Below are 230,686 nucleotides of genomic sequence, written 5' to 3'. Positions count from 1 at the left end.
GGCCCAGTGCAGCTTGTTCTGCACCGTGGCGAAGAAACGTTGGGTGGCCTGCGCCGTTGTGTCGTAATCAAGGGCGGTGGCGTAGATGTCGGTGATCTTCTGGTAGAACTTGCGCTCGGAGAGACGGATCTCACGGATACGTTGCAGCTGCTCTTCGAAGTAGCGTTTGCCCAGCACCGTACCGTCGTTCTGCAGGCGCTCATCGTCCATCGCGAAGCCCTTGATCGTGAAGGACTCGATGATGGTGGTGGCCCATTTGCGGAACTGCACCGCGCGCTCGGAATTGACCTTGTAGCCCACGGCAATGATGGCCGCGAGGTTGTAGTGCTTGGTGTCGTAGTTCTTGCCGTCGGCGGCAGTTATTCGAAAATTTCGAATAACTGCATCTGGCTGCAATTCGTTGTCAGCGAACACCTTTTTCAGGTGGTAGTTGATGGTGTGGGTTTCGACATCGTAGAGCTGCGCCAACATCTTCTGAGTCAGCCAGACGTTCTCGTCGGCGTATGCCGCCTGCACCCCGCCCTCGCCTGCTGCGGCCACGAAGGTCAGGTATTCGGCCGCCGACGAACGGACGAGTGAGATTTCATGCTTCTTCGGCATTGATGCCTCCCAGGCTGGCGGTACCACACGGCCAGACCTTCTTCACCCACGAGGTTATCCGGGCACGCCCGATGACGGTGATAGGCGAACGTGCTGTTCTGCCGTAAGTCTTGCTGCCATCACGCCAGCTCGCATCCATCAGAACAACGACCCCTGCACGGGTAAAGCAGTAGATGGTTCTGTTGCTTGCGTGGCGGGTGCCGGCTGCTGCTGTGCACCCAACCGCCACGCCAGGCCCGAGATGCGTGCGGCGTGCCTTGTCAGCGCGGCGCGGATGACCGCTTCGCTGCCGGACAAGTGCAGGGCGCGGCGGGCGCGGGTGATGCCGGTGTAGAGCAGTTCGCGGCTGAGCACGCGGGCGTCGCGGGTGGGCAGTTGCAGCCAGACGTCATCGAATTCGCTGCCTTGCGCCTTGTGCACGGTCATGGCGAAGGCGCTTTCGTGCGCGGGCAGTGCGGCGGGGTGGAAGCCGCGCACCTGGCCGTCGCCGTCGCCTTCGAACCAGGCGACCAACGGGCCTTGGGCACGGTTGTCGGTGCCTGGGGCGTGGCGGTTGGCGGTGGCGGCGGACTGGCTTGGCGGTGAAGACGGGCCTTCGTCGCTGCGCCCCGAAAAGGGACTCGCATCGCTTCGCAGGCAGATGCCGACGTCGCCGTTGAACAGGCCGTGGCGGTAGCTGTTTTCGGTGATCAGCAGCAGGCGGCCCTGGAACCAGGGCGAGGCGGCGCCGAGGCGGCGGGCGCCGGAGCCGGTGTCTGCCAGCAGTTGTTCAATGCGGGCGTTGAGGCCGCGCGCGCCTTGCGGGCCGGCGCGCACGGCGGTGAGCAGGCGCAGGCGGCCGGCCGCGCGCAATGCGGCGGCGGGGTCTTGGGCGTCGGCCAGCGCGCGCCAGTGGGCGAGCAGTGCGTCGCGGCCGTCGCTGAGCGGGTCTTCGCCGTCTTCGTGGAAGCGCACGCCGGCCAGCTCGCCGCTGCGCAGCAGGGCCAGGGCAGTGTCGGCGTCGCCGGCGCGGATGGCGTCGGCCAGGGGGGCCAGAGCGAAGTCGTCGGCCTGGCGGTAACCACGCAACAGGTGCACGCGGTGGCCGGCCAGGCCGCCGGTGTGGGTGGCGGCGGGCGTGGTGTCGCCGGGCGCGCTGCCGAGCAGCGGTTGCAGTGCCTGGGCGTCATCGGGCTGCAGGGCATCGCCGGGGCCTGCGGCCTGCAGGATGGCGGCGAGCACGTCGCCGGCTTCCACCGAGGGCAGCTGGTCGGCGTCGCCGAGCAGGATCAGCTGGGTGCCGTCGGCGACGGCTTCGACCAGCTTGCACATCAGTGGGAGGTCGACCATGGAGGCTTCGTCGACCACGATCAGGTCGAATGGCAGCGGGTTGTCGGCGTTATGGCGGAAGTGCGGCGAGTCCGGGATGACGCCGAGCAGGCGGTGCAGGGTGCTGGCGCCGTTGGGGAGGAGGGAGTTCCACGGGGACGGCTGGCCCTCACCCGCCCTTCGGGCACCCTCTCCCGCAGGCGGGAGAGGGGAAAGGTTGGCTGGCTCTGTCGCTTGGCGGGGAGGGGTAACAGCGGGGTTGGCTGGCTCCGTTGCTAGACGAAGCGGGGGAGCGGCGGGGTTGGCTGGCTCCGTTGCTTGACGAAGCGGGGAAGCGGCGGGGTTCGGTAGCTGCTGCGCTTGCCCGAGCGGGGCGGCACCGGGAGTGGCTGCGAGGTGGATACCGTCGGCGATGGCGCGGGCGACGGCCAGGCGCAGGCTTTCGGCCATGCGCTCGGCGGCGCGGCCGGTGGGCGCGGCCAGGGCGATGCGCGGCGGCGGATGGCCGGCGGCGTGGGCCTGGGCAATACGCAACAGCAACAGCCGGGCGATGGTGGTGGTCTTGCCGGTGCCGGGGCCGCCGGTGACCAGCAGCAGGCTGCGGCGCAGGGCCAGGGCGGCGGCCTGGGCCTGGCGGTCTGGGGAATGGGATGGCTGGGACTGGCCTATGCCGTTGATGGCCGGGGCGGGTGAGGCCTTGTCCGTGGAGGATGGCTCGGGCAGGCCCGTACCCTCACCCGCCCTTCGGGCACCCTCTCCTGGGGGGAGAGGGGAGGCTTGGGGGAATAGTTGGGCGAACAGCGGGGCCAGGGCGGCGGTGTCGAAGGTCGGCATGGGCTGGGCGGCGATGCGTTGCAGACCCAGCGCCAGGCGGCGTTCGTACTCGCGGTAGCGGCGCAGGTAGAGCAGGCCGTGTTCGAGGACCAGCGGGCAGTCGGCGGCGGCGGGGTCTTCGGGGGTCGGTTGGTCGACCCAGCGCGAGGCGGCCAGGGTACGTTGCCAGTCAGTGGGGTCCGGAAGGGCCGGCAGTGGGCCGTCGCGTTGGTCCAGCAGCATGCCGGCGCGGGCAGGGTCCAGCCCGGCGTGGCCGCTGGTGACGGCCAGCGAGGCGAGCGCGGCACCGGCCAGGACCTGTGGGTCGGTGTCCGGGGCCAGGCGTTGCAGGCTCTGGGCGAAGGCCAGGTCCAGGGTGCGCAGTACTTCGGCCTTGATCAGCGCACTGAACAGGGTTGGCTGGTTCATGGGGTGATGGCTCCCATGGCGGACGTGCCTTTCTCCGGGCGTTCGTGCCGCACCTCGACCCGTGCGAGGTGGCGTTGGCATGGCCAGGCAGGCGTGGCGTGGGGTGCGCGTGGTGTCTGCCTGCCTCTGGGGGGGAGCGGTTTGCGCACGGCGCTGATTGCCAGTGGGGTTTGTTGGGTCATGGGTCGGGCGCTTCTGTGGCGGGCGTACCCTCACCCCAACCCCTCTCCCGGGGGGAGAGGGGCTTTGAGCCATCGGGGACCAGTTGCGTTGGTGCGCTGCTGGACATTGGCTCCGGGGCGTTGCCGGCGAATAAGGCGTCCAGGGCTTCCACCAGGGCGGGGTCGAAGCGCCAGGCGTGGATGCCGGGGGCGGGATCGCCGACACGTGCGAAATCGGTGGTTGCAGGGGCGGAGTGCTGGGCAAGGCCGGGTACGGCGACGTCCTGGTCGGTGCTGGATCTGGCCGGGTCCTGGGCGGTGCCGGGTCTGGCGGACTCCTGGGTTGTTCCGGTTGTTCCGGTTGTTCCGGTTGTTCCGGTTGTTCCGGGTGTTGCGGGTGTGTAGAGCGCCGAGCGGCGGTCGGGTTCGGGTGCCAGGTCGTCAGGCAGGGACTCGCGCACGCGGCCGGCGCTGGAGGCAGGCACGCCATCGCCCCCGGCGTTGCGCCCGGCATCCAGGCCGCGGCAGAACAGATAGCGCACGCCGCCGAAGTCGCGGGCGTAGTCGTAGCCACCGCCCTCGGCGGCAGCGCCCAGGCGGAAGCGCAGCCAGCGGTGCAGCGCCACGGTGTAGATCAGTGCCTGCAGCTCGTACTCGCTGTGCGTCATGGCGCGGGCCAGGGCGTCGGCGTCGTAGCTGGGCAGGCGGTTGGACTTGTAGTCCAGCACGTACCAGCGGCCGTCCACGGTGTAGGTGAGGTCGATCAGGCCGGTCATCAGGCCTTCCAGGCGCTGGCGCATGCCGAAGGCCTGGCGGTCGCCTACCACGCCAAACCGGTGCAGCAAGGCCAGCAGCGCATCCACGCGGGTGGGCCGCATAGCGAAGTGGAATTCCATTTCATTGCGACGCTGCGGCGCGGGAACGTCGGCAAGGCGGGTGCCTTCGGGCAGCGCAACGGTGAGGGTGTGGCCGATCAGCGCGGTGAGCATGGCCAGGCCGTCGTCCCATTCCTTCTCGACGTAGCCGCCGCGTTGCAGCGCCTCGAGGATGGCGGTGGCCTGGCCGTCGGGCGCGGGTTGGCCGGGCCGCCACGCCTGCCAGGCAGCAAAATCGCAGCGCTCGAATACGTCGTGCATCACCACGCCGAAGCGGTTGCCGGCAAAGCGTGGGTCGAAGGGTTCGGCCTCGGTGGCCACTGCGATCGCCTCGCTGCCGGACGGCTCGTCGCTGCCGCCGCTGCCCACCACGGTGGCGCTGGCCATCGGGTCGGTGGCGGCGCCGGCATCGGCATTGGCCAGCTGGGTGAAGCTGTAAACCCACCACTCCGGGGCGATGTGGCGTTGCGGGCTGCGCGCGGGCGGCACCTGCGCCTCGACCGGTGGCGGCAGGCGTGGCAGGTTGGCGGGCGGCGTGCTGGTGTCGACCACCACCGCGCCCTCGCCTGCTGCGCCCTGCAACGCATCCAGCGCGCGCAGCATGCCGGCCAACGCAGTGCGCTCGTGCTGATGGAACGGGCCGCTGGCGATCCACAGCGCGTGCTCGGCGCGGGTCAGGCCGACGTAGAGCAGGCGCGCGTCTTCGGCACGTTGTTCCTGTTTCCAGGCCGCTTCGGCGGCGCTCCAGCTTGGGTCGTCTTTGTCAGTCTTCCAGTGCAGCTGGCGGCCGAGCTCGGGCGCATGCACCACGCAGTGGCGGCCGGCGCCCTTGTCGCTGCGGCCGATGCCGATGTACGGCAGGAACACCAACGGATATTCCAGGCCCTTGCTCTTGTGCAGGGTGACGATCTGCACGCGGCGCGCGTCCGACTCCAGCCGCAGCTGCTGGGCTTCGTCGTTGTCGTCGGCATTGGCGATGCGGCGCGACAGCCAGTCCACCAGGCCATGGGGGCCGAGCGCGCGGGCGTCGGCTTCCTGCAGCAGTTCGGCCAGTTGCAAATAGTTGGTGAGGCGGCGTTCGCCATCGACCAGGGCCAGCAGGCGTTGCCCGTGCGCGGCGCCCAGCTCGCCGATCAAAGCCAGCGGGCCGCCGCGTTGCCAACGCTCGCGCCAGTCCAGTGCGTGCTGCTGCCAGCGGCGGTGACGCTCGCCGTCGTGTGCGAGCGCAGCGATGGCGGCGGCGTCTTCGCCGATCAGCACGGTGGCCAGGGCAGCGCGCAGGCGGCTGTCGTCGCCCGGGTCGAGCAAGGCCTGCAGCAGGGCGAGCAGTTCCAGCGCCTCGTCGGTGGCGAACAGGCTTTGCTTGCCGGCGGCCACGGCGGGGATGCCCGCCGCGCCCAGTGCCTGCTGGATGCGGGTAGCTTCGCCGTGGCTGCGCACCAGCACGGCGATATCGCCGGCCTGCACCGGACGGCCGTTGATGGTGGCGCTGCCGTCGCGGCCACCGGCCAGCCAGCTGCGGATCGCCGCGACGCAGGCGGCGGTGGCCAGCTCGCGGGCGCGGCCGGCGCTCCAGGGTCTGGGCTTGCCCTTCATTACCGGCGGTGGCTCGGGCGCGCGCCACAGCGTGAGTGCCGGCGCGGTGACGCCGTTGCATTGCAGGTCGGTGTCCAGGCGTTTGGTGCCGGCCTGCACCGGGTGGAAGGCGATGCCGTCGGTGAGGAAGGCGTCGGTGTAGCCGGCCTGCACGTACAGCGCGTCGATGGCGGCCAGCACGCCGGGGCGCGAGCGGAAATTGTGGCTCAGCGGTGGCGCCAGTTCGGCAGTGACCGCGGCAGCCAGATAGGTGCGCACGTCGCCGCCGCGGAAGCCGTAGATGGCCTGCTTGGGGTCGCCGATCAGGAACAGGGCCGGCTCCAGGCCGGCGGCGCGGGCAAGCGGGCCCTGGCCGAACACAGTGGAGAAGATCGCCCACTGGCGGTCATCGGTGTCCTGGAATTCGTCCACCAGCGCGATGGCGTATTGCGCGCGCAGGCGCTGCACCAAGGCATCGGCCTGCGGGCCTTGCAGCGCATGCGCCACGCCATCGACCAGGTCGTCGTAGGTCTGCACGCGGCGCTGACGCTTGAGCAGCGCCAGCCGTGCGATGGCATCGTCGCGCAGCGCGTGCACCAGGCGGATGCGGCGGCGGGTGCGCCATTGTTCGACGTTTGCCAGCGCGGTGAGATAGCCATCGATCTCGTGGCTCATCGGCGAGGCCGGCGTGCGGTCGACGAACTTCTTGTTGGTGCCGGTGGCCAGCTCCGCAGCGGTCAACTTGAGCAACTTCGGATGCGGCGCGCTGTCGTGCGAGGGCGCCGCGGCGAAGCTCTGGAACCAGTGCCACAGCGAGGCCAACCACTCGGGCTTGTAGCTGACCTTGCTCAGGATGCCGCCATCGATGGCGGCCATGATGGCGTCGAAAAACGCCGTGCCGTGCGCCTGGAACGCAGCCGCCAATGCATGGCTGGCGTCGTGCACGGCCTGCAGCAATGCCGCGGCATCGTCGGTGGCGTCATCGGAGCGTGCGGGCAGGATGGCCGGGTGGCGCACCAAGGCACGCAGATCGGTGGCCAGGGCGGGCGGGCCGCCCGACCACAGCGCGATGAGGTCTTCGGCCATCACCGCATCGGCGGCGCGTTGCCGCCACAGGTCGGCAGCGACTTCGCCCAGCAATTCGCGGTCGTTGGCGAGCAGTTGCGGTGCGGCGAAGGCCTGGCCGCTTTCCAGCGCGTGTTCGCGCAGCACGCGCGCGCAGAAACCGTGGATGGTGAACACGGCGGCCAGGTCGATTTCTTCGACGGCCTGTTGCAGGCGGCGGCGCAAGGCGGCAGCGGTTTCGGTGCCGGTGGCCAGGTGCGCTTCGAGAATGGCGCGGGTGAGCAGGGCGTCGGGCGCTTCGTGTAGGAGCGGCCTTGGCCGCGACGGGTCGTTGGCGACGTTGGTCGCGGCCAAGGCCGCTCCTACAGGAGCATCGGGCGTCGGTACGATGGCCGGTTCGGTCGCGCCCGGGTGCGCTCCTACGATGGTGGATGAGGCATTGGGCACCAGCGTTGCGGCCAGCACCAGGCGTTCGCGGATGCGGCGGCGCAGCTCTTGCGTGGCGGCTTCGGTGAAGGTCACCGCGAGGATCTGGCCGATGCGCAGGCCGCGCTCGACCACCAGCCGGGTGAACAGCGTGGCCAGGGTGAAGGTCTTGCCGGTGCCGGCGCTGGCTTCGATCAGGCGCACGCCGTGCAGCGGCAGGTGCAGGTACGGGTCGGTTGCGGGAGCGCTGCTCATTCGGCGTCGTCCTGTGCGCCGTGCCAGTGGCGCCAGCTGTCGATCAGCCGCTCCGGGTCGAGCGTGGTGTCGGTGCTGCCGCGTTCGAGCAGGTCGTACACGCGGTGGCTGGTGGTGGCGAACTCGGTAAAGTGCTGCGCATCGGCAAACGGGTCGCGGCCGCGGTTGACCAGGCGCAGTTCCGGGCTGTGCGACTCGCTCCAGCCGAAGCTGGCCTGCCACTGCCCGGCGGCGTCCTTGATGGCCTTGTCCAGGTCGTCGCTGCGCGCGGCCTGGTGGTATTTCCAGCTGCTGTACGGCGCGAACGGCAACGGTGCCTGCAAGCCGTGGCGATACAGCTGCAGCAATTGGGCCAGGGCACTTTGCGCCTGCGTCTGCGATAGCGGCTCGGGATCGATGGGATGCGGGCCCAGGCCATCGTCGTGTTCGAAGAAGCGCACATACGGCGCCTGCTCGCCGGCGGCGCGCAGCAGCAGCCATTCCAGGCCGTGGCGGATCGTGCTGCGGCCGCTGAGCGCGCCGACCTGCACCCGCCCCACGCCATCGGCGTACCAACCAGGCACGCGGCCATGCACTTCCGTCGCGCCGATCTGCACCTGCAGCCGGCGCGACTGCGCCGGCGCTTCGCCACGCCATTGCCGGAATGCCTGCGCATACGGGCGCAGTTGCGCCACCCGCTCATCGAGCTGGCGCCGCCCCAGCGGGCCGGATGGCAGCAGTGCGCGCGCGCGCAGACGCTCGTACAGCCGCTCGGTGTCGCCGGCCAGTGCCGCTTCGAACACCTGCTGCTGCAGGCCGTAGTGGTCCAGCCCGCGGGTGGAGGCGAGCAGTGGTTCGAGGTCGCTGTCTTCGCTGGCCGGATCAGGCAGCCGCATGCCCAGGCGGTGGCGCAGGAACTGCCCGGCCGGGTCGCCGAACAGGCGGCGCAGGTCGTCGATGGACACGTTGGCGGGCAGCGCAACGGTGTCGGCCGGCAGTGCGCCGGCGACCCACGGCGCCAGCGCCTGGCGTTGCCCGGCCAGGCTGTCCACGGCCGGGCGCCATTGCCGGCGATAACTGAAACGGCGTGGGTCGGCGTGCGCGTCGTCGCCCACCGCGCCGAACGCCGCGGCGGCGAACGGCTGCAACGGGTGACGCACTACCAGTGTGTCGAACGCCGCTGGGTCGGCGTGGTACTGCGCCGCGCTGCCCAGCAATTCGCTCACCAGCACCGACGGTTCGCGCACGCTGCCATCGCGCGCATCGGCGCCGAGATAGCTCAGGTAGAACACCTCCTGCGCAGAGGCGAACAACTGCAAAAACAAGAACCGGTCGTCCTCGCGGGTGGAACGATCACCGTGGCGGCGACGCTCGGTACCCAACTCGGCGGTGAGCCGATTGAGCCCGGCGGCCGGGTCGCGGCGCGGGAAGTCGCCGTCGTTCATGCCGAGCAGGCAGATCACCCGGAACGGCAGCAGGCGCATCGGCACCATGCGGCCAAAACTGATGCCGCCGGTGAGCAGCGGCGCGCGCGTGTCCGATTCGCCCAGCACTGCGGTGAAATGCGCACGCACCACTTCGGCCGGCACCTTGCCTGCGTAGTCGGCACGCACCGCATCGCGGGCGAACTGGTCGATCAAGCTGCGCAAGCGGTCCAGCGCGCGCTGTGCACGCGGTGCGGTGGGCGCTTTTGGCATCAGCGCCTCCAGCAGGCCAAGCAGACGCTCGCGCCACTCCACCGGCGTCATCGCGTCGGCCAGCGACGATTGATGGCGTTCGAGCACGCGCAACAGCTTCAACAAGGTGTCCAGTGCGGCCAGCGCGCTGCCTTCCAGCTGCGGCCACGGCGCCACGCCATCGATATCGTCGTCGGCACCGCTGGCATGCCCTAGCAGCAGCCGGTCCAGCGCAAAGCGCCAGGTGTAGGCGTCGTCGCTCGGGGCCTGCAGTTGACGCCGATGCGCCGCATCCAGGCCCCAGCGCGCGCCGGCGGCGTGCAGCCAGCCGCGCAGGCGTTCCAGCCCGGCTTCGTCCAGGCCGGCGGCTTCGGCAATCGGTGCGCTGGCCAGCAGGTCGAGAATTTCGTGCAGGCCGAAGCGTGCGATCGGCAAGCCGAGCAAGCTCAGAAAAACCTCGGCCAGCGGCTCGCTTGCCAGCGGGCTGGCATCGGCCAATGCATACGGCAACGCGTCGTCGTTGCCGTGGCTGCCGAACACCGCGTCCAGATACGGCACATACGGGTCGATGTTTGGCGACAGCACCGCGATCTCGCGTGGCTGCAAGGGCGGATCGAAGCGCGGGTCGTCGAGCAAGGCGCGCAGCTGGTCGTGCAGTACCTGCAACTCACGCAGCCGCGTGTGGCAGGCGTGCACCTGCAGGCTGGGGTCGTGCCGATTCACCGCCGGCAACGCGGCCGGTACGCGTGGCGCGCGGCGATTGAACAAATCGCTCTGCATGCGCCGCAACAGACTATCGCCCAGGCCGCCATCGGCCAGCGCGCGGCGGCCGGAGTCCAGCGGGTCGGCATAGGCGGCGATTTCGGCCAGCGGATGCACCACCTCGTAGTCGCCCACCAAGGCCATGAAGTCGCGCCCGGCCGCGCCCCAGGCCTGCAGCAGCGGGTTTTCCTGCACCTGTTCGGCGAACAGCTGCACCGCACCGTGTTCGCGGCGGCGTTGCCACATTGTCTGCAAATCGCCCCAATAGCCTTGCGTGGGCGTGGGCAGATAGAAATGCAGCGTACCCACGCGCGCCTGCGTGGCCAGCACGCGCAGCACGTCGGGCGAGATATTGAGGATGGCGAAGGCGAACAACCGGCCCGGCAAGCCCTGTGGCAAAGGCCCGTCGGCGCGCGCGTAGCGGTCCAGATACTGGCCGATGCGACGCGCGCGGTATTGCCGGCCCGATGCGATGCTGCGCCACAGCCGCGCCTGCGGATCGTCGGAGTCGGCGCCGCCTTCCCAACGCAGCAGCCAGTCGCGGCGCCAGGCCTGGTATTTCTCGAACACACTGCCCAGCTCGCCGGCCAGCGCCCACGGCTTGAGCGCGTCGCCGTCGGACAGATAGCCGGCCAGTGGCGCCAATGCCGCATCGCTGCCCAGGTCCGATTGGAGGGCCGCGTACAGCCGCCACTGCGTGGTGGCCATGTCCAGATCATCGTCGGCCGGGCCCAGGTTGCACTCCAGCGCGCGCGCGACGAACTCGCCGGGGGTCAGGAATTCCAGATTCGCCGCAACACCGTGCTCGGCCGCCAGCGTGGACTGCAGCCAGCGCCGCATCGCCACCTGCGGGATCAGCACTACCTCCGGTTGCAGCAGCGGCTGCCCGGGTACCGGTCGTCGCAGCTCCTGGGCCAGCAGGGCAGCCAGGGTATCCAGCGCATTGGATGGATAAAGGCGGAAATCGGGCGCGGAGGTGACGTGCATGCGTGCGCGCATTGTGCCGGATGCGCGCGTGATGCGCTGTCGGCGCTGGCCGCGATCTGCCCTGGCGCTGATGCACGTGCGCCGTGCGGTCGAGCGCGCAGGCGTGCTGCCGGCGCGCGCTGCAATCCGATGCAGCCCCTCGTTGCCAATGCCATGCGGCGCAAGCATTCGACGCCGCATGCGGATCGCGCGACGTCAGATGGATGTGCCCGCCGGCCGGCGCATCGACGCTGCCCGGCAGCGCCGCGTCGGCCAGCACCGGAGTCAGAGCGGTGCATATTCCCGCGCCGCGATTGCGCGGCAGCCGGCGTGCGACCTGCGTGATCGCGACCGCAGGTCGAACAGGGGCAGGCCATCAAGCGGCGGGCCAGCCGCATCCACCGGGCAACCGTCGCAACTGCGATGGGCCGGGGTCATCGCCCGGCCCATCGCATTGCTTGCTGAGCGGGCTTGCGCCGCGATCAGTATTTCTTTTCCAGATTGATCATCCAGGTCTGGTCGTTGTTGCTGTCGCCATCGGTGATGCCGCGGTACTCCAGACGCGTGGACAGGCCTTGCTCGGTCAGCAATGCCGCGCCGATACCGACCATCAACCGGTTGCGGTCGAACGCACTTTGCGCGGTGCGATAGAACGGCCCGCCGCTGAGATCGGCATAGCTCAGCGTGGCATCGCCACGGCCCTGGAAGTCGCGCTGATATTCCACGCGCAACTGCGGGGTCAGCCGGCCCCAGCGTACTTCGCGGCGCCACTCCAGGCGCAGGCCCAGGTTGCCGGTTGTGGTGGCCACATCCATGTCGGCATAGCGCAGTGCGAACGGCGCCACGCCATCTTCCGCATAGCCATCCAGCGTGGCACGTGCCACATCCACCCGCGCATACGGGGTGATCTGCACGTCGCCGCGCTGCAGGTCGGCACCGGTGGACAGCGAGGCGATCCACTGCTTGCCGTCGCGGTTGCCCTCGGCCAGCGAACTGTCGTCGGTGACGAAGCGGCGCAGATCGTAGGACAACATCTGGTAACCCACCAGGGTGTCGAAGAAGAACGCCTTGCCCGGGTGGAAGCTGGCATACAGCGCCATGGTGTACGCGGTGCCCTTGCTGCGGCTGCCGCGCGTGCCCACATCGCTGTCGTCGCGGCCCCAGCCCAGGCCCGCACCGATCGCCAGCGACTGCGCAACCCGGTAGTCGGCGCCGACGCTCAGGCCGTCGGTCTGGAAGTCCACCCCATTGCTGTTGGTCTGCCGGTTCAAGCTGCCCGAGCGGATCGCACCGCCGATCCACAAGCCCAGGTCGCCCTGGCCCTGCACACCTTCGCTGCTGCCCGCCGCCGCCGCTGCCGGCGCATCGCGGAGGTCGTTGTCGGCGTCCTGGGTGTCCGGGCTGCACGGCTGCGCAGTGATGCCGCGCTCGGCCTGGCGGCAATGCGAGGTGGGCTGGAAGCTCACCGCGTTGGTGAAGCTGCCACCACCACGGTGGGTGGCTTCCAGACGGCGCTGGAAGTTGTCGATCTGCGCACGGGCAAACCGCCGCGTGGACTCGGACTGCGCATCGATCAAGCCACGCACTTCCGCGTCCTGGCTCGGGTCGCGGCGCGGCGCGATGTTGAACACCACATTGGCCGGCACCGAGGTCGCGAAGGCGTTGGACAAGGTGAACTGCACCGTGGCCTGGCCGACGAATGCCGGGCTGGGGGTAAAGGTCAGCATGAAGCTCGGCGTTTCGGCCATTGCCGCCGCGGCCGGCGACGGGCCGCCGGAGGCGCGCGCCGCTGCGGCGGTGGCAGGTCCGCCAACTCGGGTGATGGTGGCAGTACCGGCCGAGGCCGGCAGCACCGCAACCACGGCCGCAGCCACAAACGGCCCGCCGGTGGCATTGCGGGTGATGTCCACCTGCTGCGCTTCGCCGGGCACCGCCTCCGCGGTCACCGACACCGCCACCGGCCGCGCATTGACTGTGATGGTCAGCGTGGTCGCTGCCGAGGTGCCGCCACTGCCGCTCGCGGTATAGCTCACCACATCGGTGCCGATGAATCCGGCGTTTGGCGTGTAGACCACATCCAAGCCATTGACCACGGCGCTGCCGTTGGTCGGCGCAGTGGTAATGGCAATCGCGGTGATCGTGCCGGTGTCGTTGCCGGTCACCGCCACCGTCACGGCGGTGCCGTCCATGGTCACGGCAGCGTCTGCCATCGCCACCGGCGCGGCGCTGCCCACGCTGACGCTGTAGGCCTGCGCCGCGCTGGCAGCACTGGCGTCGGTCACGGTGATGGTGAAGTTGCTGACGCCTTCGGCACTGGGCGTGCCAGACAGCGTGCCGTCGGCAGCCAGCGTCAACCCGGCCGGCAAGGTGCCGCTGGTCACGCTGAAACGGTAAGGCGCCACGCCGCCGGACACGGTCAATGTCTGGCTATATGCGGTGCCATTGACGGCCGGCGGCAGCGTGCCCTGCCCGATCACCAGCGTGGCCGCGCCGATGGTCAGTGCATAGCTGCGCGATGCCTGCGCGGCCGGGCTGGGCGTGCTGTCGGAGGCAGTGAGGGTGAAGTTGAACGTGCCCGCCACGGTTGGCGTACCGCTCAGCCCACCGGTGGCCGTGTCCAGCACCACGCCGGCCGGCAGCGCGCCGGCAGTCAGCGCATAGCTGTACGGGGCGGTGCCGCCGGTGGCCGGAGTGATTGCGGCGGTGTACGCCTGCCCGGCCGTGCCGGTCGGCAAGGTGGATGCAGGCAATACCAGGTTCGGGCCGGCCACGGTCAGTGCATACGCCTGCGTGCCGGTGAAGCTGTTGGCATCGGTCGCCTGCACGGTGAAGTTGAACGTGCCTTCCACCGTCGCCGTGCCCGACAGCGTGCCGTTGCTGGCCAGGGTCAGGCCCGCCGGCAGCACGCCACTGGCAATTGCATAGGTGTATGGCGCGGTACCACCACTGGCACTCAACGCCTGGCTGTACGCAGTGCCACGCGTGGCACCGGGCACCGTGGTCGGTGCGACCACGATCTGCGGGGCAGCGATGGTCAATGCATAGCTGCGCGAGGCCTGCGCAGCAGGGCTGGGCGTGCTGTCGGAGGCAGTGAGGGTGAAGTTGAAGGTGCCCGCCACGGTGGGTGTGCCGCTCAGCCCGCCGGTGGCCGTGTCCAGCACCACGCCGGCCGGCAGCGCGCCGGCAGTCAGCGCATAGCTGTACGGGGCGGTGCCGCCGGTGGCCGGAGTGATTGCGGCGGTGTACGCCTGCCCGGCCGTGCCGGTCGGCAAGGTGGAAGCCGGCAGCACCAGGTTCGGGCCGGCCACGGTCAGCGCATATGCCTGCGTGCCGGTGAAGCTGTTGGCATCGGTCGCCTGCACGGTGAAGTTGAACGTGCCTTCCACCGTCGCCGTGCCCGACAGCGTGCCGTTGCTGGCCAGGGTCAGGCCCGCCGGCAGCACGCCACTGACAATCGCGTAGGTGTACGGCGCGGTGCCGCCACTGGCGCTCAGTGCCTGGCTGTACGCAGTGCCACGCGTGGCACCGGGCACCGTGGTCGGTGCGACCACGACTTGCGGTGCAGCGATGCTCAGCGCATAGCTGCGCGAGGCCTGCGCAGCCGGGCTGGGCGTGCTGTCGGAGGCAGTGAGGGTGAAGTTGAAGGTGCCCGCCACGGTAGGTGTGCCGCTCAGCCCGCCGGTCGCCGCATCCAGCACCACGCCGGCCGGCAGCGCGCCGGCAGTCAGCGCATAGCTGTACGGGGCGGTGCCGCCGGTGGCCGGAGTGATTGCGGCGGAGTACGCCTGCCCGGCCGTGCCCGCAGGCAAGGTGGATGCAGGCAGCACCAGGTTCGGGCCGGCCACGGTCAGCGCGTATGCCTGCGTGCCGGTGAAGCTGTTGGCATCGGTCGCCTGCACGGTGAAGTTGAACGTGCCTTCCACCGTCGCCGTACCCGACAGCGTGCCGTTGCTGGCCAGGGTCAGGCCCGCCGGCAACACGCCACTGACAATCGCGTAGGTGTACGGCGCGGTACCGCCACTGGCGCTCAGTGCCTGGCTGTACGCAGTGCCACGCGTGGCACCCGGCACCGTGGTCGGTGCGACCACGATCTGCGGGGCAGCGATGGTCAATGCATAGCTGCGGCTGCCCTGCGACGGCGTTCCCGAGGTGCTGTCCGTGGCCGTCAGGGTGAAGTTGTAGGTCCCGGGGGCCGTGGGCGTGCCGCTCAGCGCACCGGTTGCACTATTGACCGTGATCCCGGCCGGCAGGACGCCGGCAGCCAGGGTGTAGGTATAGGGCGCGATGCCGCCGCTAGCCGGCGTGATGGCGGCCGAGTAGGCCTGACCGGCGGTTCCCGGTGCCAGCGTGGTGGCCGGCAGGTTCACGGCCGCGCCGGCAACCACCAGCGTGTAAGCGCGGCTTCCGGTGGTCGGCGCTCCGCTGTCGGTGGCGCTCACGGTGAAGTTGAAGCTGCCGCTGGCGGTCGGGGTGCCCGACAGTACGCCGCTGGCGTTCAGGGTCACCCCGGCCGGCAACGCACCGGCACTGAGCGCGAAGGTGTACGGGGCGGTACCACCGCTGGCCGACAGATTTTGCGTGTAGGCGGTGCCCGCCGTTGCCGCCGGCAGCGACGCCGGGGCGATGACTACCACGGCATCGTCGTTGTTGATGGTGCCGGTACCGGTGGCGCGGGCGATGGTGGCATTGGTGGCGCTGGACAGCACCACGCGATAGGTCTCGTTGGGCTCCACCGAAAGATCGCCGTTGACGGAAATCGCCACGGTCTGCGTGGTGGTTCCCGGGGCGAAGCTCAGCGTTCCCGAGCGGGCGGCGTAATCGCTGCCAGCCGTGGCGGTACCGTCGGCGGTAGCGTAATTGACCGTGACGGTCTGGCCGCTGGCCGTGCTCAGGCTCACCGTGAAGGTGGCCGTGGTGGTGCCGCTGTTGCCCTCGATCACGCTGACGTCGTCGATCGACAGCGCCGGCGCGGTGTCGTCGTTGACGATCGTGCCAAGGCCCTGCGCATCGGCCACATTGGCGCCGGTGACATTGCTGATGTTGACGAAGTAGGTTTCGTCCGGTTCGTTGAGGCTGTCGCCGTTGACCAGCACGCTGAAGGTGGCGCTGCTGCTGCCGGCGGGAATGGTCTGCCCGCTCAGGCTGGAAGCGACGTAATCCGACCCGGCGTTTGCGGTGCCATCGGCGGTGCTGATGTCGAAGCTGACGCCGCCGGCACCGGCCGGCTGGCTCAACGACACGGTGAAGGTGGCTGTCGTCGTACCGGCATTGCCCTCGTTCACCGAGACGTCGTTGATGCTCAGCGATGGCACATCGTCATTGAGGATGGTGCCGGTGGCGCTGTTGGGCGAACCCACCACATACCCACTGCCGGTGTTGAGGGTGATCACGACGGTTTCGTCAGGCTCCGACGTCGCGTCCGCATTGGGATCGATGACGATGCTGCCGCTGGTCAGCCCGGCCGGAATCACCAGCGGCGAGTTCACCGCCGCGAAGTCGGTGCCCGACGTTGCCGTGCCGCCGACGCTGAAGCCGATCGAGACGGCGGTTGCCGACGGCTGGGTGAGCGTCACGGTGTAGGTCAGGTTGGTGCCGCCATCCTCGGCCACGCTCGTAGGCGACACCGCGATCGAGGCGGTGGTGACGTCGTCATTGACGATGGTGGCCGTCGCGCTGGCCGGGCTGCCGGGCGAATAGCCGGTGCCGTTGGCGACGCTGAAGGTCACCGTCTCGTCCGGTTCCACCACGCTATCGGCGATCGGGGTGACGCTGAAGCTGGCGGAGGAGGCATTGGCCGGCACCACGACGCTGCTCACCGCACCGGAGTAGTCGGCGCCGCTGGTCGCGGTACCGCTCCGGGCCAGGTTCACCGTGGTCGCCGATGTGTTGGTCTGGCTCAACGTCACCGTGTAGACAAAGGCATCGCCGCTGTCCTCGCTGCGGTTGACCGGGCTGACCGCAATGCTGGCCGTGCGCGAGGGGTTAATGGTGATGTTGAAGGTGAGGACGTTCTCGTCCTCGTCGCGCAGGTAGAACGTATCGGAGGTCGCAGAATTCCCCCCATGCGTATAGGTGACCGTCTGGGTGCCGGGGCCACTCTGAAAGCTGAGCTGGATGCTGCCGTTGGCAGTGGAACCGCGGCCATTGGCATCCAGTGGATTGCGCGGGTCGTCGCCCATGCCGATGTTGGAGGGGCCATCACAATTGCTGACGTCGAACGTCACCGAACCGCTCTGATTGATCGTGGCGTTCTGGGTCGAACAATAGGCCGACGCCCCCTGTGCCCAGACCTGTCCGGGTAGCAGGAGCGCCAGGGCGCAGATCATCACGGCCACCATCCAGCGCATCAGCGCACCGGTGCCTGTTCCACGCCACTGCGGCTTGTTCACGTTCTACCCCTGATGAAGCGCCACCCCGGCGCCGGCACGGTCCTCGTGCCTGAAGGCAATGCCGCCCTAGAGAAGTCATCCCCTGGCATTGCGAGCGCATTGAAACAGGAACTGACTGCCAGTTAAAGAACAAAAAATTAATACTTCATTCCAGTTCTGGATTGTCCCGGCTTGTGGGACCCCGCCGCGGCGGGTATCTGTACGGCGACCCCCGACACATGTCGGCGGCGCACCTACGCAGGGAGAGCTGCATGAGCGAGTTTTTCATCGGCCAGGTCATGCTGACCGGTTTCCCCTTCGCGCCGAAATATTTCGCGCAATGCAATGGCCAGCTGCTGCCGGTCAATCAGAACCAGGCATTGTTCAGTCTGCTAGGCACCCGCTTTGGCGGCGATGGCAATACCACGTTCGCCCTGCCTGATCTGCGCGGTCGCACGCCGGTCGGGTACGCGCCGTCGGCCGACGCGAACTGGCAGCCGCCGGTTGCACCGATCGGTCAGGCGGGCGGCGCAGAGGCGGTGACCCTGCTGCCCGCCAACCTGCCCGCGCACAACCACCTGGTGGAATGCAGCAGCACCGGCGGCAACAACCGCACACCGACCGGCCGCGTGTTTGCCACCAATATGGCCACCTCGGGTGCCGCCACGCCGCTGTATGCCGCTCCCGGAACGACGGTTCCACTGGCGCCGGCAACGGTCGCGCCCGCTGGCGGTAATCAACCGCATCCGAATCTGCAGCCCTACACCACGATCAACTTCTGCATCGCGCTGTCGGGCATTTTCCCCTCGCGCGGCTAAGCGCGACCGCATTCGGGTGCGCCTGCACGCGCGGCGCCTCATCGACCAGGAAGGATCACATGGGCACTCCATTCATCGGCGAAATCCGCATGTTCGGCTTCGGCCGCACGCCTCAGGGCTGGCAGGCATGCGACGGCTCGCTGCTGCAGATCTCCGCATACGAACCGCTGTACGTGCTGCTGGGCACCTCGTATGGCGGCGATGGGCAAACGACCTTCGGGGTGCCGGATCTGCGCGGGCGCCTGCCGGTTCACCAGGGCCAGGGCCCTGGCCTGAGCAACTACGTGTTCGCCCAGAAGAGCGGTACCGAAACGGTGACCTTGACCGAGCCGCAGATGCCGGCGCACACCCATGTCGCACAGGTCACGACGGTGGCGGCAACCAGCCCCTCACCGGCCGGACTCCTGCCAGCGGCGGTCGGTGCCACGCTGTTCTATGCCAGCGACGTGACCGGGGCCACCGCGCTGGCGATGTCCACGCAGAGCACCTCGTTCACAGGGGGTAGCCAGCCGCACGACAACACGATGCCGACGCTGACGGTGCAGTACTGCATCGCCACCACGGGCATCTTTCCGCAGCAGTCCTGATCCACGGCGCCGCGCCGAGTCGGTCGCGGCCTGCATCGCTCCACCGGAGGAAATGCGCATGACCGAACCCTATTTCGGCGAAATCCAATTGTTTGCCTTCGATTACAACCCGTACGGTTGGGCGCTGTGCAACGGCGCAACCCTGCCGGTCATGCAGAACACCGCGCTGTTCTCGTTGCTGGGCGTGGCCTATGGCGGCAACGGCAGCACCACATTCCAGTTGCCGAACTTCTCCACCCGCGCCGGCTGCCAGCAGGGGGCGGCGCCGGGCCTGACGCCCCATGCGCTGGGCAATGCGTTCGGCTCCGCCTCGGTGAGCCTGTTGAGCACGCAGATGCCCAACCACGAGCACGGCTTCAATGCGTTCTCGCAAGCGGATCCGAGCAAGAAAAGCGGCACCCCGAGCAGCGGAGCCGCACTGTCGAACTTGAACAGCAACAGCGACCGGCCGTTCAACGCAGTCGCACCCGACCAGCAGTTTTCCCCGACCATGGTGCTGCCCGCCGGCAACGGCCAGGCGCACGAGAATCGGCAGCCCTATCTGGCCATGAACTTCTGCATCGCGCTGCAGGGCGATTACCCGGTGTTCGACTGAGGCCATGCCGCACCTGCGTCACAGGGTCGCGCCGATCGATCTGGAACCGCCTGCTGCACCGGGCGTGCCAGGCGGCGTGCTTCGGCCCGAGCGCGCCGCCGATCTGCCCTGGCTACGCGATCTGTACGCCAGTACGCGGCGCGAGGAACTGGCGCAGGTGCCGTGGGCAGAGCAGACCAAACGCGCGTTTCTGGACCAGCAATTCGCGTTGCAACGCGCCCATTACCTGCAGCATTTCGCCGGTGCCGACGTGTTGATCGTCCAGGTTGGGTCATTGCGTATCGGTCGCCTGTACCTGCACCGCACCACCACGCAACACACGCTGGTGGATATCAGCCTGCTGCCGGACTGGCGCGGCAAGGGCATTGGCTCGCACTTGATCGCCTACACACAGGCATCCGCCCGCGCTGCGGGGTGCGCCGTGTGCCTGCATGTGCTGCACGCCAATCCTGCCGCACAGCGGCTGTATGTTCGTCACGGCTTCATTGCCGGGTGCAGCACCCAGACGCATCTGCAGATGCACTGGACTCCCATGCTCAACTACTCAGCTGAGCGTGCTCAATTGAACACGGCCTGATACAGAAACCCGTCGCGTTCGCGCGCCACCGGCACCAGAAAGATGCCGATCTCGCCCAGGCGCGCGTGCCGCATCTGATAGGTCTGTTGCGGAAACAGAAAGGCCGAGCCATTACGAAACAGCAGCGAGAACGGCGCACGCTGCGCGTTGCGTGTGTCCTGCAATGGCCTCGCTTCCACCAGCACGAACGGTACCTCGCCCTCATTCAAGGAGGCAGCGAAGGTTTCGTTGACGCTGCCGGCGAAGTGTTCAAGCGTCAGCAACTCCATGGATGATTCCTTTCATGACGATGTGCACGGATCGTCGCGTGGTTCGCGCCGGCCCCACAAGATGGCGATGCCAACAACGCGACGCACTCGACACATCGGAGCGACGCGGCCGGCGCCATCGCAATGTGCACGTGGTATCCGACTGTGACGACACCGGGACCCCCAGGTTCTGAAACGCCGGCCGCCCATGCACTTACTCCCTACTGCAGCGTACGTTGGGCAGCCGTCGCATGCAGCGCAATCGTCCGTGCGTTGCGGGACACGCTGTTACGCAGATGGCGACATGGGCGGCCCCATGGCCTGCCGCATGAATGCGACAATACTGCACGCGGCGGTTCGGTTATGTTCAGCCGTGTGACAGTTACTCTATCGCGTTGGAATTCTGTTAAAGGCCTCGATGACGGCGTCCGCCTCTCCTGTCGTGCAACTGTCCGGTGTCCGCATCGATCGCGGCGGGCGGACGATCTTGCGCGACGTATCGCTCGACGTGCCACGCGGCAGCATCACCGCCGTGCTCGGTCCGTCCGGTAGCGGCAAGTCCACGCTGCTGGCGGCATTGACCGGCGAGCTGCGCCCGGTGGCCGGAACGGTCACCTTGTTCGGCAATGCCATTCCCACCGGCAGCCGGGCGCTGCTGGAGATGCGCCGCAATGTCGGCGTGCTGCTGCAGGGCAATGGGTTGCTGACCGACCTGAGCGTGGCCGACAACGTCGCCCTGCCGCTGCGCACGCATACGCGCCTGCCGGCGCCGGTGCTGCAACGCCTGGTGCAGATGAAGCTGCATGCGGTGGGCCTGCTGGCGGCGGCCGATGCCTGGCCGCGCGAGCTGTCTGGCGGCATGGCGCGGCGCGTGGCGCTGGCGCGTGCGCTGGCGCTGGACCCGCCGCTGATGATCTACGACGAGCCGCTGACCGGGCTGGACCCGATCGCCTCGGGTGTGATCATGAGCCTGATCCAGCGCCTCAACGACAGCCTGGGCCTGACCAGCATCATCGTCAGCCACCACGTGCACGAGACCCTGCCGATCAGCGACCAGGCCGTGGTCATTGCCAATGGCGGCATCGTGTTCGCCGGCACGCCCCAACACCTGCAGGACAGCACCGATCCGCTGGTGCAGCAGTTCCTGCACGGCCAGCCGGACGGCCCGATCGCCTTCGATGCCGCACCACGCCGCGACCGGAGCGCTGCCTGATGGCCTTTGCCGACTCCATTCGCGCCTTCGGCCGCGCCGGGCTGTTTTCACTCACGGTGCTGCGTGGCTCGCTGCCCACCCGCGACTTCGTCGCCGAGCTGGTGCGCGAGATCTACAAGGTCGGCGCGCGTTCGCTGCCGATCATTGCGGTGGGCGGTGCCTTCGTCGGGCTGGTGCTGACCCTGCAGGGCTACCGCACGCTCACCACCTACGGTGCATCGGATGCGTTGTCGACGCTGCTCGGTCTGTCGCTGTATCGCGAGCTGGCGCCGGTGCTGACCGCGCTGTTGTTCATCGGCCGCGCCGGTAGCTCGATCGCGGCCGAGCTCGGCCTGATGCGCGCCACCGACCAGATCAAGGCGCTGGAGCTGATGGCCATCGATCCGGTGGCCAAGGCGGTGGCGCCGCGCTTCTGGGCCGCAGTGCTCACGGTGCCGTTGCTGACCGGCGTGTTCTGTTCGCTGGCCATCACCGGTGGCTACTTTGAAGCCGTGCACGTGCTGGGTATCGACAACGGCACGTTCTGGTCGGGCCTGAGCAACAGCGTGGACTTCTGGGACGACTTCGGCGTGGCGATGCTCAAGTCGGCGATCTTCGGCGGCACCGCCGCGCTGGTGGCCGCCTACGTGGGCTTCCATGCCGAGCCGACCATCGAAGGCACCTCCATCGCCACCACCCGCGCGGTGGTGAATGCCTCGTTGCTGGTGCTGATGTTCAACTTCGTCCTTTCTGCAATGTTGTTTAGGTGAGATAGCCCATGGCCATGCGTGGACCACGACTCGAATTCGCCGTTGGCGCCTTTTTGCTGCTGACCCTGGCCTCGCTGCTGGTGCTGGCGGTGGCCTCGACCAACCAGCGCTGGGGCTTCGGTTCCAGCCAGTACACCCTCATCGCGCGCTTCAGCCAGATCGGCCAGCTGCGCGCGCAGGCGCCGGTGAAGATCGGCGGGGTGACCATCGGCAAGGTGGCCGACATCAGCCTGGATCCGACCAAGTTCGATTCGGTGGTGACGCTGTCGCTGGACACCAAATACAAGGACCTGCCCGCCGACACCTCGGCCGGCATCTTCACCAGCGGACTGCTCGGCGAGAGCTATATCGGTCTGCAGCCGGGCGGCGACCCGGAGACGCTCAAGCCGGGCGAAGAGATCGGCTTCACCCAGCCGGCGGTGGATCTGCTGCAGCTGGTCGGCAAGTACATGTTCAGTGGCGGCGGTGATAAATCCGCTGCAGACGGTCAGGCCGCCCCGCCTGCCCAGCCCGCTTCTCCCTCTACGGAACCGCACCAATGAAGACCACCCTGCTCTCTGCCATTCTGGCCTCGACCCTGCTGGTGTGCGCACCGGCCACCGTGCTGGCGCAGCCGGCCGCCGCCAGTGCGCCTGCGCAGGGCGCGGCCACCAAGACCGTCATCGACAGCAGCACCCGCATCCTGGGCACGCTGGAACAGCGCCGCGCCGAGTTCCGCAGCAACCCGGCCGCGCTGCGTCAGTACATCGACGGCGAATTGAACAAGGCCTTCGACCGCGACTACGCCGCGCGCCTGGTACTGGGCGTGCATGGCCGTGGCGCCTCCGATGCCGACATCAAGCTGTTCGCCGATGCGATGGCCGACAACCTGATGCAGCGCTACGGCACTGCCCTGCTCAACTTCGAAGGCAAGCCGACCTTCCGTGCCAAGTCGGAAAGCGCGCTGCCGGGCAACCGCGGCGTCAAGGTATCTACCGACCTGCTGCGCGCCGGCAACGACCCGACCCCGGTCGACTACCTGATGCGTAACGTGGGCGGCCAGTGGAAGATCTTCGACGTGATGATCGAAGGCATCTCCTACGTGCAGACCTTCAAGGGCCAGTTCGACGGTCCGCTGCGCGAAAAGGGCATTGCCAAGGTCGCCGCCGACCTGCGCAGCGGCAGCCTGCAGGTCGGTGCGGCACCGGCCAATGGCAAGTAACAGCTTCGTGCAACGCAACGGCGACACGCTGGTGGTCACCGGCGTGCTCGACCGTGCCGCGGTCACCGCGGCCTGGCCGCAGGCGGCCGCACAGCTCGATGGCGTGCGCACGCTGGACCTGTCGGGCGTGCAACGCCTGGACAGCGCCGGCGTGGCGATGCTGGCCGAACTGGCCGCGCGCGTGCGCGGCACCGGCACTGCGGCAGTGGTGGGCGAGGCGTCCGGTCTGGACGAATTGCGCGCCGCCTACCGCTTGTCTCCCACCCTCGAATTTCAGGCCTGAGCGCCACGCCATGACCCAGTTCCGCACCCTTTCCCTGTTGGCCTGCCTGTCGCTGCTTGGCGCCTGTGCCAGCCAGGCGCCCAAGTCTGCCCCGCCATCGGCCAGCGCCGACACCGCGCCCAATGCTCCGGCACCGGTACGTGACGACGCCGGGGTGACCGCGCAACCGGCGACCGCCGGGTTTGCCGCGCCCGACACGTTGCCGGCCACGGTGGCGGCGGCGCCTGCCGAACAGACCAGCGCTGCGGGCGATGCCGGCGCGGACGCGTCCGGTGCGCCCACCTCGGCCGAGGACGACTTCAGCGCCCTGTACGGCACCACCACGCCACAGGCCGGCGCCAATGGCGCACCCGCCCAGCCGGGTGCGGCGCCAGCGTACGACCCGTGGGAGCGCTACAACCGCGGCATGCACCGCTTCAACCTGGCGGTGGACCGCGGCGTGGCACGGCCGTTGGCGACCGCCTACACCAAGGTGGTGCCGAGCCCGGCGCGGCTGGGCGTGACCAACTTCTTCGACAACCTCGGCACGCCGCTGACCATGGTCAACCAGCTGCTGCAGGGCCACCCGGTGTATGCGGCGCAGTCGCTGGGCCGGTTCGTGATGAATACCACCCTGGGTGTGGCCGGCCTGTTCGACCCGGCCACGGCGGCGGGGATCCCGCGGCGCAGCGAAGACTTCGGTCAGACGTTGGGCGTGTGGGGCTGGCGTAACTCGCGCTACTTCGAGCTGCCGCTGTTCGGGCCGCGCACGGTGCGCGACACCTTCGGGCTGGGTGGCGACATCCCGCTGTCGTGGGTGCGCCAGGTCGACGACGGCGGTGCGCGTTTCGCGTTGCAGGGCCTGCAATTGGTGGACACGCGCGCGCAGCTGATGTCGCTGGACTCGCTACGCGACCAGGCGCCGGACGAGTACGCCCTGACCCGCGATGCCTGGATGCAGCGTCGCAATTACCAGATCACCCGCGACCTGCGCAGCCACCGCGAACAGAACAACGAGCTGCCGGAGTATCTGCGCGAAGACAAGGACAACACGGTGCCGGTGGATGCGATGCCGATTCCCAGCTGGGTGCGTTGACCGGCCCGCCAGGCGTGAACAGAAAAACCCGGGAGCGATCCCGGGTTTTTTTTGGGGGCAGCGCAACGTCGTTGCCGCAGCTGCCTGCGTGGAAAGCGCACATGTCTGCAGATGCCGGTGTGCGCCGGGCTCGCCCACACCGTCTGCGCCTGATGACGCCTACCTGCCGGAGATCAGCAGCGACACCGTGCGATGCCGGCAGGGCGCACGTGCGGCTGCGGCTCAAGGTCAGCGGCTACGACCAGCTGTCGGCCTTGCTCGCTAAGCTGGACGCTTTGCCCGGCATCGATGGCGTGGCATGCAGGCTCGGGCGCAGGACATATCGTCGGGCGCCTGGCGTCACATGTCCGGTGGTCACTCCGGTTCGGGCAGCAATGGCGGGGTGCGATCTTCGTAGGTGAGATAGCTCTTCCACAGATCATGTGCGCGCTGGTCGTTGAGGTCGACGGCGCAGCGGGCCGCCTTGGCCGTTCCGACCGTTGCACCCGTCCAGCGCTGTCGTATGTTGCTGCAGTGAAGCGTCTTGTAGCTCGTCCAGGCCGCCTGCGCGTTGTCGAAGGCCTCGCCCGACACCGCCAGCGTGGCGATGGCCCGGGTGCGCGCGGCCGCCAGATACTCGGCCAGGCGTTGCTGCGATCGGTCCACTTCTCCCGACCGGCATTTATTGCTGTCCACGGTCGTTTCGAGATCGTGGCAACGCTCCTTCGCGAGCGACGACGCGCTGAAAAGCAGCACGAGACATATCCAGCCGGGTCGCATCGTCATGTGCACCTGATTTCTAGCTTGGTCGATGATCAAGCCGGATCATGGGATCGGTTGATCGTGCGTCGCGCGAGGGGAGCGGGTCGGCGATGGCGGCTGCACGCTGTCTATCGGCTCCCGCGTCGTTGCCGTGATTGCCGGGGCAGATGCGATGGCAGTGCGTGAAACGTCTTGCCGCATGGCGGTGGAGATACACCGCGATGTTCGGCGACATTGCGTGTCGAGCGTGCGGCCTGGGCGGTCTTCCGCCATACCATCCCCCTCTCCCTGGCGGGAGAGAGGGGGAGAGCGCCGGCCTCTGATCGTGCGCTGCAGTGTCTTGCCCATCGGGAGAGTGACGCATGCAGCGGACGCGGTACGGGGCGCACGCAAGCTCTGCTCTGGCGCATGTCTGGGCCGGCGCGCGGGACTCAGGCAGCTGCCAACGCCGCATCCACCGCTGCACGCAGGCTTGCATCGTCGGCGGGGACATCGGGGGCGAAGCGCTCGATGACGGTGCCGTCGCGGCCGATCAGGAATTTTTCGAAGTTCCACAACACGCCGGGTGCGGGGTTGGGCGCAATGCCGTAGCCGGCGAGCTTTTCGCGCATCGGGCCGTCGCCGGTGGCACTCGGGCGTGCATGGGTCAGGGCCTGATACAGCGGATGGGTGTCGCCGCCGGTGACCGCGATCTTGGCGAACATCGGGAAGGTGACGTCATAGGTGAGCTGGCAGAACTGCGCGATCTCCGCCTCGCTGCCGGGCTCCTGGCCGTTGAAGTCGTTGGCCGGAAACGCCAGCACTTCCAGACCGGCCGCATGCTTGTCGCGGTACAGCGCTTCCAGGCCTTCGTACTGCGGGGTCAGGCCGCACTTGGAGGCGACATTGACCACCAGCAGCACCTTGCCGCGGTAGTCGGCCAATGTGGCCGGCTCGCCTTCGATGCGGGTCACGGGAATGTCGTACAGCGTCTGGCTCATCGGGGCTGTCCTGATCTGCGGGGTAGCCAGCATAAACCGCCCCGCGCGCATGGGTGACCTGTGCTGCACCATGCCTCAACACTTGTATATGCAAGTATCTTGGCTACACTCGCCGCATGGCCACGCCCCGCAAGCCGACCGGCTGTACCAACTTCCGCCTGCGCAGCGTGTCGCGGGTGGTGTCGCGCCACTACGCGACATATCTGAGTGCGAGCGGTCTGAAGTCGACGCAGTATTCGCTGCTGTCGCATCTGCTCACGCTGAGCCCGATCCGGCCGATCGATCTGGCGCGCAAGATGGGCCTGGATGCGTCCACGCTCACGCGCAATCTCAAGCCGCTGATGCTGGCCGGACTGGTGCAACAGACCGACGGCACCGATGCGCGCAGCCGCCTGATCACGCTCACCGCCGCCGGCCGTCGCCGGCATACCCAGGCCCGGACGCAGTGGCAGAAGGCGCAATCCAGCCTCACCGCGCTGCTGGGCGCCGAGCGCGTGCTCGCCCTGCATGGCCTGCTCGACGACACCCTGGCCACGCTGCAACAGGCCGGGCTTGCCGATACCGACGACTCCCCCGACTAAGAGCAGCTCTGCCTCCATGACCGCACTCGATGCCCGCACCCGCCTGCTGCTGGAGGCCCCGATCGCACCCACGCTGGCGCGGCTGGCCGTTCCCAACGTACTGGTCATGGTCGCGCAGGCGTCGGCCGGGCTGATCGAGACCTACTTCGTCGGCAAGCTCGGCACCGATGCGCTGGCCGGCATGGCGCTGGTGTTCCCGATCGTGATGCTGATGCAGATGATGTCGTCCGGTGCGATCGGCGGCGGCATTGCCTCGTCGATCGCGCGGGCCCTGGGCGGCGGCCGGCGCGAGGATGCCAACGCGGTGGTGGTGCATGCGCTGGTGATCGCCGTGGCGTTCGGGGTGCTCTTTACGCTTGCGCTGTGGGCCGGCGGCCGCTGGCTGTATCGGCAGATGGGCGGGACAGGCGCCGCGCTCGATGCCGCGCTGACCTACTCGCACTGGATCTTCGCAGGCGCGGTGTTTGTCTGGCTGTTGAACTCGCTGGCGGCGGTACTGCGCGGCTCCGGCAATATGGCCGTGCCGGCCAAGGTCACCGTCTACGGAGTCATCGGATTGATCCCGCTGTCGCCGTTGCTGATCTTTGGCTGGGGGCCGATTCCGGCGCTGGGCATTGCCGGCGGTGCGCTGGCGCTGCTGCTGTACTACATCGTCGGCACGCTGGTGCTGGTGGCCTATCTGCGTTCGCCGCGCAGCCTGCTGCGCCTGTCGTTTGCGGCGATCCGCCTGCGTGCAGCGGTCTTTCGCGACATCCTGCGGGTTGGCCTGATCTCGGCGATCGGGGTGATCTGCACCAACCTGGCGGTGGGCGTTGCCACCTCGTTGGCCGGGCATTTCGGCTCCGGCGCGATTGCCGGCTACGGCACTGCATCGCGGCTGGAATACGTGCTGATCCCGCTGGTCTTCGGCCTGGGAGCACCGATGCTGACGATGGTGGGCACCTGCATCGGTGCGGGCAAACGCGAGCGCGCACTGCGCGCGACCTGGATCGGTGCGGCCATGGCGTTTGCCATCACCGAAACCATCGGCGTTGCGGCGGCGCTGTTCCCGCGCGGCTGGCTGTCCCTGTATGGCAACGACCCGACCATGCTGCAGACCGGCACGCTGTACCTGCAGACCGTGGGCCCGTTCTACGGCTTCCTGGGCATGGGTCTGGCGATGTACTTCGCCTCGCAGGGCGCAGGAAGGCTGCTATGGCCGATCGGTGCCACCGTGCTGCGCCTGGTGATCGCAGCCGGGATCGGCATCGTGGCGATCCGGATGGGCGGCGGCCTGCACCAGGTCTACCTGGCACAGAGCGCGGCGCTGCTGGTGTATGGGGTGGGGATTGCGCTGGCCATCGCCGGTGGGTCGATGTTCGGCCGGCTTGGCTGGCCGCGTCGCACCGCGGACGTGGTGGTGGACGCGTAGGGCGCTGCTCTGGTGCATGCGTTGGAGCATCTCGACGCGACGCGCCTGATGCCCTACCCGCGCATCAGTCGATGCACAGCGCCGCCTGGCCCTTGCCGCCGATGACTTCCTGGCGGCAGCCGAAGCGGTCGCTGTCGCGCTGGCAGGTGCCGTTGGTGGCGGCACCGGTCGGCACGATGCTGGTGGCCAGGCAATCGCCGCTGCAGTCGCTGTTGTCGCTGCAGGTCTTGCCGGCATCGGCATACGGCACGATGCAGCGCACTGTCTGCATGCGGCCGACCGGACGCAGTTGACCGCCCTTTGCGGTGCATGCGGCGGCATCGGCAGAGGCTGCGCGCAGTGGCTGCGCATCAGCTGCGGTAGTGCCCGAACGAGATGCCGGCGTCGCGCTGCAGGCGCCCAGCAGCAGCACGCACACCGTTGCGTAGATCCATCGCGTCGCCATGAGATGCTCTTCTTGAATAGGGTGCGTGCAAGCATCGCGGTGGCGATGTCTGCGCGGTGTGCTCGACATCCGGCGCAGGAACAGGACGTGGCAGACCTGCTGTTGTAGGAGCGCCCTTGGGCGCGACAGGGCGTTACCGGTAACGCCTCGTCGCGCCCATGGGCGCTCCTACGGGTGGGTCGGTTTTTGGGCATTGTGCGGCCGGCCAGGCCTCCTGCGCTCGCTGGCTACTCCTGCTCGTCGCTGCTGTCGTCGTGCGGGACCCCGGCGCCTTCGTCGCTGCCATCGTCCAGCAGCGCCTGCGAGTGCTCGCCGGACAGCGTTTCCACGCCGCGCAGGCGGCGTTCGATGGTGCGGGTCTTGCGGCTGGCTTCGCCCAGGCTCTTGCCGACAGTGCTGATCTGCCGCTCGGCCTTTTCGAGAATGCCGGCGAACTTGCCGAACTCGCTTTTCACCGCGCCCAGCACCTGCCAGACCTCGCTGGAGCGCTTCTCGATCGCCAGCGTGCGGAAGCCCATCTGCAGGCTGTTGAGCAAGGCGGTGAACGTGGTCGGGCCGGCCAGCACCACGCGATGCTCGCGCTGCAGCAGATCGACCAGACCGGCGCGGCGAATCACTTCGGCATACAGGCCCTCGGTGGGCAGGAACATCACCGCAAAATCCGTCGTATGCGGTGGGCAGACATACTTGTCGCTGATGGATTTGGCCTGCACGCGGATGGCGCGTTCCAGCTGCGCGGTCGAACTCTTGATCGCCTCCAGATCGCCTTTTTCCTGCGCGTCGATCAGGCGTTCGTAGTCTTCGCGCGGGAACTTGGCATCGACCGGCAGCCACACCACCGTGTCGTCGCCGCGCCCAGGCAGGCGGATCGCAAAATCCACCGCTTCGGCGCTGTCGGGCCTGACCCGCACGCTGCGCGCGTACTGCTCCATCGTCAAGGTCTGCTCGAGGATGTTGTCCAGCTGTACTTCGCCCCAACCGCCGCGGTCCTTGACGTTGGTCAGCACGCGCTTGAGGTCGCCCACGCCGGTGGCCAGCTGCTGCATTTCGCCCAGGCCGCGCTGCACTTGTTCCAGCCGTTCGGAGACCAGCTTGAACGAGGCATCCAGGCGCGTGTTGAGGGTGGTCTGCAGTTTTTCGTCGACGGTGGCGCGCATCAGTTCGAGCTTGCTGGCGTTGTCGTTCTGCAGGTTGGCCAGCTGCTGTTCGAGCGTGGTGCGCATTTCGCCGATGCGCAGTTCATTGCGTTGGGTGAGCTCGGTCAGGCGCTGGCCCAGCGCTTCGGTGAAGCGCTGTTGCGATTCGCCGGCCTCCTGGCGGCCCTTGCGCGAATCTTCGGCCAGCGCTTCGCGCAGGGCGGCCATGTGCGTGTCGGTACGCGCGATCAGCTCGGTCAGTTGCTGGCCGAACATGTGGATGCGGGTTTCCTGCTGCTGGCCGAAGCCTTCCAGCTGGGTACGCAGTTCGGTGAGCCGCAGGGTCAGCAGTTCGCCGGTGCGTTGCTGGGCCAGGGCGCTTTCTTCGCGCGCCTTGCGGGCGTCTTCGCCGAGGGCGTCGCGCAGCAGGTCCAGGCGCTGATCGGTGCGCGTGGACAGTTCGGTGAGATTGCGCGCAAAGGTTTCCAGGCGGCCGTCCTGCTGCCGTGCCAGGCCTTCGAGTTGCTCGCGCAGTTCGCCGCGGCCGTCGCGTTGTTCGGCCCGCAGCGCGTGCTCCAGCGCAGTGGTGGAGGGACGTCGCAGCAGCGCGAGCAGCTGCAACACCAGGACTACGACAAGCAGCCCGAGAAGGATCAGGGATTCGGATGACATGCGCGCAGTGTAACGGTGCCTGTCGCAACAGCTGCGTCGCGGACCGTCGCTCGCCCGAGCGCGCGCAGCGCCCGGGAATCTGCGAGGCAGCGGCCAGCGCAGCCGCTGCCTCGCTGCTCAGGCCCGAGGTCAGAAACCTTCCAGCACCAACTTGCCGCGGGTGCGGTGCGATTGCAGCGCGGCGTGGGCGCGGCGCAGGTTGTCGACGGTGATGCGTCCGTAGTGCTCGCCCAGGGTGGTGCGCAGCAGGCCGCTGTCGATCAGGTCGGCGACACGGTTGAGCAGGTGGTGCTGGGCGATCATGTCGTCGGTTTCGAACAGCGAGCGGGTGAACATCAGCTCCCAGTGCAGCGACAGGCTCTTGCGCTTGAGCGGCAGCGCATCCAGCGTGACCGGGTCGTCGATCAGCGCCAGCTGGCCCTGTGGTGCGAGCACCTCGACCAGCTGCGCGAAGTGCTGGTCGGTGTGGGTGAGGCTGGCCACGTGCTGCACCTGCGCGATGCCGATCCGCTGCAGGCCTTCGCCCAGCGGCTGGGTGTGGTCGATGACGTGATGCGCGCCGAGGGCGTAGACCCAATCCTGGGTCTGCGGGCGCGAGGCGGTGCCGATCACGGTCAGCTTGGTCAGCGTGCGCGCCAGCTGCACCAGGATCGAGCCGACGCCGCCGGCCGCGCCGACCACCAGCAACGCCTGGCCCTGGCCGCCGCCTTCGGCGATGCGCAGCCGATCGAACAACAATTCCCAGGCGGTGATGGCGGTCAGCGGCAGTGCCGCAGCCGCAGCGTCGTCGAGCGTGGCCGGCTTGCGCCCGACCAGACGCTCGTCCACCAGATGGAATTCGGCGTTGGTGCCCGGGCGGGTCAGCGCGCCGGCGTAGTACACCGCGTCGCCGGGGCGGAACAGGCTGACCTCGCTGCCGACCGCATCGACCACGCCGCTGGCGTCCCAGCCGAGCACCCGCGGCGATTCCACCGGCGCGTTGGCGCGCACCTTGGTGTCCACCGGATTGACCGAAATGGCATGGATGCGCACGCGCAGATCGCGCGGGCCGGGTTCGGGCAGCGGCAGTTCGAGTTCGACCAGCGCGCGCGCATCGTCGATGGGCAGGCCGTGCTGCGGGTAGGCAATGGCTTTCATGGCGGGCGTCATGCAGGGAGGGGACATGCATGGTCGGCTGCCGGGATTAGGAGAAAAACCGGCAAACTGCACAAGCACTTTCACGATTGGAGTGAAGATGGTCCGCTTCGACGACCTGGCGCTGTTCGTGCGTACCGCGGCGCTGGGCAGTTTTTCCAATGCCGCGCGTGAGGCCGACCTGCTGCCGGGGCAGGTCAGCGCGGCGGTGGCCCGGCTGGAGCGGGCACTGGATCTGCGCCTGTTCGCGCGGTCCACGCGCAGCCTGCGGCTGACCGCCGAGGGTGAGCAATACCTGCCGTATGCGCGCCAGGTACTGGAGCTGCTGCGCGACGGGCGCGAGCATGTGCGTGGGCGCGACAGCGAATTGCAGGGCCTGCTGCAGGTCACCGCGCCGTCGGACCTGGGCCGCAATGTGCTGCTGCCGTGGCTGACCGAATTCCGCGCTGCGCATCCGAAGCTGACCTTGCGGCTGCATCTGTCCGACCAGGTGGCCGACCTGTATCGCGCGCCGGTGGATGTGGCGTTCCGGCTCGGGCGCATCGACGGCGCCGACCACGTCGCGCTGCCGTTGGCACCGGACAACCGCCGGGTGCTGGTGGCCGCGCCTGCGTATCTGCAGCGGCACGGGCGGCCGGCCACGCTGGAGGCGCTGCGCGACCACGCCTGCCTGCTGTATCTGCTGGCAGGGCGCGCCTACGACCGCTGGCAGTTCGAACGCGACGGCCGACGCCAGGTGGTGCCGGTACGTGGGGCGATGCTGTGCGACGACGCCGACATCGTGCGGCGCTGGGCCGTGGCCGGCGAAGGCATCGCCTACAAGTCGTGGCTGGATGTGTGCGACGACGTGCAGGCCGGGCGGCTGGAGGTGCTGTTCCCCGACGATGGCGACCGCTTGCCGCTGCATCTGGTGTGCCCGCATCGCAAGCAGTTTTCGCCGGCGGTGCGCCAGCTGCATGCGCTGTTTGCGCAGCGCTGCCAGGCGCTGACGGCGTTGTATCCGCCGGGCCAGGGCTGACGTGCTGCGCGCGTGGTGCAAGGTGCCGACGGCCGGGGCTGATGCGGCGACGCGCTCGAGTTCGGCTGGCACGCAGCCCGCCAGGCAAGACGCGGATGGCGCTATGTCGCACGCCACGCCAGCGTTTCGGTGCCCTGCCTGTCAGGTACATGCGGCCCGCACGCTGCAACGCGATCGCATGTGCATGACGATGTGGAGGTCACCGCAGAAGGCCGCACCGGCATTGCCGGGCTCGTTGAAGCGCCCATCACCGTGGCGGTTCTAGCCTGCCGGCATGACCTCACTTAACCCGGTTTCCCTGCAGCGCTACGGCAACCGTGATGGCCACTCCGGCGTGGTGGCGTATGCGCTGGCCGGGGATGCGATTGCGGTGCGTTTCCGCAGCGGCGAGACCTATGTGTACACCGCCGACAGTGCAGGCGCCGACGTGGTGGCGACCATGCAACGCCTGGCCAAGGCGGGGCGCGGGCTGAGCACCTATATCAGCCAGCACGTGCGCGACGCTTACGCGGGCAAGCTCGACGTGTAGCCAGGCGCGACTACTGACGAACCCACGTCGCGTTCGCCAGGCGCAACGCAGTTGCGTCGTGCAGCGCCCGCTGTCTGTACTGCCTCACGCGCAGACACGGCCGCTGGGCTGCTGCGATGATGCTTGGCAGCGATGCGCACAACGCGCTATCTCCCCTGGTGGCGCGTTACGCCACCTGCACCACATCACTCGTCGGGATGCACATGCTGGACATCTACGGAACGCTCACCTCGATCAATGTGCGCAAGGTGCTGTGGCTGTGCGAGGAAATGCAGCTGGACTACCGCCTGCATGCCTACGGCAGCGGCGCCGCATCGGTCCAGGCGCCCGAGTTCCTGGCGCTCAATCCAAACGGCCTGGTGCCGGTGCTACGCGACGGCACGGTGGTGCTGTGGGAATCGAACACCATCTGCCGCTATCTGGCTGCACGCAGCCGGCGCGAGGATCTGCTGCCGAGTGCGCCGGCAGCGCGGGCACGGGTCGAGCAATGGATGGACTGGCAGGCCACCGAGCTCAACCCGGCGTGGCGGTACGCGTTCATGGCCACGGTGCGTGGCAGTGCGGCGCATACCGACATGCAGTGCATCGCAGACAGCGTGCAGGCGTGGAACCGGCTGATGGCGCTGCTGGATGCGCAGCTGCAACAGGCCGGCCCGTATGTGCTGGGCGCGCAATTCACCCTGGCCGACATCGTGCTGGGGCTGTCGACCCAACGCTGGATGGCCAGCCCTATCGCGCGCCCAGTGCTGCCCGCCGTGGCGGCGTATTACGCGCAGCTGTGCACGCGCGTCGGGTTTCAACGCCATGGCTGCAGCGCGCCTTGAGCGTGGCGGGCAGGCCCGCGCAAAGCGGCCGCAGCAACACGCCGTGATGTCGCCGCGGCGCTTGCAGCACGCATTGACCTCAACGTGATCTGCGCATGGGTAGGGTGAGGCTCTGCTCCTGCGAGGCTTGCCGATGACCACTGCCACCAATCAGACCCGCCTGCTTGCCCTGGGCTTGTTTGCGTTTCTGGCCACCTTTGCAGTGATCGTCTGGTCGCTGATGCGGCCGTATGGCACGGCGTATTTTTTTCCGGTGCATTTTTTGATTGGAGCGGCGTTGCCGTTCCTGGTGTACGCGATCGGGGGCACACGGCTGTGGTTCTGGATTGGCATGGGGATCACCGCGGTGGTGCTGCTGTGGTTCAACCTGTGGGGGCATGAGGCCAATGGCGCGGCGCCGCAGTTGCTGGACTGGAGCCAGTTTGCCGCCGGTGTGGTCGGGCTGGCCGGTGCCTGGGCGGTGCAGCTGATCTATCGCAACGCGCGCCCGCCGCATCGTCCGTCGATTGAGTGAGCGATTGAGCGGGATTGGTGCGTTGGGATGTGGGATTTGTAACAGCGCTGGACTGCAGACGTCGGTTAGGTTGGCGAAGGTCCGGCAAGGCGAAGTACGCGCCACGCCGATGCAGGCAGGCGCGTCTACCCTGCCCGACCTGCGCTGCCACATGACCTTGGACCGATAGCTTTGCTGCGCTGCGTTGGGCGACACTCGCGCATTCTTTTGATTCCCGCGAGGTCCGCATGTCGTCTTGGCTCAGGCGCAAATCCATCGACCAGGTCACCGTGCACGAGGCCGGCCGGCAACTGGTCCGCAGCCTGAGTTGGCCGCACCTGATCGCGCTGGGCATCGGCGCGATCGTCGGCACTGGTATCTACACGCTGATCGGCGTAGGCGCCGACAAGGCCGGCCCGGCGGTACTGCTGTCGTTCGTGGCTGCAGGCATCGTGTGCGCCTGCGCGGCGCTGGCGTATGCGGAAATGGCCACGATGATGCCGGCGGCCGGCAGTGCCTACACCTACAGCTACACCGCGCTGGGCGAGAGCATCGCCTGGGTGGTGGGCTGGAGCCTGGTGCTGGAATATTCGCTGGTGGTCAGCACGGTGGCGGTGGGCTGGTCGGGCTACTTCGTCGGCTTCCTGCAGTGGCTGGGGGTGGAGCTGCCGCAGACGCTGATTGCCGGGCCGCATGCCGGCGGTATCGTGAACCTGCCGGCGGTGGTGATCACCTTCCTGGTGGCCGGCATGTTGATGGCCGGCACCAAGGAAAGCGCCACGCTCAATGCGGTACTGGTGGTGCTGAAGATCATCGCGCTGGGCGTGTTCGTGGCGATCGCGTTGCCAACGTTCAACAGCGCCAACCTGCAGCCGTTCATGCCGTATGGCTTCTCCAAGGCGATGGGCCCGGACGGTGTGGAACGCGGGGTGATGGCGGCGGCGGCGATCATCTTCTTTGCGTTCTATGGTTTCGATGCGATTTCCACCGCGGCCGAAGAAACCAAGAACCCCGGGCGCGATCTGTCGATCGGCATCGTCGGCTCGATGATCGGCTGCACGCTGATCTACGTGCTGGTGGCGCTGGCAGCCGTGGGTGCGATGAGCTTCACCGTGTTCGGCAAGAGCCCGGAGCCGCTGGCGCTGATCCTGCGCGAACTCGGCCACGGCAAGGCCGCGCTGGTGATCGGTGCGGTGGCGATCATTGCGTTGCCGACCGTGCTGCTGGCGTTTTTGTACGGGCAGAGCCGCATCTTCTTCGTGATGTCGCGCGATGGGCTGTTGCCGCGCGGCTTGTCCAAGGTCAACGCACGCACCGGCACGCCGGTGGCGATCACGCTGTTCACCGCGGTGCTGGTGGCGGCGTTGGCGGGCGTGGCACGGCTGGATGAGATCGCCGCATTGGCCAATGCCGGCACGTTGGCGGCGTTCACTGCGGTGGCTGCATGTCTGCTGGTGCTGCGTGTGCGCGAACCCGGCCGTGCGCGCGCTTTCCGCACGCCGCTGGCGTGGGTGGTGGGCCCGGTAGCGATCCTGGGCTGCCTGTACCTGTTCTGGAGCCTGCCGAGCAAGACGCAGCTGTGGTTTCTGGTCTGGAACGGGCTGGGTGTGGTGGTGTACCTGGCGTATGGGCGGCGCAATAGCCGGTTGCATCAGGCGGGGTGAGTCGCGACGTCCTCCTCGCCTGCGGGAGAGAGGCTCTCAAAACACTGCGGCAAGGCCAGCACCCCCTTCTCCCGACGGGACATTGTCCTCCTTTATGGGGGAGAAGGTGGCGCTTAGGGCCGGATGAGGGTGCGGGTGAAGCCCTCGTGTCATCCAATTCGTCAGGACTTCGCCCCGTACCCTCACCCCAACCCCCGCTCCGCGCCCCAGCCCGCGCTTGCGGCGCGGGCGCTCCGAGGCACGCGCGCCAGTGGCGCGCAAGCTGTGCCTTTTCGCCCCGGGGGGAGAGGGGCTTTCGAGCTGCGCGGCGCTGGTCAGTGCTTGCGGCGTCGAGGCTTGCGGTGACTGGGTGGCTGCAGCCGGTTGTTACTGCGCTGCTGCTGGCGTGGCGCAGAACGAGGTCGGCAACGCATCCGCTTGCGTACCCCACCCTTGAGTCGGGGCGCGGTTGGTGAGCGCGAACGACAGCGTGCCGCCCTGCTGCAACTGCGCCCAGTCCAGGAATACCTGCGGCTGCGGCTTGCCATTCAAGCGCACGCCATCCACGTATTGCAGCGTGCGGCCGTCGGCGCCGGGGGCGTCGATGCGCAGGCGCTTGCCGTTGCCCAGGGTGAGCGTTGCCCGCTTGAAACGCGGCGCATGCAGCAGGAATTGCCCGCTGCCCGGTACCGCCGGATACAGGCCCAATGCACTGAACAGGTACCAGGCCGACATGGTGCCCAGATCGTCGTTGCCGGTCACACCGTTGGGTGCGCTGGTGAACAACTGCTGCGCGGCGCGCACCACGGTGGCGGTCTTCCACGGCTGGCCGATCAGCGTGTACATCCACGGTGCGTGCAGGTCTGGTTCGTTGTTGGGGTTGTAGCGGTACTGGTTGTAGTAGCTGTAGGGCCCGACCACCCAATGCGTGCGGGCGCCGTTGAGCGGGTCCTTGAGCAGGTCGTCGTAGGCGAAGAAGGCGTCCAGCCGCTTGCCGACCTGTTCGCTGCCGTGCATGGCCTGCAGCATGCCGGGAATGTCCTGCTGCACCAACCATTGATACTGCCAGGCGGTGCCTTCGTGGAAGCCGTGTTGCGAGCGTGGGCTGTACTGATCGTTGGACGGTGCGTACCAACTGCCGTCTTCCAGCCGCGGGCGCGGAAATCCGGCAAACCCGGTCTCGGTATCGCGCACGTCCGCGTCCCAGACGTTGTGCCAATTGCCACCGCGCGCGCGCAGTTGCGCGCTGTCGTCGCTGTGACCCAGCGCTTGCGCCATCTGTGCGAGTGCGCAATCGGCCAGCGCATATTCCAGCGTGGCCGAGCCGCCGTGGTGCGGGTCCACGTCCATACCCTTGGACGGAAACGCGCGGTCGTACTGCACGAAGCCCTTGGACAGATAATTGGCATTGCCCGAGCGCCCAGCGTGGCGCGAGTTGATCGGCGGTTGGCCGAAGGCGTTTTGGCGTAATGCCGCATACGCTTGGGCTTCATTGCCCTGCAGTGCGCCGAAGCGCCACAGATCGACCAAAAACGGCGTCACCGGATCGCCGGTCATGATGTTGGTATCGAAATTGGCGTAACCCCAGCGCGGTAGCCAGCCGCCCTGCTGATGGATCGCCAGCAACGAGCGGCCGATGTCGCGTGCGCGTGCCGGTTGCAGCAGCGCCAGCAACTGGTTTTGCGAACGATAGGTGTCCCACAGCGAAAAGTATTCGTAATAGGTCCAGCCATCGGCGCGGTGGATCGCATCGTCGTAGCCGCGGTAGCGGCCATCGGCATCGCTGCCGGTGAGCGGCTGCAGCAGGGCGTGATACAGCGCGGTGTAAGCCACGCTGCGGTCGTCGGGGCTGGCGCCGTCCAGCTGCAGGCTGGCCAGTTCGCTGCGCCAGGTCTGCTGCGCGCGCTGGCGCATCTGTTCCAGGCTCAGCAACTTGCCGCCCTGCATGCCGTCGGCGCGCAGGTTGTTGCGCGCACCTTGCGCATCCACATGTGAGATGGCGCTGACCACGGTCACCGCGCGCGTGTCTTTGCCCTTGCCCAGCGGGAAGCTGAGCCAGGCGCCGTTAGGCTTGAGCTCGCCGCCCATGCCGTGACGCGCGCCGGGCACGCCGCCGTCTTCGCCCCACACCCCGTGCGCGGTAAACGGGCGGTCGAATTCCAGCCGGAACCAGGTGGTGTATTCGTGGCCGCCGCAAAAGCTCTGCGTGACCAGTTTGCCTTCCACCACGCGATCGCCGACCAGCTGCACCTGGCTGCCGATCACCACATGGCGGTCGTTGGCCTGTGCCACGTTGATCAGCAGGTGGCCGGTGTCGGCACCCGGCGCAAAGGTGTAGCGCTCGGTGGCGGCGCGGGTGAGCGCGCTGGCTTCGGCGTCGATACCGCCGTAATCGGTGAGCCGCACCTTGTAGTACCCGGCCTGGCCCACTTCGCCGTCATGCGTGTAACGCGCGGCGTAGCGCTTCTGGTCGAAGGCCTTGGCGTCGGTGGTATCGAAATCGCCGCCCAGGCCGATGCGCCCGGTGACCGGCAGGATCGACACCTGCCCGCCCTGCTCCCAGCAGCCAGCCCCGGAGAGAAACGAATGCCCGAAGCCGCGGATGCTGGGGTCGTCGTAGCGCCAGCCGGCGTAGTGGGCGCCGATCGGGCTGACCTGGATCAGGCCGAACGGCGCGGAGGCACCCGGATAGGTATTGCCGTCGTCCTTGCTGCCAATGAAGGTGTTGACCTGCGTGGGGTCCTGCGCGGCCAGTGGCGGTGCGGCCACCATGCCGAGCAGACACAGGCCGGCGGCAGCGCGGCGCCACAGCGGCATTGACGGCAGACGCGACGAAGAGCGATCAGATGCAACGGCAGAGAGCATGCAAGACACCTCGGGGAGAGGGCGGCCGGGGCCGCAGGGGGAATGAGGCGCGCCGACCGCTGCACAGGCGGCAATCGGCATGACGACCGAACTCGAACCAAAACCAGCAATGGCCAGTAACGGGGCGCAATCTTTATCAGTTGCGTGGACGGCGCAGAACAGGGCGAGTGTACGAGTGGAACATGCCGATTCCGAACAGCGGCGTTGCCCATGTGGCATTGACCACGGTGGATCGATTGGCTGCTGCAAACCGAAACTGCGCTCGCCCGCGGATGGCTGCGAGGGAGGCTCCGGCTTGGCAGGCGCGTATGCACACGTCCACTTGCGGCACGGCGCGCGCAGCCAGCGTCGCAACGCGTGGTATTCGTCACGCTGCCCGCGGCAACGCAGCGCGATGCAGCTGTTGTTCGCGCTTCTTCCAGCAAATTCGCTCTTCTTGATGGAATCGTGGCGAGTTGCCGAAACGCAGTCGTCAAATATGCGCGACGCCTTGACGATGCAGCGCCACAAAAAAGCCCGGTCGTGGACCGGGCCTGGCGGCAAGGCGTCGGTGGGAGGGTCCGCGCCCGGTGCGCGGCTTACCAGCGCATGCCTTCGAACGGGTTGAAGCTGGTGCTGCCCTTCACCTTGTCCAGGTAGTAGGCATAGTTGGCGCTCATACCGGCCAGCAGGGCCAGCGGAACGCTCAGCGCGTTACCCAGCGATCCGGGCAGGAACGAGGCAATGATGCCCACCACCAAGCCGATGCCAATCAGGCCCAGCGCCTTGCGCCACAGGCCCAGGATGAAGAAATAGATGAAGCCGAAGAACAGCGCATAGAAGTTCATGCCCACCTTCAACTTCTCGCCGAACGGCAACGTCTTGAGCGCCTGCTTGTGGGCAGGGTCCTTGGGGCCGCCGTGACGGTCGAAGAAGGCGAAGCGGAATTGCCACTTGGGGCTGAGCTGGGTGCGATCGAAGGTATCCATTCCAATCCATGTAGTTGTAAACGGTTACATGATAGGCGATCGCGTATTCATCAGCACGTTCTTTCGAGCCGGTCACATGGGTTCGGTACGGAGACGCATGCGCGGCACTGGCCGCCGCGCCCGGACGCTCAGCGCTGGTCGCTGGTGCCGGTGCCTCGGCGGGCGCGTCGCAGCGAATATAGCGAGCGGTCGGCGCGGTCGACCACCGCGGCCAGCGCTTCGCCTTCATGCCGCAGCGCGGTGCCCAGGGTGAACTGGATCGGCGCGTCGGCGGCGGCCGCCAGGTAGTCGCGCACCAGCGCGTCCAGCTGCTGCTGGCTGGGCTGATGCAGCAGCACCAGGAATTCGTCGCCGCCCAGGCGGACCAGGCGGTCCTGGGTGCGCAGCGGCTGGTTGAGGAACCACGCCATCTGCACCAGCACCTCGTCGCCGCGCTGGTGGCCATGGGTGTCGTTGACCAGCTTGAACTTGTCCAGGTCCACCACGATGCAGCCCCAGCGCACGCTGGGGTCGCGCTTGTCCAGCTCGTCCAGGAAGCGGCGGTTGTAGCAGTTGGTCAGCGGGTCGGTGAACGACCATTCCAGCAGCAGCTTTTCCTGCTGGTACTGGTTGGTGATGTCCTGGGCGTGGGCCAGCACCAGGGTGGCGTCGGATTCGACATCGAGCACGTTGCTGTACTGCCAGTGGCGCAGGCTGCCATCGCCGGCCACCAGCTCGATCACGCCGGCATCCTGGCCGTCGAGCACCATCCGCGACAGGTACCCACGCACCGCGCCGTGCCGCTCCGGGCGCACGAACTCCAGCAGCGAGCGGCCTTCCATCGCCTCCACGCTGCGCCCGAGCGAGCGCGCCGCCGCCGGGTTCACGCTGACCAGCCGGCCATCCATCTCGTGGGTGCAGATCAGCCCCAGGCTGTACTGGAACAGCTTGCGGAACTTGCGTTCGCTGGCCGCCAGCGCATCCACCGCGAGATGCCGGTCGGTCACGTCCTGGACTGCGCCGATCAGGCGCATCCGCCCGTCCACGTGTTCCACCGAGCCGGTGCTGTGCACCCACAACTTGCGGCCGGCGGCACTGACCAGGGGCAGCTCCAGGTCCCACGCAGTGCCGTCCCGCACGCAGGTCTCCACCGCCTCGGTGATCACCGAGCGCGCTTCCAGCGGGTAGAACCCGATCGCCTCGCTCAGGGTGGGCCGGTAACCGGGCGGAACATCGTGCAGGCGGCAGGTCTGGTCCGACCAGATCAGCGTGCCGCTGGCCACATCCACCTCCCACCCGCCGACGCCTGCCACCCGGCCGGTGCGCTCCAGGAACGCTTCGCTCTCGCGCAGGCGCTGCTGCAGCTGCGCATTGGCCGCCTCGCGCTCGAGCATCACCCGGCGCTGCTCCAGGCCTTCGGCAGCGACCTTGGCCAGCTGCTGCAAGGCCTGCAATTGCGCCGGTTCCAGCGCGCGCGGGCGCTGGTCGATCACGCATACCGTGCCCATGCGCAGCCCGTCGGGCAGCACGATCGGGGCGCCGGCGTAGTAGCGGATGCCGGGCGCCTCGGTGACCAGGATGTTGTCGTGGAAACGCGGGTCGGCCGGTGCATCGCGCACCTCCATCACCGCATCGCCCTGGATGGTGTGGGCACAGAACGCCAGTTCGCGCGGGGTTTCGGACACGCCCGGCAGGCCGATGTTGGCCTTCCACCACTGGCGGCGTTCGTCCACCAGCGAGACCAGCGCAATGGGGGTGCCGGCGATCGCCTGCGCGGCGGCGGCCAGCGCGTCGAAGAACGGTTCGGCGGCGGTGTCGACCACCTGCAATAACGCCAGGCGCGCCAGACGCTGCGCCTCGCTGGGTGTGGATGACACCATGGTGTCGCTGTGATTCAACGGAAAGCTCGCTTGTCCCCGGGCCATCCCCGCAGTCTAGCGGACCGGGGACAGGCACCTGCTGCCGGGTTGCGTGGGCAAATCACAGAATGCGCTGCGCGCCGCGTCCCTGCGGCAGGCGCCCTTGGGTGTCGCTGACGATCGATGGGTCTGCGCCATCGACGCAGCCAGCGGATCCTCTCGATTGCCCCGACCGGTGCGGACGCGTCGCGCTGGGCGCGGTCCTCAAGCAGGGCGCGCGGCCGCAGGCGGTTGCACCAACGTGCCACCAAGCTGCACCGCCGCCGCCACGTTGCGCGCGGCGCGGCGGACGTTGCCGGCGGCATCGGCCAGGGCCTGCTCCAGGGGGCAGGCGCCGGGCACCACCGCAAACATCGCATCGATGCCATGGCCATGCAGTTGCGCAGCTGCGTGGCCGATCGATCCGGCAATGGCGATCACCGGGATGCCATGCCGCTGCGCGAGCTGCGCCACCCCGACCGGGGTCTTGCCGCGTGCGCTCTGGCCATCCAGACGGCCTTCGCCGGTGATCACCAGATCGGCCTGCGCGATGGCGGCCTCCAGGCCGAGCGCCTGGGCAACCAGCTCCACGCCCGGGCACAGCTGCGCGCCGAGGAAGGCCACCAGGCCTGCGCCCAGTCCGCCGGCCGCGCCAGCACCAGGCAGTGTGTGCAGGCGCACGCCCAGCGCGCGCTGCAGCACATCGGCGTAGTGCTGCAGGTTGGCATCCAGCTGCGCCACCATCGCCGGGGTGGCGCCCTTCTGCGGGCCGAACACCGCCGAGGCACCGGTCGGGCCGACCAATGGAGTGTCCACATCGCAGGCGACCTCGATCCGGCAGTGCGGCAGCCGCGGGTCCAGGCCGTCGACCTCGACATGGGCCAGCGCGGCCAGCGCGCCACCGCCCGGGCCGACCGGCAGGCCGTGCGCATCCAGCAGCCGCACCCCGAGCGCCTGCGCCATGCCGGCGCCGCCGTCGTTGGTGGCACTGCCGCCGATGCCAAGGATCAGGTGGCGCGCGCCGGCATCCAGCGCGGCCAGGATCAGCTCACCCACCCCGGCGGTGCTGGTCTGCAGCGGTGCCCGCTGCGCCGGCGGCAGCAGGGCCAGCCCGCTGGCGGCGGCCATTTCGATCACTGCGGTGCGGCCGTCGCCGGTCATCCCGAAAAAGGCCTGCACCGGCGTACCGCGCGGGCCGCTGACGGTGCACTCGATCCTGCGCCCGCCGGTGGCCGCGATGAGCGCATCCACCGTGCCTTCGCCACCATCGGCCATCGGCACCTGGCGGTAGTCCCAGTGCGGGAAGACCTGGCGAAAGCCGGCTTCGATCTGCGCGGCCACCTCCGGCGCGGGCAGGCTTTCCTTGTACGCATCGGGGGCGATGACCACCCTCACCGACGTGCACCTGCCCGCGGCGGACGCACCCAGCCGGCCGTGCGCGGGTTGGGTGTCCATACGGCGGCGTTCAACGCGCAGGCCATCCCTATCCGGCCCTGGCGCGCGTGGCCGCGTAGTCCTGCGCCTGCTGCATCACCCGCAACAGATTGCCGCCCCAGATGCCGGCAATCTGCTGTTCGGTATAGCCCTTGCGCAGCAGCCAGGCGGTGATGCGCGGCAGGTCGGAGACATCGTCCAGCCCCACCACGCCACCGCCGCCATCCCAATCCATGCCGATGCCCACGTGCTCGGGCCCGACCACTTTGAGCACATGCTCCAGATGGGCGAAGAAATCTTCTTCGGTCGCGCGCTTGATCGGATAGCGCGCATCCAGTTCCTTCAGCGCGGCGCTGAGCCTGGTGCCGTCGGCGATCTTGATGTGCTCCCAGCCGCCGTACTGGTCGGTAAGCGCCTTTTCGGCGGCCTTGCGCTCGGGGCTGGCCCCGCTGTCCACCAGATAGCCGCCGTAGGAATTGACCTGGATCACCCCGCCATGCGCGGCCAGCACCTTCAGGCGTGCATCGTCGATGTTGCGCGGGTGGTTGTAGACCGCGCGCGCGCCGCTATGCGAGAGCACGATCGGCACCGGCGACAGCGCGATCAACTGGTCGAACACCGCATCGGAGGCATGCGATTGATCGATCACGATGCCCAGCGCCTGTGCCTGTTGCACCAGCTGTTTGCCGGCCGGGCTCAGGCCCTTCCACTCGGCGCCCTTGGGGTCGGTGGCCGAGTCGGCGAACTCGTTGTTGAGAAAGTGCACGGTGCTCATCAAGCGCAGCCCCTGCGCGTAGTAGAAGCGCAGCAACGTCGGGTCGGCCACCAGCGGGCTGGCGTTTTCCATGCTGATGTACACCACGCGCTTGCCGGCGGCCTTGATGCGCGCGGCATCGGCCGGCACGGTGGCCAGTGCAAAGCGCTGCGGTTGCGCGGCCACCAGGGTGTGGATCTTCAGCAAGCGCTGCAGACCGGCGTCGCGGTCATCCAGGTGCGCGGCTGCACTGCGATCGCCCTGCCCGGTGTAGACCGCCCAGAACCCGCCATCCAGCGCGCCTGCGACCATGCGCGGGTAATCCACCTGCGACAGCCGGTTGCCGGCATGCGCCTGCAGCACATCGAAGTCGGCGCGCTCCAGATTGGCCGGCGTGTCCAGGTGCGAATCCAAGGTGACCAGGCGTTGTTGCAGGGCAGTGGCGCGCGCCAGTTCGGCCCTGGAGAACTCCAGCGCGTGCGCCGAGCCGGCCAGGCTCAACAACACGGCCGTACACAGCAGTTGCAGGTTCATGCGCGCTCGCAGGCTGGTGGGGGTCTCGGGATCATAGCTGCAGCGAACCCACGCGCCAGCTGCGCGCGCCGCGCGTTGCTCGCGCCGCGGTGATGCGCGCAAGTCCAACCATCGCCACACCGTAAGCGCCGAGCACGTTGCAGTTATGAAAAATACATCAGCAAAGTAATTGCGCCACGTTCGACGCTACGCACACTTGCGCGGCCGTCGCTGGCGGCACCCCACCCCGTCGATCCCCGCCCACCGCCACGCCTTGCGCGCGTGTCGTGCGGGTGTGCGCCCCAATCCCCTTCTTTTTGCGAGATCCAACCATGTCCATTGCATCGCGTGCGCTCCCCCGGCGCCTGCTCACCCTTGGCCTGATCGCCGCCGGCCTGGGCGCGGCCGCCAGCGCCAGCGCGGCCTGCACCGCCGGTTCCTGGGTGGCGCGCGTCAATGAGGTCGGCATGCCGCCGGTGCGCTACGAAACCGCGCATTTTGCGTTCCGCTGGAACGGCAGCGGCGTGTCCGACGCCGACCTGCGCGCGGCCGGCGAGCATCTGGAAACGGTCTGGGACACCTTCATCAACCGCCTGCAGTTTCCCGAGCCGTTCTGCAACGCCGGTACCAAGTACAAGGCCAACCTGCATCTGGATCCGAGTTTCGGCCTGAGCGGCGGGGCCACCGGCAGCGGCGGCATGGGCATGTGGATGGCACCGGCCGCGCTGCGCGACCACTGGGGCCTGGCGCACGAGCTCACCCACGCCTTGCAGTACCAGGCCGGCGGCCTGCAGGAATCGGAGTACACCGGCTGGATCTGGGAATCGCATGCCAACTGGATGACGCACCAGCTGCCGGAATTCCACAGCAGCGACGTGCATTGCTCGAGCATGCTGGTGAACTACCCGCATCTGTATCTGGGCTCCACGCGCGACCGTTACTGCAACTGGCAGTTCATGGAGTACCTGAAGAACCGCTACGGCTATTCGATCATCAATGACCTATGGAGCAAGTCGCCGCGCATCGACAACCCGGCGCGGCGCAGCGCCGATCCGTTCTCGGTGATCAAGACAAACATGGGCTGGACGCAGGCGCAATTGAACGATGTGCTGGGCGACTGGGCCATGCGCAACGTCAATTGGGACTACACCAATCCAGACGGCAGCGACCAGGGCGCGGTGTATCGCGCGCGCTATGGCAGCAACCTGTCCTTCGACCCGCAGCGCACCCAGGACTGGGACAACCGCGACCGCGCCTTGCGCATGACCGTGCTCGACCCGGTATCCGGGCAAGCCAATCGCTATCGCGTGCCGTTCGAGTGGGCACCGCAGCGTTGGGGCTACAACCTGGTGCAGCTGATGCCTGCCAGCGGCGCCACCAGCATCAGCGTCGCCTTCGAAGGCCAGGTGCAAAGCGCGCCGGCGGTCACCGGCCTGCCCGGCCTGCTCAACGACCCCGCCAGCATCCCCAACCCGGATTCGGACTGGCGCTGGGGCGTGGTGGCCATCGACAGTGCCGGCAAGGCGCGTTACAGCACCCTGCAAGGCGGCGCCAAGGCCAGCGTTACGGTGGCCTTGCAGAGCGGCGACCGCGCGGTGTATCTGATGGTGATGGGCGCGCCCGGCAGCATGCAGCAGATCAAGTGGGACCAGTCCTACTACGCGATCTACCGCTATCCGTGGAGCGTGACGCTGACCAACGCCGCGCCGGCCGGCAGCCAGCCCAATGCGCCCACGCCCACCCCGGTGGGGCGTCGCCACGCCAACGGTGGCGGCTGGGTCGCCAATACCGCCAATGTCGCCTCCACCGCCTATGTGGGCCCGCGTGCGCGGGTGCTGGCCGGCAGCGTGCTGGGCAACGCCCGCATCGACGGCCGCGCCACCGTCATGGGCGGCACCGTGCAGGGCAATGCGGTGCTCGGTGGCATCACCGTGTGGCATCCGGGCGCCACCATCGGTGGCAACGCACAGGCCAACACCAGCTTCATGGGGCCGGGCGCCTTCGGCACGGTGAACATTGCCGGCACCACCCAGGTGCGTGGCGACATCGAGCTGCGCGAAGGCACCACGCCTACGCAAGGCGTGTTTTACGGCTATGCCGATGCGCAGACCATGCGTAACCCCGAATTCGGTGCCGACCTGCGCCAGGCGGTGCCGGAGATCACCGCACGACCGGCGGGTTGGTGAGTCCGTAGCGGGGCGATGAGCTTGCAACCTGCAGCACGCGTGCGAGCCCGCGCGTGCTGCAGCTCAATCCTCCAGTTCGGCCAGACGCGCGCGCACGCTGTCCACATCAATGTGCTCGCGCACGTGCGGCCACTGCCGCGCCCACACCGAGCGGAACACGATCCACGCACCGAACACGCCCAGGCAGGTCGAGCCCAGCGCCAGTACCAGCGGGTGCAGCGGCGAGCCTGCGCCGCTCTGGAACAGGTACATGAAAGCCCCGGAAAACAGCAGCCACACGCCGAACACCGGCCAGTTGCTGGCCAGCAGGCTGGCATTGGGGCGTTCGATCTCGCGTAGCAAGCGGCGCAAGGCCTTGCGTTCGTCTTCGTCGCTGGACGTCATCGGCTGCCGGCTCCTGGTTGGATGTCTACCTTGAATCCTTACTTGCCGGCGATCGCATCGCGCGACTGAAGACGCTTCCTGCAAGGCGGCAAACCGCGTCCTCAGCCGCGAAGCGCGCTTACACCACGCGGCAGAACACCGCCTTCAAGTAGCGCGATTCCTGCACGTGCGCCATGAACGGGTGGTCCGGGCCGGCGCCGGCCACTTTCAGGATCTGGATGGTGCGCCCGGAGAAATACGACGCGCGCCGCAGCATGTCCAGAAACTCCTGCTCGGCCACCAGGCCGGTGCACGAGAACGTGGCGAACAGGCCGCCGGGCTTGACCACGCCCAGCGCCAGTTTGTTCATGTCCAGGTATTTCTTCAGCGCCGGGATCACCTGCTCGCGGTCGCGGGTCATCTTGGCCGGATCCAGGATCACCACATCGAATTGGTCGCCACGATTGGACGCATCGCGCAGCCACGGAAAGATGTCGGCCTGCACGAACTTCGGGCGCACGTTGTTGAGCTTGGCGTTGCCCTTGGCAATGGCGATCACGTCTTCGTCGATGTCCACGCCCAGCACCTCGCTGGCACCGCGCGCGGCGGCATACACCGCGAAGCCGCCGGTGTTGCAGCACAGGTCCAGCACGGTCTTGCCTTCCACCTGCTCGCTCAGCCACTGGCGGTTGTCGCGCTGGTCGGCAAAAAAGCCGGTCTTGTGCGCGCCGGCCGGGTCGGCGCGGAACTTGATGCCGTGCTCGGTGATCACCGCAGCTTCCGTAGTGGTGTTGCTGTGGAAATCGAAGCTTTCCTGCTTTTGCACGTGTTCGTCGGCAAAGCTGTGGAAGCGGCAGCCCGGGAACTGCTCGCGCAGCGCCTCGTAGATCCATTCGCGGTGACGGAACATGCCGGCGGCGAAGAACTCCACCACCACCAGGTCGCCGTAGCGGTCCACCACCAGGCCCGACAGACCGTCGCCTTCGCTATGCACCACGCGCCAGGCATCGGACACGGCGTCGAGCTTGAGCCAGTCACGGCGCAGGCTCACTGCCGCGGCGATCTTGCGCGAGAACCAGCCGGCATCCACCGGCACCGACTGATCGGTTTCCAGGATGCGCACGGCGATGCGCGAATGGCCGTTGTAGAAGCCGCGGCCGATCCACTCGCCATCCACGCCGACCACCTCGACAATGGTGCCGGGTTTGGGCTTGGCGGCGGGCTTTTCCACCAGCTTCTGGAAGATCCACGGGTGGCTGGAGCGCCAGGCATTCTTGAGACGGACGGTAGGGACTGGAGTATTCATCGGCCCATTGTATCCGGCTGGATTGACGTGCCTGCCTCCGGCCCGCAGAATCGGGCGCAGAAGGGGAGTAGCTCCCAACGTTGTCGCCGTCATTACGAGCCCGCCATGTGCAGCGCTCCGGTGCAACGGCAACCGGCCAGGCCGGTTGCGAGCGAGACCTTCGCCGCGCAGGCGAAGGTCCGTCACCCGGAATCCACGATTTCCGTGTCACAAGGCCTCAGCCCAACCGGCTGTCCAGGTCGTTTCACTTTTTCGGGATTCTTTATGCAAACCATTGGCAATGTCTGGTTATGGGGCGGTTTCGGGGTCGTGGTGATCGCCGCGCTGCTGATCGATCTGGTGCTGATGCGCCACGGCGGCGCGCACAAGGTCACCTTCAAGGAAGCCACTTGGTGGAGCATCGGCTGGGTGCTGCTGGCGCTGGCCTTCAATGCCGGGCTGTGGTGGTACCTGCAGGGCAGCCTGGGCGATGCGCAGGCCGACCAGATCGGGCTGCAGTTCCTCACCGGCTACCTGGTGGAGAAATCCCTGGCGGTCGACAACATCTTCGTGTTCCTGATGGTGATGACCTACTTCGGCGTCCCCGAAGAACAGCGTCAGCGCGTGCTGATCATCGGTGTGCTGGGCGCGATTGTCCTGCGCGCGATCATGATCTTCGCCGGCTCGATGCTGCTGGCCAAGTTCCATTGGCTGCTGTACGTATTCGGCGCGTTCCTGCTGCTGACCGGGATCAAGATGTGGTTCTCCGCCGGCAAGGAGCCGGACCTGGAAGCCAACCCGGTACTGCGCTGGATGCGCAGCCACCTGCGCCTGAGCCCGCAGTACCACGGCAACCTGCTCAGCGTGATCAAGGACGGCAAGCGCTGGTTTACCCCGCTGTTCGTGGTGTTGATCCTGATTGCGGTGATCGATGTGATCTTCGCGGTGGACAGCATCCCGGCGATCTTTGCGATCACCACCGACCCGTTCATCGTGCTCACCTCCAACGTGTTCGCGGTGCTGGGCCTGCGCGCGATGTTCTTCCTGCTGGCCGGCATGGCCGACCGCTTCCACCTGCTGCCGTACGGGCTGGCGGTGATCCTGGTGTTCATCGGCATCAAGATGATGATCATCGATCTGTACAAGATCCCGGTGCTGGTCTCGCTGGCCGTGGTGGTGACGATCCTGATTGCCACCATCGTGCTGAGCCTGCTGCGCCCGCCCAAGGTGGCTGGGCACTGAGAGGCCGGGATTGGGCATTCGGGACCTCGGGATTTGGGAACGCCCGCGCCCTTGCACTGCTCCCAACCATGCGCACCGACCATCTCGACAGGTCCTTGCCCGCTCACCGTCGCGGGACCTTACGTGGCATGGATGCCGCATAAGAGCTACATGGACGTACTTGCAGCGTGTCCCGCGATGGTGGGCGGGCAAGGACCCTGCAGCCACGCAACAGATCATCCGTGATGCGGCGCAGGCTGATGCACCAACGATCGGCGCCGGGATTGGATTATCCCGTCGCCGGGCCTGCTTATCCCGCGCCGGATAGGCTTGTAAAAAAACCCGGGTGGCGCCATCCGTGAAGGTATGACCTCGCATCCAGTTGCCGCCGCCGACACCACCACCCAAGCTCGCCTGGATCGTTCCCGGGTCTTGCGTGCCTTCAATGTGAGCCTGGCCGCCGTGCTGCTGCTGGTGGCGGTGTTCACCGCTCAGGGCATGTTCGACTGGCGCGCCTGGGCGGTGGCGCCGCTGCAGGCCGACGGCCTGCTCGGCATCCTCACCGCACCGTTGCTGCATGGCTCGCTCGCGCATCTGGGCGCCAACGCCGCCGCCTTGCTGATCCTGGGCACGCTGGCCGGCAGCGTGTATCCGCGTGCCACCGCCCTGGCGCTGCCGTTGTTGTGGCTGGGCTCGGGGCTGGGCGCGTGGTTGCTGGGCGAGCCCGGCAGCCGGCATCTGGGCGCCAGCGGCGTCACCCACGGGCTGATGTTTCTGGTCTTCGTGCTGGGCCTGCTGCGCCGCGACCGCCCGGCGATCGCCACCAGCATGATCGCCTTCCTGTTCTACGGCGGCATGCTGGTGACCATCCTGCCGCACGAAGCCGGCGTGTCCTGGCAATCGCATCTGGGTGGCGCGGTGGCCGGCCTGATCGCCGCGCTGCTATTGCGCCTGCGCGACCCACAACAGGCCAGGCCACGTTACAGCTGGGACGACGAGGACGAAGACGCCGCCTGGGAAGTGAGCAACGCCGAACGCGATGTGCTGGAACCGCCGCCGCCGCAACGCGTACCGGTGCTGTGGCAACGCCAGGAAGACGGCTCGGAAAACGTGGTGCTGCACTTTCCGCCACGCGAGCGCCCACCAGGCACGTAGGAGCGCGCTTGCGCGCGATGGGGCGTCATCGGGAAGGCGTCATCGCGCGCAAGCGCGCTCCTACAGACCGCATTGCGTTCAGCGTTTAACGCACTGCATGCTCGCTCAACGCACGCCGCGCCAGACCCGGATCGTCTGCAAAGAATGCATCGATACCGGCATCCAGGTAGACCTTGAGTTCGGCCAACGCTCCTGCGTCATTGCGCTCGGTCACTGCGCCATTGCTGCGGTTGTTGGCGGCCAGGAAATAATTCTCCGGACGAAACGTGTACGGCTGCACCTGCAAGCCTGCCGCATGCGCATCGCGTACCAGGCTGGTTGGCGTGCCCAGGCGTTGCTGCGCATCCACCGGGATGATGCTGCGGATGTCCGGTCCGATCGCATCGGCATAGCCGGCGATCTGCTTCAGGCCATCGAGCGTGATCATCTCCCCGTAGGTCTTGGGTGCTTTATCGACGCCGGCATCGGGCAGCGCCATCTGCGCGCCACCCAGCAACTGCAGCAGACGGATATTGCTGGTGCGCCCGATCTTGCTGCGCAGATAGCGCAAGTTGTTGGTCTCGAACGATTGAATGATTACCGGTGCCGTGCGCGTATACGCGTGCGCCTGCAACGTCGCCAGCACCTTGTCTTCAATGGGCAACTTGAGCGCACTGAAGTAACTCGGGTGCTTGATCTCCGGGATCAGCCCGATCGTGCGCCCGGTGGCAGCCGACTCGGCCGCGACAAAATCGATGATCTCGTCGAAGGTCACGATCTGGAACTGCCCATCCCAGCGCGTACCACGCAACTGCGGCAAGCGCTCGCGTGCACGCAGGGTCTTCAACTCGTTCAAGGTGAAGTCTTCGGTGAACCAGCCTTCCATCGATTGACCATCGATGGTCTTGCGGGTCTTGCGCGCGGCGAACTCCGGATGACTGGCCACATCGGTGGTGCCACTAATCTCGTTCTCGTGGCGCGCCACCAGCACACCATCCTTGGTCGCCACCAGATCCGGCTCGACAAAATCGGCGCCATCGGCAATCGCCTTGGCGTACGAGGCCAGGGTGTGCTCCGGGCGCAACGCGCTGGCGCCACGGTGCGCAAAGATCTGCACCGTTTTCGCCAACGGCGCTTCTGCAACTGCGGGGCCGCTCACGCCGACCATCATCGCTCCCACCAACCAAAGACGACCGAACTGCATCATGCATGTCTCCAACGAAAAGCAGCTAGCAGACCACCGCATGATCGCCACGCGGGCATGGCCGACGAGCGATGCGGCATGTACGACTCTACATCCCGCTCCGCTGTATCGTCCCTACCCGCCTGACAACCACGTGTGACGTCTTGTCAGCACTCTAGAACTGGTTACATCGACGGACATCGGCGTCGGCAGGCAACAGCAAGACCCGCTTTTGCGATTCCCCAATTCCCGATTCCCGTCCTCAGAACTTCGCATCCAGCGTCAGGAAGAACTGCCGCGGCGCGCTGGCATGGAACGCCAACTGCCGCCCGTTTGGATCGCTGTTGGCAAACGCGGTGAGATTGGACGCGTAACGCTTGTCGGTGAGGTTGGTGACATTGAACGAAAGCTTGAGCCCCTGCAGCACACCGACCTGGCCGAAGTCGTACCCGGCGCCGGCATCGAATGAGGTGTAGCCGCCAAAGCCCTGGTCGTTGGTGTAGGTGTAGAAGCGCTCACCGGTGTACTTGCCGCGCAGGTTGACGTTCCAGTTTGCGTAATTGAAGGCAATTTCGCTGGCGAACATGCGCTTGGGCGTATCCACCGTGGTCTTGCCGGCGGTGGGAATAGTTACGCCGTTCTGCACGTAGTTGTCGTCGTAGGTAGAGCGGTTGATCGAGGCCGAGTTGTACCACTGCAGGTAGCTGGTCGGCTTCCAGATCACGGTCAGTTCGCCGCCGCGGCTGCTCACCGAGCCCACGTTGAAAAAGCGCGTGGTGCAGGCCGGCGTGGTGCCCTGCTGGATGCTGGCGCACGGGTTGAGCGAGAGCAGGCGGTTGTCGAAGGTGACGTCGTAACCCACCAGCGATGCCTCGAAGCGATCGCGCACGAAACGGTAGCCGGCTTCCAGCGTGCGCGACTTCTCCGGCTCCAGTGCACCGACGCTTGCATCGAAAGAGGCCTGTGTCACCAGCAACGGACCACCGGCACCACCGCCCTGGAAGGCGGCAATGTTTTCCGCATAGGAGGCAAACAGTTCCTGGCCCTCGGCAACGCGATAGCCCAGCCCGATCTGCGGCAACACCGACTCACTGGCCTTGAGCGAGCCGGTCGCCACCGGCGCTTCCACTGCCACGCCCGGCGTTTCGCGCGCGGTCATTTCGGTGCTCGGGCTCTTGATGCCCAGGTCCAGGCTCAGACGCTCATCCAAGAACTTGAAGTTGCCCTGCACATAGAACTGCCGGGTGGTGATCACGTAGTTCTGTGAGAACAGGCGGCGGTTGGGGTTCTGCAGGAACTTGTCGTCGCTGACCGGGCCGGTGATCCAGTAGAAGTTACGCTCCACATCGTGGTGATTGCGCTCGTACCACAGGCCGGCTTCCAGATGATGCGGGCCCAAGTCCCAACCGAGCGAGGCGATGCCGCCGGTGCGATTGATCCAGTAATTGGTACTGCGGATGGAGATCGGCAATGCCTGCGGCGTGCCCGGATTCGATGCCTGGCCCGGCGACCACCAATGGCCTTGGCCCTTGTTCTCATGGTGATACACCTGCGTATGCAGGCTGATCGCATCGTTGGGCTGGAAGTCGCCGGCCACATAGAACAGGTCGTCGTCGCGCAACGCACGGCTCTGGTAATACGCATCGTCGATGTTGTCGACGCCACCACTGAAACCGCAACGCGCTGCATTGCGCGTGGCCGGCGCGCAATACGCTGCGGCCAAGGCGCGGTTCCAGTCCGGCGCGTACAGGTTCCAGTCCCAGCCCAGACCACGTGCCATACCGCTCTTGGACAGGTACGAATAATCGGCTTGCGAGGTCCGCGAGGTGTCCGCGAACGCGGTCAGCTTGCCACCATCGAACTGATACACACCCTTGGCGTTGAACTGCCGCGTGGTGGTCGGCGATTCCGGGCGCGCCCACATGTCGGCCTCTGCGTTGATACCCGACAGATACGCAGAAAACCCATTGTAATCGCCGGTATCCACGCGCAGGAAGGTGCGGCGATTGGCATCGGAACCCACCGTCTGCGACACCTGCCCGCCAAACACGCTGGACGGGTCGGCCGAGTAGTACTGAATGGTGCCGCCTAGGTTGCTGGTGGAGGCCGTACCCAACGCACCGATGCCCGAGGCCAGCTCCACGCCGCCGAAGTTTTCTGCGATCAGCGCACGGCTGATGTTGAGGCCGTTGTAATTGCCGTAGGCATTGTCGCCCAACGGCAATCCATCGAGCGTGTAGCCCAGGCGCGTGCCGTTGAAGCCGCGCAGGCTGATCGTCTGCGATTCTTCGTTGGCGCCGAACGCATCGTTGGATTGCACGTTCACGCCCGGCATGCGGTTGAGCAACTTCTGGATGCTGGTGCCGGGCGGCAACACCGGGATGTCCTGCTGGGTGATGCGCTGCACCTGGCGTGTTTCGCCCTGGCCGATCACCGACACCGCATCGAGCTGCTGCACGGTGGCCGGGCTGGCGGAGGCATCGGCAGACACGGCGCCAGCTGCATCGGCGGCATGCGCGGCTGGCGACAGCACGAGCGCGGTGAACACGGCAGCACTTAGGAGATGGATCTTGGGCATGGGCGGCACGGGGGACGAGTCAAAAGATGACGGCAAGCGTGCGACAGCTGTCTTGCGCCGATGCGACGCACAGATGACAGTGCGGCGACAACCGCTGCGCCCGCCGCGCCACCACTGCGTTGCGCTGGCATGCGGCTGTCATCTGCACGTCGTAATCTGCAGACTCTTCCGTTGTGCTGCCTGAAGGATCCGCCTCATGTCGTACCGTCTTTCTCGCCCTTTCCACTGGACGTTGGCAGGCCTCGCCGCCATCGCCCTGCTGGCCGGCAGTGGCGGCATGGCGCGTGCGCGGCAAGCGGCGACACCGGCGGATTCGGTGCTCGCCACCGACGTGCGTGGCTACCTCGATAAGGACCAGCTACCCGACAGTCTGCGCTTGGTGCCGCCCCCGCCGCAGGACGGCAGCGCTGCACTCGCCAACGACGAGGCCGTCGCCAAGGCCATGCTGGCGTTGCGCGGTACCCCACGCTGGGACCTGGCAGCGCAGGACGCGGTGCTGAGTTTCCCCGCCGCGGCCAGCCATTTCAGCTGCGCGCTCGGCGTACAGATCGACCCGACCAGCACCCCGCATCTGCTGCGCATGCTCGAGCGCAGCATGCGCGATGCCAGCACCAGCACCAGCGCCGCCAAGGCACGCTACCAACGCCCGCGCCCGTTCATGCGCAACGACCAACCGATGTGCACCCCCGCCGACGACGCGGCCCTGCGCAAGAACGGCTCCTACCCCTCCGGCCACACCGCCATCGGTTGGACCTGGGGCCTGATCCTGTCGGAAATCGCCCCCGCCCACCGCGATGCCCTGCTCGCCCGCGGCCGCGCCTTCGGCGACAGCCGCCTGGTCTGCAATGTGCACTGGCAAAGCGATGTCATCCAGGGCCGCATGCTGGGCGCCGCCACTGTCGCCGCCTTGCACGGCAACCCAGCATTCGAAAAGGACCTGATCGCCGCCCGTCGCGAGATCGAAAAGGCGCAGGCGAAACAGGCGGCTGCATCTACGGTGGCCGTGTGCAATGCGGAAAGCCAAGCGCTGCAGACGACGCTGCCTGGTGTGATGTAGCCAGCGCCGCAACGTCGGCTCAATGGCCGGCGCCCCTTGCCGGGCGTATGTGCGGGCCTGGTTGCAACGCTTTTACGGTGCCGGTGCGCTCTGAGCATGCTGCTTCAACAAAGCAATGAGCATGCTCATAGCATTCGAACAGCTGCACGTAGTGCATCAGCAACTGGCGCGCTCGCGTTTGCCCGCGTCGCGGGTTCGGGTGCGTGACTGCCGCGTCGTTGGCTTATACCGATTCCCTCGATCCATTCGGCTTGTCCCGCGCATCTGCGCCCTTGGGCACAACAGCCATCCTGTAGCTGCTGATTGCGGCCGACAGCCACTCCATCGGTACTGAGCCACAGTGGCCAACCGACACTGCACCTCAGATCAGCTGCAGCATACGCCGTGCCGCGCTGGTCGCCCGTAGCCACCGATGCTCTCCGTCCGGCTGTAAACCCGCACATGCACCCGGCTCAGGAATGAGCGACTCGCTACCGCGATAGCCCCCGGCCTGCCCACAGCGGAGGACGACTGGCAAATGTTGCCTTCGCTTACACGAGTTTGCCCGGCGATACCCGGCCCGAAAGCGCTGTTTCACAAGAAAGTTCCCAACTGGTGACATCCCCGTAAATCCTGGGTTAATCTTCAGACAGCCTTCAGGAATATGACAGCCGTTCAGCTTGCTGTCGCTTGAAGCGCACCTCCCCTCAGCTGCTGCAGGGCAGTCGAGTCCCACGTTTCGAAGTCGTTGTGCGTAATTCATCAGGAGAGAGAGGAATGACGCGTCCAGGAGTTCGTAGTTCGTTGTCCAGGAATATCACGCGCAGTGCCTTGAGCCTCGCCCTGGGCATGTGTGTGGCAGGTGGCGTGCAGGCACAGAGCTCGGTGGGTTCCATCTTCGGTAGCGGGCAGCCAGGCAGCACCATTGCCATTCAGAGCCCGCAGACCGGTGTCACCCGTTCGGTCACCGCCGCGTCCGACGGCAGATTCAGCTTCAACCAGCTGCCGCCGGGCAAATACGTGGTCACCGCCGACGGGGTGACGCGCGAAGTCGAGGTCAAGGTCGGTAGCGGCTCGCAGGTCGTGTTCGGAAGTAACGCCACAACGCTGGACAGGGTCAACGTGATCGGCACCGGCGCGCTCAATCCCATCGATGTCTCGTCGGTTGAATCCACCACGGTCTTCACCGCCGAGCAGATGATTGCATTGCCGGTAGCCAGCGATGTGTCTTCGGTTGCACTGTTGGCGCCAGGTGCGGTGCGAGGCGATAGCGGCCTGGGTGCTGGCAACCTCGCATCGTTCGGCGGCTCGTCGGTGGCCGAGAACGGCTATTACATCAACGGCTTCGACGTGACCAACATGCGCACGTTCCTGTCGTTTGCCAATGTGCCGTTCCAGGGTATCGGGCAGTTGCAGGTCAAGACCGGTGGCTATGGCGCCGAGTATGGCCGCTCGCTGGGCGGCATCGTCAGCATCGTGACCAAGTCCGGCTCCAATGATTGGCATTACGGCGCCAGCGTGGAATGGGCGCCGGACTGGGGCGCGGCAGCAGGTAAGAACGTCCGCGAACGCGACCCCGACGCGTCGGACCCGCTGTACCAGTACCGCAGCGACGATCAGTTCGACAGCACCATTTACTCTGCGTATGCCAGCGGCCCCATCATCAAAGACAGGCTGTTCTTCTTCGCCATGGTGGAGGGACGCAGCGAGACTGAAGACAACTTCTACGCGTTGACGAGCCGGCAGGTTCGCGATGACACGCCGCAAGGCCTGGTCAAGCTCGATTGGTACATCAACGACAGCAATCTGGTCGAATTCACCGGCATCTACAACCAAGCCAAGACCAAGTACCGCACTTACGAATACAACCTCGATGCCAACGGCGATAACCGTTACAACGTCGGCAGGCACGAGTCGCCGATCGAAAGCTATGAGATGGAAAACGGCGGCAAGGTGGGCATCCTGAAATACACCGGGTACTTCACCGACAACTTCACCTTGTCGGCGCAGTACGGCTATCTGAGCAACCTGATCGACTCGCGCCTGCCGGCCAATCCGGCTGGCGGCGAGTGCCCGTGGGCTTACAGCTTTGGACTAACCACCAGCACGGTGGATCGCTACATCGGTTGCAACCCGGGAACGATTTCGACCATCGCCGATCTGAATGCCGAGCCGGACGAAGACATCCGCAAGGCCTTCCGCGTCGATGGCGAGTGGGTGCTGGGCGATCACCGGTTGCGCTTCGGTGTCGATCAGGAAAACTACGAATCCAGCCATCGTGGCCAGACCTATGCTGGCGGCATCAATTGGGCCTATTACCTGGTCCCCAATAATTCGGTTGCCACCGGCGCATTTGCCGGACGTCCGGGCCGCACCGTGAACGGTCAGCTGGTGCCGCGCGGCGCACTGTATGCACGCTCGCGCGTCTATCAAACCAGCAGCTCCAGCTACGAAAACACCAACAGCGCTTTCTATCTTGAAGACAATTGGCAGATCAGCGAGGACTTCCTCGCGGTGCTCGGATTGCGTGGCGAAAAATTCGAGAACAAGAATGGCGATGGTATCGCCTGGGTGGAGTCGGACTACAAGCTCGCCCCGCGACTTGGTTTTTCGTGGGACGTGCTGGGCGATTCCAGCCTGAAGCTGTTCGGCACCGCAGGCCGCTACTACATCCCCGTCGCAACCAACTCGAGTATTCGTGCAACGGGTGCAGAATCGACCGTGTCCAACTGGTACTTCGTCAATGGCTGGAGCGAGGCCGACGGCCGGCCGGTTGGCCAGGGTGCGCAGATCGGCGCTACCCAGACCAACGGCTCGCTAGTTGCGCCAAACCCGGCATCGGTTGCATCCACCAATCTCTCGCCGATGTATCAGGACGAAGTCATTCTCGGTGGGCAGTTGCAGTTGACCGAGAACTGGATGGCAGGCGTGCGCATGATTCGCCGCGAGGTGAAGTCGGGCATGGACGATACCTGCACCACCAATCCCTGGATCGATTGGGCCGCCGATAACGGCTATCCCGATTTCGATCCGGGTTCGGTGCCGAGCTGCTACTTCCTTAACCCAGGCAGCGATGTCACGCTTAATGTCGACTTGAATGGCGATGGCGAAGTGGAACTGGCAACCCTGCCGGCATCGTATCTCGGTCTTCCGGAATATCGACGCATCCATACCGCACTGGAATTCTTCTGGGAGCGCACCGGCGAGAAATTCAACTTCCAGGGCTCATACACGTTTGCCAGAACGCGAGGCAATGTTGAGGGCTACGTCAATTCCACATTGGAACAGGAAGATCCGGGCCTGACGCAGGACTTCGATCACCGTCTGTTTACCGATGGCACCTATGGCCCGACGCCAAACGATCGTCAGCACACCCTCAAGCTGTTCGGTGCCTATAACCTCACGCCGGAATGGCAGTTCGGCGGGAACCTGGTGCTGCAGTCCGGTCGTCCGGTCAATTGCCAGGGCTATATCCCGCTGGACGACATTCCGCAGCCTGACCAGGGCAACCTCAGCGGTTACAGCGGTTCGAGCTTCTATTGCTTGAACGCTGAAGGCACCCGCGTGTTACGGCAGCGCGGCGATGAAGGGCGTACGCCGTGGACCTGGACCTTCGATCTGGCGGCTGCATACATCCCCAACTGGGCCGACAACAAGCTGCGCATCAAGCTCGACGTGTTTAATCTGTTCAATAACGACCGCGTCACCGAGTACAACGAGTTCAGTGAAGCATCCCGCGATGTGATCAGCCCCAACTATTTGAATGACGGCAATTATCAGACGCCGCGCTCGTTCCGCCTGACCGCGCGTTACGACTTCTGATGGCTTGATTGCACATCGGCTCCATCAACACCGGCCTCGAAAGAGGCCGGTGTCCTTTGCGCCAGCCGTTGCGGATCGCTCATCGCGAGCACGCTGCACAGCACCGCATCACTTCCCGATACAAAAACTCGAAAAGATCTTACCCAGCAATTCATCGGCGCTCAGCTTGCCGGTGATCTCGCCGAGTGCCGCATGCGCCAGGCGGAGTTCTTCGGCCGCCAGTTCGAGCTGCTCGAAACCCAGCTCAAGGTCGGCGGCGTCTGCGTGGTGTTCGGCGCGGCGTAGCGCTTCCACATGGCGGGTGCGTGCGGAGAACTCGCCGTCCACGCTGTCGGTTGCGTCGTCCAGCGCGAGCTCGCGCAAGCGGACGTGCAACTGCTCCAGTCCCTGCCCGGTCACCGCCGATACCGCGACCGCATCGCGATCGAGCGCTGCGGGTTCGGCCAGCAGGTCGCATTTGTTGTGGATCCACAGCTGGCGTGGCACTGCATCGATGGCATCGCCGATCGCATCACGTGCAGCCTGCGGGTCGCGTGCGTCCAGCACCACCAGCGCCAGATCGGCGCGTTCAAGTTCGGCGCGGGCGCGGCGCATGCCTTCGCGCTCGATCGCATCGCCGCCCTCGCGCAGGCCGGCAGTGTCGACCAGGGTCAGCTCGAAGCCATCGAGCTGGATGGCCTCGTGCAAGGTGTCGCGTGTCGTGCCGGCGACGTCGGTGACGATGGCGCGGTCGCTGCCGGCCAGCGCGTTGAGGAGCGAACTCTTACCGGCGTTGGGCGGGCCGATCAGCACCGCATGCAAACCGTCGCGCAGCTTGCGCCCGCGCTCTGCGTCACGCAGCAGTTGCGCCAGCAGTGCGCGTGTCTGGGTCAACTCCTGACGCACTTGCGATCCACCCAGCGTGTCCAGCGGCTCATCGGCGAAATCGATCGCCGCTTCGACATGGATGCGCAGACGCGTCAGGCTCTCGCTCACCGCATCCACACGCCGCGAGAACACGCCATCGAGCGAGCGCCGCGCTGCGCGGGCCGCACGCAGATCACTGGCGGCGATGAGATCGGCAATCGCTTCGGCCTGCGCCAGGTCGAGTTTGCCGTTGAGAAACGCGCGTTCGCTGAACTCGCCCGCGCGCGCCTGGCGGGCGCCCGCTGCGATGCAACGCGCCACCACCTGGCGCAGCAGCACCGGGCTGCCGTGGCCCTGCAGCTCCACCACGTCTTCGCCGGTAAAGCTGTGCGGCGCCCGGAACCACACCGCGATGCCATCGTCGATCACCTCGCCCTGCGCATCGCAAAAGCGTGCGTAACGCGCGTGCCGCGGTTGCAGGCCGGCAACGCCCAGCGCTGCGGCGATCTGCACCGATTGCGGGCCTGACAATCGCACGATCCCGATGCCGCCGACCCCGGCCGCACTGGCGATGGCAACGATGGTGGATGTAGCTGAGGACATGGGCGCTGGCTCCAACCTGGATTGCAAAAGAATAAGCGCGGCTCTCAGAACCGCGCGGTAGCAGGCGACGATGCACTGCGGGCGCGTGCGTCGCGCCGAACTGCATGTGTGTTCGACACGCGTGTTTCTTCGGGCACCTGTATGCCGCTCCTCAGCGTCGCCGGATCAAGGCGACTGCAGCGGCGCGCGCCTGCACAGCGCCGCTGCTTGCGGTTGCAGCTCCACAGACGTGGAGTACGCCCTGCGCAACCTGGCGCAATCGCCAGCTACGGCACATGCAGCGCCTACAGTGCGATAGACCGTCGCGCACGAGGGACCGGTTCTAAAGGTGTTTCCTGCCAACATGCCACTTCGGCATGTGGTTGCTGGCGGCAGTCCACACAACCGGATTGCGACGCTGGCGCTGACTGCTGGTAGCCCGCATGCAGAAAGCCCGCCTTGCGGCGGGCCTTCTTCGATTACTTGGCGTTTGCCTGGATGATCTTGCTCGGCTTCTCGCCGTGCTGGCGAATCATCCACCACTGGATCAGCAGACCCAGCCCGCCGTTGACCACCCAGTACAGCACCAGGCCGGCCGGCATGAAGGCCATCATGACGCCGAACACCAGCGGCATGAACTGCATCATCTTGGCCTGCATCGGGTCCATGCCCGGGGTGGGGGTCAGCTTCTGCGTGGCCCACATGATCGCGATGTTGAGCACCGGCAGGATGAAGTACGGGTCGCGTGCAGTCAGATCCTGGATCCAGCCCAACCACGGCGCCTGGCGCAGTTCCACCGACTCCACCAGCACCCAGTACAGCGCGAAGAAGATCGGCATCTGGATCAGCAGCGGCAGGCAGCCACCCATCGGGTTGATCTTTTCCTTCTTGAACAGCTCCATCGTCGCCTGCTGATACTTGACGCGATCGTCGCCGTAGCGCTCCTTCAGCTGCGCCAGGCGCGGCTGGAAGCGACGCATCTTGGCGCCGGACTTGTACTGCGCTGCCGACAGCGGATACAGCGCCAGACGCAGCAGCACCACCAGGCCGATGATGGACCAGCCCCAGTTGTGCAGGAAGCTGTGCAGGTGGCTCAGCACCCAGAACAGGCCCTGGCCGATGATGGCCATGATCGAGAAGCGGCTGTAGTCGACCACGCGATCCAGGCCCTTCACGTCTTCCTTGGCGATCAGGCTGACCAGCTTCGGGCCCACCCACAGGCGTGCCTCGGTGGTCGCGGTCTGGCCCGGCGCCACGGTGAAGGCCGGTCCACGCAGTTCGGCCACGTCACGCGGGCCGTCCTGGTTCAGCACGTACAGCGAGGCCTGGTCCTTTTGCGGAATCCACGCGGTGAAGAAGTGGTGCTGCAGCAGCGCCACCCAGCCGCCGGTGATCTGGCGATTGAGGCCACCGTCGTCCATGTAGTCCTTGAACGCGCGACGCTCGTAACCTTCCTGCGGGCTGTACCAGGTCGCCCCGTTAAAGCTGAAGGAGTCCGGGTTGGTCATGCCGCGGCTGAGGATGGTCGGCACCCGGCTCAGCTTGCGGAACACATAGCCGTTCCACGGCGCGCCGCTCTTGTTGATCACTTCATCCTTGATCGAGATCGCATAGCGGCCACGTTCCAGGGTGAAGGTGCGGCGGATCGACACGCCGTTGGGGCCATTCCACACGAACGGCACCACCAGGGTATTCTGGCCCTTGGCCAGTTCGAACGCGGTGCCCGGCTGCTCGGCGCGGAAGCCGCCCACGCCAGGCACCGGAGAATGCTCGCTGGCCCAGCCGCTGGTGGCGTTATACGGGTGCGCCGGATCTTCAGTCAGCAGGCTGACCGGCGCGGTGCCGTCCTTGGTCTGCGGGAACTGCAGCAGTTCGGCATCGAGCACGCTGCGGCCATCCAGCTTCAGGCGCAGCACGTCCGAGGTCAGGGTCACCACCGGTGCAGCGCCGACAGCCGCCGGCGTCGCGGCAGTGCTGCTGGTCGCCGGCACCGTGCCCGGCGCGCCGGCCTGCGGAATGGCCTGGGCAGCGGGCACATTGGCGGCGCTCGGCGCTGCCGCATCCAGATCACGCGCGGCCGGGACCGATTGCGTGGCCGCTGCAACGGGCGCATTGGCAGCTGCCTTGTCCTTGCCCCACTCCATCCACAGCAGCGCCGCGACCATCAGCCAGGCAAAAATCAGGAAAACACGGGTCTGGTTCATCGGGCAGCAACTCGCTCAGTCGGAACTACAGTTCCGGCTCTGTCGGGGAAAGGGAGGATGGGTGCATCGTCCTGGCGGGCGGCATTGTGCCGGGCGCAGCAGGCAGGGGCAATGCGCCGGCGCGGCGCAGCAGACGCAGGAAGGCGTCGCGAATCTGTGGATTGGTCGCCTTCGCCGCTGCCGAGCGCGCCACGATGACGTAATCGCCGCCGGCCAGCTCGGGCAACAGGTGACGCATGGCATCGCGCAGCACGCGTTTGATGCGGTTGCGGCCAACCGCACGCGTATCGACCTTGCGCGACACCGCCATGCCCAGGCGCGGCGGCGTATCGCCAGTCCGCCAATGCAGGCTGAGCAGCGGGTCCGAGGTGCGACGTGCGGTATCGAAGACAACCGTATATTGCGCACGCGTACGAACCCGCGCAGAGCGAGGAAATCGCCTGCACGGGTTCGATGCGTTCACGGTAGGACTTGCCTCGGCCGCAGAGAGCGGCGCGGCAATCAAGCGCTCAGGCGCTTGCGGCCCTTGGCGCGGCGGCGAGCCAGGATCTTGCGGCCGTCGGCGGTTGCCATACGTGCGCGGAAACCATGGTCGCGTGCTCGCTTGAGGTTGCTGGGTTGGAAAGTACGCTTGGTGGCCATGGGGCCCTCTGCATGAATGGAGACGAATAGAACCGGAAATTCTATAGGACCTCTACAGCCCGGGTCAACTCCCTGCACGTCATGCCGATGAGGGGCTTGCATGTACCCTGTGGATGGACCTGTGAATAAGTCTGGGAAAAGCCTGCCCACGGTGCTAGGCTGGCCCATCCTCTTTTCACTTCCGGGCTGCGTGCACGGCGCTTTGCTGCGCGCCGCAGCCAGCAACTGATGATCACACTTTGATGGATGCTTGGCCCCGCTGTCTGGAACGTCTCGAAGCCGAATTCCCGCCCGAGGATGTCCACACCTGGTTGAAACCCCTGCAAGCCGAAGACCGCGGCGACAGCATCGTGCTGTACGCCCCGAATGCCTTCATCGTCGACCAGGTGCGCGAACGGTACCTGCCGCGCATTCGCGAATTGCTGGCCTACTTCGCCGGCAATGGCGAGGTGGCGCTGGCGGTGGGTTCGCGCCCGCGTGCGCCCGAGCCGGCTCCCGCACCGGTGGCCGCGCCCAGTGCGCCCAGCGTCGCGCCGATGGTGCCGTTTGCCGGCAACCTGGATTCGCACTACACCTTCGCCAACTTCGTGGAGGGTCGCAGCAACCAGCTTGGCCTGGCGGCGGCGATCCAGGCAGCGCAGAAACCCGGCGACCGTGCGCACAACCCATTGCTGCTGTACGGCAGCACCGGCCTGGGCAAGACCCATCTGATGTTTGCCGCCGGCAACGCGCTGCGTGAAGCCAACCCGGGCGCCAAGGTGATGTACCTTCGCTCGGAACAGTTCTTCAGCGCGATGATCCGCGCACTGCAGGACAAGGCGATGGACCAGTTCAAGCGCCAGTTCCAGCAGATCGATGCACTGCTGATCGACGACATCCAGTTCTTCGCCGGCAAGGACCGCACGCAGGAAGAGTTCTTCCACACCTTCAACGCGCTGTTCGACGGTCGCCAGCAGATCATCCTGACCTGCGACCGCTACCCGCGCGAAGTCGAGGGTCTTGAGCCGCGGCTGAAGTCGCGCCTGGCCTGGGGCCTGTCGGTGGCGATCGATCCGCCGGATTTCGAGACCCGCGCGGCCATCGTACTGGCCAAGGCACGCGAGCGCGGCGCCGACATTCCCGACGACGTGGCGTTCCTGATCGCCAAGAAGATGCGCTCGAACGTGCGCGACCTGGAAGGCGCACTCAACACCCTGGTGGCACGCGCCAATTTCACCGGCCGCTCGATCACGGTGGAGTTCGCCCAGGAAACGCTGCGCGACCTGCTGCGTGCCCAGCAGCAGGCCATCGGCATCCCCAACATCCAGAAGACCGTGGCGGACTACTACGGCCTGCAGATGAAGGACCTGCTCTCCAAGCGCCGCACGCGCTCGCTGGCGCGCCCGCGTCAGGTCGCCATGGCGCTGGCCAAGGAGCTCACCGAACACAGCCTGCCGGAGATCGGCGATGCGTTTGCCGGCCGCGACCACACCACCGTGCTGCATGCCTGCCGGCAGATCCGCACCTTGATGGAGGCCGACGGCAAGCTCCGCGAGGACTGGGAAAAGCTGATTCGCAAGCTCAGCGAATGAGGCACTGACGCCGATCGCGGTCCACGTGGAAAAAAGCGTGGATGAGTTGGGGTCAAATGCGGGAGAATCTGTGGATAACGTTGCCCTGCAATCCGGGCGGAAAACTATCCACAGGTTTTCCCACCAGACCAGGGGCATTAGTCCAACGGCTTTCGGGTGCTGAAATTCCTTTGGGAACAAAGAGTTATGGTGGTTATCCGCTGAAAACGGCCCTACCATCACCACCAAGCTTTTGATTTATCCATTATTTTTTAAAGCATAGGGGCACGGAACCACATGCGTTTTACACTGCAGCGCGAAGCTTTCCTCAAGCCGTTGGCCCAGGTCGTCAACGTGGTCGAACGCCGCCAGACCTTGCCGGTTCTTGCCAACCTGCTGGTGCAGGTCAAGGACGGGCAAGTCTCGCTGACCGGCACGGACCTGGAAGTGGAAATGATCTCGCGCACGATGGTGGAAGATGCGCAGGATGGTGAAACCACAATCCCGGCGCGCAAGCTGTTCGATATCCTGCGTGCCCTGCCCGACGGCAGCCGGGTCACCATCTCGCAGACTAGCGACAAGGTCACAGTGCAGGCCGGGCGCAGCCGCTTCACCCTGGCGACGCTGCCGGCCAACGATTTCCCGTCTGTCGACGAAGTCGAAGCTACCGAGCGCGTGGGCGTGCCGGAGGCAGCGCTGAAAGAGCTGATCGAGCGCACGGCGTTTGCGATGGCGCAGCAGGACGTGCGGTATTACCTCAACGGCTTGCTGTTCGACCTGCGCGAAGGGCTGTTGCGATGCGTGGCCACCGATGGCCATCGCCTGGCGCTGTGCGAAACCGAGCTGGAAAAGGCCGGCGGTGCCAAGCGTCAGATCATCGTGCCGCGCAAGGGCGTGACCGAGCTGCTGCGCCTGCTGGAAGCAGCAGACCGTGAGGTCGAGCTGGAAGTTGGCCGTAGCCATATCCGCGTCAAGCGCGGGGATGTCACTTTCACCTCGAAATTGATCGACGGCCGTTTCCCTGACTACGAGGCAGTGATTCCGATCGGTGCGGACCGCGAGGTCAAGGTCGACCGTGAAGCCCTGCGAGCGTCGCTGCAGCGTGCGGCAATTCTGTCCAATGAGAAATACCGTGGCGTCCGCGTCGAGGTATCGCCGGGGCAGCTGAAGATCAGCGCGCACAACCCCGAGCAGGAAGAGGCGCAGGAAGAGATCGAGGCTGACACCAAAGTGGATGATCTGGCGATCGGCTTCAACGTCAACTATCTGCTCGACGCGCTTTCGGCGTTGCGCGATGAGCACGTTGTCATTCAGTTGCGTGATGCAAATTCCTCAGCCTTGGTGCGCGAAGCCAGCAGTGAGAAGTCCCGTCACGTCGTGATGCCGCTGCGTCTCTGACCTAGCGTTCCACGTGGAACACAAATGCCCGGCGAAAGCCGGGCTTTTTTCTGCCCGAGTGCGGACAAAGCGAAATGCCGTGGGGCTATGGCTAAAGCCGATCTGAGCGGGGACTTGGGTAGCGGCAATCCACGGTCATGCCCGGGAGCAGTAGCTCTGGGCGTGCGCGTCTCCCGACAGTCGCCTGGTCGACGCAGACAGCGCAGGTCAGTTGAGTACATCAGCTTCTACGGGCAGAGCCGCGCTCTTGAGGTGCCAGCTTTTGCCGCCGAACCCGCTGGTCACAGGCCTACTCCCAACAGGCGCCTTCACTCCAAGCATCACGTGCCAGGTATCGGGTATGCGCCGATGACAGAGAGCCCGAGTGATGCGCATAGCAAGGGAAGCCTTGCCCCCCCGGCTGCTCCAGCGACTCCGGGTCAGAAATCCGTCTGTCCAGCACCGTTGGCGCAGTCCTCAAGCGAGGGGATTACCGCCCGCTGCGTCTGCCAGCCAGAAAGGCGTGACTGGTCCAGCCCGTGCAGACTCATCTCGAATCGTGTTTTGGCAGAACCGGTCGCGCTGTCGGGGGAGCTATGAACAATCCAAGGAGCGTAAACCTGTTCATATTCCCGCGAATCGCTCGAGAGGGTTGGAGCCTTCTTCCAGCGCGAGGAAATCCCCGATTTAGTTATGCACACCCTGCTCTGCTTTTAAATCTATAAATAACTTAAGAGCTTTGTGGTGATGGTAGGGCCAGATTTCGCCGAAAAGTATGCCAACTAATTGTTTCTAAACGTATTTTTGGGGTCGAAACCCTGTGGTTTAACCGGCTTTTGGTGATGTGTAACCTGTGGACAAGGGGCCACCGACCGATTGCTGCTGTTTTTGTCCCCAAGTTATCCCCAGGCAGCCCTCAGCAATCGATCCCCCGTCGCCGCGCGGATGTCGGGTCAATCACGTATCCTGCGCACCGACCGGACGCTCCGGATCACAGCCCGGAGCACACTCAGCGATGCACGTAGTGCGGTTGTCCATCCATCGACTGCGTCGGTTCGAGACAGTCGAGCTGCACCCTGCCAGCGCGCTGAACCTGTTGACCGGTGACAACGGCGCCGGCAAGACCAGCGTGCTCGAAGCGCTGCACCTGATGGCCTATGGGCGCAGTTTCCGCGGGCGGGTGCGAGACGGCCTGATCCGCCAGGGCTGCAACGATCTGGAAGTCTTTGTGGAGTGGCGCGAGCGCAACGGCGAAGCGTCCGAACGCACCCGCCGCGCAGGTCTGCGACATAGCGGGCAGGAGTGGACCGGGCGGCTCGACGGCGAGGATGTCGCCCAACTGGGTTCGTTGTGTGCAGCGCTGGCGGTCGTCACCTTCGAGCCGGGGAGCCACGTGCTGATCAGCGGCGGTGGCGAACCGCGCCGTCGCTTCCTCGATTGGGGTTTGTTCCACGTGGAACCAGACTTCCTGGCGCTGTGGCGTCGCTACGCCCGGGCGTTGAAGCAACGCAACGCGTTGCTGAAACAGGGCGCGCAGCCACGACTGCTGGACGCTTGGGATCATGAACTCGCCGAGTCGGGTGAAACGCTCACGTCCAGACGCCTGCGCTACCTCGAACGCCTGCAAGACCGCCTGATTCCGGTGGCTGCCGCAATCGCCCCGTCGCTGGGCCTGTCTGCCCTGACTTTTGCACCGGGATGGCGACGTCACGAGGTCTCCCTCGCAGACGCATTGTTGTTGGCACGCGAGCGGGACCGCCAGAATGGCTACACCTCGCAAGGTCCGCACCGCGCCGACTGGGCCCCCAGCTTCCAGGCGCTGCCCGGCAAGGACACCTTGTCGCGCGGCCAGGCAAAATTGACCGCCTTGGCGTGCCTGCTGGCCCAGGCAGAAGATTTTGCTCATGAACGTGGCGAGTGGCCGGTCATTGCATTGGATGACCTGGGCTCGGAGCTCGATCGGCGCCACCAGGCGAGCGTGCTGCAGCGCCTGGCGGCCGCGCCGGCGCAGGTGATGATCACCGCCACAGAAGTACCGCCTGGCCTCGCCAGCGCAGGCGACCTGCTCACGTTGTTCCACGTGGAACACGGAGCCGTCTCCCGCCAGCCGGCGTCAGGCTAAGACCACGGGCGACGCGGGCCGACTGGTATAATTTGCCCCGCTATCCCCCTTTTTCCACGGTGCGAAGCGGCTCGGTGCCGCTGGCGCCCGTGTTGTGGAGCCAACGGCACGCGCATGACCGACGAACAAAACATCCCGACGACACCCAACGGCACCTACGACTCCAGCAAGATCACCGTGCTGCGAGGCCTGGAAGCCGTCCGCAAGCGGCCCGGCATGTACATCGGCGACGTCCATGACGGCACCGGCCTGCACCACATGGTGTTCGAGGTGGTCGACAACTCGGTCGACGAAGCTCTCGCCGGCCATGCCGACGACATCGTGGTGAAGATTCTTGTCGATGGCTCGGTCTCGGTGTCCGACAACGGGCGCGGCGTCCCGGTCGACATTCACAAGGAAGAGGGCGTTTCCGCAGCCGAGGTCATCCTGACCGTGCTGCACGCCGGCGGAAAGTTCGACGACAACAGCTACAAGGTGTCCGGCGGCCTGCACGGCGTGGGCGTCTCGGTGGTCAATGCGCTGTCCGAGCATCTGTGGCTGGACATCTGGCGCGACGGCTTTCACTACCAGCAGGAATATTCGCTGGGCGAGCCGCAGTACCCGCTCAAGCAGCTGGAAGCCTCCACCAAGCGCGGCACCACCCTGCGCTTCAAACCGGCGGTCGAGATCTTCAGCGATGTCGAATTCCATTACGACATCCTGGCCCGACGCCTGCGCGAGCTGTCCTTCCTCAACTCCGGCGTCAAGATCACCCTGATCGACGAACGTGGCGAAGGCCGGCGCGATGACTTCCACTACGAGGGCGGCATTCGCAGCTTCGTGGAGCATCTGGCCCAGCTCAAGACCCCGCTGCACCCGAACGTGATTTCGGTGACCGGCGAGCACAACGGCATCGTGGTGGACGTGGCCCTGCAATGGACCGACGCCTACCAGGAGACGATGTACTGCTTCACCAACAACATTCCGCAGAAGGATGGCGGCACGCACCTGGCCGGCTTCCGCGGCGCCCTCACCCGCGTGCTCAGCACCTACATCGAGCAGAACGGCATCGCCAAGCAGGCCAAGGTCTCGCTGACCGGCGACGATATGCGCGAAGGCATGATCGCGGTGCTGTCGGTCAAGGTGCCCGACCCCAGCTTTTCCTCGCAAACCAAGGAGAAGCTGGTCAGCTCGGACGTGCGCCCGGCGGTGGAAAACGCCTTCGGAGCACGGCTGCAGGAGTTCCTGCAGGAGAACCCGAACGAAGCCAAGGCCATCACCGGCAAGATCGTCGATGCCGCGCGCGCGCGCGAGGCCGCCCGCAAGGCGCGCGACCTGACCCGCCGCAAGGGCGCGCTGGACATCGCCGGCCTGCCCGGCAAGCTGGCCGACTGCCAGGAAAAGGACCCGGCGCTGTCGGAGCTGTTCATCGTCGAGGGTGACTCGGCCGGTGGTTCGGCCAAGCAGGGCCGTAACCGCAAGAACCAGGCGGTGCTGCCATTGCGCGGCAAGATCCTCAACGTTGAACGCGCGCGTTTCGACCGCATGCTGGCGTCCGACCAGGTCGGCACGCTGATCACCGCACTGGGCACCGGCATCGGCCGCGACGAGTACAACCCGGACAAGCTGCGCTACCACCGCATCATCCTGATGACCGACGCCGACGTGGACGGCTCGCACATCCGAACCCTGCTGCTGACGTTCTTCTACCGGCAGATGCCGGAGCTGATCGAGCGCGGCTACATCTACATCGGCCTGCCGCCGCTGTACAAGCTCAAGCAGGGCAAGAGCGAGCTGTACCTGAAGGACGACGCGGCGCTCAATGCCTACCTGGCCAGCAATGCGGTCGAAGGCGCGGCGCTGATTCCGGCGACCGACGAGCCGCCGATTACCGGCGAGGCGCTGGAAAAACTGCTGATGCTGTTCACCAGCGCCCATGAAGCGATTGCCCGTAACGCGCACCGCTACGACCCGGCGCTGCTTACCGCCCTGATCGATCTGCCGCCACTGGATGTGGAGAAGCTGCAGGCCGAAGGCGACCAGCATCCCACCCTGGATGCGCTGCAGGCCGTGCTCAACCGCGGCACGCTGGGCACTGCCCGTTACCAGTTGCGTTTCGATCCGGCAACCGAGAACGCCCCGGCAACGCTGGTGGCCGTCCGTCGCCACATGGGTGAGGAATTCACCCAGGTGCTGCCGATGGGCGCGTTCGAAAGCGGCGAACTGCGTCCATTGCGTGAAGTCTCGCTGGCCCTGCACGACCTGGTGCGCGAAGGCGCCCAGATCGTGCGCGGCAACAAGAGCCACCCGATCAGCAGCTTCGCGCAGGCACATGCCTGGCTGCTGGACGAAGCAAAGAAGGGCCGCCAGGTGCAGCGCTTCAAGGGCCTGGGCGAAATGAACGCCGAACAGCTATGGGAAACCACGGTCAATCCCGATACGCGCCGTCTGTTGCAGGTGCGCATCGAGGACGCAGTGGCCGCCGACCAGATCTTCAGCACCCTGATGGGCGATGTGGTGGAGCCGCGCCGCGACTTCATCGAAGACAACGCGCTGAAGGTGTCCAACCTGGATATCTGAGCCGCCTGCGTACCGGCACAGCGTCACGGCGCTGTGCCGGCGACCCGGTAATCGCAGGACGATGATGAGCACAGCCCTCCCCCCTCCTCCGGCAGCGCGCCATGCTGCCGGCCGTCCACCCTTGCCGTCCGTGCTGACCGGCTTCGGGATCGATGTGTTGATCGCCGTTGGCCTGTTGCTGACTCTGAGCGTGGCAGGTTTTGCGGTCTGGGGCGCCATCCGTGGTATCGGCTACGTGCAGGCGGCCAAGGCGCAGGGCCTGACGCCCTCCTCTGCCGAGGTGATGGCGGCAGTCGGTCAGCCGGGAGTGGTGGTGCAGTTGCTCACTGCATTGGTCAGCACCGCGACGCCCGCTGTCCTGCTGTATTTCTGGCGCCGCCGTGCCACCGCCGGTGAACAGGCCGCCTCGCGCGCCGCCGTGCGCCGTTCGTCCACCTGGGGCTGGACGGCGTTGATCGCTGCAAGCGTGTTCCTGCTCAGCAATCTGGTCAGCGTCGCTGCCTCGGCACTGGGCATCAAACCGGTGCCGACCAATCTGCCGCTGATGGAAGAAGCCATCAAGCAGTGGCCGCTGGCCCTGGCGCTGTTTGCGGTGGCGATCGCTCCGGCCTACGAGGAACTGCTGTTCCGTCGCGTCTTGTTCGGCCGCCTGCTGGCCGCTGGCCGCCCCTGGTTGGGGATCGTACTCAGCGGCGCACTGTTCGCCCTGGTGCACGAAGTGCCCGGCATCAGCGGAAACGGCCCGGCGGCCATCGCCCAACTCTGGCTGGTCTACGGCAGCATGGGTGCCGCCTTTGCCTGGCTGTATTGGCGCACCGGTACGCTGTGGGCGCCCATCGCCGCACACGGCATCAACAATGCCACCGCGCTGGCCGCGTTGTATTTTTTCGGCATCGGGTAGTACGGACGGGCACGGCCAGGTCCCTGCCATGCGGGTAGACCCCATAGCGGTTTGCGCATACCCCTGCCCTCCGCATGTGCCAGCGAAGCCGAGCCAAGCACGATTCGCTGCGTTTTCCTGGTCGTTCCGGGCCGCTTGACGAAAAGTTAAGACGAGCCTGCCAAAATGTCCCCAGGGTTCTAGGGGGATCGAATGAAAGCCAGGCTGTTGATCGTTGTTGCCGTCCTTGCACTGACGGCGTGTGCCACCACAACTTCGCCGACTGGCCGCCGACAGGTGGTGGGGGGCGTATCGCAACAGCAGCTCGACCAGCTTGGCGCGCAGTCGTTCGCGCAGACCAAGGCAAAGGAAAAAGTCAGCACCGACGGCAAGCAGAACGCCTACGTGCAATGCGTGGTCAATGCGCTGGTGGCGCAGTTGCCGCCGCAGTGGCGCGAAACCCGCTGGGAAACCGCACTGTTCGTCGATGACGAGCCCAACGCCTTCGCCCTGCCCGGCGGAAAGGTCGGCGTAAACACCGGCATCTTCACTGTCGCCAAGACCCAGGACCAGCTCGCGGCCGTGCTTGGACACGAGATCGGGCACGTGATTTCGCGCCACCACGAAGAACGCATCACCCGCCAGCTGGGCGCCCAGACCGGCCTGGGCATCATCGGCGCGCTCGCCGGGGCCGCCTATGGCGACGGTGCGGCCAGCGCGGTCAATCAGGTTGGCGGTATGACCGCCCAGACAGTGTTCCTGCTGCCTGGCTCGCGCACCCAGGAAAGTGAGGCCGATGTGGTCGGGCAACGCCTGATGGCCCAGGCCGGCTTCGACCCGGCACAGGCAGTGACCTTGTGGCAGAACATGATGGCCGCCAGCGGCAGTCGTCAACCGCAATGGCTCTCGACCCATCCGGACCCAACCAACCGCATCCGCGAGCTCCAGGCCGACGTCAACCAGCTCGAACCGGTGTATCAGCAGGCCAAGCAGAACGGACGCGTGCCGCGCTGTGGCTAGAGCAACTAACGGCAACTGCTGTGCCCTTGTTGACTCGTGCCGGCACTGACCTGGCATCAACGCGCCGCCCACTACACTGCGGCCGCGGGCGCAGCGAGCGGTCGCTTGCTGTTAGCCATGCTAAGACCTTTTTTCGTAACTTCCCTTGCCGCACCACAACATGGAAACCGTTTTCGGGAACTGAGACTTTCTGCTAAGTTTGCCGGCTCAGATTTTTCGTACAGCGTCCATTCCGCTTTTCGCACCGCCCAACGGCGGCTCGTCCGAGGTGAAACATGAAACTGCTCAACCGCAAGCAAGCCTTGTTGTCCCTGTTCATCGCAGCGTCCCTGGGCGGGGCTGTCGTCACCGATGCGGTCGCGCAGTCGGACCGCTCGTCCGAGCGTGCCGCGCGTAAGTCCAAGGGCAACGGCAAGGCCGAAGAGCTGTACCCCCAGTCGACCCGTCAGGCACCGACCATCAAGCCTTCGTCCAAGTTGAGCAGCAAGCTGCAGAAGCTGATCGAAACCTTCAACAAGGGCGAAGACTATCCGGGCGTGCGCAGCCAGGCCGACGAGATCCTGGCCAACAGCGCCGCCAACGAGGCCGACAAGGCGCTGGCTGCGCAGCTCGCCGCGCAGGCTGCCTACAACCTGGACGACACCGCTGCCGCCAAGACCTACCTGCAGCAGGCAATCGGCCTGAACGCGCTGGACAACAACGGCCAGTTCCAGTCGATGCTGATGCTGGCGCAGCTGCAGATGCAGGACGACCAGCAGGCCGAAGGCCTGGCGACGCTGGACAAGTATCTGGACGAGAGCAAGTCGCAGCGTCCGGAAGACCTGATCCTCAAGGGCCAGGCGCTGTACCAGGCAGAGCGCTACAAGGAAGCGATTCCGGTGCTCAAGCAGGCCATCGCCGCCTCGCCCGAGCCGAAGGACACCTGGAACCAGCTGCTGATGGCGTCCTACGCCGAGGCCGGCCAGACCGGCGAAGCCGTCGCCGCCGCCGAGGCGCTTGCCGCCAAGACGCCCAACGACAAGAAAGCCCAGCTCAATCTGGCCAGCATGTACATGCAGGCCGACCAGATGGACAAGGCCGCAGGCGTGATGGACAAGCTGCGCGCTTCCGGGCAGTTGACCGAAGAGAAGGAATACAAGCAGTTGTATTCGATCTACGCCAACACCGAGAACAAGGAAAAAGACGTCATCGCGGTGATCAATGAAGGTATGCAAAAAGGCATCCTCAAGCCTGATTATCAGACATACCTTGCGCTGGCCCAGTCCTATTACTACAGCGAGGACGTGCCGAAGGCGATCGAGAACTGGCAGAAGGCCGCACCGCTTTCCAAGGATGGCGAGACCTATCTGAATCTGGCCAAGGTGCTGCATTCGGAAGGTCGCATCCCGGAGGCCAAGCAGGCCGCACAGCAGGCGATCGCCAAGGGCGTTAAAAAACCAGAAGACGCGAAGAAGATCATCAACCTGAAGTAAAAAAAGAAAATAAACCCCCGAAATCCCTGTGTTTTTAGTGGTTACAGGACTCGGGATTGGTATAAGCTTGGGAGTTCCTGCGGTGTCAAAGCCGTCCGAAAACCTGGGGATCATCACAGTGATCCGGGCCCCCACTGAAAGAGCCATTGGCGCATGACGGAACAACTCGTTATCCACAGGCATGACTATGATGCCGGGAACCAGGGTCTGAGCTGGGCCCGCATTATCGGTATTGCTTTTGTAATTGCCCTGCACCTCACTGCACTGATGATGTTGCTGATCCCTGCAGTGGCGCCGAAGGCTCCGGCAGAGAAGGAGCGCACCACCATGGTCACCCTGGTGGATGCACCGCCTCCTCCCCCGCCGCCGCCGCCGCCGCCGCCGCCGGAAGACAAGCCGCCACCGCCGGTCAAGAATCTGTCGCCGCCGAAGCCGTCACCGGTTCCGCCGCCGCCGGAAGCTCCGGTGGTCGACGTTCCCGAACCGCGTCCGAGCGATATCGTCACGCCGCCGAGCCCGCCGGCTCCGCCGCAACCGCCGAGTGACATCGGCGCCAGTGTCGATATCTCGTCCAAGAACATGAACCCGCCGAAGTACCCACCGGCTGCATTCCGTGCCGGCGTCCAAGGTGAGGTCATCCTGATCGTGGATGTGGATGCCAGCGGCAACGTGACCAACGTGTCGGTCGAAAAGTCCAGCCGCAACCGCGACCTTGACCGTGCCGCGATGGACGCAGCACGCAAGTGGAAGTTCAACGCCTCCACTGTCAACGGGCAGAAAGCCGCCGGACGTGTCCGCGTCCCGGTCAACTTTGCTCTGAACTGATCCCACGGGCCGGTCACGGCCGGCCCAGGATCCTGTCTTCCTTTCGCTCCACCCTTCATCACCACACACAACAAAGGTAAGCGTCATGCTGCAGGAATTCTTTATCGCCGCCGCTGCAGGGGGCTCCAATCCGTCGGCCGCTCTGTCGCAGATGGGCTTCGAGCACTTGATCACCGAAATGACCTCCAGCCCCGGCGACTTCGCCGTGTCGTGGGTCGTGTTGATCACCCTGATCGCCATGTCCGCCGCTTCCTGGTACTGGACTGTCATCAACATCTTCCGCGCCACCCGCCTGAAGAGCGCGGCTGACCGCGTCACCACCGCGTTCTGGGATGCCCCGAATGCACAGGACGCCATCCGCGCGATGGAAGAACAGCCGGCTTCCGAGCCGTTCTCGAAGATCGCACTGGACGCAGCCCAGGCTGCTGCTCACCACCAGCGCGCCGAAGGCAGCACCGGTGGCCTGGGCGAGAGCCTGAGCCGGTCGGAGTTCGTCGACCGCGCCCTGCGTCAGGCCGTGACCCGCGAAAGCACCAAGCTGCAGTCGGGCATGACCCTGCTGGCCACCGTCGGTGCGACCGCGCCGTTCGTCGGTCTGCTCGGCACCGTGTGGGGCATCTACGGCGCGCTGATCAAGATCGGTGCAACCGGTTCGGCCTCCATCGACGCCGTTGCCGGCCCGGTGGGTGAAGCGCTGATCATGACCGCGATCGGTCTGTTCGTCGCCATCCCGGCCGTGTTCGCGTTCAACTTCTTCTCCAAGGTCAACAGCTCGGTGATCGCCAAGTTCGACACCTTTGCCCACGACCTGCACGACTTCTTCGCCACCGGTTCGCGCGTTCGCTAATCCGGTTGTAAAGAACGCCTTCGCAACGATTTAGACGGAGCCCGTTATGGCCTTCAGTAGTGGAAACAGCGGCGGCCCGATGGCCGACATCAATGTGACGCCCCTCGTGGACGTGATGTTGGTGCTGCTGATCATCTTCATCATTACGGCACCGCTGATGTCCCACAAGGTCAAGGTGGAGCTGCCAGAGGCCAACTTGATCCAGAAGGAAGATGCGGAGAAACGCGCCGCGCCGATCACCCTGGCCGTCAAGGAAGACGGGTCGCTGTACTGGAACGACGAGCCGATCTCCAAGGAAGCCCTGGAGTCGCGCCTGTCCACCGCCGCACAGCAGACCCCGCAACCGCCGCTCAACCTGCGCGGCGACCGCACCACCAAGATGCGTACGATCAACGAGATCACCAAGATCGCGCAGGGTCAGGGCATGCTGGACGTCGGTTTCGTTGCAACCAAAGTGAAGGGGCAGTAAGCCATGGCATTTAGTACTGGTGGAAGCCGCGGGCCGATGGCCGACATCAACGTCACGCCCCTGGTGGACGTGATGCTGGTGCTGCTGATCATCTTCATCGTGACCGCGCCGATCATGACGTATCCGATCGCCGTGGATCTGCCGCAGCGGGTGCTCAACCCGCCACCGCAGACGACCGAACCGCCGCCGCCGATCGAGCTGCGTATCGACGCCAGCAACCAGGTGTTCTGGAACAACAGCCCGACGCCGGTGGATCAGCTGCAGCAGAAGATGGAAGAAGTGGTGCAGGCCGATCCGACCAATCAGCCCGAACTGCGCATCGATGCAAATCAGGATGCGGAGTACGAGGTGATGGCGAAGGTGCTGGCCGCTGCGAAGAACTCGCAGATGAAGAAAATCGGCTTCATGCAGCAGTAAACGCATCTGCAAGACCGCAACACAACAGTCATGACGCGACTGCAACGCCACCGGAAACGGTGGCGTTTTTTTATGCCTGCTGCGTGACTCGACGTGCTTGCCGCCAATCCGGCAGATTGCTCACTGATCGATCCGGGCGATGATCGAACGCCGGCATCACCCGCCCAACTCAGGCGCTAGCGCGGGCGGTATCCAGTAGCCCGACGTAGGCGCGCACGGTCGCATCCAATCCTTGATACAGCGCTTCGCTGATCAGGGCGTGGCCGATGGACACTTCCAGCACGCCCGGGACAGCGCCGAGAAAATCGCCAAGGTTGGCTTGCGACAAGTCATGCCCGGCATTGATGCCCAGCCCGGCGGCGCTGGCGCGCTGCGCGGCACCGGCGAACAGTGCGAGTGCTGCATCCGCCTGCCCGGCCGCATGCGCGTACGCGTATGGGCCGGTATACAACTCGATGCGGTCTGCACCGAGCATGGCGGCGCGTGCGATGTCCGGGTTGCCCGCGTCGACGAACAGGCTGACGCGGCTACCGAGATCCCTGAACGCGGCGATCAACGCGGCAAGTTGGGTGGTGTCCTGCGCGAAATCGAAGCCATGGTCGGAGGTCAGCTGCCCGTCGCCATCGGGCACCAGCGTGACCTGTTGCGGACGCGTGGCACGGCACAGCTCCAGCAGCCCCGGATAGCCGGTGCGCGGAGGGGCGAACGGGTTGCCTTCGATATTGAATTCCACGCCGTGCTCGCGCGTGAGTGCGCTCAACGCCAGGACATCGTCGGAGCGGATGTGGCGTTGATCCGGGCGTGGATGCACGGTAATGCCGTGTGCGCCGGCTCCCAGGGAGGTGCGGGCGGCCTCCACCACGTCCGGGTCGGTGCCGCCGCGCGAATTGCGCAGCACCGCGATCTTGTTGACGTTGACGCTGAGTTGGGTGGTCACGGTCGTGCGCTCAGGCCTGCGGCTCGCCATCGCGGGCGGCGGCCAGTGCCGCGGCCTTGCGGGCCTCGGCCACCTCGCGCAGCCGGCGCAGTTCGGCCGGGTCGATCATGCTGCTGGTGTCGCGCTGGGTGTCGTCCATGCGCGAGGCGAACCAGCCACGCGTCCACAACAGCAACAGCACCAGTGCCACCAACAGCGACACCACCAGCAACCACACGTGCGGCGTGCTGAACGCCAGCACCAGCGCACCTAGTGCCATAAGCAGAAACAGCCAGTGCATGACGAGCTCCCCGATGAGTGGCGGCAGTGTAGCGCTGCGCCCGGTTCGGTTCCACGTGAGCCGGGGGCGTTTCAGAGCAGTGGCGACAGCAGCCGCGCAAAGGCTTCGGGCAGGCGCGAACGCAGCAGCGGGCGATGGCGCGCAAAGCGCACCTCCTGGGCGTGTTGCAGGTCGGTGCCGATCAGGCCGGCCAGCTCGGCGGCCACTGCCTGGTCGCGGAACAGCATCGACAGTTCGAAGTTGAGGCGGAAGCTGCGGCTGTCGAAATTGGCGCTGCCGACGATGCTGACATCGTCGTCGGCCAGCAGTGCCTTGGTGTGCAGCATGCGCGGGCCGTACTCGTAGATGCGCACGCCGGCTTCCAGCAGCTCATCGAAATACGAGCGCGCCGCATAGGTCACCAGGCGCGAGTCGCTGACCCGCGGCACCAGCAGGCGCACATCCAGACCGCCCAGCGCAGCCGAGGTCAGCGCCATGCGCGCGGCTTCGCCCGGAACGAAGTACGGCGTCACCAGCCAGACCCGATGCCTGGCCTCGTGGATGGCGGCGACCATCAGCCGGTGGATGGATTCCCAGGAGGAATCCGGGCCGGACACCAGCACCTGCGCATCGACCGTGCCCTGGGCGCGCGTGGGCATGTCCTCCGGCCACAACTGCTGGCCCTGGAAGGCGGCGCGCCCCTGCCGGGTGGCATAGAGCCAGTCTTCCAGGAATACCAGTTGCAGGCTGCGCACCACGTGGCCCTGCAGCCGCACATGCAGGTCGCGATAGGCATCGCCACGCACCTGCTCGTTCTCTTCGTCGGTGACATTGATGCCGCCGGTGAAACCGACCCGGCCATCGATGACGATCACCTTGCGATGGGTGCGCAGATTCAGCCACGGCCGTTTGAACGGCTTGAGAAATTGCGAGGGATGGAACCAGGCGGTTTCCACGCCGGCCTCGCGCAGGGTGCGCAACGCCCGGCGGGTCATGGCCGACGAGCCGATCGCATCCAGCAGCAGGCGGACCTTGACCCCGGCGCGTGCACGCTCCATCAGCGCAGCGCAGATCGCGGTGCCGCTGTGGTCGGGCTGGAAGATGTAGTACTCCAGGTGGATATGGTCGCGTGCGCTGCGGATCGCCTCGATGATGGCGGCATAGGTTGCCGCGCCATCCACCAGCCAGTGCACTTCGGTGGCGCTGCTTGGCGCAAGCCCGGTGGTGGACTGGGCGATCTTGGCCAGCTCGGTGCAGTCGGCATCCGGCGGGCAGACGCTGCTGTAGCTTTCCATGCCCGAGCGCGAGCGGCCGCGGCGCAGGCGTTGCCGCTTCACCTTCTGCGGGCCGAGCCAGTAATAGATCAGCAGCCCCAGGTAGGGCAGCGCAGCCAGCGACAATACCCAGCTCAGCGTCGCCACCGGCTCACGCTTTTGCAGCACGATCCAGCCGGCGATCCACAGCAGGTAGAGCACGTAGGCGGCGAGGAGGAGCGCTTCGAGGTGGGGAATGGTGGCCAGCCAATCCCACGCGCCCTGGACCAGTGCGAGCATGTGCGGATTCTACGGGGCGTACGCGGCGCTGCGCTGACCGCGGCGCCAACGCACCGCACTGGCAGCGGTCTGAAAGCTTCATCGTGTTGAACGCCCGGTCGCGGCGGATGAGACGCGACCGCCCTACGATGGCGCGATGGCAAGCGCAATCAAGGGCCGCGGTGCGACCGGCCACCTGCCCGGACGGTTCGAGGTCACCACACCGCAGGCCGTGGACGACGGCTGGCACGTGGACGACAGCGAAGAGTTCTCTGCCGGTGTGTTGCGCACGCAGGTCACCGAGGAAACCGCGCGCAGCATCATCAGCCGCAACCAGTCGCCGGACATCGGCTTCTCGCAATCGGTCAATCCGTATCGGGGGTGCGAGCACGGCTGCAGTTACTGCTTTGCGCGGCCCTCGCACGCGTACCTCAATCTGTCGCCCGGGCTGGACTTCGAGACCCGGCTGTTCGCCAAGACCAATGCGCCGGATCTGCTGCGGCGCGAGTTGTCGCGACCGAGTTATGTGCCCAGCCCGATCGCGCTGGGCATCAACACCGATGCCTACCAGCCGATCGAACGCAAACGCGCGTTGACGCGCCGGTTGATCGAGGTGCTGTGGGAGACGCGGCATCCGTTCACGCTGATCACCAAGAACGCATTGGTCACCCGCGACCTGGACCTGCTGGCCCCGCTGGCGCGCGAGAACCTGGTCAACGTGCATTTCTCGGTGACCACGCTGGACCCGCATCTGTCGGCCAAGCTCGAACCGCGTGCGTCCGCGCCGCATGCACGTCTGCGTGCGATGCGCACCCTGCACGAGGCGGGCGTGCCGGTGGGGGTGATGGCGGCACCAGTGATCCCGTGGATCAACGACCATGAGCTGGAAGCGATTCTGCAGGCCGCCGCCGAGGCCGGCGCCAGCAGTGCCGGCTACGTGCTGCTGCGGCTGCCACACGAAGTGGCGCCGTTGTTTCGCGACTGGCTGCAGACCCATCACCCGCAGCGCGCGGCGCACGTGATGAGCACCATCCAGCAGCTACGCGGCGGCAAGGACTACGACAGCAGCTTCGGTACCCGCCTGCGTGGGCAGGGCGTGTATGCGGACCTGCTGGCGCGCCGTTTTGCGCTGGCCCACCGCCGCGCCGGCTTCGACACGCGTGAGATGCCGGCGCTGGACTGCAGCGCCTTCCGCCGCCCCGCTCCACCGGCCAAGCCGGTACCGCAATCGCCGCAAGGCAGTCTGTTCTAGGGGCGGGGAATCGGGATTGGGGAATCGAGAATCGGAACAGCAAGAGCCGCGCTGCTGCGAATTGCTATTGCCGTTGCGATTCCCTACTCCCGATTCCCTATTCCCCGCCGTACAAGGCCCCTGCCGACTGGAACAGGATCCAGCTGGTGGCGATGAACTTGTCGCCGCCGACCGGGCGGTTGCCGCGGTGGGTGTGGGTAAAGGCGGTGGGAGCGATCAACAGGCTGCCGGTGCGCGGGCGCGCCTTGCGTTGCTGGAACAGGAATTCGGTTTCGCCCTGCTCGAATTCGTCGTTGAGGTACAGCGTCCACAGCAGGTGCCGGTGCAATGTGTCGGCACTGGCATCGCGTGGATACAGCTCGCAATGCCAGTACGGGTAGCCGCCCTGATCGGCGGCATACCACTGCAGATTGATCGCGCCCGGACGCAGGCAGGTGCGTGCCAGGTCGCCCAGCGCCTGGTCGCTCATTTGCGCGATGTCTTCAGCCGCCAATCGATGCGGGGTGCCGTCGGCAGTGGTGACCTGCAGCATCAACGGCGAGATCAAGGCCTGTGGATAGTGCCGCAGATAGCTCAGCACCCCGTCGAAGACCGCCTGTTGAAGGCGCGCTTCGACGTCTGCCCATTCGGCGATGCCGCTGATGCGCAGGTCGCGGCTGTGCTTGAGGTCTGGAAACACGCCACCACCGATGCGCCCGGGATGCAGCTGCTGGCTGTCGCGCATGCGGTGCACGATGGCCGCGCAATCGGCGCGCGAGACGGCGTTGTCGGTGACCTGGATGAAGTCGGGTTGGCTCATGCGCACGACCATAGCAATCTGCAGCACCCCTGCACAGCTCGCCTGTCCCCCATGCGCTGCCGCTACGTGTGTCGCTTTGCATTCGTGGACGAGTGACACCGGCGCACGGCCTGACGCCGCGTATGCGCGCGCATCGCGACAAAAAAAAACCCCGCCGAAGCGGGGTTTTTCAGCATCCAACGCGGGTTGCGACGATCAGAACTTGTAGTTGACCGATGCAGCCAGGATGTTGCCCTGCACATCATAGGTACCGGCCAGACGGTCGCCGGTGGCGCTGACCGTGTCGCTGGTCGGGTCGCTGACGAACAGGTGGGTGTAGCCGAAGTTGTACTCGGCCTGCTGCGACGGACGCCAGCTCAGACCCACCGACAGCCACTTGCGGCTGTTGTCGGGCACGCGCACGTCGCGGTGTTCGGCAGTGGTCGGGGTCTGGTCGAACGCTACGCCGCCACGCAGGGTCAGCGTCTCGCTCATGCGGTAATCGGCACCGATCGAGGCGAAGGTGGTGTCGCGGTACGAGAAGTCCAGCACGGTGTTGGGCTGGTTGGAGGCGAAGTCCAGCGTTACCTGGTCGAACTTGCTCCAGGCGGTGCGGGTGACGTCGGCCATGATCGACCACTGCTCATTCACGTTGTGCGTAAAGCTGGCGGTGGCGCTGGCCGGCAGCTTGACGGTGGCGCGGCCACTGGTGTCGATGAAGGTGCCTGGGGCGGCACGTGCGAACACGGCCGACGCATTCGGCGGGATGGTGAAGTCGACATCCGCGCCGGTGATCTTGTGCTCTACCTGCGAGCGGTAGCTGAAACCGAGGTGGGTGTTCTCGTCGATGCTGAACAGGCCACCGAGGGTGAAGCCCACTTCGGTGCTGTGGCCCTTCATCTTCAGCGAGCCGTCGGCGTTGCCCGGTGCAAAGCCCGGAACGCGCGAACGCGCCAGGATCGAGCCGGCATCCACTGCGTTGCCCAGCTCGATATCTAGGCGCTCGGCGAATACCGACGCACCGAAGGACACGTACGGGTTCACGTCGTAGGAGAACGCCACGTTGAAGTCGATTGCCTGCAGCTCGGTCTTGGTGCCGTGGTAGCGGCCGACCCAGTCACGGTCGTAGTCGGTCTTGAAGCCGAACGGCACGGTAAGCGAAGTGCCCAGGTGCATGTTGTCGTTCTCGCCGAACGGCACGTGGAAGTACATCGCCGGGACCGGCGCGATCATGCCGGCATCGCCGCCGTTGCCGCCGGACACCGGGGCGCCATTGGCGTAGGTCGCGGTGTCGGGCTGGAACTTGGCCGAGAACTGGATGGCGCTGACGTCGGCCTGGAACAGGCGGCCGTCGAGCTGGCGCATGCCGGCCGGGTTATTGACGATGATCGAGGCATCGTCCGGGGCGCTGCCCGAGCCTGCAAACGCGCGGCCCAGGCCCTTGGCGCTGTTTTCCTTCAGCTGAAATGCGGCGCCGTGCGCCTGGCCAACGGCCAGCACACCGGCAATCCCAACGGCCAGCAGGGTGGCGCGGCTAAGAGTGGAAGCGGTAGACATAAGTTGTAGCTCTCCGGGTAAGGACTGCAATGGTCGGTTCAGCGCCCGCGCCCAGCACCAATCCAGTGCCTGGAGCGCGCCGGAGACCCCCCCCGACATACGACGCCGTACGCAGTATACCCACGACGATTAACCGAACAATAACGACCGGCACGCTGAACGCGCCGGTGGGTTAGGGCTGGGTTCAGGACGGTGGACCGGCTATTGTGCGTCTCCGATGTTCGTCTCCCTCCCCTCCCGCAAGAAACCCACCCCACGCTGGGCGGTGCCTTTGCTGTTCGCCGCGGTATGGCTGGCCTATCTGTGGTCGATCAGCCGCCCCGGCGAGGCGCGCAATACGCTGTGGCTGGACTGGGGCGCATTGTCCAGCGGCGTCTCCAACCTGGGCGACTGGTGGGCGACCCTGCGCGACGGCAGCGTGCTGCGGTTGTTCACGGCGCTGTTCCTGCATGCGGACTGGTCGCATCTGCTCGGCAACCTGGTGTTCCTGTTGATCTTCGGGCTGCCGGCCGAGCGCATCCTGGGGCCGTGGCGATTGCTGCTGCTGTTCCTGCTCGGCGGAGCCGCATCCAACCTGGCGGCGATCTTTGCGATCGGCACGCCGGACCGGGTGATCATCGGCGCCTCCGGCGCAGTGTCGGCGCTGATCGGCACCTACCTGGCGCTGTTTCCTGGCGCCAAGCTCGGCGTGGTGCTGCCGCTGGGCGTGTTCCTGGAATTCATCCGGGTGCCGGCACCGCTGTTGATCGGTGCGTGGGCGCTGCTGCAGGTGGTGTTTGCCTACATCGGCCCGGCCTTCGGCATGGTGGCGTGGTCGGCACACATCGCCGGCTTCGTGTTCGGCATCGTCTACGGGCTGTACGTGCGTGCGGCAATTGCGCGCCGCCTGCGCAAGCGCCACGGGTTCTGAGGAACACAGCGCGCGCCTCGCCGAGCACGCAGGTTTTGATCGATACGCCCCGCGGCACCAGCGCACGCACGTTCGCACGACGGCGGTCAGGCGCGCGCCTATAATCGGGCACATGTCCAAGCCCCTGTACAAAGTCACCTTCCTCAATCACGGCAAGGTGTACGAGCTCTACGCGCGTGAGGTCACCGGCAGCCATCTGTGGGGCTTCAACCAGATCGGCGAGCTGGTGTTCGACGTGCACGACGGGCTGGTGGTGGACCCCACCGAAGAACGCCTGCGCGAAGAGTTCGGCAACACCAAGACGCTGCACCTGCCGATGCAGAGCATCGTGCGGATCGAAGAAGTGGAGAAGAAGGGCCAGTCGGTGATCCGCGACGCGGCCACCGGCGACAAGGTGGTCACTCCGTTCCCGCTGCCGGGCAAACCGCGCTGATGCGCATCCTGGTGCCCGACGACTATCAGGGCGCCGTGCGTCACCTGCCCTGCCTGCAGCGGATGCAGGGCCATGATGTGCAGGTGCTGGGGGCGCTGGCCACCGATCCCGACGAGCGCGCCGAGCAGCTGGCCGACGCCGATGCGCTGGTGTTGATCCGCGAGCGCACGCGGGTGGATGCAGCGCTGCTGCAACGGCTGCCGCGATTGAAACTGATCAGCCAGACCGGGCGCGTGGGCGCGCACGTGGATGTGGCTGCATGCACGCAGTCTGGCGTCGCGGTAGCCGAAGGTGTCGGCTCGCCGGTGGCGCCGGCCGAGCTGACCTGGGCCTTGATCCTTGCGGCCAGCCGCCGATTGGCCGAGTACCAGCGTGCCCTGCATCAGGGCCGTTGGCAGGCGCTGGGTGACCCTGGCTTGGGCCGTGTGCTGCACGGCCGCACCCTCGGTCTCTGGAGTTACGGACGCATCGGCCAACGCGTGGCCGGGTTCGGACGCGCATTCGGCATGCAGGTGCTGGTGTGGGGCGGCGATGCGTCCTGCGCGCAGGCTGCACGCGAAGGCTTTGCGATCGCGGGCAGCCGCCAGGAATTGTTTGAACGTAGCGATGTGCTGTCGCTGCATCGGCGTCTGACGGCGCAAACGCGTCACGACGTCACTGCGCAGGATCTGGCGCGCATGCGTGGCGATGCGCTGCTGGTCAACACCAGCCGCGCCGAACTGATCGCCCCCGGCGCCCTGCTGGCCGCGCTGGATGCTGGCCGGCCCGGACAGGCGGCGGTGGATGTGTTCGAGCACGAGCCGGTGCTCGACCCGCGCGATGCGCTGCTGCGACACCCGCGGGTGCTGGCCACCCCGCACCTGGGCTATGTGGAACGCGACAGCTACGCGCTGTATTTCGAAGCGGCATTCGACAACGTGCTGGCGTTTGCGGCCGGCACGCCGCGCAACCTGGTCAATCCGGACGCGCTGGCCATCGTGCGCTGATGCGGTTCATGCGTGGCGAGTGGGCTCACGTCAGCCGATGACACAGGTCCGATGCCATCGGCCGATGAGATCGGGCGGTGCAGACAGCGCGGCAGGTCTACGCGGACGTTGAGCGCGCATGACGTTGAGGCGGCGCCGTACCCATGCCGCTGGTCATCCTCGCACCATTGGGCACGCTCCGAACAGGAGTGATCGCGCAAGTTGCGTGCATGTCCGGGCAGGTGACGAGGCGTGAACACGTGCGCATTGCAGATTCCAATGCGCAGGCGGGCATCGGCCGACCTGCGCTTGCACCAGCTCGCCGCTTACTTGGCCGGTTCGGCCGGAGCCGGTGTGTCTGCCGGCGGTACCGGGTCTGCGGAGGGAGCGGGCTTGGCTTTCTCGGCGGGTTCTGCCGGCTTGGCCTTGTCGGTCGCCGCCGGGCGCGGCGCTGCCGGCTTCGCCTCGGAAGCGGGCTTGGTCGCTGCCCTGGCCTTCTGGGCGGCCTGGGCCTTGGCCTTGCGGGCCGCTTGTGCCTTGGCCGCCGAGCCGGGCTGCTTGAGTTCGGCCAGCGCCGCGGTGATCGGGCCGTCGCCCGGCAACACATCGCCGGCGCTGTAGCCTTCTTCGCCCTCGTCGTCGCCACGCAAATGGCCAGGCAAGGTGGCTTCGCTGTAGTCGGTCAGGCTGGCCGGCACATCGGCGTCGCCCGGCTGCGGCTCGGGGGTCAGAAGCACTTCCGGCACGATGCCGCTGGCCTGGATCGACTTGCCGCTGGGCGTGTAATAGCGCGCGGTGGTGAGCTTGACCGAATCGCCGTTATCCAGCGGCAGCACGGTCTGCACCGAGCCCTTGCCGAAGGTGCGGCTGCCGATGATGCGCGCGCGCTGGTTGTCGCGCAGCGCGCCGGCCAACACTTCCGAGGCGCTGGCCGAGCCGGCGTCCACCAGCACCACCACGGGTGCGCCGCCGAGCAGATCGCCCGGGGTGGCGTCGAACTTGGCATCGCTGATGGAGATCCGCCCGCGGGTGCTGACGATGTTGCCTTTGTCGAGCAGATCGTCGGCCACCTGCACCGCCGAGGTCAGCAGGCCGCCCGGGTTGCTGCGCAGGTCCAGCACCAGGCCGCGCAACTTGCCGCCGGCCTGCAGCTGCTTGAGGTTCTTCTGGAAATCGGCACCCGTATCGGCCTGGAAGGTGCTGATGCGGATGTAGCCATAGCCGGGCTCCAGCAGCTTGCTGCGCACGCTGGCCACGCGGATGGTCTGGCGCTGCAGGGTCACATCGAAGGGCTTGGGCGCCTTGTCGCGCACGATGGTCAGGGTGACCTTGCTGCCGGATTCGCCGCGCAGCGGCTCCATGGCCTTGCTGGCATCGATCGGCTTGCCGTCGATGGCCACGATGACATCGCCGGCACGGATGCCCGCGCGTGCGGCCGGGGTGTCATCGATCGGTGCGATCACCTTGAGCGTGTTGTCCTGTTGCTGCAGCAGCTCCACGCCGATGCCGTCGTAGGCGCCGCTGGCCTGCTCGTCGAAGGCCTCGGCGTCTTCCTTGTCGAAGTAGGTGCTGTGCGGGTCGAGATCCGACAGCAGGCCACGCACGGCGGCGTGCATCAGCTTCTTGTCTTCGACCGGGTCCACGTAGGCCTGCTTGACCGCGTTGTACACCGCTACAAAGCGGCGGATCTCGTCCAGCGGCACCTTGGAGACGGCGGCTTCATTGGCTTCCGGGTCGTCCGCAGTGGCCTGGGCAGCGGCGGCGGGACGGGCGGTCTGCGCCCAACCAGGCGACGCGAACAAGGCCAGCGACAAGGCAACGGACAGGACGGCTACGCGCATGAAGCACTCCGACAAAGAAATAAGACGCCCCGCACGACGGAGCTGACCGGATTATGCGCGAAGCAGCGGTAAATCCGCGTTGAATCGCGCGCCGGCCACGCCGGCAGTTCGACAGCCGCCAGCCGGCAAGGCAGCGCAGCATCGGAGGACGTCGGCACCATCGTGGAGACCACGGCATCCGACTGACGTGGTGAACCTGCATGCTGCCGACACGCCGACACGCCGACACGCCGACACGCCGAGACGCCGAGACGCCAGGCACGTTGCCCGCGACAGCGATGTGTCGGTAAGCGATGTCCCGGCGAACGCCTGGCTATCGTCGTGCGTCGCGTGCTGCTGCCGCGGCCAAGCACTACCGCCGTTGCAACCAGCTCGAAGGATCGACCGGCTGGCCATTACGCCGCAATTCGAAGTACAGCGCCGGCACGCCCTGCCCGCCCGAGCTGCCGACCTTGGCCACCGCCTCGCCGCGCTTGATCGCTGCGCCGGCGTCGCGCAACAACGTGTCGTTATGCGCATACAGGCTCATGTAGCCGTTGCCGTGGTCCACGATCAGGATCATGCCGTAGCCGGTCATCCAGTCGGAAAACACCACGGTGCCGTCGGCCACCGCGGTCACCGTGGTGCCCTTGGGCGCGCCGATCAGCACGCCCTTGCTGGTGTGGCCATCGGGCAAGGTGGCATTGAAGCGTGCCAGCAGGTTGCCGGACACCGGCCAGCTCAGCCCACCGACCTTGGGCGCCGGTGCAGTGGCGACCACCTTGGGCGGCGTCTTGCCGGGACGCTCGGGGCGATCGGATTTGCCACGCTTGGCCTGCGCGGCGGCTTCGGCAGCGGCGCGTTTGACGGCGGCGCGACGTTCGGCCTCCGCCTTGGCGGCAGCCGCGCGCAGGTTGGCCAGCAGCTGTTCCAGCGATTTGGCGTCCTGGCCCAGCGCCTTTTCGCGTTCGGCGCGCTGTTTGTAGCGATCGTCCAGCTGCGCGACCGTGGCCGCCTGCTGCGAGCGGTCCTTCTGCAAGGTGGCGGCCTGGGCCTTTTGTTGCGCGCGCGCCGCATCCAGTGCCTGGCGCCGGGAGGCGATGTCCTGTTCCACCCTGGCCAGGGCATCCAGCTGCGTGGCCAGCGCCTGGATGCGCTGCGCGCGGGCGTTCTGCACGTAGCGGTGATCGGCCAGCATGCGGCTGGCATCGCCCACCGTGTCCTGCGACAGCAACACCTTCAGCGGCGCGTTGCGACCGACCTGGTCGGCTGCGCGCAGCAGCGCCGCCAGCTGCGCACGCTGGGTCTGCAGGCCACGCTGCAATTGCGCGCGGTCCTGCTGCAGCGTGGACAGGCGCTGCTCCTGTGTGCGCATTGCCGCTTCGGTGTCGCTCAGGGCACGCGCGGTCTTTGCCACCTTTTCGTCGGCCTGGCGCAGTTGCTGGGCCGCGGTGCCGCGCTTGCCTTCCAGCGCGCGCCGATCGGCGCTGATGGTCTTGAGTTCATCGCGCAGCTGTTGCAGCTTGCGCTCGGTCTCGCGCTGGCTTTGCGCCGCCACTGCGCCGCTGCCCAGCAGCGTGCACGCCATCAGCGCGGCTGCCAGCCAATGGCGCGCGCAGCCAATGGCTGGGGCAAGCGATGGGCGCGGCAACGGGACGGGCAACGGGGGCAACGAAAGATCCAGTGACTTCAGGCAGGTGCGCGATTGTAGCCACCCATGGTGTGATCACCGCCACGCCCCAGACAGCCGCCACCGCGCGAGGTTCAGCATGAAGCCCCAATCTCTTCTCCTGGCGTTGTCCCTGCTCAGCACGAGCGCCTGGGCCGACGAGGACATCAGCAAGGTCAATGGCCGCATCAGCGCCGAACCTGGCCGCAGCTACGGCGATCTGGAAACGGTCAACGGTTCCATCGAGGTGGGCGCCGGTGCGCAGACCAGGGACGTGGAGACCGTCAACGGCGGCATCCGCATTGGCGAGAACGCGCGCACCGGCGGCGTGGAAACGGTCAACGGCTCGATCACCGTGGGCCAGAAAGTGACCGTGTCCGGCGGATTGGAAACGGTCAACGGCAGCATCCTCACCGAACGCGGCAGCCAGATCAGCGCTGGGGTGGAAACCGTCAACGGCAGCATCGGCCTGGTGGCAACCGAACTCGGCAAGGGGATCGAGACGGTCAACGGCGACATCACCGTCGGGGTGGATTCGCATGTGCGCGGCGGCATCAAGGTGACCAAGCCGAACTTCGGCTTTTCCTTCAAGCCGGCGCGCAAGCCGCGGGTGGTGATCGGTCCCAAGGCCGTGGTCGACGGACCGCTGGAGTTCGAGCGCGAGGTCGACCTGTACGTGCATCGCACCGCCAAGATCGGCGCGGTCACCGGCGCCACCGCGCGCAGCTTCGATTCGGACGTGGCGCCCAAGGACTGACGCGCTCACCACGCGCACGCTCTAAGATCGGAACTCCGTCGCACGAGGAGTTCCGATGCCCCGCAAGATCCTGTTGTGCCTGGCCGCAACCCTGGCCCTGGCCGGTTGCAAGCGCGACGCCGCCGACACGCCGGCCACACCGGCGACGCAAACGCCGGTGGACACCGCACCCAGTGCACCGGTCAGCCGGCACGCGTTCTCGCCGGAGCTGGCCGCCGGCGACTTTGCCGAGCTGGTCAAGACGCTGGCCTCGGACGACTTCGAAGGCCGCGGCCCGGGCACGCCCGGCGAAGAAAAGACCGTGACCTACATCCGCGACCAGATGCAGCGCATCGGCTTGCAGCCGGGCAACGGCGACAGCTGGTTCCAGGATGTGCCGATGGTGGAAACCACCGCCGATGCGGCCACCGCACCGAGCCTGCGCAGCGGCGAGCAGACCCGCACCCTCGCCTTCGGCACCGACATCGTGGTCGGCACCCGCACCGGCCAGCCGGAGGTCAAGCTGGACAACAGCGAGCTGGTGTTCGTCGGCTACGGCGTGGATGCGCCCGAGCAGCAGTGGAACGATTACGCCGGTCAGGACTGGAAAGGCAAGACCGTGGTGATGTTCGTCAACGACCCCGGCTTCCACACCGGCGATGCCAAGCTGTTCGACGGCAAGCGCATGACCTACTACGGGCGCTGGACCTACAAGTTCGAGGAAGCCGCACGCAAGGGCGCGGCCGCCGCGTTGATCGTGCATGACACGCCCGGTGCCAGCTACGGCTGGGACGTGGTGAAGAATTCCTGGTCCGGCCCGCAATACGATCTGCCGGCCAAGGACGACCCGGACCCGCGCCTGCCGGTGCAGGGCTGGATCAGCGCCGACACCGCCAAGCAGTTGTTCGCCAACGCCGGGCTGGATCTGGCGCAGGCCTACAAGGACGCCAGCAAGCGCGGCTTCAAGCCGGTACCGTTGAAGGCCAGCTGGTCGGTGGACCTGAAGAGCACCATCGCGCAGAAGACCTCGCGCAACGTGGTCGGCGTGCTGCCCGGCAGCAGCCATGCGGACGAGGCGGTGCTGTACATGGCGCACTGGGACCACTTGGGCAAGCATCCGGGCGAAAGCGGCGACAACATTTACAACGGCGCGGTGGACAACGCCACCGGCGTGGCCGGCATCCTGGAAATTGCCGATGCGTTCGCGCACCAGGACCCCAAGCCGGCGCGCTCGGTGGTGTTCGTGGCGGTGACGCTGGAAGAATCCGGCCTGCTCGGCTCCAAGTACTACGTGGCCAACCCGAGCTTCCCGCTGGACAAGATTGCCGCGGTGATCAACCTGGATGCGATGTCGGTGGCCGGGCGCGCGCGCGATGTCACCGTGGTCGGCATGGGCAGCTCGGAGCTGGAAGACATCCTCAAGCCGATTGCCGCGATGCAGGGCCGCACCCTGCACGCCGAAGCCACCCCGGAAAGCGGCTCGTACTTCCGCTCGGACCACTTCAACTTCGCCAAAGCCGGCGTGCCGGCGCTGTATGCCGATGGCGGCGAAGATCTGCGCGAGGGCGGCACCGCTGCCGGACGTGCCGCGGCCGAGGACTACGGCCGCCACCGCTATCATGCCCCCGGCGACGAATACGACGCAGCCACCTGGAAGCTGGACGGCACCATCGAAGACCTCCAGGCGGTCTACGACGTCGGCAAGGAGGTCGCCGCCGACGAGCGCTGGCCCAACTGGTATCCCGGCAACCCGTTCAAGGCCGCCCGCGACCGCATGATGGCCAACAAGCCAGCCGCAGGCACGGCGGCGGCGGCCGAGCAGGCCGATGGCGACGCGGACGCAGCGCGCATGAGCACGCCAGGCGCCAAATCGAAGGACACCGCGCCTACTCGCTGAGTCATGCGGATGCGCTGCCGGCCCCACGGCGGCGCATGGTTGGCAAGTATCTGTGCGGTAGATGACCAGTGGGTGCCGCCAACGCAAAGGGCCTCCGATCGGGAGGCCCTTTTTTACAGCGACTGCGTGCGCATTCGCCGCAACCGTTCGCAGGCTGGCGGCTCAGTCGCCGCTAACAAAGCGGCTAGGCGGCATGGCTGTCGCATCGTGCACGCTGCAACTTGCAACAGCGCACCGCCCTACCCGCTCAAACGCCTACGCGTCGATGCACGTTGAGAGTGCTCAGTCGTTATCCACGCTGACCACATGCCCATCGTCGGGGTCGACGTGCAGCTCGACCTTTTGCCCGTTGCGCTTGGCGTCGGCCTTCCACAAGCCGTCCTTGAATTTCAGGTCGTGCACGTCGGCATAGCCGCCGGTGGACAGCGCGGCGCGGACATCGGCTTCGCTCAGGCGCGAGGTGGTCTGGTCGCCATAGACACGGCCAGTCACCGGGTCGATGTGGACATCCACATCCTTGCCGTCGCCGCTACGGGCATCGGCCGTCCAGACACCATGCTCGAACTTGACGTCGTGCACCTTGGTGTAACCCTTGGCGGCCAGCATGCTGGTGACTTCGTTGGAGGTCAGTGCCTTGGCCGGCTTGGCGGCTTCCTGTGCGACGGCGCCTTGCGAAACGAGCGCCAGCGCGCCGATCAGTGCGGTGGTCATCATGCGATGTGCCATGAGAGGCTCCTGCTGTGAAGTGCCACCATGCTCGCCGCGGGCGGATCGTGACAGGGTGAAAACCCGGCCTCTTCCATGCGGGAAATTCAGTTAACTGACATCACCACGGGGTGTTTCACCTGCCCTGCACTGTCGATTTACATCCCTGCGCCTGGCGGATTTGCCGAGCGAGTTTCCGTCACTTCAGCGTGCCCAAAAAAGCCGCCTTGCGGCGGCTCGACGATACGGGTCTGGTCAGCGTGTTTTACCCGCAACCGGTACGCGGGCGGCAGCAACCGGTGCGCGCGTGGCGCGTGCCGCCTGCGGCGAGAGGATGGTCATCTGCGGTTTGTCGGTGCCGTCCTTGTTCGGATGCACGTTGTAGGCATACGACAGGTTCCACCACGAGCCGGCGGCCCACCAGGTCCAGCCCAGCCACACGTCCGCATTGCTTTCCATGTACCCGAGCATGCCGCGTAGCGCCTCGTTGCAGACCGCGTTGTTGGCGGTGCCGAATTCGCCGAGGAAGCCGCGCTTGCGATTGATGCGCAACCATTCGGTGAAGTTGCGCAGGCGCTCGGCGCCGATGGTGGAGCTGACGCAGACGCTGGACGTGCCGCTGGAATCAATATCCAGATATTGATGCACCTCGAACGCATACCGGTTGAGCGGATCGTAGATGGAGGCCAGTGCGGTGGCGTTGGAATACCCATCGTTGGTCGGCGAATACCAGCTGTGGGCACCGGTCCACAACGCGCCGGGCACCAGGATCAGATTCGTGGCGCCGGTCCTGCGGATGGTATCGATGGCAGCCTGCGCCGCGCCCGCCCACTCGCTGGCGGAGATATTGTTCGGCTCGTTCATCAGCCCGAAAATCACCGCGTTGTCGCCGTTGAATGCCAGCGCCAGGCGCCGCCACAGATCGGTGAACGTGGCCACCGGAACTTCCGGCCCGCCGATCTTGTAGCCGTAATACTTGGCGTAGTTATGGATATCGATCACCAGATACATGCCCGAGGCCTTGGCACGCGCCACGGCCTGCTGCACCAGCGCCAGCTGTACCGGGTCCAGCTCGCCGCGCGCGCTGGGTTGCAGGCGTTCCCACAGGATGGGCAGGCGGATCGTATTCATGCCGACACCAGCGAAATACGTGTAATCGCTGGCAGCGGCGTACATATAGTCCTTGTTGAGCACGCCGGGCTTTTTCGACGATGCGAATTCGGCGCCGGACAGGTTGACGCCGGCATATGTGAGCACGCGCGTTTGCGCGTTGGCCAGCGGCAGAATGCACAGCATGGAGAACAACAGCGCGCCACGGATCAAATTGCGCAGCGCAAGAGGCACAGCAGACATGGAACAACTCCTTCGACGGCGGGGGGCGATGCGTGCGACCCGCTGTGGACGATCTGCGCGAGGTGCGCCGCATCTGTCCCTTCCAATGCATCTGCTGTGCCCAAATGCCTAGCCGAGTAAATGTGAATTAAATGTGAAGTAAATATGTGCACTGGATCGCATTCGCAGATCGCGAATGGCCTGTGCGTGATAGCGCGCTGATACGCCCGCTTCTGTGGCAAGGCGGTCGAGCGCCTTCGCCGCTGCGGCGACGGCGCGAATTGTCGAGATAACGTCGTACGGACGCGCTTGCTGCCGATCACATGGCGCCAGTGCACTGGCGCCATGACGCTGCCGCGTGGCTGGCGCACGGTGGAGGCGAGGTGCTGCAGGTCACGGCGGTGCCTCGCACCTCCGCGTGGGACTAAGGGGTCCTGGTCACCCGCCTGGCATGCGGGCTTAGGATCGACATCTGCGGCTTGTCACGTCCCTGCGCGTCCGGATGCACGTTGAAGGGGTATTTCCCGTTCCACCATTTACCCGCAGCCCAGAAGGTCCAGCCGGTCCATACATCGTTGTTGGTTTCCATATACTTCAACATGCCTTCCAGCGCGGCATTGCAGGTGACATTGTTGCCGGTGCCGAATTCGCCGAGAAAACCGCGTTTTTTGTTGATCCGCAGCCACTGGGTGAAACTTTCCAGGCGTTTGACGCCGATCTCCTTGCTGACGCATCCGCCAACGGTGCCGCTGGAGTCCGTATCCAGGTACTGGTGCACTTCGATCGCATAGCGGTTGAGCGGGTCGCGCAGAGTGGCGAGCGCCACCGCGTTGGATTGCCCGGCCACTGTGGAGTACCAGCTATGCGCGCCGCTCCATAGCGCGCCCGGGACCAGGATCAGGTTATTGGCGCCGGTCTTGCGGATGGTGTCGATGGATGCCTGCGCGGCGGCAGCCCAGGACTGCGGGTTGATGTCGTAGGGCTCGTTCATCAGCCCGAAGATCACCGCGTTGTCGCTTTTGAATGCAATGGCCAAGCGTCGCCATAGATCGGTCAGCGTGGCGATGGGCACCTTCTGCGTGCCGACCTTGTTGCCGTAGTACTTGGCGTAGTTATGCACATCCACGATCAGGTACATCTTCGCCGCCTTGGCGTTGGCGACGGCCTGCCGGAGCAACGCCAGCTGCGCCGGATCCAGTTCGCCGCCGGCCTTGGGTTGCAGACGCTCCCACAGGATGGGCAGGCGAATGGTGTTCATCCCTTTGCCGGCGAAGTAGCTGTAATCGCCAACAGCCGGGTACAGGTAGTCGACGTTGAGCACGCCGGGTTTTTGCGAGGACTTGATTTCCGCGCCGGAGAGATTGACGCCGGCATACTTCAGGCCGGTCGTGCCTTGTGCATGCGCAAACGGCATGGCAGCGAGCAATAGCATGGGCAGCACGCAGCGACGCAGCGCATGCGTGTGGGAAGTGGGGGACAGCATGGGGGAACTCCTAAAGACCGACAGAGGGCGATGCGTCGCGTCGTTGTGGGCGCGCGTGCGCCACGATGACGCATCCGTCACCACAGTAGGCGTATGCGCACACGCAAACTACGGATGCGAGGTATCGGACTGCGAAGCTGTGCGGTCAATCGCAGTTACGCGGCCGCGGGCGCGTCGATCCGGTCGATGCATCGCATGGATTCAGATGTGCGCCTCGATCGCCTCACGGCGGCGCAATGCAGCGATCGATCCGGCGCCAGCGAACGCTGCCGTGTTTGCGTGTGGCGCGGGAAAAGTCACCTGCACTGGTCGAGGTGATCGGTGTGGCGGTGCCGCCGCCACGAACATCGCCATCGCGGCTAGGGCGTCGCAGTGCAACGTTGGCGCAAAAGAAATGGCCGCAGCTGCGCGCTGCGGCCACCGCCCCGTGCAGGCGAGGCCGGTTACTTGCCGGCGCGGCGCGCGTACTTGCTCAGGATGCGCATCTGCGGCTTGTCGCTGCCGTCCTTGCCCGGTTGCACCGTGAACGGGTAATCCGGCTTCCACCACGCGCCGGCAGCCCACCAGGTCCAGCCCAGCCACACGTCGCTGTTCTGTTCCATATACGTCAGCATGCCTTCCAGTGCCTTGTCGCAGACCGGATTGTTGGCCGTGCCGAATTCGCCCAGGAAACCTTTCTGCTTGTTCTCGCGCAGCCACGCGGTGAAGCCGCGCAGCTTTTCTTCGCCCACCGAATCGCTGGTGCACACCGGCTTGGTGCCGCTGTAGTCCTTGTCTAGGTACTGATGCGCTTCGAAGGCAAGGTTGTTGCCGGGGTCCTTGAGGATTTCCAGCGCCTTGGCGTTGGAGACGCCGTAGCTGGTGCTGCGCCAGCTGTGCGCGCCGGTGTACGCGGTGCCCGGCACCAGGATCAGATTCTTGGCGCCGGTCTTGCGGATCGCGTTGATCGCGCCCTGCGCGGCGTTGGCCCAGTCCGGGGCTGAAATGCCGTTGGGCTCGTTCATCAGCCCGAAGATCACCGCCTTGTCGTCCTTGAACTCCAGCGCCAGCCGGCGCCACAGATCGGCCAGTGCGGCAGCGGGAACCTCGTTGGTGCCGATGCGCTGGCCGCCGTACTTGGCGTAGTTGTGCAGGTCCAGAATCAAGTACTGCTTGTTGGCCTTGGCGGCTTCGAGCGATTTTTTGATCAGTCCGAGCTGGGCCGCGTCCAGGTTGCCGTTGAGTTCGGGCTGCAGGCGTTCCCACAAAAAAGGCAGGCGCATCGTATTCATGCCCTTGCCGGCGAAGTAGCTGAAGTCCGACGCGGACGGGTAGGTGTAGTCCTTGAACAATGTGCCGGGCTTCTTGCGCGAGTTGAACTCGGCACCGGACAGATTGACCCCGACATATTTCAGGCCGGTGGACTCTTTTCCGGGACGGCCAGGTTCCTTGGCCTGCGCCAGCGGCAGGGCCGCCAGCAAGGTCAGTGCAAGCGCGGCATTGCGCAAGGATGGGAGTAGCGGGGGAGCGCGGAACATGGAAGCCTCCTTCGGCATCGACGTGGGTGGCCGCGGGGGGAGGGCACGGCCAGCAGGAGATGGTGCAGGGCGATCGGCTGCCCGGTGAGCCTAGAAGCTTGCACGTTAGCGTGCCATTCACGCGTGCGCCCCGGATTTGATCGCGCAAAAACCCGGCGCAGCGCATGATGCGCCTGCGGTAGCGTTCGCAAGAGGACACACAAGACGCACTGTCGCATGAGCGCGACGGGACGCTGTCTTAAGCTACCGCCACTGTTTTCCTGTCGCCCGCATCTGTTGTGGGTGACGCAACGTCCCGGAGTATTCCATGAGCCAAGCCCACGCCTTTGCCGCCCAAGCCGCCGACCAGCCGCTTGCCCCGTTCGTGTTCGAACGGCGCGCGCCCGGCCCGCATGATGTGCAGATCGACATTGCCTACTGCGGCGTCTGTCACTCGGACCTGCACACCGCACGCAATGAATGGCACAACACCCTGTACCCGTCCGTTCCCGGTCACGAGATCGTTGGCCGCGTGACTGCGGTGGGTGATGCCGTGACCGACTTCAAGGTTGGTGACCTGGCCGGGGTCGGCTGCATGGTCGACAGCTGCCGCAGCTGCGCCTCCTGCCAGGAGGGCGAAGAGCAATATTGCGAAGCCGGCTTTACCGGCACCTATAACGGCCCGATGTTCGGCGGCGGCGAGAACACCTACGGCGGTTACTCCGACCATATCGTGGTCGACCAGAAGTACGTGCTGCGCATCTCCCATTCGGACAACCTGGCTGCGGTGGCACCGCTGCTGTGCGCCGGCATCACCACCTATTCGCCGCTGGCGCACTGGAAGGTGGGCCCCGGGCAGAAGGTGGGCGTGGTCGGCCTGGGCGGCCTGGGCCACATGGCGGTGAAGATCGCCAAGGCGATGGGCGCCACCGTGGTGCTGTTCACCACCTCCGAAGGCAAGCGCGCCGACGCGCTGCGCCTGGGCGCCAGCGAGGTCGTGATCTCCAAGGACGAGGCGCAGATGGCCGCGCAGTACAACACTCTGGATTTCATCCTCAACACCGTGGCCGCGCCGCACAACCTGGACCCGTTCCTCAACGCGCTCAAGCGTGATGGCGCGATGGTGCTGGTGGGCGTGCCCGAGCAGTCGCATCCGTCACCGAGCGTGTTCAACCTGGTGATGAAGCGCCGCACCCTGGCCGGCTCATTGATCGGCGGCATCCGCCAGACCCAGGAAATGCTGGATTTCTGCGCCAAGCACAACATCGTCTCGGACATCGAAACGATCCGCGCCGACGAAATCAACGAGGCCTACGAGCGCATGCTCAAGGGCGACGTGAAGTACCGCTTTGTGATCGACATGGCCTCGCTGGATAAGGCGGCCTGATTCGCGATTGCAGCAGGAGGTGATGCCACCATCTGCACTGCAATACAACGCAGATGGTGGCATTGCGCTAGCGGGGTAGCGCAGCGCACTGCTCCGGCATCTCGAAGCTCCTGGATTTTCCATCTGCTACGGCGGCATGGCCATGCGCAGACGGCACTCTTGCGGTGCCCTTGCACTGCCGCAGCGAACTCGATGCCAGTCTGTTCCCTCTGCAATGGAGAGGGGCACGCCATCAGTCGCAACTTGTTCGATCCCGAACACGCTGAGGCCTGCGCAGAAGCCTCGGTGCCGGCGGTCGAGATCAGCAGACAGGCTACGAGCAACTGAGCGCGGGCCCCGAATCTCAGGCCGCCGCCGGCTCCTTGACCTGCGCCTTCACTCCGAGCATCTGCACGATGCTTCCTGCCGCGTCGCGGCCTTCGGCCACAGCAGTGACCACCAGGTCGGCACCGCGCACGCAGTCGCCGCCGGCGAACAGGCGCGGGTTGCTGGTCTGGTAGGGCAGGCGGCCATGGCCATCGGATGGGGCGACGATGCGCCCGTTGCTGCCGGCCTCCACGCCTTGCGATGCCAGCCAGTCGGGCAGGGTGGGCGAGAAGCCGAAGGCGATGATCACCACGTCCGCTTCCAGCAGCGATTCGCTGCCTTCCACCGGTACCGCATTGCGGCGGCCGCTGGCGTCGGGTTCGCCCAGCTTGGTTTCCACCACGGTCACACCGATGGCTTCGTCGTCGGCGCCGGATTCGATCGAGAGCGGTTGGCGGTTGAACAGGAAGCGCACGCCTTCTTCGCGCGCGTTGGCCACCTCGCGCGCCGAGCCGGGCATGCTGGCTTCGTCGCGGCGGTACGCGCAGGTGACCTTGGCCGCGCCCAGGCGAATGGCGCTGCGCACGCAGTCCATGCCGGTGTCGCCGCCGCCCAGCACCACCACGCGCTTGCCGTTGAGGTCGGGCAGGGCGAGCTGGTCTTCCCAGCCGGCGATCGGCCGGCCATGCGGGTCGTTGCCGCTGACGATGCGGCTGTTCTGCACCAGAAACGGCAGCGCCGGCAGCACGTTCTTCAGGTCCTGCCCGGGCAGGCCGCCGTCGGTGTAGCGGTACGCACCGGTACCCAGGAATACCGCGTCGTATTCGCCCAGCAGCTGTTCGATGCTGACGTCCTTGCCGATCTCCACGCCCAGGCGGAACTGCACGCCCATGCCTTCCAGGATGTCGCGACGCTTGCCGATCACCGACTTGTCCAGCTTGAAGCTGGGGATGCCGAACTGCAGCAGGCCGCCGATCTGCTCATAGCGGTCATAGACCACCGCCTCGATACCGGCACGTACCAGCCGGTCTGCACACGCCAGCCCGGCCGGGCCTGCGCCGATCACCGCCACGCGGTGGCCGCTGGGCTGCACATTGCCCAGGTCCGGGCGCCAGCCCATCTTGAAGGCGGTATCGACGATGTACTTTTCCACCGCGCCGATGGTGACTGCGCCGAATTCCTCCAGCGTGCAGCTGCCTTCGCACAGGCGGTCCTGCGGACACACGCGCCCGCACACTTCCGGCAGCGGGTTGGTGGAATGGCATAGCGCGGCGGCTTCTTCGATGCGGTTTTCCTGCACCAGCTGCAGCCACTGCGGGATGGCGTTGTGCACCGGGCATTTCCAGCTGCAGTACGGGTTGCCGCAGTCCAGGCAGCGGCCGGACTGGTACTGCGCGTCGGCCTTGTCGAACTTGCCGTACAACTCGCCCCAGTCGCCGGAGGTACGCAGCTCCACCGGGATGCGCGTGGGCATGGTCCGGGGCAGGTCGAGGAATTGGAAGGCTTGCTTGCGGCTCATAAGAAAATCCGTGGCTGATTCCCTTCTCCCGCGTGCGGGAGAAGGTGCCCCGAAGGGGCAGAAAAAGGGGCGGCGGGGCCTGTGCCCTCACCCCCAACCCCTCTCCCGCCAGCGGGAGAGGGGAGCACTGCGACGACTCTGACGATGTGCTGCCAGCATTGCGACTGCGGTCCTTCTCCCGCACGCGGGAGAAGGTGCCCCGAAGGGGCGGATGAGGGTTGGCGGGCACACGCCCTCACCCCCAACCCCTCTCCCGCCAGCGGGAGAGGGGAGCACTGCGACGACTCTGACGATGTGCTGCCAGCATTGCGACTGCAGTCCTTCTCCCGCATGCGGGAGAAGGTGCCCGAAGGGGCGGATGAGGGGTGGCGGGCCTGCGCCCTCACCCCCAACCCCTCTCCCGCTGGCGGGAGAGGGGAGCACAACTCAGGCGGCGCGCCGCAGCGACTCAGTGAGCGACTCGATGCTGGCGGCCTTGGGTTTGACCAGCCAGAACTTGCCGATGTAGTCGCGGAACTCGTCCAAAATCTGCTGCGCCCAGATGCTGCCGGTGAGCTCGCGGTGGCGGCTGATCAGGGTGTGCAGGTGCTGGCGATGGTTCTCGAAGCCTTCGGCGGAGACGCGGTGGATGTCGATCAGCTCGTGGTTGTAGCGGTCCACGAAGTCGCGTTCGATATCCAGCACATAGGCCAAGCCGCCGGTGAAGCCGGCGCCGAAGTTCAGGCCCACCTTGCCCAGCACCAGCACCACGCCGTCGGTCATGTATTCGCAGCAGTGGTCGCCTGCGCCTTCCACCACCGCCAGCGCGCCGGAGTTGCGCACCGCAAAGCGCTCGCCCGCGCGCCCGGCCGCGAACAACTCGCCGCCGGTGGCGCCGTACAGGCAGGTGTTGCCAACGATCGGCGTGCTGCGCGCCTCGAAGCGCGCCCCGCGCGGCGGACGCACCACCAGCCGGCCGCCGGCCATGCCCTTGCCGACGTAGTCGTTGGCTTCGCCTTCCAGCTCCAGCTGCAGGCCACCGGCATTGAACGCGCCGAAGCTCTGCCCGGCAGTGCCGCGGAAGCGCAGGTTCAACGGCGCATCGCTCATGCCGTGGTTGCCGTGCACGCGCGCGATGGCGCCGGACAGGCGCGCGCCGATCGAACGGTCGGTGTTGTGGATCAGGAAGCGATGGTCGCCGCCGCGCTTGTTGGCGATCGCATCGGCCAGCAGGCCGTCCATCTGCGTGGCCAGGCTGTCCGGCGATTCGTACAGGCGCTGGGCGGCGCAATGGCTGCCGTCGTAGCGCGCATGGGTGAGCAGGCGCGACAGATCGACCTTGACCCCGGTGCGTGGCGAGACCTCCAATTGCTCCAGCAGGTCGGTGCGGCCGACGATGTCGTCCAGCGAACGCACGCCCAGGTACGACAGCCACTGCCGCACTTCCTCGGCCAGCAGGCGGAAGAAATGTTCCACCCGCTCCGGCAGGCCGGTGAAGTAGCCGGCACGCAGGCGCTCGTCCTGGGTGGCCACGCCGGTGGCGCAATTGTTGAGGTGGCAGATGCGCAGGTACTTGCAGCCCAGCACGATCATCGGCGCGGTGCCGAAGCCGAAGCTGTCGGCGCCCAGCAACGCGGCCTTGACCACGTCCAGGCCGGTCTTCAGGCCGCCGTCGGTCTGCAGGATGGTGCGCGCCCGCAGGTCGTTGGCCACCAGCGCCTGGTGCGACTCGGCCACGCCCAGTTCCCACGGCACGCCGGCATAGCGGATCGAGCTGACCGGGCTGGCACCAGTGCCGCCGTCATGGCCGGACACGGTGATCAGATCGGCGCCGGCCTTCACCACACCGGCGGCGATGGTGCCGACGCCGGCATGCGCCACCAGCTTCACCGACACCAGCGCGGTGGGGTTGACCTGCTTGAGGTCGTAGATCAGCTGGGCCAGGTCTTCGATGGAATAGATGTCGTGGTGCGGCGGCGGGCTGATCAGGCCGATGCCGGGCTTGGCGTAGCGCAGCCGGGCGATCAGTTCGTTGACCTTGTGGCCGGGCAGCTGGCCGCCTTCGCCGGGCTTGGCACCCTGGGCGACCTTGATCTGCAGCACTTCGGCGTTGACCAGGTATTCCGGGGTCACGCCGAAGCGGCCGGAGGCCACCTGCTTGATCTTGGAGCGCTTCTCGGTGCCGTAGCGGGCCGGGTCTTCGCCGCCTTCGCCGGAATTGCTGCGCCCGCCCAGCCGGTTCATCGCAATGGCCAGCGCTTCATGTGCCTCGGGCGACAACGCGCCCAGGCTGATCGCGGCGCTGTCGAAACGGCGCAGCACATCGGCTGCGGGGGCGACTTCATCCAGCGGGGTGGGGGTGTCGGCACGCTTGAGCTGGACCAGGTCACGCAGCGTCGAGGCCGGGCGCGAATGCACCGCGTCCACGTACTTCTGCCAGTCGCCGGCATCGCCGGTACGCGTGGCGCGCTGCAGCGTCATGACCACGTCCGGGTTGTACATGTGGTACTCGCCGCCGTGCACGTATTTGAGCAGGCCGCCCACTTCCGGCTTGAGCTGGTCGTTCCAGGCGCGTGCGGTGAGCTCGCGCGCCTCGGTGTCCAGCCGCGCCAGGCCGACGCCGCCGATGCGGGCGGGCGTCTCGGCAAAGCACAGCTCCACCACGTCCGGGTCCAGCCCGACGATCTCGAACAACTGCGCGCCGCGGTAGCTGGCGATGGTGCAGATGCCCATCTTGGAGATGATCTTGGATAGGCCCTTGTAGATGCCCTTGCGGTAGCGGCGGCCGATCTGCGACTGCTCGCCGCCCTTGCTCAACTGCAGGATGCCGCGCCGGCCCAGGTCGAACAGGGTCTGGTAGGCCAGGTACGGGTACACCGCGGTGGCGCCGAAGCCGAGCAGGCAGGCCATGTGGTGCGCATCGCGCGCGGTGCCGGTCTCGATGATCAGGTTGACGTCGCAGCGCAGGCCCACCTTGCACAGGTGGTGATGCACCGCGCCGGTGGCCAGCAGCGCATGCGCCATCGGCCGGTCCGGCACCGGGTAACGGTCCGAGAGCAGCAGCATCACCGCACCGGCGCGCGCTGCGGCTTCCACTTCCTGGCAGATGCGTTCCAGGCCGGCCTTGAGGCCTTCTTCCACGCTGTAGGACAGGTCGATCAGGCGGTTGCGCTCGACGTACTGCTCCATCTTCAGCAGCTGGCGCAGCTTGCGCTGGCTGAGCACCGGCGAGTTGAGGATGACGTGGTTCACCGTCTCCGCGCCGGCATGGAAGATGTTGGTCTCCTTGCCGAGCTGGGTGGTGAGCGACATGGCGATGCCTTCGCGCAGCGGGTCGATCGGCGGGTTGGTGACCTGCGCGAAGGCCTGGCGGAAGTAGTCGTACAACGGCCGGGTCTGGCGGCTGAGCACCGCCATCGGGGTGTCGTCGCCCATCGAGCCGGTGGCTTCCTGCTCGGTTTCCGCCAGCGGGCGCAGCACCTGTTCCACTTCCTCGGTGCTGAGCTGGAACAGCTTGTGATAGCTGCGCAGGGTCTGCTCGCTGAAGGGTTCTTCCACCAGCGAGGGGTCGATCAATTCGGTCTGCAGGTAGGTCACGCCCTGCTGCAGCCATTGCTTGTACGGCGCGCGCGCACGGTTGATGCGGTCGATGGCGTCCGAATCGAGCAGGTCGCCGCGCTTGAGATCGATCGCCATCATCTCGCCCGGGCCCAGCTTGCCCTTGCGGGTGATGCGCTCGGCGGGCAGTTCCCACACACCGGCTTCGGAGGCCACCAGAAAATGACGGTCGGAGGTCAGCATCCAGCGGGCAGGGCGCAGGCCGTTGCGGTCGAGCATGCAGGCCGCATAGCGGCTGTCGCAGGCCACGATGCCGGCCGGGCCGTCCCAAGGCTCGGTGTTCAGGCCATAGAACTCATAGAACGCAGCCAGATCGGCGTCCTTGAACTCCAGCGACTGGGTCGCCGGCGGCACCAGGATGCGCAGCGCCTGCAGCAGGTCCATGCCACCGGCGATCAGCAGCTCCAGCATGTTGTCCAGGCTCTGCGAGTCGGAGCCGTGCATGGAGATCACCGGGTCGAATTCGGCGATATCGAAACGCGGGGTTTGCCACACCTTGCTGCGCGCCTGCGCCCAGCGCCGGTTGCCTTCGATGGTGTTGATTTCGCCGTTGTGCGCGAGCAGGCGGAATGGATGCGCCAGCGGCCAGCGCGGCAGCGTGTTAGTGGAAAAGCGTTGGTGAAACACGATCGCGCTGGAGGACAGGTCGCTGCGCTGCAGGTCCGGGTAGAACGTGCTCAGCTTGTCCGGCAGCACCATGCCCTTGTAGCTGATGCCATTGGGCGAGAGGGTGGTGACATAGAAGTTTTCGACCGCATGCAGCGCCTGCTCGGCGCGGCGGCGCGCCAGGAACAGCGCCAGGGTGAAGCCGTCTTCGGTCTGTTCGGCGCCGGCATCGACAAACACCTGTTCGATGCGCGGCAAGGTGTCGCGCGCCAGCTGGCCGCACACGCTGTCGTCGGTGGGCACCACGCGCCAGCCACGGAACTGCACGCCGGCGCTGTGCAACTGGGTTTCCAGTTCGGCGCGACATCGTGCGGCTTCGGCCTCGTCCAGCGGCAGGAACACCACACCTGCCGCGTAGCGCGTGCCCAGAGTGATGCCGGCATCGCGTGCCAGCCCGCGCAAGAACGCATCGGGTTTGCGGATCAGCAAGCCGCAACCATCGCCGGTGAGCCCGTCGGCCGCCACACCGCCGCGGTGGGTCATGCGCGAGAGCGCCGCAATCGCGGTGTCCACCAGCGAGCGGGAAGGTTGGTCGTCCAGCTGGGCGACCATGCCAAAACCACAGGCGTCGCGCTCATCGCGCACGCTGTTGTAGAGACCGTAGTCGTGGAGCCCTTGGCGAGTGCGGGGGGCCATGTGTGCCTCGTTGCGATCTAGGAGAGCGGCGACGACGTTGCAGCGCTCGATCCGTGGAGCGTTTCGAAGAGGTCACCGGATGATCGACTAGACCACAGTTGATGCGGTGCCGCAATACACCGTTACAGCTGCAACGAGACCGGCTGAAAGCCCTTGTGCCAGCTGGCTTGGCGCCTGTCCGGCGACAGGCGCCAGGGCATGCTCAGCCGCAGCGCACCGAAGCGATGGCGTTCTTGGCGTCCACTTCCAGATTGAGCCGTTCGCCGTTGAATTCCATGGTGGTCATCTGACCGGGCTTGAGCACGCGCACCGACTTGGCGCCCGCATCGCTGCGTGCCTGTTCGCTCACCGCATCGGTCAACGCCTGACCCACCAGCGATTGCACCTGGGTGGCATCGCAACTGCCGATCGGCGGGGCGTCCGGCGCGGCATCCGGCGCAGGCGCAGAGGCTTGTTCGGCCGCGTGCTGGGCAGTGGCGGTGACCGCTTCCTGCTCATCGGGTTGCGGCTTGTTGCAGGCGGTCAATGCAGTCAGCGCGACCAGGGTGCAGGCCAGGCGGGCAATAGGCAGGACAGCGCGCATCGATGACTCCAGCAAAGGGGGGTGCCCCAAGCATAAGCACAAAGTCGCGCGACGGGCATCGCGTGCCCACACGGCGTTGTCGTTGCGTTGACGCGGCCTAGTCCTGCCCGGCCCAACAATCGGCGCCAGTCCCTCGACGTGTGCGCAATGAAAGCCAAACGTGTTCTTCGCAATGCCGCCACCACGGCCAGCACCGTCGGCAAGCTCGCCAGCGTCGCCACCGGTGCGGCGGTGGCCAGCGCTGCCGTCGCCACCGTGGCCGCCGTCGCGCAGGCCAAGGCCACCGCACGCGCGGCCGGGCTGATCTATGTCAACGACCAGCAGCCCGGCATCAGCCGGCGCAAGGCAGGCAAAAGCTTCAGCTACCGCAGTGCCGACGGCGACCGCATCGCCGATGCGGACACCTTGCAGCGCATCCGCTCGCTGGCCATCCCGCCGGCGTACACCGAGGTGTGGATCTGCGCCAAGCCCAACGGGCATCTGCAGGCCACCGGCCGCGATGCGCGGCGGCGCAAGCAATACCGCTATCACGCCGATTGGGCGCAGGTGCGTGGCGAAGGCAAGTTCGAGCGCGTGATCGCCTTTGGCACCGCATTGCCCAAACTGCGGCGGCGCCTGCGACGCGATCTGGCGCTGCCGGGCTTCCCGCGCGAGAAGGTGCTGGCGATCGTGGTGGCCTTGCTGGCCGACACCCTGGTGCGCGTGGGCAATGCCGAATATGCGCGCAGCAACCGCTCCTACGGGCTCACCACGCTGCGCAACCGGCACATGGAGTTTCTCAAGGGCGGGCGTGCACGGCTCAAGTTCCGCGGCAAGAGCGGGCAGGATCACGAGATCGAGGTCGACGACAAGCACCTGGTCAAATTGATCCGCGAGTGCCAGCAACTGCCGGGGCAGTCGCTCTTCCAGTACCGCGACGACGATGGCCAGCTGCAGCCGGTGGACTCGGGCGAGGTCAACGACTACCTGCGCGAGGCGATGGGCGAGGACTTCACCGCCAAGGACTTTCGCACCTGGGGCGGCACGCTGGCGGCGCTGCAGCGCCTGGCGCGGCTGCCGTTGCCCGAGCGCAGCAGCGAGCGCGCGCTCAAGCAGGTGCAGAACGATGTCATCCGCGAGGTGGCCGACGCGCTGGGCAATACGCCGTCGGTGTGCCGCAAGGCCTACATCGACCCTTGCGTGTTCGAAGGTTGGCGCGCCGGCGAGCTGCAGGCCATGGCCAGTGGCGTGCGCGGCGAGCGGCAATGGGAGGCGGCCACGCTGAAGTTCCTCACTGCCTCACGCGCCAAGCTCAAGACGGCGACAAAGCGCGCTTCCAGGCGCAAGTGAGCGGCAGCGACCCGGGACCGAAAAGCCGCGATGCTTTTCGATTCCCGATTCCCGATTCCCGATTCCTCAGCCGCAATACACCGCGGTGATGTTGTTGGTCGGGCCGGTTTCGATGCTCAGGTGGTCGCCGCCGCTTTCGCTGGCACCCTGCGCCGGGTCGGCCAGGCCGCTGGCGGTGGTGCCGCCGGTGGTGCGTTCGCCGCGGCGCACGCTCACCTGCAGGCTGTCGCTGTCCACGCGTGCGCGCTCGATGGTCTGCGCGGCTGCAGCCAGGCCCACGATGCCGCGGACCTTTTCGATATGGCATTGGCCGGAGATGACGCCATCGATGGGTTGCACCTGCGCAACCTGGTTGGAGGCACAGGCCGAGAGCAGCAGCACGGCGGCGAGCGGGGCGAGGGTGCGAGTCATCGGGCGTCTCCAGCGGAAGAATGGCGCAAGCGTGAAGAAGCCGTTGTTGGTGTGGCATGAAGACGGCCGCGCCGGCATTGGCTGATGTGTGGCCCGGGTGCGCGTTGCCGTTGGCGAAGGCGCTGGCCATCACGTGATGCGTGGGCTGGGCACGCAGGTGGCTGTCGCGGTGGTGCCGTCGCTGGCATGTCCACCGCGTGACCATGCTTGATGCAGTGGTCGGCCCTGTACAGCGCCTGGGCCTGCTGCCCGTCGCCGCGCGTTGACGCTATCGATCACCCGGTGTTGCGCAGCGCCGCCGGCACGACCGTGCGGTGTGGTGAAACAACGCGGCCGCGCTGCAGGCCGTCAGGGCATCTGCAACGTGGCTGGCAGGCGCCGGTGCACCGCAAGCGCATACGACACGCGCGTGCGGTGCAACCGGTTCACCCTTGCGCCGTGGCCTCGCGCACAAACGCTTCGTAGGTGCGCAGCGGGCGCCCCAGAATGGCCTGCAGCGTGTCCACTGCACCGTCGGCGGCGTGCATGCCGCCGCGCTGGATGCCGGCCATCATCAGGCGCATGTCGTACGCCAGCCAGGACGGGCCATAGGTGGCCAGCTGCGCTTCGAAGGTGGCCACGTCATCCCCGGCATAGGCGATCTCGCGCCCAAGCGCCGCGCTCCACACCTTTGCAGCGTCCGTTCCGGTCAGCGCCTGCGGGCCGACCAGCTCGAGCGTGACCCGCTCCAGCGGCGCAGTCGCCCGGTCGCGCCGCAGCAACTCGCTCACGGCGATCGCGGCGATGTCACGGGTATCGATCATGGCCACACCTGCCGCGCCGATCGGCATCGGGTAGAGGCCGTGGTCCTGGATGGTCTGCTGGACCGTGGCATCGTTCTGCATGAAGTAGGCAGGCCGCAGGATCGTGGCGGGCATGTCCAGCTGTTCGATCATGCGTTCGACCGCGTGCTTGCCGGTGAAATGCGACACGTTGGTGAACGTGTCGGCATGAATCACCGACAGATAGACGATGCGCTCGATGCCCGCCTCCTTGGCAAGGTTCAAGGCGATCAGCGCCTGGGTCACTTCGTCGGGGGTAACCGCGTTCAACAGGAACAGGGTGCGTACCGATGACAGCGCTGCGCGCAACGATGCCACGTCGGTGAGGTCGGCCACGACCTCGGTGACACCTGCGGGAAAGGTGCGCTTGCCGGCCTGGCGCACCAGCGCGTTGACCCGGGCGCCGGCCTCGGCTAGACCCTGGACGACGAGGGAACCGATGGTGCCGGTGGCACCGGTGACGAGAATGCTCATGTGACTCTCCTGTTGTAGATGATGGGTGGATGCGGGGAACTGGGAACTCAGCGCGACAGGTCCGCCACGACCTTGCCGGCGCGTGAGGTGGTGCGATTGCGTTCGATGGCCTGGGGGATCTGCGCGAAGCCGACGACCTCGCTGACCGTGGAGGTCTGCGCGCCGGTCACGACCTCTGCGGCCAGCGTCTCCAGCAGTGCGACGTCCGGCTGGTTGACGAACCACAGACCGCGGCGACCGGGCGGGGTACGGGCCAGGATGTCCGGCGAGCTGGTGCCGACGATTGCGCCGTGTGGCGCCAGCACCTGCCAGGAACGGTCCAGCACCTCACCGCCGACGTAGTCCAGGACCAGGTCGATGTCATGCACGAGGGTTTCGAAGCGCTGCGTCCGATGGTCGATGACCTGGTCTGCGCCCAGGCTGCGCACATACGCCAGGTGCGGCGTCGCGGCGGTGGCAATCACCTCGGCGCCCGCGCGCTTGGCGTACTGCACGGCGTGACCACCCAGCCCGCCGGCGGCGCCATGGATCAGGATGCGCTGCCCGGCCCGTAGCGGCCCCGCATGGTGCAGGCTCTGCCAGGCAGAGACGGCGGCCAATGGCAGGGCGGCGGCCTGAGGAGCATCCATCCCGTCCGGGATGCGGGCCAGCCTGGCCTCGTCGACGGCAACGTATTCGGCGTACGCACCGAGCGTGGCCAGCGTGCCCATCACTCGGTCGCCGACCTGGAAGCGCGTACTGCCGGGCCCGATGGCTGCGACCACACCGGCCAGTTCGGCGCCCAGCACGATCGGCAGCGGCAGCGTAAAGACCTCGCGGACCAGCCCGGCGCGGACCTTCCAGTCGATGCCGTTCACGCCGGCGGCGTGCACGCGCACCAGCACCTGGCCCTGTGCTGCCCGCGGTGTGGGGAGAGTGGCGAGCTCGGCGGCGTCGGCGCCACCGTAAGCCCGGATCAGGACAGCGCGTTGGGTTGTGGTGTTCATGGCAATTGCTCGGGGTGAGTGGCGGTGAACAGACCTTATGCCGTTGCGGTTCCAAGACGAAGACGCCACGATGTAGACGCCCCGTCTCAAAGCTGGAACACCATGGATCTCAATGCACTGACCGACTTCTCGTTGGTGGCCGCCAACCAGGGCTTGGGCAAGGCCAGCCGCGCCAGTGGCCGGTCGAAGGCGACCCTGTCGCGGCGCATTGCCGAGCTTGAGCACCAGCTGGGCATGCGGCTGGTGGAGCGCAGCGCGCGTGGCCTCAGGCTCACTGACGCCGGCCAGCTGCTGATGGAGCGCACGGAACTGCCGCTGCTCGAACTGGCCGAGGCATTGGCCGCTGCGCGCGAGGGCAGCGCCGTCCCCCGCGGACGTTTGCGCGTAGCCGCGCCCGTGCTGTTCTCGCAACTGGCGATGGGACGCATCGGTGCGGACTTCTGCGCGGCCTATCCGGAGATCACGCTGGAGGTGGTGGCCGAAGACCGCACGGTCGATCTGGTGGAAGAGCAATTCGATGCGGCCATCCGGATCAACCCCAGCCCGGACAGCAACCTGGTCGGCCGGTGCTTTGCCAGGGACCGTCTGGTGGTGGTGGCCGCACCGTCCATCGCGATGCCGTCAGGCGATGCAGTGCATCAGGTGGCAAGCGTGGTGATGTCGAGCTTCGACCCCACCACCTGGACGCTGGATGGCGGGCGCCTGGTCCTCGAGCCGATCCCACGGATGCGGCTTTCCTCGTTCCTGATGGTCCGCGACGCCGCCATCGCCGGCGGCGGCGTGGCGCTGCTCCCGCAGTCGATCGCATGGGAGCAACTGGCGCGCGGCGAGTTGATCCAGTGGGGCACGATCGCAAATGCCGAACCGGCACTGTGGGTGCTGCACACCTCCAGGCGCCTGGCGGCGCCCAAGGTGCGCGCCTTCGTGGACTTCATGTGCGACAGATACCCGGAGGGGTCGCTGGTGTTGAAGGGGTAGGCGTGCCGATGAACGCACGTCGCTCCGCTTCCTGCGCACAGTGTGTCTCTCCGGCCTCCAACGCCCTGCTGCAGGGAGGTCGGGGCCTGCGAGTGCAGCAGCGACCCTTGAAAGCGTCGATCGTTCGGCCCACGCCCCAGATGCCTGCGCTGGAGATCGGGCTACCCCGATGCAGTGGACCAATCGCCCTCTCACCCGATGACCTGCCGCGTACGGCATTGCGTGCGTACTCCTTAATTGCGGCAACGGCTTGCAAACGCAGCCGGTTTTTCTGGTCGCCACGCAAACGGCTGCGCATTATCCAGCCAATTTCGAATCAAAAATGCAGATAACGGACCCGCCCATTTTTTAACCGAGCCGGGCATTGATAAAGCAAATCTGCTCATCTACAGTTGAGCCCGCAATTTCAATGAATCACTTTAATTCTCGCAGCTCACTCACCACCAAGTCGGGCTGATTTGAGATAGATCGTAAAGGCGAAATTAACCGGTGACGTCCGAAGTTAACCCCGATGAAACCACCGCAGTAATCGATGAAACGCCTAACCACCATGCGAAACAACGCAGCATAGGAAGCGCCATGCGGCGCGTCATGGCGCCGTTTTGGACAATGCAGTCATCACGCAAAGCCTGGGTCGCGGTCATGTTCATTCTTGCGAGCATGGCTGTCGAGGCGACCCTCGGCGTTCAGATTACAAAGTTGAATGGCGAACTATCGGGACAGTTCGTCAGTCGCAATGAGCAGGAAATCCTTCGCGTTGCGGGCCACTACTTCCTGTTCGTCTGCATCATGACAGCCAACTTCGTGCTGTTTGAATGGCTGCGCCAGTCCATCATGATCGATTGGCGCAAGTGGCTGGTCGGCCGGTTTCAGAGCCGCTGGTTGGACAACGCCAACTTCTATCGGATGGAGCGCCAAGGCGGGGCCGACAATCCCGACCAGCGGATTGCAGACGATACCTACCAGCTCGTCGACCACTCGACACTGCTGTTCACTACTGTGGGCAAGGACCTGATGAGACTGGTGGGCTATGCCACGGTCCTTCTCTCCTTGGGTGGGGCGCTGGATCTGCGGTTCCTGGGCGTCTCGTGGGTCGTTCCGGGCGGCACGTTCCTGCTCGCCTTGGTGATATCGATCGTGGTGACCGCATTGGGCTTTGCCATTGGTCGGCCTCTTGTAGGGCTGAGCGTGGCGCAGCAGCGCAAGGATGCAGACTTGCGATTCGCCCTGGCGGCGATGCGCTCGAACGCTGAGCAAATCGCGCTATATCGCGGCGAAGGCGCGGAGCTGCAGCGGACATCGCGTCTGTTGGCCCCCATCGCAGACAACTGGCACCGCATTATTCGTTTCCAGGTTCGCCTTGTCGGTTTCCAGTCTGGCTTCCAGTCGTTACTCGTGTTGAGCATGCCGCTGGTCGGCATACAGGCTTATTTAAACGGCAGCCTGAGTTTTGCGAATCTGTATGTCGTGGGATTCGCGTTCATGATGGTCATCAATGGTTTTACGACCCTGCTGAACCTGGCCGCATCGGGTGAATATTATCGTTGGGCATCTGCCGTGCACCGGCTCGATGCCTTCGATATCGAACTTGGCAAGCCGGAAGCGCGCGGCATCGCATTGACGGAGCGGCAGTCCGTCACCGGTGGCCCATTGCTGGAGACCTCGGGATTGCAGCTAGCCAGGCCCGACGGCACTGCACTGGCAGCACCAGGCGACCTTGCCTTTCGCGCGGGCGAGCGCTGGCTGGTGCGCGGGGAATCCGGCGTTGGCAAAAGCATGATGATGCGTGCCATCGCAGGGCTGTGGCCGCACGGATCAGGCAGCGTGTCCTTCAACGCGCAAACGCGTGCGCGCACGCTGTTTCTGCCGCAGAAAAGTTACGTTCCCACCGGCACGCTGATCGACGCCCTGTCTTATCCCGCGCCTCATGGAAGCTTTACGCATGAACAGTGCAGGCAGGTACTGCGCTGGGTGCACCTTGAGGGCCTTACGGAAAAGCTCGACACCACCGCTGTCTGGCAGCAGCAACTTTCTCCCGGCGAGCAGCAGCGGCTGGCCTTTGCGCGCGTATTCCTGCATGCACCGGAGGTCGTGTTACTGGACGAAGCGACAAGCGCGCTCGACCCCGCCAATGAAATGCGTCTCTACGCGCTTCTGGATGAGAAACTGCCGGACGCGCTTGTCATCAGCATCGCTCACCGTGACGCCCTTGAGGCATTCCATTCCAGGTCGGTTCGCCTGACTGCAGCCTCGCAGGTGCTGGCATGAGCGGCCAGATCTCGCCAGGCGCTGCTAGCGCCCAGGGGGCCGGGGGCAATCGCCACCTGCTGATTGCCTTCGCAAAACTGGTGGCACCCTTCTGGCGCACGCGTGCCTCCACCAAAGCGTGGGTGTTGCTTGCACTTTTCGTCGGCTCGCTGCTACTTCAGGCCAAGGCCGCCGTGTTCCTGAATGATCGTTCCGGGGTTCTAACAAATGCCCTTGTCGCCAAGGACCTCACCAAACTGCAATCCACGGCACTGGTCTTGCTGGTCATCACGTTGGGGACAGTCCTTCTCGACATTTCCCAAAGCTATTTGCGCATGTGGATCGAGATCGACTGGCGCATCTGGCTGACTCGGCACTTTGCCGATCGCTGGTTATCGCAGTACAACTATTACCGGATGGAGCGGGATGGCTCCGTCGACAACCCGGATCAGCGGATCTCCGAAGATGTTTTTCTGATGGTCGATCAGACGCTGGCGCTGTTCTCCGACGTTGCGTACCAGATCACGCGGGTGATTGCGTACAGCACCGTCTTGTGGGGTCTTGGGGGCGCCCTCAAACTGACATGGAAGGCAACGTCTCTTTCATTGCCCAACGGCATCTTCTGGTCCACCTGGATCATTCTGCTCGGCTTTCTGGCCACGATGATTGCAGTCGGCCGCCCGTTGGTGAGGCTGAACATCGACCGCCAGCGCAAGGAGGCGGATTATCGTTTCGCAATGGCCAACATCCGGATGAATGCCGAGCAAGTTGCGCTTTACGATGGCGCTCGGGCTGAAGCGGTCCGCCTCAACGGATTATTTGACCGGATTGTCCTCAACTGGCGATCCATCATGATTGCGACGGCAGCAATGATGCTTGTCGTCATGTTCTACCAGCGGTTGGTGGGCTTGGGGATGAATATTCCCGGCTACGGCCAGTACATGCGCGGCGAAATAGACTACGGAAAGTTCACCCAGATCAGCGCCGCCGTGATGGCAATCGCCATTGCGCTTTCGTGGTTCGCCAGGCAGATGCAGAGCGGTAGTTTCTTCATCTGGGCCTCTGCCGTGAAGCGACTCGGTGCCTTCGATGCCGAACTTGGCAAACCGGAAGCGCGCGGGATTGCATTGACGGAGCGGCAGTCTGACGCCAACGGTCCCTTGCTGGAGACCTCGGGATTGCAGCTAGCCAGGCCCGACGGCACTGCACTGGCAGCACCAGGCGACCTTGCCTTCCACGCGGGCGAGCGCTGGCTGGTGCGCGGGGAATCCGGCGTTGGCAAAAGCATGATGATGCGCGCCATCGCAGGGTTGTGGCCGCACGGATCAGGCAGCGTGTCCTTCAACGCGCAAACGCGCGCGCGCACGCTGTTTCTGCCGCAGAAAAGTTACGTTCCCACCGGCACGCTGATCGACGCCCTGTCTTATCCCGCGCCTCATGGAAGCTTTACGCATGAACAGTGCAGGCAGGTACTGCGCTGGGTGCACCTTGAGGGCCTTACGGAAAAGCTCGACACCACCGCTGTCTGGCAGCAGCAACTTTCTCCCGGCGAGCAGCAGCGGCTGGCCTTCGCACGCGTGTTCCTGCATGCACCGGAGGTCGTGTTACTGGACGAAGCGACAAGCGCGCTCGACCCCGCCAATGAAACGCGGCTCTACGCGCTTCTGGATGAAAAATTGCCGGACGCACTTGTCATCAGCATCGCTCACCGTGACGCCCTCGAGGCATTCCATTCCAGGTCGATCATTCTTGCTCGATAGAGGGAAAGTGATGGGTGCTATCGGTCGCCCTTGGTTTTGATGGCGACCAGCGGCAGCGTTTGCGAAGACTTCACCGTCTCCATCGAGATATAGGCACTTACCCGTGTCATATCGACCTTGCGGATAAGCGTCTTGTAGACCCGGTCGTAGTCTTCGACTGCGGGCAACACGATCTTGAGAATATAGTCGACGTTGCCCGTCAGTCGATACGCATCAACAATTTCAGGTATCTCCGCCAAGGCGGCATGAAACTTTTCGGTCCATTCATCGGTGTGCTGGCTTGTCCCGATCATCACGAAAATCGTTGTCGGCAGCCCGAGCTTGAGACGGTCAAGCACGGCGACGTTTCCCTTGATATACCCCGCATCCCGCAGCTGGGTCAGGCGACGAGAACATGCCGATGGCGAAAGGTGCACGGCCTCGCCCAACTCAGCCAACGGCGTATCACTGTCCAACTGCATGATGTTGAGAATGGCTAGGTCACGGCTGGTGAGCATGGGTGCTTCGGGTCGTCGCGGTGGGGCTGCATGTTACGTGCTTTGCAAGCACGTTGCGCTTCGGCGGGGTAGGGCGCAAGGGAAGCGCGAAGTTAACGGGCGTCGCGCAGAAAACGCACGCCAGATCCGCCTTCGTACAGGTATCGTTTGGGGGGGGCCGGTGCAGCGACATCCTGATCGGCGTCCTGAGGTCGCACAGCAACGGGTGAGCAACGTCCCTGTCCTGCTACCGATGTTTATGTCCAAGACCCGGAACCTGCGCGGTGACACCCTGCGAGAGCAGTTGGAATGCGTGTCGCAGGGCGGGGCTGGACCAGCGCGTCTGGCCGGGGGCCGGTCGGGCTGCTCACATGCGCTGGCTGGAGCGCGTCACAGGCGCCTGGCCGCCACCTCACTCACTGCGTCATCCACTTTTCAGGGGTTTCAATGACGTTTCGCAATGCTGCCGACTTGGACTTTGCTCAGGATGTGATCAGATCCGACGTGCCCGTGTTACTGAAGTTTTCCGCAGGTTGGTGTGGCCCGTGCAAAGCGGTTGCCCCGGTCATAGAGAGCATTGCCGGCGAATATGCCGATGAGATGACATTTGTTTCGGTTGATATCGACCAAAGCCCGGAGATCGCCCAGGCTCATGGTGTCAGGGGCGTGCCCGCGTTTGTGGTGATAAAGGATGGAAAGGTCACGCAGCAGCTCTTCGGCCTGCAGACACGGACGACGCTAGCCGAAATGATCGAGACGGCCATCGGGGCTGGGCAGTGACGGCAACTGCCGAAAACGCGGGGTTGCCACTGACGAGGTTTGCGGCCGCGGTTGCCAATGGCGGCTTCTACCCAGACCCGGGTGACCCCGCCAATCGAGGTGGCTATCGCGGGATGCTGTTCTGCGCGGTTGGCTCTGAAGACGAGGCCTTGTTTGCAGGTCTCACCAAGATCCCTTTACCGATGGTCTTGGTCATGACGCCTATCATCCAGAGCCTGCCTGCAGCCGCGGCACAGGATGCCGCCGTTCACTGGCTGCAGCCTCGCCCGCAGGGCATGGACGACCTTGCTGCCGAGCGCGTCATCGTCGATTACCTGGAGAGCAGCGCCATTCGGGAGCGTGTCACGGGGCACCAGGGCGCAAGCCAGGTGCACGCGGCGTTGCTTCGACTCCATCAGATGGCGGCCTCTGGTCGCCTGCCAGGGCAGGGTGAATGGCGCGCGGTGCGGAAGGAGGCAACTGCCTTGTTGCGTGGCCTGGAAGAACACGATGCCAAGGTGCTCTCCTATCTGGGAACGGCGGCATGGCCGGTAACGTCTGCGCCGGAAGTGATTCGTGACCTTTTGAATGACGAAGCGGAGGCTCGCGCAGCGATGGCAAGCCGCGATCGAAACCTGCGGGTGCCAACGAGTGCCGACTGGGACACCTTCCGTACGCAGATCGATGAACTCAAGGCGTCTGGCAAAAGCAAGGAAGAGGCATTTGCGGTGATAGACAGCGTTCTGCACGATCGGCATCCAGACGTTTGGGAGCGCCTGACCGCCTCCAACGCCTTGGGTCGTGAAACCAGGGGGCATGCGGCGCAGTTCATGCGGGCACTTGTGGATAGACAGTTCTGACAATGCGTCAGAGAGAACGCGACAGGCGCGGCCCGCTCGAGGGCTGGTCATGCAAGTTAGCCCCCACGCTACCCCGTCGTTCAATCAGGATGGCATCGAACACAGGGGCCATGTCCGGTCAGCATGACGACCGGACCGTCGATGGCCGGCGTGCACGCAGGGCTCGAACGCAATAGTGCTCAGGCGAGAAGGCCACCTGTTGCCCAAGCCCCCCCGGCGTTCCCTGGGCGCTCATGGCTGCTGCCTGATCCCTCCACAGCACAGCCGGCGCCCGCCCGGCCCCCTGCCATCCGACCTATTGACTACAGCTGTAGTCACGTCTATGGTAGCGACAACTGTAGTCAGGGAGAGCGGCATGCGCGGCAAGACCATCGGGGACCAGGAGCTGGCCCTGCTGCAATACATCGAAGAACAGCGGCACGCCAGCGTGGGCGAAGTGGCGGCCGCGTTCGGCGAGCCGCGCGGGTTGGCGCGCTCTACCGTGCTGACCATGATGGAGCGGTTGCGTGCCAAGGGCTTTCTGCGCCGCAAGCAGGTAGACGGCATGTACCGCTACAGCGCCACCGCCGGCCAGGACGATGTGGTGCGCGGTGCGGTGGGGCAGTTCGTCGAGAAGACTTTGCAGGGCTCGGTGTCGCCGTTCGTGGCGTGGATGTCGCAGCGCGCCGAAGTCAGCGATAGCGAACTGGCCGAACTCGAAGCATTGGTCGCCAAGCTGCAATCGCAGCGCAAGGAGGATTGAGTCATGTCGCCCCTGATCGAAGCGGTGTTATGGAAGCTTGGCGCCACCAGCGTGCAGACCGCGGTGCTGGTGCTGGTGGTATGGGCGCTGTGCCGCGGCGTGCGCCGGTTGCCGGCGGCCACGCAAACCTGGCTGTGGTGGTTGGTGGGCGTGCAGGCGGTGGTCGGCCTGGTGTGGAGCAACCCGGTGCAGCTGCCGGTCCTGCCGGCGCATGGCGTGACCACTGCGCTGGGCTCGTCCGGCAGCCTGGCGCCGATGGCAAACGCCGCCGCCGCGGCATCCACGGCCGCGCATGCCGGCGCCACCGCGCAGGCAATGCAGGTTGGCGCCTGGTCGCCATTCGCTGTGGTGGTGCTGGCGCTGTGGGCGGCGGGGGTGCTGGTGCTGGCCGCCGGCACGGCGCGCGCGTATCTGCGCAGCCGTGCCTTGGTACGTGCGGCGCAACCGTGCACCGACCGCGCCTTGGTGCAGGCGTTGCAGATGGCTTCTGAAGCGCATGGCTTGTCGCACCCGCCGGCCCTGCGGCTGTCGTCGCAGATCGATTCGCCGCAGTTGATCGGCCCGTGGCGACCGGTGTTGCTGTTGCCTGCCGCACGCCTGCCGCACATGGCCGACGACGATCTGGACATGGCGCTGACCCACGAGTTGATCCATCTGCGCCGCCGCGACCTGTGGTGGGGCCTGCTGCCGGCGTTGGCACAGCACCTGTTCTTCTTCCACCCGCTGGTGCATCTGGCCGCGCGCGAATATGCCATTGCCCGCGAAGCCGCCTGCGATGCGGCTGTGGTCGCCGGGCACCGCCACTGCCGTCACGAGTACGGCCGCCTGCTGCTGCAACTGGGTGTTGCGGCGCGTCCACGCGGTGGCGTGGCGAGCGCTTCGCCATCGTTCCTCAGTTTGAAACGCAGGTTGTCGATGTTGCAGGACACCCGCGCGTTTCCGCGGCTGGCTGCTGCGATGATCCTGGCCGCGGTGGCCGTCTGCGGTGTGCTGCCATTGCGTCTGGTGGCCATGCCGGTGCCGGCGACGTCCCCACGCATGCGGCCGGTGGTGGTGACTGCCCCGGTAGCGCCCACCGCGGCAAGCGCCCCTGCCAGCAGTGCCGCAGGCGCTGCCGCGCCCATGGATGCATTGCCCGCGTCGGCACTGCCTGCGGAAGCCGCCGTCCCCGCTGCGCACGGTGTGATTGCCGATGTGCTGGGCGCCGAGCCGCTCCACGACGAGGACGCAGACCCAACCCAGAGCGGCTGGAATCTCGACCTGGACCAGATCCGGCGCGATGCCACCCGTGACGCGCAAGCCGCCGTGCACGATGCGCTCGCTGCCAACAACCACGACCTTGAACTGCAGCAGGACCGGATGCAGGAAGCACAGGACGCCTTGCAGGAAGCGCGCGAGCAACTGGCGGCGTTGGGCCCGGAGCTGGCGCAGGCCAAACAGGACGCGCAACAGCAGGCGCGCGAAGCCGAGCAGCAGATCCGCGACATGGCGCAGCAGCATCGTCAGGCGCAGTACGCCTATGCCGCTGCGGTGCGACAGGCGGCTGAGGTGTCCCGGCAGCAGGCCGAGATGGGCAAACAGGCCGCACGTCAGGCCCGCGCCGAGGCTGCGCGCGGGCAACGGGAAGCCGCGCAAGCGCAACGCGAGATGGCGCAAGCGCAGGCAGACGCCGAACAAGCGCAAGCAGAGGCAGAACAGGCGCAGGACAACCAGGAGTCATGAACCAGGCCACCGCGTTCACCGTCAGGCGGGTGCGGCCGGTGCCCGGCGTCGGCATGGACCACGTGCCCGCTCCGGCTCCGGGCGTAGCGCTCTGCTGAGCGCACCATCCGCACGGCTGACGGCCGCTCGCAGCGTCTTGCCGGCCGCTGCAAGTGGCGAAGAGGTGCAGCGACCGAACATTAAAGAGCCAAGTGTTGTGAGGTCGCTGCAGACGGCGCGTCACCTCAGCACGGGTCACTGGTAGCTACACAGCGGCAACGCGTGGCGTGCAGCCACGCTCCAGTTCCGGCCTTGCACGGCCGGTAGACAGGCGGCCGCAGTCAGCACGTTGACGCCAGCACCGGCCGGTGCAATGCGCCGACATTGCGTCGGGCAAGGCAGCAACCGCACCACCATGGGCCCGCCACAGCCCGCACTCCCGCGCGACGACGCCTGCAGCGTCGGCAACGCCGTGGCCGCGTGATCGCTGCTTCCACCCGTCGGCGCGTCTTGCGCAGGCGGCACCAATCGACCTGTGCCTTTCGTGGAGATCTCACATGATCCAGACCACTGTTCCAGTGCTGTGCCTGCGTTCGGCGTTGCTGCTGGCGCTTGCTGCAGTTACCGGCCCCGCCGCAATCGCAAGCGCCTCTGCGGCGCCTGCGGTTGCCCTGGTGCGCACCTCCCTCGCTGCGCCGTCGCTGGCGGCTCCCGCCAGTGCTTCGATGATGCCGGTTGCCTCCATCGCGCGTGTTTCGCCTGTGGACAGCGCAACGACTGCACCGGCAGCACCTGATATGACCTTCGCGCAGGCCTGGCCTGGTGTTTCTGCATTGCGTGCGCCGGCGATGTCTCCAGTCGCGCCGGTCGCATCCGTGTGGTCTGCACGTGCAGCTGCATCAGCAACGCCTGCGGTTAGTGCAGTACGCGCGTTGCCAGCTGCACCTGCGCCGACAACGCCGATCGCACCCCCGGCACCGGTTGCACCAGCAGCACCCGCACGCCTGCCTGCAAGCGTGAACAGATCCTGCGGTAACGCGACCGCAAGCATCCCGTCCGAAGGCGACGCCTACGTGCTGGTGCACGGCGATCGCGAAGTGATGCACGGCACGCCTGATGATCTGCAGACGGCGCGTCGCTACGCAGGCAACGGCGCGCGCGTGCTGTGGTTTCGGGCCAATGGGAAGCAATACCTGGTCCGCGATCCAACCCTGCTGCATCAGCTGGGCGTGGCGCATCTGCGCAGCCAGCAATTGGTCGACGCCCAAGCCAAATTGGCCGCACGTCAGCAGGCGTTGAGCGAGCGGCAAGCTGCACTCGCCGCGCAGCTGTCTGCCAACGCGGAACCGCGCCTGCTGCAGGCTTCGGCGGGTACCGCATCGGCCGCCGCATCCACCTCGGCGCAGCAGCAGGTGGCAACGCCCGACGCACTGCAGGCATTGGCGCAGCAGCAACACGCCCTGGCACAACAGCAGGCCGTGCTGGCGCGCCAGCAGGCCGGTGCATCCAGGCTGGCGACGCGGCAAGCCTTGAAGGTGTTGCGTGAGGCCTTGCGAAGCGGCCGCGCGACGCGCATTGCCGGTTAGCCGCACCGCACAGGCCGCGCGGCTGCGTGCGGATGTATCGCGCGCACGCGGCGCTCGCCGATACTGTGCGCAGGCACAGACGGCGAGCAGGCAATGACGTATCGGGTAGTGGTGCTGGGTGGGTTCGGGCACTTCGGTGCGCGCATCGTGCGCGCGTTGGCAGCCACGGCGCAGATTCACGTCATTGCAGCGGGCCGGCATCCGGGCGATGTGCATGCGACCTGGCCCGATGCTGCGCCCGGGCAGATTTCCACCTGCAGGCTGGACACGCATGCACGTGAGTTCGCCACGCAACTGGCCGCCACCGGCGCCGAAGCGGTGGTGCACACCGCCGGCCCGTTCCAGGGCCAGGACTACGCGGTGGCGCGCAGCTGCCTGCAGGCCGGCATGCATTACATCGATCTGGCCGACGGCCGTGCGTTCGTGCGTGACTTCGCCGGCGCGATGGACGCCACTGCACGCCAGGCGCAGCGCGTGGCGATCAGCGGGGCCAGCACCTTGCCGGCACTGTCCAGCGCCGTGATCGACGCACTGCTGCCGCGCTTTTCGGCGCTGCAGGAGATCCGCATGGTCATCGCGCCCGCGCAGGGCACGCCGTTGGGCCTGGCCACGGTGCGTGCGGTGCTGTCGTACTGCGGCACGCCTTTCCACTGGTGGCAGGCTGGTCGCTGGCAGCAGGTGGTGGGGTGGGCACGGCCCACGCGGGTGCGGTTCGCCCAGCTCGCCCCACGCCTGGCCTCGCCTTGCGACGTGCCCGATCACGAGCTGTTGCCGCAGCGCTATCCCGGCGTGCAGACCGTGCAATTCCGTGCGGCGCTGGAAGTGGCGTTCCTGCAGCGCTGCCTGGCTGTTGTCGCATGGTTACGCCGCTGCGGCCTGCCGTTGCCGATGCAGCGCCTGGCCGAGGTGTTCGCGCACGCCGCGCGCTGGTTCGACCGCTTCGGTACCGACCTGGGCGGCATGCGCGTGGAGCTGCGCGGTACCGGACAGGCCACGGCCGCGCAGGGTGCTGCGCGGCCACTGCAGCTGCAATGGGACCTCACCGCGCCCATGCTGCATGGGCCGGAAATTCCGTGCTTCGCGGCGGTGTTGCTGGTTCGCAAACTTGCCGCTGGCCAGCCGCTGCCGATCGGCGCGCATGCCTGCATGGGGCTGCTGACGCTGGACGACTTCGAGCAGGAGTTTGCTGCGTGGCAGATGGCCACCGAGGTGTCGGAGGCGGATGAGGGCATCTAGTGCAACACCGTATGTGGTGTCTGCCAGTGTCGGCACGTGATCGATCATGTGCATCATCAACCTGTGCGCGTGCGTTGGAGTGCCTGTGCTGCCAGCGCGGAGCGGGGGCGGGGCAGGGAAGCACCGCAGCTCCCACATCGCAATACGTCGACGGACGTGCTTGGATCGAGAATGTTGGCCACTGTAGACAAGCGAGATTGCGCACCCTCATCCCAACCCCTTTCCCGGCGGGAGAGGGGCTAAACGGCATCGCTGCATGCCGCGCATCAAACTTCCCGCACCGTCCGGAATGCATCCATGTCGGCAAACGTACAGAAATGGAAGTGCGGGACGGTGATCGGGCCGGCTGCCGCGAGTCGCTTGAGCCAGTCGCCCACTCCAGCACGGTAGTCCGCTTGCTCCGCGGCATCGAGCGTCTCGCACAGGTAGGCGAGCGAGATATGGAACTGGAAGTTGGTGTAGTCCGGGCGCTGCAGCCGGGTCAGGGTCATCAACGCCTGGCGCGCGGTCTCCAACCGTTGCGCGGTGTGCGCGTCCGCAGGGTGCAGCGGGATGAGCAGGTTATCGTTGGCGCCGGTCTTTGCCGTTGCCGGGTTGACCACAAAGCTGCACGCACCCAGCGGCGCGGCGGTGCGTTGCGCCAGCCGTGACAGAAACGCCGCATTGATCTCGCTCAGCGCCATGTCGCGCCCCATATCACTCGGCCAAGGCCCGCGCGCGCGGTCGATCTCGTTGACGCCGCCCAGCAAGGTCACGTGATAACTGCTCGGCGGCAGCAACGCGAACTTGTTGGCGAAGCGGTGCGCGGGCAGCTCGCGGTAGATGTCCAGCACGCGGTTGAAGCTGTCATAGCCATCGCCCTGCTGCGCCAGATGCCCCAGGAAGGTATTGCCGGCAAACGGCATCGGCCGTCTGTTACGCAGGAATTTGCGGCCCACATCCGGCGGTGGCGAAGTCTTGGCCAATGCGGGCACGGCGATCGCCAATGCCGCGGTGCCGGCAGCGGCTGCCATCAGGCGACGGCGGCTGAGGCGGGTGTCCATGAGTGACGGCATGCGCAGTCCTGATTCTTGGGGCAAATCCACGGGTTATGCAAAAAGCGGTGTTGCGAGTGGCACGTCTGCCTGCGGGCGATGCTGTGTGGAGCGGCTCGCACAGAACCGCCGCGGCATTGTCGCGCGCGCATCCCTCCACACTGCGGGCGGCGGTCCGGCATCGCAGGTGGCGATCACGTGCACAACGCCGCTGTGCACACTAGACGTGCACGCGCCAAGTGCACGCCGATCACAGCACGTGGATATGACAACAGGGCGCCTATCGCGCTGGCAACGTGCTCGGCTTCGCGAGCGCGGCCATGTGTTCGGAGTGCACCGGTTGCAGCGCCATGACCCACCTGGATACCGACCCCATCGTCTTCGCTGCGGCCATGCAACGGCATGGCACAGCGCGCGGCACATTGCAGCTCGTGCGGAGCCCAGCGCGCCGTCGCGTGGACATCTGCATCGCGGCCATCAACGACATCACTTCACGGTCCTGCGCCTCAACCACCCAGGCGTTGCATCGGCTAGATCACGGCACGCAGGCAAAGCGGTGCCTCGTCGCGGTGTGGCATCGATGCCTACACCGCATCCATCAACGGAATCACCTCGCGGTCCTGCGCCTCGACCGCCACCAGGCGTTGCATCAGCAGCGAGAGCGTCACCACGTCCTGGTGGTTGTGGTCGGCCACGCGGCGCAGGTTGCGCGCGCTGCCGCCGCGCAGGTAGCTCAGCCAGGCGGCCGGGGCTTCGGAGCCGGGCAGGTCGTCCTCGCGCACCACGCGCAGCAGCTGCCGCTCGATGGTGGCCAGCTTGCAGTTCTCCCAGGTGCCGCGATAACGGCGGCGGGTGGGGAACAACAGGTCCACATGGTCCAACGCAGAAATCGGGTCGCCGCGCCGCGCCAGGCGGTAGCGTGTCTTCAGCAATGGTGCGTCATAGCAGCGCCCGTTGTAGCTGGACAGCACCGTGCGCGGCGTGAGCCAGGTGCGGAACAGGTCGAGCATGGCGCTTTCGGCGGCCATGGTGGACATCATCAGCTGGCGCACGCGCAGGCCGCTGCCTTGCATGGCATCGGTGCACCACTGCGCCACGCCGATCATGAAGGCGCGCGTGCCGGTGCCACCGGCCAGGCCGGTGGTTTCGGTGTCGAAGAACAGCAGATCCAGCGGGTCGACCGCATCGTCGCGTTTGGCGAACGCCAGCGAGAGCGCCTCGCACGGAATGGCCTGCGGCAGAAACGCTTCAATCAGATGCAGGCCGGGGGCGATCTCGGTTCCCGGCAGGTGCCGGTCGTTCGATGGCGCGCGCACGGGTGTCTGCGCCGACACCGCACGCTCGCGCAGGCCGATCATCTTGCGCAGGCCGGCAATGTCGGCGCGTCGCTGCGGCGGTGGTGCCGGCGCCATGGGTGTTGCCGTTGGTGTCGTTGCGCTGCGCGCCATTGGCCAATGGCGTGCGACCTCCGGATCCACCGCGCTGATGGCATCGGCATCGGCAGCCGATGGCAACGCCGGCCTGTGGCGCACATCGTGCTCCACCCACGCAAACACCGATGCGTCACGCGCAGGCGGTGCCGTAGCGGGTGACTGCAAGGCGCGGCGCGTGAGCGCCGGTGCGGTGCGCACATCGTGCGGGACAGCTGCCGCGGCGTCATGACGTGCAGCGGCTGTATCGCGCGATGGCAAGCGTGCAGCAGATGACGCGGTGCTGGACACCGCTGCCCGCCGCGCACGTGTCGGCATCACCGCATCGTCCTTGCGCGATGCAGGCGTCAGCCCGCCGACCTGACGGCGCAGCAGGCGCAGACGTTCTGCGCTGACGGCCGGAGCATCGCCGGGCGCAGGCGGCATGCCCTGCGTGGCCGCGCCGGAGGCTGGCTGCGTCACCTCACCGGCCAGTGCGCCCTCCACTTCCTTCGCATTTAATGCCACTGCAGCTTGCAGTGCATCGCCGTCAGCATCCGCCGCAGGCGCACGCACATCCGCATGCCCGGCCTGCCGGCGCAGCAAGCGCAGCCGGTCCGCACTCACACTCATGCAAGCACGTCCAGCGCCAGGTCGTCGTCCACCTGCGTGGCATGTCGCAGCGGTGCATCGGCATCGAACAACAACGCCAACACCGTCAATGCCAGCGACTTCGGCGACTCGCCCTTGCCCTCTTCATGTGCGGCCAGCACCGGGCCCACGCAGGCCGGGCAACCGGCGCTGCAATCGCAACGCCGCACCAACTCGTCCGCGCGCTGCAGCAACTCGGCCTGGCGCAGCCACAGCGGCTCGCTCAGGCCAACGCCGCCGGGGAAGTTGTCGTACAGGTACACCGTGGGCACGAATGCCTGCTGCAATTCCACCGCGCCTTGCTCGCCTTCTTCCACCCCGCGCAGCTGCCCGCGCCCGGTCTGGTCGGCCACCGCAAACCAGGCGCCGTCGCCGTTGCCCACGGCCTTTTGCAGGTCGCGCGCATCGGCCATCACCGCCACCGTGGCCACCACGTGCAGCGCGTAGGCCGCGCCCAAAAATCCATCCAGTGCATCCTGCTTGGACGCAAACGCCTTGCCCAGGGTCGCCTGCGGCAACTGCCACCACACCGCGGTGGTGTGCAGTTCCTGGTCGGGCAGATTCACCGGGCCATAGCCGATGTTTTCATGCGTGTAGTAGCGGATCTTCTTGTAGCCGGACACGCGCCGCACCACATGCACTTCGCCATGGTGCGAATCGCCGCGCCCGGCCACGCCACCGTCGAAGCGGTCCAGCACCTTGAGCTTGGTGTAGTCGATGCTGTCGGTGTAGTAGTCCACGTGCGTGCGCGTCACGTAGGCCTTGCGGCCTTCCCAATCCAGCCGCTCCACCTGGTACGGCGTGCTCTGCACCATGTGGATGGCGCCTTCGTACAAGGTGAGCGCAGCAGCCGAATAATCCACCTCGGCGATGATCTGCTGCTTGCCGTCGGTCTTGTCCACCACCACGAAGTTGCCGTCGGCCACCGAGCGCAGGCTCACCGCGTTGGCCGGGTAGCTGTCGGCAATCCATTCCCAGCGGTCGCCTTCCTGGTGGATCACCTCGCTTTCGGCCAGTGCTTCCAGAAACACCAGCGGGTCGATCGGCCCGAACGGCTCGCTGGCAATGAACGGCAATTCGAACGCCGCGCAGCGGATGTGGTCGAACAGGATCAGCGGCTGGTCCGGCGCGGTGCGCGCATGTTCGGGCGAGGCATCGGCAAAGAAATCCGGGTGCCGCACCACGTACTGGTCCAGCGGTTGCGAACTGGCCACCAGCACGCCCAGCGCCGGTTGCTGGCGGCGCCCGGCGCGGCCGAAGCGCTGCCATGTCGCCGCCACGCTGCCGGGGTAGCCATTGAGGATCACCACGTCCAGTGCACCGATATCCACGCCCAGCTCCAGCGCAGAGGTGGAAATGATGCCGTCGATGGTGCCGGCGCGCATTGCGCGTTCCACCTCGCGGCGTTCGGTGGGCAGGTAGCCACCGCGGTAGGCGCGGATGCGCGCCGGCTTGCGCGGGTCGTGGTCGAAGATGTCCTTCAGATACTTGGTCAGCACTTCCACCATCAAACGCGTCTGCGCGAACACCAGCGTCTTCAGCCCGCTCTTGATCGCGATGCGCGCAATGCGGTTGCTCTGCGAGCGTGCCGACGCACGCAGGCCCAGGTCCGCATTGACCACCGGCGGGTTCCACAGCAACACATGCTTGTCACCGGTGGGCGCGCCGGATTCGGTGATGGCATGCACCTGCTCTTCGATCAAGGCCTGCGCGTGCGCATGCGGGTTGCCGATGGTGGCCGAGCACAGGATGAACTGCGGGGTAGCGCCATAGAACGCGCAGATGCGCTTGAGCCGGCGCAGCACGTTGGTGACATGGCTGCCGAACACGCCGCGGTAGGTATGGATCTCGTCGATCACCACATAGCGCAGGTTCTCGAAGAACTGCGCCCATTTGGTGTGATGCGGCAGGATCGCCTGGTGCAGCATGTCCGGGTTGCTCACCACGATGTCGCCATGCAACCGGATCGCCTGCCGCGCGTCCCCGGGCGTGTCACCGTCGAAGGTGAAGGCCTTCACCCCCAACTCGCCGGCGCGGTTCAACTCCAACAGCTCGGCCACCTGGTCCTGCGCCAGCGCCTTGGTCGGGAACAGGTACAGCGCCTTGGCGCCGCTGGTCATCGCCGCGCTCACCACCGGCAGCGTGTAGCACAGCGACTTGCCCGAAGCGGTGGGCGTCACGATCGCCACATGCTCGCCGCGCTGGCTGGCCGCCCACGCATCGGCCTGGTGGCTGTAGAGCTGGCTGATGCCGCGCGCGTGCAGGGCATCGGCCAGCGCACTGGGCACATCGTCGGGGATGGGCGCGTAGCTTCCCTCGCGCCCGGGAATGGTGAAGCTGCCGGTGATGCGGTCGTGGTAGCGGCGCTCCAGGCGCTCGGTGAGCAGTGCGCCGTCGCGGCTGGGGCGGCCATCGGTGGTGGCCAGCGCGCGTTCGGCGGTTTCGGTGCGGGGAGCGAGGGCAAACGGAGGCATACGGCAAAGGCTCCCAAAGCGGGAGATCAAACAAAAAGGATGTCTCAGGGTATGAGACCGGCGCCCGCGCGCCCAGCCTGCCTCACTGAGCGGATTCAGCAAGCCGGGTATCCTGTTGCCCCCACTGCGTCATGGCCGCCTTGCACGTGAGTGGGCTCCCCCACCTCGAAGAACCGCCGTGCCCGTGTCTGCCAACGTCACTGCTCCGCACTACAAGACCCCCGCCGCCCGCCGCGCCGATGTGATCGTGCATGCGGCCGGCCTGTTCCTGGCCATTGTTGGCGGCACCTGGATGGTGTGGCGCGCGCACGCCAGCCAGACCATGGTGGTGGCCACCTGCGTGTATGCGCTGGGCCTGCTGGTGATGTTTGCCTGCTCGGCGGCCTACAACTTCGCCCCGCCGCAACGCCAGCCGATGCTGCGCAAGTTCGACCACGCCGGCATCTTCGTGATGATTGCCGGCTCGTACACGCCGTTCTTCCTGGTCGCGCTCGATGGCAGCTGGCGCTGGGCCATGATCCTGAGCGTCTGGTGCGTGGCCTTGTTCGGCGTGTTCGCCAAGCTGTGCCTGCCCGGTATCGCCAAGGGGTTCTGGGTGGCGATCTACCTGCTGCTGGGCTGGGCCGGCATTGTGGTGATCAACCAGATGATTGCCGGCCTGGACAGCGCCGTGCTCTGGCTCATCGTGGCGGGCGGCGCGTTCTACACCGTGGGCGTGGCGTTTTACGTGCGCAAGGCGATGGTCTACAACCGCGCCATCTGGCACGCCCACGTGCTGGGCGGCGCGCTGTCGCACTGGTATGCCATCTGGTTGTGCCTGCAGCCGCTGGGCGGGGTGTAGCGCGCTGTCGATGTCGTTACGCCGTCGCGTATGCCCCTAGCTCAGTAGCATCGACACGTCATGGATCTATTGATCGCCTGACGACGTCGGCTTCCAATCAGAGCGCGCAGGTACGAGGGCAAGGATCAGCACATCGTCGCCGTCGCATGTGTATATCAAGAGATATCTGCCGTCCTGGCAGGTGTACAAACGCGTTCCCGGCAGTGGCCCAGAGTGATAGGTGGCGGCACTATCCAGCGCGTCGCCCTCGGTTTCGATCCGGTCGTCCTGTTCACATGCGGCGAAATAAATCTGCGGGTCGGAGATTTCGATCGCGCGCGCCACTGCTGAGGCGAGCAATGCGGTGCGCGCATCCAGCGCGCTCTGCTTCCAGGCCACGCTCACGCACGCGTGCCCTTTGCAGCCAGGGCTGCCTCAAGCGCCGCACGTTGTTGCGTTTTAAGCGTCTCCATCTGCTGCCTGGCCTGCGTGCTGGAGAGCGCGGGGCGGGGGTCGGCCAGGGCATGCTCGGTCTGGGTGCGTAGCGACACCGCATAGCGTGCATCCAACTCCTTGACCTTCATCGCCTCGGAGCGGTCAGGCCGGCGCTTCGCATTGCCGCCCTCTGCGTCCCACTGCGCAGCGTCCACGTGAAGCACGTCCAAGGGCATGCCCATCTCGCGCAATACCTTCAACGCACTTTCGAAGCTGCCAAACCGGCGCGGCGCATTCGCCTTTGTGGCCAGCACACGGGTCTGGTTATGGGTCTGCAACCGCACGATCCAGGCACCGGCTTCCCCGATGACTGATGCCTGCCTGACCGCACTGGCGCCGACCAGGGCGCGTGCGGTTGCCAGCTTGACCAGATTCGTCACGGCACTATCCAATTAATGATTAGGTGGCAGCCACTTTACCATTGATCAGGGACGCCACTTAAGGGTTGTCAGTCAGGCTCACGCCCTACAACGTGGTCTTCAACACCGCCTCCGGCGCAATGCGGTCGGAGAGCACGATTACCGAATGCAGCGTGCCCCGGCCCTGTACGTTGTACTCGAAGCCCACCGGCGTGCCGCCGTGGCTGAACACCTCCCAGGCGCGGTGTGGCCGGTCGCCGTGCGGCGGTGTCCGGCTAGACGTTTTTCGTAGCCCGCAGCCGCGCGGCGTGCCGCGGCCGTACTCACCTCACCGCGTCGGCAGCCGCACGCGGATGTCGTCCGTGGCAAAGCACGCTGCCGCCGGTGCACGCTGCTGCACCCACATCTTGCCCATCATCCGGTCCAGCCCGCGGTCCAGGCCGGTCACCAGCCCCGCACCGGGGGTAAAGGTCAGCTCGCCGAAATAGACCTGCCCGTGCTGGATATACCAGTCCACCCGCACGTAATCGAAGTCGCTTGCCAGCTGCTTGCTCAGCTCCAGCGCCTGTTCCAGCAGCGCCGGCGTGCACGGGGGCGCGCGCCCGTCGTCGCGGATGCGGTGGAAGGCCTCGTGCAGGTTGCCGACAAAGAAGGTCATGCCCAGCTTCGGCGTGTCGAAGCGCCCATAGATCACCTGCAGCACGTACTGAAAACTGCCGTCCGCCTGCCGGAACATGTGGAACTTGTAGTCCACCGGCACCTGCTGCGCATCGCCGATGTATTGCTCCACCAGGATGCGCGGCGGAATATCGCGGTAATGGATCTCGCGCACCTTGTCGGAGAAGTCGGTGCGCAGCCATTGGTCGCAGCGCTCGATGATGCGGCGCTTGTGCTGCGCATCCGGCTCATCGCGCACCACCTCCACCATCGCCGCGCCGTGGTTGGCCTTGATCACGGTCTGCCGCCACTGCGGCAGGCGCAGCAACTCCTGCGGGTCGGTGGTGTCCAGCAGCAGCGGGATCAGGTGCGCCTCGCCGATCCTGGCCGCCACATACGGGCGCACCGCAAACTTGTCTGCCAGCCGCCGGTACAGCGGGTAATCGCCGTGCACGCACTTGCGGTAGAGCACCTTCTCGTTGAAGCAGGTGGGGTTGTACAGGTTGGGCAGCCGCCCGAAGGTATTCAGGAAATACAGCCGGTCCTGATGCCGCCACGGCAGTGTCCTGACCAAGCGGCGCGCGCCTTTGCGCAGCAGCCGTTTGAGGTTGGGGCTGTCTGGCTGCGGTACCGGTGCCGGCGGCAAACGTACCGGCCGGTTGTCGGTAAACGGGGTTTCCAACGCAGGCAACAGCGTGGCCCAGCCCCGGCCGGCACTGCCCGGCGCGCCCATCGGCTGCACCTGCAGCCCCATTCTGTGATCGGTCATGACAGCTCCCTCTTCCGGTCGATAAGTGCGGTGTGCGTCACATTAAAATGTGACGGAACGCACGGTATATCTAATAGGTGAGACGAGGGTGGCAAAACGTCCCAACCGGCCCGATTACGCAAAGAACCCGGCGCTTTACGCCTAATCGGGCCGGTTCGGGCCGGTCGTCGGCAGCAATGGCGGCGCAGCGCAGCACCCGGCACGCAAGGCGCGCGCCGCCCGGTGGCAGTGAAATGCAGGGGCCGTCCGGCAAGGCGGGCGCATCGGGCTGGGCCGCACGCGCAGGCAGCGGCCGCTTGCAGGCGCGGCAGCAACAGCGGGTCGTTCAACAGAGGCAGCAGGCAGCCCCTGTCCGGCAACATGGGCCAGGCCCGTCCCGAACAAGGCGGCCCGTTCGCCAGAGGGGGCAGGCCGCGCCGGCCGGCAACGCAGGGGCCGGCCTCGCCCATGGCGCCGGCCCATCGCAGGCGTACCCTACGGCCTCAGCCGCCGACCACAGGGAGCCTGCCCACCATGACGATCACCATCACCGCCTTCGAGCGCTCGCCCGATGGTGGCCAAGGCCTCGTGCGCGACACCCGCCTGCGCTGGGCGCTGGAAGAAGTGGGCCAACCGTACGAAGTACGCCTGCTGCCGTTCCGCGCGCTCAAGCAACCCGCGCACCTGGCCATCCACCCGTTCGGCCAGATCCCCACCTTCGAGCACGGCGAGCTGGCGCTGTTCGAAACCGGCGCCATCGTGCTGCACATCGCCCAGCGCTACCCCGGCCTGCTGCCGCACGACGACAACGCCCGTGCGCGCGCCATCGCCTGGATGTTTGCCGCACTCAACACCGTCGAGCCGCCCATGCTGGAGCTGGGCAACGCCCTGCTGCTGGAAGCCGACAAACCCTGGATGGCAGAGCGCCTGCCGCTGCTGCACAAGCGCATCCAGCGCCGCCTGCAGCACCTGGGCGACTACCTGGGCAGCAACCCCTGGCTGGAAGGCGAGTTCAGTGCCGGCGACCTGCTGATGATCTCGGTGCTCATCCGCATCAAGCTCACCGGCCTGCTCGATGGGTATCCCAACCTGCAGGACTACGTCACCCGCGGCGAACAGCGCCCCGCCTATCAACGCGCGTTTGCGGCGCAGTGGACCATCAATGGCGCGGATGCATGACACTTGCCGCCCAGGCCAGGAGCAGGCCGGGGAACGCGAAGGACGCGCGCTGCGGCATCACGCTGTTTTTCAGCAATCCGCACATGCGGCAACGATCGCTGACAGCGGCGTTTGCCCAAGACGCCCGATTCGGTGGAATGGTTTCGCGTTGGGGCAGCGAAGGATCCCTACCTGCACCCGTTGAACAGGCACCAGAAAAATCGCTGCGTCGCAGCCGCTTCAGTGTGTACGTAGCGCGCGCTGACGATGAAACATATCGCGACACACCTGCATTGCCGATCGATCACTCAACCGTGTTGAGCTGCGGAATCTTCGCGAATTCTTCTGCAATGAAATCCATGAACACAATCGCCCGCTTGGGCACCAGCCGGTTGGCGGCGTAGACGATCTGCATCGGTGCCGGCGGTGGGGCGAAGTCGTCCAGCACGGTCTGCAGCTCGCCCGAGGCCAGGCCGTCTTCGTAGAGCCAGGTCGGGCCCTGGCCGATGCCGAGCCCGGCGGTGACCGCCGCGCGCGTAGCTTCGGGCGAGTTGACCCGGAACCTGCCCGACACCGGCACATCGGTGTCCTTGAAACGCCAGCTCGTCCCGGTGGCGAGCAAGGTGTACAGCACGCAGTCGTGGTGACGCAGGTCGTCGGGCACGGTCGGCACTCCGCGCTTGTCCAGGTACGCACGGCTGGCCACCATCACCCGTTTAAACGCGCCGATCCGCCGTGCGCGCAATGCGCTGCTGTCCAGATGACCAATACGGATCGCCAGCTCCGCGCCTTCGTCGAGCAGATTGACGTAGCGGTCGCTGATCTGCAGATCCAGCTCCAGTGACGGAAACCGCTGCAAAAATGCCGGCACCAGCGGCAACACGAAGGTGTGCGACAGCGCCGTAGGGCAGGCCACCCGCAACAACCCGGAGGGCTGCACGTCATCGCGCAGCGACATTTCAGACTCGCCCACCGCATCCAGGATGCGGCGCACCTCCGCGTAATAACGCTCGCCCTCCGGGGTGAGTACCAGCTTGCGGGTGGAGCGGTTGAGCAGCCGCGTTTGAAGATGCTCTTCCAGCGCCGCCACATGGCGGCTGACGTTGGGCTGCCCCAGCCCCAGGTCGCGCCCGGCTGCGGAAAAGCTGCCGGTTTCCACAGCGCGGGCAAAGCAGTTCATCAACAGAAAACGGTCCATGCCTGCCTTCGACTCATGCGTGGGAAGCATGAAAGTTATGCGGTCGCAGGATCTTATCGCAGATCAAGCATGGGGCAATGATGCGCTTACCGAAGGCCCGCCAATGTGGTCGGCCTCCCTCACCAGGAGCAACGCATGTCCCGTCTAGCAGGCAAACGCACCCTTATCACCGGCGGCACCAGTGGCATTGGTCTGGAAACCGCCAAGCAGTTCCTCGCCGAAGGCGCCCGCGTCATCGTCACCGGTGTCAACCCGGACTCCATCACCAAGGCCAAGAACATTCTTGGTTCCGAAGTGCCGGTGCTGCGCGCCGATTCGGCCAGCGTCGCCGCCCAGCAGGAACTGGCGCGGGCCGTCGCGGAACACTACGGCCAGCTCGATGTGGCCTTCCTCAATGCCGGCGTCTCGGTCTGGCTTCCGATCGAGGACTGGACCGAGCAGGCCTTCGACGCGTCCTTCGCCATCAACGTCAAAGGCCCGTACTTCCTGCTGCAGGCGCTGTTGCCGGTGTTGGCCAACCCGTCGTCGGTGGTGCTCAACACCTCGGTCAACGCCCACGCCGGGGTAGCCCGTTCGTCGGTGTACGGTGCCACCAAGTCGGCTTTGTTGAACATGGCCAAGACCTTGTCGAGCGAGTTGCTCGATCGCGGCATCCGCCTCAACGCGGTCAGCCCGGGCCCGGTGGAAACGCCGCTGTACGACAAGCTTGGCATCCCCGACGCCTACCGCGCGCAGGTCAACCAGGACATCGCGGCCACCATTCCGATGGGCCGCTTCGGCACCCCGGAAGAAGTCGCCAAGGCCGTGCTGTACCTGGCCTCGGACGAATCCCGCTGGACAGTGGGGTCGGAGCTGGTGGTCGACGGCGGCCGCCTGCTCAACGGCTGACCATGGCCGCCGTCCTTGCGGCACCGGCAGTGAGGGCGCGCAGCGCCGCTCCTGCCGGCTATGCCAGCGTTGACCGCCTGCCTGCGCAACCGACCGGTGCGCGGGCGCAGGCCCGGCAAAGCGCCCTGCGCGCTGGCACGCACGCAAGGCCCGGCGTCCACTCCGCTGCATGCACGGTGGTCTGCGCGCGCTGCGTAGCCCTGCGCGTCCTTCTGCCATGGATGACGTGCGAATCCATGGCCCTGCGCACGGCCGCCCCTGTAACACCCCTCTCATTGCGACCCAGATAACCCATGTCTACCTCCCTGACCCTGATCAGCCACCCGCTGTGTCCCTTCGTGCAACGCGCGGCGATCGTGCTGCTGGAAAACGCTGCGCCCTTCGAGCGCATCAACGTCGACCTGTCGGCCAAGCCGAACTGGTTCCTGGCGCTGTCGCCCACCGGCAAGGTGCCGCTGCTGCGCATCGGCCAGCCGGACGGTAGCGTGGCAACCGTGTTCGAAAGCGTGGTGATCTGCGACTACCTCAACGACATCAGCGGCAAACCCAGCCTGTATCCCAACGACCCGCTGCAACGCGCGCAGCAGCGTTCTTGGATCGAGTTCGCAACGCCCACCTTTGCCGATGGCTGGCAGTTCCTCAACGCCAGCGACCAGGCTACCGCCGACGCTGCACGCGCCGCGTTCCGCAGCAAGCTGCAAAAGATCGAGGACGTGCTGGGCGAAGGTCCTTACTTCGCCGGCTCCACATTCGGCATGGTCGATGTGGTGTTCGCGCCGCTGCTGCGCTATTTCGACCTGCTGCAGGCGGACATCTCCGCGCCGATCTTCCACGACGTATCGCGTGTGCGCGCATGGCGTACGGCCTTGGCTGCACGGCAGAGCGTGATTTCTGCGGTGGGGCCGGATTACGCCAGCCGCTTCCAGCAGCATTTACAGCGATACGGTGCCCTTCTGGCGCAGTCGATGAGCGTGCCGGCATTGTCAACGGCCGACGCCAGCGCGTAGGGCTGAGTGCGTTAAGGGCCTCGGTCAGTTCCACACATTGCCTCTCCCCCGTACGTGCAGCAGCGACGGGGGACTCCATCCGGGTAGCTTTCTTCTCAGTGGTGTCGTTCATGTGCGCGACCGTGAGGTTATGCGCAAGATATCTCTGGCTACTCTCGATAAACCAAGGCGATCCCGTCAACGACGTCGATCATTCGCTGCACGCCGTCGAGGATGCCGGGCAACGTGCCCCGCTCCCCTTCACCACGTGCCCGCCGTGCATCACAAAATCCACCCGCTCCAGGCGCCGCACGTCCTCGAGCGGCGATGCTGACACGGCAATGATGTCGGCGGCCTTGCCCGCCTCCACCGTACCGATGCGGTTGGACTGGCCCAGCAGATCGGCAGCGGCCACAGTGGCGGTACGGATGGCTTGTGCCGGACTCATGCCCACTTGCTCAACCAGCAGCGCAAACTCCTTGGCGTTGTCACCGTGTTTCGAAACCCCGCTGTCGGTGCCGAACGCAAACTTCACGCCAGCGCGAAACGCGCGGCGGTGGCTGTCGACCATCGCCGCGGCAACCGCTTCTGCCTTCGGGATGGCCGACGCCGGTAGCACACCGGCACGCGCCTGCGCCACCACCGTGACGGACGCCATTTCGGTCGGCACCAGATAGGCGCCGGTGCGCTTGAACAGCGCAATCGCCTCATCGTCCAGGAAGCTGCCGTGTTCGATGGAATCGGCCCCGGCGGCCAGCGCGCCCTTGGTGCCTTCCACAGCATGACTGTGCGCTGCCACCTTGCGACCAAGCCCATGCGCCGTGTCGACGATCGCCTTCATTTCGTCTGCGGTGAACGCGCGGCCCAGCCCACCGGAGACGTCTGATAGCACCCCACCGGTGGCGGCGAACTTGATGACCAGCGCGCCCAGCCCGACCTGCCGCCGTACCGCACGCGTGCAATCGGAGGGGCCGTCGCAAATATTCTCGGCAGTCTCGGCGATGGCGTGAGCATAGGGCTCGGCCAGCCCATTCCTGGGGTCGCCGTGGCCGCCGGTCGTCGAGATGGCGGCGCCGGCATTCACGATCGTCGGCCCGTCGACATCGCCGCGCTCGATCGCGTCGCGCAAGGCGCGGATGCCGTGTGGATCGTCATGCAGATCGCGCACGGTGGTGAACCCCGCCATCAACGTCGCGCGGGCATTGCCCGCCCCGTAGAGAACCTCGTCGGCTGGCTCGGCACTGAGCGCCTTCAGCCGCGAGTTCAACGGGTCGCCGCCGATGCCGAGCAGGTGCACGTGCGCGTCGATCAAGCCGGGAAGGACAAACCGGTCCTTCAGGTCGATCAGCGTCGCGCCGCCCTCCGGCGAGACAAAGCCATCGCGAACCTCGGCAATCTTGTCGTTGCGCACGATGATCGTCGACGCCCCGCGCGGCGCCTGTCCTGGAACCGCCAGCAAGCGCCCTGCGTGGATGTACGTGGTCTTGGGCACAGCAGGCGGCTGGTTCTGAGCAGCGGCCGGCAAGGACATGGCAAACGTCAGCGCCACAGCGATCAACGTCTTCATACGGTTCTCTGCCCTTTCTCGGGGGGGCGCTACACCGGCGCGTTGCTGGCGCTGGCGCACTGGATGATGGAACCCTTCAATCACAACACCGGCTGCGCTCGGCCACCACCATCATTGACGGCGTGTGCAGCGCAGCGCTGCCTGCCGACGAACTGCAACGTCGTGAAACGAAGAGCGCGCATCGTGCGCCGTTGGCTTCAGCAGCACCGCAACGCCTGAAGCGCTATCACTGGCTGATATCGATGCAGCGCTCGATACCCCCATGGTTCCCCACACATCTCCAGGGCCATGGAGATGCCAATGCGGAGGTACCCATGAGCAGTAAGCGGTATGGTCGCAACCGCACCTTCTTGGTGGAACGCCGTGCAAGGCCGCGGCCAACCTGCTCGACCGGCAGGGCGCGTGACTGAGCCAGACCCGGCCTGGCCGAGTGATTGCACTGTCATCTGCACGCATGAGGGCTGGACATACCTGGCTGTGGTGATCGATCTTTTCCCAGGTAGGTTGTCGGCTGGGCGATGCGCGATCGGGCCAAGACCGCGTTAGTCGTGCAGGCCGTGTATCGGCAGCGTTGCGACGCAAGCTCAAGGTGGGTTGCCTGCTTCACTCGGACCAAGGGCCGGTCTATACCAGCAATGCACGACCAAACGCGGTGGCGCCGTGCCTTGCGCCACCGCACGCAAACGGAGCGTAAAGATGACACCAACCCGCAGCATGCGCATGGCACTGATCGCCGCCGTCCTGGCTGGCTGCACAAACGCGCAGCACCACGCCCAGGCCGACGCGGCGCCCACCCCCCAACCGCCACGCAGCGATGCCTCCACGGCCGGTGTCACCACCGCACCGGGCAGGGCCACGCCAGCACCCGGCAACCGTGCAGCCAGCACCGCTGCCGGCACAACGCCCTACCTGTGCGAGCGCGGCGTCAACGCCTGCGCCAGCAGTGGGCCATTGGTGGCCAACACGCAGGCAGAAGCGCGCTGGCTGCTGGCCCACGGCTACCCCTCGCAGATCGAAGCTGCCCGCCTGGGCGGCATGGGCCTGGCCCAGCTAAACGCCGAATCGCAGGCAGGCAACCAGGCGGCAACGGTGCGCTACGGCGTCAAGACAGCGCTGAGCGGCCGCTTCGCGCAAGGCCTGGCCATCCTGAGCAACGCCGCAGCCAGCGGAAACCTCTACGCGTATTACGGCCTGTCCGAGGTCTACGCCGGCAATACCCCGCACACCAATCGCGTGGATAGCGCGGCCTACCTGCGGCTGGCGTACCTGCTGGGCGACCGCAAGGCGTCTACCGCGCTTGCAGCACAGGGCTTGAGCGGCGTCGAACATATCGCCGTAGACGAGCGCGCCGCCTCGCTGTACCAGACATACGCCAAGAACCGGCCACCGTCTCCACGGCCGTTCGACTAAGCCATCACGCCGGCAGGCGTGGCTGCGGTTTGGTCACGCCGCACATGCAGGGCGCAGTACCCCGGGCTGCACGCGTCAACGCACGCGCTCAGCAAACACCCGCGCCCCAATCGCGCGCGCTGTGTCCAGGTGCGATTGCGGAAAGCCCGCATCCGGCACCGTCAACAGCTCGGTGGTGCGCACCGGCGCCCCGCAAAAGCCAAAGATGCCATGGGCAATCTGCGTCTTCATCGCCCCGAAATAGCCGTGGCGCGCATAGGTGCGCTCATCTGCCCCGCCAATCGCCAGCAGGTGCACGTCCAGGTGCTGCAGCTTCTTCACGATATTGCCGTTGGCGTCTTCATCGAACGCCCAGCCCAGCGTAAACACCCGGTCGACCCAGCCCTTGAGCAGCGCCGGAAACGACCACCAGTAAATCGGGAACACCAGCACCAGCGCATCGGCGCGGTCCAGGCGTGCATGTTCGGCCGCCACATCCGCCGGCGCCGCCGCTTGCCCGGCGTACAGCGCGATATCGGCCTGCGTAAAGCGCGGGTCAAAGCCCTCCTGCGCCAGGTCGGCGACCTCAACCGTATGCGCGGCATCCGGCCCCACGATGGCATCGCGCACCTGCGCGGCTACAGCGTGCGTGTGCGAGCGCGGCTCGGGGTGTGCAACAACAAGCAAGGCATGCATGGGCAGTGGCTCCAAAAAGAAATAAAAGCCAAGGCGTTGAGGCAAGCGCAACGTGGCGTTAGGTGATGTCTGTCAGTGCAATACGCACACAGGCGGCCAGACGCAAACGCACGCGTGTGTGCAGGCCAACGCAACAGCGCGGCACCAACGCTGCGCAGCGCCAGCGGCGTATCAGCTCAAAACCGGCGGCAGCCGCCTGGGCGTGATTGGGCAACGGTGGGCGCGGCCCGCAGCGCACCCATGCAAGGCGAACGCGACCGCTCAGTGGATCTCCAGCGCCGCAATCTTGCCGTCCACCAGGCGGAACACATGCTCCAGCTGCAGCGGGCTCTGCGGGAATGCGCCCGACACCTCTGCGGTGACATGCAATGCATCGCCCTGCGCGCGCGCCTCATGCGGCACCGCACGGTATGGCGTAGTGGCCTGCGTGTGCGCCAACCAGGCCGTAATTGCAGCTGCACCCTGATACTGACGGCCTTCATCGCGCACCACCGCATCGGTGGTCAGGTACGGCAGCAGCACTGCCGCATCGCCTTGATTGCTGGCAGTAAAAAAGCAGGCAACCGCATCCGGCAGGGCAGGGGTCATGGCGTGGTCTCCAGTGCAAACGGGTATGCCATCATCGGGAGCGGCATCACCGCCCGCAAGAACGCACGCAAAGGTAAGTCACGCACCCATGGGAAAGCCGCACACCCCAGACACCGCCGCCTGCGATGTCGAAGCCCTGCTCAAACTCATCGAAGGCCGCTGGAAACTGGTGCTGCTGTTTCACCTGTTCGACGGCCAGGTACAGCGCTATTCCGATCTGGAACGCCTGGTGCCCGGCATCTCGCAAAAGATGCTGGCCCAGCAACTACGCCAGCTCGAACGCGACGGCCTGGTACTGCGCACCGTCTACCCGCAGGTGCCGCCGCAGGTGGATTACCGGCTGACGCCATGGGGGCAGGCGCTGTGCCCTACGTTGGATGCTGTGCTTATCTGGGGTGAGGCGCGGGAGAAGTTGCCAATACTGCCGGCGCAGTAATCGCGCGAGCATATTGCTGTCGTATGTCGCCCTTAAAAAACGGGCACAGCACTGCGCATGTTGCCAACTAATTGGCCCAGACAACCCACCAGTGGTCTTGCAGTATCTGCCCTCTCGCGCGCTGCAACCAGGCTTGTGCGGCCGACATAATCGGCCTAGCGTCGCGTAGCCACCATTCGGGTGGCGAGGGAGGTCACACGCATGGCAACCAACGAGAAAACCGGCCCCAAAGCGGCAAAGGCGGCTAGCAAGGTCTTGAAAAGTGGTAGCACCGGCAAGGATTCAAAAACAGCGGCCGCGTCCGCTTTGAGTCAAGCGCCCGATAAGAAGGGCAAAAAGAAATAAGCGAGCGCTGCAGTAAATCGGTAGAGGCGCTCACGCAAAGACGGGCGCCTCTAGCTATGCAATTAGTGCGCGCAATCACAGCGGATGACACCGCTGATACAAAATGCCGGGTACCCCGATGACAAAATCACTACATAACGGTAGTGTGCGGACTGAAACGGGGGTTTTATGCATGGGATGCAAACGGGGAAGTGCCGGGTTTACAGCTTTGCGGTCACTGCCATGCCCGCTTGAGCTCGCTAGGGGGGGGGGGCGCTTTTTTGCCATGCGTAACGGTATGCCCCGGCTGCTGTCGCACCAGACACAAAAGATACTGAGCGGTTTGCGCAAGACAAGCCGACTGTGCTGGTAAATGGTTTGCAGCGGCTAGAGATAATTCAGGTAGTGCAAATGCACTAGGCTGTCCACGTCGTGGAAGCGCGCCTTTGAGCGTGAGATAATTAAAAAAATTAAAATATTTATGATTGAAGATGCAAACTTAAAGCGGAGTCAAGGATGTTCAAGATTCAAAATGTAGAGATCACAGGGTTCTGGGGTTTCAAGAAGATCGATGCAAGCTTTAACGAGGAAGTTAACATAATAATAGGGCAAAACGGCACAGGTAAGACCACCTTCATGAACATTCTTCAGTCGGTTTTGGCTGTTGATCCGGAAGGGATGTACGAATATTCCTTCGACACCATAAAAATAACGTTGGCCGAAGGAAGTAGAAGGCGCACAATAAAAGCAGAGCGGAAAGAAAAGAAAAATTTCCCTTTTCCTTTCATCGAATATCATATATCAAATAGAGCTTACTCTTTGCCGCTTTATATCGCTGACGATCATAGGGCTATGCCCATCATGTTTCGCAAAAGATCAGTAGAGCAAGTGCAGCGAATCAGAAGCGATCTGGATGAGATAATTTCAATATCTTCTTTGTCAGTGCATAGAGCGGAGCTTGATTCCGATCCTGATGCGCGAGAAAGGCCTCGTGGGAAAAGTATTTCTGCAGTTGATGCACGGCTAAATCTTTTAATAAACAAGCTGACTCAATATCAACTTGAGCTGTCGGACAGTGCTAGAAATGTTTCTGCGACATTACAGAAAGATGTTTTGACATCTTTGCTTTATGCTACGAAAGATAAGCATCAAACCCGGCGTTACTCAACAGATTTTGATGAAGAAAAAGAGAGGGTTGCTCTAACGGCTGCGTACAAGCAACTTGGACTAAATGGAAGCGATGTACAAAAGAAAATTAACGAGCACGTGGCCGCAATCGGTTCTGCAGTTAAGAAATTAAAAGAAGTATCGAAAAGCCCTACTCCTGCTACATCTAAAGATTTTGCAATTGATATTGGCGCCCTCGAAGCCCTCCGTTCCACACAAGATGTTGTAAGAATGTCTTTGGATGCAGAGGTAAAGACAACCGAAATTTTTAGGCAGACGCAATTATTCACCGAGACATTGGCCGACTTTATAAAAGACAAGTCTTTTGATTTTGTTTCAGGATTGCTGAGAGTGAGGTCTCCGCAAATATCAATTTCTAAACTGTCTTCCGGTGAAAAGCAGTTGCTAATTCTGCTCATTGAAACACTTCTGCAAAGGCGTGTTCCTTACATATTTCTTGCTGATGAGCCTGAGCTTTCTCTCCATATATCATGGCAGCGAAACATAATAAGTGCGATTAGAAAGCTTAACCCAAATGCGCAGGTTATAGTCGCAACTCATTCGCCTGAAGTCGCTGGAAAGTTCAAGAGTTCTCTACTCGATATGGAGGACCTTGCAGATGCCTGAGCTGAGCTATTCCGACGATGCTATAAATATAAAAAATAGTTTCTATAAGGTGAATGCGATCGCTTATGTTGAAGGTGATGATGATTTGATGTTCTGGGACGAAATATTTTCACGCGTGCCTAAGTTTAAGGTGGAAATTGAGCAGCTTGGCAGCTGTAGCGCTTTGGACGAGATGATCGAGAAAATCGAAAGTGGATCAATTAATGCGATCGCGGCCAGAGATAGCGATTATCTCAAGGCGCAAGGAAAGCTATCACTGTCGCCGCGAGTTTTATACACGCATGGCTATTCAATTGAAAACTCATTGATAAGCGAAGCTAGCGTTATCTATGCGTTGAGGTCGTTATGCAGGGATCCTAAGATATCAGTTGATGTCGTCAAGGAATGGATGGCGGAATTGCAAAGTAATCTTCGTGAGCTGACTATTCTTGATTTGGCAGCTTCTATATCTAAGACTTACGTTTCTGTACTCGGTGATAACTCATCTAGATTCACCACCAGCAGTAGTAGTCATGTCATTTGTGTTAAAAAATGCGCTCAGGTCGCTACAGTTGCGGCTTCTAAAATACCCGAGCATGAGCTTTCTAAGGCCGTTTCCATTATTAATAATTTTACTGTCATTGAAATCATTAGAGGGCACTTCTTGTTGAGTAACCTTCAAAAATTCATAGTTAAAATTGGTGCAAAACTAAATAAAAAAATTTCACTGTCGTATGATTCACTTTATTCGGTTCTTTTGCTTTTTTTTGCGCGTAAACTTGACGACAAGAGTTCGCGAGAAGCTGATTATGTTAATTCAGCTAAGCTTGCCGTGGAAGATATGTTGTAGAAGTAGAAATGGTTTTTTAGTTTCATTGGGACCATAATTTTCTAAATTGTAATTTACATTAAAATGTATTGCTTGGGGTTTTGGATCTTGGGCAGTAACAAATAAGGCGGCGAACAATTCGGCGTTAACAAAACTGTGCATTATTTCGTCGGTCTAAAATGCTTGGGTGCCATATGGAAAATGTGATGCAACGCAACCAATTGTTGGAGACGATCATCTATGCAGATCGTGGCTATATTGCTGACATGTATGAGTCGTTGACTGGGATGCATCCACAAACAACCATTACAAAAAACCAGGGGAAGAAGGCTGGCGCTTCAATTCAGCTCTTCTCGGCAGAGCTCTCTGCAACTGAAACACGCTCATATGCGATATCGTCTAATCAAATGCTTGCTGAGATATTGCCTTTTCTTGAGGAGGATTCTGAAATTTATGGTGATGCACTTGCAGAGAAAATGGCGTCAAAGATTGGCTGGACTCACGGAACACTTACAATTCTTTCCACTTCAACCAGCTTTACAAAGCGTGACACAGGGGAGTCGATAACAACCGCGAAAGATCAGTTCTTCTGCATCAATGGAAAAAATGGGTTAGATATAGCACTTGTTTCCAATCCCAGCTACTTCGCCCACGGCTTAGACACCTTATTGCGCATGCAAAAAACGGCGCTGAGCCATCTTTCCATTCCAGTACGCGCATATGTGCGGATATTTTCAGCCAAGACCTACACTCCTCAGTGGGTTGCAGTTCCTCTTTTAATTAAGGAACGGGGAAGTGAAAGATAGGGATTTATTGGGCGGACGCCGTTTAAGGTAGTAAAGGGTCAGTAATAAGGGGTTAGGGTCATTTCTAATCGGTGCAGATAATGGAATCTGCTTACCCAGGTAAGGGGGTTAGGTTCAATTATTTGGTCTACAGATTCTGATTCGGGGTCAGGTTTGCTTACCCACCCAAACACCGCTGCCACCCACCCGCAGCAGCCGACACCTGCTCCCACCCATTGCGCAGCCGCCTCATCGCTTGCCCGCCCACGTAGGCATAGCCAAGCTGCTTGGCTTCTGCAGTGCCTAGGCCCGGTAAGGCAATGTCGGAATCCGACGGAGCAGGGCGCCCCTGACGCTGTGCTTCGTTGCGCAGCATCATGTTCTCGACGCTTTGGCAGTAATGCACCATGCCCGGATGCAGATGCGCGCGGTATTGCTCGCAATTGAAGGGCGTGGTGTCGCGCGCCATCGAGTTGTACGGCTGCCGCGCTGGCGCGATGTACTTGTTCGTAGCGTGCCAGTGGCAGAGCGCATGTTTTGTGCACCCGCCGGCTGTACGAACGCGGCTGCGCACAACACTGACGTTGCCAGCACGATGCATCGCGTGGTGATGTTGATCCTGTCCATGGTGTTCCCCCTGTACGCACTGATCCTCGCCCCACGCGTTGCCTACGCGTGTGGATCAGTCCGCTTGGTAGTTGCCGCGCACTGGATGGATCAACCGGCGCCCTGCATGCATCGAAGAAAACGTACTACCCACCAGAGCCTAAATCACCCAGCACATCATCCACCTGCTCAGCTATCTGCTGCAGACAATGCGCCCACTGCTGCAGCGGAATGGCGGGCATGCCCATGGCGCCTTCCTCGCGCGTGCGCGGTGTGGCCAGCGTGGCGAGTAGCTGCAGTTGGTCGCGTACGCGGAGCAGGTGGTATTGCGTGCCTTCGGACATCCAGTAGCCGGGTTCGTTGTGCATGCCGCTCTCCTTGCCGTGAGGCAGCTCCCGCTGCACAACGCAGCGGGATGCCGGGAGGCTAGAAACCGCACACAGCCGGCGGGCTTATTCCCCTTGCGGGTTTTGTATTCGCCGCCCTCCCGGCGTAGGAACGCCGAGCAGTGCCAAGCCAGATGGCCGAGCACAAAAAACCCACCAGAAATCGGAGGTGGGTACCGCTGTGTGGGGAGTTTCTAGGCTCCGGCTGGAAGTGTGCGGGTGGCGCGAGGCAGGGTCAAGCTGAGCTGACTGTCCGGGTGCGGAGAAGCCGCCTACATAAAAAATTTTCTTGCTAAGCGCAGCACTGCAATGAGTCGCCGCAACCAGTTGACACACCACCCAACGCGTAGCAATCTCGCTGCAAGGAGCCTAGAAACTCCTCACACAGCGGCACCCACCTCCGTCAGACCGGTGGGTTTTTTGTGCCTGCAGTTTCTTGCAGGCGTAACCGGCGTGACTCTTGCGTCGGAAAGCGGCGAATGCGCATCCCTTTGGGAAGAACGCCTGCCGTATGTGTGCGGTTTCTAGCCTCCCGACATCCCGTCGCGTCGTGCGACGGAGCTTGTTCGTCAAGGAGGGCTTTACCATGCGTCGATCCACGTCCAGTCCCAAGCCATCGCGCAAGCGCGCCACGGTGCCGCCGCCTACCGAAGTTGTCTGGCGCTCGCTGGATCCTTCGATCCCCCCGCGGCGCTACCTCGAGCGTACGCCCATCCCCGAACCCCGCGCCGAACCCCGCACACCACGGCGGCCCGGCCGGCCGCGTGCGCCGCAGCAGTGCACCGTTGGCTATGGGTACTATCCCGACAGTCACCAGCGCATTCCCACCCTGCGCCTGCGCGGCCGCTGGCTGGAACAATTGGGCTTTGCCGTCGGCAGCAAGCTGCACATCCGCCAGCGCGATGGCGAGCTGGTCATCAGTGTCGTAGACCCACATTGATCACGCCGCAGCGCATGCGCGCACCGCATGTGCCCGGCCCGTTGCTGGAGACGTCGCATGATGAATGAGGGCATGACCGGCGCGTCGCGTGCAGACCGCCATGGTGTCATCGGCCAGGTGGTCGCGGCACGCGCGCACGCCGCAAGCGCGGTGCCGGGTGAGCGCTACGGCAGCCGCCCGTGGCGCCACCGCAGCGCCTACGCCATGCGCGAGCTGCCGGCCCGCGCGCCCGCGGCGGGTATCTACGCGCTTGGCCGCGTCACCACACGCTGGCACGTGCGCGAGGAGCGCGCGCCGGCCAGGGAACGCTTCGACCAGGCGGTGGTGCAGCTGCAGGCGGAGCTACTCACCTACATGCGGCGGCGCCTGCGCGACCCGCATACCGCCGCCGACCTTGCCCAGGAAACGCTGTTGCGCCTGCTGGCCTACCGCAACACGCCAGACATCCACAGCTACAAGCTGCTGCTGTACCGCATTGCCCACAACGTGGTGCTGGAGCACTGGCGCACGCGCCACCGCAGGCACGCTGCCCGCCACGTGCCGCTGGAGGACAGCGAACCGCTTGCCGCCGCCGGCACGGCGGTGGACCAGCTGGTGGACGCCCGCCGCACCCTGCAGCACCTGCACGCCCACACGCTGCCCGCGCTGCCGCCCAAGTGCCGGCAGGCCTTCATGCTCAACCGCTTCGACGGCCTCAGCTACCCCGAGGTGGCGGCGGTGATGGGCATCTCGGTCAAGATGGTGGAAAAACACATCAGCCGTGCGCTGGCCGCCTGCCGTGCGGCCGTGGGGGAGTGATGCCGGCACATTGCGCCGCCGACCATTGGGGCGCATCCCGCCGTGCGGTGGTACCACGCAGTGACGCTTGTCAGGTGTGAGGAAACAGACGCCAAGGCACCGCCGCTGACAGCGCCGCCGAGATGGAACCTGCGGCACTCTCCGCCAACGCATCGCGCAGTGGATCGGTGCTGCCGCCGGCGCTGCCGTTCGGCATGGCGTCTAGCCGCCGGCGCGCTATTGGGCGATGAGATCGAAGGTGTTGCCATCCGGGTCGGTGAGGGTCGCGTAGCGGATTTGCGGCAATGCAACGGTCTGCACGAGCGTTGCCCCAAGCGCAACCAGGCGCTCGGTTTCGCTGTCCAGATCAGGCGACCTCAGATCGACATGGACGCGGTTGCGTTGGGTCGGCACGTGGTCGATCTTCTGAAACTGGAACAACGGCAGGTCTGGCGACGCGGCCAGCTGCACCACCGTGCCGTAGTCGTTGGCAACGGCGGTCTTCAGGGCGCGTGACCACCAGGCGGCCAGTGCCTGCGGGTGGGCGGTGTCGATGGTGACTGCGTGGATCTTCATGCAGGTGTCCTTGTCATGGGGTTCGGTCAGCGGGCGCTGTCGATGAGGGAGCCGCCGTCGGGCGTGAGGCTCGACCCGGTAATGAACTGGCTGTCGGTGCTGGCCAGAAACAGCACGACCGGGGCAATGTCTTCTTCCGGCGAGCCGTAGCGGCCCAGCGGATTGGTGGGCGCCGGGACGTTGGCCTCTGGCCCCCACGTTTGCGCAACCGGCAGGATGGTGTTCACCGTGATCTTGTCCGCGCCCCATTCGCGGGCGGCAGTGCGGGTGAGGGCGCGGATGGCTTCCTTGGCCATGTTGTAGGGGCCGTAGCCCGCCATCCCGACCACGCCGGCCATCGAGCCGAAATTGATGATGCGGCCGGCGCCGCTTGCCTTGAGGTAGGGGTAGGCCGCCTGCATCGCGCGCAGGTATGCCACAGGGCCAAGATCAAGGTTGCGCTGCAACTGCTCCACCGACAGTTCAAGGATCGAGGAGAACGGCACGCTCGGGTCGAAGGCGTTGTTGACCAGGATGTCGATGCCGCCGTAGGTGGCGGCCACCGTGTCGATGGCTGCGGTGAGCTGAGCGGCCTCGCCGATGTCGCAGACAATGCCAAGTGCCGTGCCGCCTGCAGCAGTGATGTCGGCAACCACTGCATCCACGTTTGCGGGGGTGCGCGAGAGCACGGCGACCTTTGCGCCTTCTGCGGCGAACAGCTTGGCGGTTGCCCGGCCAATACCGCGTCCTGCACCGGTGACGATGGCCACCTTACCGTTGAGTCGGGACATGATGTTCTCCTTCGGGGATCAGGGTGTGCTCAGGGACGTCGCGACGACCGCGGCATACGGTGATGCGGGGTGGCGTGCGACGTTCTGGGTAGTGAACGAGGCCACCAGCACCACCAGCCCCAGTGCCGCCGGAATGGCGCCCTTGGGGGTGCGCGCGCCCAGATGGGCCATGCCGGACAAGAGCAGGTGATAGCACATGCCGGCGTAGGCCAGCTCGCTCAGCACGAGGTTGACGCGCGACAGGATCACCAGTGGGCCGAGCAGTTTGATGGCGATCATGAAAGGCACCAGCAGCGGCGCCGAATACCCCAGCGCTGCCTGCGCCTTGCGCACGCCATCGCCTTTTGCCAGATACACGGCGGCAGAGGTCAGATAGAGCGCCGACAGCAACGCGGTGCTGATCCAGTATGTGTAGAGGGTGTTCATGGGGTTCTGCGGTGCGACAGGTGGTTGCCAGGTGCGCGCAGAATGTCGTCTAAGATGACGCTTGAAAAGTAGGATGAATATCAGGCGCTTAGTATGAAAAAGCAGACCAATGCAGCGGGCGCACTCAATATGCACGAGGAAATGCGCCGTGCCTTTGCACTGTTGTCGGGTAAATGGAAACTGGAAATCATGTGGCTGCTCAATCAGCGGGTGTATCGCTTTGGCGAGTTACGCAAGGCGATTCCCACCATTACCCAGCACATGCTCACCGCGCAGTTGCGCGAGCTGGAAGCCGATGGCCTGGTGTCGCGCACCGTGTATGCCGAAGTGCCGCCACGCGTTGAGTACGCAATCACGCCAAAGGCGCGTGGGCTCGGGCCGACGATGGAGGCGCTGACGGCATGGTGGCAGGAACACGGCACCACCATTGCCAAGCGCCCGACCACACGCGGGCGCAAGCCGCGCGCTTAGGGTGTGCTGGACGGAGCGGCTGCTGTTTACCTGGCTGCTCGCTGTTTCCATGCAGCTGCACCCGCCCCTCATCCGGCCCTGCGGGCCACCTTCTCCCCCGTGGGGAGAAGGGAAGTGCCCGACATGGATAGTGTGAAACACCAACGCCCCGACTTGATCGGGGCGTTGGTATGTCCTTATAGCGGTATCGCAGCTGCCATCTACCGCAGACGATTCCCGCTAAAAGGGCTTCCAGTCAGTGGCAGCCTCACCATGCGTTTGCTCATCAGCAGTGCCGGACATGGGACCGTAGCGGTAACCGTTTGCACGCTTACAACAACGCGCTTAATTACACCACGCGTTCCTGCGGCGCAGCGCTTACTTGGAAGCGTCGCGCACCTTGTCGGCCACTTCGCCGGCCTTGGCCTGCACCTTGCCGACGTTCTTTTCGGCGGCGCCTTCCAGCTCGGTGCTCTTGTCGCCGGTGACGCGGCCGATGGCTTCCTTGACCGAGCCCTTGACCTGCTTGGCGGTACCTTCGATACGGTTCTTATCCATGGGATGTCTCTCGTAAGTTGGGGAACCGGTCCAGTCTGTGCGGGCCGGTGTGAGCATGGTGTGCGCTTGCGCCCGGATGGCCCAGTTGCGAATGCACTAGGCGCGTTAGTGCATTCGTGCCAACCGCACGCAGTTACTTCTTGCGCGTGGCGGGTTTGGCACTGCGGCCGGCAAAACCGCGTTCGCGGGCCCACACGATGGCTTCGCCGCGGCTGTGCACGTCGATCTTGGAATACAGCGCCGCCACGTGATTGCGCACCGTATTGGGCGAAACGCCGAGTTCCTGTGCGATTTCCTTGTCGGCCAGGCCTTCGGCGATGAGCCCGAGCACGTCGCGTTCGCGGCCGGTGAGTTCGGCGATGCCGCAGCCGGTGGTCTGGCTGGGGCGGTTGGCGCGGCGCACGTTGGCGAGCTTTTCCAGCAGGGTCTGGCTGAACCACGAGGCGTCCTGCATCACCGCTTCGATGGCGGTGACCAGTTCCATCTCGGTGCGTTTGCGGTCGGTGATGTCCATCAGCGACAGCAGGTAGCACTGCACGCCGTGGATGCTCACGGTCTCTGCGGAAATCAGGCAGTCGAGCTGTTCGCCGTCCTTGCGCGCAATGGCGTATTCCACATTGAGCATGCTGCCGCTTTCCTGCAACGCGCGATAGAACTGCTGATACGCCTGGCGGCTGGGAAACAGGCCGATCTCATCGATGGGCCGGCCGACGATGTCTTCGGTGGCGTACTGAGTGATCTGCGACACCGCGTCGTTGATTTCCACGATCTGCAAGGTGTCGGCATTGCACATCAGCGTGGGTACCGGGGTGATGCGAAACGCCTTGGCGAAGCGCTCTTCGCTCTGGCGCAGCGCCACTTCGGCGCGCCGGCGTGGTTCCAGGTCCATGAAGGTAAACAGCATGCAGGCTTCTTCGCCGATTTCGATCGGCTGGCCTGCCACCACCACCAGTTTGGTGGTGCCGTCGGGCAGGCTGAGCTCGGCCTGCATCTGCGGAATGGTGGCGCCTTCATTGAGCCGCTCCAGCGCCAGCTCGCGGCGGTCGGCCATTTCCATCACATCCACTTCGAACACGCTCTTGCCCACCACCGCTTCGCGCGTGTAGCCGGTCATTTCCAAAAAGCCCTGGTTGGCCTTGATATAGCGCTTGTCCTCGAGCCGGCAGATGCAGGCCGGCGCGGGATTGGCGTTGAATGTGCGTTCGAAGCGCTGCTCGGCGCTGGCCCAATCGCTGGCATCGGCCACGATCAGCACCAGGCAATCCGGTTGGCCTTGCGCGTCGGTGAGCACCAGGCTGCGTACGCGGTGCACCCATTGCGCGTCGGTGTCTGCGCGAAACACCTCCACCACCACGTCGTTGAAGACCTCGCCAGCGATGACGCGGTCGATGGGGTAGTTGCCGGCGCTCAGGCGATGGTTATTGCGATACCGCAGCTGGAAACGCGCGCGGTAGTCGCTCACCGTGGCGCCCAGATCCGCCACTTCGGTTGCACCATGCATCGCCAAGGCGGCTTCGTTCGCCCAGGCGATCGACTGGTCTGGCTCGATCAGGATCACCCCTTCGCTCAGGCCGGTGATGATCTGCTGCAACTGGCGGCGATTGGTGGAACTGGGCGGGCTGCTTGGCGGCGCCGCTTCACTGGCTGACGACATGGGTTTACCTCAGGCAAACGACGGCGATGAAAACCAACAGTGGCGGCACACGGTAGCGGCTGCCTGACGCGAATGCACTAGCCGTCCTGGTGCATTCGGCTCAGGCAGCGCGGGGGCGCGGCTTACACACTGGCCGCCCTTTCCAACCGCAGTGAGACATTCCATGGCACAGGTCGTCCGCCATTCCTCGCTGGCCCCCAGGATGTCCTGGGGCGCCGTGCTCGCCGGCTGCACGTTCGCGCTGGTGACCTATCTGACGCTGAGCGTGCTGGGCACCGCCATCGGCGCATCCACCATCGACCCGCTGCGTGAGGCCAACCCGGTCAGCGGGCTGGGCACCGGCGCCGGCATCTGGCTGGCGTTGAGCACCTTGATCTCGATCGCGGTGGGCGCATTTGTCGCCGGCCGCCTGGCCACCGTGCGTGGCGGCCTGCACGGCTTGCTCAGCTGGGCAGTGACCTCGCTGATCACTACCTGGCTGGTGGCCGCACTGGCCAGCAGCGCGGTGGGCGCGGTGTCGGGTGTGGTCGGCAAGGGCCTGTCGCTGACCGGCCAGGGCATCGCCGCTGCCGCCCCGGCGCTGGGCAATGGCGTGCAGGAAGAACTCAAGCAGCAGGGCATCGAACTGGATTGGGGCGACCTGCGCGGCCAGCTGGACAAGGTGCTGCGCCAGACCGGCAAGGCCGAGCTGAATCCCGAGCGTCTGAAGACCCAGGCCGAACACGTGAGCAACGACGGCAAGGCCACCGCCAGCGACGTGGCGCAGACCCCGCAGGCGGCGTCGGATGAACTGGCCGCCTGGTTCGACCGCGTGCGTGCCCAGGCCAGGCCGGCCATCGATGCGGCCGACCGCGATGCGTTGGTCAACCTGATCGTGGCGCGCACCGGTAAATCGCGCGCAGAGGCCGAGCAGATTGCCGACAACTATGCGCAGAGCTACCAGAAGGCGGTGGCGCAGTACGAAGCGCTCAAGCGCACTGCCGAGCAGAAGGCCCGCCAGGCCGGTGATGCGGCGGCCCGTGGTGTCTCGCGCGCTGCCTGGAGCACCCTGGTGTTGCTGCTGCTGGGCGCCGGCATCGCCTTCGCCGCCGGTCGCGCCGGCCGCCGTACCGACCCCGTGCTGGAGGTGTAAGCCACTGCGGTAACGGCGACGGTGGGGACCGTCGCCGCTGCACGGAGGTGATCGTCAACGCGTCATGCGCCACGTTCGCAAGGAGTGGGACTGAGCAAGGCACTGGGGCAACCCTTCCCGGCGACGGATGCCGGGACTCGCTCGGCACCGGGCCATTCTGGGGTGGCCCGGTATTTTTGTTTCGGCAGTTGCGCGCTTGAAAGCGCGGCGGCGGACGTTGCGCTGACTGTGGACAAACCGGCGCCATGTCACGACCACCATGACAGCTCAGCGCTGTTGCTGCTTCACGTACGCCTGCACGTCTTCCAGGGTCACGCTGCCGCTGTGGCTGCGGTCGATCTGCTCGAAATGCGTCGCGACGAAGCCCAAGCCCTGGGCCTGCGCCTGCTGCTTGGTGATGGCATTGCGGTGCGCCAGCGCGCCGTTGGCACCAAGCGTGCTGCTGATGCGCTGCTGGGCCTGGCTCTCCAGTGTGTCGCCAATGCTGTCTGCCGCTGCGGGTTCGGCGGTGGACTGCGGCTTGGGCAGGAATGGTCCATCGATGCCGCCGTGACGCGCGGCAGTGCTGACGGTGGAGACGCGTTGCATGGGCAGCGACTGCGCGCGGACCGCGGTGGTTGCCAGCGCAAGCAGGGCTGCAGTGCACGAGAGTGAGAGTAGGACGCGCATCAGGAGTTCCTCGCAAGGGAGAAGGGCGGCACGCTCACCGCGTTGCAGCGGTGGTGGTGGCCGTTCTGGCGGGCGCTGTGCCGATGTTGCGGTTGTCCGGCCAGGGTGAGTCCAGCAGCGCCAGCGGTACCGCGTCTTCAATTGCTGTGTTGGCGTAATAGTTGGTGAGGTCGGCCTTGAGCTTCGCGCGCGATGCATCATCGAGATAGATCATGTGGCCACCTGCGTACGTGGCGACCAGAACATTGGGGTTGAAATCACGGATGGTGCGCAGCCGTGCGAGCTGTTTTTCTGTGCTGTAGAACGGTGTGGCGAGGTCGTGATAGCCGCTGAGCGCAAGCACCTTGAGCGCAGGATTCAGACGCAATGCGCCAAGCAGGTCGGGCAAGGTGTCCGGTGCGAGCCTGCCTGCATGGCGAAAGTCCCAGGTATTGATGATGTCGTCGTTGAGCGACACATAGCTGGCGTTGGGCGCGCTATAGCCCAGATACTGCGGAAACTGCAGCGCCAGTGCGTTGCTCAATGGTTGTTCGATCAATATGTCAGAGGGATCGCCATCGGTCTTCAGGCGCGGATCGGTAGTGGGCATGCTCACACGGCCGTCGTAGCGGCCGATGGTGGTACCGGGCAGCAAGCCCTGGTTGAACGATTTCAACGAAAAATAGCCTTGCAGCGCCTGTTTGCTGAGCCCCGACAGCGGCCGCCAACGCGTCAGCACGCGCGCATCCGGAACCACCGGCTTGCCCAGGAGGGTGGGGAAGCCGAACTGGCTCAGCACCCAGGTGGGCCCGTAACGCTGAAACTCGTCGTGCACCACGCTGACGAAGGCGCGCATCTGCAGCGCATAGAATTCATCGCTTGCCGTCACTTCGGTCTGCTTGTGATACGCCGCAACGGCTGCGTAGCTGGGGAAATAGCCGCCGATCGTGTCGCCGCTGTACTTCATGCCTTTTGCGTAATCCGGGTAATACAGTCCACCGGAAAACGTGGCATCGGCGTAATAGTTGAGGATCGACGATTGCAGGATGATGCCGGTGAGCTGCACGCCGGCCGATTCCAATGCCAGCGCCAGCATGGTGGAGCGCGTGGTGCCGTACGATTCGCCGAACAGGTACAACGGCGCGCCGCTGCGTCGATTGGCTTGCAGATAGCGCTGGATGAAATCGCGCATCACCTGCACATCGGCATCGCTGCCCCAGAAGCTGGCATTGGTGTTGGGGAGGATCGCCTGCGACAAGCCGGTGCCGGGCGGGTCGATAAACACCATGTCGGTGCTGGCGATCAGGCTTTCTGCGTTGTCGACCATCGGGTAATTGGGCCAGCTGCCGAAGGCGGGCGCAGCGGTGGCCATGCGCTTGGGCGCGAACGAGGCAAGGTGCAACAGCGATGCCGATGCGCCGGGCCCGCCGTTATAGAAGAACGTGAGCGGCCGCGGCTTGCCGCTACGCGCAGGTGCGGTGTAGGCCACATACGACATGCTGGCTTACGCTTGCCCTGCGGGATTGCGCGCGATCAAGTGGCCGGTGCGCACGCTATAGGGCAGCGTTTGGCCGTTGCCACGCCACACGTAGTGCATCAGAGCAGAGCGCTCGTTGGCCACACCGGCATCCAGCCCGGCGTCGGCTTTGGACGAATAGGCGATGCGATCAACGTAGGTCGTGTTGCCGTTGGCAGCGGCCACGCGCTGCTGCGCGCCTGCGCCGGGCGCAATGGCAAGCAACAGACCAGACAGGAACAGAAGCGGGCATTGCACGAAACCGGCATTGCGCTGGGACATGGTGCACCTGTGTCGGGAGGACGTTGCATACGGGGCGGTTGTGCGCGGCCTGCTGCGCCGCGTTATCGCAAACCTGGGCGGCACGCATATGCACTAAAAAATTGGCGCAGCGCGCGGATCAGGCCGGTGTCGACTCTGTGGAAGCAGACCGTTGCGCCATCCACGCCGACACGAAGCCACGGCAGCGCACGCGAAGCGAGATGCTGACCGTGCAAGCCCGCTGCAACGAGTTGTGACCGATTCGACGGCTAGGCGTCATGGCGCGGGAGTGTCGTGTCTGGCCTGACGCGCGCGTGGCAACCCCGCGCGTCGGCTAGCCACTTGTGCCCCTAGACGCGATGCGCCGCTTTTACGTGCTCATCCTGCTGTTGCGTGACAGCTTGCTGACCTTGCGTCGCGAGCGTGCGTTGTTCCAAAAGTGCCAGCTCCCGAAATGAGGTTTCCACGGGAGTGGCGATCGCCTGCGCTGCGGGCATCTGCGCACGCAGGTGCGCGGGGTCGCTGAGTTCACCCTGGACGATGAAGACATGCTGTGCCTGATTGGCGTGTTTGCCTTGCTCGCTCAGCATCACATGGTCGACGCGCTGCAGGCCATTGGCCACCGCCAGATTGGTCAGGCTTGCCGTCATGCAAGCGGTCTTCTCGTTGGACTCGGTTCCGACCTGATTGCCCAGCGCTGCGACGCCTGCGCGGCATTGTTGATGCAGCGCGTAACGGGGATGGCCAGGCTGGTCCGGCGTCGGCGCATTGTCTGTTGGGCCAGCCGCCCCGAAGAAGCCAGATGTACGCGGCGCCGCAGGCACAACCGCGGGTGTCTGCAGAGATGGCTGGATGGCCTCTTTGGGTGACAGACCATGCTGCCCTACGTTTACCTGATCACTCCAGGCAAGCTTTCCCTCATGATCCATGAGGATCAACTTGCCTTCTTTCAGTGCGTCACCTACCAGCTGCGCAAGCTGCTCTTTGGACGCGCCGGGGTGGGCTGCGGCGATACCTCTACCGACCTGGTTGTTGTACAGATCCATCGCCTCGCGGTTTGCAGGATTACCCGGCATTCCTTCGTGCGCGGTGGCAAACGACTGCGCCCATTCGTTGCCGAATTCCTTGGCGAGCAGCGCATTCCAGTAGGTATGGCGAAAGGCATCGCGGTGCCCGTCATTGAATTGCCACTCTGTGGCGCGCTCCTTTGGAATATCGTCAGGCACCGGTTGGTCCGGGACATGCCGCTTGCTCTCGCGAAACGCAAGGTCTTGGGTTTCTTTAAGTTCTGACAGTCCCTGGAGGCCCCTGCTCCAGGTCATCTCGTCTATGAGCTTTCCTTCGGTCCTGGTGATCTTGATCGAAGGCGAAAACGGGATATCCACCATTCCCGCCAATCGGGGGTGATAGTGAATCACTTGGTCGGCTTGCACCTGGAACTGGCTGCGAATCCGATCCAAATCAGGTTTGTCCGACATCCTTGTGCTCCTGGTTAACCTTGGACGGTGTGGCGGCTGATGACTTTCCCGTCCTGGTATTGAATATCGTACTCCTGTGTATCGCCTGCGAAGGGCGAGATGCCAAGGTAGTACGCATCCGTCGAGGTGGTTTCACCCTTCTCGGTGTAGTCAGGCTGACCCAACAGCGCGATGACGTCTTCCCTGCGCATCCCCACATGGATGACCTGTTCTAGCGCTTCCGTCATGTAAATGCGCTTGTTCTCTTCAAGGCCGACGCCGCGTTGCGATTTCCACACGGTTGCATCGAAGTCTTGTGTCGTTTGCATGGTGCACGCCGTCAATGGTGTGAGGAATAAAAGGACCGCGAGCGCAATAACGCGCGCCGATTGGACATGCGTGTGCAGTGAGTGCATTTTCCATCCAAGATGTTTGGCAAATGCCAGCCCGTGGAGGTTGCCAGATGCATCGTCAGGATTCCATTCGCGCATTTCGATCGCTCACAGGCCGTGGGTCGCAGCAGAGTGGGAATGCGCAGGGCGGTTGGTCGACACGCAACTGAATCGGCAGATGCTGGCTGTTTCGGTAAAGCCGCTGCAGCTGCATCGCAGCAACTCACTCCACGCTCGCAGCCACCAACCGTTGCCACAGTGCAGCGTTGGCCTCGCGGTCCGGTTCCAGGGTGGCCAGGACGTCGAGGGCGTGGTCTTCGTGCTCGGCGCCGTGGCGGGCGAGCATGGCCAGCGCGGCGGCGAGGCGGCCGTAACGCAGGGCGCGGCCCAACGGGCTGGCGAGCAGGGTGGTGTCGTGCTCGGGGCGTTGTTCGTCCAGGGCGGTGCCCAGGGCTGCCGGCAGGTCCCAGGTGGTGGCGATGGTCTTGGCCACCGCCGCGGTATGGCGCTCGACCAGGGCGGCGGCGATCTCCAGGCTGTAGGGCAGGCCCGGGCGCTCGGCGTAGGTATCGCGCAGCACCCGCAGGATCACCACCGCGCCCAGGCCCTGCAGCAGGCCGGCCAGCTGTGCCGACAAGGTGTCCCCGCCGCGTTCGCGCACGTAGGCGGCCGCGGCGGCGGCGGTGCGTAGGGCGTAGTCCCACACCGCCGCGGGCAGGCGCGCGTGGAGGCCACCGTCCAGGCTCAGCACCGGCTGCATGACGGCTGCGGCAACGAGCTGGCGCACGCCTTCGGTGCCGATGTGCACCACTGCCCGTTCCAGGCTTTCCAGCGGGCCGCCTTGCGGGCGATACAGCGCGCTGTTGGCGATGCGCAGCAGGTTGGCGGCCAATGCCGGGTCTTGCGCGATGATGGCGGCAATGCCGCGGCCGGACGCGTCGGGGTCGTTGACCGCACGCATCAGCTGCGGCAACAGATGTGGGCGACGCGGCAACAACTGCGGACGCAGATCGACATGCGCCAGTGCGTTGCCGACGGCCTCCAGCACCGCCAGCTGGGCGGCGTCGCCGGGCAGGCTGGCATCGGCCAGCGACGGGTTGGCCATCACCGCGGCATACATGCGCCGCAGCAGCGGCCGCATCGGTGGCGGGTCGGTTGGTGAGGAGTGCGCCACGCCGTGCGTTGGCTGCGGCACGTGGGGGGGCTGGCTGGGAGGTGCCACGGCGGGTGTGGCGGCCGCCGTGGCATTGGCCGGCCGCGTGGTTGGCGCGTCCGGGGCAGCCGGCGCGGGCGCGCGTTGGCGCATGTGCATCCACACCAGGGCACCGACGATCATCGCGACAGCGATCAGTCCGGCAGCAAGCAGCACCACGGTCACAAGCATCATAGGCAGTCGTCTGATCAGTGCTGCGACTATCGGCGATGGCGGGCATGGCGGCAATGCGCAGCGCGGCCACCGGGCGCGCTGCGCAACGGCGGCGCTTGCTAGCGGCGCTGGCGACGCACGGCCTGCCGCGCCGCTGGCGTACCGGTGCAGGCAGGCGCTGCATTGCACCGGGCATGGTGCATGCCGTTGCCGTGCGGCACTGACACAGCGCGTGGCGCTGACGATTGGTCACCCGCACCCGTACCCGCGGCGCGCGCGTCGTCTGGAGTGTCGGCATCGCCGGCGCGTGCCCGCGTGGCCGAACAACAGCCCGTTGGCCGGGCGCGGCAGTGGTGGAGCGCATGACGGGTCGACATGCCGCGATGGCGTTTAGCGTGCGTGCATGCAGTCACCGCTGCCTGCACTGCTGCGCGGCCGTCGCAACTGCGCGCGCGGTCAAGCGCTGCAAGGCACGCGTATTTTTGACCGCAGTGCAGCAATGAGCGAGGTGTCTTCAAGCTGACCGCGGCACTGCACGTGGCGCTAACGCACCGCCCCCCACCATGCGTCACCAGCTGTGCAGTTCTAGAGCATCTAGGCAGCTTAAAGGGTGCAGGCATCCGCAGTTGGACCACCTTCGACAGACACCGTGCAGCGTGCGGTGTCTGTTTTTATTTGTGCAGCCGTGCATGACGCGGCATGCCGCAGGAACCGATCGGCGCAGGCGCCGACCCACGCCACCGTGGTGTGCGGTGGTGACAACAGGAGCCTCCCACCGGCCGTACGACGCGCGATGGAAGATGCCCTGGGCCGAGCCGGCGTGTGACCCCCTGGGGCAAAGGGTCGATGGAACGTCATACCGCGGCACGGGGTGGCGGACCACAATCGGCGCCAGACACCGCGCGCCTTGCTGCGATCGCCGGGTTACAGGATGCCCTGCTTCCACAACCGCACGATGCTGGCCGGGGCGTGTTCTTCGGGAATCCGCAGCGGCTCGCTGGCGCCGTCCCAGACGATGCTGAAATAGCGGCGGTCACCACCACCGGCCTGCGGGCGCGGCAAGGCGTGCTCCAGGCATTGGTCCAGCAGCGTGCGCAGCTGCTGCCGCTGGGCTTCGTCCATCTCATCCATCACCAACCGGCGCTCGCGGCGCATGGCCGGGAAGGCGGCCACGCCGCCCTCGCGGGCCAGCCGCAGGGTGACGCCTGCGTCCACCGGTGGGCGTTGTGGGCTCATGCGCGCACGCCCATGGCGCGCCAGGCCTGTTGCACCGCACGCGCCTGGGGGCTGCCAGTGCTATCGGCAGTGGCCGCAGTACCTTCGTTGCGTATCAGCGTACCGGTCAGGGTGCTGCCTTGCCGGGCATCGGAGACCCACCGTTGCACCGCAGGGGTGGCCCGGCGCGTTGGCGCCGCTGCCACGTCGGGCGGCGCCAGCGGGCCCAGCACATGGTGCTGGCGCCGCGTTGCGGTGACCTGATGCGACAACAGCGCAGAGCGACGGGCGTGTCGGCGCTCTGCCTGGGCCCCACGGTCGGGCAGGTAGGGCGGCAGGATGCCGGCACGGCGCGGCGAGACGAACGCGGACATAAGCGACCTCCACAGTCAGCAGCGCTCGCGACTATGCGCGGGCCGGCTTTAGAAAATCGTTAGCCCGCCCCGGCCTGGAACGCGCGCACCGCCTGGCGCCATACCCGGCGTTCAGTCCAGCTGCGACAGCGCCTGCTGGATCGGGGTCTGCCCGTCGATGAACCCTACCGTCTTGCCGATGCTGGCCGGGGTGGCAAGTGCGGCGGCGATCACCTGGGCCACGTTGGCGCGCGACACACCGCCGTCGGCGTCGCTGCCGGGGTCGGGTGTGATGCGGCCGGAGGGTGGATCCTGGGTGAGCCGGCCGGGGCCCAGCACCGTCCAGTCCAATGCGGTGCTGCGCAGATGCGCGTCGGCCGCGGCCTTGGCTTGCGCATAGGCGAAGAACCCGTCGTCCGGGCCGATGCCGTGTTCCAGCCCGGCCCCCAGATACGACACCATCACGTAGCGCCGCACGCGTGCCTGCTCGGCCGCGTGCATCGAGCGGATCGCCGCATCGCGGTCCACGGCATAGGTGCGCGCTGCATCGCCGCCGCCGGCACCGGCCGACCACACCACCGCGTCATGCCCGGCCAGCTGCGCGGCGATGGTCGCGGTGTCCGCATGTTCGATGTCGAACACCACCGGCGTGGCGCCATCGGCGATGACATCGCCTTCGTGCTCGGGGTTGCGGAACACCGCAGTCACCTGATGCCCGCCACGCACCAGCAGCGGCGTGAGCAAACGCGCGACCTTGCCATGACCGCCGATCACCAGAATACGGGACATATCACCTCCAACAGTGCGCGCCGCACCGGCGCGGAAGGGCGTCATCCTCGCCAACGCGGCGCTAAGGCGGTGTTATCGACGTGCCAACAGATGTCGGTGATTGAACGCCCACCTACGACGCCATCAGGCACTGTCGAGTGGCGAGAACGGCAGCTGCAGATCTTCGCCGGCACGTGCCGGTGCGATTGCAGTCCGACGACGCGGTATGCGGCTGCGCTCGCAACGCAACGCCGGCGATGTGAACTGCGCCGCAAGCGTATCCACACCCATGCCACCTCTCACGTGGCACGGGCGGCATGGCCATGCCGCATCTGGCAGTGCAGTTCGTCGCGCGTAATCCGCAACGCAACGCATGCCGGCAGGTGCACTTCGACCACCAGGCACGCGCCGCGCCCAAAAGCTCGCCGCGCTGCGCATATCGCTGTACCGCGCGCTGACCATATCGGCAACATCTGTGACACTAGCCGGCCTTGTTGCGAGATGCGCCATGCCCACTTCCGATCTACGTCCACGCGTTGGCTGCGGCGCCTTTATCCAGCGTGCCGATGGCCGCCTGCTGCTGGTGTTGCGCGGGCGCGCGCCGGAGCAGGGGCACTGGGGGCTGCCCGGCGGCAAGGTGGACTGGATGGAGACCGTGGAAGCCACCGTGGTGCGCGAGGTGCTGGAAGAAACCGGCCTGCAGGTGCACCCGCAGCGGGTGCTGTGCGTGGTCAGCCACTTCGAGCCGGACATGGACCCGCCGCAGCACTGGGTGGCGCCGGTGTATCTGGCCAGCATCGATGGCAGCGAACAGGCGCAGTTGTGCGAGCCGCAGGTGCTGCTGGACATCGGCTGGTTTGCGCTCGATGCGCTGCCCACGCCGCTGACCCGCTCGGCGGTGCAGGCGGTGCGGCAGGTGCGGGCCGAGCAGGCTGCGCCGGTCGACTGAGTCGCGTTGCCACAGCGGGACGCTAGCCAGACTTGGCGCAAGGCTGGGGCGGGAATCGGGAATCGGGAATCGGGAATCGAAGAGCGGCTTGCGACTCAGGCATTGCGATGCGTGCGCGGCTGGCGGGTGTTGGCATCACCCAAGATAGGCGCTGCCTGGCGCCAGCGTGCCGCATTGGCCCAACGTGTCATCCGGTCACAGCGCGCGGCATATCCACGCGCCGACGCTGTGGCGCAGCCGGCGTGGTGCGTTCAAACAGCGCCGCTACTGCACGGTGTGGCGACACGTTCTTCTCGCTGGCTTCGCTAGGCTCCGGGCTTGTTTTTGCAGTGAGTGGCCCATGCCTTCTTCCGACCTTCGCGCCTTTGCCGTCCGTGTGATCATCGTGCTGGCCCTGGTGGCGTGCGCGTGGATGCTGTGGACGTTGTCGGACCTGTTGCTGATGGTCTTCGGCGCGATCGTGGTGGCGGTGTTGCTGCGGGCGTTGGCCAGCTGGGTGACGCGCCACACGCGCGTGTCGGACGGGTGGGCGCTGGCCCTGGTGGTGGTGGTGCTGACGGTGGGATTTATCGCACTGCTGTGGCTGTTCGGCTCGCAGCTGGCCTCGGAAGTGGGAGCCTTGCAACGCACGTTGCCGCAGGCGTGGACGCGCTTCCACGATTGGGTGGCGGCCGGGCCCCTGGGGCCGACACTGGAAGAACTCACCCGCCAGGCGCCGGCACGCGTGTCCAACCTGGCCCCACGCGCCGGTGCGTTTGCGCTCAGCATCACCGGCGGTGTGGCCAACCTGTTCCTGGTGCTGGCCGGCGCGGTGTATCTGGCCGCGCAGCCGCAGCTGTACCGGCGCGGGGTCTTGCTGCTGCTGCCGGCGCACGCACGCGCCACCACCGACGAAGCACTGCAGGCCAGCGGCACCGCGCTGCGGCTGTGGTTGCGCGGCCAGCTGATGGCGATGGCGGTGGTGGGCGTGCTCACCGGGCTGGGGCTGTGGGCATTGGGCATCCCCGGTGCGTTGGCGCTGGGCATCGTTGCCGGCCTGCTGGATTTCGTGCCGATCGTCGGGCCGATCGTGGCGGCGATTCCGGCCATCCTGCTCGGGTTTACGGTCAGCCCGCAGATGGCGCTGGCCACCGCGGGCCTGTTCGTGGTGGTGCAGCAGATCGAAGGCAACCTGCTGCTGCCGCTGATTCAGCAACGCACGGTGGATCTGCCGCCGGTGCTGCTGCTGTTTTCGCTGTTCGGCATCGGCATCCTGCTGGGGCCGGCCGGCGTGTTGCTGGCCGCGCCGCTGACGGTGGTGGCGTTTGTGCTGGTCAAGCGCCTGTATGTGCAAGAGGCGCTCGGCACGCCAACCTCCATTCCCGGGCAAACACCGCACTGAACGGCGCACGCCGGCCGCAGGGTGCACGCCCAACGCCGGCCGCTGAGCGAGCGGCCTGACGGCATTGCTGGACACCGCATGTGGCTCGCCTGGCAAACGCGCTGCAAGGCCATGCCGTCTGCCGGGCGCCTATGGGCGTGCAGCCACCACCGCAGCGGGCCGCCGTGGCAACGCCGACAGATCCGGCACAGTGCCGCCCCATGCCCCACCGGTATGCTCGACGGCTGATCACGCCTGGGAGGGCATTGCATGACACGACCGTGCTGGACGACACGTGGGTTGATGGCGCTGATCGGCGCCGCCTGTGCACTGAGTGCCACCGCCGCAGAACGCGCGGCGACGCCGGCGGCCGCGGCGGCGGAGGGTACGCGCCAGGTGGCGCCCTTCGCCTTGCCGGTGTCCGAGTACCTCAGCCCTGCCGCGCGTGCGCATGTGCAGGCCGAGGTGGCGCGTGTGGACCCCCTGGCCAAGGCCGACAATGCCACCTTGTTGCAGCAGCTGCCGCGCATTCGCGCCGATACCGAGCGCTGGGCCGAAGGCGTGGTTGCGCAGCTGCGCACGCGCTATGCGGTGGAGGTGACGCGCGAGCGCTGGAACGAGGTGCCGGTGTTGCGGGTGGAGCCACGCACACGCACGCCCGAACAGGCCCGGCGCCTGCTGATCGAGCTGCATGGCGGCGGATTCATCATGGGCAGTGCGCAATCGTTCGGGTTGATGGAGGCCATCCCGGTGGCAGCGATGACCGGCATGACGGTCATCGCAGTGGATTACCGGATGGGCCCGGAGCACCGCTTCCCGGCGGCCAGCGAAGATGTGGCCGCGGTGTATCGCGCCGCGCTCCAGCGCTATGCGCCCGAGCGTATCGGCCTGTTCGGCTGCTCGGCCGGCGGTGTGCTCACCGGTGAGTCGCTGGCGTGGTTTGCCAAGGAGCGCCTGCCGATGCCGGCGGCAGCGGGCATGTTCTGCGCGGCCGGCGATGCGCGCTATCGGGGCGATTCGCGCTATGTGGCCGCCGCGGTCAACGATGCCTTGCTGCCCGACGCGGCGGGGCAGTTGCCGATCATGGAAGACCTGTACTACGGCGAGGGCGTGGACTTCCACGACCCATTGGTGTCGCCGGTGTTCTCCGATGCAGTGTTGCGGCAGTTCCCGCCCACCTTGCTGATCACCGCCACACGCGCGGCAGAGCTGAGCACGGCCGCCTACACGCACTCGCGCTTGATCGACCTGGGGCGCGAATCGGACCTGCATGTCTGGGACGGCCTGGGCCACGGGTTCCATTTCACCGAGACCTTGCCGGAAAGCCAGCAGGCACTACGCGTGATGGCGCGCTTTTTCAGCCGCCACCTGGGGTTGCCGCCGCCGCCATTGGCAGCGCCACTAACGCCGCGCTGACGCCGGCTAGGCACCTTGCTTACATCTGCTGACCTAGGTTGAGGCCGACTGGGTGCGGCACACGCCGCACCGATCATCGAAACAGGAGAAATCGGATGAGTCTGCAAATTCCTCAGGGTGCCTTGGTAGTGGTGGCCGACGGCGGCGAAGCGCGTTGGTTCACCAATACCGGCAACGAAGCCAAGGTCGTGCTGCGCCAGCACGCGCGTACCGACGTGCAGAACGTCGACGACGATGGCCCGGCCGGCAAGGCACCGCAGGATCTCACCGAGGCAGACCTGGACGAGATGACGTTTGCCAAGCAGCTGTCCAAGGCCTTGAACGATGGGGCATTGAAGCAGGAGTACACGCACCTGGTGCTGGTGGCCGACCCGACCACGCTGGGCCGCGTGCGCCCCCTGCTGCACAAGGAAGCCCAGCAGCGGCTGGTTGGCGACCTGGCCAAGGACCTGACCAACCTGCCGCTGGAAGACATCCAGCGCGCGCTGTCGTAAGCGTCAGGCGCAGCGCCGGTGGCGCATACGCACGCCGCCGGCGCCCGGCACCTGATGTACGCCGCGTACACTCCGGTACCCGGGCGCCGGTACGTTACAGGTGCGCCTGCGCGCAATGATGTGTTCTCACTCAGCGTCACGGAGACAGTGCAGATGGGGTTTGTTCGCGACTACGCCACGCAGGCACCGGAGCGCAGCGACATCGATGCGCATCGCGGTGTGCAGGTGCTGGAATTCGGCACCGATTGGTGCGGGCATTGCATTGCCGCACAACCGCTGCTGCAGAAACTGCTGGGTGGCTATGAGGCGATCGAGTACCGCAAGGTCGAAGATGGAAAAGGGCGCCCGCTGGGCCGCTCGTTCCGCGTCAAGCTCTGGCCCACCGTGATCCTGTTGCGCGATGGCGAGGAAGTCGCCCGCGCGGTCCGCCCGCAAACACGCGAGGACCTGCAGCCGCTGTTGTCGGCACTCGACCTCGGCTAATTGCTGGCCTCGGCTAACTGCCGTAGGAGCGCACCGGGCGCGAAGGGCATTACCGATACCGCCGTCGCGCCCGGGTGCGCTCCTACAGGCGCGTGCGCAGTGATGTGCATGTGGACCGTCTGCAAAACCTCGCAAAAAACGCCCTAAATCCAGCGCCATATGCAGTCGCGTCTGCAGCGATCTGCACGCTGGTGTAACATGGCGCACTGATCAAGCCCTTGGGCATACGCCCATCTCGTTGGTCATCTGTCCCGCAGCGCCGCTGAGTTGACGCGGCCGTCCGGGAATGCCTCCGGCCACTCCAGTGCATGTGCCTGTGCCGTGTATGCGTGATGTGCCGTGTCCTGTGCAGGTGCCGGGACGTGCGGGTAGCGGTGGCCGCAAGCCAGTCTGGAGACCAAGCTCATGCACGACACGCGCGCGATCCGTTCGCATTTCGGTTGGTTCAAACGCCGCCGCCAGCTGCACCTCGACGAGGTCACCGTGGTGGATCGCAGCATGCTGCGCAGGGCGGTCGGCGCCGCCGCGCTGGGCAATGCGATGGAGTGGTTCGACTTCGGCGTGTACGGCTACCTGGCGGTGACGCTGGGCCAGGTGTTCTTTCCGGCGAGCAATCCCACGGCGCAGCTGATCGCCACCTTTGCCACCTTCACCGTCGCGTTTCTGGTGCGGCCGATCGGGGGCATGGTGTTCGGCCCGCTGGGCGACCGCTACGGGCGGCAGAAGGTGCTGGCGGCCACGATGATCCTGATGGCACTGGGTACCTTCAGCATCGGCCTGATTCCGTCCTACGACCGCATCGGCCTGTGGGCACCGGCCCTGCTGTTGCTGGCGCGGTTGCTGCAGGGGTTTTCCACCGGCGGCGAATACGGCGGCGCGGCGACCTTCATTGCCGAATACGCCACCGACCGTAACCGCGGCCTGATGGGCAGCTGGCTGGAATTCGGCACCTTGGGCGGCTATATCGCCGGCGCCGCCACCGTGACCGCGTTGCACATGAGCGTGACCCCGGCGCAGATGCTGGACTGGGGCTGGCGCGTGCCGTTCCTGATCGCCGGGCCGCTGGGCCTGCTGGGCCTGTACATGCGCATGAAGCTGGAAGAAACCCCGGCCTTTCGCGCCTACACCGAGCAATCGGAACAGCGCGAGCGCGAAACCGCCGGCCAGGGCCTGATGACCTTGCTGCGCCTGCACTGGCCGCAGCTGCTCAAGTGCGTGGGGCTGGTGCTGGTGTTCAACGTCACCGACTACATGCTGCTGACCTACATGCCCAGCTACCTCAGCGTCACCATGGGCTATGCCGAGAGCAAGGGCCTGCTGCTGATCATCCTGGTGATGCTGGTGATGATGCCGCTCAATATCGTCGGCGGCCTGTTCAGCGACAAGCTGGGCCGGCGCCCGATGATCATCGGCGCCTGCATTGCGTTGTTTGCGCTGGCCATCCCGTGCCTGTTGCTGATCGGCAGCGGCCACGATGGATTGATCTTCGCCGGGCTGATGCTGCTGGGCCTGGCGCTGGTGTGCTTCACCAGTTCGATGCCGTCCACGCTGCCGGCGCTGTTCTACACCCCGGTGCGCTACAGCGCCCTGTCGATCGCCTTCAACGTGTCGGTGTCGTTGTTCGGCGGGACCACGCCGCTGGTGACCGCCTGGCTGGTGGAACGCACCGGCGACCCGCTGGTACCGGCGTATTACCTGATGGGTGCGGCGGCGGTCGGCCTGGTGACCATGCTGTTCGTGCGCGAGACCGCCGGCCTGCCGCTGCGGGGTTCGCCGCCGGCGGTGGCCAGCGATGCCGAAGCGCGCGCGTTGCTGCAGTCCGACAGCCCGGTGACGGTGGATGCGCAGTTGCCGGTGCCCGCGGCACCGTCACTGGGCCAGCCGCGCACGGCCTAGCGGCACGGCGCGCGACTAGCGCGCGGGGCTGCGGGGGTCGGGCACGTCCGGATAGGGCGTGCCTTCCCCGGTTTCGACGTAGCGCTTGAGGCTGCTGCCCAGGAAATACTGCCAGCCTTGCGAGCAGGCGTCGAAGCATGGCGACTCGCGGTACCCGGACTGCACGAACTCCACCCGCGTGCCCTGGCTGGTGGAGATCAGATCGAAGCGCATCACCGTGCCTTCCCAGGCCAGGGTGTCGAGCATGTTGGAGCGCTCGCAGTGCCAGCACACCAGCCGGTGGTCGGCGCCGTCGTCGATGCGCAGCTCCACCTGCCAGCCGTGCCCGCTCCAGTCCAGGCACACGCGGCCGTCCACCAGCCGCACCTCACGGGTCCACCAGCGGGCCAGCTGGGTGGGCTCGGACAGCGCGGCGGACACCACTTCCGGCGCGGCGGCAATCACGATGCTGTGGCGGATCTCACGGTTCATCTGGTGGGCATTGCCTGCGTGGACGCCGATGATCGCGCATTTTGCCGGCATCTGCAGCGGTAACCGAGTGTGCGCACGCCGCTCGTCCGACGCTCACGCGCGGCTGGGTACCATCGGCCCAGGCCCCTTACGAGCGAGAGCAGGCATGACGACGCTTCCGATACCGGTGATGGACGCTGCCGCGCAGCGCGACCTGGCCACCGCCCACGCCTTGCTGGAAAACCCCGGTGTGGCGGCCCAACTGGCCAACGCCCTGGGCGCGCCGATCGAGAGCCTGCTCACCAAGCGGCTGCCCAGGATGGTGACCCGCAGCATCGACGGGGTGACCCGCCGCGCGCTGCAGGTGGCGATGAAGTCGGCGCTGTTGAGCCTGCGCGGCAAGACCGAGCCCCTGCAGCCGGCGTCCACCACGCGCCACACCATGGCGGTGGCGGTGGCCGGCGGCGCTGGCGGGTTTTTCGGCCTGCCGGGGTTGATGGTGGAGCTGCCGTTGACCACCACCGTGATGCTGCGCTCCATTGCCGACATCGCGCGTGCCGAAGGCGAATCCTTGCAGGACCCGGAGACCGCGCTGGCCTGCCTGGAAGTGCTGGCGCACGGCGGCCGCAGCGTGGTGGATGACGGCGCCGAGTCGGGCTATTTCGCGGTGCGTGCAGCGATGGCGCAGCAGCTCAGCGCCGCCGCCCGCCACGTGGCCGCGCACGGTTTTGCCAGCAAGGGCGCACCGGCGCTGGTGTCGCTGGTGTCGCGCGTGGCTGCCAAGTTCTCGGTCAACGTGGGCGAAAAACTCGCCGTGCAGGCGGTGCCCCTGGTCGGCGCGGTTAGCGGTGCCACGCTCAACACGGTGTTCATGCGCCACTTCCAGGCGATGGCGCGCGGCCATTTCATCGTGCGCCGGCTGGAACGGCAGTTCGGCGAAGAGGCAGTGCGGCGCGCGTATGAGGCGTTGCCCGCGGCGCGGTGAGGTGCGGCGCGGTGGGATCGACCAGCTGGGCGTGCCTGGTCGATCCTCTGCCCATGGACACAATCTGTCGCAGGCTTGAGTCAGATTGGTTGCGGCGTGCAGAGTGCCCGTGCGGTGGCAGAGCCGACAAATTGGTTGTTCGCGTCACTCACCATGACCGTGGCGTTGATGAAGGTACTGGTGCGCGGGCAGTAGAAAGAGCAATCGGAACTGTTGGTGCAGTTTCTGGGAAAGATGGCGCCTGCAGTGTTGCTGAAACTCCAGGCGTATTTGAACGGCTGGGGGGACCCCGGGCTGTCTACTCCCGCCCAACAGTAATCGCTGCCTGTGCAATCAAGCAGTACCGTTGACGCTTGCGCGTGAGCGCTGGGCGCGGAGGCTAGGCTAGCAACAGCCAATAAAATACTTGCGGTGCAAAAAGTAACGGCCTTGTTCATGCAGATGTCCTCGTGAGTAGATCCCCCTCGCCGATAGTGGCGCGATGGGTAGCCAAGAGATGGGATGGATGTCCACATTTCGTCTACGGGGCAGGGAAGAAAGCCTGATCGTCAAACTGGTCACTTGACCTCGCATCTCGCCGCATAATTGGGACTTCAAAGGTCTTAAGCACGATGAATAAACCGTTCTCCCCCGCCTCCGCGCGCAACCGCGACCCGATTCTCCAGGTGCTGCAGCAGCACTTCGCCGACCGGCGGCACGTGCTGGAAATCGGTGCAGGCACCGGCCAGCACGCCGTGCACTTTGCCGCGGCGATGCCGTGGTTGCAGTGGCAGGCCAGCGACCATGCCGATCATTTGCCGGGCATGCAGCAATGGTTGGATGAAGCCGCGCTGCCCAACACGCCGCAGCCGATCGTCCTGCAGGCGGTGCTGACGCCGACGACTGGTTTGGCGCCACTGCCGGCCTTGCCCGTGCTGCCCGATGGCCAGCGTGGTTTCGATGCGATCTACAGTGCCAACACCTTGCACATCATGGGCTGGCCGCAGGTGCAGGCCTTGTTTGCAGGCTTACCCGCAGTAATGGCGCCGCAGGCAGTGCTGGCGGTGTATGGGCCGTTCAATCGCAATGGGCAATTTACCAGCGACAGCAATCGCGCCTTCGACGCGATGCTGCGCGAACGCGACCCTGCATCGGGCATCCGTGATGCCGAAGCGGTGGATGCGCTGGCAGCATCGGTTGGGTTGCAGCTGATCGACGACGTAGCAATGCCGGCGAACAACCATTGCCGGGTGTGGCGACGCGGGTAGCCTCCGCCGCGTCGGGATTAGCGATGCAAAGCCCGTTCGATCTCCGAGCAAAGGCCATGCATCGGCGCCACAAACGCGTCACCGACACGCCAGGAAAACCCCAGCCCCTCGCGGTGTCGTGCAGGCCTCGAGGTGCTCGAACACACGACGCTGTCGACCACACGCTCCCTTCTCCCTCCGGGAGAAGGTGCCCGAAGGGCGGATGAGGGTTCGGGCGAAGCCTGCAGTGCGTGCCAACCAGGCTTCACCCGTACCCTCACCCCAATTCCCGCTCCGCGCCCGGCCCGCGCTGGCAGCGCAGGCACTCCAACGCACACGCGCCAATGCCGCGCAAGCGGTTCTCGCCCCAAGTGACGGCCGTGAACGCCTCGCACTGCACCCCTTCCTGCCGGCGATGTGCGGCGCATGCAGCAAACGGCATCGGTGCTGAGCTGTGCGTTGAACCGACCCAGGCCCGCAGCGACACAGCGACCGCGCGTGCCCGCAGTGGCGCGCGGGAAGCCAGCGCACGCCGGCCACGCGCGGGGTGACGCCTACCCCTGCCTGCCCGCAGGCACCGGGCGATCCGCACGCCACCGCTCCAGCCACCACAGCAGCGCGGCGGCCACTACAAACCCCAGCCACCACGGCCAGCGCGGGCCGGGCTGCGGTGCGGGCTGCGCCTGGCGGGTGGCATCGCTGGGGGTGACCAGCGCCAGGGTGGCGTCGCGTTCATTGTTGGCAGACAGCGCGGGGGCGTCGGCGGGGGCACGGATGTAAAGGGCACCACCGCGTCGCGCGTCCTGCCAGCGATACCAGCCGGTGTGCTCCGGCCAGAGGCCGGCGCAGGCCGCCGGTCCGGTGGCCGGGTCTGGTGGCAAGGCGGCAGTTGTGCCGTCGGGCGCCTGCAACTGCGCTGCGCTGCCCAGGTTGCACACGCCGATGCGCTGGTTGCGCCAGCCGGTGCGGGTGGCCAGGCGTGGTGCGGGGTGGGCGCGGGCCAGGGGCGAGAGCGTCTGGCTCCACAGCGCGGCGTGCAGTGCGGGCTGGCCCTGCAGCACCAGGCGGTAGCTGTCGGTGAGGGTGATCAGGCCGATCCGTCCGCGCCCATGCGCACGCCACCACGCCGATGGCGTGCCGTTGGCGGCGCGCAGCACGGCGATGACGTCGTCTGCATCGGGCACCAGGGTGCGACGTTCCAGCACGGGCAATGCCGACACTGCGCTCCCTTCGGTCCCTGTAGCGGGTTGCTGCGGCATCGCCGAGGCAGGCTGCGGCGCAAGGGCAGCCGCCATCTGCACCGGCGCGCCGGCGTCATCGCCACGCAGCGGCAGACCAAGCTCGGCAATGGCACTGCGTTGTACGGCATCCAGTGGTCCGGTCAGGCGCAGCAGCAGGCCTAGGCCGCGCTCGACCGCGGCGCGCAGCATCATGCGTTGCGCGCGCGACAGCGCGGCCAGGGCACGTTCGTCGATGACCAGCAGGTCGGTGCGGTCCAGCGTGGCGGCGTCCAGCACCCGTGGGGCGTCGCCCAACTGTGCGCCGCCGCCGGTGGCGATCTGGCTGTGCAGCTGCAGGCCGGCGTCGTGTGCCCAGCGGCGCAGGTACTTGAGCTCCGGCTGCGGCGCGCCGGCAAGGATCCACAGGGCGGCGGCAGGCGTATCGACGGCCGACACCGGCACATCGGCCCGGTCGCGCGGGCGCCCGTCCGGGCCGAGCACGCGCACCACGAAGACGCTGTCGCCGGCGGCGCGCACGCTGCCGGTGAGCCGGAAGCGTCCGGCGCTGTCGGGGGCGACCAGATCCACGCGGCGGCCGGCCGGGTCCAGCAGTTCGACGGTGGCTGCGGGCAGGCCGGTAATGCGGCCAGCGATGGCCACGTCGTCACCCGGCGCCGCCAGCGGCGGGGTGACCAGCTCGGTCAGGCCCGGGGTGGGGGGTGGCGGCCTGTAATGCAGCGGCCAGCCATGTGCCGCGTCGCGGTCGCGCGCAGGCAGGCCGGCGCCAACGATGCGCAGCCCGGTGGTGCCGGGATGGCGGCGCAGTGCGGTGGCCAGATCGGGCATGCGCTCGGCGTGGAGCAGGCCGGGCGATGCTTCGGGCAGCGCGATGAGACGGTCGCCGGGCGCCAGCGCGAGCGAGGCCATGCCGGCGCCGGCGGTGGCCACCACCAGGGTGCCACTGCGGCCGGGAAGCGGCGGCGGGAGCAGCGTGCAGTACAGCAGCGCGGCGCACAGCGGTTGCAGGGCGAGCAGGGCGGCCTTGCGCCAGCCGGCGATGCGCGCAGCGCGCAGGCGCCACCACGCCAGCAGCGTGATCAGGGCCAGCAGGACGATGACGAACCAGGCGGGCATCAGCGGCGCTCCTGTGCGTGCAAGGCATCCAGATACCGCTGGCCGCCGGCATCGGGGGCCGCGCGCGGCTGCACGGCGGCCGGTGGGCGCACCAGCACCGGCCAGAGCAGCGCGCGCAGGTGCTGCCGGCAACGGGCGCAGTCGGGCGTGGCACGCAGGGTCTCGACGGCGGCGGCCAGATCCAGCGGCGCATCGAGCTGGCGCTCGTGGGTGGCCAGCCAGTGCGCGAAGGCATCCAGCGCGGCGGCATCGTGCATGGGTGCGGCTTCGCCCAGGGCCTGCCACAGCGCCATCGGTTGCGGGTCGGGGCGGGTGCGCGCATCCAGCGCATCGGGGCCGGGGCCGATGCCATCGCGCTTGCCGCTCATGCGCCGGCTGGGGTCGATCGGCGGCAGCTGCGTGCCGACCCGCGCCAGGTAGATGCGCTCGGCCTGCTGCACCTGCTTGATGAAGCCCAGCGCCTTGTTGGCGAAGGGCAGGGCACGCTCGGGGTGGCCCTGGCGCAGCTCGCCTTCGGACTGCCACATCTGGTCCAGCGCAGCGCGCAGCAGGGCGCGGGTCTGCGGGTCGAGCAGGGTGGCGGCCTCGGCGTGATCGTGGGTATGGCCGTACTCGGCCAGCACGTTCTCCGCTTGGCCGAAGCTGCTGCGTTCGGGCCGGCCGTTGCCGCCGCCGTGGTCGTGGTCGTCCAGCGCGGCGGCGCCGGGTTCGGCGGCGCTGGCCTTGTCGTGATCGTCGTGGTCATGCCCGGCGTGCGCGTGGGTGTCTGCAGCAGCGGCGGGCGCGCTTGGCGCGTCGGCGGTGGGCATGTCGGCAGTGGGCAGATCGTCGGCGGGGGCGTCGCTGGTGGGTGGCGCGTCGGCGGTCGGCGGACCTTGCGGCGCGCCTTCGCTCTCTTCGCCCAGGAACTGGCCGTAGCGCAGCCGCAGCAGGCGCTGGTCCACGCCGATGGCGTCAGAGCGCTTGAGGAACGTGGCGGCGTCCAGGCGCGGCTGTTCCTTCAGCAGCGCCTGTGCGTCGATGATGATCTGGCGCTGGCTGCGGAAGTACGCCGGCAGGGTCTGCTTGACGCTGGCTTCCAGGCTGGTGGCCATGGTCTGCTCCGGCGGCGGCCAGCGCAGGATCACGCTGGCGCTGCGGCCTTCTTGCGGGCCGGGCTGGCGGGTGTCGTGGACGATGAGTTGCGCGATCAGGTCGTCGCCAGCCGCCATGCCCAGGGCCTGCGGCTGCAGCGTGGTGGCGAAGCTGCGTTGCCGGGCCGGCCCGCTGCCGGTGAGCGCGCGGCGCTGGGTGGTGAAGGTGATGTTTTCGCCGCTGCCCTGGGCCAGGGTGAGGCGCAGCTCGGCGCTGGCGGCCACGGCGTAATCGTCGCTGGCTTCGAAGCGCAACGCCCAGCTGCCATTGGCTGGCGTCCACAGCACCAGGCTCTGCTCGGGCGCGAGCACACGCACCTGCGGCGGCCGATCGGCATGCACCTCCAGCCGATGCAGCTGGCGGTCCGCAGGGGCGTTGTCGATCAGGATGCGATACAGGCTGGGGCGTTCGGCGATCCAGTGGCCTTGCCAGTGGTCGCTGCTGCCTTGCCGGGCAAGCGGGACCAGGCGGCCGCCGCTGAGCCGCAGCGCCACGCTGCGTGGCGCCGGGCTGACCTGCAGTTGCCAGTCCAGCCGGGTGCCGGCGGGCACCCGCGCATCCAGCCCAGGCAGGCGTGCCGCCGGCAGGCCGGTATACGCGGGCGGGCTGCTGCGCAGCTGCGCCTGACGCAACACCGGGGCGCCGCGATCGGCACGCGCCGCGGCCACGCGGTCGCTGCCTGCGGCAGGCGGGTGCGGGCGCGGCGGCCACAGCAGGAGCGTGCCGCAGGCGATCAGCCCCAGCAGGCTCCATGGCCAGGCGCGCCGCCACGGCCAGGCCGGGCGCAGGTCGCGCGGGGAGCTGCGCAGGCGCTGCTCCAGCCGCTGGCGCTGCAGGGCCTGCAGCGGGTTCAGCTGCGCGGCGGGTGCGAACAGCAGGTCGCTGCTGTCGTCCAGATCCGGCTCGCGGTCCAGCCGGCGGATCAGCCAGGCCTGGTCGAGCCGACGCGCCTCCAGCGCTGCCACGCCGAGCACTGCCAGCAGGCCCAGGAGCAGCAGCGGAATCACCGCTGCCGGCGCACCGGCCCGCCACGCCAGTGCCGCCGGTACCGCCGCCAGCGGCAGCCCGAACAGCAGCACACCTGCGGCTTGGCGCCGCCGTGCCGCCCGCCACGCCTGCTGCAGTGCCGGCGTGCTCATGCGGCGTTGGCCCGGCGCGGCGAGGTGGCGAGCCAGCGTTCGAGCGCGAACAGCAGCAGCACCAGGCCGATCAGCCAGGGCGCCAGCGGCCATGGCGGTGTGGTCAGCCGGATGCCGGCGCCGCGCTGCGGCTGCTGGGTCTGAGCGGGCGCGCGCTGCGGCAGCGGTGGCGGCTGCAGCGCGGCGCGCAGGCGGCTGGGGAAGTCGGCCTCCAGCACGGCGGGCAACTGCTGCGGCTGCAGTGGCGCCACCCAGCGCAGCACGCGGCCACGGCCGAGCGTTGCGCCCTCGAGCAGCGGCGGCCCCTGTGCATCGGGCAACGGCTGCAGCGGGGCGGCCAGTGCAGGCGGGGCCGGGCTGCGCGCCTCCAGCAGCAGGTGCCCGCCGCCCGCGACCCAGGCCATCACCGCTGCCGGCGGCGTGCTGTGCGACAGCCACGCCACCACCGTGCCTGGCGCCCAGCGGGCCGGAGCCGCTGCCGCGGGCGTCACGACCGGCAATGCGCCCGGCAACGTCCAGGCCGCATGCACGGCGCGCAGGTAACGCAGGGCCGGCGCATCCTCGTCGTCGGCCACCACCTGCAGGCGCAGCGGCGCACCTGTGGCAGGGCCGGCAGTCGGCGACTGACCGGGCAACACCCGCCACTGCAGCACCCGCGACACCTGCACCCGCTGCGCATCCAGCGCGCCCCACAGCGTGGGCACGATCACGTACAGCGGCGCCTCGGCCGGCAGGCTGGCATCGAACTCGCGCAGCAGGCTGGCGACCGGTTGCGGCGTGCGGCTGCCGGATGCGGCGGCAACCGGCGGAAAGTCCGGCGCCAGCCAGTGCCAATGCGCATCGTTGGGAAGCGGCAGGGCGCGCGCGGCGGCCAGGTCAACGCCCGGGCTCACCACGATGCGCGGGCGGACATCCGGTGGCGCGCGCCGTGCCGGCTCGGCCAGCAGCAGCGCCACGGCGGCCAGCAGCAGCAAGCGCACCAGCAGCAACGGCAGCTCGTCCAGGCGCACGCGATGACGCGGGCGCGGCAGTGCCCGCAACCAGCGCAGCGCGGCAAAGTCGGTGGGCCGGTGCTCGCTCCGCCGCGCCAGATGGATCAGCAGCGGCATCAGCAGGGCCGCCAGTGCGGCCAGTCCGGCGGGAAAGAGCAGCAGCAGGGTCACCGCCACGCTCCGGCGTTGCCGCAACACGGCCGTGCCGCGGCTACGCTGCACGAGCGTGGACGGTGCCACGGCGCGGAGCGGGTGCCGGCCGCTGACCGGCTGGCCGCCAACCACGCCCGCCGCACGGCGCGCTGCACCCGCACGCTCATCGCGTCATGCCCCGGGCAAACACCTGGCGCAGGGTGGCGTCGGGCGGTGCATCCAGATAGTGCACGGCGTGCGCGATGCCGGCGGCCTGCCAGCGTGCCTGACGCGCGCGCTGGGCGGCGGCAAAGCGCTGCAGGTAGTCGGCGCGCATCGCCGCGCCATCGCCGAGCAGCTCCTCGCCGGTTTCCGGGTCGCGGAAGCGGTGGCCGCCATCAAACGGGAAATCGCGCTCATCGCAGGTCAGCACCTGCAGCTGCACCACGTCGCGGCGGGCGGCGGCGAATTTTTCCAGTGCGCTGGCCAGTTCTTCATCGAAGCCGTCGCCGATGGACAGCAGCAGGTCGTGTGCGGCGATGCGTTCCCATAACGGACGCACCGCATCCAGCCCCGGCCAGCGGCCACCGGCGCGCAGGCCGTGCAAGGCCAGCCACAGCCGGTCGCGCTGGCGGCTGCCGACACCGGCCGGCACCGCCACCAGGCCGCCGCCATGCAAGGCATACAGCCCGACGCGATCGCCCTGCTGCAGCGCCACCTCTGCCGCACAGGCGGCCAGCGTGGCCATCGTGTGCAGGCGGGTGTGGTCCGGGCGCGCGCTGTCGGCCTGCCTGGCCGATGCGGTGGCATCGAGCAGCAGCCACACGGTGAGCGGGCTTTCGCGCTCGGCTTCGCGCACGAAAAAGCGGTCAGAGCGTGCGTACAGCTTCCAATCGATCTGGCGCAGCGCATCACCCGGTTCGTAAGCGCGGTATTGGGCGAATTCCAGACCGGCGCCGCGGCTGCGGCTGGCGTGCTGGCCGATGCCGTGGCCGCCCTGGGCCTGACGCGCCCGCAGCTGCAGGCCGCGCAGGCGGCTGCGCACGTCGGCTGGAATCAGCGCCGGCAACGGGGCGTGCATGTCGTTGCGCTCAGCCCGGGTACGGCACGGCATGCAGCAGCGCGGCGACCACATCGTCGGCGCTGCGCTGTCCGGCCTCTGCGGCAAACGACAGCAGCAGGCGATGGCGCATCACCGGTGCTGCCAGCGCCAGCACATCCTCGCGGGTGGCAGCCAGGCGCCCGTGCAGCAAGGCACGGGCCTTGGACGCCAGCACCAGCGATTGCCCGGCGCGCGGGCCGGCGCCCCACTTGACCCACTGCCGCACCGCGTCGCCGGCCTGCGGGCCGGGCCGGCTGGCACGCACCAGGCGGTTGATCCAGGTCAGCAGCTCCGCGCCCACATGCACATCGCGCACCTGTCGCTGCAGCGCCTGCACACTGGCCGCGTCCATCACCTTGGGCACCTGCGCGCTGGCGCTGCCGGTGGTCTGGCTGAGGATGTCGCGCTCTTCCTGCTCGCTGGGGTAATCCACCCGCACATGCAGCAAAAACCGATCCAGCTGCGCTTCCGGCAACGGGTAGGTGCCGGCCTGTTCGATCGGGTTCTGCGTGGCCAGCACGAAGAACGGCGACGGCAACGCATAGGTGGTGCCGGCATAACTGACGGTGCGCTCGCTCATCGCCTCCAGCAGCGCCGCCTGGGTCTTGGGCGGAGTGCGATTGAGCTCGTCGGCCAGCAGCAGGTTGGTGAAGATCGGGCCCTGCTGGAAACGGAAATGCCGATGCCCGGTGCCATGGTCTTCTTCCAGCAACTCGGTGCCCAGGATGTCGCTGGGCATCAGGTCGGGGGTGAATTGCACGCGGCGGAATTGCAGCTCCAATGCCTGCCCCAGCGAGCGCACCAGCAGCGTCTTGCCCAGGCCCGGCGCGCCTTCCAGCAGGCAATGGCCGCCGGCCAGCAGGCCGATCAACAGTTGTTCCACCACCGCGTCCTGCCCGACCACGGCCTGGGCCAGCGCGGCGCGCAGTGCGCCAAGTTGCGAGAGCTGGGCGCTGAGGGTGTCTTCGTTGGGGGAAGTCATGGGAAACGTCTCGTTATGTGGCTGCTGGTGTAGGAGCGCGCTGGCGCGCGATGTGGCGTTATCGATACGGCATCGCGCGCAAGCGCGCTCCTACAAAGACGTACGCGGCTGGCGTATGCGACGGCGGATGGCTGGCGGTGGATGTCATGCCTTGAAAAAAATCTCCCTCGATTCCTGTAGGAGCGCGCTTGCGCGCGATGCGGCGTTACCGATAAAGCCTCATCGCGCGCAAGCGCGCTCCTACGGATCGATGTCAGTTGGTCAACGCATACATCACGATGTTGACGCCGAAGCGGGTGTTGTCTTCGGCCAGGAAGCGCTTGTTGCGCCAGTCGTAATCCCATTCGCAGCCGTAATCCTTGTTGCTGTACAGCACTCCCAGCCTGCCGTCGATGCTGATGCCCTTGAGGTAATCGTGCACCAGGTCATCGCCCCAGCCATTGAGTTCGAAGCTGGTGGCCGGCGGGCCATCGGGGAACTTGAAGAACGCGCTGTAGAGGCGATGCGACTTGGGCAACTTCTGCAGTGCGGTCTTGCCGAACATGGAGGCCATCTGCGCTTCGAACGAGGTGGCGAACAAGCCATCGATATCGTGGTTACAGTCGTCCACGAACACGAAGCCGCCATTGCGTACGTAGTGCTCGAAATTGCGCCGTTCGGCCGGATTGAACTCCACCAGCTTGTGCCCGGACAGATAGCAGAACGGCGCCTGCAGCATGCGCGGGTCGGCCAGATCCAGCACATGTTCCTCCGGGTCCACGCGCAATTGCGTGTAATCGATCAATGACGTGATCAGGTTGGACGGCATGCGCGCATCCACGTCCCAATCGCCGGAGTCGTAGCGCAGCCGGGTGAACCAGAAATCGTAACTACCGGCCGCACGCGCGCGCTGCGGCAGCGCCAACGTGGCGGCGCTACCGAGCAGCAGACCGAGAAAGTGGCGGCGCGGTGTCGGCGACGGCAGGCGGCCGGGAACCGGAAGCGCTGGTGAACACTCAGGTTGAGCGGAGCAGCTCTTGCTCTCCCATTCCCGATTCCCCACTCGCAATTCCCGGCTCTTACTCACACCGCATCCGACAGCGAGGTAAACGTAAAATCGCGCAGCCGCATCGGCGGAATCATCATCACGAAGCTGGATTCGTCGCCAGCCACGCGCACCGGCTTGCCCAGCTCGTCGATGTTGTTGAGCATGATCACCGGCGATTCGTTGAAGCGGAAATTCTTCACCGGATACTTGATCTGTCCGTTCTCGATGTAGAACGTGCCATCGCGGGTGAGCCCGGTGAGCAGCACGGTCTGCGGGTCGACCATGCGGATGTACCAGGTACGCGTGACCAGGATGCCTTTCTCGGTACCGCGCACCAGCTCGGCGATGTTCTTGTCGCCACCGGCCATCAGCAGGTTGCCCGGCTCGCCGACCGCACGCTTGCCGTTCTTCTGCGCCCAGAAACGCGAATACTGCAGGTTGGCGATCTTGCCGTTTTCCACGATGGCCATCTTCTCGCGCGGCAGGCCTTCTTCGTCCCACGGCAGCACCGCCGCGCGCGCATCCCACGGGTCGGCGGTGATGTTCACACGCGGGTCGTAGACCTGCTCGCCGAGCTTGTTGCCGCCGCCCTTCTTGGACAGGAAGCTGCGGCCTTCATCTGCGCGGCGTGCATCGAAGAAATTCATCATGAAGGAGATCAGTCCGGCTGCCGCGGCCGGCTCCAGGATCACCGTGTACTTGCCCGGTTCCAGTGCCTTGGCCTCGGACGAATCGCTGGCCTTGCGCATCGCAATGCGGATGTCCTGCTCGGCCTTGAAGTCGGCGGCATCCTTCAGGTTGCGGCCCACCCAACCCGAGCCGCGGCCATCCTCGGTGCGCACGGTGCAGGTGTAGTCGAAGCGTGCGCCACGCTGGTAGCCGAAGTTGCCCTTGCTGTTGGCAAACGCGGTGAAGCTCTGGCCATCTTCCAGAAAGCCGGCGGCGATCAGGCCCTTGCCTTTGCACGGTGCGATCGAATCGGCGGCCACCTGCGCGCGGAACGCCGGGTCCACCGCTGCCGTGGATTCGCTGAAGGTGGGGCTGGGTTTGTAGGTCTGCTTGTCGACCGCCGGCATGAACTCCGGGTTTTCCGGGGCCAGCCGCGCCAGGTCTTCGGCACGGCGCACCACGCGTTCCAGCGAAGCGTCGTCGAACTCGTTGATGGTGGCGATGCCCACGCGCTTGCCGAACGCCACCTGCACCTGCAGGTCGGTGTTGTCGACGATGCCGCTGGTGGACACGTTGTTGAGCGCAAAACGGATGTTGCCGTCGATCGAGCCGGTGAGCGTTGCGGTGCACTCGTCGGCCTTGGACAGCTTGATGACCTTGTCCAGAATGGCCTTGGCCTGCGCTTCGGTAAGGATGCTCATGTGGGTTTCTCCTGTCAGCCGAGCGAGCGGGCGGTGTTGATGACGTTGATGCCGTCGAAACGGGCGGTGGACGACCCATGCGAGACGGCCGAGGACTGGCTCGGCTGGCCCTTGCCGTCAAAGAAGGAACCACCCAGGCGGTAATCGCGTTGATCGGCCACGGCGCTGCAGGCGTTCCAGAATTCCGGGGTACGGATCTGGTAGGCCACGTCTTCGAGCATGCGGGTGATCGCGCCGTTCTTGATTTCGTAGAACAGCTGACCACCGAACTGCGCGTTGTAACGCTGCTGGTCGATGGAGAACGAGCCATCGCCGATGATGTAGATGCCGTTTTCGACGTTCTTGATCAAATCGTTCACGCTCAGCGGCGTCTTGCCGGCGGCCAGCGAGACATTGGCCATGCGCTGGAACTGCACGCTCGACCACGAGTCGGCATAGCAACAGCCATCGGAGGCGGTCTTGCCCAGGATATGCGCCTGATCGCGGATGGCCTGGTAGTCCACCAGCTTGCCGTCGCGGATCAGATCCCACTGCTTGGTCTTGACGCCTTCATCGTCGTAACCCACCGCGCCCAGGCTGCCGGGCTGGGTCTTGTCGGCGAGGATGTGCACCTTGTCGCTGCCGTACTGGAAACCGGCCTTGAGCTTGTCCAGCGTGGCGAAACTGGTGCCGGCAAAGTTGGCTTCGTAGCCGAGCACACGGTCCAGCTCCAGCGGGTGGCCGACCGATTCGTGGATGGTGAGCCAGGTGTGCGAGGGGTCCAGCACCAGGTCGTACTTGCCCGGCTTCACCGATGGTGCCTTGAGCTTTTCCTGCGCCTGTTTGGCGGCAGCAATCGCATCTTCCTTCATGTCGTAGGAAAGGCCGTAATTCACCACGCCGTTGGGCGAGACGAACTTGCCGGACGCGGCGCCATCGAGATATTCGTAGCCCAGGCCCATCGGCGCAGACAGCCCGTCGCGGGTGCGGAACTTGCCGCTGGCCTTGTCGATGGCGGTCACGCTCATCGGCGCCCAGATGCGGTGCACGTCCTGGTCGATGTAGGAGCCATCGGTGCTGGCGAAATACTTCTGTTCGTTGACCACGAACAGCATCGAGTTGACGAAGTTGGCGCCGGCGGCAGTGGCGGCGGCGTTGACGCCGAGCAGCAGGTCCACCTTGTCCTTGATCGGCACTTCCATCGCGTTCTTCTTGATCGGCGTCTTCCAGCTGACTTCGCCAACGCCCGGCGTCGGCGCCAGCTGCACCGGCGTGCCTTGCACCTTGGCGTTGGCCTTGGCAATCGCCGCCGCCTGCGCCGCGGCCTTGGCCACGCCCTGCTCGGTGAGCTCGTTGGTGGCGGCAAAGCCCCATGCACCGCCCACGATCACACGGACGCCGGCCCCGATGGACTCGGTGTTGACTACATTCTGCACCTTGTCTTCGCGGGTGATCACGAACTGGCGCAGATAGCGGCCAATGCGCACGTCGCAATAGCTCGCTCCGGCCTGACGCGCAGCGTTCAAGCCGGCGTCGGCCAGGCGCTTCTTGCGGCCCACATCGAAGGGTGTCAACAACTGCTCGGCGGCGATCGCCTTGCCGAAATAGGCCGGCACGATCAGCCCGCCCATGGTCAGCCCGGTGAGGGCCAGGAAATCACGTCGCTGCACGGGCAACTCCCCAATAGTCCCGCGCGGCGCGCAGGTGGTGTGGTGATGCGTGGAGCGCTCCACGCGGCATCGCCGATTCTTGCCGGGCGATGATTGCTGCGTCAAATGACTTTCGGCAGGGGTCCGTGAGCAGGTGGAATACCGGCATGCATCGCGTGGTGCGGCTCGGCCGCCTGCGAACGTGGCGAGCGCCGCTGGAGGAACGCAGACCGCGCGATCGTTTTGCCACGCAGGGCAGTCGATTCGTCGCAGGCCGGATCAACTGCCACGTTGCTGCAAGGGCCGCTCACGATGGTCTTGCGCAGCGCCTCAAAAAGAAACCATCAACATGACATTTTCGATTTTCAACAAAACCACCAACCAACTGTCTGGCGTGGTGTGGCGAGAAAAGATCAGTGGAGATGGTCGGTGCGCATGGATCTCAACAGCGACTCGCAAGCTGGCTGCGCGGTGACCTTATGCTTTTCGACAAAACCACCAACCAACTGTCTGGCGTGGTGTCCTCGCCGATTGCGGGACCGTGTGGCGGCATGGATGCCGCCACCGAGCCTACAGGGATGTACTTGCGGCGTGTCCCGCGAGCGGTGAGGGCGCCGCGCCTCGATCAGGCTTGAAGCTTGAAGATCACCAAGCGCTCGCGATACGCACGATGCAGTCGTCGCCATCTGATTGCTCAATACTGGCAGATCAGGCGGAGAGCGGATCATCTGCGCCGTTGCTGCAGGGCCCTTGCCCGCCCACCATCGCAGGACACGCCGTGAATCCGTCCCTGGAGGCTCTGGCGCGGCATCCATGCCGCTCAAGGTCCCGCGACGGTGGGCGGGCAAGGAACAGTGGAGTTGGTCGGTACGCAACGTTTTCAACAAGCACCCGGTAGCGGTCTGGCGCGGTGCCATCTGTTCTTCAATAAACCACCAGCCAACTGTCTGGTGCGGTGTCCTTACCGATTGCGGGACCGTGTGGCGGCATGGATGCCGCCACCGAGCCCCCATGGACGGGTTGACGGCGTGTCCCGCGAGCGGTGAGGGCGCCGCGCACTCGACTCACTAGACGTGGAAATAGCCAGTCCATGCAACGGGCTAAGTCCCAGCGTCCGACGTGATTGATCAGCGCAAATAGAAGCGTGGTTGATCCATCGGCGCTCACCCCAACGAACGCGCAGTATTGATCACGTTGATGCCGTCAAAGCGTGCGGTGGATGACCCATGCGAGACCGCAGAGACCTGGCTCGGTTGGCCCTTGCCGTCGAAGAACGAGCCACCCAGACGGAAATCGCGTTGGTCGCACACCGCGCTGCAGGCATTCCAGAACTCCGGCGTGCGAATCTGGTAGGCACCGTCTTCCACCAACCGCGTGACCTGGCCATTTTCGATTTCGTAGAACAGTTGCCCGCCGAACTGCGCGTTGTAGCGCTGCTGATCGATCGAGTACGAACCGCGCCCGTGAATGTACAAGCCGCGCTCGACGTTCTTGATCATCTCGGCAACGCCAAGCGGTTGCTTGCCTGCCGCCAGCGAGACATTGGGCATGCGCTGGAATTGCACGTTGGACCACGAGTCGGCGTAACTGCAGCCATCGGAGGCCGTCTTGCCGAGCAGGTGCGCCTGATCGCGCGTGCACTGGTAGTCGACCAGGATACCGTCGCGCACCAGATCCCACTGTTTGGTCTTGACGCCTTCATCGTCGTACCCCACCGCGCCCAGGCTACCCGGCTGGGTGCGGTCGGCGACGAAGGTCACCGCATCGCTGCCCCAACGGAACTTGGCATCGCGCTTGTCCAGCGTAGCGAAGCTGGTGCCGGCGTAATTGGCCTCGTAACCCAGCACGCGGTCGAGCTCCAATGGGTGGCCAACCGATTCGTGGATGGTGAGGAACAGATTGCTCGGGTCGATCACCAGATCGTACTTGCCGGCCTTCACCGACGGCGCGGTGAGTTTGGCGCGCGCCTGCTTTGCCGCGGCAATCGCATCTTCGCGCGCGTCGTAGCTGTGGCCGTAGCCGATCAGCCCGCCTGGAAGTTGATGCTTCTGGCTGGCATCGCCATCAAGGTATTCGTAGCCCATGCCCATCGGCGAAGACAGCCCATCGCGGGTGCGGAAGGTGCCGCTGGCCTTGTCCACTGCGGTAACAGTGAAAGGGAGCCACAAACGATGCACGTCCTGGTCGATGTAGGAGCCATCGCTGCTGGCGAAATATTTTTGCTCATTGATGGCGAACAGGCGCGAGGCCACAAAGGTGGCACCAGCGTTGAGCGCCGCGGCATTGACGTCCATCAACAGCGCCACCTTGTCCTGCAGCGGCACTTCCATGGCGTTCTTCCGGATCGGTGTCTTCCAGCTGACCTGCCCGGCCGGCGTCACCGGCGCCAGTTGCACCGGCGTGCCGCCCAAGCGCGCATTCGCCTTGGCAATGGCCACCGCGTGCCGCGTAGCCGTGGCCACGCCGTCGCTGGTCAACGTGTTGGTGGCCGCAAAGCCCCATGCGCCATCGGCCAGCACGCGCACGCCCACGCCACTGGATTCGGCATTGACCACGTTCTCCACCTGCGCCTCGCGGGTGATCACGAACTGGCGCAGATAGCGCCCCACGCGCACATCGCAGTAGCTGGCACCGGCGGCCTTGGCGGTGGTGAGCGCGGTGTCGGACAAGCGCCGGTTGCGGGCCGCATCGTTTGGCGCCAGCAGCTGCTCGGCAGCGATCAGGCGCGTATGCGGCAGCAGCAGCCCGGCAGCACCGATGCCGGACAGGGTGAGGAAGGTACGACGGTCCACGGGTGGTCTCTCCGATCGATGCCTGTGGGGAAATTCCACACGCCACTGCCCGAGACTTACCGCGCACGCCGGATTGGTCAAGTGCCGGCTACCGCACGTTTCGTATCGCGTGCGCGCCTGCGGCAGAACATCGGTCGCCAAAACCGAACCCGAGTGCTGGTGGCAACAGCGCAGCATCGCTAGTCTGCGCGGCTGCAATCGATACGTCGATGCGGCCCTCGCCGCGATGCAGCCCCTCACGCCGCCACCACCCTCTTACCCAGCTCCAGGGACCCATCCGATGATCACCACCTCCCGCCTTGCCGTCGTGGCGATGGCACTTGCAGTGTGCATGCCCACTTCGCTGGCGCTCGCGGCCGATTGGTATGTCTCGCCTACCGGCTCGGACAGCAATGCCGGCACGCGGGCTGCGCCCTTTGCCAGCGTGATGGCGGCGCAGGCCGCCGCGGCCAGCGGCGACACCGTGTACCTGCGCGGCGGCACCTATCGCCCCACCAACGCGAATGTCAGCGTGAGCGAGCGCACCTACGCCATCGTCAATGACATCACCAAGGACGGCATCGGCTACGTCAATGCCGCCAACGAGCGCCCGGTGTTCGACTTTTCCGCAGTGACGCCGGCAGATCGCCGGGTGGCGGCATTCCGCGTCCGCGCCAGCAACTGCGTGTTTCGCGGCTTCGAGGTGATCGGCGTGCGCATCACCATCGCCGACCGGCTGACCCAGTCCGAAGCCTTTCGCGTGCAGGGCGGCAACGGCAATCGCTTCGAGCGGCTGGCCATCCACGATGGGCAGGCGATCGGCTGGTATCTGGTGGCAGGCAGCAACAACCAGGTGCGCAACGTCGATGCGTACAACAACAAGGGGCTCAATACGTTCTCCTACGGCAACATCGATGGCTTCGGTGTGCATCCCGGCGCCGCCGGCAGCGTGGGCAACCGCATCGAGGGCAGCCGTGCCTGGAACAACAGCGACGACGGGTTCGATCTGATCAATGCCTGGGAAGCGGTCACGCTGGAGCACAACTGGGCGTTCCGCAACGGCCTGGATACCGATGGCACGCCGCTGGGCGACGGCAACGGTTTCAAGGCCGGCGGTTTTGGACGCAACGGCAGCGTGTACCCGCAACCGGTGCCGCGCCATCGCATTGCGTTCAATCTGGCGGTCGGCAACCGCACCAATGGCTTTTATGCCAATCACCAGATCGGCGGGCAGGACTGGATCAGTAACACCGCCATCGGCAATGGGCGCGCCAACTTCGACATGCTATCCACCCTGGCGGACAATCGCACCGACGTGGCTGGCTACGATCACACCCTGGCCAACAACCTGGGCTACGGCACGCGCACCGAGATCGCCAACCTGGGCGCCGCCACGGCCAACGAGATCGGGCGCAATTCCTTCAGCATTCCGCTGGTTGCGATTGCGCGTGACTTCGTCAGCCTGGATGAGCGCCAACTCACCCGTCCGCGCCAAGCCAACGGCGATCTTCCGGTGATCACCTTCGCCACGCTTGCGCCCGGCAGTGCGTTGATCGATGCCGGTGCCGACAGCGGTGCGGCATTCAACGGGCGTGCGCCGGACCTGGGAGCCTTCGAATCCCTGTAGCGACAGCGCAGGCGCTTTCGCGGCGACGATTCGGTCTTCCGGCGCGTCGACGGAACGGAGGGACGATGAGCGACGCACCGCGTGACCGGAGAGTGCGCAGCGTAGAACGGATTGCGACGAGCCGATGGCTTGCCTGCGCCAGCAACGTCGATGCACCTTGCACAGCGCCGGTGGTGTGGTGGCAGATCATGGTGCCCGGTGGTACCTCATGTGCCTTGGTACCCATGTCGGCGAACATTCCGCAAGATCCGGCACACCATCGCGAGACTGCGCGCCAGCCCGGGCCCTGTCTGCCTGGCAGGCAGGGCCCGGGCGGCGGTGCTAGGGCTTTGCCTGCTTGGGTGCATGCCCGAAATACGCCTTGAATGCGCGGCTGAAACCGGCTTCGGACTGATAGCCCACCCGGCGCGCGGCATCGCCCACGCCGACATTGCCGGAGCGGATCAGATCGTCGGCCACGCTCAACCGCCACAGTGCGATGTAGCGCATCGGCGGCTCGCCGGTGACCTGCACGAACTGCTGCGCCAGCAGCGAACGCGACAGGCCGGCATGCCGGGCGAGCTGCTCCACGCTCCAGCGGCGATACGGATCGGCATGGATGGCGTGCAAGGCCAGACCGACGCGCTCGCCGGCCGCGCTGGTGAGCCAGCGCGATTGCTGTGGATGCAACTCGGCCCAGCTGCGCAGTGCGCGGATCACCAGCAGATCGATGATGCGCGAGACCATCAGCTGCGCACCGGGCCGCACCTCGTGCGCTTCGGCCATCAAGAAATGCGAGAGCAGGCGCAACCATTCGGGCACGCGTCCGGCATCGCCCGGGATATGGATCAGCGTCGGTAGTGCCCGCATGATCGGCGGCAATGGAAGGCGCTCGTAGCGAAAGATGCCGCCGATGACGCTGGCCATCGCGGCGCCCTCGCCGTGACGGATCTTCAAACTTGCCGGGTCGAACCGGTCGGCTGCAAAAAAATCCTCCGCACTGCGTGCCGGGCGCTGCGCTTGCGACAGCCTGTGGCCACGGCCATGTGGTAGCACGACCAGATCGCCGGTCTGCAGCTGCAGTGGTGCACCGTCATCTGCAGTGATCCACAGCGATCCCGCCTCGACAAAATGCAGATGCGATGGCCCGGCCGGCACCCGTGCGTGTACGCCCGCCGCCAGCTCGGCGCTGTACACGCCATCACCCTGCAGGCGGATCAAGGTGAGCAATTGCGACAGGATGTCGGCGCGCGCGGGCTGGGCATCGCCCGCCGCCTGCGGCGCTGGAGGATCGGTCATGGAAGGCGGTGTCCGGGTCATGGTGTCGCGCGGTGCGCAAGCGGAACCTTAGTGCATTCCGACAGAGCCGAGGTGCCCCATGAAACGTACGACCTGCATTCCCATCGCCGCGTTGCTGTTATGCGCGCTGTGCTCCGCCACCGTGCAGGCGCTGCCGGCGCCGCGCCCCACCATCGTGCTGGTGCACGGCGCCTGGGAAACCGCTGCGATCTGGCGCCCGGTCGCCGGCCAGCTGCGTGCGCACGGCTACCGCGTCATCGCGGTGAATCTGCCCGGCCGCCCTGGCGCCTCGCAAGCAGCGGAAGCGGTCAGCCTGGCGGCGTATCGCGATACGGTACTGGCCGCGATCAAGGACGAGACGGCACCGGTGGTGCTGGTCGGGCACAGCTTTGGCGGCGTGACCGTCACCAATGTGGCCGAAGCCGCGCCGGCCAGGATCAAGACGCTGGTGTACCTGGCCGCGTTCGTGCCGCAGGACGGCCGCACGCTGATGGCGCTTGCACAGGCCGACACCGGCAGCCAGTTGCCGCCGTATCTCGCGTTGGACAAGAGCAGGGGCGTCATGTCGGTGGCAACGTCGGCACGCGCGGAGGTGTTCGCCAACGACGCCACGGCCGCGCAACGCGCCGCCGTGCCGGCCATGCTGGTGGACGAGCCCGTGCAGCCGATGATGACGCCGGTGCAGCTGACCTCGGCGCGCTCCGGCAGCGTGGATCGGGTGTATATCCGCACCCTTCAGGACAGGGCGCTCAGCCCCGCATTCCAGTCGCAGATGATTGCCGCCACGCCGATGCGGATGACCATCGATCTGGACACCGGGCACTCGCCCTTTCTCACTGCACCGGCGGCGCTGGTGGCAGCGATCGAACAGGTGGCGCAATGAGCCCGCAGATCGAATTGAGTGTGGTGGCCACCCTGGCAGTGCTGTGCCTGTGCCTTCCCTTGGTGTTTTCCGCACTGTATGCGCGCCAGGTCGGTACCAAGGCGTTGATCGGCAATCGCGAGGGCATTGCCGAACCGGACGGGGCCGCAGGACGTGCGCTGCGTGCGCATCGCAATCTGCTGGAAAACTTCCTGCCGTTTGCCGCAGTCGTGCTCGCTGCCATGCTGTTGCAGGTGTCCGGAACCATCACCGTCATCGCATCGCTGGTGTTTTTGGGCGCGCGCATCGTGCATGCGGTTTGCTATCTTTTCGCCATTCCCGGTTTGCGCACACTTGCCTATCACCTAGGCCTGTGGGCGACGCTGGCCTACGCATCGCAGTTGTTCTTGTGAGGTTCCCGATGCACGCCAGACACACCGCAGACACGTCGTCGGCAATGTCCCCGCCGGCACGCACCACGGTAGCGAAACCCGCTGCAACCGAGCCTGCCGGTGCGCTGCGCAAGGCCGTTGCCGGGCGCGTGCTTGCGCTGTCGCTACTGGTCGGGGCGCTGGCGCATGTGCAGGCCGTTTCCGCTGCCGAGCGCGACAGTTTCAGCGTGACCATCAAGCCGTTGACCGCGCAGGACGAGACCGTCACCGGGCTGGCGGTCACCGAGCAGATCACGCGTGCAGACGCGCGCAGGCCGCTGAGCTTGGTGCTGCCCTCGGCCTTGCCAGCCGTGCCGCATAACGCAGACGCCATCAGCGAGCTGCATGTCAGCGACGCGCATGGCGATGCGGCGCTGTCGATCGCCGAAGGCGCAGCGGTGGATGGCTTCGACATGCGCCGATGGAGCACCGAGCGGCCGGTCGGTCCGCAGGTGACGGTGCGCTACCGCGCCGCCTTGGTGCCTGCAAATAGCGGTGGTCCGCCCTTTGGCATGAAGGCGGCCGGGCTGGGTGTGGCAGGCAGCTCCAAGAGTTTCGTGCTGCTGCCCGAACAACTGGACAGCGACGCCAGCACGCTGACGTGGGATCTATCGGAACTGGCGCCCGGCTCCATCGGTGTCGCCAGCGGCGGCGTCGGCACGGTGCGGGTGCCGGGCCCGGCAACGGTCATGGGCGATCTGTGGCTGCTGGCCGGGCCGGCCGTGGTGGCCCAGGCGCAGGACGATGCCGTGTTCAACGCCTACACGATCGGCCAACCGCCCTTCGATGCCGCAGCCACCATGGCGTGGGCACGGCGCGCGTACGACGTGCTGGCAACCGGGTTGGGCTACATCGACGCGCCGCCGCGCTACGACCTGTTGATCCGCGCGTTGCCGGTGGCCTCGTACGAAACCGGCACCGCGCGCCTGGCAGGCGGCAGCAGCCTGATCACGGTGGGCAACGTGTTTTCGCCAGGCCAGGATCTGCACAGCGTGCAGAGCACCATCTTTCACGAGATGGGGCACCAATGGGTGGGCCAGCTCACCAATGCCGTGGAGCCCTGGTACGCGGAAGGGGTCAACGTGTTCGTGCAGGCGACCTTGCCATGCGCGGCCGGCCTGCTTCCACACGCGGCCTGCGCCAACGCCATCAACACATGGGCGCAGCAGTACTACGCCAGCCCGGCGCGGCGCTGGTCGCTGCAACGCATCGATGCGGCCGGCTTTGCGCAGGAATCCATCCGGCGTATCCCGTATGCGCGCGGCATGTTGTACTTCGCCAGTGTCGATGCCGCCTTGCGTGCACGCTCGGCCGGCAAACGCGGCTTGCTGGACGCACTGCGACCGCTCTACGTCGCACGGCACGCCGGCAAAGCGTTCGAACGCAGCGATATCGAAGCGCTGCTGCGCCGCGAACTGGGCGATGCCGAAGTCACCCGCTTCCGCCAGGTCGTGATCGACGGCACCCAACTGATCGTGCCGCCTTCCAATGCCTTTGGCCCCTGCCTGCAGCGCCAACCACGCCGCCAGATCAGCGAAGGGAAAACAGTGGAAGGCTATGTGTGGGAGCCGGTATCCAGCGGCGCACGCATAGCCGCGTGCCAATGATGCAGATCGCAAGGGACGCATCCGACCGCTGATTACTCGCGCTCCTTCTGCGCCGAGCACATTCTCCTGCGTGCTCGGCGCGATAGTGTGGCGACTCAGCTCACCTCATCACTTCTTGAAATCGGTGGGACGCTCCAGCTGATAGACCGCCTCACCCAAATCTTCCAGCTTGCCGGCGATGATGGCTTGCGCATCATAGACACCGCGGTTGTAGAAATACGCGCCGACTTGCCCGGCGAAGAAATCAAGGAGGAACTCGGCATCGAACCGCCCGATCTCCTGCCTGAGTTCTTCGGTGAAATACAGCTGGATCTTGCGGGTGATCGCGGCACGTTCGGCGTCGGTGAATTTGATGTCGGTCATGGGTCTATCACTGTGTGAGCGGCCAGCGAGACGGCCGATCTGCTTGTAACGTATGTCGGGAGTGCAGCCTCAAAGCGAATCAGCCTGGCGCTTTGCGGCCGGTGACCAAGCGTAGCAAAGCAGACCGCTATCGCATGTCGGGGAGAATTCCAATGCGATTCGTCGATAGGGCGTCCTGTGGGTTGGCGCGTCTTCTATCGCTCTTGCGCCTAGAATCGTCCTCCGCGTGCTGCGGTCACCTGATAGCTGTCACTTGTTTGATGCGCTGATAAATGCAGCTTGCAATTGCCGCCCAAAGCGCCGGGCAAGCGACAAATGAGGCCAAGGAAGCCAATGAGTCGAATGGCCTTGAAGAATCGTGCATCAGGCGCAGGAGTAGACAGAGGCTTGCCACAATTGCTGCTCCAGCGACTGCCGCAACATAGGGATGTGCATGCTTCAGGCCAGGAACAAAGTGCAGCGTTGGGACGCCCAAAATAAGAAAGAAAGGTGAGCCAATGCCGAATGCGAAAAAACAGTAGTAAAGAAAAAATGTAGGTGCCGCTTCACCGCTGCCCGACATTGCCACAATAAGAGCAATGAGGACGCCGCTCAGAATCGTTGCGGCGACGCATGAAAATAGCACCGAACCCAAAATGACCACGCTCACTTTTATTAAGCGTGCGGTTGCGAGCAGTGCGTCTCTCACGCGGGTTTCCTCGAAGAAAAAATGATGTGCGCGCTCAGTAAGCGGGTTCTCCGATGAGGAGGCGATCGGCAGGAGACAGGCGGAAGGTCAGCGCTTTGCTTGATGCACAGCTGTCCGCCGGCCCTGCGAACCGGGAGATCTCCATGCGTCGCTCCACATCGCGCGCGTGCACGACGTCCCTGGGGTCTTCGGTTACTTCAGCCGGCATCCCCGCCGATGCAGTCTTGGCGTGCCCGGTAAAAAGACACCCGCAATACGCGGGCGTCTTTGGGTGACATGACTGCTGGTTTTCCAGGGCAGGCTCGTCTTACGCCTTATCCGCCTCCAGGTGATATCGCGTGGCTTCATTCACCTCGTTCTTGGAGCCCAAGAACACCGGCACGCGCTGATGCAGCTGCGTGGGTTGAATATCCAGGATGCGCTCGCGCCCGGTGGTCGCGGCACCGCCGGCCTGTTCCACCAGCATGCTCATCGGGTTGGCTTCGTACATCAGGCGCAGCTTGCCGGGCTTGGACGCGTCCTTCTTGTCCCACGGGTAGATGAAGATGCCGCCGCGGGTGAGGATGCGGTGCACGTCGGCCACCATGCTGGCGATCCAGCGCATGTTGAAGTCCTTGCCGCGCGCGCCGTCCTTGCCGGCCAGCAGGTCGCCCACATAGGCCTGCATCGCCGGTTCCCAGTGGCGCTGGTTGGACATGTTGATGGCGTATTCGGCGGTGTCGTCGGGCACGCGCATGTTGGCCTGGGTCAGCAGGAAGCTGCCTTCCTCGCGCTCCAAGGTGAAGGCATGGGTACCGTGGCCGAGCGTGAGCACCAGCATGGTGCTGGGGCCATAGATGCAATAGCCGGCGGCGACCTGTTGGGTGCCGGGCTGCAGGAAGTGCTCGTCGCCGGGCTTTTCGGTGCCCTTGGGCGCGCGCAGTACCGAGAAGATGGTGCCGACCGAGACGTTGACGTCGATGTTGGAGCTGCCATCGAGCGGGTCGAACAACAGCAGGAAATCGCCGCTGGGGTACTGGTCGGGCACCGGCTGGCTGTGGTCCATTTCTTCCGACGCGCACGCGGCCAGATGGCCGCCCCAGGCATTGGCTTCGAGCAGGATGTCGTTGCTCAGCACATCGAGCTTTTTCTGTGCCTCGCCCTGCACGTTGCCGGTACCGGCATCGCCGAGCACGCCGCCCAGGGCGCCCTTGCTCACGGCAATGGAGATGCGCTTGCAGGCGCGCGAGACGATGGTGATCAGCTGGCGCAGTTCCGCATCGATACGGCCGGCGTGTTGTTCTTCGATCAGGAAGCGGGTCAGCGAGGGACGCGACATGGAGCGGGCAGCCTGTTGTAGGAAGTGGGCCGCCATTGTCGCCATTGCGCCGTTAGATTTCGATCACTTGCTGCGCGGTTTGTAGCGTGGCTGATCGAATTTGTGCGAATGGGCGGTGGGAGCGGAACGCTTCATGGCGCTGGGGTGCCCCCATCCGCCCTGCGGGCACCTTCCCCCGCAGGCGGGAGAAGGGAGAAGCCGGCGAAGGAGTCGGGTAAGGGAGTCGGGTGGCGATGGGAATCATGGCACTGGGTTGCCCCCATTCGCCCTGCGGGCACCTTCCCCCCGCAGGCGGGGGAAGGGAAAAGCCAGCGAAGGAGGCGGGTAAGGGAGTCGGGTGGCGATGCGAATCGGGGAAGGGAAAAGGCCGGGAATGAGGTGTGGCGCGAGAGGCGCTGTGTGTGGTGGCCGCGCCGGCGGCTTGAGGCAGGGCTAGAAAAACCCAACCGAAGCGGGATTTTCAGCATCCAAGGCCGGTCGCGACGATCAGAAGCTGTCGCAGGACGCGCCTGTCTATGGCAGGCGGCGCGCTGGGCGCGACGTGTGGCCGTCGCCTGCCTTCGGGTACCCGGCAGGCGCCGCGGACCAAGACCAAGGCGATCGCCAAGTGGGAAAGCGACATCGACCGAAAAGCGTGTCGTCATTGTCGGCGCGTCGCGGCCGATCCGCCAGCTGCTCGGTGGGATGGGCAAAAAAAGACCGGGAGGCTGGCGCGCTCCCGGTCTGCAGTACGTCGATGCGGCTGCGCGCCGCGGCGGGGCCGCTTACACCCGGCTGACGGTCGCCACGGCCTGGGCCACGTAGTCCAGGTTGCGCTGGCTCAGGGCGGCCACGCAGATGCGGCCAGTGCCCACGGCGTAGATCGCAAACTCGTCGCGCAGGCGGTCCACCTGGGTCTTGGTCAGGCCCGAGTACGAGAACATGCCGGCCTGGCGCTGGATGAAGTCGAACTCCGGCGCACCCAGCGTGGCCAGTTTGTCTACCAGCCCTGCGCGCAGGGCGTGGATGCGCTCGCGCATTTCGGTGAGTTCCTGCTCCCACAGATCGCGCAGCTCCGGGCTGGTCAGCACGCCGGCAACGAGTGCGGCGCCGTGCGTGGACGGGCTGGAGTAGATGGTGCGGATGATGCGCTTGACCTGCGACTGCACGGCCTTGGCTTCGGCGGCGGTGGCCGAGACCACCGACAGCGCGCCCACGCGCTCGCCATACAGCGAGAACGACTTGGAATATGAGCTGGCGACCACGTAGCTGTCGATGCCTTCGGCGGCCAGCTGGCGCACCGCATAGGCGTCGGCCTCGATGCCCTTGTCGAAGCCCTGGTAGGCAATGTCGACGAACGGGAACAGGTTACGTTCCTTCAATAGCCCGGCCACCTGCTTCCACTGCTCGCGGGTCAGGTCGGCACCGGTGGGGTTATGGCAGCACGCGTGCAGCAGCACCACCGTGCCCGGCTCCAGCTTGGCCAGGTCGGCGAGCATGCCGTCGAAGTTCAGGCCATGGCTGGCGGCATCGAAATAGGTGTAATCCACTACCTCGAAGCCGGCCGCGCCGAACACCGCGCGGTGGTTTTCCCAGCTGGGGTTGCTGATGGCGATGGTGGCCGTGGGCAGCAGCTTCTTGAGCAGGTCTGCGCCAACGCGCAATGCGCCGCTGCCGCCGACGGTCTGCGAGGTCGCCACGCGCCCGGACGCCACCAGCGCCGACTCGGCGCCGAACAGCAGCGCCTGGGTGGCCTTGTCATACGCGGCCAGGCCGTCGATGGGCAGGTAGCCGCGCGGTTTGGCCTCCTGCGCAAGCTGCTGCTCGATCTTGTGCACGGCGCGCAACAGCGGGATGCGCCCGTTTTCGTCGTAATAGATGCCCACGCCCAGGTTGACCTTGTTGGGGCGGCTGTCGGCGTTGTAGGCCTCGGTCAGGCCCAGGATGGGGTCGCCTGGAACCTGTTCTACGTTTGCAAAGAAGGACACGGCATGACTCGCTGAAGGACGAAAGAGTGGGGTACTTCCGGGGTGCTCGGCCGCGGCTGGGCCAAACCACTTCATCCTAGCAGCCCATGGCCGGCGTAGCATGCTTCGTTCCGTACGCAACGATGCGGCCACAGTACGGATAAGGGACACTATCCCCATGCCCAGACTCACCTTGTTGGCCGCCGCGTGCGGCCTGTTCGCCACGAGCGCCGCGCCGCTCGTCCTGGCCGCCGATCCGGCGCCTTTGCAGGTCCTTCCCGCCGTGCAGGTGGACGCTGCCCGTGTGCACGGGGTGGACGACTTCGACCTGCCGGCCTCGTTCACCGTGGTGTCGGCCGACGACGACAACCGCCGCGGCGCGCAGGTGTCCGAGCTGCTGGACGGCATCCCCGGGCTGGTGGCGCGCGACCGCCAGAACTACGCGCAGGACACCCAGCTGTCGATCCGCGGCTTCGGCGCGCGCTCCACCTTCGGCGTGCGCGGCGTGCGGCTGCTGGTGGATGGCATCCCGGCCAGCATGCCCGACGGCCAGGGCCAGCTCTCGCATTTCAACGTGCTGGGCGCGCAGCGGGTGGAAGTGCTGCGCGGGCCGTTTTCGGCGTTGTACGGCAACTCCTCCGGCGGCGTGCTGCAGCTGTGGAGTGCGGACGGCTCCCCAAACGACCCGTGGCGGCTGCGCGCCACCTACGGCAGCAATGCCACCGTCAATGTGGGCGGGCAATTGCTCGGCCAGCAGGGTGCGGTGCACTACAACCTGGCGGCCAATCATTTCGACACCGATGGCTTCCGCGACCATAGCCGCGCCAGGCGCGAATCGGTCAATGCCAAGCTCGGGTTCGATCTGGCCGAGGGCAGCCGGCTGGACCTGGTGCTCAATTATCTGGACGCACCGGATGCGCAGGACCCGCTCGGCCTGACCCGCGCCCAGTTCAACGCCGACCCGGCGCAGGCCACGTCGGTGGCCACCCAGTTCAACACCCGCAAATCGGTGCGTCAGTCGCAGGCCGGGGCGATCTTCACCCAGCAATTCGATAACCAGACGCTGCGCCTGATGGCCTATGGCGGGCAGCGCAGCGTGGAGCAGTTCCTGGCGATCCCGGTGGCGGTGCAGCGCAACCCGCTGCATTCGGGTGGCGTGATCGATCTGGACAGCAATTACGAAGGCGCCGATGCGCGCTGGGCCTGGCAGGGTGAAGCGCTCGGCCGGCCATTGCAGCTGACTGTCGGCGCCAATGTCGATCGCCAGCGGCAGCACCGCACCGGTTACGAAAACTTCGTCGGCGACACACTGGGCGTCAAGGGCGCGTTGCGCCGCAATCAGCGTGACCAGGTGGAAAACATCGACCAGTTCGCGCAGCTGTGGTGGCAGTGGAGCGAGCGCTGGTCCGCGCTGCTGGGCGTGCGCCATAGCCAGGTGCGCTTCGATTCGGACGACCACTACATCGTCGGGCGCAATCCCGACGACAGCGGCCAACGCGATTACTCGGCCACCACGCCAGTGGCCGGCATCGTGTTCCGTGCCGACGAAGATCTGCGTTTTTATGCTTCAGTCGGGCGCGGCTTCGAAACGCCCACCTTCAACGAGCTGGGCTACCGCAACGATGGCGGCGCCGGCCTGGCGCTGGACCTGGGCGCGGCGACCAGCCGCAACTACGAGGTGGGCAGCAAGTGGCGCGCGCAAAGCGGCGCGGCGGTGGAGTTCGCGTTGTTCCGCGCCGACACCGATGACGAACTGGCGGTGGCCAGCAACACCAACGGCCGCAGCACCTTCCGCAACATCGGCGCCACCCGCCGCCAGGGCGCGGAGCTGAGCTGGCAGCAACCGGTGGGCGCCACCCAGCAGCTGCAGCTGGCCTACACCTTTGTCGACGCCACCGTGCGCGATGGTTACCTCACCTGCGCCAGCAGCGGCTGCGCGGTGCCCACCGCGCCGGTGGCCAGCGGGTCGCGCCTGCCAGGCGTGCCGCGTCAGCAGCTATTTGCGCGCTGGCAATGGCAGCCCATGCAATGGCAGTTCGCCGCCGAAACGGTGGCCTCCGGCGCCACCGTGGTCAACGACCTGGCCACCGAGCGCGCACCCGGCTATGCCTTGGTCAACCTGGAAGCCTCGCGCCGCTGGACTACCACGTATGGCGCCGTGCGCACCTTCGCGCGCATCGACAACGCGCTGGACCGCCAATACGTCGGCTCGGTGATCGTCAACGACGGCAATGGGCGCTACTACGAACCCGGCCCGGACCGCACCTACACGGTGGGGCTGCAGTGGGATTTTGGTGGGTGAGCAAACAACCGGCGCCCCGCACGACAACACGCACCCCTGCCGTTGTAGGAGCGCTCCCGGGCGCGATGACGCCTTCCCGATAGAGTCACCCCGCTAACGCCCACAGCCTCACCACATCACGCACCGCCGCCGCCGCCGCCGCTGCGCACGTCCCCGCGTAGAAGCGCCCCCGGGGCGCGACGAGGCTTGCCGATCACGCCCCGCGCCACGCCATACCGCACCACGATGGTCGCCACGCCAGCTGGTGCCTTCTCTGCGAAGGCGACCGCGATTGATTGGATATCACCTGTTCGCGCTCGGCTACCGGCGTTTTCGATCCTGCTGGTGTTGAACGCAATCGAGCCGGCCGCCGTGCAGGCAGACCGACAGGCTGCCTGCACGGCGGCTGGCGGCCCATGTCCAGGCCCGGCCCCACGACGCCGCCGCACGCGACGGCAGCGCGGCAGCCGGCAAGCATGTGCTCGCGGCAGTACGCACGGCGGCCGGCGACTGCACTGCGGCGCCGCGCAACGGGTAATCGCCGGACGCGGGGCTGCCGGCTCGGTCGCCGCGTGCGCGCGCGCATCACTCTGCGCGCTGCTGGCGATCATCCTGTTCCAGTCCAAGTAGATCCGCAGCGAGTCCAGGCACTGCCAGAGCGGCGTGCTAGCCTCTGCCACTCATTCTCTGCATGGAGTGCAATGATGATGAAGACCTGGAAGCGAATGGTGAGCGTGTCGGCAATGATGGCCGGCCTTCTGCTCTGCAGCGCAGCGTGGGCAGACCACGTGGATATGCGCATCGTGCGCGACTATCCAGCCGGCTCCCCCGCCATCGCAAAAATACACGCCTGGCTGCAGCAGCAATCCGGGCTGAGCACGCAGCCCAGGCAGACACCGCCGCCGGCCGATGCCGCCGCGTTGGGGCCTGTACGCATCGGCACCGCTCTGTTCGATCGTCCGCTGAGCACGCGCGCCGACACCGCAAGTAACGTGGCCCCGCTGCCGGCACGCGGCCAGCTGCGCGACGAGATCACCATCGACGCCTGCAATGGCGATCAGCAGTACCACTGGGTCTATGTGTGGGCAGAGACCGCTGCCACGGCTGCGTGGCAGTTGCGCTCCTATCAGCAAAAAACCGTGGCCGATTGCAAGGCATCACCGAATGCAGTGCCGGCCACGGCACATACCGCTGCACCGTGATCGCGCCCCGTCACCGCCGCGTACCGGCGGTGACGTGCTCGGATCGATCGCGTCATAGCCATCGCATCGTTGCGGCGCCGTCGCGTTGCCTACGCATCGGCGCGATGACGCGCTGCAGCGCATTCGGGTGACCGCACCCCGCCCTGCGCCGGCTGCGTGGTGACGCAGCGCAACAGGCCGCGCGCGGAGATTGCACTGGCACCTGGCTGGGTATACACGTGGCTTCGCCTTTCCTGCAGGAGACCACGATGAACGCGCAACCCGCCACCAAGCCGCTCAGCACCGACCCGCAATCGATCTTCAAGCCGCGTTACGACAACTTCATCGGTGGCAAGTGGGTGGCGCCGGACAACGGCCAGTACTTCGACAACACCACGCCGATCAACGGCAAGGTGTTTACGTCGATCGCGCGCTCCACCGCGCCGGATATCGAAGCGGCGCTCGATGCCGCGCATGCCGCGAAAGATGCCTGGGGCAAGACCTCCACCACCGAGCGCGCCAACGTGCTGCTCAAGATCGCCGACCGCATCGAGCAGAATCTGGAACTGCTCGCCTACGCCGAGACCTGGGACAACGGCAAGCCGGTGCGCGAAACGCTCAATGCCGACGTGCCGCTGTGCGTGGACCACTTCCGTTATTTCGCAGGCGCCATTCGTGCGCAGGAAGGCGGCATTTCCGAGATCGACAGCGACACCATCGCCTATCACTTCCACGAGCCGCTGGGCGTGGTGGGGCAGATCATTCCGTGGAATTTCCCGCTGTTGATGGCCTGCTGGAAACTCGCACCGGCGCTGGCGGCCGGCAACTGCGTGGTGATGAAACCGGCCGAGCAGACACCGGCCTCGATCCTGGTGTTGATGGAAATCATCGGCGACCTGCTGCCGCCCGGCGTGCTCAACGTCGTCAACGGTTTTGGTCTGGAAGCGGGCAAGCCGCTGGCCAGCAACCCGCGCATCGCCAAGATTGCCTTCACCGGCGAAACCACCACCGGCCGGCTGATCATGCAATACGCCAGCCAGAACCTGATCCCGGTGACGCTGGAGCTGGGCGGCAAGTCGCCCAACATCTTCTTTGCCGATGTCATGGCCGAAGACGACGATTTTCTCGACAAGGCGGTGGAAGGTTTTGTCATGTTCGCCTTCAACCAGGGCGAAGTGTGCACCTGCCCGTCGCGTGCGCTGATCCAGGAATCCATCTACGACAAGTTCATGGAAAAGGCGCTCAAGCGAGTGGCCGCGATCAAGCAGGGCAACCCGCTCGACCCCAACACCATGGTCGGTGCGCAGGCGTCCAGCGAGCAGCTGGAAAAGATCCTGTCCTACATCGACATCGGCAAGCAGGAAGGTGCCGACGTGTTGATCGGTGGCGAACGCAATACGCTCGATGGCGAGCTGGCCGAGGGCTTCTACGTCAAGCCAACCGTGTTCAAGGGCCACAACAAGATGCGCGTGTTCCAGGAGGAAATCTTCGGCCCGGTGGTGTCGGTGACCACCTTCAAGGATGAAGCCGAGGCGCTGGCGATCGCCAACGACACGCTGTACGGCCTGGGCGCCGGCGTGTGGAGCCGCGATGCCTCGCGCCTGTACCGCATGGGCCGCGCAATCCAGGCCGGCCGCGTGTGGACCAACTGCTATCACGCCTATCCGGCGCACGCTGCGTTCGGTGGCTACAAGCAGTCGGGCATCGGGCGCGAGAATCACAAGATGATGCTCGACCATTACCAGCAGACCAAGAACCTGCTGGTGAGTTATTCGCCAAAGGCGCTGGGGTTCTTCTGATCGCATCCCGCCGCGTCGTCCGGCAAGGGCCGGTGCGGTTGCGGCGGTCCGTGCACATTGCCTGCGTGGGGGGCGCTTGCGCCCTCGATGGAGGGCGTGCGGGTCGGGCCATTTGACTTCGATCAAGGCCACGCCTGGGCGAGGCGCCTAAGGTGGCTGCAATCTCGGTGCGGAGCGTGGCGATGGACATGACAATGCAGGCGGCAGTGGTGCGGCAGTTCGGGGCGCCGTTGGTGATCGAGGAGGTGGCGGTGCCGCGGCCGCAGGCCGGCGATCTGCTGGTGAAGATCCAGGCCTGCGGGGTCTGCCATACCGATCTGCATGCCGCGCAGGGCGACTGGCCGGTGAAGCCGAACCCGCCGTTCATCCCCGGACACGAGGGGGTGGGGTACGTGGCTGCGGTGGGCGCGGGCGTGCGCCACATCAAGGAGGGCGACCGGGTCGGCATTCCGTGGCTGTATTCGGCGTGCGGGCATTGCACGCATTGCCTGGGCGGCTGGGAGACGCTGTGCGAGGCGCAGCAGAACAGCGGCTATTCGGTCAACGGCGGCTTTGCCGGCTACGCCCTGGCCAATGCCGAGTATGTCGGGCACCTGCCCGCCGAGCTGGGCTTTGTCGAGGTTGCGCCGATCCTATGTGCGGGAGTCACTGTGTACAAGGGACTGAAGATGACCGATACCAAGCCGGGGCAGTGGGTGGTGATTTCCGGCATTGGCGGACTGGGCCACCTGGCGGTGCAGTACGCCTGTGCAATGGGCCTGCAGGTGGCCGCGGTGGATGTGGACGATGCCAAGCTGGCGCTGGCACGGCGTCTTGGCGCGACGGTGACGGTCAATGCGCGCACCACCGACCCGGTGGCGTTCGTGAAACAGCACATCGGCGGCGCCCATGGCGCGCTGGTCACTGCGGTCTCGCCCAAAGCGTTCGAGCAGGCCATCGGCATGGTGCGGCGCGGCGGTACGGTTGCGCTCAACGGCTTGCCGCCGGGCGACTTTCCGCTGGATATCTTCGGCATGGTGCTCAATGGCATCACCGTGCGCGGCTCGATCGTCGGCACGCGCCTGGACCTGCAGGAATCGCTGGAGTTTGCGGCGCACGGCAAGGTGGCGGCCACGGTGTCGACCGACCGGCTGGAGAACATCAACGCTGTCTTCGCGCGCATGCACGCCGGGACGATTGAGGGGCGTATCGTGCTCGACATGGCGGCCTGAGGTGGCCGCAGGAGACAGCCGATGCACCACACCACTCCGCGCATCGAGGTGCCGCCACAGGTGATGGCCACCCTGGCGGCGTCGCAGTTGATCGACACGCTGCGCGCGCGGCACGGCGATGTGCTGTTCCATCAGTCCGGTGGCTGCTGCGATGGGTCTTCGCCGATGTGCTTTGCGGTGGGCGAGTTCATCGTGGGCGACCGCGATGTCCTGCTGGGCGAAATTGCCGGCGCACCGTTCTATATCAGCGCGCCGCAATTCGCCTACTGGAAGCACACCCAGCTGATCATCGATGTGGTGCCAGGGCGCGGCGGCATGTTTTCGCTGGAGAACGGCGAGGGGGTGCGCTTCCTGGTGCGGTCGCGTCTGTTCAGCGATGAGGAAATGGCGCAGCTGCAGGCGGCCGGGCGCGTGTGAGGATGGGCGTGTGGATCGTCACCACGGTATTGGTGTGACGATTAGGCGGTCATTGCCGCCGATGTTTCGACCAGCGCCTGTTGCCTCACCTCTCCGATGAGAGAAAGCCGGCACTACTGGTCGCGTTGCGCTGCCCACGGACAGGTGTCACGTCACCTCCGGGTACGCCAGCTCCAGGTTGCGCCACGTCACGCGCGCCCTGCGCCTTGATGCCCTGCGCCACGGCCGTTGCTGCGCGTGCCGGGCGCACACACCCGGCCATGACGGCGAGCCGTTACGGCGCAGTGCCGGGCTTCTTGGCCGGGGTGGTGTCGTCGGCCGGAATCAGCGTCTCGGGTGCGTCGCCGGCACCGCGGTCTTCATGATGCTCGGCATCGCGCTTGCCGTGCTGTTCGCCCGGGTGAGCGGGTTGGTCGCGCAAGGGGTCACGGGACATGCAGGGCTCCTGGTGTCGATGAGGGGCGCCAGTTCACCGCGCGCGCAGTGAAGGTCACGCAAATCGCTGACCATGCGGATTTCTCACGCATGGATCACGTCAGCGGCGTTACTGATGTGACCCCCCAATGCCGCACCGTGGAGCAGACCATGCGCCCCCTGGACCGTCGTCCCGATCGTCGCCTGTTCAGTACGTCTGCCGACCCCACGTTGCCCAAGCGAACGCATCGCACACGGGCTGCGGTGGACGCCGATGGCGTGGCGCAGGACTTCCGGTGTTACAGCCGTGCCGACTATCACCGTCGTCGCCGACGCGGCGGGCCGACCTGGGGCGATCTCGCGCCGGCTTACGCGTTTGCGCGCGTCACCCACGCTGCAGACTGGCCGCGTGGCGCCGACGCGCAGTGCGAGCAGGCATTGGCTGCGCACTGGGACAGCATGCGCGGCGGCTCGCGTCTGGACTGGCCGCACGTGCGCGCTGTCGTCGAAGACGCGTGGCTGGCGCTGGACCACATTCCCGATGCTGCCGTCCATGGAGTGGCACACTGATGGCTCGACCGATCTGGACCGGAACATTATCGTTTGGCCTGCTCAATGTGCCGGTGTCGCTGATGTCGGGCGAGCGCAAGGTGGACCTGCACTTTCGCATGCTGGATTCGCGCGACAAGAAGCCGATCCGCTTCGAGCGCGTCAATGCCGACACCGGCGATGAAGTGCCGTGGAAGGAGATCGTCAAGGCATTCGAGTACGACAAGGGCAGCTACGTCATTGTCGAAGAGCAGGACATCCGCTCGGCCGCACCGGAAAGCCACGAGACCGTGGAGGTGGAAACCTTCGTCGACGCGTCCGATATCGACCCGCGGTATTTCGAAAAGCCCTACATCCTGGTGCCGGGCAAGAAGGCCGAAAAGGGCTATGTGCTGCTGCGGGAAACCTTGCGCGACACCGGCAAGGTCGGCATCGCCAAGGTGGTCATCCGCACCCGTGAATATCTGGCCGCCGTCATGCCGCAGGGCGATGCATTGATCCTGTTGCTGCTGCGCTACCAGCAAGAGGTGGTGGACCCGCAGGACTTCAAGCTGCCGGCCGGCGCGGTGGGCGAGTACCGCATCACCCCCAAGGAGCAGGAGATGGCCAGGCAGCTGATCGAGTCGATGTCCGGCACCTGGCAGCCGGAGGACTATCACGACGAGTTCCGCGGCAAGCTCGAGCAGATCCTGCGCAAACGCATCAAAGAGAAGGCCGGCACCACGCAGGTGGACATCGAGCCCACCCAGCACGAAGACGCCACCACCAACGTGGTGGATTTCATGTCCTTGCTGCAAAAGAGCCTGCAGGCCAACACGCGCACGCCGGCAAAGAAGACCGGCGCGGCAGCGGCGGAGCAGCCGCCGGCCAAGAAGGCCGCTACCAAGAAAGTGGCCAAGAAGGCCGCCAGGAAAACCGCGACAAAGGCCACCAAGAAGACCGCTGCCAAGGCTGCGCCGCGGCGCAAGGCCGGCTAAGCGATGGGCCTGCGCGATTACACGGCCAAGCGCCGCTTCGACCAGACCCCGGAGCCGGCGGCAGATGCGCCGGTGCCTGCCAGTGCCCAGCCGATCTTTGTGGTGCAGCTCCACCACGCCAGTGCGCGCCACTACGATTTCCGTCTGGAAGCCGATGGCGTGCTCAAGAGCTGGGCGGTGCCCAAGGGGCCATCGCTGCGGGCCGGAGAAAAGCGCCTGGCCGTGCAGGTGGAAGATCACCCGCTGTCCTACGCCGGCTTCGAAGGCGACATCCCGCAAGGCCAGTACGGCGGCGGGCATGTGCAGATCTTCGACCATGGCCACTGGCACTGCGATGGCGACGTGCTTGCTGCACTGGACGCGGGCAAGCTGGAATTCACCTTGCAGGGCGAGCACCTGCAGGGCGGGTTTGCGCTGGTGCGCACCCGCATGCGCGGCGGCAAGCCGCAGTGGCTGCTGTTCAAGCGCACCGATGCGTTTGCGGCGGACCTGGATGCCGATGCCATCGTAGAACGGGCCGGCGACAGCGCTGCCGTCGCACCTGGCAGGCGCGCCAAGGCCAGGCGTGCACAGCGGCAGCCGGCCAGGGCGGTGGCACAGCAAGCGCCCCGGCCCGCACGCAAGCAGGCACCCCCGCCCCGCGCTGGCGCGGCGGCCGATGCCGCATGGCGCCGCCGCGCGCTCGCGCTGGATGGCGCACGCGACGGCGCATGCCCCACCGGCCTGCGCGCGCAGCTGACCTTGCTGCGCGACCAGGCGCCGGATGGCGAGGCCTGGCTGCACGAGATCAAATGGGACGGCTATCGATTGCTTGCCGATCTGGTGGACCGCAGCGCGCAGCTGCGCTCGCGCAACGACCAGGCGTGGACGGAGCGCTTTCCCGAGGTAGTCACCGCGTTGCAGGCGCTGCCGGTGCGCGACGCGCGGCTGGATGGCGAGCTGGTGGTGCTGGACGCGCACGGGCGCAGCGATTTCTCTGCACTGCAGCGGGCCATCGATGGCAGTGCCCGCCAACCGCTGCGCTATCTCGCGTTCGACCTGCTTGGCGTGGCCGGGGTGGACCTGCGCGACACGCCGCTGCTGCAACGCAAGCAGCTGCTGCGCGAACTGCTCGGTGAGAAGCCGGGCACCTTGGCCTACAGCGAGCATGTCATCGGACGCGGCCCCGAGGTGTTTGCGGCCAGCGCGGGCAAGGGCTGGGAGGGCATCGTGAGCAAGCGTGCCGACGCTGTGTACCGCGGCGGGCGCAGTGCCGACTGGGTCAAGACCAAGCACGAAGACAGCGACGACTTTGTGGTGGTGGGGTACACCGACCCCAAGGGCGCACGCAGCGGCTTTGGCGCCTTGCTGCTGGCGCAGCCGGACGGCGACACGTTGCGCTACGTCGGCCGGGTGGGCACCGGTTTCGACGGCGCGCTGCTCGGGCAGATCGCCGCGCAGCTGCAGGCCTTGCAGAGCGACACCGCCACGCTGGAGCTGCCTGCGCATATCCCCGGCCGCCCGCGCGATGTGCATTGGGTACGCCCGCAGCTGATCGCCGAGATCGCATTCCGCGGCTGGGCCAAGCAGGGCTTGCTGCGGCAGGCCGCCTTCAAGCGTCTACGCGAGGACAAACCGATGACCGATCTGGGCGGCGACCGCGCAGCGCCAGGCGCGCCTGCGGCCGGCAAGCGCACGACCCCGGCAAAAACACGCACCGCCACCCGCAAGACCGTGACCAAGACGGTTGCAAAGACGGTGAGCAAGGTGGCCACCAGGACCACGCAAAAACGCGCGGGCAAGCGCGCCCCGGCAGCTGGCGCGAGGTCTTCCAGCGTGGCTGCGTCGGCGGTGTCCACCTCATCGGCCACCCTGTCCGTGGACGCGGTGAGCATCACCCATCCCGAGCGCGTGGTCTTTCCCGCATCGGGCATCAGCAAGGGCGATGTGGCGGCGTACTACCGTGCGGTGGCGTCGCTGGTGGTGCCGGAGGTGGCGCGTCGGCCGCTGTCGTTGCTGCGCTGCCCGGACGGCGTGGGCGGCGACTGCTTCTTCCAGAAGCACCAGGGCCGCCATCTGGGCGCGCACATCAAGGCGATTCCGCTCGAACAGAAGAGCGGCACCGAGGACTATCTGTATATCGAAGACGCCGCCGGGCTGCTCGAGCTGGTGCAGATGAATACCCTGGAGCTACACCCCTGGGGCGCACGGGTCGACGACCCGGAGCGCCCGGACCGCCTGGTGTTCGACCTGGATCCGGGCGATGCCGTCGCCTGGCCGGAGGTGGTGGCCGCCGCTCGCGAGATCCGCGCCAAGCTGCGCGCCGTGGGGCTGGAAAGCGCGGTGCGCCTGTCCGGCGGCAAGGGGCTGCATGTGGTGGTGCCCATCGTGCCCGACGCGAGCTGGGACCGGGCGCGCGACTTCTGCGAGGCGTTCGCGCAGGCCCTGGCCACGCAGGCACCGGAACGCTACGTGGCCACCATGAGCAAGGCCAAGCGCCACGGCGTGATCTTTGTGGATTGGTTGCGCAACGGGCGTGGCAATACCAGCGTGTGTTCGTGGTCGCTGCGTGCGCGCGAAAAGGCCACCGTCGCGGTACCGCTGCGCTGGGAAGAACTCGGCAAGATCAGCGGCCCGGACGCCTTCCCGATGGACAAGGCCATACAGCGCGCCAAGCGTCAACGCGCAGATCCTTGGAAATCGGTGCTGGCGTTGCAGCAATACCTGCCCACCGCCGACGACAACCACTAAGAGCCGTCGGCGGGACGACTGCGCAGCCACCAGGCGGGCAAGGGTCCTGCAGCAAGGCCGCAGATCATCCGCTCTGCTACCAACGAATCCCGAATCCCGTCAAGGCGAGACCGCGTTCTCCCGCGTCACCCGGCTCAACGCATCGCCGCTGATCTCGGCAATCGAATGGGTGCCGGTCAGGGTCATCGCCACGCGCATTTCCTTTTCGATCAAGCTCAGCAGGTTCTCCACGCCAGCCTGGCCACCGGCCGCCAGCGCATAGACGAACGCGCGCCCCAGCAACACCGCATCGGCACCGAGCGCGAGCATGCGCACCACGTCCAGCCCGCTGCGGATACCCGAGTCGGCCAGGATCTTGAGCTGTCCCTTCACTGCATCGGCAATCGCCGGCAACGCGCGCGCGCTGGACAGCACACCGTCCAGCTGGCGCCCGCCATGGTTGGAGACCACGATGCCATCGGCGCCGAAGCGCACTGCGTCGCGTGCGTCGTCCGGGTCCAGGATGCCCTTGATCACCATCGGCCCGGTCCAGAACTCGCGGATCCATTCCAGGTCCTTCCACGAGATGGAGGGGTCGAAATTGGCCGCCAGCCAGCCGATGTAGTCCTGCAGGCCGGTCGGGCTGCCGCGGTAGGCGGAAATATTGCCTAAATCATGCGGTTTGCCGAGCAGGCCCACATCCCACGCCCAGCGCGGGTGCGTCACCGCCTGCAACATGCGCCGCAGCGACGCATTGGGCCCGCTCATGCCCGAGTGCGCATCGCGGTAGCGCGCGCCGGGCGTGGGCATGTCCACGGTGAACACCAGCGTGGTCACCCCGGCCGCCTTGGCGCGCTCCAGCGCGTTGCGCATGAAGCCGCGGTCCTTGAGCACGTACAGCTGGAACCACATCGGCCGGCTGATGGCCGGCGCCACTTCTTCGATCGGGCACACCGACACCGTGGACAAGGTGAACGGAATGCCGCGCGCCGCCGCGGCGCGCGCGGCCTGCACTTCGCCGCGGCGCGCGTACATGCCGGTCAGCCCCACCGGTGCCAGCGCCACCGGCATGGCCAGGGTTTCGCCGAACAGCTCGGTGCTCAGGCTCAGGTCCGACATATTGCGCAGCACCCGCTGGCGCAGCGCGATATCGGCCAGGTCGGAAACATTGCGCCGCAGCGTGTGCTCGGCGTACGCCCCACCATCGATGTAATGGAACAGGAAGGGCGGCAAACGCGCCTGCGCGGCAGCACGGTAGTCGGAAGCGGCGGAAATGATCATCGAAGACGGACAGCGGCGGCGGGGGAGCCCCGGAGTGTAAGGCGATCGGTGCGACGCAGGGACGGGGCTGCAGTAGTGGCCGGCGCAAGTGCGAGGGTTGCGAGCCGTCTGGCAAGCAGCATGTGATCGCTGCACGCCAGCGCTCCGCTTACCACACCAGCGGCAGCAACCGCCGGCTCTGCGCCGCATACGCCGGGTAGGCCACCGGAAACGCGCGCTGCAACGCGGCTTCTTCGATGCGGATGCGGTGCAGGAAGATCAGGGTCACCGGCACCACGATCGCCGCCACCGACAACGCGTTGCCCATGCCCAGGGCCAGCCCGTAAAAGGCCAGCAGTGCGCCGGTGTAGGACGGATGCCGCAGCCAGCGATACGGGCCGCGGCGCACCAGCTGATGATCCGGCTGGATGGTCACATCCACCGTGAACCAGCGTGCCAGCACCTGGATGGCCCACACGCGCAACGCCAGCCCGCTGCCGATCAAGGCGCAGCCGGCCCATTGCAGCGACGCATCCCAGCCCTGCGGCCAATGCGCCAGGCCGCTGTAGGCCAGCACCACTGCAACCGCCACCGCCGCAGACAGCACCCGCCATAGGTGCTTCAAGGTGCCCTGGTCGTGCGCGCCACCATCGCTGGCGCGGCGGCGACGGCTGAGCAGCAGCTCATAGCCGCCCCAGGCCAGGTTGAGGACGAGAAACAGACTGGAAGCAGACATGGCGTAACTCCGTGGCGATGGGGTGGCTTGGTGATGCCAGTGTGCGCACGCGCCGCATCGACCACAGGGGCCGCAGGTCATCGATCCCACCTGCCGGAAGTCACTTTCTGCAGGCACAGCATTGCCGAGCGGCCGCAGGGCGGTCAGCATCGCCGCATGCATTCGTCCTTCTCCCATCTATTGCACCCCCTGCGTTTGGCCGGTGGGTTCACCATTGCCGCAGTGGCGTTGTCGTTCATGCCCGACGCCTCGCCCCACGGCGTCTGGCGTTGGGGCCTGCTGGCCGGCTTTACCGCGTTGTTTGTATTGCATACCGTGCTGCCGCAGGCGCTTGCGTTACGGACTGTGGCAACGCTGTTGCAGGCGGTCCTGGCATTGTTGCTGGTCTGGATGGAGCCGCGTGCCGGCACGGCTCCGGTATTGCTGGTGATGCTGGTGGCGCAGGCAGGGATGACCTGGCCGCCGTCGCGCGTGCTGTTGCTGGCACTGGTGTTGAACGCGGGCATGTACGCGTTGTTGGTGCAGGCCGGGTTCGAGCGGGCGTTGTTGATCGTCAGCATCTACGCCGGCTTCCAGGCCTTTGCCGCGCTCACTGCGCACTATGCGCGCAGTGCCGAGCGCGCACGCGACGCGCTGGCCTACGTCAATGCCGACCTGCTGGCCACCCGCGCACTGCTGGCCGACAGCGCCCGCGATGCCGAGCGCCTGCGCCTGGCGCGCGAGCTGCACGACGTGGCCGGGCACAAGCTCACCGCCATGCGCATCAACCTGCGCCTGCTCGGTGCCGACCCGGCCTTGGGGCAGCGCGACGACATCCGGGTGCTGGAACAGCTCTCGGCGGAACTGCTGTCGGACATCCGCAACGTGGTGCAGTCCATGCGCGACGACCAGGGCCTGGACCTGCAGACCGCGCTGCGCGCGCTGGCCGCCCCGTTCCCGCGCCCGGCGCTGCGGCTGCAGATCGATGCCGACGTGCGCATCACCGACGCGCGCGTGGCCGAGCTGCTGCTGCGGCTGGTGCAGGAAGCACTGACCAATGCCGTGCGGCATGCCGATGCCGACGAGGTGGCCGTGCATCTGCACTATCAGGATGCCCAGTTGCACGTGGACATCTGCGACGACGGCCGCCGCGCCGAGCGCATCCGCGAAGGCAATGGCATCACCGGCATGCGCGAGCGGCTGGCCGCCCTGCACGGCCATCTCGACCTTGGCCGCACACCCAACGGCGGCATGCACCTGACTGCGAGACTTCCGCAATGAGTTCACTTCGAATCGCCCTGGCCGACGACCAGATCCTGGTCCGCGCCGGCCTGCGCGCGCTGTTGCAACAGCAGGGCGTGGCCGTGGTCTGCGAAGCCGACGACGGGCAGGGCCTGCTGGATGCGCTGGCCACCACCACCGTGGACGTGGTGCTCAGCGACATCCGCATGCCCGGCATCGATGGCATCCAGGCGCTGGAGCAGCTGCGCGCCCGCGGCGACCGCACCCCCGTGCTGCTGCTCACTACCTTCGACGACAGCGACCTGCTGCTGCGCGCCAGCGACGCCGGCGCACAAGGTTTCCTGCTCAAGGACGCCGCCCCGGAAGACCTGCGCGACGCCATCGCCCGCGTCGCCGCCGGCGACACCTTGCTGCAGCCGGTCAGCACCGACCCGGTGCGTGCCCGCTACCAGTTCCGCGACCAGCAGGCCCCGCGCGAGACCTTCAGCGAACGCGAGGTGGCCATCCTGCGCCTGCTGGCCGGCGGCTACTCCAACAAGGAGATCGCCCGCACCCTGTTCCTGGCCGAAGGCACGGTGAAGAACTACGTCTCCACCATCCTGGAAAAGCTCGGCACCCGCGACCGCACCCGGGCGGTGTTGAAGGCGATCACGTTGCGGGTGATCTGATTGCCGGGATTCGGGATTCGGGATTCGGGATTCGGGAATGGGGAATGGGGAATGGGAAGCCCCTCTCCCTTCGGGGCGAGAAGGCACCGCTTGCGCGCCACTGGCGCGCGTGCCTTGGAGCGCCCGCGCTGCTAACGCGGGCTGGGGCGCGGAGCGGGGGTTGGGGTGAGGGTACGGGCGAAGCCACTCGGGGTTTTAGCCAGCAAACGAAGCTCGCCCTGTGCACCAAGTCTATGCAACTGTTCTGTAAAGGATTTCGCGCATCCGTCAGACATGGACAGCAACCGTAAGGTTGCCGTCAGGTCAGCCGCGACGCCGTGCACGAAGGTCGCCCGGCGGCTCGAAAGCCGCCCGGAAACGCGCCGCGCTCCGGTCTGCTGCGGAGTCCGTCATGCGCCACCCCCTTCCTATTGTCCTGCGCGCCGTTCTGCTCGCCATGGTGGCCTGGGCGGGTCCCACCCAGGCCGAACTGCCTGCACCCTGGGTCCAGGCAGCCTTGCTGGCCGAGCCGTCGGCCGTTGACCCTGTGCTGAGGATGGTTGTCGGGCCCGGCGCGCCGCAGCTGCGACGTGCCGCTGCCACGGCATGCAATAGGCATCCATGTGTCTCGTCCGGCCCGGGCGCGCCTGCGGACTGGCTGTGACCGTCCCGCTCGGGCGAGCACTTTTCCGCAGGCGGCAGCGGTGCCAGCATTGCCGGGGACACCTGGAGCGATGACCAAAACCTGGTGAGCAGTCGTCAGGTGGGTGCGGCCGGCGCACAGGCATCGCAATGGACGCGTGGTGCATGCTGCGCCGAGCGCCGGCCGCGCCCGCCTGATGCTGAGCGCAGTCGTCTTGTTATCTGCCCTTATTGATTGGCGGCACTTCCTGCGGGTTGATCTTCGGGTCGTTGCCGACCTGGGGATCACAACTGAACCAGACTTTGTTGCCCTTCTTGTCCGTGCGGGTTGGGTCTTCGACGATGATGGTCAGAAAAATCAGGGTAGGGACGCTGTTGGCGTTGACGACTTCGACGCTGCGGCCGTCAGGGGCAATGACGGGGTCACCGATTTGTTTGAATGCATCGGTCGTCAGCAGGCTCTTGATGATGAAATGCTTCGGAACAACGTCTTCGTCGAAGTGATACGTCAACGTCGAGACACCGTCGTCCTTGTCGACAATCAGCAGGTCCGGAGCAAAGCTGTAGAAATATTCGCCAGCGCCTGTATTTCCTCCAAATCCCACCCGCGCCACCGTGAGCTTGATACTGAAATCCGTCATGACTTGTCCTGTTCCTTGAGAGGCGGGGCATAGAAGGAGACAAACCCCGGGTGGCGGTAGCCCGCCTGGTACAGCCATCCGAGCTGTTGCGTAACGGCAGAGCGCTGGCCTAGATGCACGTGGGCGCGAATCCAGGGGTCGAGCAGGTTCTTGTCGCGGCTGTTGCCGCCATCCTTGCCGAGCAGCGTCACCACGCGCTGCCATGCTGCACGCGCGCCTTCGTGATTGCCGGTTGCCGCGCGGTGTTCGCCCTGCCAGACCAGTGCCAGGGCCAACGTCGAGATGGCCGACAGATCGTCGGGCTTGGCGTGATGCAATGCATCCACGCGCGCAACGATTCGATCGAGATCGCCTGCGTTGGCAGCGTGAATGCGGTGCAGGCGCATCTCGATGATGGCGTCCAGCAACTGCCAGTCGGGCAGCGGCTGCGACTGTTGCAGCAGGCGGGTCATGGTGTGATGCGCCTGGCCAAGCTGCTGCCTGGCTTGATCGGAATGCCCGTCCAGTGCCGCGATCCAGCCGGCCTGCGCGTAGGCATGCCCCAGATCGCTGCGCCAGGTCTGGTTGTCCGGCTGCAGTGCGACCAACGGCTGCAGCATGCGCACGCTGTCCTGTGCGTCGCGCTGCGCCTGTAGCAGGTGGCCTTGCACCAACGCCAGGTTGGAGACGCGGATCAGCGACACCGCCAGACGCCGTTGCCAGGCATGGGCATCCGGATCTGTCTCCACCAGCACGCGTAGCATCGCAATCTGGTCGCGGTAGCCCTGCTCGGCAGGCGCCAACAAGCCCTGATTCTCCTGCGCCAGGCTCAGCCCCGACAAGCTGTCGATCAACTCGTAGCGCAGCGATGCGTTGTCCGGACTCCGTGCGATCAGCACACGCTTGAGCGCAATGTCGCGCGCAAAAAAACCGATTGCCGTCCGGGCATCGCCCTGCGCCATGGCCAACATGCCGAGATTGTTGAGCGCATACGACAGCTCCAGCTGCCAGCGAGGGTTATCCGGGGCGGTGCGCACCAGCCATTCACTGGTGGCCAGGTAGTGCGACCAATGCGTCCTCGCCAACGGAAACTGCTTGCCGCGATAGGCCATGCTCCCCAGCCAGAACGCCGCCTGCCCCATTTCGGCACGTGCCTCCAGCACGTCGGGCGCGCGCAGACGCGCCTGTTCGGCGGTAGCGGCGGCACGCGTAAATGCCGCATGCGCTTCTTTCAATTTGCCCTGATTCATCAACACTTCGCCGGTGGTGCGCAGGGCGCGGGCGTGGTTGATCAGGTCGCCGGTGTGCATGCTCGCGCTAGGCAGACCTTCCAGGTAGCGCAGCGCGCGGCTGCCCACGCTATCGAGCAATGTCAGGTTGCCCACGGTGCGCAATTGCTCGGCCAGATCGCCCAGCATGTAGCCCACCAGTTGCTGCGCCTGGTCGCGGCGTTGTTCGGCCACCTGCTGAGCCTGGCGTGCCTGCCAGCCGAGCAGCAGCGAGGCGCTGGCCAGCATCACCAGCAATGCGGCGGCGGCGGCGTACAGGCCGCGGCGCTGGCGTTGCGAGCGTTCGCAGGCGCGCAGAAACGCCAGCTCCGACGCATCCAGGTCCTGCGGCATGCGCCGCGCCGCTTCGCGCGCTTCGCTCAGCGGGCGGCCGCTGTTGAGCAGGTGGTCGGTGCGCCGGCCCTCGGCGGCCCAGCGTTGCGCGGCCAGGTGCAGGCGTTTGCGTGCCTGCAGCAGGCGGCGGTTTTCATGGATCCACTCCGCCGCGCGCGGCCATTGCCGCAACACCGCTTCGTGCGCGACCGCAAAGCCCGGCTCGCCGGCCACCAGTTCGCTGACGAACAGCCGCGCATGCACGAACGCATCGACCAACACGCGTGCGCCGCTGCCGTGAGGCAATGCGGCCCACAGCGCACGCCGCGCGGTCACCGCATCGCTGTCGGGGTGGATCACGCTCAGCAACGTCAGCACCTCGCCGAGCGCGGCCTGTGCATCTGCCGGCAGTGCGCCGAAGGTGTGCTCGGCATGATGCGCCAGTGCGCCTTCCAGCCCGCCCAGGGCGCGGTACGCCGCAAAGGTCAGCAGGCCATCGGCGCTGCGTTGCGCGTGCAAGGCCTGCAGCAGGTGTTGCAGCAGCGGCAAGGCATCGGGCTGGCGCGCGGTGGCATCGCGCAGCACATCGTCCAGGTGGCTGGCACTGTCGTGGTCTTCCTCGAAGCGCAGCCCCGCCATCGCGGCCGGCACGCGGATGATCTGGCCGATCTCGCCATCGCGCGGCGGCAACAAATCCACATGCCCGTCGCCGCGTTTGAGCTCGGCGATGTCCGGCAATGCATCGATCAGGCGCGGATAAAAATCGCTGCGGGTGCCCATCAGCACTGCCACGTGCGCGCTGGCGCACAGTGCCTGCAAGGCCGTGGCCAGCGCCGCGCGATCGGCGTCGGTGATGCCGGGTGTGGCCACCAGCGCTTCGGCGTGGTCGATCACCAGCAGCAGATGCCGCTGGCTCGGCACGCTGTCGCGCGCCGGGGCGCAGTGGTGCATGGCCTCCTCGATGGCCGCATGCAGCGGGGCGGGCTGCTGCAGCCACCCGGGCAGGTGTGCCGCCTGCGCCGGCGAAAACACCGCACGGTCGCCCGGCGCCCATTCGCCCAGTGCGCGCGCGAGCGTGTCCAGCACGTCGCCGCCGCGGCATTGCGCCAGGTTGCAATACGCCACCGCCACCGCTTCCAGCCCATCCAGCCCGCCGGGCTGGCACAGCAACGGCACCACGCCTGCCCGCAGCAACGAGGTCTTGCCGCAGCCGCTGGCGCCGCTCACCAGCACCAGCCCGCGCCGGCTGTGCAACTGCGCACGCACTGCGGCTGCCACCTGCGCAATGGCATGGCTACGCCCGAAAAACACCTGCGCATGTGCCGGGTCGAAGGCCTGCAGCCCCACGTACGGGCTGCCGTGCGCCCAGTGCTGGCTGCCCAGCACTGCGCCGCGATAATCCTGCGGAAACACCACCGTGGGCAGCAGGCGATAGCCGCGTTTGCGGATGGTTTCGATAAAACGCGGCTGGCGGCTGTCGTCGCCCAGCTTGCGGCGCAGCTGGGCGATGGTCTTGTGCACCGGGTTGTCGCCGTAGAAGCTGCCGTGCCACACCTCGATCAGCAACTGCTCGGCACTGACCACCTCGCCGGCGCGTTCGGCCAGGGCGATCAGTACTTCCATCATGCGCGGTTCCAGCGTGATGGTCCGGCCGTCGTCGATCAGCGCCAGGCGCTCGGGTTCGACCAGCAACGGGCCCAGGCGGAACCGCGGAACGGAGCCCAGCTGCGTGACGCGCTCGCTACGAAGGGACATGCACTCGGACACCGGTCGCACAACTGGAAGGGGCCTTGACGATCGCCAACAGGCGCGGCCAGGCACGGCACGGCAGGGCCGAAAATACCACAGCCGTGACGGCCGCAATTGCCCAACGTCGCGCTTTATGCACTCTGCGCGTGCGCAGCGCGCCGCCAGTGCGGCGCGGTCGGTAAAAGCGGCCAGAAGCCCCTGGCACCGCCGCCACGCGCGTCTCCATACAGCAGCGTGTGTTGTGCATCAGGCTGTTTCGCGCGCGTCACACGCACTAAGATGCCGCCAGCATCTTGCTGACCAGGAGTCCACGTTGATCATCCATCCCAAAGTGCGCGGTTTCATCTGCACCACCACGCATCCGCTTGGCTGCGAGCGCAATGTGCTCGAGCAGATCGCCGCCACGCGCGCGCGCGGCGTGCGTCACGACGGTCCAAAGAAGGTGCTGGTGATCGGCGCGTCCAGCGGTTACGGCCTGGCCTCGCGCATCACCGCCGCGTTCGGCTTCGGCGCCGACACGCTGGGCGTGTTCTTCGAAAAGCCCGGCATCGCCACCAAGGCCGGCACCGCCGGCTGGTACAACTCGGCCGCGTTCGACAAGCATGCCAAGGCCGCCGGGCTGTATAGCAAGTCGATCAATGGCGATGCGTTCTCGGACGCGGCGCGCGAGAAGGTGATCGAGCTGATCAAGACCGAAATGGGCGGGCAGGTCGATCTGGTGGTGTATTCGCTGGCCTCGCCGGTGCGCAAGCTGCCGGGCAGCGGTGAAGTCAAGCGCTCGGCGCTCAAGCCGATCGGCCAGACCTACACCGCCACCGCCATCGACACCAATAAGGACAGCATCATCCAGGCCTCGATCGAGCCGGCCAACGCGCAGGAGATCGAAGACACCATCACCGTGATGGGCGGGCAGGATTGGGAACTGTGGATCGACGCGCTGGACGGCGCCGGCGTGCTCGCCGACGGCGCACGCAGCGTGGCCTTCAGCTACATCGGCACCGAGATCACCTGGCCGATCTACTGGCATGGCGCACTGGGCAAGGCCAAGGTGGATCTGGACCACACCGCGCAGCGCTTGAACGCGCGCCTGGCCCAGCGTGGTGGCGGCGCCAATGTGGCGGTGCTCAAGTCGGTGGTCACCCAGGCCAGCGCGGCCATCCCGGTGATGCCGCTGTACATCTCCATGGTCTACAAGATCATGAAGGAAAAGGGCCTGCACGAAGGCACCATCGAACAGCTCGACCGCCTGTTCCGCGAGCGCCTGTACCGCGAAGACGGCCAGCCGGCCGAGGTGGACGACGAGAACCGCCTGCGCCTGGACGACTGGGAACTGCGCGACGACGTGCAGGACGCCTGCAAGGCGCTGTGGCCGCAGGTCACCACCGACAACCTGTTCCAGCTCACCGACTACGCCGGTTACAAGCACGAATTCCTCAAGCTGTTCGGCTTCGAACGCGACGATGTGGACTACGACGCCGATGTGGCGACGGATGTCACCTTCGATTGCATCGAGTTGGGGTGAGGAATCGGGAATCGGAAATCGGAAATCGGGAATCGGGAATCGGGAATCGCAAGAGCGTGGTTCCCTGATTCTTTGAGTTTCCCGGCGCATAGCGAGATGAAAAACGGCCGGCAGTGATGTCGGCTGTTTTTTTTATAGGGCGGGGCAGTGGTGGTTTGGCTCCGCGGCGCGATGTGGTATCGACGCGCGCTGATATGAGGCGCTTGTGCAGTGCTTGCGTCGCGGCGTCCGGTGAGTTGGTCGACGAACCTGTAACGCCGTCATTGGGTCAACGCGGGCAGATGGCGCAACGTCGAGCGGCCGTACCCTCATCCGCCCTTCGGCAGCTTCTCCCCCATAAAGGGGACAATGTCCCGAGGGGAGAAGGATCGGTCCAGGTGCTCTGCGCAATCTCAAGCGCGGCACGCCGGCAGTGTGGGCGCGCACCACAACGCCGCCGCTCCAATCCCTAACGATCACTCCCCAAACCCGGCACCCAATGGACAAACTCATCGCCCATCTCGTCCTGGCCTTTCTCGTCAGCATTGTCTGCGCAGCGCTGTTGCGCTTCGTGCGGCTGCATGGTGCTTTAAAGGCACTCGCCAATCTCGCAATCACCACGGCCGTGGTGTGCGCCGTGGTGATGCAGGACGGCTCGGCACCGCCGTGGCAGAACGCGCTATTGATCGCCGCGTGTTTCAGCGTGCCGGCATCGCTCTGTGTGGTGCTGGTGAGTGCCGCAATGGCATGGGTCATCAACAAACGCCGCGCACGCCATTAAGACGTTCGCGGCGATTTGAAGGGGCAGCGGCGTACACCCCAGCGTGGCCTGACGGCCAAGCTGCAACTTGATGAGCCTCTTCCAGCCGGATCACCCCGCGGAGCGATCAGTCTGTCCTACATCTCAACAAAGTCCGGGCCGGAGCGGTATTGCAAGGCGACGAGCAAACCGAAAGCCAGCGCCCTCACGCCCTTCCGATTCCCCATTCCCGATTCACCGCCGCACATCAAACCGCGCATCCCCCACGCACGCCTGCACCTCGGCCACCGACAGCGGATTGAAGTCGCCCGGAATCGAATGCTTCAAACAACCCGCCGCCAGGCCGAAGCGCACCGTGTCCTCCAGCGGCCAGCCCTCGATCAACCCGTGCAGCACGCCGGCCGCAAACGCGTCGCCACCGCCAATGCGGTCGATGATGGGGGTCAGTTCCTCGCTGGGCGCGCGCGCCACGGCGCCTTCGCGCGGCACCAGCATCGCGCCCAGGCTGTGGTGGTCCACGTTGTGCGTCACGCGCTGGGTGCAGGCCATCAACTGCAGCTGCGGGAATGCGGCAAACGCCTGCTGCGCGGCCGCTTCCACACGCGCTTCCAGGGTGTCCTGCGGGAACTCGCCGCCCAGCACCACGCCGATGTCGCGGTAGTCGGCAAACACCACATCCGCACATGCGAAGAGCTGGTGCAGGATGCCGCGCGCATCGCCCTGCCAGCGCTGCCACAACTTGGGCCGGTAGTTGCCGTCGAACGACACCTTGACCCCGGCCGCTCGTGCGGCGCGTGCCGCCGCCAGCGTGGCCTGTGCCACGTCCGCGCCCAGCGCCGGGCTCACCCCGGACAGATGCAGCCACTGCAGGCCCTCCAGCAGCGCAGGCCAGTCGTAGGCATCGGCCGGCGCCAGCGCAAACGCCGAGTCGGCACGGTCGTAAACCACCTCGCTGGGGCGGTGGATCGCACCGGTGGTCAAGAAGTACAGGCCCATGCGGCCGTCCACTCGCCGCACGTGGCGCGTGTCCACGTCGTGGCGGCGCAGCTCGCCCAGCACCGCCGCGCCCAGCGGGTTGTCCGCCACCGTGCTGACCATGGCCACCTCATGGCCGAAATGCGCCAGCGAGACGCCGACATTGGCCTCCGCACCACCGCAGTGCACGTCCAGCCGAGGCTGCTGCAGCAGCAGCCCATGACCAGGCGCCCCCAGGCGCAGCAACAACTCTCCAAAACACAGGATGCGGGCTCGACTCATGCGGTAGTACCTCGGCTGTGTGGTGCGTCACGGCGTGGGGAAGCCGCTGCACATTAGGATGACCATCGGTGTCATTCTAGCCCTCCCGGAACACGGCGGGTGAGACCCACTATGCGACACGGCGTGACGGCTTGCGCCCCATTTAGGCGAAATCCGGACGCATTTCTGCTGCGCTGCAAGATGTTGAACGACGATTCAGCTGGTAACGTCGTTTTGACCAGCGGTGTCATTGCCGCTCACACCCCCGCATTTCACATTGTTCATGGACCCTTGGGAGGGGAGGACATGCAATTTCGGACCACCAGCCGGAAGACACCGGTTACCTTGCTGGCACTGTCGATCGGCCTGGCGCTGAGCGGCCACGCCGCCGCACAAGACGCCGCCGCCCCACCTGCCGAGCCCGCCGTGGACCTGGACACCGTCACGGTGACCGGCTACCGCGCCAGCGTGGAAAAGGCCCTGGACATCAAGCGTGGCGAAGCCGGCGTGGTCGATGCCATCGTCGCCGAGGACATCGGCAAGTTCCCCGACCTCAACCTGGCCGAGTCGCTGCAGCGCATCCCCGGCGTGGTGATCACCCGTGAGGCCGGCGAAGGCCGCGCCATTTCGGTGCGTGGCCTGGGCCCGGAGTTCACCCGCGTGCGCATCAACGGCATGGAAGCGCTCACCACCGTGGGCGCCGGCGACCAGAGCGGCGGCACCAACCGCGGCCGCGGTTTCGACTTCAACGTGTTCGCCTCGGACCTGTTCTCGCAGCTGATCGCGCGCAAGACCGCCTCCGCCGACGTGGAAGAAGGCTCGCTGGGTGCCACCGTCGACCTGCGCACCGCGCGTCCGTTCGACTACAACGGCTTCACCTTCGCCGCCAGCAGTCAGGCTGCCTATAACGCCATGGCCGAGAAGGCCAACCCGCGCGTGGCCGGGTTGATCGCCAACACCTGGGCCGACAACACCTTCGGCGCCTTGCTGTCGGTGGCCTACACCGAGCGCGAAGTGCTGGAAGAAGGCGCCAACACCGGCCGTTGGGCCAATGGCCCCAGCAATGGCGGCTTCAGCGCCACCTCGCCGTTCGCCGCCGCGCGCTCGGCCGATGTCTACCACCCGCGCTTCCCGCGCTACACCCAGCAGATCCACGACCAGCAGCGTCTGGGCGTCACCGGCTCGCTGCAGTGGAAGCCGTCCGATCGCACCACGCTGTCGCTGGACGCGCTGTATTCCAAGATCGACGCAAAGCGCGACGAGCACTACATCGAGGCGATCTCCTTCAGCCGCGGCGGCAATGCGCGCCCCGTGCTCGTCGGCAAGCCAGCCACCGTCGTGCGCAACGGCGAGATCCGCAACAACGCGCTGGTCTATGGCGAATTCGACAACGTCGACATCCGCTCGGAAAACCGCCACGACGAGTGGAACACCGAGTTCAAGCAGATCAGCTTCGATGTCGAGCACCGCTTCAACGATGCCTTCAGCGTCAATGCCCGCGTTGGTACCTCGCGCTCTGCGCACGAGAACCCGGTGCAGACCACCATCATCATGGACAAGTACGACGTCGACGGGTACAGCTACGACTACCGTGGCAACAGCCGCGCGCCGGTGCTGAACTACGGCATCGACCCGACCAATCCCAATGGCTGGGAGCTGGCTGAAATCCGCCTGCGTCCGCAGTCGGTGGACAACGACTTCGACACCGGCCAGATCGACTTCAACTGGAACATCAGCCCCGGCTTCCGCCTCAAGGGTGGCGTGCTGGCCAAGAACTACAGCTTCAGCACCGTCGAACTGCGCCGCGCCAACGAACTGGCCGTGCCCACCTTCGCCAATGGCACGCGCATCGTGCCGGCCGACCTCAACGAGCAGGCCGGGCTCAAGGGCATCAACGGCAGCCCGGCGGCGTGGGTGGTGCCCAACCTGGATGCGGTGGCCAACCAGTTCGGCATCTACAGCAACAGCGGCACCTTCGCCGTGGCCCCGCGCGTCAACAACAGCCGCAGCGTGGAAGAAAAAGACCGCGGCGTGTGGTTGATGGGCGAGTTCTCCACCGACCTGGGCTCCATCCCGCTGTCGGGTAATTTCGGTGTGCGCTACGTGGAGACCGAGCAGGAATCCACCGGCTACGCGCTGATCAACAACGCCCCGGCGCTGACCACGGTGGGCCGCAAGTACAGCAACACGCTGCCCTCGTTCAACCTGGTGGCCGAGCTGGCTCCGGACCTGTTGCTGCGTCTTGGCGCGGCCAAGGTGATGTCGCGTCCCGGCCTGGGCAGCCTTACCCCCGGCGTAACCGTGGCAGTGGCCGGCGGTGCGCGCACCGTGGCCGGCGGCAACCCGGACCTGGACCCGATCGAAGCCACCAACGTCGACCTCGGCCTGGAGTGGTACTTCAACGAAGGCGCCATGCTCGGCGTCGGCGTGTTCTACAAGGACATCGAGAGCTTCATCCAGACCGCGCGCGAAGTGCGTCCGTATTCCAGCAGCGGCCTGCCGGCCGAATTGCTGGAAGGCACCGGCGCCACCGTCAACGACGACTTCGCCTTCAGCATCCCGCTCAACACCCCGGGCGGCGAACTGAAGGGCGTGGAAGCCAACTACACCCAGCCCTTCACCTTCCTGCCGGGCAAGTGGGCCAACCTGGGCGTGCAGCTCAACTACACCTGGGTCGATTCGCAGATCCAATACCTGGCCAGCAGCGGCGCGCCGGTGATGAAGAACGACCTGCTCGGCCTGTCGCGCTCGTCGTGGAACGCCACGCTGTTCTACGAGGGCGACATGTTCGCCGGCCGCGTCTCGGCCACCAACCGCGACGACTACCTCACCCAGGCACCGGGTGCGGAAGCCGGCTTCAACGTCGACGGCGTGCACGGCATGACCGGCACCACCATGCTCGACGCCTCGCTGCGCTACAAGATCAGCAAGCAGCTGGAGCTGAGCCTGGAAGGCATCAACCTCACCAACGAAGCCTCCGACGAGTGGGTGTCGTCGCCGCGCACCGGCCAATTGCCGCTGCAATACGCCGAAACCGGCCGGCAGTACCTGCTGGGCCTGCGCTACAAGTTCTGAGTGTCGCCCGCCCGCTGCGCACATGCGCAGCGGGCCTCTTTCAACGCCTGATCGCGCTTGCGTCTGCGCCCACCCGAGGTGGGCGTCTGCAACGCGGTGGGCGTGCTGTTTCTAGCCGCTGCCGCACCACGCGCACGCCATCGCATGAGGCTTGCCGTGTCGCCGGCGGCGCACCTCGATTCGACGCCGCGGGCCTGTGGGGAGGCTGCATGCGTCTTTGCAGCAGTGCCACCGGAGTGAGTGCATCATGCAAGTCCGTTCGCGTCGTCCCGCCGCATTGGCGGCCGCCCGCCTGCCCACCGCGCGTCTGTCGGTGGCCATTGTCCTGGCACTGCACGCAGCCGCAGCCGTGGCGCAGACCGCCCCCGCGCCAACCACCGACGCGGTGGATCTGGACCGCGTGCAGGTCAAGGCCACCTACCGCGAAAGCCTGCAGCAATCGCTGGATGCCAAGCGCTACAGCGTGGAGCAGGTGGATGCCATCTACGCCGAAGACATCGGCAAGTTTCCGGATCTGAACCTGGCCGAATCGATGCAGCGCATCGCCGGCGTCTCCATCGACCGCGAAGGCGGCGAGGGCAAGCAGATCTCCGTGCGCGGCCTGGGTTCGGACTTCACCCGCGTGCGCATCAATGGCCTGGAAGCCCTGGCCACTGCCGGCAGCGGCAGCGATGGCGTCAACCGCAGCCGCGGTTTCGACTTCAACACCTTTGCCTCGGAACTGTTCAGCCGCGTCACCATCAGCAAGACCCAGTCGGCACAGATGGACGAAGGCTCACTGGGCGCCACGGTCGATCTGCGCGGCTCGCGCCCGTTCGACTTCGACGGCTTCGAAGCGGCCGCATCCACGCAGTACGGCTACAACGATCTCTCGCGCGAAAAAGATCCGCGTTTCTCCGGTTTGATCAGCAACATCTGGGCCGATGGTCGCGTCGGTGCGTTGATGTCGGTGTCCTACAGCGAGCGCCACCTGCGCGAAGAAGGCTACAACCCGGTGCGCTGGGAGCACGGCAACTACCGCAACTCCAACCAGAGCACCGCCACCAACAACGGCACCTATGGTTTCTGTTCGCCGGTGGGCTACAACCCGCAGACCCCGCGCAACCCGCTGGCCAATGAAACGCGCGCTGGCGTCGGTTCGCAGGCCAACCAGGACCGCAACAACGGCTGGGGCAGCTACGGCATCAGCGCCGCCAACTGCGGCACCGGCATCCCGCGCCCGGCCAACACGCCGGAGAACATCCAGGCCTACGAAACCGCCACCAACGCCTGGATTCCGCGCTACCCGCGTTATATCCGCACCGACCATGAAATCAAGCGGCTGGGCGTCACCGGCGCACTGCAATTCAAGGTCAGCGACGACACCCTGCTGAACTTCGACATGCTGTATTCCAAGCTGGACAAGGACCAGCGCGAAGACTCGGTCGGCGCCAACCTGCACCGCACCGCCAACTTCGGCGGCAAGACCCAGATCGCCGTGCGCGAGGCGCAGGTGGACGACCAGAACCGCCTCACCTACGGCGTGTTCGACAACGTCGATTTCCGCACCGAGTCCAGCAACATCGAAGAATCCACCGAGTTCAAGCAATTCAGCCTGGACCTGCAGCACCGCTTCAACGACCAGGTGCGCGTCAACGCATTGGTCGGCCATTCGACCTCGGACTACGAACGCCCCGAGTTTTCGATGGTGAGTTTCGACAACACCAATCTGGACGGCTTCGTGCTCGACCGCCGCAATGGGGGCGACTACCCCAGCATGAGCTTCCCGTTCGACGCGGGTAACCCCAACAACTGGCAGTGGCTGGGCTATGGCGCGGTACCGGTCAACAGCAACGGCACCGCGCGCGGCACCAACATCAGCGAGGTGCGGCTCAACCCGCAGACGGTGGGCAACACCTTCGACACCGCCAAGGTGGATCTGGAATTCAACATCAGCCCCACCTTCACCTTCCGCACCGGGCTGGCCTACAAGAACTACGACATGGACACGTCGGAGTCGCGCAACATCTCTTACGGCCGCCTGGCGCAAGCGTTGCCGGCCGGTGTGGGCGTCAATGACCTGAGCACCAATCTGGACGGCTTCGGCCGCAGCTTGAACGGCAGCTTCCCCACCACCTGGGTGATTCCGGATTTCCAGAAAGTCGCCGACCTGCTCAACATCAATTGCAACTGCGATACCGGGGTGCCCGGTGGCGACTACCGCCTGGCCGATGTCGGCCACTTCGGCTCGTCCAACAACAATTTCGCGGTCAACGAAAAGAGCCTGGGCACCTACCTGCAGCTGGATTTCAACACCGACCTGTGGGGCCGCGCGCTGCGCGGCAACCTGGGCGTGCGCTATGTGCAGACGCAGATCGCCGCCAGCGGTTACGCGCCATGCACCGCCACTGCGGCCGGCGCCATCTCGCCCAACTGCGAATCGTTCTTCGGCGTGGCCAGCGCCACCGCCGCAGCCGGCGAGCGCCTGCTGGTGCCCACCACCGTCAACCACAATTACCGCGATGTGCTGCCGTCGTTGAACCTCTCGTGGGATGTCAGCGACGAAGTGGTGTTGCGCTTCGGTGCGGCCAAGACCATGGCACGCCCCACGCTGGCGTATCTGTCGCCCAGCGTCAGCGGTGGCCCCACCCAGTTCTTCGACGACGGGCGCTTCTTCTCGATCAACCTGGGCAACCCCAAGCTCGACCCGTTCCGCTCCACCAACTACGACCTCAGCGCCGAATGGTATTTCCGCGAAGGCTCGCTGTTGTCGGCGGCGGTGTTCTACAAGGACATCGACAGCTACGTGCAGCGCACCCGCGTGCTCAGCACCTGGGAAGCGATGGGCTACTCGCTGGATCTGCTGCCGGCAGGCTTTACGCCGGACACCATCTTCAACGTGCAGAGCTACTTCAATACCCCCGGCGGCCCGCTCAAGGGCTTCGAGCTGACCTACCAGCAGGCCTTCGACTTCCTGCCCGGCTTCTGGCGCAACTTCGGCATCCAGCTCAACTACACCCAGGTCGATTCCAAGATCAATTACCTGTTCAGCACCGCCGGCAACAGCAACACCAGCATCACCACCACCGCTACCGAGCGCGACCTGCTCAACCTTTCGCCGCAGTCCTATAACGCCACCGTCTATTACGACGACGGCCGCTTCAGTGCGCGCGTGTCCACCAGCTACCGCGATGGCTACATCAACAACATCCTCGCCCAGGAAGACGTCTACGACCTGGACGGGCGTCGCCTGGTCACTGCCGATGTCACCGGCAAATACAGCGTTGAAAACGTCGACTTCAACATGTCCTACAAGCTCAACGACCACATCTCGCTGACCTTCGAGGCGATCAATCTGCTCGACACCCCCGACCGCCGCTACGTCGATTCCACGCTGGAACTGCCCGACAAGTACACCGTCACCGGGCGTCAGTACTACGTCGGCGCGCGCTACAAGTTCTGACAGGAGCAACGCATGCAACCGCATCGCAGGAACGTGTTACGCACCTTCGTCGCCACCGCCGTGCTGGCCGGGCTCTCGCTGGGCAGCAATGTGGCCTTTGCCGCCGACCCGGTCTACACCGTGGCCAAGCAGGGTAGCGCTGGCTACCGCACCGTGCAGGCCGCCATCGATGCCGCCGTGCAGGGCGGCAAGCGCGCGCAGATCAACATCGGCGCCGGTACTTACCAGGAACTGATCGTGGTGCCGTCCAACGCACCGGCGCTCAAGCTCACCGGCGCCGGCGCCACCCAAACCGTCATCACCTACGACAACTACGCCTCGCGCATCAATCCGGCCACCGGCACCGAATACGGCACCTCCGGCTCGTCCAGCGTCATCATTGCCGGCAACGACTTCACTGCGGAAAAACTGGCCTTCGGCAATCACGCCGGCCCGGTTGGGCAGGCGGTGGCGGTGCGCGTGGATGGCGACCGCGCCGCGTTCCGCAACGTGCGCTTTCTCGGCTACCAAGACACGCTCTATTTGCGTGGCGCCAAGCTGTCGTACTTCCTCGACTGTTACGTCGAAGGCACCGTGGACTTCGTGTTCGGCGCCGGCACCGCCCTGTTCGAAAACGTGCAGCTGCATTCGCTGGGCGACGGCTATCTCACCGCCGCCTCCACCCCGCAGGAGGCGGCACGCGGCTTCGTGTTCCGCAATGCCCGCGTCACCGCTGCCAGCGGCGTCAGCCGCGTGCACCTGGGCCGCCCGTGGCGCCCGTATGCCAGCGTCAGCTTCATCAGCAGCCAGCTCGGCGCGCACATCCTGCCCGAAGGCTGGAACAACTGGGGCAACGCCGCCAACGAGGCCACCGCCCGCTACAGCGAATACCAGAGCAGCGGCCCCGGCGCCAACCCCTCGCGCCGCGTGAAATGGTCGCGCCAGCTCACCGCTGCGCAGGCCGCCGCGCAAGACCGCACCGCCATCCTCGGCACCTGGAAGCCGTTCTGATGATCAAGTTCTCAACCTTCGCATTGGCCGGCGCGCTGCTGCTGGTCCCGCTCTCGGCCATGGCCGACAAGATCGCCGACAACATGCTGCTGCTGCAGACCGCCTCCGGTGGCTGGTCCAAGCAGTACAAGGGCGTGGCGGTCGATTACACGCGCACCTTCACCGCTGCAGAAATTGCCGAACTGCAGCAGCCCGGCCGCAAGGACGATGCCACCATCGACAACAAGGCCACCACCTACGAAATCGGCTATCTGGCCACTGCGTTCAAGAACGAAAAGAACGCCAGGTACATCGCCGCCGCCCGCCGCGGCGTGGACTACCTGCTCAAGGCGCAGTACGCCAATGGCGGCTGGCCGCAGTTCTACCCGGACCTGTCGTCCTACCACCACCAGATCACCTACAACGACGACGCCATGGTGCGCGTGCTCAACCTGTTGCAGGACATCGGCGAGGGCAAGGGCGACACCGGCGCACAGCTGCGTGGCAGCCACGGCGCCAAATCCATCCAGGCCGTGGCCAAGGGGCTGGAATGCGTGCTCGCCACCCAGGTCAAGATCGGCGGCACGCTCACCATCTGGGGCGCGCAATACGATGAAGTCACCCTCAAGCCGGCCAAGGCGCGCGCGTATGAGCTGGCTTCGTTGTCGTCGGGCGAATCGGTCAGCATCGTGCGTTTCCTGATGCGCCAGCCCAACCCCTCGGCCAAGATCAAGACCGCCGTGCAAGCGGCCGCTGTCTGGTTCGACACCCACCGCATGCGCGACCTGGCCACCAAGAAGATCGACGACCCCACCCAGGAAACCGGCAAGGACGTGATCCTGGTCGCGCAACCGGGTGCCTCCTTGTGGGCGCGCTTCTACGACCTGCAGAATCAACGCCCGCTCTATGCCAACCGCGACGGCGTTGCATTGACCGACTACATGAAAGTGCCCAACGAACGCCGCGTCGGTTATGCCTGGCACGGTACCTGGCCGGACAAGCTGTTGAAGGAAGATATCCCCAAGTGGCGTACTGCCAACGGTCTGTAACAGTGAGAGCGGCCAACAGAACACCTGCGCAGCCGCCAGGCGGGTGCGGCCGGTGCTCGGAATCGGCATGTACCACTCGTACACTCCGGTTCTGAGCGCGCCGTCCGCACCCACCTGACGACTGCTCGCTACGTTCTGTTAGCCGCTCTCCCCCGCCGCGCGGCATCCCCGCGCGGCGACGTCTTTTGAAGTGAGGTAAGCGTGCTGAAGCTTTTGATGGGTGTGGTGTGTCTGATCGCGTTGCCGGCAAACGCGGCCTCCGTTGCGGCACCGGAACTGCTGTTCCGCGTGTCCGCCGATCGCAGCCTGGACGCGGACGTCGCCCGCGGCGACGGCGTGCCCAACTTCCGCGACAAGATCGCCCTAGTGCCCACCGGCAAGCGCGGCAACGCCATCGAATGGGCCGACGACGGCGTGCTGTCGTGGAATGCGCCCGGCAACCTCTACACCCAGCGCGGCACGCTCGGTTTCTTCTGGCGTTCGCGCTACCCGGTGGGCGAAGCACCGTTCGTGATCTTCCGCGTCGGCTATGCCGACCACACCAGCTGGGACATGGCCTGGCTGCGCATCGACTGGAACGGCCACGGCTTCGATGCCTTCGTCACCGACGCCAACCTCGCGCGCACCCGCGTCTCGTTCAAGCTCGACAAAATTCCCGCCGCCAGCGACTGGACCCACATTGCGTTTGCCTGGGACGAAACCCAGGGCGTGCGCCTGTATGTGGACGGCAAGGAAGCCGCACGCGTGGACTGCGGCGCACCCTGCGCCAACGGCGGGGCACTCGATTTCGACGCCGCGCTGGATCAGTTCGGCCTGGCTGGCCGCGTGATGTCGCCGCACCAGGTGCAGAGCCGCTACAACTTCCTGCGCGGCAGCGACTTCGACGAGATCCGCATCTACGACCGCATGCTCGACGGCGCAGGCGCCAGCGCGCTCGCCCGCCTGCAGGAACCCACCACCGCCGTCCCCGCCACCAGCGACGCGCAGCACACCGCCTTCCTGCACCGCTACGGTTGGGACAATGGCCACGCACCGCCCGCACTCACCGCACCGGTCACCGGCATCCGCAAGGTGGAATTCACCGACGCGCGCGATCTCAAGCAATGGATGTGGAAGGCCACCGACGGCATTGCCGAAACCACCTGGCCCGGCGTCTACAACCGCTCGCGCCTGCCCGGCCGCAACGACTACTTCCAGCTGCCCGACTGGAACACCTACGTCGAAGGCGGCAAGGCGCTGGACCTCACCCTGCCGGACGAGCCGGTCAACCGCATCGAGCTGCGCGGCGCCGCCTACGGCCAGGCCAGCTACACCGCGCCCACTGATGCCGGTGCCACCACTGCGCAGGCGCAACCGCTGTTCGCACGCGCACAAGGCGTGGTGCGCAGCGTGGACCAGTTCCCCGAGCGCCGCGGCGGCACGCTGCGTTTTGCCAACACCGCGCAGGAAACGCCCATCCAGGAAATCTGGGCCTACAACGTGCAGCCGGGCGCCGTGCCCAAAGGCAGCGCGCAACTCAGCTACACCGTGCGCAGCGACATCCAGCCGGACTACGACAACCTCGCCGAACTGCGCGATGTCATCGCCGGCCGCTACCCGCCGGGCGAGCGCCAGACCGTCATCGCACTGCCTACCAAGGCGCCGGCCCGCAAGCGCGCCAGCGGCAAGGCCGCAGCAGGCGGGCAGCAGCCCATCGTGCACATCCTGGTGCCCTCCAGTCTTGGCAACCCGCCGCCGGACCAGGCGCTGATGCGCAGCTGGTCCTACGGCTGGGAGAACATGCACGACGGCCTGGACGGCATCGCCATCACCTTGCCCGCGCTCAACCTGCCGGCCACCCACAACGGCAGCATCCCGCTCAACATCCGCATCAAGGACCCCATCTGGCCTGCACGCGACATGATCGATGTCTCGGTCGCCGTCGCCCCCGGCCAGGCCCGCACGCTGTGGCTGGACCTGCGCGACAGAATTCTCAGCAACGACAGCCTGATGCTCAGCATCGCCGCCGCCGCACCCGGCTTCGACGCCAACGCGCTCGACGGCACCCAGCTGCAGCTGGTGTTCAAGCCGCGCAATGAGGCCATCACCGAGCACGTGGCCGACCGCTTCAACCAGGTCAAGGACAACTGGGGCTTTCTGGTGGAAGAGCACACCACCTCCAAGCGCCAGTTGCTCTACAAGCGGCTGGATGCCGACATCACCGACCTGCTGCGCGTCGACCCGGACAACGCGCTTGGACGCGAATACTGGAACGACATCAGCTACGCCAACCAGGGCGAGTTGCCTGTCGATCTGCCCAGCGTGCCCAAGGGCGTGCCCGCCTGGGCGTTCTGGCAGCTGCAAGACCTCAGCGCCACCCGCCGCTACATCCGCTGGTGGATCGAACAGCGCCAGGTGGCCTACGGCGATTTCGGCGGCGGCATCTCCGACGACTCGGACCTGGTGCAGCAATGGCCCGGCGTCGCCCTGATGGGCGTGGACCCGGACATGCTCAACGCCTCCATGCTGGCGCTGTCCGATGCCAACTACCGCAACGGCATGTTCACCAACGGCCTGTCCACCATCGAAACCGACGAGCTGCATGCGTACGAAGAGGGCATCAACCTCAACAGCGCCCTGCTGTATCTCAACTGGGGCGACCCGCGCACCGTCGAGCGCCTGATGGAAACCGTCAAGGCCTTCGACACCATCATCCAGGTCAACCCGCAAGGCCACCTGCTGTTTGCCAGCAACTGGTTCGGCGGCCGCAAGGTTTACCGCGAGCCCAACTGGCAATGGCAAAAACCGTATTCCTTCCCCATCGTGCACCCGGCCATCCTGCTGGGCGGCTATAACGCCGACCCCAACAGCCGCCGCATCGTCACCGGCCTGGCAGACGGCTATCTCGCCCACGCCTACACCACCGCCAAGGGCAACTGGGCCCTGCCCAACGAGATCAACTGGCAAACCGGCAAAACCCGCGGCGGCGAACTGTTCGAAGGCAGCGGCGGCGCCGACACCTTGCACACCTTCTGGGCCGCCTACCGCTTCACCGGCGATGCGCGTTATCTCAAGCCCATCGACTACCGCGTCGCCAACAGCGGCCCAAATGGCCTCTCCCTGCTCAACGAAAACTTCCTCGACGTCATGGGCAAGCGCAGCGACTGGAGCGGCAAGCTGTTAGATGCCGCCAATAAGGACGACGGCAGCGCCCCGGACTTCCCGCACCATGTGGCCTGGGAGCAGACCGGCAATCTGGATTATCTCGCCGCCATTTATCGCAGCGAGGCGCGCGAGAAACTGCAGAACTTCTACATGAATACCGAAGGCCACTGGTGGAGCGACCGCGTGGAATCCCCCACGGTCAACCTGCAACGCGCACGCCTGGGCGGCGTGGCCCTCAAGCGCAACCAGACCTACCCCGGCCACACCGTGAGCTGGCGCTTCGCCGATCCGGAAGCCGCCACCCAAGTGGCCATCGCCATCCCTGCACCCCAGCAAGACCGCTTCACCGTCATCGTCTACAACACTTCCAGCAGGACTCAGCGCGCCAGCATGACCGGCTGGAACGTCGCCCCGGGCCAATGGCGCATCACCCAGGGCGTGAGCAAAGGCAATGACGGCAAGCTCGACAGCAATGCCAAGACGCAAGAGCGCGCTTTCGAAAAAAGCGCTTCCATCGACATCGACTTCCCTGCAGGCCGCACCACCGTCCTGCAGCTCGAACGCATTGCCGCCACCACCCCGGTCGAACTACGCCCAGACCTGGGCATCGGCCACGGCGACGTGCGCGTGACCGCAGATGCCATTAAAGTGACCGTGCACAGCCTCGGCCACGCCGACGCACCGGCCGGGTTTGTGGTGCTGGAGGATGCGCGTGGCAAGGAGCTGGCGCGGGGCGCCTTTCAGGCACTCGCCGCACCACGCAATCTGCAACCAATCACCACCCAGGTACGCCTGCCACTAACCAACGCGACAAATCTAAGAACCGCGCAATTGCGTGTGGTGACCGAAAGCAACGCCCCAGAGATAACCGACCTCAACAATAATCTCGCTTTCCCCACCCCAGCCAAGCCGGCAACCGCACAAAACATCCAATAACCCAACACACCAATCCCTTCTCCCGCACGCGGGAGAAGGTGCCCGAAGGGCGGATGAGGGCAAAGCCGATAAACCCAGCAATCAATCGCGCAAGCGCATTGACGCAACCCAAAAACTCGGCGAGGATCAAAATACGCAGCATGTAACGCAGCCGAAAAGCCACACATTTCTTCAGGGGGAATAAAAAATGTTGAGCAAGGCATGGAGCATCGTGGCACTTAGTGTGGCCGTACCGGGGATGAGGCATAACACCTGGCGTCAGAGGGACATAGCTGAAAAGCGGTGAGCTTCAAGTGCTCGTGGCGATCTACGACTGTCAGGAGTCGGCGAGTATTACGTTATGCCGCGCTCGGGCGGTCCAATAGTAGTTAGATTTCAAGGAGAGATCACTGTGAAACCGAAGATCTTTATCGGCTCATCGCGAGAAGGCGTCCATATTGCAGATGCGGTACACGCGAATCTTACTTATGACGCGGAGTGCACTGTCTGGAAAGACGGTGTATTCCAACTGTCACAGAACACTCTGACGGACCTAGTGCGTGTGCTCAGAGATTCCGATTTCGGAGTTTTCGTATTCTCGCCTGATGATCTGACAATCATGCGCGGAAATGCGTCTACTGCAGTGCGCGATAACGTGATCTTCGAGTTGGGGCTTTTCATCGGCAGACTCGGCCCTGAGCGATGCTTTTTTCTAATCCCAGATGACGCTTCAGACCTGCGCCTTCCAAGTGATCTTGCCGGTGTGACACCTGGCCGATACGAGGGCTCAAGAAGTGATAGCAACTGGATGGCAGCGCTCAACCCGGCTTGCATGCAGATTAAAATGCAGATTGCACGTTTGAAGTCCTTCCAAGATGCAGCGCAAGTTGTGGAGCCAGTCACGCCTGCGACTTCTTTACCGGATCTGCTCTCGCCCGGTAGCGATATTATTTATCTTGAAGAGTACAAAAATAGCTATCTAGTCAAAGGAAA

Annotated in this window: 183 protein-coding genes, 2 other RNA genes and 5 pseudogenes (2 of these 190 running past the window's edge); 97 read left to right on the top strand and 93 right to left on the bottom strand. The window is 65.9% G+C overall.

Annotated elements, in window-relative coordinates; genetic code table 11:
- The 6 genes and pseudogenes from XnspCFBP7698_RS17060 to XnspCFBP7698_RS21905 all read right to left on the bottom strand — a co-directional run.
- Positions 1-600 carry the 5' portion of a virulence RhuM family protein gene (locus tag XnspCFBP7698_RS17060; RefSeq protein WP_104581551.1) on the bottom strand. Its footprint begins 471 nt before the window's first position, so only the first 600 of its 1,071 coding nucleotides appear in the window; it begins with the start codon at positions 598-600; its stop codon lies off the left edge, out of view.
- A 138-nt stretch (positions 601-738) separates the two neighbouring features.
- Positions 739-3,150, bottom strand: coding sequence for an exodeoxyribonuclease V subunit alpha (recD, locus tag XnspCFBP7698_RS17055; protein WP_104581550.1), 2,412 nt, complete (start codon positions 3,148-3,150; stop codon positions 739-741).
- Between the two features lie 178 nt (positions 3,151-3,328).
- Positions 3,329-7,507 (bottom strand): exodeoxyribonuclease V subunit beta, encoded by a 4,179-nt coding sequence (gene recB, locus XnspCFBP7698_RS17050; protein ID WP_104581549.1) that lies wholly within the window; start codon positions 7,505-7,507, stop codon positions 3,329-3,331.
- Positions 7,504-10,911: an exodeoxyribonuclease V subunit gamma gene (gene recC / locus XnspCFBP7698_RS17045; protein ID WP_104581564.1), complete on the bottom strand. Its 3,408-nt coding sequence runs from the start codon at positions 10,909-10,911 to the stop codon at positions 7,504-7,506. The genes recB and recC overlap by 4 nt, the downstream gene beginning before the upstream one ends.
- 461 nt (positions 10,912-11,372) lie before the next feature.
- Positions 11,373-16,211: pseudogene (locus XnspCFBP7698_RS17040) on the bottom strand (putative Ig domain-containing protein); the annotation flags it as partial.
- A gap of 117 nt (positions 16,212-16,328) precedes the next feature.
- A pseudogene (locus tag XnspCFBP7698_RS21905) lies at positions 16,329-17,069 on the bottom strand (Calx-beta domain-containing protein); the annotation flags it as partial.
- A gap of 461 nt (positions 17,070-17,530) precedes the next feature.
- Here XnspCFBP7698_RS21905 and XnspCFBP7698_RS17035 point away from each other — a divergent pair.
- From XnspCFBP7698_RS17035 to XnspCFBP7698_RS17020, 4 genes are read left to right on the top strand one after another with little or no spacing between them, the layout of a single operon-like run.
- Entirely contained in the window at positions 17,531-18,076 is a 546-nt protein-coding gene (locus tag XnspCFBP7698_RS17035; RefSeq protein WP_104581548.1) for a tail fiber protein, read from the top strand.
- 59 nt (positions 18,077-18,135) lie between these two features.
- Positions 18,136-18,663 carry a tail fiber protein gene (locus tag XnspCFBP7698_RS17030; protein ID WP_104581547.1) on the top strand — a complete coding sequence of 176 codons (528 nt, stop codon included), beginning with the start codon at positions 18,136-18,138 and terminating at the stop codon, positions 18,661-18,663.
- A 58-nt stretch (positions 18,664-18,721) separates the two neighbouring features.
- Positions 18,722-19,258 carry a tail fiber protein gene (locus XnspCFBP7698_RS17025; RefSeq protein ID WP_104581563.1) on the top strand — a complete coding sequence of 179 codons (537 nt, stop codon included), beginning with the start codon at positions 18,722-18,724 and terminating at the stop codon, positions 19,256-19,258.
- A gap of 4 nt (positions 19,259-19,262) precedes the next feature.
- Positions 19,263-19,835, top strand: coding sequence for an N-acetyltransferase (locus XnspCFBP7698_RS17020; RefSeq protein ID WP_104581546.1), 573 nt, complete (start codon positions 19,263-19,265; stop codon positions 19,833-19,835).
- On the opposite strand, the gene XnspCFBP7698_RS17015 is transcribed toward XnspCFBP7698_RS17020, so the two are convergent.
- A complete protein-coding gene (locus XnspCFBP7698_RS17015; protein ID WP_005991442.1) occupies positions 19,817-20,104 on the bottom strand; it encodes a hypothetical protein in 288 nt (95 codons plus the stop codon). The two genes, XnspCFBP7698_RS17020 and XnspCFBP7698_RS17015, sit on opposite strands and share 19 nt — an antisense overlap.
- A gap of 397 nt (positions 20,105-20,501) precedes the next feature.
- On the opposite strand from XnspCFBP7698_RS17015, the gene XnspCFBP7698_RS17010 reads away from it, so the two are divergent.
- From XnspCFBP7698_RS17010 to XnspCFBP7698_RS21810, 7 genes and pseudogenes are all read left to right on the top strand, one after another.
- Positions 20,502-21,296: an ATP-binding cassette domain-containing protein gene (locus XnspCFBP7698_RS17010; protein WP_047696349.1), complete on the top strand. Its 795-nt coding sequence runs from the start codon at positions 20,502-20,504 to the stop codon at positions 21,294-21,296.
- Positions 21,296-22,045, top strand: a complete 750-nt coding sequence (locus XnspCFBP7698_RS17005; RefSeq protein ID WP_039410615.1) for an MlaE family lipid ABC transporter permease subunit — start codon at positions 21,296-21,298, stop codon at positions 22,043-22,045. Before XnspCFBP7698_RS17010 ends, XnspCFBP7698_RS17005 begins: the two co-directional genes overlap by 1 nt.
- 8 nt (positions 22,046-22,053) lie before the next feature.
- On the top strand, positions 22,054-22,587 hold the full coding sequence (gene mlaD, locus XnspCFBP7698_RS17000; RefSeq protein ID WP_005991436.1) for an outer membrane lipid asymmetry maintenance protein MlaD: 534 nt from the start codon (positions 22,054-22,056) through the stop codon (positions 22,585-22,587).
- Positions 22,584-23,246: an ABC transporter substrate-binding protein gene (locus tag XnspCFBP7698_RS16995; protein WP_039410610.1), complete on the top strand. Its 663-nt coding sequence runs from the start codon at positions 22,584-22,586 to the stop codon at positions 23,244-23,246. The genes mlaD and XnspCFBP7698_RS16995 overlap by 4 nt, the downstream gene beginning before the upstream one ends.
- Positions 23,236-23,529, top strand: coding sequence for an STAS domain-containing protein (locus XnspCFBP7698_RS16990; RefSeq protein ID WP_104581545.1), 294 nt, complete (start codon positions 23,236-23,238; stop codon positions 23,527-23,529). Before XnspCFBP7698_RS16995 ends, XnspCFBP7698_RS16990 begins: the two co-directional genes overlap by 11 nt.
- A gap of 10 nt (positions 23,530-23,539) precedes the next feature.
- Positions 23,540-24,604: a VacJ family lipoprotein gene (locus XnspCFBP7698_RS16985; protein ID WP_104581544.1), complete on the top strand. Its 1,065-nt coding sequence runs from the start codon at positions 23,540-23,542 to the stop codon at positions 24,602-24,604.
- Positions 24,605-24,749: 145 nt separating this feature from the next.
- Positions 24,750-24,915 (top strand): annotated as a pseudogene (locus XnspCFBP7698_RS21810) (bifunctional (p)ppGpp synthetase/guanosine-3',5'-bis(diphosphate) 3'-pyrophosphohydrolase); the annotation flags it as partial.
- Positions 24,916-24,958: 43 nt separating this feature from the next.
- Here the strand turns inward: XnspCFBP7698_RS21810 and XnspCFBP7698_RS16980 are convergent.
- Positions 24,959-25,402, bottom strand: coding sequence for a lysozyme inhibitor LprI family protein (locus XnspCFBP7698_RS16980; protein ID WP_146093277.1), 444 nt, complete (start codon positions 25,400-25,402; stop codon positions 24,959-24,961).
- A gap of 374 nt (positions 25,403-25,776) precedes the next feature.
- Positions 25,777-26,325: a glutathione peroxidase gene (locus XnspCFBP7698_RS16975; RefSeq protein WP_104581542.1), complete on the bottom strand. Its 549-nt coding sequence runs from the start codon at positions 26,323-26,325 to the stop codon at positions 25,777-25,779.
- A 116-nt stretch (positions 26,326-26,441) separates the two neighbouring features.
- Here XnspCFBP7698_RS16975 and XnspCFBP7698_RS16970 point away from each other — a divergent pair, with 116 nt between their 5' ends.
- Positions 26,442-26,906 carry a MarR family winged helix-turn-helix transcriptional regulator gene (locus XnspCFBP7698_RS16970; protein ID WP_104581541.1) on the top strand — a complete coding sequence of 155 codons (465 nt, stop codon included), beginning with the start codon at positions 26,442-26,444 and terminating at the stop codon, positions 26,904-26,906.
- A gap of 16 nt (positions 26,907-26,922) precedes the next feature.
- Complete coding sequence (locus tag XnspCFBP7698_RS16965; protein ID WP_104581540.1) at positions 26,923-28,317, top strand: MATE family efflux transporter; 1,395 nt, start codon at positions 26,923-26,925, stop codon at positions 28,315-28,317.
- A gap of 64 nt (positions 28,318-28,381) precedes the next feature.
- Here the strand turns inward: XnspCFBP7698_RS16965 and XnspCFBP7698_RS16960 are convergent, their stop codons facing one another.
- The 3 genes from XnspCFBP7698_RS16960 to XnspCFBP7698_RS16950 all read right to left on the bottom strand — a co-directional run bounded on the left by XnspCFBP7698_RS16960 (position 28,382) and on the right by XnspCFBP7698_RS16950 (position 31,707).
- Entirely contained in the window at positions 28,382-28,762 is a 381-nt protein-coding gene (locus XnspCFBP7698_RS16960; RefSeq protein WP_104581539.1) for a hypothetical protein, read from the bottom strand.
- A 227-nt stretch (positions 28,763-28,989) separates the two neighbouring features.
- Positions 28,990-30,522 carry a DNA recombination protein RmuC gene (gene rmuC, locus XnspCFBP7698_RS16955; RefSeq protein WP_199680214.1) on the bottom strand — a complete coding sequence of 511 codons (1,533 nt, stop codon included), beginning with the start codon at positions 30,520-30,522 and terminating at the stop codon, positions 28,990-28,992.
- Positions 30,523-30,699: 177 nt separating this feature from the next.
- A complete protein-coding gene (locus XnspCFBP7698_RS16950; protein ID WP_104581537.1) occupies positions 30,700-31,707 on the bottom strand; it encodes a zinc-binding alcohol dehydrogenase family protein in 1,008 nt (335 codons plus the stop codon).
- A 97-nt stretch (positions 31,708-31,804) separates the two neighbouring features.
- On the opposite strand from XnspCFBP7698_RS16950, the gene XnspCFBP7698_RS16945 reads away from it, so the two are divergent.
- From XnspCFBP7698_RS16945 to XnspCFBP7698_RS16925, 5 genes are all read left to right on the top strand, one after another.
- The gene (locus tag XnspCFBP7698_RS16945) at positions 31,805-32,722 is read left to right on the top strand and encodes a LysR family transcriptional regulator (RefSeq protein WP_104581536.1); all 918 of its coding nucleotides are present in this window, start codon (positions 31,805-31,807) and stop codon (positions 32,720-32,722) included.
- Between the two features lie 298 nt (positions 32,723-33,020).
- Complete coding sequence (locus XnspCFBP7698_RS16940; RefSeq protein WP_082002602.1) at positions 33,021-33,251, top strand: hypothetical protein; 231 nt, start codon at positions 33,021-33,023, stop codon at positions 33,249-33,251.
- 203 nt (positions 33,252-33,454) lie between these two features.
- On the top strand, positions 33,455-34,075 hold the full coding sequence (locus XnspCFBP7698_RS16935) for a glutathione S-transferase (RefSeq protein WP_104581562.1): 621 nt from the start codon (positions 33,455-33,457) through the stop codon (positions 34,073-34,075).
- A 133-nt stretch (positions 34,076-34,208) separates the two neighbouring features.
- Complete coding sequence (locus XnspCFBP7698_RS16930; protein ID WP_047696375.1) at positions 34,209-34,589, top strand: hypothetical protein; 381 nt, start codon at positions 34,209-34,211, stop codon at positions 34,587-34,589.
- Between the two features lie 227 nt (positions 34,590-34,816).
- Positions 34,817-36,232 (top strand): amino acid permease, encoded by a 1,416-nt coding sequence (locus XnspCFBP7698_RS16925; protein ID WP_104581534.1) that lies wholly within the window; start codon positions 34,817-34,819, stop codon positions 36,230-36,232.
- Positions 36,233-36,598: 366 nt separating this feature from the next.
- Here the strand turns inward: XnspCFBP7698_RS16925 and XnspCFBP7698_RS16915 are convergent, their stop codons facing one another.
- The 5 genes from XnspCFBP7698_RS16915 to XnspCFBP7698_RS16895 all read right to left on the bottom strand — a co-directional run bounded on the left by XnspCFBP7698_RS16915 (position 36,599) and on the right by XnspCFBP7698_RS16895 (position 44,643).
- Positions 36,599-39,076, bottom strand: coding sequence for a GH92 family glycosyl hydrolase (locus XnspCFBP7698_RS16915; protein ID WP_104581532.1), 2,478 nt, complete (start codon positions 39,074-39,076; stop codon positions 36,599-36,601).
- A 578-nt stretch (positions 39,077-39,654) separates the two neighbouring features.
- Positions 39,655-40,044: a DUF2628 domain-containing protein gene (locus XnspCFBP7698_RS16910; protein WP_047695601.1), complete on the bottom strand. Its 390-nt coding sequence runs from the start codon at positions 40,042-40,044 to the stop codon at positions 39,655-39,657.
- 128 nt (positions 40,045-40,172) lie between these two features.
- Entirely contained in the window at positions 40,173-41,921 is a 1,749-nt protein-coding gene (locus XnspCFBP7698_RS16905; RefSeq protein WP_146093283.1) for a diguanylate cyclase, read from the bottom strand.
- Positions 41,922-42,146: 225 nt separating this feature from the next.
- Positions 42,147-43,316, bottom strand: a complete 1,170-nt coding sequence (locus XnspCFBP7698_RS16900) for a glycerate kinase (protein WP_104581560.1) — start codon at positions 43,314-43,316, stop codon at positions 42,147-42,149.
- Between the two features lie 88 nt (positions 43,317-43,404).
- The gene (locus XnspCFBP7698_RS16895) at positions 43,405-44,643 is read right to left on the bottom strand and encodes a dipeptidase (RefSeq protein WP_104581531.1); all 1,239 of its coding nucleotides are present in this window, start codon (positions 44,641-44,643) and stop codon (positions 43,405-43,407) included.
- Between the two features lie 311 nt (positions 44,644-44,954).
- Between XnspCFBP7698_RS16895 and XnspCFBP7698_RS16890 the strand changes: the two genes are divergently transcribed.
- Positions 44,955-46,808, top strand: coding sequence for an Svx/AvrXca family virulence/avirulence protein (locus XnspCFBP7698_RS16890; protein WP_104581530.1), 1,854 nt, complete (start codon positions 44,955-44,957; stop codon positions 46,806-46,808).
- A gap of 63 nt (positions 46,809-46,871) precedes the next feature.
- Here the strand turns inward: XnspCFBP7698_RS16890 and XnspCFBP7698_RS16885 are convergent, their stop codons facing one another.
- Together XnspCFBP7698_RS16885 and XnspCFBP7698_RS16880 are read right to left on the bottom strand one after the other, a co-directional pair.
- Positions 46,872-47,192, bottom strand: a complete 321-nt coding sequence (locus tag XnspCFBP7698_RS16885; RefSeq protein ID WP_104581529.1) for a hypothetical protein — start codon at positions 47,190-47,192, stop codon at positions 46,872-46,874.
- Between the two features lie 118 nt (positions 47,193-47,310).
- The gene (locus XnspCFBP7698_RS16880) at positions 47,311-48,477 is read right to left on the bottom strand and encodes a class I SAM-dependent rRNA methyltransferase (RefSeq protein ID WP_104581528.1); all 1,167 of its coding nucleotides are present in this window, start codon (positions 48,475-48,477) and stop codon (positions 47,311-47,313) included.
- 264 nt (positions 48,478-48,741) lie between these two features.
- Here XnspCFBP7698_RS16880 and XnspCFBP7698_RS16875 point away from each other — a divergent pair, with 264 nt between their 5' ends.
- Both XnspCFBP7698_RS16875 and XnspCFBP7698_RS16870 read left to right on the top strand, forming a co-directional pair.
- The gene (locus XnspCFBP7698_RS16875; protein WP_104581527.1) at positions 48,742-49,698 is read left to right on the top strand and encodes a TerC family protein; all 957 of its coding nucleotides are present in this window, start codon (positions 48,742-48,744) and stop codon (positions 49,696-49,698) included.
- Positions 49,699-50,043: 345 nt separating this feature from the next.
- Positions 50,044-50,832, top strand: coding sequence for a rhomboid family intramembrane serine protease (locus XnspCFBP7698_RS16870; RefSeq protein ID WP_104581526.1), 789 nt, complete (start codon positions 50,044-50,046; stop codon positions 50,830-50,832).
- Positions 50,833-50,917: 85 nt separating this feature from the next.
- Here the strand turns inward: XnspCFBP7698_RS16870 and XnspCFBP7698_RS16865 are convergent, their stop codons facing one another.
- Positions 50,918-52,018, bottom strand: coding sequence for a glycerophosphodiester phosphodiesterase (locus XnspCFBP7698_RS16865; RefSeq protein ID WP_146093276.1), 1,101 nt, complete (start codon positions 52,016-52,018; stop codon positions 50,918-50,920).
- Positions 52,019-52,256: 238 nt separating this feature from the next.
- Positions 52,257-54,572 carry a TonB-dependent receptor gene (locus XnspCFBP7698_RS16860; RefSeq protein ID WP_104581524.1) on the bottom strand — a complete coding sequence of 772 codons (2,316 nt, stop codon included), beginning with the start codon at positions 54,570-54,572 and terminating at the stop codon, positions 52,257-52,259.
- A 196-nt stretch (positions 54,573-54,768) separates the two neighbouring features.
- Between XnspCFBP7698_RS16860 and XnspCFBP7698_RS16855 the strand changes: the two genes are divergently transcribed.
- On the top strand, positions 54,769-55,629 hold the full coding sequence (locus XnspCFBP7698_RS16855; RefSeq protein ID WP_104581523.1) for a phosphatase PAP2 family protein: 861 nt from the start codon (positions 54,769-54,771) through the stop codon (positions 55,627-55,629).
- Positions 55,630-56,385: 756 nt separating this feature from the next.
- A complete protein-coding gene (locus tag XnspCFBP7698_RS16850) occupies positions 56,386-59,430 on the top strand; it encodes a TonB-dependent receptor (protein WP_104581522.1) in 3,045 nt (1,014 codons plus the stop codon).
- Positions 59,431-59,538: 108 nt separating this feature from the next.
- Here the strand turns inward: XnspCFBP7698_RS16850 and mnmE are convergent, their stop codons facing one another.
- The 4 genes from mnmE to rpmH all read right to left on the bottom strand — a co-directional run bounded on the left by mnmE (position 59,539) and on the right by rpmH (position 63,704).
- Positions 59,539-60,879: a tRNA uridine-5-carboxymethylaminomethyl(34) synthesis GTPase MnmE gene (mnmE, locus tag XnspCFBP7698_RS16845; RefSeq protein WP_104581521.1), complete on the bottom strand. Its 1,341-nt coding sequence runs from the start codon at positions 60,877-60,879 to the stop codon at positions 59,539-59,541.
- Positions 60,880-61,337: 458 nt separating this feature from the next.
- Positions 61,338-63,062: a membrane protein insertase YidC gene (gene yidC / locus XnspCFBP7698_RS16835; protein ID WP_104581519.1), complete on the bottom strand. Its 1,725-nt coding sequence runs from the start codon at positions 63,060-63,062 to the stop codon at positions 61,338-61,340.
- Positions 63,063-63,087: 25 nt separating this feature from the next.
- Positions 63,088-63,525, bottom strand: coding sequence for a ribonuclease P protein component (rnpA, locus tag XnspCFBP7698_RS16830; RefSeq protein WP_081419453.1), 438 nt, complete (start codon positions 63,523-63,525; stop codon positions 63,088-63,090).
- Between the two features lie 38 nt (positions 63,526-63,563).
- Positions 63,564-63,704, bottom strand: coding sequence for a 50S ribosomal protein L34 (gene rpmH, locus XnspCFBP7698_RS16825; protein ID WP_002805908.1), 141 nt, complete (start codon positions 63,702-63,704; stop codon positions 63,564-63,566).
- Between the two features lie 242 nt (positions 63,705-63,946).
- Here rpmH and dnaA point away from each other — a divergent pair, with 242 nt between their 5' ends.
- The 11 genes from dnaA to XnspCFBP7698_RS16765 all read left to right on the top strand — a co-directional run bounded on the left by dnaA (position 63,947) and on the right by XnspCFBP7698_RS16765 (position 77,242).
- Positions 63,947-65,275 (top strand): chromosomal replication initiator protein DnaA, encoded by a 1,329-nt coding sequence (gene dnaA, locus XnspCFBP7698_RS16815; RefSeq protein WP_039564809.1) that lies wholly within the window; start codon positions 63,947-63,949, stop codon positions 65,273-65,275.
- A gap of 276 nt (positions 65,276-65,551) precedes the next feature.
- The gene (gene dnaN, locus XnspCFBP7698_RS16810; protein ID WP_047695587.1) at positions 65,552-66,652 is read left to right on the top strand and encodes a DNA polymerase III subunit beta; all 1,101 of its coding nucleotides are present in this window, start codon (positions 65,552-65,554) and stop codon (positions 66,650-66,652) included.
- A 994-nt stretch (positions 66,653-67,646) separates the two neighbouring features.
- Entirely contained in the window at positions 67,647-68,753 is a 1,107-nt protein-coding gene (recF, locus tag XnspCFBP7698_RS16805) for a DNA replication/repair protein RecF (protein WP_104581518.1), read from the top strand.
- Between the two features lie 114 nt (positions 68,754-68,867).
- Positions 68,868-71,312 carry a DNA topoisomerase (ATP-hydrolyzing) subunit B gene (gene gyrB, locus XnspCFBP7698_RS16800; protein ID WP_047695585.1) on the top strand — a complete coding sequence of 815 codons (2,445 nt, stop codon included), beginning with the start codon at positions 68,868-68,870 and terminating at the stop codon, positions 71,310-71,312.
- Between the two features lie 64 nt (positions 71,313-71,376).
- Entirely contained in the window at positions 71,377-72,213 is an 837-nt protein-coding gene (locus XnspCFBP7698_RS16795) for a CPBP family intramembrane glutamic endopeptidase (protein ID WP_104581517.1), read from the top strand.
- 192 nt (positions 72,214-72,405) lie between these two features.
- Positions 72,406-73,212, top strand: a complete 807-nt coding sequence (locus XnspCFBP7698_RS16790; RefSeq protein ID WP_047695583.1) for a M48 family metallopeptidase — start codon at positions 72,406-72,408, stop codon at positions 73,210-73,212.
- 275 nt (positions 73,213-73,487) lie between these two features.
- Positions 73,488-74,684, top strand: a complete 1,197-nt coding sequence (locus tag XnspCFBP7698_RS16785) for a tetratricopeptide repeat protein (protein ID WP_104581516.1) — start codon at positions 73,488-73,490, stop codon at positions 74,682-74,684.
- A 267-nt stretch (positions 74,685-74,951) separates the two neighbouring features.
- Positions 74,952-75,509 (top strand): energy transducer TonB, encoded by a 558-nt coding sequence (locus XnspCFBP7698_RS16780; protein ID WP_016901836.1) that lies wholly within the window; start codon positions 74,952-74,954, stop codon positions 75,507-75,509.
- Between the two features lie 85 nt (positions 75,510-75,594).
- Positions 75,595-76,356 carry a TonB-system energizer ExbB gene (gene exbB, locus XnspCFBP7698_RS16775; RefSeq protein WP_005912445.1) on the top strand — a complete coding sequence of 254 codons (762 nt, stop codon included), beginning with the start codon at positions 75,595-75,597 and terminating at the stop codon, positions 76,354-76,356.
- Between the two features lie 46 nt (positions 76,357-76,402).
- Positions 76,403-76,825, top strand: a complete 423-nt coding sequence (locus XnspCFBP7698_RS16770) for a biopolymer transporter ExbD (RefSeq protein ID WP_005912447.1) — start codon at positions 76,403-76,405, stop codon at positions 76,823-76,825.
- 3 nt (positions 76,826-76,828) lie between these two features.
- Positions 76,829-77,242 carry a biopolymer transporter ExbD gene (locus XnspCFBP7698_RS16765; RefSeq protein WP_039411682.1) on the top strand — a complete coding sequence of 138 codons (414 nt, stop codon included), beginning with the start codon at positions 76,829-76,831 and terminating at the stop codon, positions 77,240-77,242.
- 169 nt (positions 77,243-77,411) lie between these two features.
- Here the strand turns inward: XnspCFBP7698_RS16765 and XnspCFBP7698_RS16760 are convergent, their stop codons facing one another.
- The 3 genes from XnspCFBP7698_RS16760 to cls form a co-directional block, all read right to left on the bottom strand.
- Positions 77,412-78,179 carry a pyridoxine 5'-phosphate synthase gene (locus XnspCFBP7698_RS16760; protein ID WP_104580364.1) on the bottom strand — a complete coding sequence of 256 codons (768 nt, stop codon included), beginning with the start codon at positions 78,177-78,179 and terminating at the stop codon, positions 77,412-77,414.
- A gap of 10 nt (positions 78,180-78,189) precedes the next feature.
- Complete coding sequence (locus tag XnspCFBP7698_RS16755) at positions 78,190-78,459, bottom strand: hypothetical protein (RefSeq protein ID WP_039411678.1); 270 nt, start codon at positions 78,457-78,459, stop codon at positions 78,190-78,192.
- Between the two features lie 71 nt (positions 78,460-78,530).
- Positions 78,531-79,991, bottom strand: a complete 1,461-nt coding sequence (cls, locus tag XnspCFBP7698_RS16750) for a cardiolipin synthase (protein ID WP_104580363.1) — start codon at positions 79,989-79,991, stop codon at positions 78,531-78,533.
- Positions 79,992-80,127: 136 nt separating this feature from the next.
- On the opposite strand from cls, the gene XnspCFBP7698_RS16745 reads away from it, so the two are divergent.
- The gene (locus XnspCFBP7698_RS16745) at positions 80,128-81,222 is read left to right on the top strand and encodes a PA0069 family radical SAM protein (RefSeq protein ID WP_104580362.1); all 1,095 of its coding nucleotides are present in this window, start codon (positions 80,128-80,130) and stop codon (positions 81,220-81,222) included.
- 97 nt (positions 81,223-81,319) lie between these two features.
- Here XnspCFBP7698_RS16745 and XnspCFBP7698_RS16740 read toward each other — a convergent pair whose 3' ends face one another.
- The gene (locus tag XnspCFBP7698_RS16740) at positions 81,320-82,021 is read right to left on the bottom strand and encodes a 2OG-Fe(II) oxygenase (RefSeq protein WP_104580405.1); all 702 of its coding nucleotides are present in this window, start codon (positions 82,019-82,021) and stop codon (positions 81,320-81,322) included.
- A gap of 195 nt (positions 82,022-82,216) precedes the next feature.
- Positions 82,217-83,557 (bottom strand): outer membrane protein transport protein, encoded by a 1,341-nt coding sequence (locus XnspCFBP7698_RS16735; RefSeq protein ID WP_104580361.1) that lies wholly within the window; start codon positions 83,555-83,557, stop codon positions 82,217-82,219.
- Between the two features lie 217 nt (positions 83,558-83,774).
- Between XnspCFBP7698_RS16735 and XnspCFBP7698_RS16730 the strand changes: the two genes are divergently transcribed.
- The 3 genes from XnspCFBP7698_RS16730 to XnspCFBP7698_RS16720 all read left to right on the top strand — a co-directional run bounded on the left by XnspCFBP7698_RS16730 (position 83,775) and on the right by XnspCFBP7698_RS16720 (position 85,886).
- The gene (locus tag XnspCFBP7698_RS16730; RefSeq protein WP_039411667.1) at positions 83,775-84,467 is read left to right on the top strand and encodes a rhomboid family intramembrane serine protease; all 693 of its coding nucleotides are present in this window, start codon (positions 83,775-83,777) and stop codon (positions 84,465-84,467) included.
- Positions 84,468-84,579: 112 nt separating this feature from the next.
- Positions 84,580-84,900 (top strand): DUF1820 family protein, encoded by a 321-nt coding sequence (locus XnspCFBP7698_RS16725; RefSeq protein WP_047697057.1) that lies wholly within the window; start codon positions 84,580-84,582, stop codon positions 84,898-84,900.
- Entirely contained in the window at positions 84,900-85,886 is a 987-nt protein-coding gene (locus XnspCFBP7698_RS16720) for a D-2-hydroxyacid dehydrogenase family protein (protein ID WP_104580360.1), read from the top strand. Before XnspCFBP7698_RS16725 ends, XnspCFBP7698_RS16720 begins: the two co-directional genes overlap by 1 nt.
- A 305-nt stretch (positions 85,887-86,191) precedes the next feature.
- Here the strand turns inward: XnspCFBP7698_RS16720 and XnspCFBP7698_RS16715 are convergent, their stop codons facing one another.
- Positions 86,192-87,706, bottom strand: coding sequence for a S41 family peptidase (locus XnspCFBP7698_RS16715; protein WP_104580359.1), 1,515 nt, complete (start codon positions 87,704-87,706; stop codon positions 86,192-86,194).
- A gap of 352 nt (positions 87,707-88,058) precedes the next feature.
- The gene (locus tag XnspCFBP7698_RS16710; RefSeq protein ID WP_146093221.1) at positions 88,059-89,357 is read right to left on the bottom strand and encodes a peptidoglycan DD-metalloendopeptidase family protein; all 1,299 of its coding nucleotides are present in this window, start codon (positions 89,355-89,357) and stop codon (positions 88,059-88,061) included.
- Between the two features lie 97 nt (positions 89,358-89,454).
- Here XnspCFBP7698_RS16710 and XnspCFBP7698_RS16705 point away from each other — a divergent pair, with 97 nt between their 5' ends.
- Together XnspCFBP7698_RS16705 and XnspCFBP7698_RS16700 are read left to right on the top strand one after the other, a co-directional pair.
- Positions 89,455-90,111: a hypothetical protein gene (locus XnspCFBP7698_RS16705; RefSeq protein WP_104580358.1), complete on the top strand. Its 657-nt coding sequence runs from the start codon at positions 89,455-89,457 to the stop codon at positions 90,109-90,111.
- Between the two features lie 55 nt (positions 90,112-90,166).
- On the top strand, positions 90,167-91,987 hold the full coding sequence (locus XnspCFBP7698_RS16700; protein WP_104580357.1) for a M28 family metallopeptidase: 1,821 nt from the start codon (positions 90,167-90,169) through the stop codon (positions 91,985-91,987).
- A gap of 282 nt (positions 91,988-92,269) precedes the next feature.
- Here the strand turns inward: XnspCFBP7698_RS16700 and XnspCFBP7698_RS16695 are convergent, their stop codons facing one another.
- From XnspCFBP7698_RS16695 to XnspCFBP7698_RS16680, 4 genes are all read right to left on the bottom strand, one after another.
- Complete coding sequence (locus XnspCFBP7698_RS16695) at positions 92,270-92,713, bottom strand: PepSY domain-containing protein (RefSeq protein WP_047697046.1); 444 nt, start codon at positions 92,711-92,713, stop codon at positions 92,270-92,272.
- Positions 92,714-92,947: 234 nt separating this feature from the next.
- Positions 92,948-94,045, bottom strand: coding sequence for a glycoside hydrolase family 5 protein (locus tag XnspCFBP7698_RS16690; RefSeq protein WP_104580356.1), 1,098 nt, complete (start codon positions 94,043-94,045; stop codon positions 92,948-92,950).
- A gap of 403 nt (positions 94,046-94,448) precedes the next feature.
- A complete protein-coding gene (locus XnspCFBP7698_RS16685; RefSeq protein WP_047697042.1) occupies positions 94,449-95,507 on the bottom strand; it encodes a glycoside hydrolase family 5 protein in 1,059 nt (352 codons plus the stop codon).
- Between the two features lie 443 nt (positions 95,508-95,950).
- Positions 95,951-97,024: a glycoside hydrolase family 5 protein gene (locus tag XnspCFBP7698_RS16680; protein WP_047697039.1), complete on the bottom strand. Its 1,074-nt coding sequence runs from the start codon at positions 97,022-97,024 to the stop codon at positions 95,951-95,953.
- 307 nt (positions 97,025-97,331) lie between these two features.
- On the opposite strand from XnspCFBP7698_RS16680, the gene XnspCFBP7698_RS16675 reads away from it, so the two are divergent.
- Entirely contained in the window at positions 97,332-98,390 is a 1,059-nt protein-coding gene (locus XnspCFBP7698_RS16675; RefSeq protein ID WP_047697037.1) for an NAD(P)-dependent alcohol dehydrogenase, read from the top strand.
- A 343-nt stretch (positions 98,391-98,733) separates the two neighbouring features.
- Here XnspCFBP7698_RS16675 and XnspCFBP7698_RS16670 read toward each other — a convergent pair whose 3' ends face one another.
- From XnspCFBP7698_RS16670 to XnspCFBP7698_RS16660, 3 genes are all read right to left on the bottom strand, one after another.
- Positions 98,734-100,215 carry an FAD-dependent oxidoreductase gene (locus XnspCFBP7698_RS16670; protein ID WP_104580355.1) on the bottom strand — a complete coding sequence of 494 codons (1,482 nt, stop codon included), beginning with the start codon at positions 100,213-100,215 and terminating at the stop codon, positions 98,734-98,736.
- Between the two features lie 426 nt (positions 100,216-100,641).
- Entirely contained in the window at positions 100,642-105,114 is a 4,473-nt protein-coding gene (gene gltB, locus XnspCFBP7698_RS16665; protein ID WP_104580354.1) for a glutamate synthase large subunit, read from the bottom strand.
- A gap of 202 nt (positions 105,115-105,316) precedes the next feature.
- Entirely contained in the window at positions 105,317-105,697 is a 381-nt protein-coding gene (locus XnspCFBP7698_RS16660; RefSeq protein WP_104580353.1) for an I78 family peptidase inhibitor, read from the bottom strand.
- 57 nt (positions 105,698-105,754) lie between these two features.
- Between XnspCFBP7698_RS16660 and XnspCFBP7698_RS16655 the strand changes: the two genes are divergently transcribed.
- Positions 105,755-107,026, top strand: coding sequence for a DNA topoisomerase IB (locus XnspCFBP7698_RS16655; RefSeq protein ID WP_199680213.1), 1,272 nt, complete (start codon positions 105,755-105,757; stop codon positions 107,024-107,026).
- 66 nt (positions 107,027-107,092) lie between these two features.
- Here XnspCFBP7698_RS16655 and XnspCFBP7698_RS16650 read toward each other — a convergent pair whose 3' ends face one another.
- From XnspCFBP7698_RS16650 to XnspCFBP7698_RS16640, 3 genes are all read right to left on the bottom strand, one after another.
- Entirely contained in the window at positions 107,093-107,437 is a 345-nt protein-coding gene (locus XnspCFBP7698_RS16650) for a hypothetical protein (RefSeq protein ID WP_104580351.1), read from the bottom strand.
- A 425-nt stretch (positions 107,438-107,862) separates the two neighbouring features.
- On the bottom strand, positions 107,863-108,732 hold the full coding sequence (locus XnspCFBP7698_RS16645) for an NmrA/HSCARG family protein (protein WP_104580350.1): 870 nt from the start codon (positions 108,730-108,732) through the stop codon (positions 107,863-107,865).
- A gap of 47 nt (positions 108,733-108,779) precedes the next feature.
- Positions 108,780-109,718: an NADP-dependent oxidoreductase gene (locus XnspCFBP7698_RS16640; protein WP_199680210.1), complete on the bottom strand. Its 939-nt coding sequence runs from the start codon at positions 109,716-109,718 to the stop codon at positions 108,780-108,782.
- Between the two features lie 102 nt (positions 109,719-109,820).
- On the opposite strand from XnspCFBP7698_RS16640, the gene XnspCFBP7698_RS16635 reads away from it, so the two are divergent.
- The 3 genes from XnspCFBP7698_RS16635 (at position 109,821) to XnspCFBP7698_RS16625 (ending at position 114,703) form a co-directional block, all read left to right on the top strand.
- Complete coding sequence (locus XnspCFBP7698_RS16635) at positions 109,821-110,696, top strand: LysR family transcriptional regulator (RefSeq protein ID WP_104580349.1); 876 nt, start codon at positions 109,821-109,823, stop codon at positions 110,694-110,696.
- Between the two features lie 489 nt (positions 110,697-111,185).
- Positions 111,186-112,964: an ATP-binding cassette domain-containing protein gene (locus XnspCFBP7698_RS16630; RefSeq protein ID WP_146093220.1), complete on the top strand. Its 1,779-nt coding sequence runs from the start codon at positions 111,186-111,188 to the stop codon at positions 112,962-112,964.
- The gene (locus XnspCFBP7698_RS16625; RefSeq protein ID WP_104580347.1) at positions 112,961-114,703 is read left to right on the top strand and encodes an ABC transporter ATP-binding protein/permease; all 1,743 of its coding nucleotides are present in this window, start codon (positions 112,961-112,963) and stop codon (positions 114,701-114,703) included. The genes XnspCFBP7698_RS16630 and XnspCFBP7698_RS16625 overlap by 4 nt, the downstream gene beginning before the upstream one ends.
- A 17-nt stretch (positions 114,704-114,720) precedes the next feature.
- On the opposite strand, the gene XnspCFBP7698_RS16620 is transcribed toward XnspCFBP7698_RS16625, so the two are convergent.
- On the bottom strand, positions 114,721-115,200 hold the full coding sequence (locus XnspCFBP7698_RS16620) for an Lrp/AsnC family transcriptional regulator (protein ID WP_047697019.1): 480 nt from the start codon (positions 115,198-115,200) through the stop codon (positions 114,721-114,723).
- Between the two features lie 426 nt (positions 115,201-115,626).
- Between XnspCFBP7698_RS16620 and XnspCFBP7698_RS16615 the strand changes: the two genes are divergently transcribed.
- The 6 genes from XnspCFBP7698_RS16615 (at position 115,627) to XnspCFBP7698_RS16580 (ending at position 122,063) form a co-directional block, all read left to right on the top strand.
- Positions 115,627-115,959, top strand: coding sequence for a thioredoxin domain-containing protein (locus XnspCFBP7698_RS16615; protein ID WP_158255444.1), 333 nt, complete (start codon positions 115,627-115,629; stop codon positions 115,957-115,959).
- Positions 115,956-116,798, top strand: a complete 843-nt coding sequence (locus tag XnspCFBP7698_RS16610; protein ID WP_147423608.1) for a hypothetical protein — start codon at positions 115,956-115,958, stop codon at positions 116,796-116,798. Before XnspCFBP7698_RS16615 ends, XnspCFBP7698_RS16610 begins: the two co-directional genes overlap by 4 nt.
- 355 nt (positions 116,799-117,153) lie before the next feature.
- Positions 117,154-117,540 (top strand): BlaI/MecI/CopY family transcriptional regulator, encoded by a 387-nt coding sequence (locus tag XnspCFBP7698_RS16605; RefSeq protein ID WP_047697013.1) that lies wholly within the window; start codon positions 117,154-117,156, stop codon positions 117,538-117,540.
- Positions 117,541-117,543: 3 nt separating this feature from the next.
- The gene (locus XnspCFBP7698_RS16600; protein WP_123137623.1) at positions 117,544-119,262 is read left to right on the top strand and encodes a M56 family metallopeptidase; all 1,719 of its coding nucleotides are present in this window, start codon (positions 117,544-117,546) and stop codon (positions 119,260-119,262) included.
- A 995-nt stretch (positions 119,263-120,257) separates the two neighbouring features.
- Positions 120,258-120,827 (top strand): hypothetical protein, encoded by a 570-nt coding sequence (locus tag XnspCFBP7698_RS16585; protein WP_104580343.1) that lies wholly within the window; start codon positions 120,258-120,260, stop codon positions 120,825-120,827.
- Positions 120,828-120,920: 93 nt separating this feature from the next.
- Positions 120,921-122,063 (top strand): saccharopine dehydrogenase NADP-binding domain-containing protein, encoded by a 1,143-nt coding sequence (locus tag XnspCFBP7698_RS16580; protein ID WP_104580342.1) that lies wholly within the window; start codon positions 120,921-120,923, stop codon positions 122,061-122,063.
- A 266-nt stretch (positions 122,064-122,329) separates the two neighbouring features.
- On the opposite strand, the gene XnspCFBP7698_RS16575 is transcribed toward XnspCFBP7698_RS16580, so the two are convergent.
- From XnspCFBP7698_RS16575 to XnspCFBP7698_RS16560, 3 genes are all read right to left on the bottom strand, one after another.
- Positions 122,330-123,118 carry a DUF1868 domain-containing protein gene (locus XnspCFBP7698_RS16575; RefSeq protein ID WP_104580341.1) on the bottom strand — a complete coding sequence of 263 codons (789 nt, stop codon included), beginning with the start codon at positions 123,116-123,118 and terminating at the stop codon, positions 122,330-122,332.
- A gap of 563 nt (positions 123,119-123,681) precedes the next feature.
- Positions 123,682-125,139, bottom strand: coding sequence for a ribonuclease H-like domain-containing protein (locus tag XnspCFBP7698_RS16565; RefSeq protein WP_104580339.1), 1,458 nt, complete (start codon positions 125,137-125,139; stop codon positions 123,682-123,684).
- Complete coding sequence (locus XnspCFBP7698_RS16560) at positions 125,136-127,631, bottom strand: DEAD/DEAH box helicase (protein ID WP_199680208.1); 2,496 nt, start codon at positions 127,629-127,631, stop codon at positions 125,136-125,138. Before XnspCFBP7698_RS16560 ends, XnspCFBP7698_RS16565 begins: the two co-directional genes overlap by 4 nt.
- Before the next feature lie 178 nt (positions 127,632-127,809).
- On the opposite strand from XnspCFBP7698_RS16560, the gene XnspCFBP7698_RS16555 reads away from it, so the two are divergent.
- Complete coding sequence (locus tag XnspCFBP7698_RS16555) at positions 127,810-128,472, top strand: hemolysin III family protein (protein WP_104580338.1); 663 nt, start codon at positions 127,810-127,812, stop codon at positions 128,470-128,472.
- A gap of 66 nt (positions 128,473-128,538) precedes the next feature.
- On the opposite strand, the gene XnspCFBP7698_RS16550 is transcribed toward XnspCFBP7698_RS16555, so the two are convergent.
- The 4 genes from XnspCFBP7698_RS16550 to XnspCFBP7698_RS16540 all read right to left on the bottom strand — a co-directional run bounded on the left by XnspCFBP7698_RS16550 (position 128,539) and on the right by XnspCFBP7698_RS16540 (position 130,716).
- The gene (locus tag XnspCFBP7698_RS16550; protein ID WP_104580337.1) at positions 128,539-128,856 is read right to left on the bottom strand and encodes a plasmid stabilization protein; all 318 of its coding nucleotides are present in this window, start codon (positions 128,854-128,856) and stop codon (positions 128,539-128,541) included.
- The gene (locus XnspCFBP7698_RS16545; protein WP_233549017.1) at positions 128,853-129,326 is read right to left on the bottom strand and encodes a hypothetical protein; all 474 of its coding nucleotides are present in this window, start codon (positions 129,324-129,326) and stop codon (positions 128,853-128,855) included. The genes XnspCFBP7698_RS16550 and XnspCFBP7698_RS16545 overlap by 4 nt, the downstream gene beginning before the upstream one ends.
- 85 nt (positions 129,327-129,411) lie before the next feature.
- Entirely contained in the window at positions 129,412-129,537 is a 126-nt protein-coding gene (locus XnspCFBP7698_RS21845; protein WP_255404427.1) for a hypothetical protein, read from the bottom strand.
- 96 nt (positions 129,538-129,633) lie between these two features.
- The gene (locus XnspCFBP7698_RS16540) at positions 129,634-130,716 is read right to left on the bottom strand and encodes an ATP-grasp fold amidoligase family protein (protein ID WP_104580336.1); all 1,083 of its coding nucleotides are present in this window, start codon (positions 130,714-130,716) and stop codon (positions 129,634-129,636) included.
- 528 nt (positions 130,717-131,244) lie between these two features.
- Between XnspCFBP7698_RS16540 and XnspCFBP7698_RS16535 the strand changes: the two genes are divergently transcribed.
- The gene (locus XnspCFBP7698_RS16535) at positions 131,245-131,889 is read left to right on the top strand and encodes a glutathione S-transferase family protein (RefSeq protein WP_104580335.1); all 645 of its coding nucleotides are present in this window, start codon (positions 131,245-131,247) and stop codon (positions 131,887-131,889) included.
- A 283-nt stretch (positions 131,890-132,172) separates the two neighbouring features.
- On the opposite strand, the gene XnspCFBP7698_RS16530 is transcribed toward XnspCFBP7698_RS16535, so the two are convergent.
- Complete coding sequence (locus XnspCFBP7698_RS16530; protein ID WP_104580334.1) at positions 132,173-133,066, bottom strand: LysR family transcriptional regulator; 894 nt, start codon at positions 133,064-133,066, stop codon at positions 132,173-132,175.
- Positions 133,067-133,201: 135 nt separating this feature from the next.
- Between XnspCFBP7698_RS16530 and XnspCFBP7698_RS16525 the strand changes: the two genes are divergently transcribed.
- Both XnspCFBP7698_RS16525 and XnspCFBP7698_RS16520 read left to right on the top strand, forming a co-directional pair.
- Complete coding sequence (locus tag XnspCFBP7698_RS16525) at positions 133,202-133,954, top strand: SDR family oxidoreductase (RefSeq protein ID WP_104580333.1); 753 nt, start codon at positions 133,202-133,204, stop codon at positions 133,952-133,954.
- Between the two features lie 293 nt (positions 133,955-134,247).
- A complete protein-coding gene (locus XnspCFBP7698_RS16520) occupies positions 134,248-134,961 on the top strand; it encodes a glutathione S-transferase family protein (RefSeq protein ID WP_104580332.1) in 714 nt (237 codons plus the stop codon).
- 190 nt (positions 134,962-135,151) lie between these two features.
- On the opposite strand, the gene XnspCFBP7698_RS16515 is transcribed toward XnspCFBP7698_RS16520, so the two are convergent.
- Positions 135,152-136,567, bottom strand: coding sequence for an amidohydrolase family protein (locus tag XnspCFBP7698_RS16515; protein ID WP_199680207.1), 1,416 nt, complete (start codon positions 136,565-136,567; stop codon positions 135,152-135,154).
- Positions 136,568-136,859: 292 nt separating this feature from the next.
- Here XnspCFBP7698_RS16515 and XnspCFBP7698_RS16510 point away from each other — a divergent pair.
- Positions 136,860-137,144: pseudogene (locus XnspCFBP7698_RS16510) on the top strand (DDE-type integrase/transposase/recombinase); the annotation flags it as partial.
- A gap of 59 nt (positions 137,145-137,203) precedes the next feature.
- Positions 137,204-137,917 carry a hypothetical protein gene (locus XnspCFBP7698_RS16505; protein ID WP_233549016.1) on the top strand — a complete coding sequence of 238 codons (714 nt, stop codon included), beginning with the start codon at positions 137,204-137,206 and terminating at the stop codon, positions 137,915-137,917.
- Positions 137,918-137,992: 75 nt separating this feature from the next.
- Here XnspCFBP7698_RS16505 and XnspCFBP7698_RS16500 read toward each other — a convergent pair whose 3' ends face one another.
- Positions 137,993-138,592: an NAD(P)H-dependent oxidoreductase gene (locus tag XnspCFBP7698_RS16500; RefSeq protein WP_123137621.1), complete on the bottom strand. Its 600-nt coding sequence runs from the start codon at positions 138,590-138,592 to the stop codon at positions 137,993-137,995.
- Positions 138,593-138,853: 261 nt separating this feature from the next.
- Complete coding sequence (locus tag XnspCFBP7698_RS16495; RefSeq protein ID WP_123137620.1) at positions 138,854-139,180, bottom strand: nuclear transport factor 2 family protein; 327 nt, start codon at positions 139,178-139,180, stop codon at positions 138,854-138,856.
- A gap of 88 nt (positions 139,181-139,268) precedes the next feature.
- On the opposite strand from XnspCFBP7698_RS16495, the gene XnspCFBP7698_RS16490 reads away from it, so the two are divergent.
- From XnspCFBP7698_RS16490 to XnspCFBP7698_RS21410, 5 genes are all read left to right on the top strand, one after another.
- Positions 139,269-139,616 carry a helix-turn-helix domain-containing protein gene (locus XnspCFBP7698_RS16490; protein ID WP_123137619.1) on the top strand — a complete coding sequence of 116 codons (348 nt, stop codon included), beginning with the start codon at positions 139,269-139,271 and terminating at the stop codon, positions 139,614-139,616.
- Between the two features lie 201 nt (positions 139,617-139,817).
- On the top strand, positions 139,818-139,961 hold the full coding sequence (locus XnspCFBP7698_RS21580; RefSeq protein ID WP_158591105.1) for a hypothetical protein: 144 nt from the start codon (positions 139,818-139,820) through the stop codon (positions 139,959-139,961).
- A 495-nt stretch (positions 139,962-140,456) separates the two neighbouring features.
- On the top strand, positions 140,457-141,734 hold the full coding sequence (locus XnspCFBP7698_RS16485; protein WP_123137618.1) for an AAA family ATPase: 1,278 nt from the start codon (positions 140,457-140,459) through the stop codon (positions 141,732-141,734).
- Complete coding sequence (locus XnspCFBP7698_RS16480; protein WP_123137617.1) at positions 141,727-142,563, top strand: DUF4435 domain-containing protein; 837 nt, start codon at positions 141,727-141,729, stop codon at positions 142,561-142,563. Before XnspCFBP7698_RS16485 ends, XnspCFBP7698_RS16480 begins: the two co-directional genes overlap by 8 nt.
- Before the next feature lie 185 nt (positions 142,564-142,748).
- On the top strand, positions 142,749-143,348 hold the full coding sequence (locus XnspCFBP7698_RS21410; RefSeq protein ID WP_147423607.1) for a hypothetical protein: 600 nt from the start codon (positions 142,749-142,751) through the stop codon (positions 143,346-143,348).
- A gap of 157 nt (positions 143,349-143,505) precedes the next feature.
- Here the strand turns inward: XnspCFBP7698_RS21410 and XnspCFBP7698_RS21900 are convergent.
- Positions 143,506-143,954: pseudogene (locus tag XnspCFBP7698_RS21900) on the bottom strand (hypothetical protein).
- A 125-nt stretch (positions 143,955-144,079) separates the two neighbouring features.
- Entirely contained in the window at positions 144,080-144,301 is a 222-nt protein-coding gene (locus XnspCFBP7698_RS16470) for a hypothetical protein (RefSeq protein ID WP_199680206.1), read from the bottom strand.
- Between the two features lie 604 nt (positions 144,302-144,905).
- Between XnspCFBP7698_RS16470 and XnspCFBP7698_RS16465 the strand changes: the two genes are divergently transcribed.
- Both XnspCFBP7698_RS16465 and XnspCFBP7698_RS16460 read left to right on the top strand, forming a co-directional pair.
- A complete protein-coding gene (locus tag XnspCFBP7698_RS16465; protein ID WP_123137633.1) occupies positions 144,906-145,259 on the top strand; it encodes a SymE family type I addiction module toxin in 354 nt (117 codons plus the stop codon).
- A 57-nt stretch (positions 145,260-145,316) separates the two neighbouring features.
- Entirely contained in the window at positions 145,317-146,057 is a 741-nt protein-coding gene (locus tag XnspCFBP7698_RS16460; protein ID WP_233549014.1) for an RNA polymerase sigma factor, read from the top strand.
- Positions 146,058-146,273: 216 nt separating this feature from the next.
- Here the strand turns inward: XnspCFBP7698_RS16460 and XnspCFBP7698_RS16455 are convergent, their stop codons facing one another.
- Genes XnspCFBP7698_RS16455 through XnspCFBP7698_RS16445 form a run of 3 tightly spaced genes read right to left on the bottom strand, consistent with a single transcriptional unit; the run spans position 146,274 to position 147,808 of the window.
- The gene (locus XnspCFBP7698_RS16455) at positions 146,274-146,612 is read right to left on the bottom strand and encodes a VOC family protein (protein WP_123137614.1); all 339 of its coding nucleotides are present in this window, start codon (positions 146,610-146,612) and stop codon (positions 146,274-146,276) included.
- A 26-nt stretch (positions 146,613-146,638) separates the two neighbouring features.
- Complete coding sequence (locus tag XnspCFBP7698_RS16450) at positions 146,639-147,361, bottom strand: SDR family oxidoreductase (RefSeq protein WP_233549012.1); 723 nt, start codon at positions 147,359-147,361, stop codon at positions 146,639-146,641.
- 39 nt (positions 147,362-147,400) lie between these two features.
- On the bottom strand, positions 147,401-147,808 hold the full coding sequence (locus XnspCFBP7698_RS16445; RefSeq protein WP_123137612.1) for a hypothetical protein: 408 nt from the start codon (positions 147,806-147,808) through the stop codon (positions 147,401-147,403).
- 93 nt (positions 147,809-147,901) lie between these two features.
- Between XnspCFBP7698_RS16445 and XnspCFBP7698_RS16440 the strand changes: the two genes are divergently transcribed.
- A complete protein-coding gene (locus XnspCFBP7698_RS16440) occupies positions 147,902-148,279 on the top strand; it encodes a helix-turn-helix domain-containing protein (protein WP_123137611.1) in 378 nt (125 codons plus the stop codon).
- A 357-nt stretch (positions 148,280-148,636) separates the two neighbouring features.
- Here XnspCFBP7698_RS16440 and XnspCFBP7698_RS16435 read toward each other — a convergent pair whose 3' ends face one another.
- Together XnspCFBP7698_RS16435 and XnspCFBP7698_RS16430 are read right to left on the bottom strand one after the other, a co-directional pair.
- Positions 148,637-148,816: a CsbD family protein gene (locus XnspCFBP7698_RS16435; RefSeq protein ID WP_047693228.1), complete on the bottom strand. Its 180-nt coding sequence runs from the start codon at positions 148,814-148,816 to the stop codon at positions 148,637-148,639.
- Between the two features lie 133 nt (positions 148,817-148,949).
- Positions 148,950-150,470 carry a helix-turn-helix transcriptional regulator gene (locus XnspCFBP7698_RS16430; protein ID WP_123137610.1) on the bottom strand — a complete coding sequence of 507 codons (1,521 nt, stop codon included), beginning with the start codon at positions 150,468-150,470 and terminating at the stop codon, positions 148,950-148,952.
- Between the two features lie 163 nt (positions 150,471-150,633).
- Here XnspCFBP7698_RS16430 and XnspCFBP7698_RS16425 point away from each other — a divergent pair, with 163 nt between their 5' ends.
- The gene (locus XnspCFBP7698_RS16425) at positions 150,634-151,602 is read left to right on the top strand and encodes a hypothetical protein (RefSeq protein WP_123137609.1); all 969 of its coding nucleotides are present in this window, start codon (positions 150,634-150,636) and stop codon (positions 151,600-151,602) included.
- A 267-nt stretch (positions 151,603-151,869) separates the two neighbouring features.
- Here XnspCFBP7698_RS16425 and XnspCFBP7698_RS16420 read toward each other — a convergent pair whose 3' ends face one another.
- The 9 genes from XnspCFBP7698_RS16420 to XnspCFBP7698_RS16380 all read right to left on the bottom strand — a co-directional run bounded on the left by XnspCFBP7698_RS16420 (position 151,870) and on the right by XnspCFBP7698_RS16380 (position 159,599).
- A complete protein-coding gene (locus XnspCFBP7698_RS16420; RefSeq protein WP_123137608.1) occupies positions 151,870-152,271 on the bottom strand; it encodes a hypothetical protein in 402 nt (133 codons plus the stop codon).
- 34 nt (positions 152,272-152,305) lie between these two features.
- Positions 152,306-153,748, bottom strand: coding sequence for a peptidase S10 (locus XnspCFBP7698_RS16415; RefSeq protein ID WP_233549010.1), 1,443 nt, complete (start codon positions 153,746-153,748; stop codon positions 152,306-152,308).
- A 6-nt stretch (positions 153,749-153,754) separates the two neighbouring features.
- Entirely contained in the window at positions 153,755-154,048 is a 294-nt protein-coding gene (locus XnspCFBP7698_RS21805; RefSeq protein ID WP_233549009.1) for a peptidase S10, read from the bottom strand.
- Between the two features lie 329 nt (positions 154,049-154,377).
- Positions 154,378-155,505 carry an XVIPCD domain-containing protein gene (locus XnspCFBP7698_RS21405; protein WP_147423606.1) on the bottom strand — a complete coding sequence of 376 codons (1,128 nt, stop codon included), beginning with the start codon at positions 155,503-155,505 and terminating at the stop codon, positions 154,378-154,380.
- Positions 155,506-155,519: 14 nt separating this feature from the next.
- Positions 155,520-155,975 (bottom strand): hypothetical protein, encoded by a 456-nt coding sequence (locus tag XnspCFBP7698_RS16400; protein ID WP_147423605.1) that lies wholly within the window; start codon positions 155,973-155,975, stop codon positions 155,520-155,522.
- A 124-nt stretch (positions 155,976-156,099) separates the two neighbouring features.
- Positions 156,100-157,263, bottom strand: a complete 1,164-nt coding sequence (locus XnspCFBP7698_RS16395) for an HDOD domain-containing protein (RefSeq protein WP_147423604.1) — start codon at positions 157,261-157,263, stop codon at positions 156,100-156,102.
- A 903-nt stretch (positions 157,264-158,166) separates the two neighbouring features.
- Positions 158,167-158,478: a protealysin inhibitor emfourin gene (locus XnspCFBP7698_RS16390; RefSeq protein WP_047693239.1), complete on the bottom strand. Its 312-nt coding sequence runs from the start codon at positions 158,476-158,478 to the stop codon at positions 158,167-158,169.
- Positions 158,475-158,831, bottom strand: coding sequence for a hypothetical protein (locus tag XnspCFBP7698_RS16385; protein WP_123137604.1), 357 nt, complete (start codon positions 158,829-158,831; stop codon positions 158,475-158,477). The genes XnspCFBP7698_RS16390 and XnspCFBP7698_RS16385 overlap by 4 nt, the downstream gene beginning before the upstream one ends.
- A gap of 111 nt (positions 158,832-158,942) precedes the next feature.
- A complete protein-coding gene (locus XnspCFBP7698_RS16380) occupies positions 158,943-159,599 on the bottom strand; it encodes an SDR family oxidoreductase (RefSeq protein WP_123137603.1) in 657 nt (218 codons plus the stop codon).
- Between the two features lie 487 nt (positions 159,600-160,086).
- On the opposite strand from XnspCFBP7698_RS16380, the gene XnspCFBP7698_RS16375 reads away from it, so the two are divergent.
- From XnspCFBP7698_RS16375 to proP, 6 genes are all read left to right on the top strand, one after another.
- A complete protein-coding gene (locus tag XnspCFBP7698_RS16375; protein ID WP_123137602.1) occupies positions 160,087-160,527 on the top strand; it encodes an NUDIX domain-containing protein in 441 nt (146 codons plus the stop codon).
- Between the two features lie 340 nt (positions 160,528-160,867).
- Positions 160,868-161,908: an AI-2E family transporter gene (locus XnspCFBP7698_RS16370; protein ID WP_047693249.1), complete on the top strand. Its 1,041-nt coding sequence runs from the start codon at positions 160,868-160,870 to the stop codon at positions 161,906-161,908.
- 249 nt (positions 161,909-162,157) lie between these two features.
- Complete coding sequence (locus XnspCFBP7698_RS16365; RefSeq protein WP_184374430.1) at positions 162,158-163,303, top strand: alpha/beta hydrolase; 1,146 nt, start codon at positions 162,158-162,160, stop codon at positions 163,301-163,303.
- A gap of 95 nt (positions 163,304-163,398) precedes the next feature.
- Entirely contained in the window at positions 163,399-163,797 is a 399-nt protein-coding gene (locus XnspCFBP7698_RS16360) for a host attachment family protein (RefSeq protein ID WP_123137601.1), read from the top strand.
- Positions 163,798-163,950: 153 nt separating this feature from the next.
- A complete protein-coding gene (locus XnspCFBP7698_RS16355) occupies positions 163,951-164,280 on the top strand; it encodes a thioredoxin family protein (RefSeq protein WP_123137600.1) in 330 nt (109 codons plus the stop codon).
- Between the two features lie 405 nt (positions 164,281-164,685).
- On the top strand, positions 164,686-166,176 hold the full coding sequence (gene proP / locus XnspCFBP7698_RS16350) for a glycine betaine/L-proline transporter ProP (protein ID WP_039564697.1): 1,491 nt from the start codon (positions 164,686-164,688) through the stop codon (positions 166,174-166,176).
- Between the two features lie 15 nt (positions 166,177-166,191).
- Here proP and XnspCFBP7698_RS16345 read toward each other — a convergent pair whose 3' ends face one another.
- A complete protein-coding gene (locus XnspCFBP7698_RS16345; protein ID WP_047693288.1) occupies positions 166,192-166,647 on the bottom strand; it encodes an SRPBCC domain-containing protein in 456 nt (151 codons plus the stop codon).
- Between the two features lie 145 nt (positions 166,648-166,792).
- Here XnspCFBP7698_RS16345 and XnspCFBP7698_RS16340 point away from each other — a divergent pair, with 145 nt between their 5' ends.
- Positions 166,793-167,611, top strand: coding sequence for an EcsC family protein (locus XnspCFBP7698_RS16340; protein WP_147423603.1), 819 nt, complete (start codon positions 166,793-166,795; stop codon positions 167,609-167,611).
- Between the two features lie 80 nt (positions 167,612-167,691).
- Here the strand turns inward: XnspCFBP7698_RS16340 and XnspCFBP7698_RS21800 are convergent, their stop codons facing one another.
- Positions 167,692-168,048, bottom strand: coding sequence for a hypothetical protein (locus tag XnspCFBP7698_RS21800; protein WP_147423602.1), 357 nt, complete (start codon positions 168,046-168,048; stop codon positions 167,692-167,694).
- 174 nt (positions 168,049-168,222) lie between these two features.
- Here XnspCFBP7698_RS21800 and XnspCFBP7698_RS16335 point away from each other — a divergent pair, with 174 nt between their 5' ends.
- A complete protein-coding gene (locus XnspCFBP7698_RS16335; RefSeq protein WP_104580313.1) occupies positions 168,223-168,858 on the top strand; it encodes a DUF938 domain-containing protein in 636 nt (211 codons plus the stop codon).
- Between the two features lie 533 nt (positions 168,859-169,391).
- On the opposite strand, the gene XnspCFBP7698_RS16330 is transcribed toward XnspCFBP7698_RS16335, so the two are convergent.
- From XnspCFBP7698_RS16330 to XnspCFBP7698_RS16290, 9 genes are all read right to left on the bottom strand, one after another.
- The gene (locus XnspCFBP7698_RS16330) at positions 169,392-171,191 is read right to left on the bottom strand and encodes a hypothetical protein (protein ID WP_104580312.1); all 1,800 of its coding nucleotides are present in this window, start codon (positions 171,189-171,191) and stop codon (positions 169,392-169,394) included.
- Entirely contained in the window at positions 171,191-173,464 is a 2,274-nt protein-coding gene (locus XnspCFBP7698_RS16325; protein ID WP_104580311.1) for a hypothetical protein, read from the bottom strand. The genes XnspCFBP7698_RS16330 and XnspCFBP7698_RS16325 overlap by 1 nt, the downstream gene beginning before the upstream one ends.
- The gene (locus XnspCFBP7698_RS16320) at positions 173,461-174,627 is read right to left on the bottom strand and encodes a BatA domain-containing protein (RefSeq protein WP_104580395.1); all 1,167 of its coding nucleotides are present in this window, start codon (positions 174,625-174,627) and stop codon (positions 173,461-173,463) included. The genes XnspCFBP7698_RS16325 and XnspCFBP7698_RS16320 overlap by 4 nt, the downstream gene beginning before the upstream one ends.
- Before the next feature lie 145 nt (positions 174,628-174,772).
- Entirely contained in the window at positions 174,773-175,669 is an 897-nt protein-coding gene (locus XnspCFBP7698_RS16315; RefSeq protein ID WP_104580310.1) for a DUF58 domain-containing protein, read from the bottom strand.
- 10 nt (positions 175,670-175,679) lie between these two features.
- On the bottom strand, positions 175,680-176,672 hold the full coding sequence (locus tag XnspCFBP7698_RS16310) for a MoxR family ATPase (protein WP_104580309.1): 993 nt from the start codon (positions 176,670-176,672) through the stop codon (positions 175,680-175,682).
- 253 nt (positions 176,673-176,925) lie between these two features.
- On the bottom strand, positions 176,926-177,738 hold the full coding sequence (locus tag XnspCFBP7698_RS16305; RefSeq protein ID WP_104580308.1) for a DUF4159 domain-containing protein: 813 nt from the start codon (positions 177,736-177,738) through the stop codon (positions 176,926-176,928).
- On the bottom strand, positions 177,735-179,069 hold the full coding sequence (locus XnspCFBP7698_RS16300) for a TldD/PmbA family protein (protein WP_047693260.1): 1,335 nt from the start codon (positions 179,067-179,069) through the stop codon (positions 177,735-177,737). Before XnspCFBP7698_RS16300 ends, XnspCFBP7698_RS16305 begins: the two co-directional genes overlap by 4 nt.
- 14 nt (positions 179,070-179,083) lie before the next feature.
- A complete protein-coding gene (locus tag XnspCFBP7698_RS16295; protein WP_184368541.1) occupies positions 179,084-180,718 on the bottom strand; it encodes a TldD/PmbA family protein in 1,635 nt (544 codons plus the stop codon).
- A gap of 1,142 nt (positions 180,719-181,860) precedes the next feature.
- Positions 181,861-183,489 carry a TldD/PmbA family protein gene (locus XnspCFBP7698_RS16290; protein WP_199680205.1) on the bottom strand — a complete coding sequence of 543 codons (1,629 nt, stop codon included), beginning with the start codon at positions 183,487-183,489 and terminating at the stop codon, positions 181,861-181,863.
- Positions 183,490-183,820: 331 nt separating this feature from the next.
- Between XnspCFBP7698_RS16290 and XnspCFBP7698_RS16285 the strand changes: the two genes are divergently transcribed.
- A complete protein-coding gene (locus tag XnspCFBP7698_RS16285) occupies positions 183,821-185,095 on the top strand; it encodes a right-handed parallel beta-helix repeat-containing protein (RefSeq protein ID WP_233549008.1) in 1,275 nt (424 codons plus the stop codon).
- A gap of 321 nt (positions 185,096-185,416) precedes the next feature.
- Here XnspCFBP7698_RS16285 and XnspCFBP7698_RS16280 read toward each other — a convergent pair whose 3' ends face one another.
- Positions 185,417-186,373, bottom strand: a complete 957-nt coding sequence (locus tag XnspCFBP7698_RS16280) for an AraC family transcriptional regulator (RefSeq protein WP_104580305.1) — start codon at positions 186,371-186,373, stop codon at positions 185,417-185,419.
- A 79-nt stretch (positions 186,374-186,452) separates the two neighbouring features.
- Here XnspCFBP7698_RS16280 and XnspCFBP7698_RS16275 point away from each other — a divergent pair, with 79 nt between their 5' ends.
- The 3 genes from XnspCFBP7698_RS16275 to XnspCFBP7698_RS21795 are packed head-to-tail and all read left to right on the top strand — an operon-like array spanning position 186,453 to position 189,273.
- Positions 186,453-187,256 carry an alpha/beta fold hydrolase gene (locus XnspCFBP7698_RS16275; protein WP_104580304.1) on the top strand — a complete coding sequence of 268 codons (804 nt, stop codon included), beginning with the start codon at positions 186,453-186,455 and terminating at the stop codon, positions 187,254-187,256.
- Complete coding sequence (locus XnspCFBP7698_RS16270) at positions 187,253-187,648, top strand: MAPEG family protein (protein ID WP_104580303.1); 396 nt, start codon at positions 187,253-187,255, stop codon at positions 187,646-187,648. The genes XnspCFBP7698_RS16275 and XnspCFBP7698_RS16270 overlap by 4 nt, the downstream gene beginning before the upstream one ends.
- Positions 187,649-187,692: 44 nt before the next feature.
- The gene (locus XnspCFBP7698_RS21795) at positions 187,693-189,273 is read left to right on the top strand and encodes a hypothetical protein (RefSeq protein WP_233549007.1); all 1,581 of its coding nucleotides are present in this window, start codon (positions 187,693-187,695) and stop codon (positions 189,271-189,273) included.
- Between the two features lie 108 nt (positions 189,274-189,381).
- Here XnspCFBP7698_RS21795 and XnspCFBP7698_RS16255 read toward each other — a convergent pair whose 3' ends face one another.
- The 4 genes from XnspCFBP7698_RS16255 to XnspCFBP7698_RS16245 form a co-directional block, all read right to left on the bottom strand.
- On the bottom strand, positions 189,382-189,636 hold the full coding sequence (locus tag XnspCFBP7698_RS16255) for a DUF2164 domain-containing protein (protein WP_104580302.1): 255 nt from the start codon (positions 189,634-189,636) through the stop codon (positions 189,382-189,384).
- A 235-nt stretch (positions 189,637-189,871) separates the two neighbouring features.
- Positions 189,872-190,324: a hypothetical protein gene (locus tag XnspCFBP7698_RS21395; protein ID WP_146093215.1), complete on the bottom strand. Its 453-nt coding sequence runs from the start codon at positions 190,322-190,324 to the stop codon at positions 189,872-189,874.
- A 307-nt stretch (positions 190,325-190,631) separates the two neighbouring features.
- Positions 190,632-191,642 carry a class 1 fructose-bisphosphatase gene (locus XnspCFBP7698_RS16250; RefSeq protein WP_047693269.1) on the bottom strand — a complete coding sequence of 337 codons (1,011 nt, stop codon included), beginning with the start codon at positions 191,640-191,642 and terminating at the stop codon, positions 190,632-190,634.
- 764 nt (positions 191,643-192,406) lie between these two features.
- Entirely contained in the window at positions 192,407-193,609 is a 1,203-nt protein-coding gene (locus XnspCFBP7698_RS16245; RefSeq protein WP_047693270.1) for an amino acid aminotransferase, read from the bottom strand.
- A 157-nt stretch (positions 193,610-193,766) separates the two neighbouring features.
- On the opposite strand from XnspCFBP7698_RS16245, the gene XnspCFBP7698_RS16240 reads away from it, so the two are divergent.
- The 5 genes from XnspCFBP7698_RS16240 (at position 193,767) to XnspCFBP7698_RS16210 (ending at position 200,477) form a co-directional block, all read left to right on the top strand.
- A complete protein-coding gene (locus XnspCFBP7698_RS16240) occupies positions 193,767-195,890 on the top strand; it encodes a TonB-dependent receptor (protein ID WP_199680204.1) in 2,124 nt (707 codons plus the stop codon).
- Between the two features lie 683 nt (positions 195,891-196,573).
- On the top strand, positions 196,574-197,071 hold the full coding sequence (locus tag XnspCFBP7698_RS16225) for a hypothetical protein (RefSeq protein WP_233549006.1): 498 nt from the start codon (positions 196,574-196,576) through the stop codon (positions 197,069-197,071).
- Between the two features lie 248 nt (positions 197,072-197,319).
- Positions 197,320-198,849: an aldehyde dehydrogenase gene (gene adh / locus XnspCFBP7698_RS16220; protein WP_104580300.1), complete on the top strand. Its 1,530-nt coding sequence runs from the start codon at positions 197,320-197,322 to the stop codon at positions 198,847-198,849.
- Positions 198,850-199,031: 182 nt separating this feature from the next.
- Positions 199,032-200,060 carry an alcohol dehydrogenase AdhP gene (adhP, locus tag XnspCFBP7698_RS16215; protein WP_039406924.1) on the top strand — a complete coding sequence of 343 codons (1,029 nt, stop codon included), beginning with the start codon at positions 199,032-199,034 and terminating at the stop codon, positions 200,058-200,060.
- A gap of 21 nt (positions 200,061-200,081) precedes the next feature.
- On the top strand, positions 200,082-200,477 hold the full coding sequence (locus XnspCFBP7698_RS16210) for a DUF779 domain-containing protein (RefSeq protein WP_104580299.1): 396 nt from the start codon (positions 200,082-200,084) through the stop codon (positions 200,475-200,477).
- Positions 200,478-200,751: 274 nt separating this feature from the next.
- On the opposite strand, the gene XnspCFBP7698_RS21650 is transcribed toward XnspCFBP7698_RS16210, so the two are convergent.
- Positions 200,752-200,913, bottom strand: coding sequence for a hypothetical protein (locus XnspCFBP7698_RS21650; protein ID WP_068835635.1), 162 nt, complete (start codon positions 200,911-200,913; stop codon positions 200,752-200,754).
- 149 nt (positions 200,914-201,062) lie between these two features.
- Between XnspCFBP7698_RS21650 and XnspCFBP7698_RS16205 the strand changes: the two genes are divergently transcribed.
- Genes XnspCFBP7698_RS16205 through ligD form a run of 3 tightly spaced genes read left to right on the top strand, consistent with a single transcriptional unit; the run spans position 201,063 to position 205,147 of the window.
- Positions 201,063-201,461 (top strand): hypothetical protein, encoded by a 399-nt coding sequence (locus tag XnspCFBP7698_RS16205; protein WP_104580298.1) that lies wholly within the window; start codon positions 201,063-201,065, stop codon positions 201,459-201,461.
- Complete coding sequence (locus tag XnspCFBP7698_RS16200; RefSeq protein WP_104580297.1) at positions 201,461-202,417, top strand: Ku protein; 957 nt, start codon at positions 201,461-201,463, stop codon at positions 202,415-202,417. Before XnspCFBP7698_RS16205 ends, XnspCFBP7698_RS16200 begins: the two co-directional genes overlap by 1 nt.
- Before the next feature lie 3 nt (positions 202,418-202,420).
- Complete coding sequence (gene ligD, locus XnspCFBP7698_RS16195; RefSeq protein ID WP_104580296.1) at positions 202,421-205,147, top strand: DNA ligase D; 2,727 nt, start codon at positions 202,421-202,423, stop codon at positions 205,145-205,147.
- Between the two features lie 99 nt (positions 205,148-205,246).
- Here the strand turns inward: ligD and lldD are convergent, their stop codons facing one another.
- Positions 205,247-206,407, bottom strand: a complete 1,161-nt coding sequence (gene lldD / locus XnspCFBP7698_RS16190) for an FMN-dependent L-lactate dehydrogenase LldD (protein ID WP_104580295.1) — start codon at positions 206,405-206,407, stop codon at positions 205,247-205,249.
- A gap of 148 nt (positions 206,408-206,555) precedes the next feature.
- Complete coding sequence (locus XnspCFBP7698_RS16185; protein WP_104580294.1) at positions 206,556-207,122, bottom strand: PEMT/PEM2 methyltransferase family protein; 567 nt, start codon at positions 207,120-207,122, stop codon at positions 206,556-206,558.
- A 33-nt stretch (positions 207,123-207,155) separates the two neighbouring features.
- Here XnspCFBP7698_RS16185 and XnspCFBP7698_RS16180 point away from each other — a divergent pair, with 33 nt between their 5' ends.
- The gene (locus XnspCFBP7698_RS16180; protein WP_104580389.1) at positions 207,156-208,382 is read left to right on the top strand and encodes a sensor histidine kinase; all 1,227 of its coding nucleotides are present in this window, start codon (positions 207,156-207,158) and stop codon (positions 208,380-208,382) included.
- Positions 208,379-209,011: a response regulator transcription factor gene (locus tag XnspCFBP7698_RS16175; RefSeq protein ID WP_047693283.1), complete on the top strand. Its 633-nt coding sequence runs from the start codon at positions 208,379-208,381 to the stop codon at positions 209,009-209,011. The genes XnspCFBP7698_RS16180 and XnspCFBP7698_RS16175 overlap by 4 nt, the downstream gene beginning before the upstream one ends.
- A gap of 711 nt (positions 209,012-209,722) precedes the next feature.
- Here the strand turns inward: XnspCFBP7698_RS16175 and XnspCFBP7698_RS16160 are convergent.
- The 3 genes from XnspCFBP7698_RS16160 to XnspCFBP7698_RS16150 all read right to left on the bottom strand — a co-directional run bounded on the left by XnspCFBP7698_RS16160 (position 209,723) and on the right by XnspCFBP7698_RS16150 (position 213,608).
- Positions 209,723-209,799, bottom strand: a non-coding RNA gene (locus tag XnspCFBP7698_RS16160) — sX9 sRNA.
- A gap of 51 nt (positions 209,800-209,850) precedes the next feature.
- Positions 209,851-210,273, bottom strand: coding sequence for a hypothetical protein (locus tag XnspCFBP7698_RS16155; RefSeq protein ID WP_104580293.1), 423 nt, complete (start codon positions 210,271-210,273; stop codon positions 209,851-209,853).
- Positions 210,270-213,608, bottom strand: coding sequence for a winged helix-turn-helix domain-containing protein (locus tag XnspCFBP7698_RS16150; RefSeq protein ID WP_104580292.1), 3,339 nt, complete (start codon positions 213,606-213,608; stop codon positions 210,270-210,272). The genes XnspCFBP7698_RS16155 and XnspCFBP7698_RS16150 overlap by 4 nt, the downstream gene beginning before the upstream one ends.
- Before the next feature lie 307 nt (positions 213,609-213,915).
- On the opposite strand from XnspCFBP7698_RS16150, the gene fabV reads away from it, so the two are divergent.
- Together fabV and XnspCFBP7698_RS16140 are read left to right on the top strand one after the other, a co-directional pair.
- Entirely contained in the window at positions 213,916-215,124 is a 1,209-nt protein-coding gene (gene fabV, locus XnspCFBP7698_RS16145) for an enoyl-ACP reductase FabV (protein ID WP_104580291.1), read from the top strand.
- Positions 215,125-215,602: 478 nt separating this feature from the next.
- Positions 215,603-215,884: a hypothetical protein gene (locus XnspCFBP7698_RS16140; RefSeq protein ID WP_104580290.1), complete on the top strand. Its 282-nt coding sequence runs from the start codon at positions 215,603-215,605 to the stop codon at positions 215,882-215,884.
- A gap of 213 nt (positions 215,885-216,097) precedes the next feature.
- On the opposite strand, the gene XnspCFBP7698_RS16135 is transcribed toward XnspCFBP7698_RS16140, so the two are convergent.
- Entirely contained in the window at positions 216,098-217,120 is a 1,023-nt protein-coding gene (locus XnspCFBP7698_RS16135) for a sugar kinase (RefSeq protein WP_104580289.1), read from the bottom strand.
- Positions 217,121-217,405: 285 nt separating this feature from the next.
- Here XnspCFBP7698_RS16135 and XnspCFBP7698_RS16130 point away from each other — a divergent pair, with 285 nt between their 5' ends.
- From XnspCFBP7698_RS16130 to XnspCFBP7698_RS16100, 7 genes are all read left to right on the top strand, one after another.
- The gene (locus XnspCFBP7698_RS16130) at positions 217,406-220,174 is read left to right on the top strand and encodes a TonB-dependent receptor (RefSeq protein WP_104580288.1); all 2,769 of its coding nucleotides are present in this window, start codon (positions 217,406-217,408) and stop codon (positions 220,172-220,174) included.
- A 247-nt stretch (positions 220,175-220,421) separates the two neighbouring features.
- On the top strand, positions 220,422-223,616 hold the full coding sequence (locus XnspCFBP7698_RS16125) for a TonB-dependent receptor (RefSeq protein ID WP_104580287.1): 3,195 nt from the start codon (positions 220,422-220,424) through the stop codon (positions 223,614-223,616).
- A gap of 12 nt (positions 223,617-223,628) precedes the next feature.
- Positions 223,629-224,606, top strand: coding sequence for a pectinesterase family protein (locus tag XnspCFBP7698_RS16120; protein ID WP_104580286.1), 978 nt, complete (start codon positions 223,629-223,631; stop codon positions 224,604-224,606).
- Positions 224,606-225,634, top strand: coding sequence for a pectate lyase (gene pelA, locus XnspCFBP7698_RS16115; RefSeq protein ID WP_104580285.1), 1,029 nt, complete (start codon positions 224,606-224,608; stop codon positions 225,632-225,634). The genes XnspCFBP7698_RS16120 and pelA overlap by 1 nt, the downstream gene beginning before the upstream one ends.
- A gap of 67 nt (positions 225,635-225,701) precedes the next feature.
- Positions 225,702-225,778, top strand: a non-coding RNA gene (locus XnspCFBP7698_RS16110) — sX9 sRNA.
- 72 nt (positions 225,779-225,850) lie between these two features.
- Positions 225,851-229,714, top strand: a complete 3,864-nt coding sequence (locus tag XnspCFBP7698_RS16105) for a LamG-like jellyroll fold domain-containing protein (RefSeq protein ID WP_104580388.1) — start codon at positions 225,851-225,853, stop codon at positions 229,712-229,714.
- 391 nt (positions 229,715-230,105) lie between these two features.
- Positions 230,106-230,686 carry the 5' portion of a nucleotide-binding protein gene (locus XnspCFBP7698_RS16100; protein ID WP_104580284.1) on the top strand. It continues 124 nt past the right edge of the window, so 581 of the gene's 705 nt are visible here — the first part of the coding sequence; its start codon is at positions 230,106-230,108; its stop codon lies beyond the right edge, outside the window.

The organism is Xanthomonas sp. CFBP 7698 (assembly GCF_003600855.1).
GTDB classification, from domain to species: Bacteria; Pseudomonadota; Gammaproteobacteria; order Xanthomonadales; family Xanthomonadaceae; genus Xanthomonas; species Xanthomonas cannabis.
This window is presented reverse-complemented; position numbering and strand designations above follow the sequence as displayed.

Excerpts from the sequence above, each read along its gene's own strand:
- recD (WP_104581550.1), bottom strand. The coding sequence starts at position 3,150 with ATGAACCAGCCAACCCTGTTCAGTGCGCTGATCAAGGCCGAAGTACTG.
- recB (WP_104581549.1), bottom strand. The coding sequence starts at position 7,507 with ATGAGCAGCGCTCCCGCAACCGACCCGTACCTGCACCTGCCGCTGCAC.
- recC (WP_104581564.1), bottom strand. The coding sequence starts at position 10,911 with ATGCACGTCACCTCCGCGCCCGATTTCCGCCTTTATCCATCCAATGCG.
- XnspCFBP7698_RS17035 (WP_104581548.1), top strand. The coding sequence starts at position 17,531 with ATGAGCGAGTTTTTCATCGGCCAGGTCATGCTGACCGGTTTCCCCTTC.
- XnspCFBP7698_RS17030 (WP_104581547.1), top strand. The coding sequence starts at position 18,136 with ATGGGCACTCCATTCATCGGCGAAATCCGCATGTTCGGCTTCGGCCGC.
- XnspCFBP7698_RS17025 (WP_104581563.1), top strand. The coding sequence starts at position 18,722 with ATGACCGAACCCTATTTCGGCGAAATCCAATTGTTTGCCTTCGATTAC.
- XnspCFBP7698_RS17020 (WP_104581546.1), top strand. The coding sequence starts at position 19,263 with ATGCCGCACCTGCGTCACAGGGTCGCGCCGATCGATCTGGAACCGCCT.
- XnspCFBP7698_RS17015 (WP_005991442.1), bottom strand. The coding sequence starts at position 20,104 with ATGGAGTTGCTGACGCTTGAACACTTCGCCGGCAGCGTCAACGAAACC.
- XnspCFBP7698_RS17010 (WP_047696349.1), top strand. The coding sequence starts at position 20,502 with ATGACGGCGTCCGCCTCTCCTGTCGTGCAACTGTCCGGTGTCCGCATC.
- XnspCFBP7698_RS17005 (WP_039410615.1), top strand. The coding sequence starts at position 21,296 with ATGGCCTTTGCCGACTCCATTCGCGCCTTCGGCCGCGCCGGGCTGTTT.
- mlaD (WP_005991436.1), top strand. The coding sequence starts at position 22,054 with ATGGCCATGCGTGGACCACGACTCGAATTCGCCGTTGGCGCCTTTTTG.
- XnspCFBP7698_RS16995 (WP_039410610.1), top strand. The coding sequence starts at position 22,584 with ATGAAGACCACCCTGCTCTCTGCCATTCTGGCCTCGACCCTGCTGGTG.
- XnspCFBP7698_RS16990 (WP_104581545.1), top strand. The coding sequence starts at position 23,236 with ATGGCAAGTAACAGCTTCGTGCAACGCAACGGCGACACGCTGGTGGTC.
- XnspCFBP7698_RS16985 (WP_104581544.1), top strand. The coding sequence starts at position 23,540 with ATGACCCAGTTCCGCACCCTTTCCCTGTTGGCCTGCCTGTCGCTGCTT.
- XnspCFBP7698_RS16975 (WP_104581542.1), bottom strand. The coding sequence starts at position 26,325 with ATGAGCCAGACGCTGTACGACATTCCCGTGACCCGCATCGAAGGCGAG.
- XnspCFBP7698_RS16970 (WP_104581541.1), top strand. The coding sequence starts at position 26,442 with ATGGCCACGCCCCGCAAGCCGACCGGCTGTACCAACTTCCGCCTGCGC.
- XnspCFBP7698_RS16965 (WP_104581540.1), top strand. The coding sequence starts at position 26,923 with ATGACCGCACTCGATGCCCGCACCCGCCTGCTGCTGGAGGCCCCGATC.
- XnspCFBP7698_RS16960 (WP_104581539.1), bottom strand. The coding sequence starts at position 28,762 with ATGGCGACGCGATGGATCTACGCAACGGTGTGCGTGCTGCTGCTGGGC.
- XnspCFBP7698_RS16950 (WP_104581537.1), bottom strand. The coding sequence starts at position 31,707 with ATGAAAGCCATTGCCTACCCGCAGCACGGCCTGCCCATCGACGATGCG.
- XnspCFBP7698_RS16945 (WP_104581536.1), top strand. The coding sequence starts at position 31,805 with ATGGTCCGCTTCGACGACCTGGCGCTGTTCGTGCGTACCGCGGCGCTG.
- XnspCFBP7698_RS16935 (WP_104581562.1), top strand. The coding sequence starts at position 33,455 with ATGCTGGACATCTACGGAACGCTCACCTCGATCAATGTGCGCAAGGTG.
- XnspCFBP7698_RS16930 (WP_047696375.1), top strand. The coding sequence starts at position 34,209 with ATGACCACTGCCACCAATCAGACCCGCCTGCTTGCCCTGGGCTTGTTT.
- XnspCFBP7698_RS16925 (WP_104581534.1), top strand. The coding sequence starts at position 34,817 with ATGTCGTCTTGGCTCAGGCGCAAATCCATCGACCAGGTCACCGTGCAC.
- XnspCFBP7698_RS16915 (WP_104581532.1), bottom strand. The coding sequence starts at position 39,076 with ATGCTCTCTGCCGTTGCATCTGATCGCTCTTCGTCGCGTCTGCCGTCA.
- XnspCFBP7698_RS16910 (WP_047695601.1), bottom strand. The coding sequence starts at position 40,044 with ATGGATACCTTCGATCGCACCCAGCTCAGCCCCAAGTGGCAATTCCGC.
- XnspCFBP7698_RS16895 (WP_104581531.1), bottom strand. The coding sequence starts at position 44,643 with ATGAACCTGCAACTGCTGTGTACGGCCGTGTTGTTGAGCCTGGCCGGC.
- XnspCFBP7698_RS16890 (WP_104581530.1), top strand. The coding sequence starts at position 44,955 with ATGTCCATTGCATCGCGTGCGCTCCCCCGGCGCCTGCTCACCCTTGGC.
- XnspCFBP7698_RS16885 (WP_104581529.1), bottom strand. The coding sequence starts at position 47,192 with ATGACGTCCAGCGACGAAGACGAACGCAAGGCCTTGCGCCGCTTGCTA.
- XnspCFBP7698_RS16880 (WP_104581528.1), bottom strand. The coding sequence starts at position 48,477 with ATGAATACTCCAGTCCCTACCGTCCGTCTCAAGAATGCCTGGCGCTCC.
- XnspCFBP7698_RS16875 (WP_104581527.1), top strand. The coding sequence starts at position 48,742 with ATGCAAACCATTGGCAATGTCTGGTTATGGGGCGGTTTCGGGGTCGTG.
- XnspCFBP7698_RS16870 (WP_104581526.1), top strand. The coding sequence starts at position 50,044 with ATGACCTCGCATCCAGTTGCCGCCGCCGACACCACCACCCAAGCTCGC.
- XnspCFBP7698_RS16865 (WP_146093276.1), bottom strand. The coding sequence starts at position 52,018 with ATGATGCAGTTCGGTCGTCTTTGGTTGGTGGGAGCGATGATGGTCGGC.
- XnspCFBP7698_RS16860 (WP_104581524.1), bottom strand. The coding sequence starts at position 54,572 with ATGCCCAAGATCCATCTCCTAAGTGCTGCCGTGTTCACCGCGCTCGTG.
- XnspCFBP7698_RS16855 (WP_104581523.1), top strand. The coding sequence starts at position 54,769 with ATGTCGTACCGTCTTTCTCGCCCTTTCCACTGGACGTTGGCAGGCCTC.
- XnspCFBP7698_RS16850 (WP_104581522.1), top strand. The coding sequence starts at position 56,386 with ATGACGCGTCCAGGAGTTCGTAGTTCGTTGTCCAGGAATATCACGCGC.
- mnmE (WP_104581521.1), bottom strand. The coding sequence starts at position 60,879 with ATGTCCTCAGCTACATCCACCATCGTTGCCATCGCCAGTGCGGCCGGG.
- yidC (WP_104581519.1), bottom strand. The coding sequence starts at position 63,062 with ATGAACCAGACCCGTGTTTTCCTGATTTTTGCCTGGCTGATGGTCGCG.
- rpmH (WP_002805908.1), bottom strand. The coding sequence starts at position 63,704 with ATGGCCACCAAGCGTACTTTCCAACCCAGCAACCTCAAGCGAGCACGC.
- dnaA (WP_039564809.1), top strand. The coding sequence starts at position 63,947 with ATGGATGCTTGGCCCCGCTGTCTGGAACGTCTCGAAGCCGAATTCCCG.
- dnaN (WP_047695587.1), top strand. The coding sequence starts at position 65,552 with ATGCGTTTTACACTGCAGCGCGAAGCTTTCCTCAAGCCGTTGGCCCAG.
- recF (WP_104581518.1), top strand. The coding sequence starts at position 67,647 with ATGCACGTAGTGCGGTTGTCCATCCATCGACTGCGTCGGTTCGAGACA.
- gyrB (WP_047695585.1), top strand. The coding sequence starts at position 68,868 with ATGACCGACGAACAAAACATCCCGACGACACCCAACGGCACCTACGAC.
- XnspCFBP7698_RS16795 (WP_104581517.1), top strand. The coding sequence starts at position 71,377 with ATGAGCACAGCCCTCCCCCCTCCTCCGGCAGCGCGCCATGCTGCCGGC.
- XnspCFBP7698_RS16790 (WP_047695583.1), top strand. The coding sequence starts at position 72,406 with ATGAAAGCCAGGCTGTTGATCGTTGTTGCCGTCCTTGCACTGACGGCG.
- XnspCFBP7698_RS16785 (WP_104581516.1), top strand. The coding sequence starts at position 73,488 with ATGAAACTGCTCAACCGCAAGCAAGCCTTGTTGTCCCTGTTCATCGCA.
- XnspCFBP7698_RS16780 (WP_016901836.1), top strand. The coding sequence starts at position 74,952 with ATGATGTTGCTGATCCCTGCAGTGGCGCCGAAGGCTCCGGCAGAGAAG.
- exbB (WP_005912445.1), top strand. The coding sequence starts at position 75,595 with ATGCTGCAGGAATTCTTTATCGCCGCCGCTGCAGGGGGCTCCAATCCG.
- XnspCFBP7698_RS16770 (WP_005912447.1), top strand. The coding sequence starts at position 76,403 with ATGGCCTTCAGTAGTGGAAACAGCGGCGGCCCGATGGCCGACATCAAT.
- XnspCFBP7698_RS16765 (WP_039411682.1), top strand. The coding sequence starts at position 76,829 with ATGGCATTTAGTACTGGTGGAAGCCGCGGGCCGATGGCCGACATCAAC.
- XnspCFBP7698_RS16755 (WP_039411678.1), bottom strand. The coding sequence starts at position 78,459 with ATGCACTGGCTGTTTCTGCTTATGGCACTAGGTGCGCTGGTGCTGGCG.
- cls (WP_104580363.1), bottom strand. The coding sequence starts at position 79,991 with ATGCTCGCACTGGTCCAGGGCGCGTGGGATTGGCTGGCCACCATTCCC.
- XnspCFBP7698_RS16745 (WP_104580362.1), top strand. The coding sequence starts at position 80,128 with ATGGCAAGCGCAATCAAGGGCCGCGGTGCGACCGGCCACCTGCCCGGA.
- XnspCFBP7698_RS16740 (WP_104580405.1), bottom strand. The coding sequence starts at position 82,021 with ATGAGCCAACCCGACTTCATCCAGGTCACCGACAACGCCGTCTCGCGC.
- XnspCFBP7698_RS16735 (WP_104580361.1), bottom strand. The coding sequence starts at position 83,557 with ATGTCTACCGCTTCCACTCTTAGCCGCGCCACCCTGCTGGCCGTTGGG.
- XnspCFBP7698_RS16730 (WP_039411667.1), top strand. The coding sequence starts at position 83,775 with ATGTTCGTCTCCCTCCCCTCCCGCAAGAAACCCACCCCACGCTGGGCG.
- XnspCFBP7698_RS16725 (WP_047697057.1), top strand. The coding sequence starts at position 84,580 with ATGTCCAAGCCCCTGTACAAAGTCACCTTCCTCAATCACGGCAAGGTG.
- XnspCFBP7698_RS16720 (WP_104580360.1), top strand. The coding sequence starts at position 84,900 with ATGCGCATCCTGGTGCCCGACGACTATCAGGGCGCCGTGCGTCACCTG.
- XnspCFBP7698_RS16715 (WP_104580359.1), bottom strand. The coding sequence starts at position 87,706 with ATGCGCGTAGCCGTCCTGTCCGTTGCCTTGTCGCTGGCCTTGTTCGCG.
- XnspCFBP7698_RS16705 (WP_104580358.1), top strand. The coding sequence starts at position 89,455 with ATGAAGCCCCAATCTCTTCTCCTGGCGTTGTCCCTGCTCAGCACGAGC.
- XnspCFBP7698_RS16700 (WP_104580357.1), top strand. The coding sequence starts at position 90,167 with ATGCCCCGCAAGATCCTGTTGTGCCTGGCCGCAACCCTGGCCCTGGCC.
- XnspCFBP7698_RS16695 (WP_047697046.1), bottom strand. The coding sequence starts at position 92,713 with ATGGCACATCGCATGATGACCACCGCACTGATCGGCGCGCTGGCGCTC.
- XnspCFBP7698_RS16690 (WP_104580356.1), bottom strand. The coding sequence starts at position 94,045 with ATGTCTGCTGTGCCTCTTGCGCTGCGCAATTTGATCCGTGGCGCGCTG.
- XnspCFBP7698_RS16685 (WP_047697042.1), bottom strand. The coding sequence starts at position 95,507 with ATGCTGTCCCCCACTTCCCACACGCATGCGCTGCGTCGCTGCGTGCTG.
- XnspCFBP7698_RS16680 (WP_047697039.1), bottom strand. The coding sequence starts at position 97,024 with ATGTTCCGCGCTCCCCCGCTACTCCCATCCTTGCGCAATGCCGCGCTT.
- XnspCFBP7698_RS16675 (WP_047697037.1), top strand. The coding sequence starts at position 97,332 with ATGAGCCAAGCCCACGCCTTTGCCGCCCAAGCCGCCGACCAGCCGCTT.
- XnspCFBP7698_RS16670 (WP_104580355.1), bottom strand. The coding sequence starts at position 100,215 with ATGAGCCGCAAGCAAGCCTTCCAATTCCTCGACCTGCCCCGGACCATG.
- gltB (WP_104580354.1), bottom strand. The coding sequence starts at position 105,114 with ATGGCCCCCCGCACTCGCCAAGGGCTCCACGACTACGGTCTCTACAAC.
- XnspCFBP7698_RS16660 (WP_104580353.1), bottom strand. The coding sequence starts at position 105,697 with ATGCGCGCTGTCCTGCCTATTGCCCGCCTGGCCTGCACCCTGGTCGCG.
- XnspCFBP7698_RS16650 (WP_104580351.1), bottom strand. The coding sequence starts at position 107,437 with ATGACTCGCACCCTCGCCCCGCTCGCCGCCGTGCTGCTGCTCTCGGCC.
- XnspCFBP7698_RS16645 (WP_104580350.1), bottom strand. The coding sequence starts at position 108,732 with ATGAGCATTCTCGTCACCGGTGCCACCGGCACCATCGGTTCCCTCGTC.
- XnspCFBP7698_RS16640 (WP_199680210.1), bottom strand. The coding sequence starts at position 109,718 with ATGAACACCACAACCCAACGCGCTGTCCTGATCCGGGCTTACGGTGGC.
- XnspCFBP7698_RS16635 (WP_104580349.1), top strand. The coding sequence starts at position 109,821 with ATGGATCTCAATGCACTGACCGACTTCTCGTTGGTGGCCGCCAACCAG.
- XnspCFBP7698_RS16625 (WP_104580347.1), top strand. The coding sequence starts at position 112,961 with ATGAGCGGCCAGATCTCGCCAGGCGCTGCTAGCGCCCAGGGGGCCGGG.
- XnspCFBP7698_RS16620 (WP_047697019.1), bottom strand. The coding sequence starts at position 115,200 with ATGCTCACCAGCCGTGACCTAGCCATTCTCAACATCATGCAGTTGGAC.
- XnspCFBP7698_RS16615 (WP_158255444.1), top strand. The coding sequence starts at position 115,627 with ATGACGTTTCGCAATGCTGCCGACTTGGACTTTGCTCAGGATGTGATC.
- XnspCFBP7698_RS16605 (WP_047697013.1), top strand. The coding sequence starts at position 117,154 with ATGCGCGGCAAGACCATCGGGGACCAGGAGCTGGCCCTGCTGCAATAC.
- XnspCFBP7698_RS16600 (WP_123137623.1), top strand. The coding sequence starts at position 117,544 with ATGTCGCCCCTGATCGAAGCGGTGTTATGGAAGCTTGGCGCCACCAGC.
- XnspCFBP7698_RS16580 (WP_104580342.1), top strand. The coding sequence starts at position 120,921 with ATGACGTATCGGGTAGTGGTGCTGGGTGGGTTCGGGCACTTCGGTGCG.
- XnspCFBP7698_RS16575 (WP_104580341.1), bottom strand. The coding sequence starts at position 123,118 with ATGCCGTCACTCATGGACACCCGCCTCAGCCGCCGTCGCCTGATGGCA.
- XnspCFBP7698_RS16565 (WP_104580339.1), bottom strand. The coding sequence starts at position 125,139 with ATGAGTGTGAGTGCGGACCGGCTGCGCTTGCTGCGCCGGCAGGCCGGG.
- XnspCFBP7698_RS16560 (WP_199680208.1), bottom strand. The coding sequence starts at position 127,631 with ATGCCTCCGTTTGCCCTCGCTCCCCGCACCGAAACCGCCGAACGCGCG.
- XnspCFBP7698_RS16540 (WP_104580336.1), bottom strand. The coding sequence starts at position 130,716 with ATGGGGCTGCAGGTGCAGCCGATGGGCGCGCCGGGCAGTGCCGGCCGG.
- XnspCFBP7698_RS16535 (WP_104580335.1), top strand. The coding sequence starts at position 131,245 with ATGACGATCACCATCACCGCCTTCGAGCGCTCGCCCGATGGTGGCCAA.
- XnspCFBP7698_RS16530 (WP_104580334.1), bottom strand. The coding sequence starts at position 133,066 with ATGGACCGTTTTCTGTTGATGAACTGCTTTGCCCGCGCTGTGGAAACC.
- XnspCFBP7698_RS16525 (WP_104580333.1), top strand. The coding sequence starts at position 133,202 with ATGTCCCGTCTAGCAGGCAAACGCACCCTTATCACCGGCGGCACCAGT.
- XnspCFBP7698_RS16520 (WP_104580332.1), top strand. The coding sequence starts at position 134,248 with ATGTCTACCTCCCTGACCCTGATCAGCCACCCGCTGTGTCCCTTCGTG.
- XnspCFBP7698_RS16505 (WP_233549016.1), top strand. The coding sequence starts at position 137,204 with ATGACACCAACCCGCAGCATGCGCATGGCACTGATCGCCGCCGTCCTG.
- XnspCFBP7698_RS16500 (WP_123137621.1), bottom strand. The coding sequence starts at position 138,592 with ATGCATGCCTTGCTTGTTGTTGCACACCCCGAGCCGCGCTCGCACACG.
- XnspCFBP7698_RS16495 (WP_123137620.1), bottom strand. The coding sequence starts at position 139,180 with ATGACCCCTGCCCTGCCGGATGCGGTTGCCTGCTTTTTTACTGCCAGC.
- XnspCFBP7698_RS16490 (WP_123137619.1), top strand. The coding sequence starts at position 139,269 with ATGGGAAAGCCGCACACCCCAGACACCGCCGCCTGCGATGTCGAAGCC.
- XnspCFBP7698_RS21580 (WP_158591105.1), top strand. The coding sequence starts at position 139,818 with ATGGCAACCAACGAGAAAACCGGCCCCAAAGCGGCAAAGGCGGCTAGC.
- XnspCFBP7698_RS16485 (WP_123137618.1), top strand. The coding sequence starts at position 140,457 with ATGTTCAAGATTCAAAATGTAGAGATCACAGGGTTCTGGGGTTTCAAG.
- XnspCFBP7698_RS16480 (WP_123137617.1), top strand. The coding sequence starts at position 141,727 with ATGCCTGAGCTGAGCTATTCCGACGATGCTATAAATATAAAAAATAGT.
- XnspCFBP7698_RS21410 (WP_147423607.1), top strand. The coding sequence starts at position 142,749 with ATGCAACGCAACCAATTGTTGGAGACGATCATCTATGCAGATCGTGGC.
- XnspCFBP7698_RS16470 (WP_199680206.1), bottom strand. The coding sequence starts at position 144,301 with ATGCACAACGAACCCGGCTACTGGATGTCCGAAGGCACGCAATACCAC.
- XnspCFBP7698_RS16465 (WP_123137633.1), top strand. The coding sequence starts at position 144,906 with ATGCGTCGATCCACGTCCAGTCCCAAGCCATCGCGCAAGCGCGCCACG.
- XnspCFBP7698_RS16460 (WP_233549014.1), top strand. The coding sequence starts at position 145,317 with ATGATGAATGAGGGCATGACCGGCGCGTCGCGTGCAGACCGCCATGGT.
- XnspCFBP7698_RS16455 (WP_123137614.1), bottom strand. The coding sequence starts at position 146,612 with ATGAAGATCCACGCAGTCACCATCGACACCGCCCACCCGCAGGCACTG.
- XnspCFBP7698_RS16445 (WP_123137612.1), bottom strand. The coding sequence starts at position 147,808 with ATGAACACCCTCTACACATACTGGATCAGCACCGCGTTGCTGTCGGCG.
- XnspCFBP7698_RS16440 (WP_123137611.1), top strand. The coding sequence starts at position 147,902 with ATGAAAAAGCAGACCAATGCAGCGGGCGCACTCAATATGCACGAGGAA.
- XnspCFBP7698_RS16435 (WP_047693228.1), bottom strand. The coding sequence starts at position 148,816 with ATGGATAAGAACCGTATCGAAGGTACCGCCAAGCAGGTCAAGGGCTCG.
- XnspCFBP7698_RS16430 (WP_123137610.1), bottom strand. The coding sequence starts at position 150,470 with ATGTCGTCAGCCAGTGAAGCGGCGCCGCCAAGCAGCCCGCCCAGTTCC.
- XnspCFBP7698_RS16425 (WP_123137609.1), top strand. The coding sequence starts at position 150,634 with ATGGCACAGGTCGTCCGCCATTCCTCGCTGGCCCCCAGGATGTCCTGG.
- XnspCFBP7698_RS16420 (WP_123137608.1), bottom strand. The coding sequence starts at position 152,271 with ATGCGCGTCCTACTCTCACTCTCGTGCACTGCAGCCCTGCTTGCGCTG.
- XnspCFBP7698_RS16415 (WP_233549010.1), bottom strand. The coding sequence starts at position 153,748 with ATGTCGTATGTGGCCTACACCGCACCTGCGCGTAGCGGCAAGCCGCGG.
- XnspCFBP7698_RS21805 (WP_233549009.1), bottom strand. The coding sequence starts at position 154,048 with ATGTCCCAGCGCAATGCCGGTTTCGTGCAATGCCCGCTTCTGTTCCTG.
- XnspCFBP7698_RS21405 (WP_147423606.1), bottom strand. The coding sequence starts at position 155,505 with ATGTCGGACAAACCTGATTTGGATCGGATTCGCAGCCAGTTCCAGGTG.
- XnspCFBP7698_RS16400 (WP_147423605.1), bottom strand. The coding sequence starts at position 155,975 with ATGCGCGAATGGAATCCTGACGATGCATCTGGCAACCTCCACGGGCTG.
- XnspCFBP7698_RS16395 (WP_147423604.1), bottom strand. The coding sequence starts at position 157,263 with ATGATGCTTGTGACCGTGGTGCTGCTTGCTGCCGGACTGATCGCTGTC.
- XnspCFBP7698_RS16390 (WP_047693239.1), bottom strand. The coding sequence starts at position 158,478 with ATGAGCCCACAACGCCCACCGGTGGACGCAGGCGTCACCCTGCGGCTG.
- XnspCFBP7698_RS16385 (WP_123137604.1), bottom strand. The coding sequence starts at position 158,831 with ATGTCCGCGTTCGTCTCGCCGCGCCGTGCCGGCATCCTGCCGCCCTAC.
- XnspCFBP7698_RS16380 (WP_123137603.1), bottom strand. The coding sequence starts at position 159,599 with ATGTCCCGTATTCTGGTGATCGGCGGTCATGGCAAGGTCGCGCGTTTG.
- XnspCFBP7698_RS16375 (WP_123137602.1), top strand. The coding sequence starts at position 160,087 with ATGCCCACTTCCGATCTACGTCCACGCGTTGGCTGCGGCGCCTTTATC.
- XnspCFBP7698_RS16370 (WP_047693249.1), top strand. The coding sequence starts at position 160,868 with ATGCCTTCTTCCGACCTTCGCGCCTTTGCCGTCCGTGTGATCATCGTG.
- XnspCFBP7698_RS16365 (WP_184374430.1), top strand. The coding sequence starts at position 162,158 with ATGACACGACCGTGCTGGACGACACGTGGGTTGATGGCGCTGATCGGC.
- XnspCFBP7698_RS16360 (WP_123137601.1), top strand. The coding sequence starts at position 163,399 with ATGAGTCTGCAAATTCCTCAGGGTGCCTTGGTAGTGGTGGCCGACGGC.
- XnspCFBP7698_RS16355 (WP_123137600.1), top strand. The coding sequence starts at position 163,951 with ATGGGGTTTGTTCGCGACTACGCCACGCAGGCACCGGAGCGCAGCGAC.
- proP (WP_039564697.1), top strand. The coding sequence starts at position 164,686 with ATGCACGACACGCGCGCGATCCGTTCGCATTTCGGTTGGTTCAAACGC.
- XnspCFBP7698_RS16345 (WP_047693288.1), bottom strand. The coding sequence starts at position 166,647 with ATGAACCGTGAGATCCGCCACAGCATCGTGATTGCCGCCGCGCCGGAA.
- XnspCFBP7698_RS16340 (WP_147423603.1), top strand. The coding sequence starts at position 166,793 with ATGACGACGCTTCCGATACCGGTGATGGACGCTGCCGCGCAGCGCGAC.
- XnspCFBP7698_RS21800 (WP_147423602.1), bottom strand. The coding sequence starts at position 168,048 with ATGAACAAGGCCGTTACTTTTTGCACCGCAAGTATTTTATTGGCTGTT.
- XnspCFBP7698_RS16335 (WP_104580313.1), top strand. The coding sequence starts at position 168,223 with ATGAATAAACCGTTCTCCCCCGCCTCCGCGCGCAACCGCGACCCGATT.
- XnspCFBP7698_RS16330 (WP_104580312.1), bottom strand. The coding sequence starts at position 171,191 with ATGCCCGCCTGGTTCGTCATCGTCCTGCTGGCCCTGATCACGCTGCTG.
- XnspCFBP7698_RS16325 (WP_104580311.1), bottom strand. The coding sequence starts at position 173,464 with ATGAGCACGCCGGCACTGCAGCAGGCGTGGCGGGCGGCACGGCGGCGC.
- XnspCFBP7698_RS16315 (WP_104580310.1), bottom strand. The coding sequence starts at position 175,669 with ATGCACGCCCCGTTGCCGGCGCTGATTCCAGCCGACGTGCGCAGCCGC.
- XnspCFBP7698_RS16310 (WP_104580309.1), bottom strand. The coding sequence starts at position 176,672 with ATGACTTCCCCCAACGAAGACACCCTCAGCGCCCAGCTCTCGCAACTT.
- XnspCFBP7698_RS16300 (WP_047693260.1), bottom strand. The coding sequence starts at position 179,069 with ATGAGCATCCTTACCGAAGCGCAGGCCAAGGCCATTCTGGACAAGGTC.
- XnspCFBP7698_RS16285 (WP_233549008.1), top strand. The coding sequence starts at position 183,821 with ATGCCCACTTCGCTGGCGCTCGCGGCCGATTGGTATGTCTCGCCTACC.
- XnspCFBP7698_RS16280 (WP_104580305.1), bottom strand. The coding sequence starts at position 186,373 with ATGACCGATCCTCCAGCGCCGCAGGCGGCGGGCGATGCCCAGCCCGCG.
- XnspCFBP7698_RS16275 (WP_104580304.1), top strand. The coding sequence starts at position 186,453 with ATGAAACGTACGACCTGCATTCCCATCGCCGCGTTGCTGTTATGCGCG.
- XnspCFBP7698_RS16270 (WP_104580303.1), top strand. The coding sequence starts at position 187,253 with ATGAGCCCGCAGATCGAATTGAGTGTGGTGGCCACCCTGGCAGTGCTG.
- XnspCFBP7698_RS21795 (WP_233549007.1), top strand. The coding sequence starts at position 187,693 with ATGTCCCCGCCGGCACGCACCACGGTAGCGAAACCCGCTGCAACCGAG.
- XnspCFBP7698_RS16255 (WP_104580302.1), bottom strand. The coding sequence starts at position 189,636 with ATGACCGACATCAAATTCACCGACGCCGAACGTGCCGCGATCACCCGC.
- XnspCFBP7698_RS16250 (WP_047693269.1), bottom strand. The coding sequence starts at position 191,642 with ATGTCGCGTCCCTCGCTGACCCGCTTCCTGATCGAAGAACAACACGCC.
- XnspCFBP7698_RS16240 (WP_199680204.1), top strand. The coding sequence starts at position 193,767 with ATGCCCAGACTCACCTTGTTGGCCGCCGCGTGCGGCCTGTTCGCCACG.
- XnspCFBP7698_RS16225 (WP_233549006.1), top strand. The coding sequence starts at position 196,574 with ATGATGAAGACCTGGAAGCGAATGGTGAGCGTGTCGGCAATGATGGCC.
- adh (WP_104580300.1), top strand. The coding sequence starts at position 197,320 with ATGAACGCGCAACCCGCCACCAAGCCGCTCAGCACCGACCCGCAATCG.
- adhP (WP_039406924.1), top strand. The coding sequence starts at position 199,032 with ATGGACATGACAATGCAGGCGGCAGTGGTGCGGCAGTTCGGGGCGCCG.
- XnspCFBP7698_RS16210 (WP_104580299.1), top strand. The coding sequence starts at position 200,082 with ATGCACCACACCACTCCGCGCATCGAGGTGCCGCCACAGGTGATGGCC.
- XnspCFBP7698_RS21650 (WP_068835635.1), bottom strand. The coding sequence starts at position 200,913 with ATGTCCCGTGACCCCTTGCGCGACCAACCCGCTCACCCGGGCGAACAG.
- XnspCFBP7698_RS16205 (WP_104580298.1), top strand. The coding sequence starts at position 201,063 with ATGCGCCCCCTGGACCGTCGTCCCGATCGTCGCCTGTTCAGTACGTCT.
- XnspCFBP7698_RS16200 (WP_104580297.1), top strand. The coding sequence starts at position 201,461 with ATGGCTCGACCGATCTGGACCGGAACATTATCGTTTGGCCTGCTCAAT.
- ligD (WP_104580296.1), top strand. The coding sequence starts at position 202,421 with ATGGGCCTGCGCGATTACACGGCCAAGCGCCGCTTCGACCAGACCCCG.
- lldD (WP_104580295.1), bottom strand. The coding sequence starts at position 206,407 with ATGATCATTTCCGCCGCTTCCGACTACCGTGCTGCCGCGCAGGCGCGT.
- XnspCFBP7698_RS16185 (WP_104580294.1), bottom strand. The coding sequence starts at position 207,122 with ATGTCTGCTTCCAGTCTGTTTCTCGTCCTCAACCTGGCCTGGGGCGGC.
- XnspCFBP7698_RS16180 (WP_104580389.1), top strand. The coding sequence starts at position 207,156 with ATGCCAGTGTGCGCACGCGCCGCATCGACCACAGGGGCCGCAGGTCAT.
- XnspCFBP7698_RS16175 (WP_047693283.1), top strand. The coding sequence starts at position 208,379 with ATGAGTTCACTTCGAATCGCCCTGGCCGACGACCAGATCCTGGTCCGC.
- XnspCFBP7698_RS16155 (WP_104580293.1), bottom strand. The coding sequence starts at position 210,273 with ATGACGGATTTCAGTATCAAGCTCACGGTGGCGCGGGTGGGATTTGGA.
- XnspCFBP7698_RS16150 (WP_104580292.1), bottom strand. The coding sequence starts at position 213,608 with ATGTCCCTTCGTAGCGAGCGCGTCACGCAGCTGGGCTCCGTTCCGCGG.
- XnspCFBP7698_RS16140 (WP_104580290.1), top strand. The coding sequence starts at position 215,603 with ATGGACAAACTCATCGCCCATCTCGTCCTGGCCTTTCTCGTCAGCATT.
- XnspCFBP7698_RS16135 (WP_104580289.1), bottom strand. The coding sequence starts at position 217,120 with ATGAGTCGAGCCCGCATCCTGTGTTTTGGAGAGTTGTTGCTGCGCCTG.
- XnspCFBP7698_RS16130 (WP_104580288.1), top strand. The coding sequence starts at position 217,406 with ATGCAATTTCGGACCACCAGCCGGAAGACACCGGTTACCTTGCTGGCA.
- XnspCFBP7698_RS16125 (WP_104580287.1), top strand. The coding sequence starts at position 220,422 with ATGCAAGTCCGTTCGCGTCGTCCCGCCGCATTGGCGGCCGCCCGCCTG.
- XnspCFBP7698_RS16120 (WP_104580286.1), top strand. The coding sequence starts at position 223,629 with ATGCAACCGCATCGCAGGAACGTGTTACGCACCTTCGTCGCCACCGCC.
- pelA (WP_104580285.1), top strand. The coding sequence starts at position 224,606 with ATGATCAAGTTCTCAACCTTCGCATTGGCCGGCGCGCTGCTGCTGGTC.
- XnspCFBP7698_RS16105 (WP_104580388.1), top strand. The coding sequence starts at position 225,851 with ATGGGTGTGGTGTGTCTGATCGCGTTGCCGGCAAACGCGGCCTCCGTT.